Source organism: Mesorhizobium sp. M2A.F.Ca.ET.043.05.1.1, from assembly GCF_003952445.1.
Lineage (GTDB): Bacteria > Pseudomonadota > Alphaproteobacteria > Rhizobiales > Rhizobiaceae > Mesorhizobium.
The window spans coordinates 340,616-563,553 of the sequence record NZ_CP034446.1 but is presented as its reverse complement, the minus strand read 5'-3'; the positions used below and the strand labels follow the sequence as shown (position 1 = coordinate 563,553).

Here is a 222,938-nt window from a genome sequence, read left to right as displayed (position 1 = left end):
TCATGGTCGGCCGGCGGCACTTCCGCCAGCACGCCCAACCAGCCGAACGGGTATTGCCGCTCGAACGTCCTCAGCGCGCCGTCCGGCACTGACCTGCGGCTGACGCCGTGATAGCCGTCGCAGCCGGCAATGAAGTCGCAATCGATGCGATGCATCGCGCCATCCTTGTCGTAGGTGACGAAGGGCGACGCGCCGTCGAAATCATGCAACACGACATTCGACGTTTCGAAGACGGTCTGTAGTCCCGCCGCCTCGCGCTTCTGCATCAGATCGAGCGTCACCTCGGTCTGGCCATAGACGGTGACGTGCTTGCCGCCGGTGAGCGCGCTCATGTCGATGCGATGCGCGCGGCCGTCGAAGGCGAGCGAGATGCCTTCATGCGGCAGGCCCTGGGCATGCAGCCTGTCCGCGGCGCCCGCTTCGCCGAGCAGGTCGACCGTGCCCTGTTCGAGCACGCCGGCGCGCACGCGGCCAAGCACATGCTCGCGGCTCGATCGCTCGAGGATGATCGTCTCGATGCCGATGCCGGTGAGCAACTGTCCAAGCAGCAGGCCGGACGGCCCCGAGCCAACGATGACCACCTGCGTGCGCATCAGTGACCAAGGCTCTCGATCTGCGCGGCCAGCTCGGCGGCAAGCCTGAGCGCGGCCGCCGTCGCCACGACCATCTGCGGCAGGATCAGCCACTCCAGCGTCCAGGACGCACCCGAGCGCTCCTGCTCATGCACCAGCGCCTGATGCATGCCGGAGAGTTGGACGGCATTGAAGCGGGCGAGCGCCACCAGCGCTTCGGCCTTCACCGGATTCTGCTTGTGCGGCATGGCCGACGAACCGCCGCCACCGGACAGTTTTATATCGGCGCCCGTCAGCGCCATCAGCGCGACATCCTGCCCGAACTTGCCGAGGCTGCCGGTCACCAGCGACAGCCAACTGGCGAACTCAGCGAGCGCGTCGCGCTGGCTATGCCGTTGCGGCGCATCGGCAAGGCCGAGCTTCGCGGCAAGCGCTGAGCGCACGGCCGTGGCCTTGTCGCCGAGCTTTTCCAGCGTGCCGGCGGCGCCGCCGAACTGCACCACCAACAACCGGCTGGAGAGTTCCCCAAAGCGTTCCTGGTGACGGTCGAGCGGCGCCCTCCAGGAAGCAGTCCGATTGGTCACTGTGATCGGAATCGCCGGCTGCATGCGCGTCATCGCCATGAACTGACGATCTCCGAACTCAAGCTCGAGGCCGGTGATGCGCACAATGTTCTCGCCAAGCAGTAGGCCGATATGGTCGATGGCCTGCCGCAGGCGCAGCACAAGCGAAGTGTCGATAACATCCTGGCTGGTGGCGCCGAAATGCACATAGGCATCGTGCGGCGCGCCGACGGCGGCTTTGATCTGCCGAACCAGTTCCGGCACCACGACGCCATCCCTGGCGACACCGGCGCGCAGCCTCGCCGTGTCCGGCCGGAACGACGCCAGCGCCTTCACGATCGCGGCCGCGGCATCGCGTGGGATGACGCCGTGTTCAGCCTCGGCTTCAGCCAGTACCCGCTCGAAGGTGAGCATCGCATCGATGTCCGCTTCCAGGGAGAAATGCCGCGCCGCCTCCTCGTCGCCGAGCAGGCCGGAGAGCAGCGGATGATCGAAGGGCGAAACGGTCATGGCGGCCACGGTCAGCTGTCGAAGAAGACCGTCTCCTTCTCGCCTTGCAGGTGGACATCGAACACGTAGGTATCGCCCTGGCGCTCGGCGATCAGCGTCGGCACGCGAACGCGATGCTCGATGCGGGCAAGGATCGGGTCCTCGGCATTGGCCTTTTCCTCGTCCGAGAAATAGAGCCGGGTGTGCAGGCCGATATTGATGCCGCGCGCCACGATCCACAGCGTGATATGCGGCGCCATCAGCCGGCCGTCGCGAAACGGCACACGGCCCGGTTTGATTGTCCGGAACAGGCAGATGCCTGTCTCCATGTCGGTCGGCTGCCGGCCCCAGCCCAAAAAGTTCGGGTCGGCCGCGCCGCGCATCTCCGCTGGCGAGTTGTAAAGCCCCTCGGCGTCCGCCTGCCAGATCTCGATCAGCGCGTCCTTGAGCGGCGTGCCGGTGCCGTCGAGCACGCGGATGCGCAGCGCGATGCGCTCGCCCTTGGTCTCGCCGTTGACCATTGTCGAGCCGAGGTCGCTCGCATAGATCCCGCCGATGCCGCAGAAATTCGGCGTCAGCCCGATATGCACATAAGGGCCGGCGGTCTGCGAAGGGCTCTCCTTCAGCCGGTCGAGCGACTGCGCCATCAATTGCCCTCCGGCCTGTTCTCGAACAGCGTCGAGCGGCGCCCGCGCAGCACGATGTCGAACCTGTAGGCGAGCGCGTCCATCGGAATGGTCGACTGCATGTCGAGCCCAGCGATCAGCGCCTCGACAGCTTCCTTGTTGGAAATGCTGCCGACGATCGGGCAACGCCAGATCAGCGGATCGCCCTCGAAATACATTTGCGTGATCAGCCGCTGCGCGAAGCCGTGGCCGAACACGGAAAAATGGATATGCGCCGGCCGCCAGTCATTCGGACCGTTTGGCCACGGATAGGGACCGGGCCTGACCGTGCGAAAGGCATAGCCGCCGTCTTCGCCGGTGATCGTGCGGCCGCAGCCGCCGAAATTCGGATCGAGCGGCGCGAGATAGCCGTCCTTCTTGTGACGGTAACGGCCGCCGGCATTGGCCTGCCAGAATTCGAGCAGCACGCCGGGCACGCCCTTGCCGCGCTCGTCGAGCACGCGTCCATGGACGATGATGCGCTCGCCGATGGCGCTCTCGCCGGGCCTGGCGTAATTGTGGATCAGGTCGTTATCGAGCTCGCCAAGCATCGCGTGCCCGAACACCGGGCCGGTCAGTTCCGAAAGCGTGTTGTCGAAGGACAAAAGCGCTTTCTGCGGCGAGCGCAGCACCGAGCTCTTGTAGTTCAGCGTGAAGGCCGCCGGATGCCACTGGCGGTCGCGCTGGAAGAAGGCGCCGGTTTCCGGCGCGCGGTTTGGGCCGGGCTCAGCCATGGGCGGTCTTGGCTCCGTCCATCTGCGCGAACACCTCCTTGGCGATCTTGAAGGCGCGGTTTGCGGCCGGCACGCCGGCATAGATCGCGACATGCAGGAAGGCCTCGCAGATGTCGTCTCGCGTGGCGCCTGTATTGGCGGTGGCGCGCACATGCATGGCGACTTCCTCGTCATGGCCGAGTGCCGCAAGCAGCGCCAGCGTCACGATCGAGCGCTCGCGCTTCGACCAGCCCGGTCGCGCCCACACGGTTCCCCAGGCGGCTTCGGTGATCAGCTGCTGGAACGGCCGGTCGAAATCCGTGGCGGTATCCTCGGCACGGTCGACGTGGGGATCGCCGAGCACGGCGCGGCGGACCTCGAGACCGGTCCGGTAGCGGTTCTTCGTGACATCATCCATGAGCAGACTTTCCCTCGGGCAACGAGGCGACGAAATCGCGGATCAGACTGACGAGCGCATCGGGCTGCTCGATGCACGGGATGTGCCCGGCATCGCGGATCAGCTCGAAGCGTGCGGCGGGGATCAGTCCGGCCAGCGAGCGGACAAGATCAGGCGGCGTCGAGCCGTCCTGGTCGCCGACGATGCAAAGCGTCGGCACCGCGATACGCCGCGCCGCGTCGGTGAGATCGGCGTCGCGCACCGCCTTGCATGTGCCGATATAGCCGGGCAGCGCCTGCCTGGTCAGCATGTTGCGGCAGCCGGCCAGATCGGCCGCGCGCGAGGCATGAAAATCCGGCGTGAACCACACTTTCATGATGCCGTCGGCGATCACCTCGATGCCGTGGCGCTCGACGGTCGCGATGCGCGTGTTCCAGCTCTCTGCGGTGCCTATTTTGTGCGCTGTGTCGCTGAGGATCAGCGCCTCCACACATTTGGGATGGCGAGTATAGAGGCGCTGCGCGATCAGGCCGCCGACCGACAGGCCGTAGAGCACCACCTTTCCGAAGCCGAAATGATCGATAAGGCCCAGCAGGTCGTCGACATGATCGTCGATCGAGCGCACGCCGCCGCCGATATCCGACAGCCCATGGCCGCGCTTGTCGTAGACGAGCAGCGGCATTTCGCCCGTCAGTTTCGCGACGACGTCGTCCCAGATGCGGAAGTCGGTGCCGAGCGAATTGATGAAGATGATCGGACGCGACGTGCCGGCCGCCTCGATATGGCGATGATGCAGCGTGACGCCGCCTATGCTGACGAATGGCACGATTTCGATCCTCCGAACCCACATTGCACCAGCAATTTGGTTCGGTAAAATGATATTTTGCGGCGTTTCATTAACTCTGAGGTTATCGAACCATGGCCCAAAGCCGGATCCGCTTCCGCCATCTGCAGGCGTTTCTCGAAGTCGCGCGGCAAGGCAGCGTCGCGCGCGCGGCCGACTTCCTGCATGTCAGCGCGCCTGCCGTCACCAAGACCTTGCGTGAGCTGGAAGAAGCGCTCGGCGTCGCCGTGGTCGAGCGCGACGGACGCGGCATCCGTGTCACGCGCCTCGGCGAAATCTTTCTCGGACACGCGGGCTCGGCGATTTCGGCGCTGAAGCGCGGCGTCGATTCCGTGCGCCAGGACGGCGCCCTCAACCGCGACCCGATCCGCATCGGCGCGCTGCCGACCGTGTCGGCGCGGGTGATGCCGCTCGCCATGAACCTGTTCCTCGAGGAAAACACTGGCGCCGCGCTCAAGATCGTCACCGGCGAGAACGCGGTGCTTCTCGAGCAATTGCGCGTCGGCGCGCTCGATCTCGTCGTCGGCCGGCTCGCGGCACCGGAGCACATGACCGGCTTCTTCTTCGAACATCTCTATTCGGAGCAGGTGCTGTTTGTCGTGCGGGCCGGGCATCCGTTGACGGAGCCAGGGACAGACATTTTCGCACGGCTCGATGAGTTCCCCGTCCTGATGCCGACGCGCGAATCCGTCATCCGGCCCTTCGTCGACCGGCTCTTCATCACCAATGGCATGACCGCGCCGGCGACGGAAATCGAAACCGTCTCCGATTCCTTCGGCCGTTCCTTCATGCGCCAGAGCAACGCCGTGTGGATCATCTCGGCCGGCGTCGTCGCCAACGAGATCGCTAGCGGCGCCTTTATCGCCCTGCCGGTGGATACGGAGGAGACCAAAGGGCCGGTGGGCTTGACCATGCGCACTGACACCGCGCCCTCGCCCGCCTTCACCATCCTCTTGCAGACGATCCGTGAGGCCGCGCGGCACCACGCCTGACGATCGGCCTTGGCAGTTCGAACTCTACTAACCCAGGGGTTAATAAAACACCGTAAAATATCATTTTACCGAACCAAACCGCTAGTGCAATGTCACCTCGGAGGATCGAAAGCCGTACTGTCCGGAGGCAAGCGGAAACCCGTTTTGCCGTCGTGTCGAACGGCCATTGAGGGAGGAGCAGATGTCTCGCATTATCGGCAGCAAACCCATTCTATCGGGCATTTCACGGCGCCAGTTCATCGCCACGTCGGTGGCCGGCGGCGCGGCACTGGCATTCGGCCGCGGCAAGGCCTTCGCGCAAAGTGCCGACACGCTCAAGGTCGGATTCGTCAGTCCGCGCACCGGCCCGCTCGCCGGCTTTGGCGAGACCGACGGCTACGTGCTCGACCTCGCCCGCAAGGCTCTCGCCAATGGCATCGAGCTCGGCGGCAAGAAACACAGCGTCGAGATCCTCGACCAGGACACCCAGTCCGACCCGTCCCGCGCCGGCCAGTTGGCAAAAGACCTGATCAACAACCAGGCCATCGACCTGATGCTCGCCGTCTCCACGCCGGAGGTCATCAATCCGGTGGCGGATGCCTGCGAAGCCGCCGGCGTGCCCTGCCTCTCCACCGTCATGCCGTGGGAGGCCTGGTATTTCGGCCGCGGCGCCAAGCCGGGCGCGCCCTCGCCTTTCAAATGGACCTATCATTTCGGCTTCGGCGTCGGCGAATTCTTCAAGACCTACATTTCGCAGTGGAACCTGATCGAGACCAACAGGAAGGTTGGCGTCATGTATCCGAACGACGCCGACGGTAACGCCATCCGCGCCAACCTCGCGCCACTGCTGGCCAAGCAGGGTTTCACGATCGTCGATCCCGGCGCCTACGAGACCGGCACCACCGACTATTCCTCGCAGATCGCGCTGTTCAAGCAGGAAGGCGTCGAGATCTTCAACTCCTTCCCGATCCCGCCCGATTTCGCCGCCTTTTGGCGCCAGGCCGCGCAGCAGGGGCTGACAAGGCAGATCAAGATCGCCCAGGTCGCCAAGACCGGCCTGTTCCCCTCCGACATCGAGGCGCTCGGCGATCTCGGCACGAAGATTTCCAGCGCCGCCTATTGGCACAAGGCCTTCCCCTACAAATCGCCGCTGACCGGCGTCTCGGGAACGGAACTGGCCGATGGCTACGAGGCGACAAGCGGCAAGCAATGGACGCAGCAACTCGGCGCCTCGATGTCGCTGCTCGACGCCGGCTTCGAAGCCCTGAAGGCGAGTTCCAACGCCAAGGACAAGGCGGCGGTGGCCAAGGCGCTGAGCACGCTGAAGGCCGAGACCATGATCGGCAAGGTCGACTTCACCAGCGGCCCGGTCGCCAATGTCTCGCCCGGTCCGATCATCGGCACGCAATGGGTCGCCGCCAAGGAAGGCTCGAAATTCCCGCTCGACTATGTCGTCACCGAGAACGCCACCGATCCGAAGGTGCCGGTCGGGGCCAAGCTCCAGCCGTATAACGGCTGATTAAGTCGAGGACCGCATCGTGAACGCCACGCCCAATGGTGCGATCCTCAGCGCCGCCGGCATCCACAAGCGCTTCGGCGCGCTTGTGGTGCTGGACGACATCGACTTCGCCATGGGCGCCGAAGAGGCAGTGGGCATCGTAGGGCCGAACGGCGCCGGCAAGACGACGCTGCTCAGCGTGCTCTCCGGCGCCTATCCACCAAGCGCCGGAACCATTGCCTTCAAGGGCGACGACGTGACGGTGCTGCCGGCGACGCAGCGCTGCCGGCTGGGCCTCGTCCGCACGCACCAGGTGCCAAAACCCTTCGGCGGCATGACCGCTTTCGAGAATGTCTTCGTCGCCGCTTCGCATGGCGCCGGCCTCGGCCGCGACGAGGCCTATGAGGAAGCGCTCGGCTCGCTGAAGCTCTGCGGCATGCTGGGCGTCGCCAACCGGCGCGCCGAGACGCTCGGCCTGCTCGACCGCAAGCGGCTGGAGCTGGCGCGCGCGCTGGCGGCGAAGCCGACGCTGCTTCTGCTCGACGAGATCGGTGGCGGCCTGACCGATGGCGAGGCCGGCGAGCTCGTCGAGACCATCCGCGAGTTGCGCCGCCGCAAGATCGGCATTGTCTGGATCGAGCACATCGTCCACATCCTGCTGCAGGTGGCCGAGCGGCTGATCTGCATGGATGCGGGAAAGATCATCGCCGACGGCGAGCCGCAGGCGGTGATGGCCGACCCGCAGGTGATCAGCGCCTATCTCGGCGGAGGCCCGAAATGAGCCTGCTGTCGGTCGAGGATCTGGTCGTCCGCCACGGCCTGCTGCAGGCGGTGCGCGGCGTCACCTTCGGCATCGAGCGCGGCGAGACGCTGGCGCTGGTCGGCGCCAACGGCGCCGGTAAGACGACATTGTTGAGGGCCATTGCCGGCGCGCATCAGGCAGCTTCGGGCCGCGTGGGCTTCGACGGCGCCGACCTCTCCGGTGTGCCTTCGCATGAGCGCGTCCGCAAGGGCATCGCGCTGGTGCCCGAAGGCCGGCGACTGTTCGTTCAGATGACGGTCGAGGAAAACCTCCTGCTCGGCCGCGCCGGCGGCCGTCCGGGCGACTGGAGCGTCGACAAGGTGCTCGACACCTTCCCCAATCTCAAGCCGCGCCGTCACGCCAAGGCGGGTCATCTCTCCGGCGGTGAGCAGCAGGCGACGGCAATCGGCCGCGCGCTGATGAGCAATCCCGACCTGCTGCTGCTCGACGAGGTCTCGCTCGGCCTGTCGCCGCTGGTCGTCGACCGCGTCTATGCTTCGCTGCAGGAGCTGATCAGCTCCGGAACGACGATCATCCTTGTCGAGCAGGACCTCAACCGCGCGCTCTCCGTGTCCAACAAAGTCATCTGCATGCTGGAGGGCCGGATCGTGCTTGCCGGCGACAGCAAGAGCGTTTCGCGCGACGAGGTGACCAAGGCCTATTTCGGCCTGCACCGAAAAGCCGCTGGGGGCGTGCCGGCATGAGCAACCAGATCGTCCAGGGCATTCTGCTCGGCGGCTATTACGCGCTGATCGCCTGCGGCCTCTCCTTCATGTTCTCGGTGATGCGCATCATCAACCTGGCGCATGGCAGCCTTGCCGTGCTGTCGGCCTTCGCGCTGTGGCGGCTTGCCTCGCGCTTCCACATCCCGCCCTTCTACGGCCTCGCCATCGTGTTGCCGCTAATGGCGGTGATTGGTTGGGCCTTGCAGCGCTTCCTGCTTGAGCGCAGCGCGCGGGGCGGCGCGCTCTTACCGATCCTCACCACCTTCGGCCTGGCCATCGTCATCGACAATGTGCTGTTCGAGCAGTTCGGCGCCGACACGCGCTCGCTGGCGCCCTTCATCGGCAGCCTGTCCTACGATTCCTGGGAATGGCCGGGCGGCATCTATGTCGGCAAGCTCGCGGTGATCATCTTCGCCACCGCCGTCGTCCTGCTCAGCGGGCTGCAGCTCTTTCTCACCCGCACCGGCCTCGGCCGCTCGATCCGCGCGACCTCGGAAGACGCTGATACCGCCGGCCTTGTCGGTGTCGATGCACGCCGCGCCATGGCGATAGCCGCCGCCATAGCCATGGTCACGGTCGGCGTGGCCGGCGCCTTCCTCGGCATGCGGGCCACCTTCGATCCCTACGCCGGCGCGACGCAGCTTCTGTTCGCATTCGAGGCGGCCGTCATCGGCGGCGCCGGTTCGCTCTGGGGTACGCTGGTCGGCGGCATCGTGCTGGCGCTCGCCCAGACGCTCGGCGCCAAGATACACCCGCAAGGCTTTCTCATCGGCGGCCATTCCGCCTTCCTGATCGTTCTGTTCATCCGGCTTTACACCTCCGGCCTTGGCCTGCGCGGCTTGCTGCGGTTCTCGACGGGGAAGGTGTCATGAGCGCCGCCTCCCCCATCATCGAGCGCGGCACCGCCGCCTCGCGCATCGCTGGCGTCGGTGTCGTCTCCATCATCCTGCTTTTAGCCATCGCGCCGCAGTTCCTTTCGGCAGGTGCCGTCGACCGCATGACCGCGCTGTTTATCTATGTGATCCTCGCCGCAATGTGGAACGCTCTTGCCGGCTTCGGCGGACTGGTGTCGGTCGGCCAGCAGGTGTTCTTCGGCCTCGGCGCCTATTTCGCCATCCGCCTCGCCAATGCCGGGCTCAATCCGTTCGTCTCGCTGTTCGTTTCGGCAGTCATCGTCGGCGCCCTGTCCTGGCCGGTCTCGCTGTTCATGCTGAGTTTGAGGAACGGCGAGTTTGCCATCGGCATGTGGGTGATCGCGGCACTCACCCATCTGCTCGTCAACCTCGACCGGCTGATCCAGGGCGAGACCGGCACGTCGCTGATCTCGCTCAACGTCTACGATGCACCGACGCGCAGGCTGGCCATCTACTGGCTGGCGCTGGCCTCGATGGGGGCGCTGCTCGCCATCGTGTTCGGCGTGCTGCGCGGCAGCACGGGCGCCGCCATCCGCGCCATTCGCGACAATGAGGACGCGGCAGCGTCCATCGGCGTGCGCGTCACCGGCACCAAGCGGCTGCTCTTCGTGCTCGCCGCCTTCGGCATCGGCGTCGCCGGCGCGCTGTGGCTGGCGACCGCGATCACCTTCCAGCCGAAAACCTATTTCAGCGTGCAGTGGACTGCCTACATGATTTTCATGGTGCTGGTCGGTGGCATCGGCACCTTCGAGGGCGCCATCCTCGGCGCGCTGCTGTTCTTTATCATCGAGACGTGGTTCGGCGGCACCGGCGTCTGGTACCTGATCGGGCTCGGCGCCACGGCGCTGATCTTCTCGCTGCTCCTGCCGCGCGGTCTGTGGGGCACGCTCGAAGAACGCTTCGGCTGGCGCCTGTTGTCGGTCGGCTACCGCGTCAGGCTTCCTGTCAACGCAAGCGACACGACCGGTGGGACTCCATCGCCGGCACAGGTAACGACATCTCGGGAGAAAGCGTGAGCATGCTGTTCGGCAAGACGATCCTCATCACCGGCGTCGCCTCGGGCATCGGCGCCCGCACGGCGGAACTGGCGGGCCAACTTGGCGCCGATGTGATCGGCGTCGACATGCGCGAGCCGGCCGATCATCAGGGCATCTTCGTCAAGGCCGACATCTCGTCCAAAGCCGGCGTCGACGATCTTGTCAGGCAACTGCCGCAGCGTCTGGATGCGCTGTGCAACGTCGCCGGCCTCTCCGGCAACACCGGCGCCGTGCCGACGCTCGCCGTCAACTTCTACGGCCTGCGCGCGCTCTCGGAGGCGCTGGCGCCGAAACTTCGCGAGGGCGGCGCCATCGTCAACGTCGCCTCGATCGCCGGCTTCGGCTGGCGCGCCAATCTGAACCGCGCCGCCTCTATGGTCAGCGTCGAAGGTTTTCCCGATGTCGCGAGGGTGATTGCCCAGCACGCGGTCAAGAACGAGGAAGGCTATCCGGTCTCGAAGGAGCTTTTGCTCCTGTGGACCTTCCGCGCCGCGCATCAGGAGCTGTTCAAGAGCCGTGGCATCCGCGTCAACGCGGTGAGCCCGGGCCCGGTGGAGACGCCGATCCTCAAACAGTTCCGCGGCGTGCTGGGCGACGCGAAGGTCGACAGCGACATCGCCCGGGTTGGCCGAGCCGGCACATCGGGCGACATCGCGCCGGTTGTGCTGTTCCTGTGCTCGAACGGCGCGCGTTGGATCAACGGCGCCAACGTGCCCGTCGACGGCGGCCTGGAGGCGTCGATCAACGCGGAAGTGCTTGGCTTCTAATTTTGCAACGCTCCACGGCAGCGAGGGAGAAACCCATGGACATCGGACTTCTGATTGACGGCGACGAAAAGGCAGCGACCGGCAAGGCCTCCTACGAACGCCTGGATCCCTTCACCGGCAAGCTGGCGACACGCGCCGCGGCCGCGAGCATCGCCGACGCCAACGCCGCAGTCGATGCTGCAGCCGCTGCTTTCGACACGTGGTCGAAAACTGGCCCCGGTGAACGCCGTGCGCTGCTCTTGAAGGCAGCCGATGTGATGGCTTCGAAGGGTGGCGAGTTCACGCAGCTGATGATGGAAGAGACCGGCGCCACCGGACCCTGGGCCGGCTTCAACGTCATGCTGGCCTCCACCATGCTGCGCGAGGCAGCCGCGATGACGACGCAGATTTCCGGCGAGGTCATTCCCTCCGACAAGCCAGGCACGCTGGCCATGGCGATCCGCCAGCCGGCCGGCGTCTGCCTCGGTATCGCACCGTGGAACGCGCCGGTCATCCTCGGCACGCGTGCGCTCGCAATGCCGCTCGCCTGCGGCAACACCGTGGTGCTGAAGGCCTCCGAAATGTGCCCGGGTACGCATCGCCTGATCGGCCAGGTGCTGGTCGAGGCCGGCCTGCCCAAAGGCGTCGTCAATGTCGTCACCAACGACCCGAAGGACGCGGCGGCAATCGTCGAGGCGCTGATCGCGCACCCGGCGGTGAAGCGCGTCAATTTCACCGGCTCGACCAAGGTCGGCCGCATCATCGCCGAGCTCTCTGGACGGCACCTCAAGCCGGCGCTGCTCGAGCTCGGCGGCAAGGCGCCGCTCGTCGTGCTTGGCGATGCCGACATCGACGCGGCGGTCAACGCGGCGACCTTCGGCGCCTTCATGCATCAGGGCCAGATTTGCATGTCGACAGAGCGCTTGATCGTCGACGAGAAGATCGCCGACGAATTCGTCGCCAAGCTCGCCGCGCGCGCCTCGAAACTTCCGGCCGGCGACCCACGCGGCCATGTCGTGTTGGGCTCCCTCATCAGCAGCCAGGCGGCGGACAAGATGGAGGAGCTGATCGCCGATGCGACCGCGAAGGGCGCGACGCTTGCCGCTGGCGGCAACCGAACGGGAACGGTCGTGGAAGCCACGCTCCTCGATCACGTGACTCCCGCCATGCGCGTCTATGCGGAAGAATCCTTTGGCCCGGTGAAGCCGGTCATTCGCGTCAAAGGCGAAGACGAGGCTGTGCGCGTCGCCAACGACACCGAATACGGCCTGTCCTCCGCCGTTTTCAGCCGCGACATACGCCGCGCCATGGCGGTTGCCGCGCGCATCCAGGCCGGCATTTGCCACATCAACGGCCCGACCGTCGGCGACGAGGCGCAGATGCCGTTCGGCGGCGTCAAGGGTTCGGGCTATGGCCGTTTCGGCGGCAAAGCCTCCATCGCCGAGTTCACCGACCTGCGCTGGGTGACGATCGAGGATCCGGGCCAGCACTACCCGTTCTGATCGGCCGCTTCTTCCTTCTCCCCCTGTGGGAGAAGGTGGATCGGCGCGATAGCGCCGAGACGGATGAGGGGTGTTCCAGCGGAGTGAGACGCTGGCTTTCCCTGGAACACCCCCTTATCCGACCTCGCTTCGCGAGGCCACCTTCCCCCACAAGGGGGGAGGAAGAACCCTCACCCCAGCGTGAGCCCCGCCTTCCTTGCTTCCTCGCGCAGGAACGGCAGGCCGACCTCGATCACGTCCCGCGGGTCTTCCGCCACCGGGCGCCATACGGCGAGGCCGCCGGCGATGTCGACATCGACATGGTTCATGCTTTCGAGCGTGATCGCCCCCTGATAGCCGATGTCGGCGATCGCCTTCATGCAGGCCGCCCAGTTCAGCATGCCGCGCCCCGGCACGCCGCGATTGGCTTCCGACACATGCACATAGCCGAGATAGGGCGCCGCCGCCTCGAAGCCGGAAGCAAAGCTCTCTTCCTCGATATGCATGTGGTAGGTGTCGAGATGGATGAAGATGTTCTCCGCGCCGACGCGCTCGATGATGCGCGCCGCGTCGGCGCCGCGGTTGATCAGATGTGTCTCATAGCGGTTGCAGGGCTCGATGCCGAGCTTCAGGCTGCGCGACTTCGCCAACTTCGCCGCGCGTTCGAGGAAACGGCACATGCCGTCGATCTCGCGCTGTGTCGGCGCCCGCCCGGTGGTCTTGCCGATCGTGCCGTAGGTGACACCGCCCAGCGCCTCGGCGCCCACCTCGTTGCAGACCTTGAAGGCCGGCTGCAGGAAATCGAGCGCCTCGTCCGGCCGCTCGACGACGTCGAGCGCGCGCGGCAGGCCGAGCGACGGGATCAGCTGGACGCCATAGTGATTGGCAAAGCTGCGCGTGCGCTTGGTGTCGATCTCCTCGGGACGCAGCAGCGGGATCTCCATCAACCCGATGCCGAGCTCCTTCAGCCGGTCCATCTGCGGCTCGATGCGCGCGAGGTCCCAGACCGGCGCGATGGCGAAAGTGTGCAGTCCGAACGTGTTCATGTCAGCCTCGTTGTTCATGCGCCGCCGCGGCGGCAATGTCGCCGCCGCCGACGATGCGGCTGACGACTTCGTTCATATTGGTGTTGGCGGTGACAAGATCGGCATCCGCCCGCCCATGGCGCAACACCACGATGCGGTCGGTGACCGACAGCACGTCGTTCAGCCGGTGCGAGATCAGGATGACGGCGATGCCTTCAGACTTCAGCCGCCGGATGAGGTCGAGCACGCTCTGCACCTCGCGCACGGCAAGTGCGGCCGTCGGCTCGTCCATGATGACGAGCTTGGGGTTGAAGGTGAGCGCCCGTGCGATCGCCACCGTCTGCTGCTGGCCGCCCGAGAACGAGCCGACCGACCGGTTGATCGACGGCAGATGCGCGCCGAGCCGCTCGATCATCTTGGACGCCTGGCGATCCATCTCGCCTTTGTCGACGAAGCCGGGGAACAGGCCGAACAGCCGTTTCGTCGGCTCGCGCCCAAGGAAGATGTTCGACGCCACGTCCTGCTGCTTGGCCAGCGAAAGATCCTGGTAGATCATCTCGATGCCGAGTTGGCGGCGCTGTCCAGGGTCGAGGGCAAGAATGTCCTTGCCGTCGAATTCGATCGAGCCCGCGTCGGCGCGGTAGATGCCGGTGATAGTCTTCATCAGCGTCGATTTGCCGGCGCCATTGTCCCCGACCAGCCCGACCACCTCGCCGGCCGCGACGGACAGATCGACGCCATGCAGCACGTCGACCGCGCCAAAACTCTTGCGGATGCCGCGAAGCGAAAGCAGGGTCATACGCGCGACTCCTTCCGCACCTGGTACTGGTCGATGAACACGGCGAGGATCAGCACGGCACCGATCGCCATCTGCTGGTAGTAGGATTGCACCGCAAGCAGCGTCAGCCCGTTCTGCAGCACGCCCATGATCAGCGCGCCGATCATCGTGCCGAGGATCGAGGCGCGGCCGCCAAAAAGGTTGGTGCCGCCGATGATCGCCGCCGTGATCGCGGTGAGCTCGTAGTTGATGCCGGCGGTCGGGTCGCCTGCATTGACGCGCGCGGTGAAGAGCAGGCCCGCGAGCCCGGCAAGCGCGCCGGAGAGCGTGTAGATGATCCGGCGGTGATGCTCTACGCGGATGCCCGCGGCACGCGCCGCCCCTTCACTGTCGCCCAGCGCCAGCGTGTGGCGGCCGAAGCGCGTATAGGCAAGCACCGCATGCGCTACGATCGCCGTCAGCACGAAGATGATCACCGGCATCGGAATGCCGAAGGGCCGCCCCTGGCCGATATAGACGATCTCGGGCGGCAGGCCGTAGATCGCCCTGCCCTGCGAGATGACCAGCGCCAGCCCGCGTGCCAGGCCCAGCATGCCGAGCGTGACGATGAAGGCCGGCACGAAGGCGCGGGTGACCAGCTGCCCGTTGATGTGACCGGCGATGGCGCCAGCCAGGATGCAGGCGATTACCGCGAGCACCGACGGCCAGCCGAGATTGACAGCCACGAAGGCGCCGGCGACCCCGGCAAGTCCCATCACCGAGCCGAGCGACAGGTCGAGCCCGCCGGAGCCGATGACGAATGTGGCGGCGATCGCCAGCACGCCGATCGTCGAGGTCGCGAGCAGGATGTTGAGGAAATTGCTGAGCGACAGGAAATAGGGCGACAACAGCGCCATCGCCGTGCTCAGCGCCAGAAGCACCACCAGCGACTCCAGCCTGATGTGGAGCCTTTCAACGGATGCGCGCTGCACCCGAGCCCAGAAACCGGGCTGTTCAGAAGCCATGTCTTTGCACCCTTCGGGTAGGGGAGTAAGGCAGTAGGGCAGCAGGGCAGTAGGGAGTAGAGGAGCCAAGCCTGAGAAGCGCAACTTTTACCTTCCCTTACCGCCCTACTCCCTTACTGCCCTATTCCCTTCCTCCATCCTACTTCACATATTGCAGCATCGGCTCCTTGCCGGCGTCGATCACGTCCTTGGTCAGCACCAAAGTCGGCACCGCGATGCTGTCCTCGACCTTCTCGCCGGCGAGCGCCTTCTTGACGTTCTCGACCGCCTGCTTGCCGACCAGATAGGGAAGCTGCGCCACCGAGGCGTTGAGGCGGCCTTCCTTGATCGACTTCACGGCATCGACATTGCCGTCGACGCCGATGATCGTCACCTGCGGGCCCTTGCCGGCCGCGTAGACCGACTCCACCGCGCCGAGCGCCATGCCGTCATTGGCGCAGAAGATGGCGACGAGGTCGGGATGCGCAGTCAGCGTGTCGGTGGCGATCGAGGCGGCCTTGCCGCGGTCCCAGTCGCCAGGCAACGAGGCAACGATCTCGAGGCCAGGCGCCAGTTCCTTCAGCTTGTCGGCAAAGCCCTTGGCGCGCTTCTCGCCTGTGATGTTGCCGGAGAGGCCCTCTATGACCAGCACCGGACCCTTGGCGTCCTTGCCGAGCTTGTTGGCCAGATACTCCGCGCCCTGCGCACCGGCGGCGATGTTGTCGGAGCCGATATGGAAGGTCACCTTGACGCCTTCCTTGTCGAGCACCGCCTGGTCGAGATTGTTGTCGAGGTCAACGATCTTGATGCCGGCATCCTGCGCCGATTTAAGGCAAGGCAGGAGGTTGGTCGAGTTGATGGCGGCGGTGATCATCGCCACCGGCTTGCGCTCGAGCATGGTGTTGCAGAGGTTAAGCTGTGGCTCGGCCGCTTGGTCGCTTTCGGCCGCCTGTTCGAAGATCTTCACGCCAGCGCCCTTGGCGCCGTCCTCAACGCCCTGCGCCATCGCGCCCCAGAACGGATTGGCCAGCGTCTTCATCAGCACGCCATATTCTCCGTCCTCGGCCTTGGCAGCGCCCACGGCACAGAACGCAAGCGCCACGCCCACAGCAAGTGTAAATCGATTTATCTTCAAGAAATGCGATGTCATTCGATCCTCCGTTCGATCTTTGGCGCCGGATGCCTTGGCCAGGGCCAGCGCATGTTTCCGTTCACGACAATGGGGGCTATTGTCGGTCTCCTCCCCCGGAATGCGGGCCGCTGCCTGGCGAGCCAACGGATTCCCGCTCCAACACCTGGCAGGGTTCGAGCCGCGCCGTGGGTGGCCCCACCGCGCCTTCGACCCTGCGAAACAAAAGGTTCATCGCCTCGCTGGCGATCTGGCGGACCGGCTGCACCACGGCGGCGATCGCCGGCCATGTCACCTGCATCCATTCGGCGTCGTCGAAGCCGACCAGTGAGATATCGTTCGGGCAATGCCAGCCGCGCCGGCGGAATTCGGACAGCGCCACAAGCGTGCCCTTGAGCAGCAGCGAATAGACGGCGGTCGGCCGTTCGCCCCGACCGAAATAATCGCGCAGCGACGATCGCAACGGCTCGACACTGACTTCCGAGGTTATCACATCGATGCGGATGGACGGGTCGAGCGCCAGCGCCTGGGTGCGAAAACCGTCCAGGCGAGCGCGCACGGTTGCCGCGCCTTCGGCGAGACCGATGATCAGGATGTGCTTGTGGCCCTTGCCCACCAGCATCCGCGCAACCTCGGCGCTGGCGGCGGCGCTGTCGGCCGAAACGGTATCGAAAGCGTCGTCGGACAAGACGCGGTCGATCAGCACGCCGGTCATGCCGTTGGCTTTCATGAAGGCGGCCGCCGGCCCGTGCTCGTTGCGCACCGGCGCCAGCACCACGCCGGCAACGCGCCAGTCATGCATGCGGGCCAGGATCTCCTTCTCGCGCGCTTCCGATTCACGGCTCGATGCGGCGACCAGCGTGTAGCCGCGCTGCTCGGCAAGGCCCTCAAGTTCGGTGACCATCTGGCCGAAGAACTCGCTTTCAAACTCGGGCATGATGGCGCCGATGATGCGGCGCTTGGCCCTGCGCATGTCGGAAGCTAGTGGATCGACGCGATAGGCCAGACGCTCGACGGCATCGAGGACGCGTTGGGCATTTTCCGGCTTCACCGTGGTGACGCCGGCCAGCACCTTGGAAACGGTGGCCGCGGACACGCCGGCATGGCTTGCCACGTCGTGGATCGACGGACGCCTCTGCTGGGTTTCCCGTTGCGCCATTGACCTCCTCCCGAGGGCAGGCAGCCGATTTTCGGCCTCGCTATTCTAATCGATAAATCGATTTTTCGTTCTTGTAAATCGTTTCATCGTGCGTAAGACTCCAAGATGTGATTGACGCGATCCAATCGTGTCCCGGGAGGAAAATCATGTCCGACAAGACCTTGCCGCTGGTGATCAGCGCGCCCGAACCGCGCACGCTAGACCTTATCTTCACGCCGCCGCAACTGACGCGCCTGCGCAGCCATTATCGCATTGTCGAGACCACGCCGGAAGGCGTTTCCGCCCTACCCGCCGAGACGCTGACCGAGGCGCGTTACATCATCGGCCAGCCGCCGATTTCAGCAGAGACGCTGGAAAAATTGAAGGCGCTGCGCTGCATCTTCAATGTCGAGACCAACCTCCTCAACAACATGCCCTATGAGACGCTGTTCGCGCGCGGCATCCATGTCGTCACCACGGGCCTGGTCTTTGCCGAACCGGTGGCCGAGCTCGGCCTCGCCATGGCGCTCAATCTCGCGCGCAACATCGTCGACGCCGATCTCGCCTTCCGCCAGGGCAAGGAATTGTGGGGCGGCGACGGCAACCAGACCGCGCGGCTTCTCTCCGGCGCCGATGTCGGCATCATCGGCTTCGGCGATCTCGGCCGTGCGCTCCACCGCCTGCTGACCGGCTTCCGCACCCGCACGAAGGTCTATGATCCGTGGCTGCCGCCGTCTATCCTGGTCGACAATGGTGTCGAGCCGGCCTCGCTGGAGGAGGTGCTGTCGCAAAGCGATTTCGTCTTCGTCGTCGCTTCCGTCACCAGCGAGAACCAGGGTTTTCTCGGCGCCGACTCTTTTGCCAAAATGCGCAAGGGCGCTGCCTTCATCCTGCTCAGCCGCGCCGGCGTCGTCGATTTCCAGGCCTTGATGCAAGCGGTGAAGAGCGGCCACATCGTCGCCGCAAGCGACGTCTTCCCGGAAGAGCCGCTGCCCAAGGACCATCCCGTCCGCACCCTCCCCGGCTTCCTGCGTTCCGCGCATCGCGCCGGCGCCCTCGACATCGCCTTCAAGCGCATGGGTGACATGGTGCTGGAGGACATGAACCTCGTCGATCGCGGCCTGCCGCCGCTGCGCTCCAAGCGTGCGGAGCGTGAGACGGTGTCGAGGATGCGTTCGAAGCCGGTCGACAGGAACTGACGTGGCTCGACGCACTGACCAGCCAGCACGCGCGTGTTCGGAACCGGCTTGATCGCTCGCTTCCGCCGGCCCGAACTGTGAGCAATCTCGATTTCGCCGCGGTTGCCGGGTCGGTGCGGCAGCTGGCGCCCCAGTAAATCACCCCTCTTTCGATTGCGGTCTCCGACAATCCGACGTGATCGTTGACAAGGCATCATTTCACCAATAAGTTCGGTGACAGAACGAATTAATCGAGGCGTATGTGAGCGACCTGCCGCGTATTTCCCGCCAGTTCTCCCAGCGCTCCGTCATGGAGGCGATTGTCCAGGGCGGGCCGATCTCGCGGGCCTCGATCTCGAAGCTCACCGGCCTGTCGAAGCAGACGATCTCCGAGATCGTGCGCGGGCTCGAGCAGGAAGGCTGGGTGCAGGAGACCGGCCGCACCAGCGGCCATGTCGGCCGCACCGCCGTCACCTACGAGCTCGTCCACGACGCCGCCTACATCATCGCCGTCGACCTGGGCGGCACCAAGGTGCGGGTGGCGCTGACCGACCTCGCCTGCCAGATCTTCGCCGAGGCGGCGACGCCGACCGATCCGCGCGGCGGTCAGTTCGTCATCGACCAGATCGCGGCGCTTGCCTTTCAGGCCGCCGCCCGCGAGCGCATTCCGCGCAAGAAGATCCGCCTTGCCGTCATCGGCGCTCCGGGCGCGCCCGACCCAGCGACCGGGCGCATCCTGCTTGCGCCCAACATTGCCGGCTTCGACGCCATGAATGTCCTCGACGCCTTCGAAAAGGTGCTCGGCGTCGCGGTGATGATCGAAAACGACGTCAATCTCGCCGTGCTCGGCGAGAATTGGCTTGGCCAGGGCCAGGGCATCGACAATCTCGCTTATATCGCGCTTGGCACCGGCGTCGGCAGCGGCCTGATGCTGGGCGGGCATCTGGTGCGCGGCGCCACCCATGCCGCGGGCGAGATCGGCTTCATGCCGATCGGCGCCGATCCGTTCGCGGCTGAATCGCTGCGCACCGGCGCTTTCGAGCGAGCGGTGGCGACGCACGCGATGACCGAACGCTACAGGTCCCTGACCGGCGCCCAGGTCACGGTTCCGGCGATCTTCGAGAATGCGGCTGCAGGCAACAAGGCAGCGCTTGCCGTGCTCGACGAGACGGCGCGGTATCTGGCGCAAGGCATTGCGGCGATCGCCGCCGTCGCCAATCCCGAGAAGGTCATACTGGGAGGTTCGATCGGCCTCAGGCCGGAGATCCTCTCGCGCGTCAAGGACCTGATGCCGCTGTGCTTCCCCTATCCCGTCACCGTCGAGGCCGGCGAGTTGGGCGCGCGCGCCGCGCTGATCGGCGCGGCCGCCATCGGTCTCGGCCAGCTGCACAACACGCTGTTCGGCGTCGACGCGCCGGACGGCCGCATTTCCCTTCCCACCGCCCAGGCGGCTGCCTTGAAGGAGGTCGTGCTGTGACCGCAGATATCGTGACCAGGCTGCGAGCCGCTCTCGATCCCGACCAGGCCCTGGCGCTGTTCAGGGGCGCGATCGGCTGCGAAAGCATCACCGGTAACGAGGCGAATTTCGTCGGCTTCCTTGAGGCGAAAATGCGCGAGCTGGGGCTGAACGGCTTGAGCCGGGCGGATTTCCTGCCGGGCAGGCCGAACATCTGGGGCGAACGAAAGGGCGCCGGCAATGGCAAGCGCCTGCTCTTCATCGGCCACACCGATACCGTTCATGTCGACGGCTGGCGCGAGCATTGGTCCGGCACCGAGCGCGAGGACCCGTTCGGCGCGCCCGTCATCGATGGGGCTGTGTGGGGCCGCGGCTCCGGCGACCTCAAGGCCGGCATCACCGCTTCGCTGGCGGCGCTCTCGCTGCTCGACAAGGCCGGCATCCGCCTCAAGGGCGATGTGGCCTTCGCTTTCGTCGGCGACGAGGAGAGCGGCCAGCCCGGCACTGGCGTCTCCGCCGGCATCAAGCATTTCGTCGGCCGCATCGAGGCGGGTGAAGTTACTGCGCCCGACTTTACCGTCTATGTCGAGCCGACGCAGCTTGCCGTCTACGCCGCGCAGATCGGCTTCTTCATCACCGACATCACGATCACCGGCAAATCGGCCTATTTTGGCGTGCCCGAGCTCGGCAAGGATGCGTTGCGCGCCGCCCATGCCGCCATGACGGCGCTGTGGGAGCACTCGGATCAGGTGGCCGCCCGGGCCGAGCACAAGCTCACCGGGCGCGGCTTCCTGCTGATCACCGGCCTCACCGGCGGCGGCTATATCGCCGTGCCCGAGCGATGCACGCTGTCGCTGATCCGCAAGCTCCTGCCGGGCGAATCCCTCGACACGGCCGCCGCCGAGATCGAGGCCGCGGTGCGCGGCGCCATCACTGATCCCGAGATCGCCGTGGAGTTCGCCTATCCGGCCGGACGCGATCACAGGCTGGGCGGCACCGCCGCCGAGATCGACGAGGCCCGCGCCGAAGTCGCCATGCTTTCGCAATCGATGGCAGGCGCCATGGGCGGCCGCGGCGTGATCGAGGGTGCGCCCTTCTGGTCGGAATCGTCCTTCTTCGTCAACCGGTTGGGCATTCCTGCCGTCTATTGCGCGCCGGGCGACATCCGCAATTGCCACACTTTCGGAGAGCACGTCGATGTCGAGGAATACCTCGCCGGCATCGTCGGCTTCGCAGCCTTCATGGCCCGCTATTGCGGCGTGGCCGATTGAACGACCAACGAAGCAGAGAATGGGAGACTGAAAACATGCTGATGAAGAAATGGATTGCCGCCTTGGCCGGCGGATTGATGCTCGCCGCCGGCGCGGCTCACGCGCAGACGGTCGGTCCGCAGGGCGAGACCGCCACCCCGAGTTCCAGCCTGACGCTGAGCGACGCCGACATCGCGGCGCTGAAGGACAAGGGCTACAAGGCTGCCCTTCTGTGGCACACCTCTTCCGACTTCACCAATGCTGTGACCGCCGGCGCCACCGACGAGTTCGCCCGCGCCGGCATCTCGATCGCGGTCAAGACCGACGCGCAGTTCGACGCCGCCCGCCAGCGCAGCGACATCGAGACCGCTTTGGCCGCCAAGCCGAATGTCATCCTGGCGCTGCCGCTCGACCCGGTCACCTCCGCCGAAGCCTTCCGGCAGGCGGTCAAGGACGGCGTCAAGCTGGTGTTCCTGTCGAACCTGCCCAAGGACTACAAGCAAGGCACCGACTATGCCTCGATCGTCACCGACGACCTCTACCAGATGGGCAAGCAGGCGGCCGACGCCATGGCCAAGGCCATCGGTGGCAAGGGCAAGGTCGGCTACATCTTCCACGATGCCAACTATTACGTCACCAACCAGCGCGACCAGTCCTTCAAGAAAACCATCGAGAAGGACTATCCCGACATCAAGATCGTCGCCGAACAGGGCATCTCCGACCCGGCCCGGGCCGAGGAACTGGCGAATGCCATGCTGCTGCAGCATCCCGATCTCGACGGCATCTACGTGACCTGGGCCGAGCCGGCCGACGGCGTGCTTTCGGCGCTGCGCGGCGCCGGCAACACCCACACCAAGATCGTCACGCTCGATCTTGCCGAGCCGGTCGCGCTCGACATGGTCAAGGGCGGCAATGTTGCCGCGCTCGTCGCCGACAAGGCCTATGAGCTCGGCCGCGCCATGGCCGCCTCCGGCATGAAGTCGCTGCTTGCCCAGCAGACGCCCGCCTTCGTCGTCGCGCCGGCGCTCACCGTGACCAAGGAGAACGTCTCCCAGGGCTGGAAGGACTCGCTCAACCGCGACGCGCCGCAGTCGGTGCTCGACGCGGCGAAGTGAGCCGACGCTCCGGTTCGGCCTGCCGGGCCGGAGTTGTCTTCCTGAACAAGAAGGGGAACGGATATGCGCAAAGCATTTGGTATCATCACTGTATTGGCGGGCCTGTGCGCCGCCCATGCCTTCGCCGCCGAAGGCGTCACCACCGGGCCGAACGGCGAGAAGCCGGTTGCGGCGGCCTCGCTGACGCTGACGGCGGCGCAGGAGCAGCAGATCAAGGCCGGCAAGTTTACCGCGGCCCTCGTCTGGCACGAGATGAGCGAGTACACCAACGCGGTCAACGCCGGGGCGCATGACGAGTTCAAGCGTCTCGGTATCGAGGTGGCGGCGCAGACCGATGCCGGCTTCGACGCCGCCCGCCAGAAGGCCGATGTCGAGACGGTGATGGCCAAGAAGCCGTCGATCATCCTGTCGCTGCCGGTCGACCCGGCGACCGCGGCCTCCGTCTACGATCCAGCCCGCCAGGCCGGGGTGAAGCTCGGCTTCGTCGACAATTGCCCGGCCGGCTACAAGCAGGGCGCGGATTACGTCACCATCGTCTCCGACGATCTCTTCCAGATGGGCAACAAGGCCGGCATCGCCATGGCTGAGGCGCTCGGCAAGAAGGGCAAGGTCGGCTACATCTTCCACGACGCCGATTTCTACGTCACCAACCAGCGCGACGGCGCCTTCAAGAAGACCATCGAGCAGGACTATCCCGACATGAAGATCGCCGCCGAGGCCGGTATGGCCGACCCGGCGCGCTCAGAGGACATCGCGCAGGCGATGATCACCCAGCATCCCGACCTCGACGGCATCTATGTCACCTGGGCCGAACCGGCGCTGAGCGTCCTCTCCGCCCTTCGCGCCGCCGGCAACACGCACACCAAGATCGTCACGCTCGACCTCAACGAACCGGCCGCGCTCGACATGGTCAAAGGCGGTAACATCGCAGCCCTTGTCGCCGACGAGGCCTATTCGATCGGCGTGACGCTGGCGCGAGCCTCTGCCGGCTCGCTGGTCGGCCTGAAGGCCGAGCCTTTCTACGCGGTCGATTCCATCGCCGTCACCAAGGACACGGTGAAGGACGGCTGGAAGAAATCGCTCAACAAGGACGTGCCCGCGACCATCGCGGACGCCATGAAATAGACGGCATGGCAGGCTGCGAAGCACGCAACATCGGAGATCGAACATGACCAGCGCCAACACTGGCACCGAGATGGGCAGCCTCGCCAGCCGCTTCAATCTGCAGCAATATGTCGTCTATCTCGGCTTCCTGGCGATCTTCCTGTTCTTCGCCTTCATGCTGAGGGACAGCGGCTTCCTCACCGTCCGCAACCTCTCCAACATCGTGCTGCAGACGGCGCCGGTGACGATCATGGCGATCGGCCTCGTCTTCGTCATGTCGGCCGGCGAGATCGATCTTTCGATCGGCTCGATCGTGGCGGTATCGGCGCTCGCCGCCGCCGTCACCATCGCCTCCTATGGGATGGCGGCAGGCATCGTCGCCGGCCTGGGCGCCGGTATCCTGGTCGGCCTCATCAACGGCGCGCTGGTCGCCTATGTCAGGCTGCCGTCCTTCCTGGTGACGCTGGCGACGATGGGCCTGTTCGCCGGCGTCTCGCGCTCTATGACCGATCTGCGTTCGATCTCGGTCACCAACGAGGCCTTCACCGGCTTCTTCGGCTCGGGCTCGCTGCTCGGCGTGCCCTCGCTGATCTGGTGGACGGTGATCGCCATCGCGATCGGCCACCTCGTCTACCGCGAGACGCGTTTCGGCGCGCATGTGCTGGCGACCGGCGACAATGCCCGCGCTGCAAGCGTTTCGGGCATCAGCGTGCCGAAGATCAGGCTCGCCGTGCTCACCATAAGCGGCGGCCTCGCGGGGCTTGCCGGATTGCTTTACGCCGGCCGCCTGCAGGCGGCGAAATACACGCTCGGCGAGACCGATCTGATGACGGTGATCGCCGCCGTCATCGTCGGCGGCACGCTGCTCAATGGCGGCAAGGGCTCGATCGTCGGCGCCCTCGTCGGCTCGCTGATGATGGGCATGCTGAACAACGGCCTTATCCTGATGGGCCTCTCGGTCTCGGACCAGATGATCGTGCGCGGCCTGATCATCCTCACCGCCGTCGCCGTGTCGCTGCGCGACAAATCCCGCTGAAGGAACCTTTTCCATGTTTCTTGACGTTCTGCGCCGCCGCAACCCCGCCTTCATCGAAGCGGCGATCGGCCTTCACCAGCAGGGCAAGCTGCCGGCCAACGCCTATGTGCTCGATCTCGACACGGTCGAGCGCAATGCAAAGGTCCTCAAGCAGGAAGCCGATCGGCTCGGTCTGAAGATCTTCGCCATGACCAAGCAGGTCGGCCGCTCGAGCTCCTTCTGCAAGGCGGTGATGCGCGGCGGCATCGAACGCGCTGTCGCGGTCGACATGGCCTGCGCGCGCGCCACGCATAAGGCCGGCATGAAGCTCGGCCATCTCGGCCATCTGCAGCAGATCGCGAAATTCGAGGCGGACGCGGCGGCAAGGACCTTCAAGCCGGACTATTGGACCGTCTTCAACGGCACCAAGGCCGAGGAGGCAGGCAGGGGCGCCAAGACCGCCGGCTATGTCCAGGATCTGCTCGCCCGCATCGCGGCCGAAGGCGACATTTTCTACCGCGGCCATGAAGGCGGCTTCGACGCCGGCGATGTCGTCGCCGTCGCCGACCGGCTCGATGCCGTCCCGGGCGGCCGCTTCGCCGGCATTACCACCTTCCCTGCCCTGCTCTTCGACCACGCCGCGCGAAAAGTGCTGCCGACGCCCAATCTGGTGACCCTGAGCAAGGCTGCCGAGGCGCTGGCCAAGGCAGGGCGCAGGGACATCGAAATCAACGCGCCGGGCACCACGTCGAGCGTCATGCTGGCCGCGCTGGCGGAAGCCGGCGCCACGCAGTGCGAGCCCGGCAACGGCCTGCACGGCACCACGGCGCTGCATGTCATGGAAGACCTGCCGGAACTGCCTGCCGTGCTCTACCTCACCGAAGTGTCGCATCTGTCGGGCGGCAAGGCCTACTGCTTCGGCGGCGGCTTCTACATCGACCCGATCTTTCCCGACTATGACGTCAAGGCGATCGTCTCGGCCGAGCCGACCACCGCCGCGTCGGCGCTCAGAAGCGTCGAAGTGCCGCCGCCATCGGCGATCGACTACTACGCCATGATCGACGCCGCCGGCGCAAATGCGCCGAGGCCCGGCGACAGCGCCGTCTTCGGCTTCCGCGGCCAGACCTTCGTCACCCGCGCCTATGTCGTCGGCGTCTCAGGCATCTCGAAGGGCAAGCCTGTGGTCGAAACGATCGAGAACGGTTTTGGCGAGCCCTATGCCTGGCCCGTCTAGGAGAAAACCATGAATGCGAGCGCCCCCATCCTTCAGCTTCAGGACATCCGCAAGCATTTCGGCGGCCTGACCGCGATCGAGAACTTCTCGCTCGAGGTCTTTCCTGGCGAGATCGTCGCGCTTGTCGGCGACAACGGCGCCGGCAAGTCGACGCTGGTCAAGATCATCTCCGGCGTGCACCCGCCCTCCTCCGGCACGATCACGATCGAGGGCAAGCCGGTGACGATGTCGAACGCGACGATGGGGCGCGCGCATGGCATCGAAGTCGTCTACCAAGATCTCGCTTTGGCCGACCAGCAGACGGTCTATATGAACATGTTCCTCGGCCGCGAGCCGCTGAACCGCTTCGGCCTGCTCGACCGCCGCCGCATGATCGACGAGACGGAAAAGCTGGTGAAGGAGCTCGACGTGCGCATTCCGTCCGCGCACGCCACCATCCGCGACCTCTCCGGCGGTCAGCGCCAGGGCGTCGCGATCGCCAGGGCGACGCACTGGGCGAGCAAGCTGATCCTGCTCGACGAGCCGACGGCCGCGCTCGGCGTCGCCGAGACCGCCAGGGTGGAGGCGATCGTTCAGTCGCTCAAGCAGCGCAATGTCGGCATCCTGATCATCAGCCACAGCCTCGATCAGGTGTTCAAGCTGTCGGACCGCATCTGCGTCCTGAGGCGCGGCAAACAGATCGGCGTGCGCGAGACGAAGAAGACCGACAAGAACGAGATCATCGCCATGATCACGGGCCTGCAGCAGCAGTAGGCGCGGAGTATCTGGCCGGTTTAGGCAACGAGATTGCGGCTGGACGTTTGCGCGGCAGGTTCTACGAAATTGGCCTTCAGCCAAGCAATCGCGCTGGCGACATCCTCGATGGCGAAGCGGGCAGCCGTCTCGCCCTGCGGTTTGACGCGGATCGAGATTCCGCCGGCGGCATTGACTGTCTCGAAGCCATTCTCGTCGGACGTATCGTCGCCAAGGAACACCGGGCGCCTGCCGGCGAAAGGATCGAGCTGCATGAAGCGCCGGATCGCGGCGCCCTTGGCGGCTTCGAGCGGCATCAGCTCGACGCCGGCATTGCCGGCGATCACGCGGTAGCCCTTCGGCAGGCGCTCAAGCGCAGCCTCGACCAGCTCCGTCGCCCGCGCCAGAAGCTGCGGCGCGGCCCTGGTGTGGATCGCGAGCACCGGCCCCTTGCGCTCGACATAGACGGCCTGGCTTGCCAGCTCGAGTTCAATCTCGTCGGCAAGCGCCGCCATATCCGCCGGCTCGTCGGCGGCTTCGATCGGTCCGTCCGGCGCTAGTCTGTGTTCCAGCCCATAGAGGCCGGCGATCCTGAGCTTCAACGGATCGAACAGATGGTCCACGGCTGCGATGGAGCGCCCGGTGATGAAGGCGAGCGCGCCGTCCAGACGCCGCTCGATGGTCTGCAGAAGAACGCGCAACTCCTCGCTGACCGAGACGGCGTCGGGATGCGCCGCGTGCTCCAGCAAGGTGCCGTCGATGTCGAGGAAAAGCGCCCACCGTCCCGCGGGAAGCGGCGGGGTAAGGTCTGCCTGAATGTTCATCTAAATCCCACTGCCTGTTTGCGTTCGAACATTGAAACGACATTGTCGCCGGTGGGGCTTGCCGGCCGCTCGTATAAGGCGGTGACCCGATCCAGGTCGCCGCGCTTCCTCAGCCGCGCCGCGTCGAGCAGCATGCTGCCGGCCCAGCGATAGACATTGTTGTCGCGCACGATGTCGCGCATGCGCCGCATGCGCTCGTGCTGCTCGTCCGGTCCCATGGTCAGCGCCTGCAGCATCGCCTCGCTCATCATCGCCGCGTCGTAAGGATTGACGATCAGCGCCTCCAGAAGCTCGCGCGAGGCGCCGGCGAAGGTGCTGAGCAAAAGCACGCCCTGCTCGTCGTCGCGCGACGCGACGAACTCCTTGGCGACGAGGTTCATGCCGTCATGCAGGCTGGTGACCAGGCAGATGTCGGCCGCGCGATAGAGTTCATAGACCGCCGCTTGCGAATGGTGCTCGGCCACCATGACGACCGGCCGGTAGGATTCGCTGCCGTAGCGCTGATTGATCTCCTCCGCGTAGCGCAGGCATTCCTCATGCAGATGCTTGTAGGCCGGCAGCGTGCCGCGGCTCGGCGCCGCGATCTGCAGGAAAACGACATTGCCTACCATCTCGGGATGGCGAATAAACAGCTCCTCCAGCGCATGGAAGCGATCGAGAATACCCTTGGTGTAGTCGAGACGCTCGACGCCGACGCACAGCTTGGCGCCAGCTGGAATTCTGAACCGCTTGCGGACGCGCGCCCGGCATTCCTCGACGCTGGGCAGGGCTTTAAGGAGCTCGACCGGCCATTCGATCGAAATCGGATAGGAATGCACCAGCGTCACCTGGCCGCCATAGGAAATGGCGGCATCGGCTCGCTCGATGCGGCTTTCCATGAAGCGGTCGACGCTCTCGGTGAAATTGTTGGCATGGAACTGGGTGTGGAAACCCACGATCGAACTGCCGAGCAGGCCGTCCAGGATGCGTTCGCGCCAGGGACAGATGCTGAACACCTCCGAGTTCGGCCAGGGAATGTGCCAGAAGGTGATGACGATCGCCTCCGGCAGCCGCTCGCGGATCATGCGGGGCAAAAGCGCGAAGTGATAGTCCTGGACGAGCACGATCGGCCGCTCGTTGCGCGCCTCGGCAACCACCGTGTCTGCGAATTTGCGGTTGACGGCTTCATAGGCCTCCCAGTCCGACTCGCGAAAAATCGGCCGCGTGAAGGCGATATGGCAGAGCGGCCACAGGCCTTCATTGGCGAAGCCGAGATAGTAGCCCTGATATTCGTCGTCACTCAGCCATACCCGCCGCAGCGTATAGGACGGATTACCGGGCGGGACCTGAACCCGGTCGCCCTTGTCGACCATCCGGCGGTCTGCGCTGCCGCCGCCATAGGCGATCCAGGTGCCGGCGCAGGCGCGCGTGATCGGCTCCAGCGCCGAGACCAGACCGCTTGCTGGGACAACGAGCTCGACGCCGCCGTCTCTGGTCTCGTTGTGGATATACGGTTCGCGATTGGAGACGACGATCACCTGCGCTTCCGGCAATTCGTCGGCAAGGATCTTGCGCAGGGTGTCGGGCGACCATGAGACCAGAGCCGCATCGACCGACTGCCCGTTCTTCTCGAATTCGCGCAGCACCTTGCGCGCGGCTTCGGTGGCGGAGTCGTCGCCGGAACCCGGCACGGCCGACGCCATCGGGTTGTTGCGACGGTGTCGGGATATCGAAATGATAATCGCTAATGCGGACAGTCCGAGGCTTGCGAGAATAAGGACCAGTAGCAGGTCGGCGCCGTATTGTGTCATTGAAATGCCAGGTTGCCTCCGGCCGTCCGTTCATTGTTTTCGTTCTTGCCGGCCGCGGACGGGCAGACCGGCTTAGGTCTGCAACGCGCGAACCAACGATCAGTTCCGACATTTTTCGATTGTTGGACGCGGGGTTGTGACGCTTTGTTTACGTTCGCACGATGAGCGGAACCTGGCCTTCATGTCGGTCCGACAGGAAGGCGGCAACGCGGTCGCCGACCCGTTGGAAGGTGAGATCGATCGCTTTGTCGCCGACCGCCAAGTGCCTGATCATGAGCGTATCGATGCCGATCGGCAGCCTCGGACGCGTGACATGCAATTCGCCCTTCCAGCCATCGATCTCCAGCCCGAGGCATGCCTGCATCAGCATGAAGGTGGAACCGGCCGACCAGGCCTGCGGCAGGCAAGCCACGGGATAGGCGATGGGCGCCTCGCCCGGAGCCCGGGCGAAGCCGCAGAACAGTTCCGGCAGCCGCATGTTGAAATGCACGGCCGACTCGAACGTGCCGCTCATCAGCCGCACCACGCTGTCGCGTTCGCCGTAGCGCGCCAGGCCGACGCCGCAGAGCGCCGTATCGTGCGGCCAGATCGACCCGTTGTGGTAGGACATCGGGTTGAAGAACACCGCGTCGTCGGCAAGCGTCCTCAGCCCCCAGCCGGAATGGAAGGAGGCCGATAGCAGCTGGTCGGCGACCAGCCTGGCCCGCTCGGGCTGCGGCAGTCCGACGAACAGCAGGTGCCCGGCGTTCGACGTTCGGACCTTGCAGGGCTCGCCCTCGCCATCGATGGCCAGGGCGTAGAAATTCATGTCGTCGAGCCAGAAGTCGCGTTCCACGGCGACCCGCATTTCCTCGGCGCGGTTCTCCCAGTGCTCGGCGTCGGCGAATTCGCCGCGGCGGCGTGCGAGCGCCGCCATACCCCGAAAGGCGGCGAAGACGTAGCCCTGCACCTCGACGAGCGCGATCGGCCCTTTTGGAATGCGGCCGTCGGCATGGAACACCGAATCGAAGCTGTCCTTCCAGCCCTGGTTGGCGAGACCGGACTCGGCGGCGCGCTGATAGGTGACGAAACCGGTGGCGCGGCTTGCCTCCTCCGTCCATTCGGCGGCGGCCTTGAGCGAAGGCCACAATTTATCGATGAAGGCCATGTCGCCGGTGCGATCGGCATAGGCGGAAGCCAGATGGATATAAAGCGGCGTGGTGTCGACGCCGCCATAGTAGCGCCCGAAGGGAAGCTCGCGCAGCGCCGCCATCTCACCCTTGCGCGTCTCATGCATGATCTTGCCGGGTTGGGAATCCGAAAAGGGCGACGTTTCGGTCGCCTGGTGCTCGGCCAGAAAAGCCAGCACGCCGCGCGCCAGCCCGGGATTGAGCCAGAGCATCTGCAGGCTCGAGATCACCCCGTCGCGGCCGAACGCCGTCGAGAACCAGGGGATGCCGGCATAGGGATAGGGCCCGGTCGGAAGCTCGGTGGTGAGCAGCGCCACGTCGGCGCGGGCACGCTCGACCCAGTCGTTGAAGACGCGACCCGAACTGTGCACCGTAGCGCCATGACGCCGCTTGGCACGCATGCCGAAGCGGGCCCGTGCCGCCGCGGCGCGGAAACGGTCGCGACTGGGAGCCTCGGAAACTTCCGGTCCGACTTCGACATAAAGCACTTTCTGGCTGCGCTTGGTCACCGCGATCAGGAAGTCGGCGCGGTTGTCGCTCAATTTGTCGGGGGCCTGCGAAAAGCAGATCGCTGACAGCCGTGGGAGCCCGTCGAGGCCATCATAGCCGAGCATGACGGACTCCTTTTCGGTCTTGGCGACATGTGTCGTGCCGCGCTTCACCCGCGTCGAGCCGCGCACCTCGAACATGTCGCGGAAGTCGGCGGCAAAATGCAGCGAGACGGTGATGGTCGAATGCTCGCGGCTGTAGTTTGACAGCGTGATGCGCTCGAACAGCCGGTCCTGCCAGATCAGCCTGACCCGTTCGATATGGATCGCGCCTTGCGGGATGTCGCGGCCAACGGCGCTCTGGATCGGCAGGTTGGTCAGGTTGGACGTGAACAGCACATTGTCCTGGCTGAGCGAGGCGCCGAGCAGCGACATCTGCCTGCCGCCGATGGTCAGCCGAAATTCCGAGAGCACGCGCGTGTCGTCGCGGAAGAACCCGTCGCCCGCCCCTCTGATGTCGCCATAGGCGTCGGCGACCGCGAAGCAATCCCCCTGCTTGAGGGCGAAAAGCCGGTGCGGTTCGCGCGGCGCGGTCTCGTCGAGTGAAGAAAGGGCTACGGCAGGATCGAGCTTGCGCTCGTCGAGTTCCGTCATTCGTCACCTCTTCGTTTGCCCGGCCCTAGAGCATGATGCCGAAAAGTGTGAAGCGCCTTTCGGACGACATTATGCTCTATCTCTCTGATTTACAGCCGGATTGAGATCAGGTCGAACAGACCTGAAATCATCCGGGCCCCACGCATCAAGTCAGGAGGCCTTGGCCTCCGGCATGCCGGTCAGACGCATATAGGCAGCAAGATAGTCGCTTGCCATTCTTGCCGCCGAGAACCTTTTCTCGAACACCGCCCTCACCTGCCGCCGGTCGAGATGGAGAAGCGCGGGCATTGACGCGACCGCGGCGTCGACGCTGTCCACGACGAAGCCGGTGATGCCGTCGTCGACGATTTCCGGCAAGGCGCCTTGGTTCCAGGCGATCACCGGCGTGCCGCAGGCCATTGCCTCGATCGCGACGAGGCCGAACGGCTCCGGCCAGTCGATGGGAAACAGCAGGCCCGCCGCGTTGCCGAGAAATTCGGCCTTCTCGTCCTCGGTGATCTCGCCGACATAGTCGATGCGATCGCCATCGATGAGCGCCTCGATATTGTCGCGGAAGTAGGCGCGGTCGTCGTCGCCGATCTTGGCCGCCAGCTTCAACCTCAACCCGCACCGTCGCGCGATCTCGATGGCGCGGTCCGGCCGCTTGTCGCGCGACAGGCGTCCGAGGAAGGCGAGATATGGTTCTTCCGCCTGCGGCTCATAGGTCGGTTGGTAGGCGTCTAGCGGCAGTCCGTGATGGATCGTAGCGAGCCAGTTCGCGTCGGGCAGGCCGCGCTTTTGACTGTGCGAAATCGAGATCATCGGGAAACGCGGGAAGCGCTTGTAGGCCGGCGCCAGGTCGACATAGTCGAGCCGGCCATGCGGCGTCGTCACCGTCCGCCCCGCGAGTTCTTCGAAGAACGGAAAATGCAGGAAGTGGCTGAGATGGAAATGGATGACGTCGAACTCGCGGGCGCGGTCGCGCACCTCGGCAAGCATCGCCAGATGCGCGGCGATCTCCGATTTCTTCGGCCGCGGATCGAGACGTATCGCCTGGTCGCGTGCGGATACCAGCCGCGCCGAGGTCTTGCTGTCGCCGCTCGCGAACAGCGTGACATCGTGGCCGAGCTCGACCAGCGCTTCGGTGATGTAGAAGACGATCCGCTCGGTCCCGCCATAGAGTTTCGGCGGCACCGATTCATAGAGCGGCGCGACATGGGCAATGCGCATCGGGTCCCTCGGCTGTTGACGCGAAGCAAAATGCGTCAGCCGCCAGATCGTTCCTGCCCAATCGATCGAGGTGCCGTTGGCCGCCGATTTGCCGCGCCGCGATTTGCCCAGGTCTCCGCGCCAGAAGCCACAGCCTCCTGCGCGGGATCCCACTGTTTCCAGCCGGATTATCGCGCCTCTACGACACCCGTTCAATTGATCGGCCAGGCCGGGCGGTAGTATCGAAGGATGCCTGTTCCTTACGTCGATCCCGGCGCCGCCGCGGTGACACGCCACACCGTGTTGCCGACATCGTCGGCAATCAGCAGCGCGCCGAATTTATCGACGGCAACGCCGACCGGACGGCCCCTCGCCTCGCCCTTGTCGTTGAGGAAGCCGGTGACGACGTCCTGCGCCATGCCGTTCGGATGCCCGCCGCTAAACGGCACGAAGACAACCTTGTAGCCATTGAACTGGGAGCGGTCCCAGCTGCCATGCTCGCCGACAAAGGCGCCGCCGCGATAGGATTGCGGCAGGTTGCTTGCGGTGTAGAAGGCGAGCCCGAGCGGCGCGACATGCGAGCTCAGCGCATAGTCCGGCGGGATGGCCTTGGCCACCATGTCCGGCCGCTGCGGCATCACGCGCGGATCGACATGCTGGCCGTAGTAGCTGTAGGGCCAGCCATAGAAGGCGCCGTCCTTCACCGACGTCATATAATCCGGCACGAGGTTCGGGCCGAGCTCGTCGCGCTCGTTGACCACCGTCCACAGCGCCTTGCTCTCAGGCTCGAACGACAGGCCGTTGGGATTACGCAGCCCGCTGGCGAAGATGCGCGAGCGGCCGGTGGCGCGGTCGACCTCCCAGATCGCGGCGCGATCTTTCTCGGCCTGGATGCCGTTCTCGGTGATGTTGCTGTTCGAGCCGACGCCGAGATAGAGCAATGAGCCGTCTGGACTCGCCACCAGGCTCTTCGTCCAGTGGTGATCGATCGGCCCGCCCGGCAGTTCCGTCAGCACCTTGCCCGGCGCCGTGATCTTTGTATCGCCCGGCTGGTAGGGGTAGCGCACGATCGCGTCCGTATTGGCGACATAAAGGTCGTTGCCGACCAGCGCCACGCCGAAGGGCGAATTGAGATGGTCGAGGAACACGCCCTGGTAATCCGGCTTGCCGTCGCCATTGGTGTCGCGCAGCAGCGTGATGCGGTTGCTCGGCCCGGTGTCGCCGCCGGAAGTCACCCAGCTTTCGACCCAGCCCATGACGATATCCTTCGGCCGCTTGACCGATGCTTCATCCGGCCCCTTGGACTCCACCACCAGTATGTCGCCATTGGGCAGCACGTAAATCGAGCGCGGATGCTGAAGTCCCTTGGCCAGCGCCTCGATCTGCAGACCCTGTGCGACGGCCGGCTTTTCATTGTTTTTCCAGCCGACCACCGAGGCCAGATGGATTGGCGGGAACAGGTACTGATTTATCTCCGGCAGTTTCGGGTTCGGGCCGATCTGCGCGTTCGGATCGGTGTTGTCGTCGCTGCAGCCGGCAATGCTCAGCGCCGCTGCGCAGCAGAGCGCCGCGGTCGGCCATCTTATCGCGCAGTCAAACCGTCTCATCGGCCACTCCTACATGATGGCGATAGACCAGCGCCCAGCCGAGCCAGCCGGTGAAGAGCAGAATGATCACCACCAGCGCCGACAGGATCAGTCCGGTCGGCACGACGGACGTCCAGGCATCGCGCGTGTGGATCAGCATGTTGAAGAAGGACAGAACGAGCGCGACGAGGTTGCCGGCCATATGCAGCCATGCCGTCGGCTGGGCGCGTATCCTGCGGCTGCCAAGAAAGTCGGTGAGCCCCGCTATGGCGGCCAGGATACCGACGATGACACCAACGGTCAGGAGCCAGGCCGAGAAATTGGCCCAGGTCATTTCGGCCGTCCGCCAGTAGGCGATGTCGGTGAGCAAGGTCCCGACGAAACAGGCGATCGGGATCGTGACGAGCATGGGATGGATGGGATGGCCGGCTATGCTTGCCGTGGATCGCGGATTGTCCATGCGCAAGCTCCTTTCCGCGCTGCTGCTGGGGCTTAACAGCGCGAAAAGAGGAATGTTCCGCCGGAAATACGAGCGCTCACCGGAAGGTGAACGCCGATATCCCTTCAGTCACGGGTGACCCGGAATGGACCGTTCGATTGCGGCGGGGTCCGCATTCTGCGGATGTCATTTAAGACGGCTGGCATGCCACTTCAGATGATCGTCCATGAAGGTCGAGATGAAATTGTAGGAATGGTCGTAGCCTTCCTGCATGCGCAGGGTCAGATCGATGCCTGCCTTCCCGCAGGCTTCTTCCAGCAGCCATGGCCGAAGGCCCTCCTTCAGGAAACCATCCGCCGTGCCCTGGTCGACGAGAAATTCCGGGAACCGCTTGCCGTCCTCGATCAGCAGCGTCGCATCATAGGCGCGCCAGCTCTTTTCGTCCGATCCGAGATATTTTTCGAAGGCCGGCCGCGACCAGCCGGCCGTCGAGGGCTGCATGATCGGCGCGAAGGCCGAGCAGCTCCGGTAGCGCTGCGGATTCTTCAGCGCGATCGTCAGTGCGCCGTGCCCGCCCATCGAATGGCCGAAGATTGCCTGGCGCGACATGTCGACCGCAAAATTGGCGGCGACCAGCGCAGGCAATTCCTCGGCGATGTAGGAATACATGCGGTAGTTCTTCGCATAAGGCTGCTCGGTCGCGTCGAGATAGAAACCGGCGCCGCAGCCGAATTGCCAATTGTCCTTTTCGTCGGGAACGGCCGGTCCACGCGGGCTGGTGTCGGGACACACGATGACTAGCCCGAGCTCGGATGCCAGGCGCCGGTACTCGCCCTTGTCCATGACATTCGCGTGCGTGCAGGTGAGACCCGACAGATACCACAGGACCGGGAGCCGCCCGTCCTTGGCCCGGGGCGGCACGAAGACGGCGAAGGTCATGTCGCAGGCGCAGGCCTCGGAAGCGTGCGTATAGACGCCCTGGATGCCGCCATGCGATTTGGAGGTGGAAACGACCTTCATCGGTTGCCTCTCGTTGGGAAATCCTGGCCCGGCATAACCGCCGGCCATGGTCGGCGCAACCTGGCGCCTCGGCAAACCACAGGTCTGGCGCGACAAAGGTTAGGTTCGGTTAGGCCGCAGGCGCAATCAGGTCTGGGCCGACTTGCTGAAAACCGGGCACTCCGGAAAGCTTCAGGCCGGAGGCGATTTCCTCGAGCAGGATATCCAGCACACGATCGACGCCAACCTGTCCTGCCACCGCGCCGAACAGCGCGGCGCGGCCGATGGCCGAAGCGGCCGCGCCGCGCGCTTTTGCCTTGATGACGTCCATGCCCGTGCGGATGCCGGAATCGATGAGGATTGGAGCCCGGCCGCCAACGGCCGCATGCACGGCGCTGGTCGCATCGATGCTCGCGACCGCACCGTCGAGCTGGCGGCCGCCGTGATTGGACACCCAGATCCCGTCCGCGCCCTCCGCGATCAATCTCATGGCATCGTCCGGGTGCAGGACACCCTTGACGATCAGCGGCCCCTTCCACCAGTCGCGGATCGTGCGGAAGTCGTCCCAGTCGAAACCCGCGTGGAGATTGCGGCCGACGCGCGCCGCGATCGTCAGCCCCGCGCTGGTATCACCGAGATAGCCTCGGACATTCTCGAACTGCGGCAGGCCGCTGCGAAGCAGGCGAAGCGACCAGGCCGGATGCGCGATCCCTTCGATCATGTGCCGCAAAGAAGGCCTGAGCGGGATCGAAATCCCGTTCCTCAGATCCTTCTCGCGCTTGCCGCCCGTCTGCAGGTCGACAGTGACGACCAGCGCCGAATAGCCGAACTCTTCAGCCTGCCGCACCAGCCGGCGATTGAAATCGAAATCCTTTAGCACATAGAGTTGGAACCAGAGCGGGCCGTGGACAGCCCTTGCCATCCGCTCGATGCCGGTCGTCGCCATGGTCGACAGCGTGTAGGGAATGCCGCGCGCCGCGGCCGCTGAAGCAATGGCGATGTCAGCGCCGGGGCGAACGAGCGCGCAGGACCCCATCGGGCTGATCACCAGCGGCGTCGGATAGGTCCTCGACCACAAGGTGGTGGTGAGATCGGGCTGGGATACGTCGGTAAGAACACGCGGCAGCAGCCGGATACGCTCGAAACCGGCGCGGTTGCCGCGCAAGGTCAGCTCCTGGCCTGCTCCGCCATCGACGAACTCGAAGACGGATTTCGGCAGCCGGCGGCGCGCCAGTTGGCGGAAATCCTCCACCGATACGCAGTGATCGAGCCGCCCCATCGCCTCAGGCCGCGAGCCGGTCGCAGACGTTCCCGGTGATCTCGGCGGTCGATGATTTTCCCTTCAGATCGGCGCTGAGCAGCCCGTTCGCCAGGCATGCCTCCGTCACACGGCGGATCTGTTCGGCGGCCCGAAGCAGCCTTTCATCGTCATGGCCGCGGCCAAGCCAATCGAGCATGGCCGCCGCCGACAGGATCGTGCCGTAGGGATTGGCGATGCCCTTTCCGGCAATGTCCGGCGCCGAGCCGTGCGCCGCCTGGAAGAAACCATTTGCGTCGCCGACCTCCGCCGAGGGCGCCATGCCCATTCCGCCGACCGTCGCCGCGGCAAGGTCGGAGAGGATGTCGCCGAACATGTTCTCGCTGACGATGACGTTGAAATGGCCGGGCTTCAGCACGAGATGCATGGCCATCGCGTCGACCAGCGCATGTTCCGTCTCGATATCGGGATAGTCTTTCGCCACCTCGTCGAAGACGGAGCGGAAAAACGCGTAGCTGCGCAGCACATTCGCCTTGTCGCAGCAGGTCACCCGGCGAACGCCGTCGCGCGGCGCGCCGTTCGACTGGCGCGCCAGCTCGAAGGCCTTGCGCACGATGCGCTCGATACCGGCGCGCGTCTGCACCAGCGTGTCGACCGCCACTTGGCCGCGCAGCAATGCCCCTGCCCCGCGCGCGGCGTAAAGCCCTTCGCTGTTCTCGCGCAGGATGACGTAGTCGATGTCGCCGGCCTTCACCCCGGCGAGCGGGCTCGTCACCCCTTCGAAGAGCCTGATGGGGCGGATGTTGGCGTAGAGGTCGAGCTCGAAACGGAGCCTCAGCGTGAAGTCGAGCCCGGCTTCCGTGCCGTCCGGATAGACCACGCCAGGCAGGCCGCCGGCGCCGTGCAGGATCGCATCCGCCGCCCGGCACGCTTCGAAGGTCGGCCGGGGAAAGCTCTGCCCGGTCTTCAGGAAATGCTCCGCGCCGGCCGGATATTCGGTGAAGCGCAACGGGCAGTCCGGCCCCAGTGCTGCCTTCACCACCTCGACGGCCGCGGCGCACACTTCGGGGCCGATGCCGTCGCCATGCACGACCGCGATCTGGTAGACATCCTTCATCGCCAATCCCTCAGGAACCGCAAATATTCAGATGCATTTGCCGCCGTCGACGTTGAGGTCGACGCCGGTGATCATGCTGGCTTCGTCGGAGCACAGGAACGCCGCGGCGTTGCCCATGTCCTGCGGCGTCGACAGCCGGCCGATCGGAATGGTGGCGACGACGCGGGCGCGGTTTTCCTCGCCGGAGCCGATGAAGGTGGACAGAAGCGGCGTGTCGCCGGCGACCGGATTGATCGCGTTGACGCGGATGCCGAACGGCGCGAGCTCCACCGCCATGGCGCGCGTGGCTGCGATCGCCCAGCCCTTCGAGGCGTTGTACCAGGTGAGGTTCGGACGCGGCGAGACGCCGCCCGTCGAAGCGACATTGAGGATGGCGCCTGCTTTGTTCGATTTGAAATGCGGCACCACCGCGCGGGAGCCGTTGTAGATCGAGCGCATGTTGACGTTGGCGATGCGGTCGAACAGGCCTTCGTCCATCGTCTCAAGCGGCAATGGCGGTTGCGCGACGCCGGCGTTGTTGACGAGTATGTCGAGCCCGCCGAAGACCGATCGCGCCAGCTCGGCGGCCGCGACAAAACTCTCCAGCGTCGAGACGTCGCCCGTGATCGGCCGCACCTTGTCGCCGGCTTCGCCAGCAACGCGCGAAGCCGCGGCTTCGTCGCGATCCATCAGCACGACGGACGCGCCTTCCTCGACGAATTTTCTGACGATGCCTTCGCCAAATCCCGACCCGCCACCGGTGACGATGGCGACCTTGCCAGCAAGTCTCATATCTGTTCCTCCGTTGCCGGCACCATCGGGGAAGACGCGCGCGTTGCACAGTCCGATTATCTGAACGCCCTTTTAGCTTTCCTTGTTTGAGGTCGCCCGAAGCGGGAGTAATAGTCGCCTCGGAATTCGTGAGGAGGAGACGATGACGCTGAACTTCGACCCGAGGGCGAAGGCCACGACGCTCTACCAGGGCGAATTCCGGCCGATGTTCATCGGCGGCAAGTGGGTCGCGGCGCAGTCCGGAGAAGAGATGCAGGCGCTGAACCCGGCGACGGGCGAGGTGCTGGCGACAGTGCCGCGCGGCGGAGCCGCCGATATCGACGCGGCGGTGGCCGCCGCGCGCGCGGCCTTCGAAGGCCCCTGGTCGAAATTCTCGCCCTACGAGCGGCAATGCGTGCTGCTCAGGATCGCCGACCTCTTCGAAAAACATTGGGAAGAGCTCAGCGTCTCCGACACGCTCGACATGGGGCTGCCGATCACGCGCACGCTGGCCAACCGCCGCCGGGTCATCGGCATGCTGCGCTTCTATGGCGGCATGGCGACCGCGCTGCACGGCGAGGCGATCGACAATTCGATCCCCGGCGAGATCGTCACCTTCACCCGACGCGAGCCGGTCGGCGTCGTCGGCGCGATCATTCCCTGGAATGCGCCGACCGCCGCCTCGGTCTGGAAGATTGCGCCGGCTCTCGCCACCGGCTGCACCGTCGTGCTGAAGCCGTCGGAAGATGCGTCGCTGACGCCGCTCCTGATCGCGAAGCTGATGCAGGAAGCCGGCGTGCCCGACGGCGTCGTCAACATCGTCACCGGAACGGGCGCCGAGGCCGGCGCGCGGCTGGCCGAGCACCCGGACGTCAACAAGATCGTCTTCACCGGCTCGACGCTGACCGGCCAGGCGATCGCCCGCGCCGGCGTCACCAATCTCAAGCGCGTCTCGCTGGAGCTCGGCGGCAAGTCGCCGATCATCGTCTGCCGCGACGCCGATATCGACAAGGCCGTGCCGGTCGCGGCAATGGCGGTGTTCGTGCATTCCGGCCAGATCTGCATCGCCGGCTCACGCCTGTTCGTGGCGCGCGAGATCCACGACGAGTTCGTGCGCCGGGTCGCGGAGTTCGCCGGCAAGCTGCGCATCGGCCACGGCATCGAGGCTGAGACCGAGATCGGGCCGCTGATCAACGCAAGGCAGGCCGGCAAGGTCGAAGACTACATCAAGGCCGGCAGCGACGAAGGCGCCAGGCTGGTCGCCGGCGGCTCACGGCTGACGGGCGAGCTCTATGACGGCGGCAACTTCATCGCGCCGACCGTCTTCGGCGCTGTGTCCGACAAGATGACGATCGCGCGGGAAGAAATCTTCGGTCCGGTCATTTCGGCCATGCCCTTCGACACGCTGGATGAAGCCGTGGCGCGTGCCAACGCCACACCCTACGGCCTGGCGGCCGGCATCTTCACCACCAATCTCGGCACCGCGCACAAGCTCGCCCGCCGGGTCAAGGCCGGCTCGGTCTGGGTCAACATGTACCACGCCATCGATCCGGCCGTGCCGTTCGGCGGCATGAAGATGTCCGGCTACGGCCGCGAAGGCGGTATCGAGCACCTGCACGAATATCTGGAGACGAAGGCGGTCTGGATCCAGACCGACTGATAAGGTGAGGCCGGCCTGCAAAGGGAGGGAGGCAAATGCCGCCGACGCCTTCGTCATCCTAGGGCGAAGCAAGGAGCGAAGCGACGCGCGCAGACCCTAGGATCCATGCCTGAACTTGCGAGCGCTGCTGGGGTGAAGAATAGTCACCAGCCGATCCCGTGAAATAGCTCGGACCAAGTCGGATTGGTCTTCTCGATCAGTTCGACCTTCCATTGCCTTGGCCAGCGTTTCAGCGATTTCTCGCGCTGAATAGCGTCGGCGATATCGAAAAACTCTTCGTACCAGACCAAACGCTGCACGTTGTAGCGGCTGGTGAAGCGTGAACCTTGGCCGTCTTGTGCTCCGGAATTCGGCGGGCGAGGTCATTGGTGACACCAATGTAGATCGTGCCGCCCTTCTGGCTCGCGGTCATGTGGACGTATCCGGTCATGTGGCGATCCTAGTCGGTCTGCTGTCAACGACCATTCTGCACCGTGGCGCTCTACGGGCGAGATTCCGGCATGGATCCTAGGGTCTTCGCGCGTCGCTTCGCTCCTTGCTACGCCCTAGGATGACGAACGGAGGGGCTTTCTGCTCCAATTTTGAAGCGCGTGCTCAGCTCGCCAGTTCGCGCAGATTGGTGCGGATCAGGTTCATCAGCTGCTCGGAGAAGGAGTGGTGCACATAGCCGCGCGCGGTAATGATGCCGACGGCGCGATGGGCGTCGCGATGGTCGATCGGCACCACCCGCATGCGCTCGTCGTTGCGCGAGATGGCGATACCGGGCACGACGCAGACGCCCAGCCCCGACGACACCAGCGCCACTGCCGTCTGCGCGCTTTCGACCTCGTATTGCGGCTTGAGCTCGATCCCTTCCGCCGCCGTCAGCCGGTCGAGAAGGCCGCGCACCGCCGTCTTGCGGTTGAGCAGGATCAGCGGGAAGCGCTTGAGGTCGGACAGATTGAGCTTCTTCTCGCCACCATAGGTCTCCATCGGGATGCACGCCATCAGCGGATCGTCCAGGATCGACTCGAACTGGAAGTCGTTGAGGTTCGGCAGCTCGGGGCCGAGATAGAACTCGACCTCCTGCTGCTGCAACAGCGCAAGCGCTGCCTGCGGCGGGGTTTCGATGACCTCGACGATGGAGCGCGGATAGCGCAATTTGAACGTCGCCAATATGTCGCCCAGCCGGCTCGCCGCCAATGTCGGCGCGCAGGCGATCTGCACCTTGCCCTTGCGCCGCGCCGCGATCTCGGTCAGCCGATCGAGGCTGGTCTGTACCTGCGACATCGCATTGGCGATCTCCTCGAACAGCACCTGGCCCTCCGGCGTCAGGCTGGCGCGCTGTGCCGTGCGGATGAAGAGCGAGATGCCGATCTGTTCCTCGAGGTCGCGTATCTGCATGGAGACCGCCGACGGCGAGCGGTTGCTCTCTTCAGCCGCACGTCGGAAGCTGCCGTTTTCCGCGGCAAGCAGGAACGTCTGCAAAAGTTTGAGGTTGATGCTGGACATGTCCGCTCGGGCAGGTGATCTGGCCTCCTGACCTATTCAGACGCGGAACTGATTGCAAGGCAATAGGCCTGCCCAGGCGCCGGCCCGGGCTTAGCCAGCGAATTTATTTCTTGGTCAGTGGACCGCGGCGAACATGACGCGCTCCTCGGTCGCGTCCGACAGCATCATCTCCTCGACCACGCGGCCGCGCTTCACGACCAGGATGCGGTCGGAAACCGCAAGGATTTCCGGCAGATAGGAGGAGATGACGACGACGGCCATGCCCTGATCGGCAAGATCGCTGATGAGCTGGTGGATCTCGACGATGGCGCCGACATCGACACCGCGCGTCGGCTCGTCGAAGATCACCAGCTTGGGCTGCTGAATCAGCGATTTGGCGATCACGACCTTTTGCTGATTGCCGCCCGAAAGCTCGATCATCCTGGCGCGCTCGCTGATCTGCTTCAGCCTCAGACGCTCGCCCCATTGCTTGGCAAGCTCCCTAGCGCGCGTTAGGGACACGATCGACACCGGGTTGGATTTGTCGGTCAGTTCGCCGATCTGCAGGTTCTCGCCAGCCGTCATCGTCTCGAAGAAGCCGTCGAACTTGCGGTCCTCCGTCACATAGACGATGCCGTCGCGCACCGCCGGTCGCGGCACGCGATAACGCACCGACTTGCCGAGCAAGCGGATTTCGCCGCCGTGGAAGATGTTGCGCTTCAACAGGCCGGCAACGACCTTGGCCATCTCGGTGCGGCCGGCGCCGACCAGGCCGAACATGCCGGTGACCTGGCCCGAAAAGACGGAGAAGGACGAGTTGCGCACCAGGCCGGCGCAGGAGAGGTTCTCGACCGACAGCACCTTGTCGCCATAGGGGCGCGCGGTGCGCTTGACCTCGCCATGCAGCGTTTCGGTGAGCGTGCGGCCGACCATGGCCTGCACGATGGAGGCGCGGGTGAACCCCTTGGCCTCGCCCGAGGCCACAATCTCACCGTCGCGCATGACGGTGATGCGGTTGGCGACGGCGAGCGCCTCTTCGAGCGCGTGGGTGATGAAGATGACGGCGATGCCTTCCTTCACCAGCCGCTGCAGCAGGTTGAAGAAATGGCGCTTCTCTTCCGGGGTCAGCGTCGCAGTCGGCTCGTCGAAGATGATGACGCGCGCCTTGTGGTGGACGGCGCGGGCTATCTCCACCATCTGCTTGTGGGCGGCGCCCAGCGTGCTCACCTGCGCGGTCGGGTCGACCTGGAAACCCATGCCGGCGAGGAACTGGCGCGCCTGGATGTAGAGGCCGCGCAGCCGGTTGAACATCTTCTCCTCGCCGAGATAGAGGTTCTGAGCAACCGTCATGGCCGGCACCAAATTGGTCTCCTGGAACACCATGGCGATGCCGGCGCGCAGCGCTTCGGCGGGCGTGGCGAAAGACACCTCCTTGCCGTCGAAGAACAGCTTGCCCTCGGTCAGCTTGAACACGCCGGCCATGACCTTGGTCAGCGTCGATTTGCCAGCGCCGTTTTCGCCGAGCAGCGCGTGGATCTCACCCTTGCGCAGGTCGAAAGTGACGTTCTTGAAGGCGGGGATGCGCGAGAACGCCTTGGTCGCGTCCCTGAGCTCGATGATGTTATCCGACATCGCTTAACCCCGCTTGCCGCTGGCGGCCTCGGCCACGCGCACGATCCTCGACCCGCCGCGCGAGGCGACGAGCAGATCGTCGTCGACCTCGCAGGCGCTGATGGTGCCGTGCACCGTGCCGTCGGCCCGCGAATGGAAGCTCGACAGCGGCTTCATGTTCTGGTCGCAATGGACCACCAGCCCGTAGGACCTGGTGACCGCGTAAGGCTTCAGCACATTCATCTGCTTGAGCTGGCTGCCCTGCATCGGCTCGCGGTAGTCGCGCCACGAGCTGAGCGACGGCGCCATCCAGTAGGCTTCCGGGATCTCAACCAGCATGCGCTTGCGAAAAGTCTCCTCGCGCAGGATGAACTCCACCAGCTGGTTGCGCACGGAATAGAAGGTCAACCAGTAGCCGGCGTTGAAGGCGGGCGCGATGCGCGCCGGATAGGCCGGCAGGTGTTCCAGCACCGGCGCCGTCGCCTTGCCGGCGAGATCGATCGCCAGCACGCGATGGCGCCAGGCCTCGGTGACGTAGACGCGGTTTGACCCGGTCGTGGCGATGCCGGCCGGCCAGGCGAGGCCGTCGCGGATCAGCTCCAGCCGGCCGCTTTTCAGGTCGAGGCGCCAGACCGAGCCTGAAGCGTTCTTCTGCATCAGGTCGCGGCGCCAGGCGCTCGCCGGCAGCGTGGCCGAGCCGTTGGCGACCAGCAATGTGTTGCTGTCGAGGAAAGTCAGCGCGGTGACGCAGGACAGCCTGTGGGCCTCGTCGCCCGTCGCCTGCCGCCCGTCATGCAGGCCGCCGCGGATGACGACGCCCTTGCCGTCGATGGCCAGGGCGGTCATGCCGCGTGCATTGGCGAGCGCGGTGATCTCGCCCGGGAATTCCTGCAGGACCTCCGCCTTGCCGTCGGCGTCGAACCGCGTCAGCCGGTTCGCACTGCTCGCCAGCATGCCCTTTTCGGTCCGCACCAGATTGTCGGCCTCAGCGAGGCCTGCGAAGAGCTCCGCCTCCTCAAGGTCCTGGTTGGGCAGCAGCGGCCCGTCGAGCGTCGGAACGGTCACCGCCCAGTCGCCACGGCCAAGGAAGCGATCGAAAAACCGGCTCACGGCGCTCATGGCTTTTTGCCCCAGTAGGAATCCGAGCTGAACCAGTTGGGATCGGAGCCCTTCAGCGGCAGGGTTCCCATGCGGTTGTTGAAGATACCGCAGAGATAGAGGATGCCCTTGTGCTCGCGCATCGAAGTGATCATCGGATGTTTCTCGCCGGCCTGGTCCCAAAGGCTTTCCAGGATCTGGCCCTTCTCGTCGAAGCGCAGCACGCAGCCGGTGTTGAGGTTGGGCATCAGCCAGGCATCCTCGGACACGCGCCGCGCCATGCGGCGGCGGAAGCCGGGCATTTCCAGCGACAGGTCGAGCGCCGGCGTGCGCATGCCCATCAGCGCCAGCCAATAGGTGCCGTCGGAGGCGCGGTTGATGTTGTCGGGATAGCCGGGCAGTCCCTCGATGACCCGCTCCACCTTGCCCTTCTTCGGACCGTCGAAATAGTAGCGGCTGATGCGGCAGGCCCAGCTTTCCGCGAACAGCACCGACTGGCCGTCGAAGGCTGTGCAGATGCCATTGGGGAAGACCAGGTTCGACAACAGCGTGCGGGTCGAGCCGGACTTGGGGTCGTGGACGATGATGCGCCCGTTGCCGCGGCTCTCCAGCGCGTCCGCATACCAGTCGTGCATCTCGAAACGGACGGTGGCTTCGGAAAAGACGATGCGGCCGTCTGGGAGGATGTCGCAGTCGTCAGCAAGCTTCATGCTCGAGTCGTCGACGACCGATGTCAGCGAGCGGTTGGTCTCGGCGGTGAGCAGCTTCACCTCGCCCGCCGGCGAGACCTGGTAGAGGCCCATGCCGGCGACGCAGATGACAAGATTGTCGTCGCGGTCGAACGCCATGCCGAGCGGCGAGCCGCCTATATGGGCGAAGACTTCGCTCTCCGTGTAGTGCGGCGGCTGGAAGCGCAATATGTCGCCCTGCCGGCTGCCGGTATAGAGCCGGTCCTGGCGGTCGAAGATCACATCCTCGGCGCCGTCGAGGAAGCCGAGGCCGATGACGCCGACATCCTTCAGCCGGTCGTTCACAGCCATCGGCGCGCCGGGCGCGGTCGAGATCGCCTGCGGCATCTTGGCGAAGGTCGGCGAGATATAGACGCTGCGCAGGATCTTGTGGCGGTTCTTCACCCAGCGCACATCGAGCATGACCGAGAGCAGCAGCACGAGGCCGAGGATCAGGTAGTTGACCGGGCCGGGCACGGCGAGCGCGAGCAGGCTGTTCGACAGGACGAGCACGAAGAGCGTGCCCATCAGCGCCTTGGCGACCGAGCCGCGTCCGCCACCGAGCGAGATGCCGCCGAGCACGGTCGCGGTCAGCACCTGCAGCTCGAGCCCGGTGCCGATATCGGACGCGGCACTGCCGATGCGAGCCGAGAAGAAGAAGCCGGAGAGCGCCACCAGAACCGAGCAGAGCACATAGGCGCTGAACAGGGTGAAACGCACATTGATGCCGGCATTGTAGGCGGAGCGGCGCGCGCCGCCGACCGCGAACAGCCGCCAGCCATAGCGGGCGCGCGACAGCACCAGGTGGATCACGATGGCAATGACCACGAAGACCGCGAAGGAGGTCGGCACGCCCCAGATCGTGCCGAAGCCGAGAAAATCATAGGCCGGCGAATCCGGGCCGCTGGTGACGATCGCCGTCGAGACATGCGGGAAGACGATGTCGAAGGTGGATCGGTAGATGATGAGCGTGACCAGCGTGGTCAGGAACGCCCGCATGCGCAGGAAGCCGACCAGGAAGCCGTTGATGGCGCCGCAGACGACGCCGAGGCCGAGGCACGCCAGCAGGCCGGTCCCAAAACTCCACTGCTGGACATTCATGCCGTAGAGCGTGACCAGCACGGCGAGTGCGAAGGTCGAGCCGACCGAGAGATCGATGCCGCCGGACACCATAACGATGGTCATGCCGAGCACGACAAGACCGAGTTCGGCGGTCTGGCCGCTGAGATTGGTCAGCGTCGTCACGTCGAAGAAGCCCGGCACGATCGCGCCGAAGATCGCGCACAGGATCACCAGCGCGGTGAAGGGAATGACGCTGTCGATCCATTTCTTGGTCAGGATCTCCCCGACCACATGGTCGGGGAGCAGACGGTAGCGCCAGCGCACAAGGCTTTCGGCCATGCTCATCGGAAAGTCCGTTTACTTGATGTCTTCGGGCTTCCAGCAGTTCCGGCCGGTCGCGTTGGTCTTGTCGACGCGGGTGATCGGGCCGAAGAAGATGGTCTTCTCGCTGCCCGCCTTCCGATCCGGGTGCTGCAGCAACTCGGAGATCTGCTGCGCCGCGATCTCGCCCTGGATCGGGGCATTGAAGTTGAAGATCACGTCGAGCAGCCCGTTCTTGATGCTCTCGCAGCCGGTGGCGGCACCCGCGCCATTGGTGACGATGGTGACCTGATCCTGCTTGCCCGCAGCCGCTACCGCCGCGCCCGCGCCGACTTCGGCATTGTCCCAGATGCCCATGATGCCGCAGAGATCGGGATGCTGCTGCAGCACCGTCTCGGTGATTTGGCGGGCCTTTTCGCTGATGTAGTCGGCCGGCTGGTCGGAGACGAGCTGCAGCTCTGGATTGGCCTTCAGCACCTCGTCGATGCCGGTACGCATATAGATGTTGGCGGCGCCCGTCTGGACGCCGGCGAGCCACACCACCTTGTGCGAAACGGCGTTCGGCCCGGTGCACTGCTTGGCCAGCTCGCCCATCTCCAGGCGGCCCATCTCGATCCAGTCATTGCCGACATAGGAGTCGGTCTGGGTCGCCGACTGCATGTTGACCTGCAGCACCTTGATGCCGGCGGCCTGCGCCTGCTTCAAAAGGCGCGCATAGGTCTGCACGTCCGGGTTCTGCACGATGATCAGGTCGGGCTTCTCGGCGATGGCGCCCTGCATGGCGCGGATGCCGGCATTGGTGTCGCCGTTCGGATCGCGCACCTCGAGCGTGAAGCCATAGCGGGCGGCGTGACGCTGCCACACCATCACCCAGGCCTGGTTGAGGTCCATGCCCTGCGAGATCGGCACGAAGATGACCTTCTTGCCCTTGACGCCGTCGAGATAGGCAGCCCGGCCGACCTGATCGGTTTCCTGCGCGCTTGCGACCTGCGCGACGCCTAGCAGCGCGAGCGCGGCCATGCCCGCCAACAGGCATTTCTTGAATAGTTTCATAGGTTTCCTCCCTGATTTGATGGTTCGAGTTCTTGTTTCAGAGGTCGCCGCTCTGCGAGGTCTGCTCGTCGCGCGGATTGATGATGGCGTCGATGGCAAGGGCGCCGAGCAGGATCACGCTCTTGATCAAATTCTGGCTGGTGTAGGAGAAGTTGAGGATCGTCATGCCGTTGGTCAGGATGCCGACCAGGATGGTGCCGGCGATCACGTTACGCACACCGCCCTGCCCGCCCGACAGGCCGATGCCGCCCAGCACGACCACCAGCAGCACGTCGTAGATCAGACTCGAATTGTAGAGGCGCGTGTCGATACCGGTGACGAGACCGGTCATGATGATGCCGGCGGTGAACGCGATGAGCGCGCTGATGACATATTGCGTCACGATGATCGGGCGTGTCGGCAGGCCGGTGGTGCGGGCCGCGTTCGGATTGTCGCCGGTTGCGTAGACCAGCCGGCCAAAGCGCGTCTTCCTCAGAAAGAGACCCATGAGAGCCGCCACCGCGCCGAAGATGACGACGGACATCGGTATGCCGAGCACGCTGCCATTGCCGACGAATTTCAGCCAGGCGATATCCGGCGGCGCATAGAGGACGTCCGAGGCGAAGACGATGCGCCCCGAGCCGTAGACCGACGAGGCGATGGCCAAAGTGGCGAAGATCGGCGGCACCTCCGCGATCGCCACCATGACGCCGGTGAACAGGCCGATGGCCGCGACCAGGATAGCACCGCAGATCACCGCAAGCGTAAAATCGATGCCCCAGGTGGAAATCCAGATGCTGAAGGCGACGCCGACGACCATGACCGCCACCATGGTGAGGTCGATGCCGCGGCCGACGACGACGAAGCCCATGCCGACGGCCAGCGTGCCGAGGATCGACACGTTCTTAAGGATGGCGATGATATTGCCCTGGCTCAGGAAATTGTTGAGCGTCGCCGAGAAGACGAGGAACAGCACGACCGAGATCGCGACGACGACGACTTCCTGCGACGCCTTGAAGCCAAGGCGCCTGTCGTCCGATTTGCCCGAACCAGGCATTTTCCTCCTCCCAGGCAGCCTATGATTGGCGCCTTCCTCAGGCGGCCAGCTGAACCGGAATCCTCCCAAGGCTCCGAGCCGTTCGCCTGTATGGGACAATTACGACTGGAGCGTCGGCGGACAATTTCGTTTTTCTGATACGCTGTGCAGTTTGCCCTCGAGGTCTCAGGTCCGCGGCGGCTCGCCGCCATAGGCGCGCGCGATAAGGGCCCTGATCGGTTCCCGCTCCAGCGCCCGCGGGTTCCAGTAGGGATTGGCCAGCGCACGGTCCGTCGCGATATCGATCCCCTCGGACGGCATGCCGATCTCGGACAGCGCGCGTTTTGCGCCGATCCGACCGGCGAGGTCGTAGAGCGCCATGGCAGGATCATCCGTCTTCAGCACGGCCCGCAGGGTTTGCATGACGGCCGGAACGGCAGGGGCGTTGTAGGCCACCGCATGCGGCAGCACGATCGTATGGGTCTGCGCATGCGGCAGATCGAAACTGCCGCCCAGCGTATGGCAAAGCTTGTGGTGCAGCGCCATGCCGACCGAGCCGAGACAGATGCCGCAGAGCCAGGCGCCGTAAAGCGCCTCGGAGCGCGCATCGCGGTCATGCGGCTTCCCGGCAATGACCGGCAGGGCGCTCACCAACCTGCCGATGGCCTCTGTGGCCATCAGATTTATCACCGGGTTGCTTTCCCTGGCATAGAGCGCCTCGACCGCATGGGCGATGGCGTTCATGCCGCTTGTTCCCGACAAAGAAGCGGGAAGCGTCATCGTCAGGTCGACGTCGTAGATCACCACTTCCGGCAGCACCTTCGGGCTCGATTGGGTGACCTTCACGCCATCTTTCGTCTCACCGAGGATCGGCGTCATTTCCGAGCCGGCATAGGTCGTCGGCATCACGATCTGCGGCAGGTCGGTGCGCAAGGCGATCGCCTTGGCGAGACCCGTCGTGGAGCCGCCGCCGATGGCGACCAGCCCGTCGGCCTTGAGTTCCGCCGCGACTCGCAGCGCTTCCTCGGTGACCGACACCGGCGTATGCATCGTCGCTTTGGCATAGACGCCGGCTGCCCTGTCGCTGAGGAACTCGGCATGGCGCCGGGCATCTGCCTCCCGCGGCGGCGTGGCCAGGACCAGCACACGTTTCAGCCCTAGACGGTCGATCTCCTCCGGGAGCCTTGCGATCGTGCCTGATCCGAAGATGACGCGTGCCGGCTGGGCGTTGTAGACGAAGCTTTTCATGTGAGCCTCTCCCGTCAGCCGCGACTGTATGCCGTGGCACGAAAGTTAGCGACGAAGAGGCGCGCGCGTAAGTGCGCTGGCCGACGAAATCTGGCGGCCAGGGATCTATTTGCCACCAGAAGCTGGCAGCAGCCGATTGCGCCGCGCCATCGGCGCGACCGACGATCGCGTTAGGCGATCCTCTGCTCGAACTGCATCACGCTCGCGCTCTTGCGCAGTCCCGTCGCGACGACCGACACCCGGAACTTCCCGGCCAGGGACTGGTCGAAGATGGCGCCGACGATGATGTCGGCATCGGCGTCGACCTCCTCGCGTATCCTCGTCGCCGCCTCATCGACCTCGAACAGCGTCATGTCCATGCCGCCGCTGATCGACACCAGCAGCCCCCTGGCGCCCGTCATCGAGGCTTCGTCGAGGAGTGGGTTGGCGATCGCCGCCTCGGCCGCCGTCCTTGCGCGCCCCTCTCCGGAGGCCTCGCCGGTTCCCATCATTGCCGGGCCCATGTCCCGCATCACCGACTTCACGTCGGCGAAATCGAGATTGATCAGGCCTTCCTTGACGATGAGGTCCGTGATGCAGCCGACACCGGCGTAGAGGACACGGTCCGCCATGGCGAAAGCGTCGGCGAAGGTGGTCCTGGCGTCGGCGACCCGAAACAGGTTCTGGTTCGGGATGACGATTACGGTGTCGGCGCTTTCTCGCAGGCGTTCTATGCCTTCCTCGGCCGCCTGGCCCCGGCGCTTGCCTTCAAACGTGAAAGGCTTGGTGACGACGGCCACCGTCAAAATGCCGGCGTCGCGCGCGGCGCGCGCAATCACGGGCGCGGCACCCGTCCCCGTGCCACCACCCATGCCGGCGGTGATGAAGCACATATGCGTTCCCGCCAGATGATCCATGATCTCGTCGATGGATTCCTCGGCGGCCGCACTGCCGACCTGGGGCAAGGACCCGGCGCCCAGGCCCTCGGTCACATGCGCGCCCAATTGGATCAGCCGCGACGACTTCGACATGGTGAGCGCCTGGGCGTCGGTGTTGGCGACGACGAACTCGACGCCCTGCAGACCTTCGGCGATCATGTTGTTGACGGCGTTGCCGCCGGCGCCGCCGACCCCGACGACGGTGATCTTGGGTCTCATCTCCAGGATTTCCGGCTTGGCGGTCATTTTTTCATCTTTCTACCGAAAGCGCCCGCTGCTCCGCCGCACGACGATGCGGAACCCGGAGCAACGAGCACACGAATCAGGTGATCCCCACCAAGCGCAGGGAATCAGAGCGGGCGCCTCCCTGCAAGTCCGCCGAGCATATGCAAGCGCAATGCCCCTGCGTTTGAACAGAAAGGTTCCGGGTGCCCGAGTGCTCCTAGGCGACGCCGTTGCAAGAAGTTCTATTGCGTCACCGAGGTCGAGGTGCCCCAGGTGTCCGACAGCACATAGCCTTGCGGATAGGGATCTGTCGGATCGAGATAGTAGTTGTGCTCGCCGGTGATCCAGGCACGGCCGGAGATCTCGGGAACGATCGCCTTGCGTCCGGCGATTTCGGTCAGGTCGACAATTCTGCCGGTGAAGCGCGAGCCGATGATCGATTCATGGATCAACACCTCCCCTTCCTTCATCAGGCCGCGCGCCTGCAGCACGGCCATGCGGGCCGAGGTGCCGGTTCCGGTGGGGCTGCGGTCGGAACGGCCTGGCGAGACGATGCAGGTGTTGCGCGTGACCTTGCCCGGCCCCTGGAACGGCATCGCGAACTGCACGATCGAGACACCGCGCACATTGTCGAATTCAGGATGCACCACATCGAGCTGCTCGCGCGCGGCACGCCGGACCTTCTCGCCGGCCACGGCAATCTCCCGGGCCTCGTCGGGCGTGACCGAGAAGCCGAGCGCGGGCGCGTCGACAATTGCGTAGAACATCCCGCCATAGGCGATATCGACCTTCAGAGTTCCCAACCCTTCGACCTCGATATTCGCGTCGAGGCGTTCGGCGAAGGCGGGGGCGTTGCGGAAGGTGATCGACAGGCACTTGCCGTCGCGGCATTCGGCTCTGACCTCGATGACGCCGCCCGGCATATCGAGCTTGAAGCGCGTCTCCGGCTCCTGCATCGGCACCATGCCGGTCTCGAGCAGCACTGTGGCGACGCAGATCGTGTTGGAGCCGGACATCGGCGGGTACTCCGTCGGCTCCATGATGATGGCCCCCGCGGCGCAATCCTCGCGTGTCGAGGGCACCAGGAGATTGACATGCCGGGCGACGCTGCCGCGCGGCTCGCAGATTAGCATGCGCCTGATATGATCGTGATCGCGCTCCATCGCGATCATCTTTTCCATCATCGTGCGGCCCGCCGGCGGCAGCACGCCGCCGACGATGACGTCGCCGATCTCACCCTCGGCATGACAGCCGACGACGCGGATGCTGGCTTTGGTACGCATGGTCACTCCCTGTGGCGCGACTATCCGCTTGGCAAGCGGTTCTTTGCGGGACAAACTGGCCAATGTGCGTGCCAGCCTCAAGGAGAATCCGAAATGACCGCCAATGTTTTTTCCGGCTGCATGCCGGCGCTGATGACGCCCTGCACCGATGACCGGCTTCCCGACTTCGACGCCCTTGTGCACAAGGGACGCGAATTGATCGCTGCCGGCATGTCCGCGGTCGTCTATTGCGGCTCCATGGGCGACTGGCCGCTGCTGAGCGACGAGCAGCGCATGCAGGGCGTCGAGCGCCTGGTGAAGGCCGGCGTGCCGGTGATCGTCGGTACCGGCGCCGTCAACACGGCCAGCGCCGTGGCCCACGCCGCGCATGCCCAGAAGGTCGGCGCGCGGGGCCTGATGGTGATCCCGCGCGTTTTGTCGCGCGGTCCGTCGGTCACCGCGCAGCGCCATCATTTCAAGGCGATCCTCTCAGCCGCCCCCGACCTGCCGGCTGTCATCTACAACAGCCCCTATTACGGCTTCGCCACGCGCGCCGATCTGTTCTTCGCGCTGCGCGCCGAGCATCCGAACCTTGTCGGCTTCAAGGAATTCGGCGGCCCGTCTGATCTGCGCTACGCGGCGGAAAACATCACCAGCCGCGACGACGAGGTTGCGCTGATGATCGGCGTCGACACCGCCGTCTTCCACGGTTTCGTCAATTGCGGAGCCTCCGGCGCGATCACCGGCATCGGCAACGTGCTGCCCAAGGAAGTGCTGCATCTGGCGGGCCTCAGCCAGGCCGCGGCGAAGGGCGACGCCGAGGCGCGCCGGCTGGCGCAGGAACTGGACGCCGCGCTCGCCGTGCTGTCCTCCTTCGACGAGGGGCCGGACCTGGTGCTGTATTTCAAGCATATGATGGTGCTGAAGGGTAACCCTGAATACAGGCTGCACTTCAACGAGACCGACGCTCTGACCGACAGCCAGCGCGGCTTTGCCGAGGCACAGCTCAAGCTCTTCGACACCTGGTACGCCCAGTGGTCGAGGCAGCCCGCAATGACACGTTACGCGGCCTGAGCGGATCCCAGTCAGCGCGGCTCGCCTTTCACCAGATGAAAGGTCGCTGTGGGCGGGTCCACCACGCGTTGCGAAAGCTATGTTTTTGTTCGATCGGCCGGCAGGAGCACCTCTCCTGCGCGCCGAAGCATTGTTTCCTTTGCTTTATGGCGTTGAAAATGGCGCAGGAGGGGCGGAACGTTTCAAACGCCACGCCGGCTTTCGAAAGTTTATCTTTCCTTTTTGCTGGTTTTCTTGGTTTCGCGGCGCTGGCCTGCGCCGCAGACTGAAATCCAGGCAAACGGGAAGCCGCAAATGGGAAAACCCAAGTGACGACAGCCTTCATCACCGGAGCGACGAGCGGCATAGGACGCGCGATCGCGATCGCGCTGAGCGATGCCGGCTACGAGGTCTACGCGGTCGGCCGCAGCAAGGCGGCGCTGAAAGAGCTGCAGGCCGAGCGTCCTGGCATCGTGCCGATTGCCGTCGACGTCACCGACCGCGAGGCGCTGGAATCGGTGCTGGCGGATCTCACCATCGATGTGCTGATCAACAATGCCGGTATCATGCCGCCGCTCGGCAATTTCGCCGACATGAAGATCGCCGACATCGACGCAACGCTGGAGGTGAACCTCAGCGCCGCGATCCTGCTCACCCGCCTCGTCGTGCCGCAGATGCGCGAGCGGCAGTCGGGCCATATCCTGTTCACCGGCTCCGTCGCCGGCCACGCGGCATTTTCCAACATCGCCGTCTACGCAGCCACCAAGGCGGCGATTTCCGGCTTTGCCGGCGCGCTGCGCGCCGACCTCTCCCCCTCCGGCATACGCGTCACCGAGATCGTCGCCGGCCGCGTCGAGACGCAGCTCTACCAGGACATCCTCGACGCGAAGGCGCGCGCCGCCATGTACGCCAGCAAGGTGGTGCAGCCCGATGACGTGGCCAGAATGGTCGTTGCCGTGCTCGCGCTGCCGGCATGGGCCGACGTCACCCGTTTCGACATCATGCCGACATGGCCGACCTCGCCGAGCGGCACCAAGTAAGGGATAGTGGAATGAAGGATCTGTCCGTTCTGATCGTTGGCGGCGGCGCCGGCCTCGGCGCCCTCCTGGCCAAGATGGCTGTCGAGGCCGGGGCGGCAAAGATCGGCATCATCGATATCAACCAGGAAGCGGCGGAGAGCGCGCTCGAGCCGGCAAGGGCCAAGGGCCTCCCGACAGCGGCTGCCGCATGCGACATCCAGGTGGGCCCGCAATGCCACGCCGCCTTCGATGCCATCGCGGCCGAGCTCGGGCGCATCGACACGCTGATCAACTGCGCCGCGATTTATCCGCGCCGCCCGCTGCTCGAGATCACCGACGCTGATTGGGACGCCTCCAACGGCATCAACATCAAAGGCACCTACCACATGATGGTGGCGGCCGTTCGCCACATGCAGGCGCAAGAGCCGAAAGCCCAGGTGCGCGGCCGCATCGTCAATCTGACCTCGGTCGATGCCTTCAAGGCGCATCCGCAGAACGCCCATTATGCAGCGACCAAGGCGGCCGTCGTCAGCCTCACGCGGTCCTTCGCGCATCACATCGCGAAGGACGGCATCCTGGTGAACTCCGTCGCGCCCGCCGGCATGGCCACGGAGAAGGCCAAAGCGCTCGGCTTCCTCGAGGAACTGGCCAAGGCAAGCCCGCTCGGGCGCGGCGCCGAGCCGACGGAAATCGCCGAATGGGTGCTGATGACCGGAGGTCCGAAGAACACCTATATGACCGGCGAAAACGTCATTGTTTCAGGTGGTTACATCTACGCCTAGAATCATTTCGGCAGCCAGCGGCTGTTGAGGTTCGGCAGTGCATGATCAACGGGGTTTCAAACGGAAGGAGGCGGACTTACGATGAGCGGCAAGCTTCGCCTTCCTTCGCTCAATGCGCTTCGCGTCTTCCACGCCGTCGCGCAGCACAAGAGCTTTAGGCAGGCGGCCGACGAGCTTCTGGTCACGCCGCAGGCCGTCGGCCAGCAGATCAAGCTGCTGGAAGACACGCTGCAGGTGACGCTGTTCGAGCGTAAGGGCCGCTCGATCGAACTGACCGAGTCGGCGATCCTTCTTTCGCATTACGTGAAGGCCGGCTTCGACGAATTTTCCGAAGGCGTTCGCCGCGTCACTAAGTCGAACCACCGGGACCGCATCAACCTCAACGCCAGTCCCTATTTCGCCACGCACTACCTGCTGCCGAGGCTGTCGCTGTTCCGCGAGATCCTGCCTGGCGCCGACCTGCGCCTGACGACGATGGTCGACCTGCCAGACTTCGGTCGCGACGACATCGACATGACGGTGCAGTGGGGCTATGGCAACTGGCCGGACTATGATGTGACGCTCCTGGTGCCGGACCCGAAGATCATCTGCTGCACGCCGGCGATCGGCGAGAAGATCAAGTCGCCGCAGGATCTGACGAAGTTCACGTTGCTCGACACGGTCAAGTCGAAGCGACTCTGGCCGGACATATTGCGGCACCTGGGCGTGGAGCTGACCGACGGCGACCGCAGCGTCAGCTTCGACGATGCGGCGACGATGCGCCGGGCGACCCTGCAAGGCATCGGTGTCGGCCTGGTCTCCGTGATCGACGCCGAGGAGGATTTCCTCTCCGGCGCCCTGGTCGCGCCGATCGGCCGCGACGCCATTGCCGATATGCGGCCGGAGGAAGTCCCTGGCTTCTACCTTATGGTCCCGCGCGGGCATTTACGCGTCAAGGCGGTGGCCGCGCTTCATCGATGGCTGGCCCAGCAAGACTGGCGAAGCGACCTCAAGATTTCCTTGCCGAAACCGACTCCGCTTTCGGACTGACAAGTGCGGCGAGACAAGCGTTCCGGCCTGGGAGACAGTAAAGAAGAACTTTCGAATGAGCCGCATTTCTTGATTTCGCGCTTGCCCGCTGGAGTGCAGGTATAAGCTGAAAGGCAAGCCCGGTTCGCTTGCCGCTAAGTGCGTGACGCTGCATTCTCTTCCCTGAAGGCCATGGCATGACCTCCCGAGCAGACGACATCCGCCTTGGCGCGGACATTGGCGGCACCTTCACCGACATCGCGCTCGATGTCAGGGGAGAGATGTTTTCAACCAAGGTGCTGACCAATTATGCCGCGCCAGAGCAGGCGATCCTCGACGGCATCGACGCGGTCATCCGCGATGCCGGCATTTCGGCGGCCGAGATCGGCATCATCATCCACGGCACGACGCTCGCCACCAACGCGCTGATCGAGCGGCGCGGGGCGAAAACCGCGCTGGTCACGACCGAAGGTTTTCGCGATGTCATCGAGATGCGCACGGAAAACCGCTTCGAGCAGTATGATCTCAACCTGCAGCTGCCGCCGCCACTGATCCCGCGCGAGGACCGTTTTACCGTCAAGGGCCGCATCGGCGCCGAGGGGCAGGAGCTGCAGCCGCTCGACGAAGCCGCTCTCGAAGTGATCGCCGATCGGATAGCGGCGGGCAACTTCGGCTCGGTGGCGATCGGTTTCATCCATGCTTACGCCAATCCTGACCACGAGCGCCGGGCGCGCGAAATCCTCTTGCGAAAACTCAGCATCCCGATCTCGATCAGCGCCGAGGTCTCGCCGCAGATGCGCGAGTTCGAGCGTTTCAACACGGTCTCAGCCAACGCCTATGTGCGGCCGCAGATGGCCGACTATCTCGCCCGCCTGCAGACACGCCTGAAGGACATGGGCGCCGAGTGCCCCGTCTTCATGATCCATTCGGGCGGCGGCCTGATCTCGGTGGAGACCGCTTCGGAATTCCCGGTTCGGCTGGTCGAGTCCGGCCCGGCGGGTGGTGCGATTTTCGCCGCCGACATCGCCCGTCGCTTCGGCCTGGAAAAGGTCGTCTCCTACGACATGGGCGGCACCACCGCAAAAATCTGCCTGATCGAGGATTTTGCGCCGCGCACGGCGCGGACCTTCGAGGTGGCGCGCACCTATCGCTTCTCGAAAGGCTCGGGCATGCCGATCTCCATCCCGGTGATCGAGATGATCGAGATCGGCGCCGGCGGCGGCTCGATCGCCCGGGTCGACGCCATGGGCCGCATCCAGACCGGGCCGGAAAGCGCCGGCTCGGAACCCGGCCCTGCCTGCTACGGCCGCGGCGGCAAACGCCCCGCGATCACCGACGCCGACTTGGTGCTCGGCAAGCTCGACCCCGACAATTTCGCCGGCGGCGCGATCAAGCTCGACACGTCAGCGTCCGAGCAGGCCATCATGCGCGATATCGGCGAGCGCCTGTCGCTGGATGCCTTGGCGATCGCCTTCGGCATCTGCGAGGTCGTGGACGAGAACATGGCGAACGCCGCCCGCGTCCATGCCGTCGAGAACGGCAAGAACATTTCCGACAATCTGATGATCGCCTTCGGCGGCGCGGCCCCGCTTCACGCGGCGAGGCTCTGCGAAAAACTCGGCATCGACCAGTGCATCGTGCCGCGCGGCGCCGGCGTAGGGTCCGCGATCGGTTTCCTGAAAGCGCCGTTCGGCTACGAGGCGCTGGCGTCCAAGCTGACGCGCCTGTCGCGCTTCAAGCCGGCCGAGGTCAACGCCCTGCTCGCCGACCTCAAGGCCTCCGCAGAGGGGTTTGTGCGCAGCGGCGCCAGCGGCAGGATCGTCTGCGAGATCACCGCCTTCATGCGCTATGCTGGCCAGGGCTGGGAAATCCCCGTGCCGTTGGCCGACGAACCATTCGGCGAGGATGCAGTCGCCAAGCTCAAGGATCTGTTCGAGACCAGCTATCAGCGCTTCTTCGGCCGGGCCATCGAAGGGCTCGACGGGCTGGAGATCGAGATTGTCACCTGGTCGGTCAAGGCGACGGACGTTCGTCCGGCCGTGACACGGCATGAACTCACCACCGGCAGGAAGAAGAGCGAACCGACAACGACCCGGGTCGTGTTCGATCCGGCGACCGGCGCGCCACAGACCTATGGCATCGTCGAGCGCGACACGCTCTGCGTCGGCGACCGCGTGGCGGGGCCCGCCGTCATCGTCGAGCGCGAGACATCGACCGTCGTCACCACCAGCTTTGACGCCGTCATCCAAAGCGACGGAGCGATCCTCCTGACCCGCAAAGGCAGCCAGGCATGAGCGATATTGGCGCAATCCGCATGCAGGTGATGTGGAACCGGTTGATCTCGGTGGTCGAGGAGCAGGCGCTGACCTTGCTGCGCACCGCCTTCTCCACCTCTGTGCGCGAAGCCGGCGACCTGTCAGCGGGCGTGTTCGACCCGCGCGGTCAGATGCTGGCGCAGGCGGTCACCGGCACGCCCGGCCACGTCAACACCATGGCCGAGGCCGTGCTGCATTTCATGCACGCGATCCCGCGCGATCAGATGTTCGAGGGCGACACCTATGTCACCAACGACCCATGGCTCGGCACGGGCCACCTGCATGACATCACCATGGTGTCGCCGTCCTTCCTGAACGGCGAGCTCGTCGCCTTCTTCGCCTGCACGGCGCATGTCGTCGATGTCGGCGGCCGCGGCTTCGGCGCCGACGGCAAGTCGGTGTACGAGGAAGGCATCCAGATCCCGATCATGAAGTTCGCGGAAAAGGGCAAGGTCAACCTCGATCTCGTCCGCATCCTGCGCGCCAATGTCCGCGAGCCGAACCAGGTCGTCGGCGATTTCTATTCGCTCGCAGCCTGCAACGAGGTCGGTCACCGCCGCCTCGTCGACATGATGAAGGAGACCGGCCTCGCCTCGCTCGACGGTCTCGGCGACTTCATCTTCTCGCGCACCCGCGACGCCATGCTCGAACGCATCGAGGCGCTGCCCAAGGGAAGCTGGTCGAACGAGCTGGTGACCGACGGCTATGACGCGCCGGTGAAGCTGGCGGCCACGGTCTCGGTCCGCGACGACCATGTCGAGGTCGATTTCACCGGCAGCGATCCGATGAGCCGCTGGGGCATCAACTGCCCGATCATATACAGCAAGGCCTATGCCTGCTACGCGCTGAAATGCGTGGTCGCTCCGGATATTCCGAACAATGCCGCCTCGCTCGCCTTCTTCACCGTGTCGTCGCCCATTAACATCATGAACGCGGTGCGGCCCGCGCCGGTGGCGCTCAGGCACATTTTCGGCCACATGGTTCCCGATCTCGTGCTGGGCGCGTTCTCCAAGGCGTTGCCCGGGAAAATCCTCGCCGAAGGCGCCGGGGCGCTCTGGAACATCCATATCTCGGCGCGGCCTGTCGCCGGCGCGTCCGGCCGCCGCGCCGAAGTGCTGATGTTCAACTCCGGCGGCATGGGCGCCCGCCCCGACCTCGACGGCCTGTCGGCGACGGCCTTCCCGTCCGGCGTGCACACAATGCCGATTGAGGCGACCGAGCATACCGGTCCGATCGTCATCTGGCGCAAGGAACTGCGGCCGGACTCCGGCGGCGACGGCGAATTCCGCGGCGGTCTCGGACAGGTCATCGAGATCGAGGCGACCGAAGGCCACGAATTCGATTTCTCGGCGATGTTCGACCGCGTCAACCATCCGGCGCACGGCCGCGAGGGCGGCAAGCAGGGCGTCGCCGGGGTGGTCAGGCTCGATGACGGCACCAAGATGCGCCCGAAAGGCTGGCAGCACGTGCCGGCCGGGCGACGGCTGATCCTGGAACTGCCGGGCGGCGGCGGCTATGGCGATCCGGCCAGGCGCAGCGTGGCCGCGCGGGCCAATGACCGTTCCAAGGGTTACATTACGGAGAACGACCGATGAGCTATGTTGCCTCGCGCCTGTCGACCGAGGCGATCGCGCGGATCAAAGCCGCCGTCGCGCAAGTGGAGTAAACGATGCCGCATTATGAACGTATCCTGATCACCGGCGCCGCCGGCCGGCTCGGCTCGCAGTTGCGCAAGGGGCTGGTGCCGCTCGCCAAGACGATCCGCCTGGCGGGCCGCGAGCCCTTCGGCGATCTTGCGCGCCACGAAGAGGAAGCTGTCTTCGACCTCGCCGACATGGAAGCCACAATCGCGGCGACCAAGGATTGCGACGCGATCGTGCATTTCGGCGGCGCGCCGCTCGAATGCGAATGGGAGACCATCCTCGATTCCAGCATCCGCGGCTCCTACCACATCTATGAGGGCGCCCGGAAACATGGGGTGAAGCGCGTCATCTACGCCTCCTCGGTGCATGCGATCGGCTATCACGAGATCGAGGCGCATATCGGCGTCGACGCGCCGGTGCGGCCGGACAGCCTCTATGGCGTTTCGAAGAATTTCGTCGAGAGCCTCAGCCGGCTCTATTGGGACAAGTTCGGCATCGAGACCGTATGCCTGCGCATCTTCTCGTCCTTTCCCGAACCAGCCGATCGCCGCATGCTGTGGTCTTATCTCTCTTTCGCCGACTGCGTGCGCCTGGTCGAGGCTTCGCTGACGGCGCCGCGCGTCGGCCACACCATCTCCTTCGGCATATCCGACAACAAGCTGAAGATGGTCGACAACAGCGGCGCCGGCCATCTCGGCTTCATCCCGCAGGACAGCGCCGAGCCGTACCGCGCCGCCGTCGAGGCGAAGACGCCTATTCCCGATCCGAAGAGACCCTCGGTGAAATATCTCGGCGGCTGGTTCTGCGAGCTTGGCCACCCGGACGACAAGGCGGCAGAATAGCGCGGCACTCAGCCAGCGGGAGGCAGGCTGTCCCGGATGAAGCGATGCCAGGCGCCGCCGAGCACAAGGGATGCTCCCGTCTCGTCGAAGCCCGCAGCGAGTAGACCCTGCGAAAGCCCGCGGAAATCGAGGTTCGATCCGAACCAGGACGGCTGAGCCGGGAAGCTTGCAGCGGCTTGGACCTCGCGGGTCCAGCGGCCCTCGCGCATCCAGCGCAGGACGCTGTCGGGCTGGTCCTGGCAGAGATCCGAGCCGATGCCGAGATGCTCCGCTCCCATGATTTCAGCCGCTTCCCTGGCCATCCTGCCAAATTGGTCGAGTGTCGTGTCCGAGCCCTTCGGAAGATGCAGCGGGTAAAGCGAGAGGCCGAGCAGCCCTTCCCTTTCGCGCAATGCCTGCAAAACGTGCTTGGACACATTGCGATTGCTGTCGCGCAGCCAGCGCGGGTTGGCGTGGCTGATGACCACCGGGCGTCGAGAGAGGGCGATGGTTTCGAGCGCCGTCCGCTCGCCCGCATGCGACAGATCGATGATCATGCCGAGCCGGTTCATCTCGGCGATCGCCTCGCGCCCCATCCGCGTCACGCCGCTGTCTTCCTTCTCCATCCAGCCGCAGCCGAGCAGCGACTGGTTGTTGTAGGTGAGCTGCATGAAACGGATGCCTAGATCGAAGAGCATTTCGATCAGGCCGATGTCGTCCTCGATCGGCATCGGGTTTTGCAGCCCGAGGAAAATAGCCGTCCGGTTCGAGGCCCACGCCCGCTCGATGTCGCCGGCATCGCGAGCCAAGAGGATCAGATCCTCATTGTCGCGGAAGCGGGTGCGCCAATCCACCAGATGGCGCACCGTCTCGCGAAAACCTTCGTGATAGCCGACCGTGGCATGGACCGCGCTCATCCCGCCCCGGCGCATCTCCTGGAAAATTTCGCGCGACCAGTTGCAGTATTGCAGCCCATCGATGAGCACGTGCGGCGCGTCGCTGGTCATTCGGCCGCGCCCGCGTGGATGTAGGACGTCTTGACCTGCGTGTAGAACTCGACCGCCGAACGTCCCTGCTCGCGCGGACCATAGCTCGAGGCGCGAACGCCGCCGAACGGCACGTGATAATCGGTGCCGGCGGTGGCCAGGTTGACCATGACGCAGCCCGAGCGCGAGGCATGGCGGAACTTTGTCGCGCGCGCCAGGGAGCGCGTGGCGATCCCCGCTGTCAGCCCATAGGGCGTATCGTTGGCAAGGAAGATCGCCTCGTCGAAATCGTCGGCCGGAATGACGCAGGTGATCGGCGCGAACATCTCCTCCTGGTTGATGCGCATGCGCGAGCGCCCGTTGAGGAACACGGCCGGCGCCATGTAGTGCCCGTTATGTGCCAGGTCGAGCGCTTCGCCGCCGGTCGCAAGCTCGGCGCCCTCGCTGATGCCGAGCGTCACATAATCGAGATTGGCCGAGAGCTGCTCTGCGCTCACCACCGGTCCCATCTGGACGCCGGCCTCCAGCGCGTGGCCGACCTTCAGCGCCCTGGTTTTCGCCAGCAGCTTCTCGACGAAGGCGTCATGGATTGGCTGGTGGACGATCAGGCGCGACGAGGCCGTGCATTTCTGACCCGTCCCGCCGAAGGCGCCGTTCACGGCCAGTTCGGCGGCGCGATCGAGGTCGGCATCGTCCATGACAACGAACGGATTCTTCGATCCCATTTCGAGCTGCAGCTTCACGAAGCGTGCCGCCGCCAGCGCCGCGATGCCGGAGCCGACAGCGCCCGAACCGGTGAAGCTCAGCCCCTGGATGTCGGCATTGGCGGCAAGCTCGCGGCCGATCGTCGAACCCGACCCCATCGTCAGGTTGAACAGGCCTTTCGGGATCGCCTGCCGGCTGATGATCTCGGTCAGCGCGCAGGCGCTGGCCGGGGTAATGCTGGCCGGTTTCCAGACCACCGCATTGCCGAAGGCCAACGCCGGCGCGATCTTCCAGGACGCGGTGGCGACAGGGAAATTCCAAGGGGAAATGATCGCGACGACGCCGAGCGGCCCGCGCTCGATCAGCACATCCACGCCGGCCCGGACCGAGTCGGCGGAGGCGCCGAGATTACGCAAGGCCTCGGCGGCGAAATAGGTGAAGAACTGCCCGGCGCGATAGACCTCGCCGACACCCTCGGGAAGGGTCTTGCCTTCCTCGCGCGAAAGCAGTTCGCCAAGCTCCTTCGAGCGCGCCATCAACTCGCGCCCGATTGCGTCGAGAACGGCGGCCCGCGCCTCCAGCCCCGCCGCTGCCCACTCCCGTTGCGCGCTTTGCGCCGCCGCCACCGCGTCATGGATGTCGGACGGCCGCGCCTGGGCAAAGCGCCCGACGATGTCGGTCACATCCGATGGATTGATATCTTCGACCCAGTCGGCGCCGTCGCGCCATTCGCCTGCTACAAAGTTCCGACCGTTCAGCATCCTGTTCGACCTGCATCAATTCGGTTGACAACGACCTAAGCAATGCTGTGAACTTCAATCAAGCTCAATTTTTGGCACAAATGTTCAGGCAAGCTTAACAGTGACCAAAACCATCAGCCTGACCGGCATGCGCAGCTTCGTCGCGGTCTGCGAGACCGGCGGCGTGCGCGCCGCCGCCGATCAGATCGGCCGCACGCCGTCGGCCGTGTCGATGACCCTGAAACAGCTGGAAGACGACATCGGCGCGCCGCTGTTCGAAAGCGAGCGCAAGGGCGCGCTCTCGCCGGTCGGCCGCATCGTGCTCGACGAGGCGCGCGCCATGATCGCGCATTACGATCGCGCCTGCCTGGCGATGACCAGCTACGCCGCGGACCTGCAGGGACGCTGCGACGTTGCAAGCGTGCCTTCGGTCGCCGTGACCTTGCTGCCGCGCGCGATCGCCCAGCTCCGCGCCGAAGGCAACCGGTTCGACATCCATGTCCGCGACAGCGATTCCAGCGCCATCGTCGAGGCGGTGGAAAACGGCATGGTGGAGGTGGGCCTTTGCGTGCTCGCCAGCAAGCGGCCGCAGCTCAGTTTCGAACCGCTGTTCCAGGAGCCGCTCGATTTCGTCTGCCCGGTCGATCATCCGCTGGCGACATCGAAGCGCCCGTTGAAATGGGCGCCGCTTGAAGGCGAGAGCTTCATCCGCAATGGCGCGGCCGAAGCACTCGGGCTTGCCGAGACCGAGGCGCTTGCCGCGGGCTCGAAACTCACCGCGACCAATGTGAGCTCCAACCTGGCGATGGTGGAGGCGGGGCTCGGCGTCACCATCCTGCCCCGGCTCTGCCGCTGGAAGTGCAGCCGTGCCGTGCGCTTCGTTCCGCTTGCCGATCCGCGTTCGAGCCGGACGGTCGGCTGGATCGCCAAGGAAGGCCGCAACCTGCAGCCGGCGTCGCTGCGCTTCATCGAATGCATTCGCCAGCAGACTCAGGCGGGCGAGAAAGAGTTCGGCTATGCCGCGGCATGATTGGTTGGTGACCGGATGACACGCCTGACAGAAGTCCGCATCGAAACGCTCGCCCGAGAAGCGCTGATGCGGCACGGCGCAAGCGAGCACCAGGCCGGGGCGCTGGCCGCCGGCATCGCGGCGGCGGAACGCGACGGCCTGAAGTCGCACGGGCTGATGTATCTGCCGACCTATTGCGAGCACTTGACCTGCGGCAAGGTGCTGGGACTGGCCGAGCCGCGCCTGACCCGGCCGGCTCCGGCGGTTGTCGCCGTCGATGCCGGCAACGGCTTTGCCCATGCGGCCATCGCTACCGGCCTGCCGCCGCTGATCGAAGCGGCCCGCTCCCAAGGTGTCGCCGCGCTTGCCATTCGCAATTCCTACAATTGCGGCGCGCTCGGCTATCACACCGAGCGCATCGCCCGGGACGGCCTGGTCGGGCTGGGTTTCACCAACGCGCCGGCCTCGATCGCGCCTTGGGGCGGCCGCAAGGCGGCAGTGGGCACCAATCCCTGGTCGCTCGCGGTCCCGGACGGACAAGGCGGCGCGCGCTTGATCATCGACCAGAGCGCCAGCGTCGTCGCCAAGAGCGAGGTCATCAAGCGCGCCCGCGCCGGCGAGCCCATCCCTTCCGGCTGGGCCTTCGACGCGAGCGGCGAGACGACCACCGATGCCGGCGAGGCGCTGAAGGGCACCATGGCGCCGGCGGGCGGCTACAAGGGCGTCGGTTCCGCCCTTTTGGTGGAGATTTTCGCCGCATGCCTTACGGGCGCCAATCCCGGGCTCGTCGCGAGCCCGTTCTCCGGCACGGCCGGAGGCCCGCCCGGAACCGGCCAGTTCTTCCTGGCGGTGTCGCCCGACGCCACGTCGGGTGGGCTGTTTGCGGGCAATCTTGAAACCGTCGCCGGCGCTTTCGTCGGCGATGCGAGGCTTCCGGGCACAAGGCGTTTCGGCGCGCGCGAGAACAACACCCAAGGCATCGAGGTGGCGGCCGAGACGCTCGCCACGCTGGAAAAACTCGCCGGGACCGCCGCATGACGGCGATCGCGCTGCGCCCGCCGGAGGTCGTCATGCGGCTGCAGCGGCTGGGCGCGGCGCATCCGACGCGGCTCAGCTTCCTGCGCCAGCTGATCCGCCGCGCCACCCGGGAGAAATGGCGTGTCCGCAAGCACCTGTTCGACCTGGACGACAACGGGTTCGGGCGCGTGGTCTATGCGGTCGAGGCGCCGGCAAGGATATACAGCCTGGTCGCGTTCTCGACGCCGCTCGATGACGAGAAGCGCTCGGACCGGGTGATCGCGCAGGCTTGGGACACGAGTTACGTGCTTTGGGACGGCTTGCCGGACGTCGCCGACATTGCGCGGTTGGAGGCAAATGCGCCGCTGCAGGAGGCGGGCCGCTACACCAGAAGCGAACTGGTGCTGGCGCGCGCGAACAAAAGTGTCAGGCTCTTTGAGGACGTCGCCGCGGCGCTGGCGCGGGGACAACAGCCGGATGAGGAGCAGTTGCTCGGCGTCGGCTATCTGCTTCGCACCACGGCGGTCTACGGCAACGGCAAGTTCGGCATCGCGGATCGCGACGACATATCCTCACGGCCGGAGCTTGCCGGATCCTTCCAGGCTGAAATGCTCACTGTCTGGCTGATCCGGTCCTTCACTTTCGACCTCGTCGATCACATTGCCCGTCGGCGCAACCCGGCCGGCGCGGCGAGGCTGGCACCGGAGTTGCGCCGGGCGCTCGGCGTGGGCAACGCGACCGGACTCGGCATGGCGCCCTTCCTCGTGCGCCATCCGCTGTTGACGCATAGCTGGTTCCTGGCCCGCGAAACCGCGCTGGCGCGGGTGCGCGCCGAACCACGTGGCGGCGCGGCGGAACGAGACGCCTTCTCGAAAGCGCTCGCCGATCTGCGCCGGCGCGTTGCCCGCTGGCACAGCGACGACAACCGCCAGGCCACGGCAACCCGAATGTTGGCCGCCGACCTGGGCGCGCTGGCGGAAAACCTCGATCGGCTTCTGACGAAGCCGCGGCCTTGGGATGCGCTCTATCGCTTCGCTGAAGATCACTTCTCGCTGGAGGGGCAGGAAGCCTGCGTCTCCCTTATCCTCGAACCGCACGGCGCCTTGATCGACGAGCTCGGCGACACGATGAAGGCCGACGAGACGCCCGGCCATGCCATCGAAGGCGACATGGACTGCGGCTCGCTGCGCCAGGCGCTCCTCGACTGCTATTCCTGGGCGATGGCAATCGACTTCGCTGAGCCGTCCGCCAGCGCGCGCTTCTGGTATGTGTCGGCGGAAAAGCTAGAGCCTCGGCTTGGCGAGCGCTTCGAGGAGGATGGCGCCGAGCTTGAGCAACCTCTGGCCACCGCGCGCGACGCGCTTGGCCTGGCGGCCGCTCTGGCAAAGGCGCCGGCCTCGGCCAGTGTCGCCGATTTCCTGCTGCGCTGGCCCGAGTGGCGCCATGCGGTGCGACGAGCCCAGATCGTCGCCAAATTTCCCTACGCCGAGATCCACGACAACCTGATCGGCGCTGAATTGCGGCCCGTCGACATATTGCGCGCCAAGCTGGCGTTCTTCGGCGCGCGCAGTTTCGATCCCCGCTCCGACCGCTGGCTGCGCATCGCGCTGTTCAGCGGTGAGCCGCTGATCGAGGATGTCTCCACGATGGCGGGAGAGGCCGCGTGATCGACCTGTCGCTCAACGAGGTGGAAACGCTGAGCGCCAAGGCGGCCAGGGGCGCCGGATTTTCATGGGGATTGGCCGAGGATGTCGGCCGCGCGGCGCGCCGGATCGCGGTCGAGGACGACAAATGGGGCCACGCCATGCTGAGCCTTGCTGAACACGCACAATCCTTCGAGCCACCCAGTCCTGCCCGCGCGGCGCGCTGGCGGAGCGGCCAGACTGACGTCGCGATTGGAGGGCCGCTTTGTCCCATCCGGACGGCGGCCCTGCTGCTCGACGAACCGCTTCCGGCGAGCGCTATGCCGCTGACGATCCTGGATGTCGGCCTGCCGGTCTGGCTCGACGCCATGCTGCGCCGCTCGGCCATGCGCGTAGCGCGGCTCGCGGGGTTGGCGACGCGCGCCGATGTCGTCATCGACAACCGCGCCGAAACCGAGCAGCCAGCCACAGGCCGGCGCGGTGCGATCGACGACCGGACGCTTGCGGCGCTCAATTCCTTCGCCGCCAGGACCTATGTGCCGGAAAGCGAAAGATCGCGCCTGCGTGGTGCCGGCGGCGGCCGGGTGGATTATGAATAACAAGGGGAGAAAAAGATGAGCGCAGCCGACGGCCAGAAGATCGCCATGCGTGGCGCAGGCTACTACTCGGCCAACACCGTCGGCGCCAAATATGTCATCGACAAGGTCGGCGATCTCGTCGTCGAGGCTGTCGCCAGGATGCCCCGGCTGGCCGACGGCCTGCCCTTCGCCATCGCCGATTTCGGCGCCGCCGACGGGGGCACTTCCATGGACATGATGCGACGGCTGATCGGCGCCGTTCGGGAGAGGGAACCGGACCGGGCGATATCGATCACCTACACCGACCTGCCTCACAATGATTTCTCGACCTTGTTCCGACTCAGCCAAGGCCTTCTTGGAACCTCCACCGAAGCGCCGCTGGCCGAGACGCCCGGGCTTTACATCTTCGGCAGCGGCACCAGCTTCTACCGCCAGATCCTGCCGGACGATTCGCTGTCGTTCGGCTTCTCCGCCACCGCGATGCATTGGATCAGCAAGCGGCCGTGCATGATTGCCGACCACGTCCAGGCGGTCGGTGCAAGCAATGCCGAGCGCGAGCAGTTCCGCGCCCAGGCGCTGCGCGACTGGGAGACGATCCTGCTTGCCAGGGCGCGTGAATTGCGATCAGGCGGGCGACTTGCGCTGGCCAATTTCTGCGTCGACGAGGAAGGCCGCTATCTCGGACATACGACGGGTGCCGACATGTTCGACAGTTTCGCCCGCCATTGGCGGGACCTGCTTCGCGTAGGGCGGATCAGCGAGACGGAGTATGTCAACGCGACGTTCCAGCAGTTCTACAAGACACCCGACGAGTTCGCGGCACCCTTCCGCGATCCCGCTTCGCCTGTGTCGCAAGCCGGGCTAAGGCTGGAGACGATATTCACCATGGTGACGCCCTGCCCCTATGCCGAGGCGTTCCGGACCCATCGCAATGCGAAGGATTTCGCCCGGGCCTATGTGCCGACGCTGCGCTCCTGGTCCGAGACCGTTTTCGCCAACGCGCTCGATCCCGCCCGACCGCCAAGCGAACGCTCCGCGATTATCGACGATTTCTACGGCGCCTATGAAGCCGACGTCGCGCAAGCTCCAGAAGGTCATCGCATGGACTACGTTCACTGCGTGACGGAAATCGTCAAGTCTTGACCGGGGGCAAGCGCCGCGTCGCCCGCTCCAGGTCTTGACGAAAACAGGTGCGCCTGTTTGAGACTCGGGATCAAGGGACATTTGCTCCCGAGGAGATGAGCAGGCGGTGGGCAAGCTTTGAAGCGCGTTTTTCGATTGCTTGCTGCTGCGATCGTGGCGTTCGGCGCGACCGGATGCACCAGCATTTCCTACTATGCGCAATCGCTGGAGGGCCATGTCGAGATCATGGCCGCGCGCAAGAATGTTGCGAAACTGATCCGTGATCCGTCGACGCCGGAGCCATTGCGCGTCAAGCTGACATCGGCCAGCGCCATACGCCGCTTCGCCACGGAAGAACTGGCGCTGCCCGACAACAGCAGCTACCGCAGCTATGTCGATGTCGGCCGCAGCGATGTGACCTTGGCGGTCTTTGCCGCGCCGCAATTCTCGCTCGCGCCGGTAACATGGTGCTTTCCGGTGTTCGGCTGCGTTCCCTACAAGGGTTATTTTTCGCGCAAGGACGCGCTCGAAAATGCCGCCGCGCTGCAGCGGCAGGGGCTGGACGTCTATGTGACAGGCATCACGGCCTATTCCACGCTGGGCTGGTTCAGCGACCCGCTGCTCAGCACCATGCTGCGCCAGAACGACACCTATCTCGCCAGCCTTGTCTTCCATGAGCTGGCGCATCAGAAAGTCTATATAAACGGCGACTCCGCGTTCAACGAGGCTTTCGCGGTTACCGTCGAAACCACCGGCACCAGGAAATGGCTCCGCGCCACCGGCAATCGCGCCGGATTGCGCAGCTACGAAGCCGATCGCAAGCGCAAGGCGGATTTTCTCGGCCTGATAGCGAAAACCCGGGACGAGCTGAAACAGGTCTATGGAAGTCCCCGCAGCCCCGCGCAGATGGCGGCCGCCAAGGCGGCCACGATCGACAGGCTGCGGGCACGCTATCGGCAGATGCGCGACAAGCGTTGGGCCGGATACCGCGGATACGACGCCTGGTTCGACAGCCCGATCAACAACGCGAAGCTCGCCGCGACTGCCGTCTACGGCGAAGAGGTCCCGGCGTTCCTTCACCTGTTCGACTTGTGCTCAGGCGACTATCCGCGGTTCTACGCCGCTGTTCGACGGATCGGAAATTTGCCCGGACCTTCCCGTGCCGAAGCGCTCAAGACCGCGACGACGTGTGATTGAGCTGAACCGGCTCTAATTCTCCGCCAGCGCCGTCACCTCGCGCCGGAAAGGCAAGGCATCGCCGATATCGGCCTCGTCCAGCTCGCGGGCGAAGCGGTGGCCGGCATAGGTGGCCCAGGCGATCGGCCCCGGCGCCTCGGCATCGCCGATGACCTTGATCGAGCGGATGCCATTGCCAGCCCACTCGTTTTCCCGGGCTTTCAGCGCGCGCCAGACCGCGTCGTCCTGGTTGCGTGACGTGACCAGAACGACGGCATCGGCCGCCAATTCCTGGCGCGCGCCAGTATAGACGCAGGCCGTGACGACGCCGCCCGAAGTGATGCCCGTTACGGTCCGGTTGAGGACGATATTGACGCCCAGTTCCGCCAGGCGGCGGTGGATGGCGCCCTGCTCCAGCGTGTTGCGGGTCCAGTCCGAGACATAGGCTGAAGGCGTCACCAGGGTCACCTTGGCGCCACGCCGCGCCATCAATTCGGCAAGAACTCCGCCCATGTAATAGTGGTCGTCGTCGAACAGCACGACGCTGCCGGACGGCGCCTTGCCGCCCATCAGATCGTCGGGCGTGTAGACCGGCATGGCGGCGTCGATCGGCATCGGCACGACATGCGCGCGTGCCACGCCGTCGCGCCGCCAGGTCGATCCGGTGGCGATGGCGACGTTCTGGAAGCCGAAGGACAGGATGTCGTCCGCCGACAGCCGGCTTTCGAAATAGATGTCGACATTCGGCATCTGGCTGAGCTGGTACTGTCGATAGTCGCGCACCCTGCCCCAGGCCGACAGGCCCGGCAGCAGGCACTCGCGCGCCACGCGTCCGCCAAGCGCGGTGCCCGCTTCCGCCAAGGCCACCTGATAGCCGCGCAGGCCGAGCGCGCGGGCGGCCTCCAGCCCGGCTGGCCCGGCGCCGACGATCAGCACGCTGTCGCTGTCGCCCTTGGGCTGCATGCGCTCCGGGTGCCAGCCCTTGCGCCATTCCTCCATGAAGGTCGGGTTCTGCGTGCAGCGCGAGATGGACATGGTCATATCGCCGGTGATGCAGATGTTGCAGCCGATGCATTCGCGGATGTCCTCGATGCGCCCCTCCTCTACCTTCCTCGGCAGGAAAGGATCGGCGATCGACGGGCGGGCGCAGCCGATGAAATCGAGCGTGCCGGACCTGATCATCCGCACCATCACGTCGGGCGAGGTGAAGCGGCCGACGCCGACGACCGGCTTCGAGGTCAGCTTCTTGATTCCAGAGACGAGGCTCTCCTGCGCCGCCTCCTCCTTGAAGCGCGAGGGTCCTGAGCAGTCCTCCCAGGCGCCATGCGCGAGATCCCATAGGTCGGGCAGCTCGGCATGCATCTCGATCATGTCGCGGACTTCGGAATTGGCGAAGCCGAGCTCGCCGATCATCTCGTCCAGCGACAGCCTGAGCGTCAGGCCGCAGGCGTCGCCGATCGCGTCGCGCCCTTCCTCGATCAGCTCGCGCATCAGCCGCGAGCGGTTCTCCAGCGAGCCGCCATATTCGTCGCTGCGCTGGTTGGTGGCGGTGGACAGAAAATGCTGGATGATGCCGAAGCCGTGCGCGCCGTAGAGACAGACCAAATCGAAACCCGCCTGCCTGGCGCGCTTGAAGGCATTGCGATGCCAGCGGCGCAGGTCGCGGATATCCTCTCTGTCCATGGCGCGCGCCTGCACGGGATCGTTGGTGAAGGTGCGGATCGGCAAGGCCGACGGCCCGCGCGGGACCTCCTTGGTGTAGAGGTTGGGACCGTTGATGCCGGAGTAGGCGAGCTGGATACCGGCGAGCGCGCCATGCTCGTGCATGGCTTTCGCCATCTTGGCCAGGGCCGGAATGTCGGCGTCGTCCCACAGCCGGAGCTCGATGAAGGGCGTGATCTCCGAGGTGTGGTGCATCTCCGTCTGCTCGGTGAAGATGACGCCCCATCCGCCCTCGGACTTCATGCGGCGCATCTCGGCCGCGGCCGACGGATCGCGATAGCCGCCGCCATTGCAATGCGGAACCTGATAGAAGCGGTTCTTGGCCGTCACCGGACCGATCTTCATCGGCTCGAACAGAATGTCGTAGCGTGGGTCGCGCATGGTACTCCCTTCCCGTCGGCTGGCGCTGCCGATGCTCCGGAGACTACTCATAAGTTGGCGCTGACGCAGGAAAACTACGGAATTCTTCTGTGCGGGTTAGGACATGCCTAATCTCGCGTCGCCGGGATTAGGCTGCAATGAATCGAAGCTGAGCCAAATGCGACTTCAGGGCGGGCATCGGCCGATGTAGACAGCCGGTTGCGGCAACGGGACAAGACACATGGGCAGCATTGATATCCTCGAACGGCTGATAGCCTTCCCGACAGTGAGCCGCGAGTCGAACCTCGACCTCATTAGCTATGTGGCTGACCTGCTCGAAACGAGCGGCATAGCCAGCCAGCTCATCCACAGCGCCGACGGCCACAAGGCCAACCTATTTGCCACCATCGGTCCGGCCGACAAATCCGGCATCATGCTGTCCGGCCATACCGACGTCGTTCCCGTCGATGGCCAGAACTGGACGCTGCCGCCCTTCGCGATGACCGCGCGCGACGGCAGGCTCTACGGGCGCGGCGCCGCGGACATGAAGGGGTTCGTGGCTTCAGCGCTCGCGGCCTGCCTCAAGGCCGCGAAGATGCCGCTGCGCACGCCCTTGCATCTGGCACTTTCCTATGACGAGGAGGTCGGCTGCCTCGGCGTGCGCGATCTGATCGAGATGCTGAGCGCGGCGCCCCGACGCTCGCTGCTCTGCATTGTCGGCGAGCCGACCAACATGCAGGTGGCCACGGGGCACAAGGGCAAGCTGGCGGCGCGCGCCGTCTGCAGGGGACGCGAAGGCCATTCAGCACTCGCTCCGCTGGCGCTCAATGCCATCCATCTCGGCTGCGATTTTGTGCGCGCCTTGCGCGACGAACAGGAGCGGCTTGCCCGCGACGGCGCGCGCGACGGCGACTACGACATTCCCTATACGACGGTGCATGTCGGCAAGATCAATGCCGGCGTGGCGCTCAACATCGTGCCCAACCTTTGCGTGGTCGATTTCGAGATCCGCAACGTCGCCGACGACGATGCCACGAGCATCCTCGACAGGCTGCGCGGCGCCGCCGCGCGCATTGCCGCGGATGCCGCCGCGATCGCACCAGAAGCCGCAATCGACATCGAGATCACCAACACCTATCCGGGCCTCGACACGCCGGCCGCTTCGGAAGCGGTCGCATTCGTCAAATCCCTGACCGGTGCCAACAGCACTATGAAGGTCGCCTTCGGCACGGAAGGCGGATTGTTCAGCCGCGATCTCGGCACGCCTTCCGTCGTCTGTGGACCAGGCTCGATGGCGCAGGGACATAAGCCGGACGAATATGTCAGTGTCGAGCAGTTGCGGCGCTGCGACGAGATGCTGGAGCGGCTGCTGTCGCGGCTCACCGACGGCTGGCCGTGAATCTTACTTGACGATGCGCTCGGTGCCGAAGACGCCTTGCTCGACGACGAAGCGGCGGCAATGGTCGATGAAAGCCTGCACCGTCAGCGTTCGATGCTCGGCATTGGGCAGCGCAATGCCCATGGTCAGCGGCCTGATGTCGCCCAGCAGGGGCACGAAGACCAGCAATTTGCCGTCCGGCGACATGGCGTTGAGCGGCCGCATATTGGCGATGCCGTAGCCGAAGCCGTTGGCGACCATCGAGCGCATCACGGCGATGTCGCCGGTGCGCTCAGCGATCCTGGGCCGCAGGCCTTGGAACGCCGAGAGAAAATATTCTCGACTGTAGGGCAGATCGAGCAGCACCATCGGCTCGTCGACCAGTTCCTCGGGCGTGATGCCCGCTCTCCCCGCCAGGCGATGCGCGGCCGGCAGCATCACATAGGCCGGCAGTTGCATCAGCGGCTCGAACGTCATGTCCTGCGACAGTTCGAGATCGTAGGTAAGAGCTGCATCTATTTCGCCACGCTGCAGCATCTCGAACAATTGCCCCTGGTTGCGCTCGAATTGCCGGACGCGCACATCCGGATAGGCGTCCTCGAACTTCCTGCGCAGCGCCGGCAGCACGATCTGCGCGAAAGTCAGCAGGCAGCCGACCGCCAGCGGTCCGCGCACCTTTTCCGCGATATCACCGGCAATGTCGTGCAGCGCGTCCGCGTCGTTGAGCAGCCGCGCGGCTTCCTTGAGGAACAGGCGCCCGCCCGCCGTCAGCGCCAGCGCGTGCGAATGCTTGCGCACGAAGAGCTGGACGCCGAACTCCGCTTCGAGCTGCGCGATCGAGGCCGAGATCGACGGCGGCGAGACATTCACCTGCTCGGCCGCCTTGGCGATCGAGCCGGCTTCGCCAACGGCGACGAAATATTCGAGCTGTCTGAGCGTGAAACGGAGCGGCATGGTCCTATGTTGCCGGTTTGCACCCGGCGATCAAGTCACGGCCGCTCGGGACTTGATTCAGGCGGTATTCAGAACGCACGACGTTCGCGGCACACCGCGCATCGACCATCGCACCCAATCTGGATGCCGGGTCGAGCGGGTCGCCGGGTTTCGTATGCCGACTCCGGAACTGGTCGGACTACTCGTCGCCGGGCACGCCGTAGCTCGGCGCATCGGACGGACTGAGGGCGCGGGTGACGTAGGCATCGAGCTGCGGTTTGTAGATCTCCCACAGCGTTGCCAGTTGCTCGATCGGACACGCCTCGGTCCAGTCGCAGCGCAAATCGGCGACGGGCCAGGACACATCGCGCACCAGCTTCATGCCGGCGGAGCGGACAGGTCCCGCTTCGCCGCCCGCCTTGAGCGCGGCGCCCATCGTGGCGATCAGCCGGTCGCCGAGATGGCCCTCGGAAGCGAGGAAGGCATCGACCATGGCTTGCGGGATGCCGCCATTCGCAAGCAAATTGCCGCCGCAGGCGACGTCCTCGCCGCGCGCCTCGGCCCAGATGCCGAGCGCTTTGGGCCCCGAGTGGATCGCGCTGCCGCCGGCCGCGTCGACCGCCAGCACCTGCCGGTATTCGCTGAAGGCAGCCGTGCGCTTGATGATCGCGACGGCCTCGGCAGCGGAGGCGCCGCGCGCCATCAGCTCCAGCGCCCGGACCCCGAGCGTCGGATCGGTGACGTTCTGGCTGGCGACCGCGCCGACGCCGGCCTGCGCATAGGCGCAACGCGCCGCGACCGCGGGAGACGACGACGACACCGCCACCCCAAACATGCCTGTCCGCTTGCAGCGCGCAACGATGGAAAAGGTCATCGCGCTCAGTCCGGGATCACGGCCGTGCCGTCGATCTCGACCAGCCATTCCGGCCGCGCCAGCGCCGACACGACCAGCCCGGTCGAAACCGGATGCACGCCCTTGATGTATTCGCCCATCGTCCGGTAGACGGCCTCGCGATGGCGGACATCGGTGATGTAGACCACCACCTTCACCAGATGCTCCATCCTCCCGCCGCATTCCTCGATGAGCTGGCTGATATTCTGCATGACCTTGTGTGTCTGCTCGGCCGGATCGTGGCTGTCGATGTTCTTGGCCGTGTCGAGATCCTGCGGGCACTGTCCCCGCAAATAGACGGTGCGGCCGCCGCGCGTGACGACCGCTTGGCAGAGATCGTTGTCGAGCTTCTGCTCGGGATAGGTTTCCTTGGTGTTGAATTTGCGAATTCGCGTATGCGCCATCTTGGTCTCCAATTGGGTCGGGCTCGCAGCTTTGTCAGGCGTCCACGGGCTCGCGCTTCGCGGCGGAATGGTAGGCGAGATATTTGCGCTGCGTCGAGATACGGTCGGCGATATGCTTGGCATCGTGCCAGACGCCCCAGATGAAGCTCGACCCCCTGCGCGACTGCCAGGGCAGTCCCAGGAAATAGATCCCGGGTTCGGTTGACACGCCGCGATGGTGCCTTGGCCGGCCCTTCTCGTCGAAGGCATCGACCTTCAGCCAGCTGTAGTCGACGGCGAAGCCCGTCGCCCAGATGATCGTCGCCACGCCGGCTTCGGCAAGATCGAGATTAAGGATCGGATTGGTCACGCAGTCCGGATCGGGGTCGATTTTGCGGAGAGCAGGCTCTTCCGGCAGGTCGAGGCCGTTGCGCGCGACATAGGCGTCGGCTTCGTCCAGCAGCGAAATCAAATTGGCGTCGCCGCGGGCAATGTTCTTTGCAAGATCCGGCGCGAAACTCATCACACCATCCTGGTACGCCTTGGTCATGCCGACCAGCGTAAGCCCCCGCGCGGCCAAGCGGCGGAAGTCGATTGTCTCGCCGCCGCGCGCGCCGCTGACCGCGATCGTGACATGTTCCGTGCCAGGCCCCGGGGTCTCGAGGTCCCATTTGCCGAGCACGCCTAGCCACCAGCAGAAGTCGCGCCCGCGATAGGAGCGCGGCGGACGATCATGCGCGCCGACCGAGAGATAAACGCGCCTCCCGGCGCGCTGCAGCTCATCGGCAATCTGCACGCCCGAGGATCCCGCGCCGACCACCAGCACCGCGCCCTTCGGCAGTTGCGCCGGATTGCGGTAGGCGCTGGAGTGGATTTGCAAGAGGCCGGCATCGGCAGGAACGAGAGAGGGGATGACGGGGACCTGGAAAGGCCCGGTCGCGGCAACGACGCTGTTGGCCTCGATCACGCCATCCGACGTCTCGACGCGAAATCCCGGACGGCCGATATTCCTCTGCACGAGCTTGACCTCGACGCCGCAGCGGATCGGCGCGTTGATCTGCTTTGCGTAGGCGACGAAATAGTTGGCGACCTCCTCCTTGGGCGGGAAGCCTTCGGGTCCTGTCACCGGAAACTCCATGCCCGGGAACCGGTCGTGCCAGGCCGGGCCGTTGGCGACCAGCGAATCCCAGCGCTGCGAGCGCCAGCGCTCGGCAATCCGGCCGCGCTCGAGGACGAAATGGGGCACCCCGCATTTGCTCAGGTGCTCGCTCATGGCCACCCCCGCCTGGCCGCCGCCAACGACAAGCGTGTCTATCGTCTCAACCGACATGCTCAGTCCTTTTTTGATTATCCGACGGCTTCCGCCGCGCGGGATGAAACCGACCTGGGCCATGGTGGATGCAGACTGGCTGCGCCATCCGACCGCTTCTGGCGCTCACAAGTAGCAGCACGTACCAGCGCGGGCCCATAACGAATCTCCGAAGTCACGCGTAACCATTTCCGAATTTCTCGCGCCGAGAGACGCACCTAGAGTTCCGGAATTCTCGAGGGGCTGGGATGCAGACTGAGAGCTTTGACTACATTGTCGTCGGCGCCGGTTCGGCCGGTTGCGTGGTCGCCAATCGGCTGAGCGCCGACCCGTCGGTCAAAGTATGCCTGATCGAGGCCGGAGGCAGCGACAACAGCCTGCGGGTCAAGGTGCCGGCCGGCATCCTCTCGCTCTACGGCAATCCCAATTACGACTATTGTTTCGTCGGCGTGCCGCAGCCGCACCTCAACAACCGCAGCATTCCGGTCAACCGCGGCAAGGCGCTGGGCGGATCGAGCTCGATCAACTCGATGGTCTATATCCGCGGCGCCGCCGAGGACTATGACGAATGGGCCGGACTCGGTTGCGCCGGCTGGGCCTATCGCGACGTGCTGCCCGTGTTCAGGAAGCTTGAGCGCAACCTGCTCGGCCAGGACCCGCGCTATCACGGCACCAGCGGCGAACTGCTGGTCGACAATCCGCGCGATCCGAACGTGCTTTCAAGCATGTTCGTCAAGGCCGGCAAGAACGCCGACCTGCCCGCCAACACCGACTTCAATGCCGAAAGCCAGTTCGGCCTCGGCATCTACAATGTCACCCAGGATCGCGGCCAGCGCTTCAGCAGCTTCAGCGCCTTCATGCGTCCGGTGCTCGGTCGCAGGAACCTGACATTGCTCAGCCAATGCGAGGTGATCGACCTCGTCATCGCCGAAGGGCGTGCGACGGGGATTCGCGTGCGGAATGAGGGCCAGCAGAAGACGTTCTCGGCCAACCGCGAGATCGTGCTTTCGGCCGGCGCCATCAATTCGCCCAGGATCCTGATGGCGTCCGGCATCGGTCCGGCGGCCGAGTTGCGGCAGATCGGCATCACGCCGGTCCTCGACTTGCCGGGCGTCGGCAAGAACCTGCAGGACCATGTCGACGGCATGATCACCGTGCGCTCCAAGAGCACCTGGACGCTTGGCTTGTCGCTCGCCAACCTGCCCCGCATCACCGCCGCGCCCTTCCAGTATTTCGCGCGCCGCAAGGGCATGCTCACCACCAACTATGTCGAGGCCGGCGGCTTCGCCAAGACCAGGTACGCGAACGGGCTTCCCGACATCCAGTTCCACTTCGTGCCCGGATATCGCAGTCATCGCGGCAGGCTGATCGAATACGGTCACGGCTACGCTATCCACACCTGCGTGCTCAGGCCGAAAAGCGTGGGCGAGATCAGGCTGTCGCGGGACAGTGCTCGCCGGGATGTTCTGATCGACCACCGTTTCTTCACGCATGAGGACGACGCCATGGTGCTGGTCGAGGGCATCAAGATGGCGCGCCGGATTTTTGCCTCGCCCGAATTCGACGCGGTGCGCGGCAAGGAGATGCTTCCGGGCCAGGATATAAGCAGCGACGACGAGATCCTCGCCTATCTGCGCGCCGAGGCACTGACCGTCTATCACCCGGTCGGGACCTGCAAGATGGGAACGGACGACATGGCCGTCGTCGATCCGGCGACGCTCAAGGTGCGCGGCGTCGACGGGCTTCGCGTCGCGGATGCCTCCGTCATGCCGAAGCTGATCGGCGGCAACACCAACGCGCCAAGCATGATGATCGGGCAGAAGGCTTCCGAGATGATCCTTGGTAGGGGCGCATAACGGGGCCAGTAGGCCACCGCTGTTTGGGTGAACCGTCGCAAACGTCCGGAGTCGCTTAAGCCCTCCAAACGTCGTCATTCTATGGCGAAGCAAGGAGCGAAGCGACGCGCGCAGACCATAGAATCCATTCCGTTACGCTAAGGCGCTGCTACTGTGCAGAATTCTGCTCCGCCGCATCCCTCGGCCAAGGTCACGGAATGGCAACTGTGTTCATGCGAAGGCGATTTTGTCGCGCATGATGGCATTGAGGACGACCAAGAGCTTCCTTGCGACGGCGATGATAGCCAGTTTCTTGGAGCCTGAGCGGGCAGCAAGTGCGGTGTAGAAGGTCTTGAAGCGCTCACAGGTTCTGATGGCGGTGAGGGCAGCCATATAGAGGGCGCGGCGCACGCGTGATCGCCCGCCCTGGATATGGCTCCTGCGGTTGAGCTTGCCGCTCTTGTTGTCGAACGGGGCAAGGCCGGCCAGTGCCGCGATCGCCTTGGGTGAGCGCTGGCCGAGCTCGGGCAGGAGCGCCAGCAGCGAGAGCGCGCCGACCTTGGAGACACCGGGCACGGAGACCATCAGCGCATGGTCGCGAGCGGTGTCCTGGTTTTGACGAATGACTTCGGCAATCTGGCTCTCGAACGCCTTGATGCGCGTGTCAAGGAAGGAGATCGTCTCTTCCAGATCGGCAATGACGATCTCATCGAAGGCCTCGGCGAGGTGCTTCTTCAGCGCTGCCCGCATCTCGACCAGGTGGTCGCGGTGGCCGGCAAGCGATTGAAGCCGCTCAACTTCTTCGCGCGGCGCCGGCTCGGCTTCAGGGTTATAGCGACGGCCATAGTCGCTCAGCATCCTGGCATCGAGAGGATCGGTCTTGGCGCGCCGGCGCGTCGACTTCGAATAGTGGTGGGTGTGTGCCGGGTTGTGCCGCGAGAACGGCACGCCGGCCTTGGCCAGCGCATGACGCAGCAGCCGGTCATGCACGCCTGTCGCCTCCATGACGACGAAGTCCCGACTGGGATCAAGACCCGCCACATAAGCCGCGATCGCATCGGCCTGGTTGTCGATGCGCCGAAGACGGCCGCTTGTCTCATCAAAAAAGTCGAGCCACTGCTTGGAGATGTCGCAGCCGACATAGTTCTGGGCTATCATGTCCACGCCTCTTCCTGTGGTGCGAGGTCTGCTTGTAACAGCCCCGTGCAACTGTTCAGGTTGATGGTTCACCGGTGGGAAGGGACCGGGCCATGCCACGGCCTGTCCGAAAGGACGACCAGGATCCACTCGGTCTCCTTCCCACTTCGAACCATACACCAGAACCAACACACAGGATCCTCGGGTCTCCGCGTCCGCTTCGCTCCCGCTCCGCCCGTGGATGACGAAGCTGAGAGTCTTCGGCCAATCCCCAGCGTCTGCGCTGAAGCCCGCAACCTTTCAGAAACCCGAGAGGCTAGTTAGTGATCCTCGTCGATCTCATCGTGCAGGAGGCCGAGGATGCGGCGCTTGAGCGCGATGAAGTCGGGTTCGAGGATCACGTCCATCGAACGCGGCCGCGGGATGTCGACCTTGATCTCGGCCTTGATCTTGCCGGGCCGGGCCGTCATCACCAGGACGCGATCGCCCAGCACCAGCGCCTCGTCGATATCGTGGGTGACGAAGAGCACCGTCTTCTGCTGCCGCTCCCAGACGCGCAGGAGCAGCTTCTGCATAGTGCCGCGCGTCTGGCTGTCGAGCGCGCCGAACGGCTCGTCCATCAGCAGCACGGCCGGGTCGTTGGCGAGAGCGCGCGCGATGGCCACGCGCTGCTTCATGCCGCCTGAGAGTTGCGCCGGATAATGGTCGGCGAAAGGCGCGAGGCCGACCTCGTTGAGATACTGGTCGACGATTTGCCTGCGCTGCTCCGCCGGCAGGCCCTTGCGCTTGGGCCCATATTCGATGTTGGCGCGCACCGTGAGCCAGGGAAACAAGGTATAGCTCTGGAACACCATGCCCCTGTCGGGACCGGGTTCGATCACTTCCCTGCCGTCCACCTTGATGCTGCCGGACGTCGCGTCGTTGAGCCCGGCCGCCAGATAGAGCAGGCTGGATTTGCCGCATCCTGACGGACCGACGATGACGCAGAATTCGTTCTTGGCCACCTTCAGCGACACATCGTCCAGCGCCAGCACGCCGTTGGCGTCGCCATAGCGCAATGTCACGTCCTTGATGGCCATGGTGGTGCCGGCCGAACGCTGATCGCCGGCTGCATGGGTCGTGCCGGCCCGATTGTTCGCCTTGATGGTTTCGGTCATCACTACCCTTGATCCGGCTGCGGTTTGCGAGGAGGCGTTCATAGTCAGGCTGCCCATGGCGCGACCCTTGCCCGCAGAATGCGGAATGCCGTGTCGGTGATGAGGCCCAGAAGCCCGATCGCCGCGATCGCCATGAAGATCACATCGACCTGGAAGCCGCGCATCGCCTTGAGACTGATATAGCCGAGGCCGCTCGACGCCGCGACGAGTTCCGCCACGACCAGATAGGTCCAGGCCCAGCCCATGGTGACGCGAAGCGTGTCGAGGATCGCCGGAAGCGCCGCCGGAAAGATGACGTGCCACACCGCTTCGCTACGCTTGGTGCCCAAAGTGTAGGAGGCGTTGACCAGGTCCCGGGAGACGCTGCGCGCGCAGTCGGAGATCATCACGAGCTGCTGGAAGAAGGTGCCGAAGAAAATCACCGCTATGCGCTGCTCGATGCCGATGCCGATCCAAAGGATGAACAGCGGCACGAAGGATGTTACCGGCAGGTAGCGGATGAAATTGACCAGCGGCTCCAGCGGCGCCTGCACCGCCCGGTAGGTACCCATCCACAACCCCAGCGGCACCGCGATCACCGAGGACACGATGAAGCCAAGGATCACCACCTTGGCGCTGGTGAAAGTGTGATAGAAAAGACTGCCGTCGAGCGACATGCGATAGGCCGTCTGGAGCACGGTTCCAGGCGTCGGCAGGAACATGTTCGGCACGACGCGGCCGTAGGACAGAAGAGCCCAGCCGCCGATCACGGCTATCCACATTGCCAATGCGAGCGTGGTTGCGGTGCCGGCGGGAATGTTGGCGAATGGGGTCGTCAGGCGTGTCCACGCCGTCCGCCTCTGTGCCATGAGATGGCCTCCGTAGATTTAAGCGCGAAACTCTGGCTTTCGAGAAAACAGGGTCAGCCCCTCGGGGCCGACCCTGTCAGTTTCGAAGGCTCACTGTTCCTTGATGAAATCGGTGTCGAGAATGGTCTTCGCGTCGATCGTCATCTTGAGCTTGCCGGCCTTGCCCCAGATATCCTGGGCGAAGTCCACCAGGTCGGACGCTTCGCTCTTTTCCGGAGTGCCGAAGAATTCCAGGTTGCGGGCGCGGTCGTAGTAGCGCACGCCCTGGGCGCCTGCCGCGAAATCCTCGGGCTTCTCAAGATAGCCGCCAATTCCCTTGGCCATGATCTCATAGGCCTTTTCCGGATTGGTCTTGATGTAGTCGACCGCCTTGTAATAGCCCTTGATGAGAGCCTTCACATCGTCGGGATGCTTCTCGATCAGGTCGCATTTGAGCGCGATCACGTCGACGATCAGGCCGGGCGTCGTCGCGGAGTCGATCAGCACCTTGCCCTTGCCGCCCTTGCGCACTTCGGTCAGGTGCGGCTCCCAAGTCACGGCAGCGGGAACCTGGCCGGCGATGAAGGCCGTCGCGGCGTCATCGGCGGTCATGTTGGTGATGCTGACATCGTCCTCGGTCATGCCTTCCTTCTTCAGGAGCACGTTGAACCAGAATTCGGAAACGGAGCCCTCGTTCAGGGCGACGGGCTGGCCCTTCAGATCCTTGAGCGACTTGACGTCGGCCTGCGTGACGACGCCGTCGCCGCCGTGGCTGTCGTCGAGCGCCACGACATATTTGAAGCAGAGGTCGTCCGAGCGGTACTTCATCAGCTCGTCGACTGTGGATGCCGCGCCGTCGAGATCGCCGCCGGCGACCGCCGCCATGTAGAGCGCCGATTCTTCGATCACTTTCAGGTCGACGTCGACGCCGGCTTCCTTGAAGTAGCCTAGGTCGCGGGCAAGAAACAGCGGCCCGTAGCCGACCCAGGTGGTCATGCCGAGGCGAATGGCGCCGGCGTCAGCGGGAGCGGCAAGCCCCAAGCCCAGCAGGCCTGCGCTGACCGCGGTCATCAGGCAATTGCGGAATGTCTTCATTGTCGTGGTTCCCCATGGCTGTTGCTGGCATCGGCCTCATTCGAGTGGCGTATGCCAGGCTGTCGTTTCGGCAGCCGCTCTCTTGTTATGCGTCGCCCTCCCAGGCGGGCCTTGTTCTAGGTCCCGCAAGAGAGCATCCGGGCCGGGTCGCCTAAAGAAGTCTTTTTCTGTCCTTTGCTTCGCCGAAACCGAAGCAGCGGCCCTTTCCTCGTCGACGAACTCGAATCGACGGCGCCGGGCGATGGTGGCTCCGGCGGATGTGCCAATGGCCGCGGGCCGGTGCCGCCCTGGAAGACGGAAAACGGCGACCGAGATCGGTCTGCTCGGCATTTCCGCCGCGCAAAAGGCGGCCGGCATGGCGCTCATGCACACCACGGACAGCGTGACCCGCGCCTATGGCTGGGCATTCGCTAACCCGATGCGCAAGCCTTGGTGCGACATGACGATCGCCGCCGCTTCGCGCCGGCCTGCCAGCCGATCTCGCTGCACTTCTGGCCGATGCCGACGCGGCGGCCTCGCGCGGGGCGCTCGACGACGGTGGCGCGCTGGGGCGGCCGATCGGTCGTCCGACCACCTCGATGCAGAGCTCGTCGCGGCCTCCTTGCACGGCTGAGCCAGGGCGCTCGGCCGATGTCGTGTCGCTGACGTGCAGGCCCACGCGTCAGCTGCTGCGGAAATCCGCACGACAGGCTTGAGGATCGTTCATCGCACGATGCGTGGCTTCGGCTACATCCTACCGCGTATCGACTAGATCAAAGCTGCCCTGGAGGGAGGCAGCTGAAGTATTTCGGTGGACACCCCACAACGCGTGCGAACGCCGTGCTGAATGCGCTCGACGATTGAAAGCCGATCGCCAAGGCGATCTCCCCAACGCTCCGCGTTCCGCGGCGCAACTCATCCTTGGCCACGGCCATCCTCCACTGCAGCAGGTATTCGATAGGACCTGTTCCCACGACCTTGCGGAATCTGGTAGCAAATGATGACCGGGAAACACCGCAAAGCCGAGCTAGATCCGCAACGGTCCAGTTGTGGGCAACGTCTTTGTGCATTGCAGAGAGCGCGCGCGAGGTGACCGGATCGGCAAGGCCGGCGAGCAGACCTGCATGCTCTTCATCCACTTGCGGCACTTTTGTCCGCAATATCTCCACAAGGATCAATTCAACCAAGCGTGCGATGATAAATTCGCTGCCGGGTCCAGGATATCTGGATTCTGTCTCGTTCATCGACAACAGCGAGCGCACGCGGACCGAGGATGTGTCATCGGCCAGTATATGGACGAAGGATGGCATCAGACCGGCCAAAAGATTCTCATTGGCCGTATCGAAGCTGAACCGGCCCGCATGCAAGGTAACGGGGGAGTCCGTGCCCTCACCGAGCCGCAGACGAGGATTCTTCGTCGCAGCGACCGCCGCTTCACTGTCCACCGGCTCTATCGACGGGTCCGATGTGAGAGTGAATGGCGCGGAAGTCCGGATCAGGACGAAATCCTCGCGTTGCAATAGCACGGGTGAATGAGCGGACCGGACCAGTTGACACTCGCCTTGCTCGACCCAGCAAAACAGAAGATCGTCTCTCTTTCGAAACGACAGAGCCCATCGGCCTGAGGCTTCGAGACCTCCCCATAATGTTGCGCGCGGCCGAAGCAAGCCTATGAGATCGAGGAATGGATCCATTCGGATTGGACGATACGTAAACGGATTTGGGCTTTCGATTATCGACCGTACGGCCCCGTAGACATATATTCCCTGGGCACGTTGAACGTCAATTGCGCGTTTCACTCCCATGCTTGGGGCAAACACGAAAACATCCGAGGATTTGATTATGGCTATCGATAGTCTTGAACGACGGTGGGACGCCTATCTCGCCGCCTACGGCCCAATCGCCGCAGCCGAACGCGAGCACCTTCTCAAGCAGAGCGTTTCCGACGACGTCGTGTTCACGAACCCGGGTGGAGAAGGCAAAACCCGCAACGGCCTCATCGCGCATATCGAGGACTTCCAGAAGAAGATGCCGGGAACGTACTTCAAGACCGACAAGGTCTTTGTTCACCACGGCGAATTGCTGGCCATATGGTCTATGTACAAGAGCGACGATACTAAGGTCGCAACCGGCTACAATTTTGTCCGCCCTGATAAGGATTACCGTTTCAGCTATATGGCCGGCTTTTTTTGAAACGATCTTCCGCACGGCCAAACGCGCGCTCAAGGCGAGCCCTGCTGGCTTCCATGACACGGCGGCTCCGGGCGAGAAGTGCGGCTGAACCGGCGGCTTTTCGCTGCTCAGGGCCGAAGTTCTGCGCGAGGCGAGACGGACGTGTCTTCGCCTCGAACGATGAGCGGTAGCGGCAGTTACGCGGACCTCGCCTCTACGAGCGCCGGCCGCGCAGCGGTCTGAAGAACGCGCGCACCTCTTCAGCGAGCAGGTCCGGCTGCTCCAGAGCGGCGAAATGCCCGCCCACAGTCATGGTCGTCCATCGCTCGACGTTGAACACGCGTTCCATCCAGGACCGCGGCGGCATCGGCAGCTCTTTTGGAAAGACCGCAATGCCCAGCGGCGGCACCACCTCTTCACCCGCCCGGAAGGTCAGCGGCTGAAGCCGGTTCTCCTTATAGAGCCTAAGCGAATGGGCCAGGCTGTCGCTGAATCAATAGAGCGAGATGTCGGTCAGCAGCGTATCGAGCGAAATGCAACTCTCAAGGTCGCCGCCGTCGCGGATGGTAAACGGAAGTGCGCTTGGGTCACTAAGGGCCCGAGCGCCTCTTCGCGCCTACTCTTCCATCTTCTTGCCTTTGGCCAGCGCCATCACCCGGTCGATATAGGCCAGCATCAGCGCCGAAAGCACGAAGGCCAGATGCATGATGGTCAGCCACATCAGTTGCTCCGCCGTGTAGGAAGCGTGGTTGAGGAAGATCTGCAGCAGATGGATCGACGAGATCGCGACGATGGTCGAGGCGACCTTGACCTTCAGCGAGCCGACATCGATCGTGCCCAGCCAATGGACCCCACCGTCCTGATCGTCGAAGCGGCTGACGAAATTCTCGTAGCCCGAGATGATCACCATCACCACCAAGGAGGCGACAAGCGCGGCGTCGATCAGGCCGAGCATCTTTAGGATCGTGTCCGTGTCGCCGAGCGTGAAGACGCTCGTCACGAACTCGTAGAGCTTCTTGCCGAAGGAGAGCGCGTAGATAGCGAGCGCGACGCCGAGCCCGAGATAGAAGGCGACCAGCAGCCAGCGCGAGGCCAGGATGACGGATTCGATGGCGAGTTCGAGACGCTTCATGAAGGGTTCCGGTCAGATTGCGATAGAGGGTATTTCGGCCAGACAGGGCCGGTTTTCAAGACAAAAAACCCCGCCGGAGAGGGGGACCGGCGGGGCTCAGTCGAGTCCCGCTGGAGTCGGGACAGGGCAGGGAACGCCCTGTCCGGAATCTGGGTGTCGCAATGCGGCAATTCAATGAGTTAGCTGATTTCGACAACCAAATCTTCTTGAGCCAGGAAAGGAAAAGGCCCATCCGACGCGGACGGGCCTTCCTCTTAAGCGCTGATTCCAAAAATCCGATCAAGATTTTGAAATCAAACGCTCATTGCTGATCACTGTTGCTCGCCACCGGCGCCACCAGCGAAGTGATGCGGCGGATGGCGACACGGCGGTTCTCACGGTTCGGCCCAGGCGTGTTGACCTTGAGATACTCCTCGCCATAGCCCTGCGTGGTGAGGTTCTCGGCCGGGATGCCAAAGGCATTGGTGAGCGCCTCGGCAACGGCTTCGGCACGGCGGTCCGACAGCGCCAGGTTTGCCTCCGGCGTGCCGACGGCGTCGGTGTGGCCTTCGATCAGGAAGGTCTCGGCCGGGTTCTTCTTGAGCAGTTTTTCCATGGCGCTGGCGACACCATCGAGCTTCTGCACCTCGGTGTCGGAGATCGTGGCCGAGCCGAAGTCGAAGTTCAGCGTGTCGAGATCGATACGCCGGGCGATGTCGCGCACGCGGGCCGACCGTTTCACCTCGTCGATGGAGTAGAGGCGCTGCACCCTTTCCACCGGCGGCTGCTCGAGGAAGGTATAATACTCGTCGGGATCCTCGACTTCCTCCGAATCCAGGATGTAGTCCCGTCGCGGGATGGTGAGCCGCATCGGCGGCAGCTCGTCGCCGGGATCGCGCCACTCGTCGACATCGTTGTAGTAGCGCTCGTCGACATAGGTCAGCACATATTCGCGGCCATCCGGCGTAATGCGCGATCGCCGGATGACGTCGCCATTACGATTGCGGATGGTGATGATCCTGACGCCGTTGTCGCGCTCCACGATTTCGCGGGTGCGGCCGCCCGAGAGATCCTCGTAGTAGACGTCCCTAGCGCCGCGGGTGATGCGAGGCGCCTCGTTGCTTTCCACGAATGTCTGGTTGTTGAACTGCAGGATGACGCGGTCGCCGAACTGCTTGACGACATCCGCGCCCTGCGGCCGGCGACGCTCGCGCACGACCTGTTCTGGCGTAAGCTCGATGCGCTTGCCTTTCTCCTGGTCCACCGGGACGATCCTCTCGGGCTTGATCGCCTGCTGTGCCGACTTGTCGTCGGTGGGCGGCGGACCCTGATCGACCGGAGCCGGCTGCTGCGCCTGCTCGCCGCCTTGCTGTCCGGCCTGGTTGGCGTTCTGGCCATTGCCGGCCTGGCCATTTCCAGTTTGAGCGCCACCGGTCTGGGCACCACCGGTTTGGGCACCGCCCTTCTGGCCGTTGTCGTTGCGGCCTCGGTGCTTGCGCACGGCATCTTTCTGGCTGTCGAGGACGGGCGCCTCATTCGGATTGGCGGTTTCGCCTTGCGCGGCGTTGCCGCCATTGGTGGGCTGGTTGTTGTTGGCGGGCTGATTGTTGTTGGCCGGCTGTTCACCTGTAGCAGGCTGTTGGCCTGTCGCCGGCTGCTCTTCAGTCGTGGGCTGTTCGGTCAACGGCTTCTTGCCGAACTGCTTCCTACCTTGGGTTTGCTCACCCGTGGTTGGCTGCTGAGTGCCTGTTGCCGGCTGCTCGCCCGTCGCCGGTTGCTGCGCGGTAGCAGGCTGCTCGGCCGTCGGTTTCTTGCCGCGCTTCTTCCTGTCCTGGGTCTCTCCGCCCTGGGCCGGCTGCTCGCCGGTCTGCAACGGTTCGGCCTGCGGCACGGGTTCATTGGTCTGCGTCTGCTCCGCCGGGGCAGTCTCGCCCTGCTGGTTCTGCTTGTGCCTCTTCTTGAACTGGTTGCCGCCTTGCTGATTGTCGTTGGCGGGGGCGGTCTGGTCAGTCGGCGCGACCTGCTCGCCGGCCTGGCTGGCGGGCTCGCTCTGCTGCTGATCGTGCTTGCGCTTTTTGCGGCCCTGGTTGCCTTGCTGCTGATCACCGGCAGCCGGCGCCACCTGTTCCGCAGGCTGCTGGTCAGCCGGCGCTGCCTCGATCTGCTGCTGCTGATCGCGTTTCTTCTTGCGCGGCTGCAGTTCCTCGGTCGCGGGCGCGCCACCCTGGTCGGCCGGCGCGGCCTCGATCTGCTGTTGCTGGTCGCGCTTCTTGCGGGGCTTGAACTGCTGCTCGTCGGTCGCGGCCTGGCCGCCCTGATCGGCGGGCGCTGCCTCAATCTGCTGCTGGTCGCGTTTCTTGCGCGGCTTGAACTGCTGCTCGGCCGGGGCTTCCCCGGACTGGGCATTGTCCATCTGCTGCTGCTCATGCCGCTTCTTGCGCGGCTGTTGCTCGGTCTCGGCAGGTGCTGCCTGCTCGGCTGCCGGGGCCGATTCGCTTTGCTGCTGCTCGCGCTTCCTCTTCTTTGGCTGTTCGGCTCCGCCCTGCGCGCATTCCTCGGCCGACTGGCCTTCCGCGCAAGCGGCCTGAACCAATATCAACGGTGCGCCGTGCAGGCCGCCGGAAGCGACACCCCCCTGCAGCGGGTACGCGCCCAACGGCGCGGATGCCATAAGCAGGCCGATTGCCGTGCCCGCCAGAATCCGTGGTTGGCGTTTCATATCATTTTCTCCTAATGGGGTCCCATCCCTGCCCAAACTTTCATCAGCCGCAATTGGTTCCGTTACAAGGCATTGACGCCAGCCAAGGATGTTCGGCCGGCCTTTTGAGGGCAATTTCGTGTCTTTCTAATGTTGATACTGGGTCACTGTGACAGCAGCGCTTGACCGGGAGGCCGCGGAGGGCCAAATCCACCCCCATGACCGCACCATTCTGGAAAACCAAGACGCTTGAGGCGATGACCCCGGCCGAGTGGGAGTCGCTTTGCGACGGCTGCGGCAAATGCTGCCTGTCGAAGCTCGAGGACGAGGATACGGGCGAGATCTTCTGGACAAGCGTTGGCTGCCGGCTGTTCGACGCCGAAAGCTGCCGTTGCTCCGACTATGCGAACCGGCTGGCAAGGGTGCCCGACTGCGTCGGGCTGACGCCGCAGAATGTGCGCACCATCACTTGGCTGCCCAAGACCTGCGCCTACCGGCTGATCGCCGAGGGCCATGATCTTTATTGGTGGCACAGGCTTGTTTCGGGAAGTGCTGCGACCGTGCATGAAGCCGGCATTTCGATCCAGGGTCGGGTGAAGGCCAAGGAGACCGATCTGGCCGAGCCGGACGACTATTTTGATTACATACTCGACGACGAACCTTGACCGGTTCGCATCGTGACGACCGAACCCTGAGCGCGAGCTTTTTGACGAGGAACGACGAACCCTGCGGGTTCGCGCTTAGAACCTTTTGGGGGGTGGCGTTTTTGAATACGAGCGACGAACCCAGGCGGATTCGCGCTTACATGAACCGGACATGAATGGGCGGTTCGCGGAAAGTTCAGACACAAAAAGGCATTCTCCAACCATCGGTTCTAGGGGCGAAAGCCCGTAACAAGGAGAGAAGACGATGTTCAACACGATCAAGACGGCTGCCCTTTCGGCGCTTGTCGGGCTCGGCACGCTTGCCGCGATTCCGGCGCATGCGGACAGCCTCTATCTCGGTTTCGGCAACAACCAGGATCCGCGCTTCGGCGTCTATACGGGCGACGATGACGGCTACTACCGCCGCGACTGGCGCCGTGACCGCGACTGGCGCGGCTGCTCGCCGGACCGCGCCCTCGACAAGGCCGAGCGCATGGGCCTGCACCGCGCCCGCATCGTCGACATCAGCCGCCGCACCGTGAAGGTGGTCGGCCGCCAATATGGCGACCGCGTCGTGGTGGTGTTCGCCAACGAGCGCGGCTGCCCGATCATCTATCGCTGAGGTTGAGAGGGCGATCTGCGAGGATCGCCTATCAGCCCCTCACGAAGAGGCGTGGCTCGAAAAAGCCCCGGAGGAAACGATCCTCCGGGGCTTTTTGCGTGGTGGTGGCGCGCCTGCGGCGCGCGGCCCGGCGTTACATCAGCTCGAAGGTGACAGTGACCTGGACGTTGTAGGAATTCTCGCCAGCCTGCACCGGGACGGCCGAACGGGCCGCGTCGAATGATTTGGCCGCTATCGGCATCGGCGCCGGCGCAATATTCTGGTCGGTGATCTCGAGCACCTTGCCCAGGCTGACGCCGGCCGCTGCGGCGAGCGTCTTGGCCTTCGCCATCGCATCGGCGACAGCCTTCTTGCGCGCCTCGGTGATCGTCGCCTTCGGATCGTCATTGGTGAAGGCGATGCCGCCGCCCTGGTTGACGCCGAGCGATACCGCCTTGTCGAGGATCTCGCCAGTCTTGTCGACGTCGCGCACGCGCACCGACAGCGTGTTGGTCACCTGATAGGCGACGAGCTCGGCCTCCTGGCTGCCGTCGGCCTTGTTGGTATAGTTGTAGCGTGGGTTGATCTGGATGCCCGCCGTCTGCAGGTCGCGCTCGGCAATGCCGGAGGATTTCATCGCCGCAATGACCGCCGCCATGGCGTCGTTGTTGGCGTCGAGCGCTTCGCGCGCGCTCTTCGCCTCGCGCATGACGCTGAGCGAAAGGATCGCCATGTCGGGCGCCACCGTCGCTTCGCCCTCGCCGGACACGATGATGCGGGGTTGGGGCTGCGTGTCGGCGGCGCTCGCCAGCGCCGGGAATGCGACCGCGGCAGCGAGCGCGATAGGCAAAAGATGTCTGGTCATGAAAACTCCTCGAGGTCTGCGATCCGATGCTCCGCGCCGCATCTGCCTCGACCCCGCAAAGGCGTCGATACCCGGCAGCGCGGCGCAAGGGCCGGACCTGTTTCGCGCCATAAGGCGCAGGCCGCTCTACGGCTCGAATATGGGCTGATTTTGGCATTTTGCGCCAGCGCTTTCGAAAGCCCTGTGCGACGAGCAAAAACATCAAGTCGCTACGAAAGATATGCCAGCCAGGGGGTTCAATTCGTAACCCCACCGTCTTTATTTGTATCTGACCTGCTGATACATAACCCCGTGTGACGAGTGCGGGGCGATATGTCGAATGAAATCATGGTTGTCGATCCGCTTGAGCGGCTTGACTTGTTGAAGAGCCTCGCGAGCGAAGTCCGGGTCCGGATTCTCGATCTGCTGCACCGCAAGGGGCCGAAAAACGTCAATCAGGTGGCCGAAGAACTGGGTCTTCCGCAATCGACGATTTCCGCCAACATCCAGGTTCTTGTCGATGTCGGTTTGATCGAGACGAAATCACAGAAGGCGCGCAAGGGAAGCCAGAAGGTTTGCTATTCGACCTTCTCCGAGTTGGTCGTCGTCTTCAAGGACCGCACCCCGGCGCAGGATCTCGGCGTCATAGAAGTGGCGATGCCGCTTGGACTCTATACGAGATGCGAAGTTTCCGCTCCCTGCGGCCTGTGTTCAAAGGACGGCGTCATCGGACTTCTCGATGTGCCAGACACCTTCCTCGATCCCGATCGTATGCGGGCCGGGCTGTTGTGGTTCACGCGCGGCTTCGTCGAATATCAGTTTCCCAACAATGCGACGCTCGCCAATGCCAAAGTCGGCGGGCTGGAACTGGCGATGGAGCTTTCGTCGGAGGTCCCGGGCACATCGAAGGATTGGCCATCCGACATCACGGTCGCGATCAATGGGCACGAGATCGACACCTGGACGGCGCCGGCCGACTATGGCGACAAGCGCGGCAAGCATACGCCCGGCTGGTGGAAGCTGGCCGGATCGCAATATGGTGACCTCGCACACTGGCGCGTCACGAACACCGGCACCTATCGCAACGACAACAAGGTTTCCAAATGCTCGCTGGCCGATCTGGAGCTCGAGCGGCACCGCTCGATCCGGATACGAATCGGTGTGAAGGAAGACGCGCGTCACCCCGGCGGAGTAAACATCTTCGGCAGCGGCTTCGGCAACTATAGCAAAGACATCGTACTGCGCCTGCTGAAGGCTTGAGGGCATATTAGGCCCTTGACGGGCGAACGAACTCCGCCCTTAACTGATCCGAGACCCGGATATAGACCGGAAAGTTAGATCGACAATCCGCGGTGGGAGGGATCATGAAGGCCAGAGTCACGGCGAACGCGGCCTATGCCGTCGCGGATATCGACAAACGTCTCTACGGCTCGTTTCTCGAGCATCTTGGCCGAGCGGTCTATACGGGCATCTACGAACCCGGACATCCACAAGCGGACGCACAGGGGATGCGCAAGGACGTGATCGAGCTGGTGCGTGCGCTCGACACGCCGATCTGCCGCTACCCAGGTGGCAACTTCGTGTCCGCCTACAATTGGGAAGACGGCATAGGCCCAAAGGAGAACCGCCCGCGGCGGCTCGATCTTGCCTGGCGCACCACGGAACCGAACCTGGTTGGAATCCACGAATTCGCCGACTGGGCCGAAAAGGCCGGCACCGAGATGATGCTTGCGGTCAATCTCGGTTCGCGCGGCCTCGACGAGGCGCGGGCCTTCGTTGAATACGTCAACCACCCGGGCGGCAGCTACTGGTCCGACCTCAGGGCCAAAAACGGACGCAAGCAACCCTGGAACTGCCGCCTCTGGTGTCTCGGCAATGAAATGGACGGCCCCTGGCAGGTTGGTCACAAGTCAGCGGGCGAATACGGCCATCTCGCCAACGAGACCGCCAAGGCGCTGCGCGGCCTCGACCCGACGGTGGAACTGGTCGTCTGCGGCTCGTCGCATTCCAATATGCCGACCTATCCGCAGTGGGAAGCAACCGTGCTGGAAGCGACCTACGAGCAGGTCGACTACATCTCTCTCCACATGTATTTCGAGAACTACGAGAAGAATACGGCCGAATATCTCGCTCTTCCGGCCAAGCTCGACCGCTACATTGGCACGGTCGCTGGCATCATCGACTACGTGAAGGCCAAGAGCCGCTCGAAGCGGGACGTGAAGATCTCCTTCGACGAATGGAACGTCTGGTACCACCAGCGCAAGCAGGACGCCGAGCGCATGCGCGGCTGGGACTGGCCGGAAGCGCCCAGGCTTCTGGAAGACATCTATAATTTCGAGGATGTGCTGCAGGTCGGCTGCATCATCAACACCTTCATCCGGCGATCGGATGTTGTTCGCATCGCCTGCATTGCGCAGCTGGTGAACGTTATCGCGCCCATCATGACGGAGCCCGGCGGCAGCGCCTGGCGGCAGACGATCTACTGGCCTTTCATGCTGGCCTCCAGGCATGGCCGCGGCACCGCGCTGCAGCTCGCGGTCGAGGTGCCCGCATATGATGCCGCCGCGGCCGACAAGGTGCCGTGGCTCGACATTGCGGGCGTGCACGATTCGAACGCCGGCACGCTGACCTTCTTCGCAATCAACCGGCATGGGTCCGAGACGATAGAGGCCGAAATCGCCCTCGAGCGGTTCGCCGCCAAATCCATCGAGCACACGATCATCCGTCACGACGATCTCGAGGCATGCAACACAAAGGACGCCCCGGACAACGTATCGCCGGTCAAAGGCAACGGGGCGGCGCTCAGCAGCAAGGGAATGACGCTGAACTTGCCGCCGCACTCCTACTCGATGGTGCGTGTGACGCTCTGAGTTAATATCCGGCTATCAGATATATACCGTAAAATCCGTTGCGGGCGGTTTGGTTTGGTGTAGCATTGAAATGTTCAAGGCGGATCTAACCGCCGTGCTCGGGAGGAAGCTGAGATGAACTTTCGCAAGATGATGGCCATAGCGATGGTCGCGGCCGGTGGATTCTGGTCCGTCGCGGCCCAGGCCGAGGAAACCGTCGCGTGGTGGGATTTCCTCGGCGGCGGTGACGGTGTGCGCATGAAGCAGATGATCTCCGACTTCAACGCTGCCCACGCCGGCAAGATCAAGATCGACGCCACGACGCTGGAGTGGGGAACGCCCTTCTACACGAAGGTGCAGACCTCGGCCTCGGTCGGTGAGGCGCCAGACGTCATGACCTATCATGCCAGCCGCATTCCCTTGGCGGTGAGCCAGGACATTCTCGAAGAGATCACCGCCGACGACATGAGCAAGATGGGCCTCTCGGCCTCGGACTTCGCCCAGACGACGATGGATGCGGTGACGGTCGACGGCAAGCAATACGCAGTGCCGCTCGATACCCATCCAATCGTGCTCTACTACAATCGCGACCTCCTGAAGAAGGCAGGCGTGCTCGGCGGGGACGGCCGTCCCTTGGGCATGCGCAACAAGGAGGAATTCACCGCGACACTCAAGAAGTTGAAGGATGCCGGCGTGGAGTTTCCGTTGGGCAGCGTCACAGCCGACGGCAACTTCATGTACCGCACCATTTACTCGCTGGTGTGCCAGCAGGGTGGCGAGCTTCTGACAGGCAACGAATTCCTCGCCGGCGACAATCCCGAAAAGCTGGAGAAGGCGCTGGCGGTTCTGCAAGGGTGGACGAAGGCAGGGCTGCAGTCGACCTACACGGACTATCCCGCAACCGTCGCCCTGTTCACCTCGGGCAAGGCCGCAATGATGATCAACGGCGTCTGGGAAGTTCCCACGATGACCGACCTTGCCAAGCAAGGTAAGCTGTTCGACTGGGGCGCCGTCGAGATCCCGGTGATCTTCGACAAGCCATGCACCTATGCGGACAGCCACTCATTCGCAATCCCGAAGAACAAGGGCAAGGAGATCAGCCCGCAAAAGCGTGCCGCGGTCCTCGAGGTGATCTCATGGATGGACAAGCACTCGCTGTTCTGGGCCACGGCAGGCCACATCCCGGCCTACAAGCCGGTCACCGAAACGGCTGAATACAAGGCAATGGAGCCCAACGCGACCTACTCGCCGCTGACGGCCAACATGATCTTCGATCCGAAGTCGCCCAAGGCTGGTGTCGCCGGGCCGATCTTCGACATCATGTCCAACTATTTCGTGCCGACCCTCAACGGAGAGATGGACCCAGGCGAGGCGGTGAAATCCATCAAGGAAGAGCTGAACAGCATGTAAAGCTCAAAGGCTGGACTGTCCGGGGCGGTCCCAGTCATATTGAGGAAGAGCCATGCTTCGCAACTTCCGCACTGAACGTCTTGTCGCGCTGGTGCTGGTCGCTCCCTTCCTGGCGATCTACCTGCTGACGTTCGTCTATCCGACGGTCCAGATGTTCCGCATCTCCTTCACCGATGCGCCGCTGATCGGCGCGGGTCGGTGGGTTGGTCTCGACAACTATCTGCGGCTCGACAACGACCCGATGTTCCGGCGGGCGCTCTGGAACACCGCTTATTTCGTGCTGATGACGGTCGTCCCAGGGACACTCATCGCGCTGTTGATCGCGCTGGGCGTGTCGCGGCTCAAGGGCCGCTTCCAGTCGATCATTCTGGCGCTGTTCTTCCTGCCCTATATCCTGCCAGTGTCCGTCGTCTATCTGATCTGGGACTGGACGTTGAATTTCCAGTTCGGGATCGCGATGCATGTGCTGGACTGGCTGGGCATCCCGCGCGTGCCGGTGTTCAAGTCGCGCCTCTGGTTCTTGCCGGCGGTGGCCGGGGTGACGATCTGGTGGACCGCGGGCTTCTCGATCCTCCTCTTTCTTGCCGGGCTGCGGTCAATACCAGCGGAGATCTACGAAGCCGCGGCGCTCGACAACTCCACGCGATGGACCACGTTCCGGCGTATCACCTGGCCGCTGCTGTGGCCGATCACCTCGCTGGTGTTCACCATCCAGCTCATCCTGCAGCTCAAGATCTTCGATCAGGTCTATCTGTTCTCGATCGGCGGCCGGCCGAACGACAACATGGTGCTCGTCTACTACGTCTTCCAGAAGGCTTTCCAGCAGAACCAGGGAGGCAGGGCGGCGGCTGTCGCCGTCACCCTCTTCGTCCTTGTGGTCGTCGTCTCGGTCCTGCAATTCCAACTGCTGCGGTTCGCCGAAAGGCAGCGCCGATGAACGTCATGGCTGTGCAACGCTGGAACTTTTGGAGCGGGGTAATCACGGCGCTGACGCTCGTCTGGGCCATCCTATGGGTGTTCCCGCTCTATTGGGGTGTGATCTCATCGCTCAAACCGGACGACGAGGTCGTGCGGCCTTACATCGAACTCTGGCCCGAGACGCCGACGCTGGAGAACTATATCAGCGCCCTGACCACCACACAGATCGGTGCCTGGTACGTCAATTCGGTGGCGGTCGCGGTCGGCGTCACGGTCATCACCATCTTCATCTCGATGCTGTGCGGCTACGCGATCTCGCAGTTGCGCTTCCCGGGGCGGATCGCGCTATGGTGGCTGATCCTCGCCTCCTTCATGGTGCCGATTTCAGCGCTTATCATCAATCATTTCGTGCTGGTCGCCAACCTCGGCCTGATCAACAGCTGGGCCGGAATCATGCTGCCGCAGCTTATCCACCCCGTCATTATCATCGTGTACAAGCAGTTCTTCGATCAGGTCCCGAAGGACTTCCGCGAGGCCGCCGTCATGGACAATGCGTCTGAATTCGGGATCCTCTTCAAGATCTACATGCCGATGAACTGGGGGGTAACGACGGCGCTGTCGATCGTCTGCTTCATCTGGACGTGGAATGCGTTTTTGTGGCCGTTCCTCTCCGTGACCCGCACCGAGATGATGACGATCACCGTCGGCATCACGCAGGTCAACGATGCCTTCGGCGTCTACTACGCGCGCCAGCTGTCGGCGGCTGTACTGGCCGGCCTTCCAGTGGCGCTAGCCTACCTCTTCTTCCAGCGTCGAGTAACCGAAGCGATAACGCTCTCGGCAGGTATCAAGGGCTAGAGCGTTTCACCTTTCACGGAAACGGCGAACCACTCTATCTCTTTGTTTTTACGCAATTCCGGACGGAAAACCGCTCACACTTTTCCTGGAATTGCTCTAAAACGCGTCGCGCGAACCGGAATCCAGACCCGGCGGGCTCAGGCCCCGCCAGCGTGCGCGTGCCAGGTCGATCCATCCGCGGCGAAGAGATGCAGGGCCGTGGTGTCGAACTTCAGCCGGACGGCGTCGCCCGGTTTGACGCTCGAAAGCCCGCGATCCTGTGCCGTCACCTGCGTCCCATCCGCGAGCCGCGCATAGACGAGCGTTCGCTCGCCAAGGCGCTCGACAACGGTGACCGTGGCGGATGCGTCCCCGCCCTCCGCGACCACAGTCAGCGAATCCGGCCGCACTCCGAGTTCGCGCCAATCCATGTTGATAGGCCCGCCCGGAAGTTCGACAAGCGATCCATCCGTCAAGCGCGCGTTGAGCCTGTCGCCTGAGCCCGAAACCGTAACAGGCAGAATGTTCATCGCCGGAGACCCGACGAAGGCCGCGACGAATCGCGACGCCGGACGTGTATAGACCTCGACGGGTTTTCCCATCTGCTCTATCCGGCAATTGTTGAGGATCACGATACGGTCGGCGAGCGTCATCGCTTCCACCTGGTCGTGGGTGACGTAGATCATCGTCGACTTCAAACGCTGATGCAATTCGGCGAGCTCGACGCGAGTACGGGCTCGAAGTGCTGCGTCCAGATTGGAGAGTGGCTCGTCGAACAGGAAAGCCTTGGGCTCCTTGACGATCGCCCGCCCAATGGCCACGCGCTGGCGCTGCCCGCCGGAGAGCTGCGACGGCCGCCGGTGGAGCAGCGCTTCGATCTCCAGGATACGCGCAGCCTCGGCGATCCGTTGGCGGATGACATCCGGCGCGACCCGAATGTTCCTTAGCCCGAAGGCCATGTTCTCCGCGACTGTCATATGCGGGTAAAGCGCATAGTTCTGAAAGACCATCGCAACGTTGCGCCTGCCCGGCGCCAGGTTTTCCGAGCGCACCCCGTCGATCGTCAGCGTGCCCTCGTCAATGCTTTCAAGGCCGGCAATCATCCGGAGCAGCGTCGTCTTGCCAGAACCGGACGGACCGAGAAACACGACCAGCTCTCCCGGCTCAATGGTGAGGCTCACGTCGCGGATCACCTCGACCGCGCCAAAGTGCTTCGATACGCCCGATAGCGCGATTCCCGTCATGCTTGCGATCCTCCTTTCCTGCATAATTTCGGATAAATATCCGATGTCAAGGAATGTGGAGCTACGGCACAACGAGCGCCTCATCGCTGGTCGCCGGAACAGCTGCCAGCTGTCCTGCCACCGGGTCATGGCGTTGGCCAAAGGCAAAAAGGCCGCGGCGGACTGGCCGCCTGCGCGCCTTCAGTAGATTCTTCTGACCTTCGTCTGCGAGTTCGCAAACACCTCGTCGGGAACGAAGAAGTCGCCCGCGAGCTGATCGGCGGCGCCGGGCGCGTATACCGAAAAATCCGTCACGCCTTCGGCGCGCAGCACCTCTTCGTCGATGTAGAAATTGCCGGTCGCCTCACGCGACGGGCGCATGAAGATCGCATGTGCGGCGTCGGCCATGATGTCGGGCGAGCGGCTCATCGCCGCCACCGTCGCGCCGCCCAGAAGATTGCGCACCGCTGCCGTGTCGATGGTCGAGATCGGCCAAAGTGAATTCACCGCGATGCCGTCCTTGGCGAACTCGGCGCTCATGCCAAGCGTGCACATCGACATGCCGAACTTCGCCATCGTGTAGGCAACATGGTTCTTGAACCACTTGGCCTTCATGTCGAGCGGCGGCGCCAGATTCAGGATGTGAGGATTCTTGGCCAACTTCAGGTGCGGAATGCACATTTTGGAGACCAGGAAGGTGCCGCGTGTGTTGATCTGATGCATCAAATCATAGCGCTTCATGTCGGTCTCCAGCGTGCCGGTGAGCTGGATGGCGCTGGCATTGTTGACGCAGATGTCGATGCCGCCGAACCGCTCCACGGTTTTCGCCACCGCCTCGGCGACCTGCGCTTCGTCGCGGATGTCGCAAAGCACCGGCAGCGCCTTGCCGCCGGCCTGCTCGATTTCTTGCGCCGCGGTGTAGATGGTGCCCGGCAGCTTCGGATGCGGCTCGGCGGTCTTGGCCGCGATCGTCACATTGGCGCCGTCGCGCGCTGCCCTGAGCGCGATCGCCAGCCCGATGCCGCGCGATCCGCCCGAGATGAACAGCGTCTTTCCGTTGAGCGACATCCTTTTGCCTCCCTGTGCAATAAGGGGGGCAACTTGCGCGGCGCAAGGCCGTGGCGCAAGGGGCAAGACGGATTACGCAGCGTCGTGCCGGAAGGCCTAGACCAGCACCAGCCCCTGCCGCATGGCAATCGCGATCGCGTCCGTCCGGTTGGCGGCGCCGAGCTTGATCAGGATGGCGGCGACATGGAACTTCGCCGTGTGGACCGAAATGTTGAGCCGCCGGGCGATCACCTTGTTCGGGGCGCCTTCGGCGAGCAGCGCCAGCACCTCCGCCTCGCGTGGCGACAGGGCCGGACGCGCCGGATTGTCATCCGTGACGTCCTCTTCGGCGAGCCCGTCATGGAAATCGCCATGCGCGACTTCCGATGGCCCTGCCCTGTCGATGCGATAGCCGGAAGCTGCGAGCCGCGCCGCCGCGGCGATCAACAGGCCATCGGCCAAGGATGGCAGCACGGCGACCACATTGCCGGGAAGCCGTTCGAGTCCGCTGCGGCGGGACAGCAGCACAACAGGCATCGTCGAGCCGACAGCCCGGCTTTCCAAGGCCGCATCGTCTGTCACCGCGACGTCCGCTGGCTGGCCTGTGCTGCTCCCGGCCAATGTCGGCAGCAGATCGTCACTCGCGGCAAGCGCATCGGCAAGCTGCTCGGCCCGCTCGGCATCGCCGAGCGCCACCAGCACCGTCAGCCGGTGGGCTGACGATTCCGGTCGTGCGATCACTTGTGCCGCGCTGCTTGCCATCGATCCTCTCAGCTCAGCGGCTTCTCGCCGATGGTGATCGAAACGTCGCGCTCAGCGCCGCCGCTCAAAATGCCAAGCGTCACGGCGGTACCCGCGCTGTCCGGCCCGAGCTTGCGGATCAGTTCGCGCGGGCCATGCACGGCCTCGCCGTTCCAGGCGACGACGATATCGCCGACATGCAGGCCGGCGGCCTTGGCCGGGCCGTTGTCGTCGAGGCTCATGACCATGGCGCCTTTGGTGTCGCCGTTGCGGATCGGATGCAGCCCGGCGCCGAGATAGCCGCGCGCCACGTGGCCCTTCTCGCGCAGCGTGGCAACCGCGCGCTCGATCGTCTCGTAAGGCATGACCAGCGCCCGCCGGCGCGGTCCGAACAACAGCATGCCGATCAAACCGCCCTTGGCGTCGAGCACCGGACCGCCCTCGAAGCGACCGCCGGTATTGATGGCGAGGTTGATGCGCCGGTCGATCGCGCCGCCGCGCATCGAGCGCCACGCCGGCCCGACCTCGCCGACCGTGCCGAACACGGCAAGCGCGGCGCCATCGCTGTTGCCCACGGCGATCGCCAGATTGCCGGGCCGCACGGTGCCGGCCTGAGTGAGTTGCGGCAAACCGGCAGCGCCGGAAGCGGGCTTCAGCAGCGCAACGCCCGTCGACGGATCGCGGCCGGCCAGCTCTGCCTTCACGGTTTCGCCGGAGGCCAGCGTCAATTCGATCTCCTCGCCGGCTTCGACCGCTTCCTCGGCGGTAACGAAATAGCCGTCTCGCCAGTGGAAGGCGCTGGCGGTGCGGTGGTGATGCGTGACGAAACTCGCCAGCGCGGGCGCAGCGGTGGCCGCGACATCGGCGATCGCGTCGGAAAAGGCACTGAGATTGAAGTCGCTCATAAGACTGTCTCCTGGGTTCGGTGCCCCAGATATCGCTCGCTAGCGCAGCCGCGGATACTCGCCTGACGGCTAGTCACCGCCCCGACTGGCCATCTGGTCAGGTCGCGGCAATTGCGGCCGCCTCGCACATATAGTCATCATTCCACAAGGGAACACACCGATGGCCTTCGCAGCCGAAAAACTTCCATCCGATGACAGTTTGCTCGACGCTTACTCGGCATCCGTGGCCGACGCTGTCGACCGTATCGGACCGGCCGTCTGCCGCATCGAACGCATCGGCGCCGGCGGTCACGGTTCGGGCTTCGTCATCGCGCAGGATGGACTGGTCGTCACCAACTTCCATGTCGTCGGCGATGCGCGCGCCGTGCGCGTCACCATGCCGGACGGCGCCTCACGCGAGGGCCACGTGCTTGGCCGCGATCCCGACACCGACATCGCGCTGGTGCGCGCCGACGGCAGTTTCGCCGACGTCGCGCCGCTCGGCGACTCCAAGCGCCTGCGCCGCGGCCAGATCGCGATCGCGATCGGCAATCCGCTCGGCTTCGAATGGACCGTCACCGCCGGCGTCGTCTCCGCGCTCGGACGCTCGATGCGCGCCTCGACCGGCCGGCTGATCGACGATGTCATCCAGACCGACGCCGCGCTCAATCCTGGCAATTCCGGTGGCCCGCTGGTGTCGTCGGCGGGCGAAGTGATCGGCGTCAACACCGCCATGATCCACGGCGCACAAGGCATCGCCTTCGCGGTCGCCTCCAACACCGCCAATTTCGTCATTTCGGAAATCATCCGCTTCGGCCGCGTGCGCCGCGCCTTCATCGGCGTCTCCGCCGATACGACCAACCTGCCGCGCCGGGCGGCGCTCCTGTCGCAGGTGACCACGAACACGGCGGTGCGCCTGCGCAGCGTCGAGAAGAACGGCCCCGCCGCCAAGGCCGGCCTGAAGGAAGGCGACATCATCGCGGCGATAGACGGCCGGCCGGTCACCGGCGTCGATGACCTCGTGCGCATGCTCGACGCCGAGCGCATCGGCCGCGAGACGCTCTGCACGGTCGTGCGCCGCACCGGCGTCAGCCAGGTGGCGGTGACCCCGGTGGCGCGGGCGAGCTAAGCCCAGCTGGCCTAGCTTCCGACCGCGCCTTGCGCATATTGCGCCAAGAATTCCTCGCTTGGCGGGATCGGCTTGATGACGTCGATCAGCACGCCATTGGGATCTCTGGTGATGAAGTGCCGCTGGCCGAACGGCTCGTCGCGCAAGCTGCGCAGGATCGGCAGGCCGGCGGCAACCACGCGCTCGTAGACGGCATCGGGATCGCGCACCTCGAAATTGATCAGCAGGCCTGACGTTCGTCCGCGCCCCTCCTCCGGGATCGTCTCATGATCCCCTTGCACGACGCCTATATTGACGCGCCTGTCCTCGGTCGATTGCAGATGCACATACCAATCGCTTTCGAAGAGCGGCTTGAAGCGGAAATGCTCGACGTAAAAGGCCGCCGTGCCTTCGACATCGCCCGTCATCAGCACCGGATAGTAGCTGGTCGTCTTCATCTTTCCTTCTCCTCTCATCCAACATACAGTTTGTATGTAAATGCAATAACATACAGGCTGCATGTATGCAACAAGAGCCCGGACGCCGCTCCAACCGCGACCGCACCGAGGCGACGCGCGCCGATCTGATCCGCGCGGCGCGAAAGCTGTTCACGGAAAAATCCTATGCCGAGACCGGCACGCCGGAGATCGTCGCCGAGGCCGGCGTGACGCGCGGGGCGCTCTATCATCATTTCGCCGACAAGCAGGCCCTGTTCGCCGCGGTCGTGGAACAGGAAGCGGCGGCCGTGGCGGCCGAGATCGATCATGCCTCGCCGCCGTCGCTGTCCGCGCGCGAAGCCTTGATCGCCGGATCGGACGCGTATCTCGAGGCAATGCAGGTGCCTGGCCGCACGCGGCTTCTGCTGCTCGACGGGCCGGCCGTGCTTGGCCGCGCCGCCATGGACGAGATCGACAACCGCCACGGCAACCGCTCGCTGCGCGAGGGCCTCGTCGCCGCGATGCGCGCGCAAGCGATGACCAGATTGCCGGCCGAGGCGCTGACCGCCCTGGTCGCCGCCGCCTTCGACCGGGCGGCTCTGGCCATCGAGGCCGGCGCGCCCGCCGAGGACTATCGTGCTGTGCTGATCGCGCTCATGGACGGCTTGTCTCCGGTCCGTCCTCCGCCCACACGCCCGGCTCCATCTCGTTGAAGCAGCCGAGTTGCCGCCTGAACTCGTCGATCAACCAGGTCGCCGCCGGCTTGGGGCTGCGGTCATTGCGGTGCATGGCATATATCGGCGAGCGGACTTCGCGGTAAGGCTCGAGATCGAGCTCGACCAGCCTGCCGCTGGCGAGATCGTCGGCGATCAGCCAACGCGGCAGGCCGCCCCAGCCGAGGCCCTCGCGCATCAGGGCATGCTTGGTGCGCATATCGGTCAGTCGCCAGGTGCGATAGGCAAAGACGCCATAGTCTCGCCCGCGCGTCCGCTCCGACTGGTCGGTGACGACAAGCTGGATGTGCTCGCGCAGGTCCTCGACACCGACCGGCTTCGGCAGTCTGGCTAATGGATGGTCGGGCGCCGCCGCAGGCACCAGGGAGGTGAAGCCGATGCGCAGCAGATTGACGTCGGCATCGCCTTGCAGGCCGCCGAAGCCGAGATCCGCCTGGCCGTTGACGACCTGGTCGACGATCAGACCGAGCGAGCCGATATAAAGCCGCAGCATGACCGCCGGGAACTGCGCCTCGAAGGCCTTGAGCACGCGCACCAGCGCCGGCGAAGGCAGCGTCACGTCGACCGATATCGCCACTTCCGCTTCCAGCCCTTGCCGGTAGCCGTCGGCGCGCGAGCGGATGCGCTGCAGCACGCCGATCATGCGCCGCGCATCCTCCAGCATCGCCTTGCCGACATCGGTCAGCTGCGGCTCGCGCACGCCTTCGCGCTCGAACAGCTTCAGCCCAAGCTGCGCTTCGAGATTGGCGATGCCGTAGCTCACCACCGACTGCGCCCGGTTGAGCTTGCGCCCTGCTGCCGAGAAGCTGCCGGTATCGGCGACTGCCACCAGGATCTGGAGTTGGTCCAATGTCGGGTTCGGCTGCACGGCTATCATCCACTTTGTTGATGGATTGTATACATATTATACCGGTTATCCTGATGGAGCAGCAATCCCATATTGGCGTGGAAAGTTTCAATCCAACCCCAAGGGGACACCGCCATGTCTATTCTTCTCGTTACCTCCAGCCCGCGTGGCGCCGCTTCGCACTCGACCCGCGTCGCCACCGATCTCGCCCAGAAGCTTGTTGCCGCCGATCCGTCCAACACGCTTGTCGTGCGCGATCTGGTCGCCAATCCGCTGCCGCATATCGACCCCGACTACGCCACCGGCATCTACACGCCGGCCGAAGCGCGCACGCCGCGCCAGGCCGAAGTCGTCGGCGTTTCCGACGCCGTGCTCGATGAGGTCTTCGCCGCCGACACGATCATCCTCGCCACCGGCTTCATCAACTTCAACATCTCCTCGACGTTGAAGTCCTGGGTCGACCACGTCGCCCGCTCGGGCAAGACCTTCGCTTACGGCGAGAATGGTCCGAAGGGCCTCGTCGCCGGCAAGAAGGTCTACATCGTGCTCGCTTCCGGCGGCATCTATTCGGAAGGCGCCGCGGTGCAGATGGACCATGCCGTCCCGTATCTGCGCAGCGTGCTCGGCTTCCTCGGCATGACCGACGTTGAAGTGATCCGCGTCGAGGGCGTCGGCATGGGTGCCGATGCCGTGACCGCCGCGCTCGCCAAGGCCACCGCCAAGGTCGATGCGATCGCTGCCGCCAACGCCAATCAGGCCGCCGCGGCTGCCTGATCACCGATGCCGGAGATGAAAGAGGCAGGCGCCCGCCAGCGCTTGCCTCTTTCTGCATTTCGCTCCGGCGCTGGTCATCGTGACGATCCAGAACGCGGTGCCGATCTGGAACGACTTTTTCTTTCCGCTGGTGCTGATCACCTCCGACAATTGGAAGACACTGCCGCAAGGGCTGACCGTGTTCGTCGGCGAATTCACCACCGACTGGGGGGTGCTGTTCACCGGGCTGACACTGGCGGCGCTGCCGATTACCGTGCTCTATATCGTGCTGTCGAAGCAGTTCATTTCCGGCATCACGCAAGGCGCGGTCAAATAGGCGCTTCAAACAACCAAGAGATCGAGGCATCAAAAGTGGCGAACCGGAACAAGATCATCATCACCTGCGCGGTCACGGGCTCGATCCATACGCCATCGATGTCGCCGCATCTGCCGGTGACGGCCGAAGAGATCGCCACCGCCGCGATAGAGGCGGCCGAGGCGGGCGCCGCGATCGTCCATCTCCATGCCCGCAATCCGGTCGACGGCCGCCCCGACCAATCGACCGAGGCCTTCGCGCCTTTCCTGCAGGTCATCAAGCAGCGCTCCAACTGCGTCGTCAACATCACCACCGGTGGTGCCGCGACGATGAGTGTCGAGGAGCGCGTCCGGCCGGCGAAGGTCTTTGCGCCCGAGGTCGCGTCGCTCAACATGGGCTCGATGAATTTCGCGCTGTTCCCGATGCTGGAGCGCTTCAAGACCTTCGAGCATGACTGGGAGCGGCCCTATCTCGAATCCTCGCGCGACCGCATCTTCCGCAACACTTTTGGCGACATCGAGCACATATTGCGCACCTGCGCCGACAACGGCACGCGCTTCGAGATCGAGTGCTACGATATCGGCCATCTCTACACGCTGGCGCATTTCGTCGAGCGCGGCCTGGTCAAGGCGCCGTTCTTCGTCCAGAGCGTGTTCGGCATCCTCGGCGGCATCGGCACGCATCCGGAAGACGTCGCGCACATGAAGCGCACCGCCGACCGACTGTTCGGCAACGATTATCACTGGTCGGTGCTGGGCGCCGGCCGCCATCAACTGCCGATCGCCACGCAGGCGATTGCGCTCGGCGGCAATGTGCGCGTCGGGCTGGAGGATTCACTCTGGATCGGCAAGGGCAAGCTCGCCCGCTCCAGCGCCGAACAGGTGACCAAGGTGCGCCAGATCATCGAAGGCCTCGGCGCCTCGATCGCCACGCCCGACGAGGCGCGCCAGATCCTGCAGCTCAAGGGCGGGGATAAGGTCGCGTTCTGATCGAAAGATGCTGGCCGGCGCAGCCGAAGCTACGGCGCCTAGCCGAACATCCTCTCGCCCTGCTCGTCGACGAGCTGGATGCCTTTCTTGATCGAGATGTCGACGGCATCGTCCAGTCCGGCGAAGCGGTCGGCTCGGATGAAGCGGTGCTCTTTCAGCACGCCGTTCACTTCCTTCGAGACGACGCCGCAGGTCTGGTATTGGCCCTCGGCCTTGTAGGGCGTCGCGCTGATCAGGAAGCCCTTGTGCTCGACCTGCTTGGCCGGCTTGGCGCTGCCGGTCTCCGTGGCCTCACTGCTGCCGCCGCCGAAAAGCTTTTTCAGAAAAGACATTTTTTAAAACTCCATTTTACGCGGGCGTCGAAGATCCGCAGCGCCCTGTTTAATCAGACTTTGTCTCAGCATGCGCGAATGCGCCGCCATGTTCCAGTCCCTTGACGAAAACGCCGACCAGCAGCTCGATCTGATGCCAGATCTCCTCGGCCTGCCGGCTGTCGGAATTGGCCACATAGCCGCTGGTTACGATGCCATGCACACTTGACCACAAGGTCCGGGCCGCAAGCGCGCGGCGGTTGTCGTCGAGGCCGAAATCGCCTGCCTTGAGCACGCCGGCGACAATGTCGAAGAGCGCGTCGAGCAGCGCGTCATAGGCATCGGGGCCCGGCCGCGTCGCACGGCGGCGGTTGAAGGCAAGCACCGCCGGCCAGCTGCCGGGATGCGCCTCGACGAAGCGCACATAGGCCGCCGCCATCGCCAGGATGCGGTGCTGGACATCGGTCACCCCTTGCCTTTCGAGATCGGCCATGGCCGCGAGGCCTGTCGCGCCGAGCCGGTCGAGCAGCCGCATGTTGACGGCCCGGTGCACCTCGTCGAGATCGGCAAAGAGGTTGTAGACCGATCCGACCGAAATGCCGGCCTGCTCGGCGATGGTGCGCGCCTTGAGATTTTCCGCGCCGCCCTCATTGAGCAGCGCCTCGGCGATGGCGAGCACCTTCTCGCTCATTTCTTCCTTGTCCAGCGCCATGCACTTTCCTGCCCTTCTGTCCGGAACCCGCGTGCAGGCCCGAATTCATTCTGTTTGCCTGCGTTTACCATGTCCGACACCCCTTGAACAGCGTTCAAAATAGTTCTTGAACAATGTTCATGTCCTGCTATGTTGGCGTCGTGAACAACGTTCACATCAACAGGGAGAAGACTCAATGCTTAGCCTGATCAAGACATTGCTGGACGGCGCCAGCGCCCGGGCCGAGGACAATCTGAAGGACCGTTTCGCCATCGACCTTCTGGCGCAGCGCATCCGCGACGCGGAAGCGGGCCTCGCCGCCGCCAAGCAGACGCTCGCCTCGCTGATCGTGCGCCAGCGTGCCGAGCAGACCAGCCTCGACCAGCTCGACCGCCGCATCGCCGATCTGGAAACCCGCACGCTGAGCGCGCTTTCCGCCAACAACCAGGCGCTTGCCGAAGGCGGCGCTTCCGCAATCGCCGAGCTCGAGAACGAGCGCGAGGTGCGCCGCGCCACCGTGAAGAGCCTGGGCGAGAAGACCTTGCGTATGCGCCTGTCCGTCGAACAGGCGCATCGCCGCATCATCGGCCTCAATCAGGGCATGATCTCCGCGCGGGCGATTGACGCCGAGCGCAAGGCGCAGTCGCGCCTCAACCGGTCGATCGGCCGCACGGCGAGCATCAACGAGGCGGAGGAACTGCTCGCCCGCATCAGGGAAAGCAGCGACCCGTTCGAGGAGGCCGGCATCCTCGACGAGATCGATGGCGAGCTGCGCCACGAGGCGATCCGCGAGCGCCTCGCCGAGGCAGGCCACGGACCGGCCACCAAGGTGCGCGCCGAGGACGTCCTGGCGCGCCTCAAATCCCTGAACTGAACCCGCTTTCCGAAAAAACAGATCAAATTCCAAGGAGCAATACGATGAACGGCAATCAGACCTATATCCTGTTCAACACCGTGTCCGTGGGCGCCGCCTATTTCATGCTCGGCCTGTCGCTGTGGCTGGCGCCGATCGACCTCTCGACCAAGGGCTATTGGGCGATGGGTGTCCTCCTGCTTACCGGCAGCCTGGTGAACCTGGTCAAATATCGCACCGACGAGCGGATCGCGGCCGAGACCACCGCCAAGATCGAGAAGGCGCGCAACGAGAAGCTGATCAGCGAATATGTCGGCAAGGAATAGTCCTTGCCCTGCCGATCGCTGACTGAATGCAAAAAGCCCGGATCGCTCCGGGCTTTTTGGCTGCTCGTATGAAAATGGCTTAGCGCCGCGCCAGCGCCTCGATCGCCTCGGCGGCGTCTTCCAGGATGCTGATCGCCTCGGCCTGCTTGTCTTCCGGCGCGTCGGCGATGTCGCCGAGCGCGGCGCGCAGACGATGTCGCAGCGCGCGGAACTGGTCGCGCTTTTCCGAACGGCCGCGGCGCCCCTCGTCCTTGTCGTCGCCCCAGCCGAACCACTCGCGCGCCGCGGCCATCTTGCGGCCGAAGCGCTCGAGATGGTCGAGCACGCCGTCGATCATCTCGCGGTTCTCCTCGAGATGCGCCCTGCCGGCCTCGGTGATCGAAAACACCTTCTTGTTGCCTTCGCTGGACGACACCGCGTAGCCCGCCTCTTCCAGGAAGGTCAGCGTCGGATAGACCACGCCCGGGCTCGGGCTGTAGACGCCGCTGGTGCGCTCTTCCAGCGCCTTGATGATGTCATAGCCATGGCGCGGCGCGTCGGCCAAGAGCGACAGCGTGATCAGCTTGAGATCGCCGTCGGCGAGCATCCGGCCAGCGCGGAACATGTCGCCCGGGCCGCCGCGCCCGCCGCCCCTGCCCCCAAACGGACCAAAGCCGCCGCCACCGCGGCCGCCGAACTTGCCGGCCATATGCATGAACATGCGCTCGCCGAAATGATGCCCGGAATGATCGTGCCTGTGCATGGATTGCTCCTTGAGTTATATCTTACGATACATCTTAAGTAAGGCGCACTCCTCGTCGAGTCAAGATATATCTTACGATGTATCGCAGGAGGCGCCAAGCCTTTGGCATTCCGCCTACCAGCGGCCCTTACGCCGGTTCCAGGCGTAGAGAAGGTCCGCGAAACGGTCATAGGCGATGCGCGTCAGCGGCAGCGTTGTCACATTGCCGAACAAGCTCGCCAGCCACCCCTCGCCCGGCGTGAGCCGCCAGACCACGACCGCCACATCGGCGCCGACCAGCAGCCGGCCTTCGCTATCGGTCGCGTGCAGGCGCCGGCGGATATCCTCGAGCGAGGCGCCGAAGGCTGAAAGCGCTTCGGGTTCGAAATTGAGTCGCGGAATGCGACGCGGCCCGCCTTGACCGCCTCGATCAGCCGCCGCCTCTGGCGGCTGATGCCGGCATCGCACACCGGACAGCGCGTGTTGTACCAGACGGTCAGCGGCGGCTTGGGCATGGCGCGACTATCGGGAATGCGGCGCGGCTTCGCAACAGCCGCGCCGGTCCCGGCTTCAGCCGCCTACCCGAGCGAACTGATGATCTCGCGATAGGCGAATTCCGGGAACGCCTTCATCGTCCGCGTCTTGACATTGCCGCCCGACGACAGCAGCAGCGCGAAGCGGGCGAGCACCGCGTCGTCCGGAGCCTCGACGATGGCGACCATGTCGCATTCGCCCATCGTCAGGTAGAATGACTTGAACGAGCCGCCCATTTCCCCCAGCAGCTTTTTGGCCGCATCGAGCCGCTTCGGCGACTCCCGCACGTTCCTGGCGCCCAGCTCGGTCCAGTTGATAAGCACGATGTAGGTTGTCATGGCACACCTCCCACCGGGAGCCACGGAGCGCGACGCCGTTACGACCGGCGCCGGGGCGGGCATCCGGCTTGTCGCCCACAAATGCATCCGACACCGGAATTATCCTCCTGTCGGGCAGATGCGGCAAGGCGGCATGAAAGGTGGCCGGAAACGCCAAAGGGCGCCCAAGGCGCCCTTTGGACTTGCTTGTCTGACCTGCGGATCAGCTGTCGAGGAAGCTTCTGAGCTTGCGCGACCGGCTCGGATGCTTGAGCTTGCGCAGCGCCTTGGCTTCGATCTGGCGGATGCGCTCGCGCGTCACCGAGAACTGCTGGCCGACTTCCTCCAGCGTGTGGTCGGTGTTCATGCCGATGCCGAAGCGCATGCGCAGCACGCGTTCCTCGCGCGGCGTCAGCGAGGCAAGCACCCGCGTCGTCGTCTCGCGCAGATTGGCCTGGATCGCCGCGTCGATCGGCAGGATCGCCATCTTGTCCTCGATGAAGTCGCCGAGATGCGAATCCTCCTCGTCGCCGACAGGCGTTTCGAGCGAGATCGGCTCCTTGGCGATCTTCAGGACCTTGCGCACCTTTTCCAGCGGCATAGCGAGCTTTTCCGCCAGTTCCTCCGGGGTCGGCTCGCGGCCGATCTCGTGCAGCATCTGGCGCGAGGTGCGAACGATCTTGTTGATCGTCTCGATCATGTGCACCGGAATGCGGATGGTGCGCGCCTGGTCGGCGATCGAGCGGGTGATGGCCTGCCGGATCCACCAGGTGGCGTAGGTCGAGAACTTGTAGCCGCGACGGTATTCGAACTTATCGACCGCCTTCATCAGGCCGATATTGCCTTCCTGAATGAGGTCCAGGAACTGCAGGCCGCGGTTGGTGTATTTCTTGGCGATGGAGATGACGAGACGCAGGTTCGCCTCGACCATTTCCTTCTTGGCAATCGCGGCCTCGCGCTCGCCCTTCTGCACCTGGTTCACGATCTTGCGGAATTCCAGGATCGAGATCGCCGTTTCGGTAGCGAGATTCTGGATCTCGGCGCGCAGCTCCTTGATCGTGTCCTTCTCGTTCTTGGTGAATTCCTTCCAACCGCGCGAGGTCAAATTGGCGATCGAGCGGGTCCAGTTCGGATCGAGCTCCGAGCCCTGATATTCCTTGAGGAATTCCTCGCGGCGCACGCCATAGCTCTCGGCGAGCCGCAGAAGCTTGCCCTCGTTCTGCACCAGGCGCTTGTTGATGTCGTAGAGCTGCTCGACCAGCGCCTCGATGCGCGCGGCGTTGAGCGACAGCGACTTCACCGCCTTGATCAGCTGGTCCTTCAGTTCCTTCAGCCGGCGGTCCTGGCTTGGCGAGAGCGTGCCGGCGGCGGCGAGACGATTCTCGACCTGCTGGTCCTGCAGCTTGCGCAGCTTCTTGTAGGTGTCGGCGATGACGTCGAGCGTCTCCATCACCTGCGGGCGCAGTTCCGCTTCCATCGCGGCCAGCGACAGGCTGGCCTCGTCCTCGTCGTCTTCCTCTTCCTCCAGCCCGCGCGTATCGCCGCCGACATTGGTGATGTCGTCTTCTTCCTCGCGCGCCGCCGCGCGGCCGCGCGGCTTCTCTTCGGGCTTGGCCGTTTCTTCGACGCGTTCGACCACCGGCGCCTGCTTGGCCTCGGGACCGGCATAGGTCGCTTCGAGGTCGATGATCTCGCGCAGCAGTATCTTCGATTCGTTGAGCTCGTCGCGCCAGATGATGATGGCCTGGAAGGTCAGCGGGCTTTCGCACAGACCCGCGATCATCGTTTCGCGGCCGGCCTCGATACGCTTGGCGATGGCGATTTCGCCCTCGCGCGACAGAAGCTCGACCGAGCCCATCTCGCGCAGATACATGCGCACCGGATCGTCGGTGCGATCGGTCGGCTCTTTTTTGGTGGTCGTGGCGGCAACGGCGGTGCCGGTCTGCTCGGCAAGCTCGTTGGCGTCTTCCTCGCTGTCGCCGGCGGGCTCGGCCTCGGCCTCTTCGCCCTGCTCGTCATCCTCGACGACGTTGATGCCCATGTCGCTGAGCATCGCGTTGATGTCTTCGATGCGGTCCGGATCCGTCTCTTCCGAGGGCAGCACCGCGTTCAATTCGTCGAGCGTGACATAGCCGCGTTTCTTCGCGGCCTTGATCATCTTCTTGACAGCATCGTCGGAAAGGTCGAGCAGAGGGCCATCGGTGGCGCCTTCGCGTTCGGTCTCGACCTCTTCCTTTTCCTTTGTCGCCATTCTTTGTCGTCTCCAAGCGGCCCAATATCGAGGCCGCGTAAACTGTCGGACCGGTTACGCCGGATGTGCTCGTACCGGAATGCTTTTTACCGGCCGGGCAACCGCGTCATCTCTTTTGTTTTGTGCATCTCGTTTGCCCCACACCGGTTTTCACTTTTGGGCGACATGCATTAAGTCCAGATTAACCCTGATATCTGGAGCAGGCGTTTTGCCTGTCCAGCCGTCACCGGCACCTCACATCGCTCAAATTTCCCGCCGACGCCGGGGCACGGTTAACGTTTCGAATCGTCCTGATTCCGCCAATCTGCCAGAAGGTCAAGCGCCTCTGGCATGATTCGCATGAAAAAAGCGAATCAATTACCCGACTTAGAGGCGTCGATTCGACGCGCTGCGCATTTCCACTTCACTTCCAATGGGTGGTGTTCGGCCCTAAACGCGGCCAACCCTGCCCGATGAAACGCCGAACCCTTCGATCAGCGCTTCCGTTGCCTGCACATCGTTGAATTGCGCTTGAATCTCGACGAGATGCCGGAAGTTTTCGTCCGAAGGGTCTGCATCGAGCGCCGCCTGCGCCTGTTTCAGCTCTCTATGTAAGGTGCGGGCGCTGCGCTGCAAGTGCATCGCCTGGTTGAAGGCGTCGCGGGCGTCGTCGAGCGCGGCGGTTTCGAGCGCCGGCCATTGCCGCGCCCGCTTGATCAGCTCCACCGCCCGCTCCCAGATGCCGCCGCAGCCGGCGCGCTCGATGGTGGCGATGACCGCGCCGCGCTCGTCGGCCGCGTCATGCGCCATCGCGTCGAGGATGGCGGCGTGGAGTTTCTTCAAATCAGAATTGGCGAGGTCGAGGAATTCGACATGGGCGAAATTCTCGTCAATCAGCGCCGGGTGGTTTACCAGAGCCACGATGATCGTCGCCTCGCGCACCGACATCCCCTCGCCGGCGCGCTTGACCAGCGCCGACTGGCCAAGGCTTTCAGTGATCGCGATGCGGCCGCTTCCGCCCTTAGCGAACTGCCCGCCGGGCGCCGCGGCCTTGCCCTGGCCGCGCTCTCCCGGCCGGCCGCCATCCTGGCGACCCTGCCGAGCATTGCGTTGTGAGCCGAAGAAGCTCAGCTCCCGCTCGCGCATAGCCTGCTGGTAATGGTAGCGCGTGCTCTCGTCGCGGATGCGGCTGGTCAGTTCGCGCAGCGTCTTTCCCAGTTCGGCGCGACGTTCCGGCGTTTCGAAGACGCCGCCGGCGGTCTCCCGCATCCACAGGAGATCGACAAGCGGCCGCGCCTCCGCCAGCACTGCCCGGAACGCATCCGGCCCCTCTGCCTTGACCAGATCGTCAGGGTCCTTGCCTTCCGGCAGCAGCGCAAACCGCGCCGAGCGTCCTGCCTGCACCGAAGGCAGGGCCAGATCCGCGGCACGCCATGCCGCTTTCAATCCTGCCTTGTCGCCGTCGAAGCAAAGCACCGGCTCGGGCGCCATGCGCCACAACAGCTCGAGCTGATTTTCGGTGAGCGCGGTGCCGAGCGGCGCCACGGCATTCTCGAAGCCGGCCTGCGCCAGCGCGATAACGTCCATATAGCCTTCGACCGCGATCACCGTACCGCCTTTCGCCAGCGCCTTGCGGGCGCGGGCGAAATTGTAGAGCACGTTGCCCTTGTGGAAGAGCTCGGTGTCGGGCGAGTTCATGTATTTGGCGAGCGCATCCGGCGCCAGCGCGCGACCGCCGAAGGCGATGATCTTGCCGCGCGAATCCGGGATCGGGAACATAACGCGGTCGCGGAACCAGTCATAGGAAACCGGAATGTCGTCGCCATGCCGCACCAGCCCGCAGGCCTCGATATCGGCCTTCGGCACGCCCTTCGCGGCGAGATGCTCTTTCAAGGCGTTGCGGCTGTCGGGCGCATAGCCCAGCCGGAACGATTGCTGCGTCGCCGACGTCAGTCCGCGCTCCCTGAGATACGCACGGGCTTTGGCACCGTCGGCGCTCTGCAGTCGCTCCTGGAAGAAGGCGGTCGCCATCTCCATCACCTCGGTCAGGCTGGCGCGCTCCTTCTCGCGCCGTTCTTCCCGTTCATCGCGCACCGGCATCGGCACGCCGGCCATTTCGGCGATCTTCTCGACCGCTTCGGGAAAACTCATGCCGTCGAGCTCGGTGAGGAACTTGAAATGATCGCCCGACACCGAGCAGCCGAAGCAGTGATAACGGCCCTTCTTGTCCTCGCAGTGGAAGGACGGGCTTTTCTCCCCATGGAACGGGCAGCAGGCCCAATAGTCGCCGCGCGATGCGTTGGTCTTCTTCCTGTCCCACGCGACACGCGTGCCGATCACCGATGAAATCGGCACGCGGTCGCGAATCTCGTCGAGGAAGGCGGGTGGAAAGCGCATCTAAGAAAGCTCGTTTGCCCTCCATATAATCAAGCCGGCCGGGCGCTGCGACTCTGTCCGGCCCATCGTACCCGCTTTTCACAGACGAAAAGAAGGCGGCCGGGGCGGCCGCCTTCTGCATTACCGGTTGTCGCGGTTTACTGCGCGGCGATCGCGCCGAAGATGATGCCGGACAGGATGCTGACCAGCACATAATCGTTGCCGACGCGGATCCACTCCTGGCCGGGTCCGGGGCGGCGCAGGCCGTAGCGGTTCCAGTCGCGGACCGGCTGGTGACGCTTCCAGTTGGGGTATCTCTGACCGTTGCGCCAATGGCTGCGCTTCACGACCTTCTTCTTGACGATGACGCGCTTGTCGACATGCCGGCCGGGCTTCTGCCAGTCGACCTGCGTGTAATTCGACTGCGGCGCGCTCGGCTGGGCGATCGGCGCGGCCTGGCCGGAGAAGGCCGAGGCGGCCAGCATCGAGGCGGTGACGGCGGAAAGTATGAGACGCTTCATGGTCGGTACTCCTTGTTGTCGATAGACGCAGGAGTAACCGCCAATGGATGAACCGAACTGAACGCTGGAATTACAATTCTGTAATGATTTCCGATGCTTGCTCGAGCCGCTTCAACAACACCGCGGATTCCTCCGGCCACGCCGCCAAGCGTTGGGCATCATGAAGCGAACCGCAGCCGCCAAGCGCATGCAACCAATGCCTTCTCCGTTCATTTCCGACATGCGCCGTCGAGCCGAGACGATCATCGCATCAGAGAAATCTATTATTCGGCTAATCTTAATTGGTATATTTCGACGCGTTGAATGGCTAAGATTCGTACTCCTCTCCACGTCGCCGCAGCAACCCCGCGGGGTTGGCTGTGAGCGGCTCCGTCGTCCTCCTGCACCTTGCCGGCGCGGTGGCGCTGATGCTGTTCGCCACCCGTATGGTGAAGACAGGGGTCGAGCGCGCCTATGGCGACGTGCTGCGCCACAGGCTGCGCGCCACCATGCGCAATCCGGTCATGGCGGTGCTCACAGGCTGCGGCCTGGCAGTCGCGCTGCAGAGCTCGACCGCGGTGACGCTGCTGGTCGGCTCCTTCGCCGGCGCCGGCATCGTTTCGGGCGCCGCCGGACAACTGGCTGTGCGCGGCGCCGAGATCGGCTCGGCGCTGGTGGCCAAGCTGCTTACCTTCGATCTGACGCTTTTGGTGCCGCTCTGCCTGATCGCGGGCACGGTCATGTTCATGGCCACCGAGCGGCGGGATTGGCGGCAGACGGGCCGCATCCTGATCGGCGTCGGCCTTCTGATCCTGTCTCTGGAGATGATCGGCCAGGCGTCGGAGCCGCTGCGCAACAGCCAGCTGATGCCGCTGATCATCAATTATTTCTCCGGCGACTCCATCACCACCTACTTGCTGGCCGCGCTGGTCACCTGGCTGTTCCAGTCGAGCATCGCCGCTGTGCTTTTGATGGCGACGCTGGCAGGCCGCGGGCTGATCACGCCGGAACTCGGCGTCGTGCTGGTGCTGGGCGTCAATCTCGGCTCGTCGCTGATTGCGCCGATGCTGACGCGGTCGGCCCCGCCCGAGGTGCGCATCGTGCCGGTCGGCAATCTTTTGATGCGCGGCCTCGGCTCGCTGATCATGCTGGTCCTGATCATGACCTTCAAGCCGGATGTCGGCTTCCTCGGCAGAAGCGCGCCCGATCAGATCGTCAACGCCCACATCCTGTTCAATGTGCTGATCCTGCTGGCCGGACTGCCGCTGGCCGGCCTCGTCTACCGCGCTTCCGAAAAGATCGTGGCGCTGGGCAGCACGCCGCAGCCGGCCGCCACGCTCGAGGTCGTGGAGCTGTCGGCGCTGAACGAGAGCGCCCTCGATACGCCGAGCCAGGCGTTGGCCAACGCGACGCGCGAGGTGGTGCGGGTTTGCGAGATCGTCGAGATCATGCTGAAGCGCATCATCGAGCTTTATGAGGATGCCGACCCCGCCAAGATCAAGGCGCTTGCCGCGCTCGACGACCGCGTCGACCGGAAGCACGCCGCGATCAAGCTCTACTTAGCCAAAGTCACTCGGAACCCGCTGACCGAGGACGAGGCGTTGCGCTGCCAGGAGCTGATCGGCGCCTGCGTCAAGCTGGAGCAGGTCGGCGACATCATCGTGCGCAACATGCTGGTGCATGTCAGGAAGAAGCTGGAGCGCGGCCTGGAGTTCACGCCGGAAGGCTGGCAGGAGCTTTTCGCCTTCCACTCTTCCGTGCTTGCCAATGCGCGGCTCGCCTTCAACGTGCTCGTCTCGCGCGACCCGGAAACCGCCAGGCAATTGGTTCTGGAGAAGGACCTGTTGCGCGAGCGCGAGAAGGAAACCAGCGCCAGCCATTTCCTGCGACTGCGCGAAGGCACCGCCAAGAGCGTCGAGACCAGCTCGATCCACCTCGACACCATCCGCGACCTGAAGCAGATCAACTCGCTGCTGGCCTCGATCGCCTATCCGGTGCTCGAGGAGCGCGGCCTGCTCGGCGGCTCGCGGCTGAAGGCCAGCTGAGGGAACTCAAGAAAAGCTAAAGCGGTATCGACAATTTCTCCATTGCCGCGCCCGCCCAGGCGTGGTTTGAGGCCATGCATTCCTCGCCTATGTTTTGAACCATGCTGCCGCTGATTGCCCTTTTCCTTGCCGCCTTCGCCTTTGGCACCACCGAATTCGTCATCGCCGGCGTGCTGCCGGAGGTGGCGCAAGGTCTCGGCGTTTCGGTGCCGACCGCCGGCTATCTCGTTTCCGGCTATGCCTGCGGCATCGCCATCGGCGGCCCGCTGCTGGCGCTCATGACCAGCAAGGTCTCGCGCAAGACGCTGCTCATCGGACTGACGATCGCCTTCACACTCGGCCAGGTGGCCTGCGCGCTGGCGCCCGATTTCACCGCGATGCTTCTGCTGCGCATCGCGACCGCCGTGGCGCATGGCTGCTATTTCGGCGTCGCCATGGTGGTTGCGGTCAGCCTGGTGCGCGAGGACCAGCGAGGCCGGGCGGTCGCGGTGATCCTCTCGGGGCTGACCGTTTCCAACGTGATCGGCGTGCCCGCCGGCACCGCGATCGGCAGCCTGTGGGGCTGGCGCGCCACCTTCTGGGTGATGGGCGTGCTCGGCCTCGTCGCGATCCTAGCCATGCTGGCGCTGTTGCCGCGAACGGCGGGCGCCGCCAGCCGGCCCGCCGGGCTGGCGCGCGAAGTTCGCGTGCTTGGCCGCCAGCAGGTCTGGACCTCGCTGATCCTCATGCTGATGCTGATGATCGGCCAGTTCGCGCTGTTCACCTACATCACGCCGATGCTGCTCGAAGTGACCGGCCTCGACGAAAGCCTTATCCCGTGGGTGCTGCTGCTCAACGGCGTCGGCGCCACGATCGGCGTCCTGGTTGGCGGCAAGCTCGCCGACTGGAAGCTGATGCCGTCGCTGATCGTCATGCTCGCCCTGCAGGCGGTGGCGCTCGGCGTCATCCATCTTGTCAGCCCCTACCCGGTGCCGATGATCGTCGCCATCGTCATCTGGGGCGGTCTGAATTTCGCCATCGGCGCGCCGATCCAGACGCGCATCCTCGCCTGGACGGCCGATGCCTCCAACCTCGCTTCCGCGCTGATCCCGTCCGGCTTCAATGTCGGCATCGCGCTCGCTGCGTCGATGGGTGCTGCGATGCTCAATGCCGGCTACGGCTATCGCAGCCTGCCGCTCGCAGGCGCCCTGGCCATGCTGGTGGCGGTGGTGGTGGCTATCGGCTCGCAAGCCTGGGAATGGCGCAGCCGCGCGACGCCGCCGCTGCCGGCGGCGGCCGAGTAACGGGCCGCGCCAAGCCACGGTTTGCTGCTTCAGACCTTCGGTCGCGAGGAGCCCGGCACTCCCGAAAGGATGGAAGCGAGGCTTTCAAGGCCCTCCGTCAATCGGTCGCGGTTGGGCGTGGCGCCGAGCGCCAGTCGAAACCCATTGGCGAAGTCCGGCCCGACGGCGAACTCTTCCGCGGGGCTGATGGCCAGCCCGCGACGGCGGGCAATGTCGGCGAGTTCGCCCGAGCGCAACCGGCTCTCCAGCGGATACCACAGATGCAGGCTGGCCTCCGATGCCGCAAAGCCCTTGGGCAGGATGTTGCGCGCGATCTCCTGCCTGGCCTGCGCTTCGGCGCGCACGGCGGCGGTGATCTCCCCGGCTAGGCCGCTTCGCAGCCACTCGCAGGCGAGGCCCGTCATCAGCGGCGGCGCCATCATGGTGGTCCCGCGTATCGCTGCCGCGATGCGCTCGGCGGCCTGCGGATCAGGCGCCGCCAGAAAGGCCGTGCGCAGGAAAGGCGAGATGCATTTCGCCAATGTCGCGACATGGAAGGTTCGTTCAGGCGCCAGGGTCAGAAAGGCCGGCGGCGGTGTGACGAGCAGCCTTCTGTAGGGATCGTCCTCGACGATGGTCAGCTCGAGCTTGTCGGCCATGCGGGCGAGTTCGCGCCGCCTGCCTTCGGCCATGACGGATGCGGTCGGATTTTGCAGCGTCGGATTGAGATAGAGGACACGTGCGCCGTGCCGCCGCACCGCCTCTTCGAGATCGTCCGGCAGCATGCCGTCACCGTCGTTTGCGACGGCGGCGAGCTTGCGCCGCGTGGTCCCGGCCAGCGCGATCAGCCCGGGATAGGTCAGCGCGTCGGCAAGGATCGTGTCGCCCTCGCGCGTCTCTGCCAGCACGACGGCCGTGAGCAGCGCCTGCGCACCCGAACCGACAACGACCCTGTCGACCGGCAGCCTGTCTCCCGTTGCGGCGAGCCAGGACGAGCCGGCGGCGCGCTCCGCGGGCGAGCCTGGGCCGGGATGATAGGAAAGCAGCGCTTCCGCGCTGGAGCGCTTGAGCAGCCCCTCGATGCCCGTCCGGATCAAGGCCGGCAGGTTGAGGCCGGCGGGTGCCGGCGGGATGTTCATGCTGAGATCGAGGACAGGCTCTTCCGGTTCGCCCGGCGTGACGAAGGTGCCGCGGCCCGCCGTCGCGTCGATAAGATTCCTGCGCCTGGCTTCGGAAAACGCCCGCGTGACGGTCGTAAGATCGACCCCGAGGAGCCTGGCGAGTTCCCGCTGCGGCGGCAATCGGTCGCCCGGCTGCAACCGGCCGCCCGACCGGGCATCCGCCAAGGCATCGACGATCTTGAGATAGACCGGTCGCGGTCCCGCCTCCAGAACCGGAAGCCAGCCCATGTCACTTTCTCGGGTCACTCATTCGCATCCATACATTTTGTCGCATTGTCTGCATACAAGAATGGTATATGTATGCAACCGAGATCTCAAGGCCGGGCTGACCTCACGCGAGATCCACTGGAGCGACGATCATGGAAGACCTTGCGCATTATCCACCCCTGGTGCCTTGGCAGGTGGGAATCCGCGGCCGCTGCCCGCGTTGCGGAGAGGGCCACCTGTTCGACGGATTCCTGAAACTGGCGCGGAAATGCGAGGTCTGCGGGCTCGACTATTCCTTTGCCGATCCCGCCGACGGCCCGGCCTTTTTCGTCATCTGCTTTGCCTGTGTGCCCTCGGTGCTGTTCGCCGTCTGGGCGCAGGTGACTTTCGAGCCCTCCATGTGGTTCCACGCCTTCGTTTCGATCCCGATCGTTCTCGCGACCTGCATCCCGCCGCTCAGGCCGCTCAAGGGCTGGCTCGTGGCAAGCCAGTTCTACCACAAGGCGGAAGAAGGAAGGCTGGCCAGGCCCGGCGAGTGACCTTGACCCGGTTTCGATCATGGGTTCGTCTCGCGGCCCACGGGTTTGTCCAGATTCAGGTCGAGGTCGAGACCGGCATGCCCCCTACGCGGATCGCTCTCAAGTCGCCTGGAACTGGATTTCGCCCTTGTTGAGGAAACAGGCCTTGTCGAACAGCGATAGGTCGAGCGGATTCGGCAGCCGGATATCGCCTGTATCCGGAAACGGCTTCTTGGCGGGATCATATGATCTGTCGATTTGCGAGATGAAGACCAGCACCAGCCCACGTTCCCGAGCGAACGACCTCAATGCACGTATCTGGACCATGAGCTCGGGATTGTTCCGCTTCTGGTCGAGCAGCTGCAGATAGTCGATGACCGCCAGCGTGCCGCGCGGCGCCGACCACAATGCCTCGATGATGTAGGCGGCGCTGATGGCGTCGGAATTGTCGAAGGTGAACAGATGGTCGAAATCCGCAGGGTCGGCGCCGATGTCCCGGAACCGGTCGAGGATGTCGGCATGCATGTATTCCAGGGTAAAGAATACGGCGAGACTGCCCTGCTTCATGGCCGCCACGGCGAGTTCGAGGCTCATCAGCGTCTTGCCCTGCCCAGGCCGTGCCGCCACGAGGACCATGTCGCCGGGCATAAGCCGCTCCAGCAGCCTGTCGCCAGGCGCGACTTCGGCGGCTTTTGCCGCAAGCAGGCTCCAGCTGCCAAAGCCTGCCTTGGCGGCAACGCGGTCGAGCGCCTCGTGAAGGGGGACATTTTCGCGGCGAGACAAGAGCCTCGCCTGGCGTTTCAGATGATAGACGGGTGCGGAAAGCCGCATCGAAAAACCTCCTGCCGCGAGCAGTCTTGGCAACCCCTCCTTATGCGTGGCGCCCGAACAGTTGGTTGGGTGATGGACTGCCCTGCATGAACGATGCTTCCCGATGGAGGGAGGAGGCGTGGGCGCGCCGGAATCAGATCATAGCGCAATCGAAGCGGACCCGAAATCCGACCTGCAAAAGGCGTCGCTAAACTAGAAGTGTTTCGCCGATGCGTGCGAGACCTTCTATGATCGGTCCCGGTGATTCACAGCTACGAGACATTTCGACAGGAGGGGCAAAAGGGTGCGGTTGAGATCTGTTCCGCTGGGCGCGGTCGTCTTCTGTTTGGTCGTGATCCTGGCCGCTCTGACGGCATCGGTCAGCTCGTTTGCCGCCTTGCGGCCGTCCAACATTCCCGACTGGCTGCAGCGCCATGTCGGCGATGGAGAGGGCCAGATCTCTGAAATCGTGCTGGAGCGGGCACGCGCGCTCTACCAGAAGAAAGTCAGCGACGGCTCGGTCAGCAATCCCTGCTACTTCGCCATGGACGCGACGCGTCCTGGCGACCTCGGCAACAGCGTGCTCGGCCAGCGCTATTACATCATCTGCGAAGCCAAGCAGCTCTTCCGCGCGGTTTCCTCGGGCCATGGCGGCGGCCGCAACCTGAAAGGCGTCGCCGATTTCTCCAACGGCAGGCGTTGCGCGAAGAATTTCGGCAACGCGATGGATTCCGAGTTGACGGCCGGCGGCGCCTATATGACCGCCGAAACGAAGACGTCCTTCAAGGGATACTATCGCCTCGGCGCGCAGAACGCGGTGTTCATGCGCAGCTTCATCCAGTTCGACGGCGAAGGCGAGACGGCGAACGCTAGGCAGCGCGTCATCGGCGGGCATCCGGCGGCCATCCTGAAGGGCTTGTGCATGCGCAAGAACCCGCAGAGCTCTTACGCCGACCATGACGGCCTTGTGCCCTACGGCAAGCTGGTGAATTACGCCGGTGGCCGCAGCAATGGCTGCACCAGCTGGTCGCCGGCCGATGCCGAGCAGATCATCCCCCTCGTGAAGAACAGCCCGACGACGCTCTACATCTATCCGGAATCGCGCGACATCGCCGCCGTTGCGCGCGCCAAGGCCGCAGGCCAGGCGCTCTCAAGCGCGGGCACCTATTGGAACGCCTCCTGTCTGAAGGAAATCGGCACGCCCAAATTCTGGCCGAAGCAGACGCTTGAGCCGATCATCGCGCAATACAAGAAGGACCATCCGGCGCCACCCCCGCAGCCGGTGCCGATCTGCCAGGACTGAAGCAATTCCAGGAAAAGTGTGTAACGATTTTCCGTCCGGAATTGCGAAAAAATAAGGGGCTCTGAGGCTGCCACTTCTACTGCAGCAGCCCCTTGATGATGGCGCTCGCCTTGGCGAAGTCCATCTGGCCGGCATATTTCTGCTTCAGCGCGCCGATCACCTTGCCCATGTCCTTCTGGCTGGCGGCGCCCGTCACCGCGATCGCCTCGCGCGCCGCAGCCTGGATCGCCGCCTCGTCGAGCTGCGTCGGCAGGAATTCGCGGATGATCTCCATCTCGCCGCGCTCCTGCGCCGCCAGTTCCGGCCGCTTGCCATCCTCGAAGGCCTTGGCCGATTCTTCTCGCTGCTTCACCATCTTGGCGAGGATCTGCAGGATCTCCTCCTCGCTCGCCGGCGGCTTGCTGGCGCCGCGATTGGCGATGTCGCGGTCGTGGATGGCGGCCTGGATCAGCCGCAGCGTCGGCAGGCGGTGCTTGTCCTGCGCCTTCATCGCGCTCTTCATGGATTCGGCGATTTTCTCGCGCATTGTGCTTCTCCTTCGAATGCGGCGGACAATAGCTTCGCCGAACGGGTAACGCAAATTACCGCAAGCCGCTGATATTGCTGGACGAATGGAAATCAGAGCTGGCTGGCGGTGTCCGCATTGACCGTTCGGGCGCCTTCGCCTATGTACTCGGTCCTGCATGAGACAATGAGTTGACGCGCGGAGGCTGGGAAATCCTGCTTCGCGCGCTTTGCTGCGCGAGTGGTCCCGTCGACCAGTCGCAGCGCCTGACAGGAGTGCCGCCATGGCCACGATCACCGCCCCCTGGGCCACCGAAAAGCCGACCGCCCTTCTGGTGCTCGCCGACGGCACGGTGATCGAGGGCCGCGGTCTCGGCGCCACCGGATCGGCCGTCGCGGAAGTGTGCTTCAACACGGCGCTGACCGGCTACGAGGAGATCCTCACCGATCCGTCCTATGCCGGCCAGATCGTCACCTTCACCTTCCCGCATGTCGGCAATGTCGGCACCAATGACGAGGACATCGAGGACTTGCATCCGGCGGCCCGCGCCGGCGCTGTCGGCGCCATCTTCAAGGCCAATGTCACCGATCCGTCCAACTATCGCGCCGCCGGCCATCTCGACCAATGGCTGAAGCGGCGCGGCATTGTCGCGCTGTCCGGCATCGACACCCGCGCGCTGACCGTGCTGATCCGCGAGAAGGGCATGCCCAATGCCGTCATCGCGCATGCGCCCGACGGCGTTTTCGACATCGAGGACCTGAAGCGCCAAGCCGCGGCATGGTCGGGCCTGATCGGCCTCGATCTGGCCAAGGAGGTCACGTCGGGCCAGTCCTCGGTCTGGCGCGAGACGCCGTGGGTGTGGAACGAGGGCTATGGCGAGCAGGACGCGCCGTCTATGCACGTCGTGGCCATCGACTACGGCGTCAAGCGCAACATCCTGCGCCTGCTTGCGGGCCTGGGCGCCAAGATCACCGTCGTCCCGGCCAAGACCGGCGCCGAGGAAATCCTCGCCATGCAGCCGGACGGCATCTTCCTGTCCAATGGCCCCGGCGACCCGGAAGCGACCGGCGAATACGCCGTGCCGGTGATCCAGAACCTCTTGAAGACCGACATTCCGGTGTTCGGCATCTGCCTCGGCCATCAGATGCTGGCGCTGGCGCTCGGTGGCAAGACCGAGAAGATGCATCAGGGCCACCACGGCGCCAACCATCCGGTCAAGGACCACACCACCGGCAAGGTCGAGATCGTCTCGATGAACCACGGTTTCGCCGTTGACGCCGACTCGCTGCCCGAAGGCGTCGAGGAAACCCACGTCTCGCTCTTCGACGGATCCAACTGCGGCATCGCGCTGACCGGCCGTCCAGTGTTCTCGGTCCAGCATCATCCCGAGGCCTCGCCCGGCCCGCAGGATTCGCACTACCTCTTCCGCCGCTTCGTCAACCTGATCCGCGAGCGGCGCGGCGAGGAAGCTTTGGCGGAACGTTGACACACCCGTTAGTTAGCTATAATATCGCAAAAATAGAGGCAAGAGCAGCGATATCCGGTGAAGACCATCATCGTCTCGGCGGCCGCGGCTCGTGATCTAGACAATCTACCCGCCGACGTTCGGAACCAAGTATCTGACGGCCTGATAGATTACGCGATAAGCGGTCGAGGAGATGTAAAGCGCCTATCCGGTAGAGACGGCTACAGGCTGCGGATCGGTCGCTACCGAGTTATATTCGATGAGGATCGCACCACTATCCTAGCGATCTACATAGGAAAACGCGAGACAACAACCTACAGCAGGTCATAGCAGGACAAGATGTCATGAATGCCCCGCAAATCATCAAAACCTCGACCGGCGAGGAATTGGTCGTGATCCCCAAGGCGGATTACGAGGCGTTGCTGCATGCCGCCGAAGAGGCTCTCGAAGATGCTGCGGATGTCGCCATATATGACGAGCGCAAAGCCGACCTCAAAACCGAAAGGGCGCTGCCGGCAGACGTGACCATGGATGTCTTGCGCGGCTCCAGTCGACTAAAGGCGCTACGCAACTGGCGGAAGCTTACCCAGGCCGAACTGGCGGCGGCGATCGGTGTCAGCCAAGGTTTCCTGTCGGACCTCGAATCCAATCGCCGTAAGCCGTCAGAGCAGACCAGCGCAACGTTGGCGAAGGCGCTCGATGTCCCCAGCGAATGGATCGAGCCTTAGTCATCGTCAAGCCGTGTCGATCAGCGGCTCCTGCGTGTGCATGCGCTCGACTTCCTTCGGCGTCGGCTTGGCCACCTTCGTCACGAAGACAATGACCGCCAGCGTCAGGAAAATCGCGCCAAGCACATTGGGCGCGCCGCCGAACACGACCGGCGCCGCCGGGCTGGTGAACCAGGAGAAGATCGCCGTGTAGAGCAGCGGCGTGATGATCGAAGTGATCGAGAAGATCGAGGTCATCGCGCCCTGCAATTCGCCTTGTGCCGACGGCGGCACCTTGGCGGCGGCGAGGCTTCTGAGCGGCGGATCAGCCAGCGCCTCCAGGCAACCGGCCACGATCACCGCATAGATCATCCAGCCCTGCGTCGAGAACGCATAGCCGAACGCGCTGAGCGCGGTGAAGGTCAATCCGATCGCCGCCGTCTTCCACTCGCCGAGTTTCGGAATGATCCGCGGCAGCACCGTCGCCATGATGATCGCGCCGCACAGGCCGAAGGCGCCGAGCGAGAAGCCGATCTGTTGCTGGTTCCAGCCATAGCGGTAGTTGGAGACGAACGCCCACACCGCCGGATACATCATGTGGCCGAGCGTCATCAAGAAGAACACCAGCCCGATCCAGCCGATGCCCGGATAATTGCGCATCTGGATCAGCGTGCCGACCGGATTGGCGCGCTTCCACTCGAAGGGCCGACGGTGCTTTTCGTCCAGCGTTTCCGGCAGGAACACCATCGCGATCAGGAAATTCACGAAGGCAAGCGCGGCGGCGAAATAGAACGGCACACGCGGCCCGAACGTGCCGAGCACCCCGCCCAGCACCGGGCCAATGACGAAGCCGACGCCGAAGGCGATGCCGAGCAGGCCGAAATTCTTCGCCCGGTTCTCGTCGTTCGAGATATCCGCGATGAAGGCCGATGTCGTCGAATAGCTGGCGCCGGAAATGCCGGCGAGCACGCGGCCGATGAACAGCATCGGATAGGACCAGGCGATGGCGCAGATCAGATTGTCGATGGAGAAGGTCAGCACCGAGGCGAGCAGGACCGGCCGGCGCCCGAAGCGGTCGCTCAACCCGCCGATGATCGGCGCGAAGAAGAACTGCATCGCCGCATAGACGAAAAACAGCCAGCCGCCCTCGATGGCGGCCTCGCTGACGCTGACGCCGCTCAGTTCCTCCAGATAGGCCGGCAGCACCGGCATGATGATGCCGAAGCCGATGATGTCGAGCAAAAGCGTCGTGAAAACGAGCGCAAGGCCCCGCTTGGCGGTTTTCGGGTCGATCATGGCGACAAGCTCCTCCATCCGCCCTGGGGCACGGCGGGACGGACCTTATAGGCGAGGTCAGCGATGAGAACAATCCGCGAACGAACGCAAACGCCTTATGCTGACACCACTTGCCAGCTGGCACGGATCACGGACTGTCTCGGAAAATGAAGCGGCAGTGCACCTCAGATCGGACCACTCATCGTATTGCAGTCGGACAGCTTGCCGCTCTTGAAGCCCCGCGCCAGCCAGGTCTGCCGCTGCTGCGAAGTGCCATGGTTGAAACTTTCCGGCACGACATAGCCCTGCATCTTCTTCTGCAGCGTATCGTCGCCGATCTGCTTGGCCGCGTTCAACGCGCTTTCGATGTCGCCCTGCTCCAAAATGCCCTTCTGCTGGGTGAAATGCGCCCACACCCCGGCGAAGCAATCGGCCTGAAGCTCGATGCGCACCGACAGCTGGTTGGCGTCAGCCTCGCTCATGCCCTGCCGCATCTGGTTGAACTTGCCCATGATGCCGGTGAGGTTCTGCACGTGATGACCGATCTCATGCGCCACCACATAGGCGCGCGCGAACTCGCCGGAAGCGCCGAATTGCTGGTCGAGCTGCTGGAAGAAGGTCATGTCGAGATAGACCTTGTGATCGCCCGGGCAGTAGAACGGCCCGGCCGCCGCCGAAGCGAAACCGCAAGCCGAACGAACCTGGCCGCTGAACAGCACCAGCCTGGGGTCCTCGTAGGTCAACCCCTGGGATTTGAAAATGCCGGTCCAGGTGTCCTCGGTATCGGCAAGCACGGTCGCGACGAACTGCTTCATCTCGTCATTGGCGGGCGCGTTGCCATTGTCCTGTGTCTCGGTGATCTGGCCGCCGCCGCCCGGCAGCAAGCCGCCGTCGCCGCCACCCAGGATCTGCGACGGGTCGAAGCCGAAATACCATCCCGCGAGCACAACCAGGACGACCAGGAGGATGCTGCCGCCACCGCCGGTGCGGCCGCCGATCGGGACGCGGAACTGACCGCCGCCACCCAATCCGCCGCCACCGCCGCTGTCGCTGCGCTCGTCCTCGATGTTGTCGCTCTGACGACGGCCTCTCCAAAGCATGGCAACTCCTCGCAATGCGAATGTCCTGGAGGGGCTGGCCCGCGACCGCCCCGTGCTGACAACTATCGCAACGGCCAGCCCAAGTCACAGAATTTTTCGCGCCCGAAAAATGCGCGGGCCGGAGGAAACTCCGATCGGCTGGTTAATTTCCACTCCCGATAAACCGGCTGAAAACCTCAGCTTTTCTGCTTGGCGCCGGCGCTCTTGCCGTCCGAACTTTTCGACCGTTCCTCGAAACGTGCAGCGCCCTTCTTCAGCGGATGGCCGGTCTCGGCTTCGGTCTTGCGCTCGTCTCCGGCGGCGGCCTGCCGCAATTCCCTGGCCGCCTGCCTTCCCTTGGCGGTCGGTGCCTGTTCGATGCCCATTGCTTCCTCCCTAAGCGCGATAATCGCGGGATGTGGAAAGTAATGCGGCGAAGATCAGTCGGTTCCGCTCTCAAGCGCTCGGATGGATCGAGCTCTACGCCTGGCGATGCGTCATCGCCCGGCGGAAAGCGTCCAGCGTTTCGGCGCTGACATGGTGCTCGATGCCTTCGGCGTCGATGCGCGCCGTCTCGGCGCTGACGCCCAGCGAGCGCAGGAAGGCTTCCACTGTCTGGTGGCGGATGCGGCTTTCCTCCGCGACCTTGCGGCCGGTCTCGGTCAGGAACACGCCGCGATAGGGCTTTCGCGAGACCAGCCCGTCGGCGCAGAGCCTGGTCAGCATCTTGGCAACCGTCGGCTGCGCAACGCCGAGCCTTGCCGCGATATCCACCTGCCGCGCCTCGTTGCCGTCCTCGATCAGGTCGGCGATCAGCTCGACATAGTCTTCGACCAGCGCGCTGCGGCGCGCCTGGCGCTGCTGCCGGAATCCTTCCGAATGGATTTCGGCATCGGGAAGCGGCTCCTCGCGTCGAACTGGTTTGTTCCTAAGCGCCAATATGCGCTCCTCCTGAATCGGGATCGCATCCATAGCACGAAACCCCTGATGACCCGGCCGTTTATTTGCATTCCCGCGCGGGTGCAACCGGCGTTTCCGCCGCCCGCCCTGGAACTTGCTCCCGCGGATCACGAAAGCATGATCAATGAAATATAGCATATTGCATAATGTTGAGCTGTGGCATAGATAAGAGGCACGTTTGACAATTCCAGCGGAAATCCCATGTCCGATGCCGATGCAGCAACCGTAGCCCGACCCTCATGGCGATTCGACAGGCCGGACGACGAGCAGCCAAGCCTGCGCGAGGTGAACGCCTCGATCGCGGTGCCGCGGACCGGCGTCTGGTTCCGCCGCCTGTTTGCCTTCATGGGGCCGGGCTACATGGTTTCGGTCGGCTATATGGACCCCGGCAACTGGGCGACGGACCTCGCCGGTGGCGCGCAGTTCGGCTACACGCTGCTTTTCGTCATCATGCTGTCAAACCTGATGGCGATCCTGCTGCAGGCGCTCGCCGCCCGTCTCGGCATCGCCACCGGCCGCGACCTCGCCCAGGCTTGCCGCGCCTATTATCCTCGCCCCGTCAATCTGGTGCTCTGGATCGCCTGCGAGCTGGCGATCATCGCCTGCGACCTTGCCGAGGTCATCGGCACGGCGATCGCGCTGCAGCTTCTGTTCGGAATTCCGCTGATCGGCGGCGCCATCCTCACCGCGCTCGACGCCTTCCTGGTGCTCCTCCTGATGAACAGGGGCTTCCGCTATCTCGAGGCCTTCGTCGTCGCGCTGCTGATCATCATCTTCGGCTGCTTTGCCATCCAGATCTTCGTCGCCGCACCGCCGGCCGGCACGATCCTGCATTCGATGTTCGTGCCGTCATCCGAAATCGTCGCCAATCCGGCGATGCTCTACATCGCCATCGGCATCATCGGCGCCACGGTCATGCCGCATAACCTTTATCTGCATTCCTCGATCGTGCAGACCCGCGCCTATGAACGCACCGAGACCGGCAAGCGTGACGCTATCAAATGGGCGACGACGGATTCGACGATCGCGCTGATCCTGGCGCTGTTCGTCAACGCTTCGATCCTGATCGTCGCGGCAGTCGCCTTCCACAACACCGGGCATCACGACGTCGCAGAGATCGGCCAGGCCTTCGAGCTGCTGTCGCCGCTTCTCGGCCTCAGCATCGCCTCGATCCTGTTCGCTGTCGCGCTGCTCGCCTCCGGCCTCAACTCGACGGTCACCGCCACGCTCGCCGGCCAGATTGTCATGGAGGGCTTCCTGCGCCTGCGCATCCCGCAATGGGCGCGGCGCCTGCTGACGCGCGGCATCGCCATCGTCCCGGTGGTGGTCGTTACCGCGCTTTACGGCGAGAAAGGCACGGCCGAGCTGCTTGTGTTCAGCCAGGTGGTGCTGTCGATGCAACTGCCCTTCGCGGTCATCCCGCTGGTGCAGTTCGTGTCGGACAGGAAGAAGATGGGCAGTTTCGCCGTACCGCGCGGCGTTGCAGCGCTGGCCTGGGTGGTGGCGGCCGTCATCCTCGTTCTCAACTTCAAGCTGCTCTACGATACCTTCGCCGGCTGATCGCGACATTCCAGCCGCACACGCTATCTTGGCGCTATGTCAGAACGCGACGAAGCCCGCAGATTCTACGCCAAGCTGATGGCCGCGCAGGCCCGCTCAGCCGATCCGCGCGTCGAGGAGGTGTTCGCCTCGGTGCCGCGCGAGGCCTTTCTCGGCCCGGGACCGTGGACGGTGTCTGCCGGCGAAGGCCGGTTCGAGACGCCGAGCGCCGATCCGAGCTACATCTATCAGAACGTGCTCGTCGTGCTCGATGCCGACAAGGGCATCAACAATGGCGAGCCGCTCCTGCACGCCATGTGGCTCGGCAAGGTCGAGCCGAAGCCAGGCGAGGCCGTCACACATATCGGGGCCGGCACCGGATATTATACGGCGCTGCTGTCTAAGCTGGTCGAGCCGGGCGGCAGCGTCACCGCCTTCGAGATCGAGGCCGATCTTGCCGCGCGCGCCAAAGCGAACCTTGCCCAGTACTCCAACGTCGAAGTGGTTCAGGGCGACGCCGTCGCCAATCCGCTACCGCCCTCCGACATCATCTATGTCAATGCCGGCGTCGTCGCCCCGCCCGCCGCATGGTTGGGAGTGCTGAAGTCCGGCGGCCGCATGATCTTTCCGTGGCGTCCCTCCGAAACCGTCGGCCTCGCGGTCCTCATAACCCGCCTGGAAAATGGCTTCGCGTGCCGGCCCTTCATGGGCTCGTGGTTCATTCCTTGCGTCGGCGCCTCCGCCGTCGAGCCAGGCGCGAAAATACCGACCCGCGAGCGCGCCGCGCGCACCCGCTCGATCTGGCTGAGAAAAGACAAGGCGCCCGACCGCACCGCCACCGCCGTCTTCGGCGATGTCTGGTTCTCGTCACGCACCATTCGCGCTGATGACACGCGGTAGAAATTCGCGGGGCCGTGTCGGAAAGCGGCCTTGCCGTTCGTCCTTAGCTCGAAATCCGGCCGCGACGGGCGCGGACCAGCCAAAAGGAGAAAGACTATGCGCAAGATCATCGCCGCCACCTTCGTCAGCCTCGACGGCGTCATGCAGGCGCCCGGCGGACCGGAAGAGGATCCGGTCGGCGGCTTCGAATTCGGCGGCTGGACGTTCCACTACTTCGACGAGGTCGCGGGCACGGCGATGGAGGAGCTGCTCTCCAAACCCTTCGACCTGCTGCTCGGCCGCAGAACCTACGACATTTTCGCCGCCTACTGGCCGTATCAGAAGGATTCGATCGCGGATGTTTTCAACCCGACGACCAAATATGTGGCGACGCATCGGCCGGATTCTCTGACCTGGGAGAACACCCAGTCGCTCGGGCCCGATATCGTTGCCAGGCTTAAGGAGATCAAGCAGGAAGACGGGCCTGACCTGCTCATCCAGGGCTCCGGCAATCTGATCCAGACCCTGCTTGCCAACGGCCTGATCGACGAGATCCGGCTGATGATCTTCCCGTTGCTTCTGGGCAAGGGCAAGCGGCTGTTCGGCGACAACGCGGTGCCGGCAGCCTTCAAGCTCGTCAAATCCCAGGCTACCACCACCGGCGTCATCATGGCGACCTATGAGCGCGCGGGCGAAATCCGCACGGGCTCGTTTGCCCAGCAGGAGCCTTCCGAAGCCGAACTCGAACGGCGCAGGACCTGGAAGTAGCGTCCAGGCTTGTTTCCTCTCCCCCGCCAAAGCGGGCGAGAGGAAAGAAAGTATGCTCACGCCGCCTGGCGATAGCGCGCTAGACCCTCGCGGATGTGGCTGCCAAAAGCCTTTGCCGCTGGCGCGGTGGCATGCTTTGGCAGGTGCAGGTTGACGGAGAAATTCGGCAGCGGCGGAAGACCGGCATCGGAGAGGATGTCGAGATCGGCCGGCACCGTCGAGGCAAGCCAGGTGGTCACGGCAAGGTCGGAGCGCACCGTCGCGGTCGTCGCGTCGATGTTGCCATTTTCGAACACGGTGCGCCAGTCGAGCCCGTGCTCGGCAAGTGCCGCCAGCACCGCCGGCCGGAAGGCGCAGGTGTCGGCAACGATCGAAACCGGCAGCGGCCGCTTCAGCCGTGCCGCGCCGCCTTTGGCGCCCACCCAGACCAGCCGGTCGACGAGCAGGCATTCGCCGGCGCTGCGGCCGACGCGCTCCTCGATGACGGCAAGGTCGATCGTGCCCGCCGCCAGGGCCGCCGCGAGCTCCGGCGACGAGGCGCAGACCAGCGAGATCTCCACCTGCGGATAGGCTTCGGCGTAAGCTTTCAGCACCGGCGCGAGCAGCGTGCCGACGAGATCGTAAGGCACGCCGATCCGCACCTGTCCGGCAACCGCCCCGCCCCTGATTTCGGCGAGGATCTCGTCATTGAGCTGCAGCAGGCGCCTGGCCTTGTCGAGCAGCCGCTCGCCGGAACGCGTCAGCTTCAGACCGCGGCGGTCGCGCTCGAACAGGCTTTGCCCCAGCACATCTTCCAGCCGTTTGATCTGTTGGCTGACGGCGCCTTGCGTCAGGTGGAGCGCATTGGCGGCCGCCGTCATGCTGGCCTTGTCGGCGGTGGTGACGAAGGTTCGGATGAGAGTCGTGTCGAGATCGCGGATCATGGCTTCCATTATATTCTCTAATGCAAACCATATCAAACATTGCATTTACTGATGCCGCGAAGCGCCTAAGCATGCCGGCTTCTCGACTGGGAAGCCCGCATGTCCGAAACCATCATCCCGCTGGTCCTGTTCGCGCTGATCTCGACCTCGACGCCCGGCATCGCCACAACGCTCTCGACCGCCTCCGGCGCGCAATTCGGCTTTCGCCGTTCGGTGCCGCTGATGGCCGGCAGCGCGGCGGGGCTGGCGACTGTGGCGGCCGCTGGCGCGGCAGGCCTCGCCGGCCTGCTCGCCGCGGTGCCCTCCCTGCAGCTTGCGATGAAGATTGCCGGCTCACTCTATCTGATCTGGCTGGCGATTAAGATCGGCCGCAGCGGTCCGCCCAACCTCGACATCAGCATGGCCAGGCCGAACAGCTTTTTCGGCGGCGCCGGCATCCAGTGGATGAACCCGAAAGGCTGGGCGATGGGGCTTGGAGCCGCGGCCTCCTTCGCGGCCCTGGCGGATGGTCCGCTGCAACTCGCGCTGCTGCTCGGCGCAGTCTTCGGCCTGGCCGCAGCCCTCTCGCTGTCGCTGTGGTGTGTGGCGGGAACCCTGCTTGCCCGCCTGCTCAAGACGGAGCGCCAGTGGCGGGCGCTCAACGTCGTGCTCGGCCTGCTGCTGGCCGCCTCCATCCTGCAGATGTGGCGGCCAGCTTCATAGAGGTCAGACCGCGTAGCGCGCCGCCGGCTTGCCGGAGAACAGGCTGCCGAAGAACTGATCCCTGGCGCCGAGATAGGTCGTCAGCCCGGCCGCGTCGGCAAGGCCGGGCGCGGTGACTGTCTCGCCCTGGACGAAGCCGGCAAGTGCCGCGTCGACCAGATCCTCGGCGCTCATGATCCAGTCCGGATTGATCCTGTCGAGGCTGATTCCGGAGACGTCCCACAATTCGGTGCGGATCGGCCCGGGCACGACGGACTGGACTTTCACTTCGGTGCCGGCGACTTCCTTCTGCAGCGCTTCCGTGAAGTTGGCGACATAGGCCTTGGTGCCGCTGTAGATGCCGCCGACCGCGATGCCATAGGCAACGACCGAGGCGATGTTGATGATCCCGCCGCGATTGCGCTTGAGCAGACCCGGCAACACCGCGCGGGTCAGCCTGGTCAGCGCAATGACATTGACCTTGATCATGCGCTCCGCCGTGTCGGCATCGGCGTCGGCGATCGTTTCCAGGCCGGCCACGCCGGCATTGTTGATCAGCAGCGTCACGCTGTCATCCGTCGCGACCGCCTGCTCTACGCGGCGCAGATCGGCGTCGACGGAGAGATCGGCGACGATCGTCTGAACCTTGCGGCCATAGGCATAGGCGAGCCTGTCGGCCACCTCCTGCAACCGGTCGGCGCGGCGCGCCACCAGCACTAGATCGTAGCCCTGCCCTGCCAGCCGGTCAGCATAGACCGCGCCGATGCCTGAGGACGCGCCGGTGATGACGGCCGTGCCCTTGTTGTCCTTCGTGCTCATTGTCCTGTTCCTTTGTTCGCTTCGCCAGCTCAGCTTCGGTGATCGCATCATCAGCCGAGCCCCTGATCTCAATCAGTGGCATATGCCACTTTCGGCGAAATAGGTATATGCCACCATCTTGTCAACGGCTGCGGCAAAAACTATTTCTGCGGCAGGCTGGCGCGTCTTTGCGCCGGCAAGGAGTGATCATGACCGAAGCTCGAAAGCCCGGATTCAGCGACTGCAACAACGCCACGCTACGCCGCGCCGCGCGCAGCCTCGGCCGCTTCTATGACGACACGCTGGGGCCAACAGGTCTGAAAAGCACGCAGTTCGGCCTGCTCTTTCAGATCCACATCAGCGACGAGCCGGCGATGGGCGCCATCGCCGAGGCGCTGATCATGGACCTTTCCGCGCTCGGCCACACGCTGAAGCCGCTGATCCGCGACGGCTATGTCGAGACCTTTCCCGACAAGGACGACCGCCGCGTCAGGCGCGTGCGGCTGACGCCCCGAGGCCGGGCCAAGCTCGACGAGGCGCTCAAGCTCTGGAGCATCGCCCAGCGGCAATTCGAGGAGAAGCTCGGCGCGGAGCAGGCGGCCAAGCTGCGCGCGGCGCTCGATGTGGTGGCCGATCTCGACCTGGAAATGCCGGCGGCCGCCGCCTCGAGCTGAAGAAGCGACCGCCGATCAATTCTTCAGCTGTGAAGACGTGCTGACTCAGGTCAGGCCGGACTCACCTGAATATCGGCACGTCTTACTCCGCGGGCATGGCCACGGGCCGGGCAAACATTCTTCCCGCCAGCACGATGCCGAGCCCCACGATCGGGAACACCGCGGCGATCAGGCCGAGATCAGCCGGCGCGCCGAAGCGCAGCACCGCGGCGCCGACCACCGCGCCCAGCGCGACGCCGAAATAGAGCGCCGAAGCGTTGAGCGACAAGACGATCGGGGCGGCGTCCGGCGCGATCTTGAGGATGCGGCTCGCCTGCGCCGGCGGGAAGGCCCAGCCGACGATGCCCCAAGGCACCATCATGGCCATCAGCGCCGGCCCGGCGATCGAATGCGGCAGGAAGGTCGGGATCAGCGAGAAGGTGACGAGCATCGCGGCCGACAGCGTCAGCGACCAGGCGACGGTGCGGGTCGCGCCGAAGCGGTCGGCGGCCTGGCCGCCGGCGATGTTGCCGATGACGGCGCCGACGCCGAAGGCGAGCAGCATGCCGGGCAGCGCGATCGGCGACAGCCCGCCACCCTGAATGGCCAAGGGCGCGATGAAGGCGAAGACGGTGAAGGCGCCGACCAGCGCAAGCGCCGTCGTCAGCAGGATCGGCATCACGCCGGGGCGCAGCGCCGCAGCCAGCCTGCGCTTCAGCGGCAGCCTGGTGCCGATGATGCCGCGTGGCAGCCGCCACCAAAGGATCGCGCCCGACAGCGCGCCGAGCGCGGCGATGGCGAAGAACGTGCCGCGCCAGCCGGCGATCGCCGCGACCAGCGCGCCGAGCGGCGCGCCGACGGCGACGGCCACAGTGGTGCCGCCGACGACGACGGCAATGGCGCGCGCCCGGTGATGGTCGTCGACCAGCGCCACGGCCGTGCCCTGCGCCGTCGCGGCGAACAGGCCGGACGACAGCGCCATGACGATGCGCGCGATCAAAAGCAATTCGAAGGACGAGCTCAGCGCGGCGACGATGTTGCCGATGACGAAGAAGATGACGCGCCGCCGGTCCCATTCGCCGGTCAGCGTCGCCAGCACCGGCGCGCCGATGGCGTAGGCAAGCGCGAAGGCGGTGATCAGCGAGCCGGCGAGCGGCACCGAAATGCCGGCATCGGACGCAATGTCGGGAAGAAGGCTTGAGATGACGAAGCCTTCGGTTGAGATCGCGAACGACCCGAGCGCCAGCCAGAAGATCCGCTTGTCCATGGGAATTGTCCTTAGTTCAAAAGTTATTGAACAATTGGACATAACAGGGCATGATGTCAACCGAGCCGGCAGAAAATAGCTGAACCCTGCTGACAGCCCTGTGTCAGGACGGGGCCGAAAGAAGGAGGCTGCGTCTATAGGCAGGGAAAGGAGCCGCGTTGAAGTTCGTTGCGTTTGTGCTTAATTCTTGGTCATGACATTGCCCCATCCAACCGCCGACCAGATCAGCCTGCCGATCGTGCTTGCCGTGCTCGGCGACCCGACCCGGCTTTCCATCGTGCGCTATCTGGCTCGCAAGGAAGGCGTGCCGATGAACTGCAGCAAGTTCCTCGACCTCGCCTCCAAGACCAACCTCAGCTACCACCTCGCCAAGCTGCGCGAGGCGGGTGTCACCCGCAGCGAAGCGGTCGGCACCAGCCGGCTGATCACGCTGCGCCGCGACGACCTGGACAGGCGTTTTCCAGGCCTGCTCGACAGCGTGATCGCCGCGGCCGACGGCGACAAGGATCTGCCGGCGGTCGGCGTGTCCGAGGTTGAGGTTTCGGCCTGAACAGCATGCGCATCGCCGTTCTCGCCGACATCCATGGCAACCTCCTGGCATTAGATGCCGTGCTCGACGATCTGAACCGGCGCGGCGGCGCCGACATCACGGTCGATCTCGGCGACTGCGTCTCCGGCCCGCTCTGGCCGCGCGAGACGATGGAACGGTTGCAGGCGCTGAACCTGCCGACGGTGCGCGGCAACCACGACCGCCGCGTCGCGCAGGACACGGCCGACGAAGCCATGTGGCCCTCCGATCGCTACGCCCAGGAACGGCTGACCTCGTCGCAGCGCGAGGCGTTGCTCGCGTTGCCGCTGACATTGGAGATCGCGCCCGGTGTCACCGCCTTCCACGCCCGGCCGGACCATGACGAGAAATATCTCGCCGACGCCATTGTCGACGGCCAGTTGGTGCGCGCGCCGCTGGCCGCGATCAGGCGCCGGCTGAAGCCGCTCGATCCGGCCTGTCGCCTGGTGCTGTGTGGCCACAGCCACCGCAACGAGCTGATCCAAATTCCCGGCGGTCCGGTCATCTTCAATCCCGGCAGCATCGGCTGCCCGGCCTATGACGACGACACGCCGCCGGCGCATGTCTCGGAGCAAGGCTCACCGCACGCCCGCTACGGCATCGTCGAGCTCGGCAAGGACGGCAGTCCCAGCCGCTTCGAGAGCATCGCCGTTGACTACGACCATGAAGCCGCCGCAAAGCAGGCCGAACAAGCGGGGAGGCCGGAATGGGCGCGAGCGCTGCGGACCGGTTTTATAAAGGATTGAGCGCAGCTCATATCCAGGATTGAGGGAGCTTATATCCAGGATTGAGCTGCAACTCGTATCCAGGATCGAGCACCACGATTGAAGTGCATGGCCGAGGGATGAAGCGCAAAGTCACGCTCCGATCGTCGCTGCTGATCGCCGCTCCTTTGTGTCTGGCCGCCCTCCCGGCCTTGGCTCAGGATGCGCCAGGCACAATCATCTCGATCATCGGTGGTCTCGCGCCGGACGATCTGCTCAATATTCGAGCCACCGCTTCGTCAGGCGGAAAGATCGAAGCGCGCCTGCCCAACGGCTCGGCCGTCAAGAATTACGGCTGCAAGACCGTCAACAATTATCCTTGGTGCAAGGTCGAGGACACGCAGGACGCCCACATAACCGGCTGGGCGCCCGCACGCTATCTCAGCCCCAATAATCTAGCGTCGCCCCCTGAAGACAGCGCCGCGCCGGCGGATGCGGCTGCCGCGCCCCAGCCACCTCCCGAAGAACCGCAGCCTGACATAGCGGCGCGCCTGGCCGGCGGCGAGCCGGCCGACCCGCCTTCCGCGACCGAGATCGTCAGGACCGCCATGCTGGATGCCTACGGTCTCGCTTTCGTGACCTCGGCGAGCCCCGAATCCGATGGCCCTGCTCCGGACGCGGCCGGCGGCATTCCCTGCGCGCGCCGCATCGGCCAGCCGATGACCCGTTGCGCGGTGACCGTCGCGCGCAAGGACGGCGACAGCGATGTCACGGTGACTTGGCCGGATGGCGGTGTGCGCATCATCACCTTCCATGGCGGCCAGCCGAGCAGCTCGGACTCGTCCGAAGAATTCCGCTTCACCCGCGAAGGCACGCTCAACATGATCCGGATCGGCGTTTCAGAGCGCTTCGAGATCACGGATCAGCTGGCGCTGGGGGAATAGCGGGCCAACCAATAACCCGCATTTTCGGGGTTACATCCCGCAAAACTCTTCCCTATAAGGCCCTCCTAGCCTGATACCAGAATCGCAAGCACAACCGGCCGGGTCCTCCCGTCCCGGTTTTTCGTGCAAGCCGCTCGCCGAACGGATTTTTCGAATATGCCAAGACGCACCGACATCAAGTCGATCCTGATCATCGGGGCCGGCCCCATCGTCATCGGCCAGGCTTGCGAGTTCGACTATTCCGGCACCCAGGCCTGCAAGGCGCTGAAGGAAGAGGGTTTTCGCGTCATCCTGGTCAACTCCAATCCGGCCACCATCATGACCGATCCGGAGCTGGCCGACGCCACCTATATCGAGCCGATCACGCCCGAAGTGGTGGCCAAGATCATCGCCAAGGAGCGGCCGGACGCGCTGCTGCCCACCATGGGCGGCCAGACGGCACTGAACACCGCCTTGTCGCTGCGGCGCATGGGCGTGCTGGAGCGCTATCAAGTAGAGATGATCGGCGCCGATGCGCATGCCATCGACAAGGCCGAGGACCGCGCGCTGTTCCGCCAGGCGATGAGCAAGATCGGGCTGGAGACGCCGCGCTCGATGCTGGCCAACGCCACCGACGTCAAGAACGCCGACCGCAAGACGCATGAGGCGGAGCGCGCCGCGCTGAAGGCCGAGAACCCGGAAAACCTCGATGCCGCGCTCGACGCGCTGGAAACCCGCTGGAACCTCGGCGAAGGCGACCGCAAGCAGCGCTATATCAGCCATGCCATGGCGATCGCCGCCCAGGCGCTCGACCATGTCGGCCTTCCCGCCATCATCCGCCCCTCCTTCACCATGGGCGGCACCGGCGGCGGCATCGCCTACAACCGCGCCGAATTCTACGACATCGTCCAGTCCGGCCTCGACGCCTCGCCCACCACCGAGGTGCTGATCGAGGAAAGCGTGCTCGGCTGGAAGGAGTATGAGATGGAAGTCGTCCGCGACAAGGCGGACAATTGCATCATCGTCTGCTCGATCGAGAACCTTGATCCGATGGGCGTGCACACCGGCGACTCGATCACCGTTGCCCCTGCCCTGACGCTCACCGACAAAGAGTATCAGATGATGCGCAACGCCTCGATCGCGGTGCTGCGCGAAATCGGCGTCGAGACTGGCGGCTCCAACGTGCAGTTCGCCGTCAACCCGGCCGACGGCCGCCTCGTCGTCATCGAGATGAACCCGCGCGTCTCGCGTTCCTCGGCGCTGGCCTCGAAGGCCACGGGCTTCCCGATAGCCAAGGTCGCGGCCAAGCTTGCCGTGGGCTATACGCTGGACGAGCTGGAAAACGACATCACCGGGGGCGCGACGCCGGCCTCCTTCGAGCCGACCATCGATTACGTGGTGACGAAGATCCCGCGCTTCGCCTTCGAGAAATTCCCCGGCGCCGAGCCGGTGCTGACCACGGCCATGAAGTCCGTTGGCGAAGTGATGGCCATCGGCCGCACCTTCCAGGAATCGCTGCAGAAGGCCTTGCGCGGGTTGGAAACCGGCCTGACCGGTCTCGACGAGATCGAGATCCCCGGCCTCGGCCATGGCAGCGCGGCCGCCAGCCATACCGACGACCGCAACGCGATCCGTGCAGCACTCGGCACGCCAACGCCGGACCGGCTGCGCATGGTGGCGCAGGCGATCCGCATGGGCACGTCGCTGGAAGACGTGCACGCCATGTGCAAGATCGACCCGTGGTTCCTCGAGCAGATCGCCGGCATCATCGCGATGGAGGAACGCATCCGCGAGCACGGCCTGCCGCAGGATGCGGTCAACCTGCGCATGCTGAAGGCGATGGGCTTTTCCGACGCCCGCCTCGCCTCGCTGACGAAGACCGACGCCGAAGTCGTCCAGAAGGCCCGCGAAAAGCTGGACATTCATCCGGTCTACAAACGCATCGACACCTGCGCCGCCGAGTTCGCCTCGCCGACCGCCTACATGTACTCGACTTATGAAGTGCCCTTCGTCGGCGAACCAGCCAACGAGGCGCGCGTGTCGGCGCGGAAAAAGGTCGTCATCCTCGGCGGCGGCCCGAACCGCATCGGCCAGGGCATCGAGTTCGACTATTGCTGCTGCCATGCCGCCTTCGCGCTGCGCGACGCTGGCTATGAAGCGATCATGGTCAACTGCAACCCGGAGACGGTCTCGACCGACTACGACACTTCCGACCGCCTCTATTTCGATCCGTTGACGGCGGAGGACGTGCTGGAGATCCTGCGCGCCGAGCAGGCCTCGGGCGAGCTGGTCGGCGTCATCGTCCAGTTCGGCGGCCAGACGCCGCTGAAGCTGGCCGATGCGCTGGAGAAGGCCGGCATCCCGATCCTCGGCACCTCGCCCGACATGATCGACCTGGCGGAGGACCGCGACCGCTTCCAGAAGCTCTTGCACAAGCTGAACCTCACCCAGCCGAAGAACGGCATCGCCTATTCGGTCGAGCAGGCGCGCCTCGTCGCCGGCGAGCTCGGCTTCCCGCTGGTAGTGCGCCCGTCCTATGTGCTCGGCGGCCGCGCCATGCAGATCATCCATGACGAAAGCATGCTGCAGACCTACCTGCTCGACACCGTGCCCGGCCTTGTGCCGGAGGACATCAAGCAGAAATACCCCAACGACAAGACCGGCCAGATCAACACGCTGCTCGGCAAGAACCCGCTGCTGTTCGACACTTATCTGAAGGGCGCCATCGAGGTCGACGTCGACTGCCTGTGCGACGGGAAGGAGACCTTCGTCTCCGGCATTCTGGAGCATATCGAGGAGGCCGGCATCCATTCGGGCGACAGCGCCTGCTCGCTGCCGACGCATTCGCTGCACCCGGACCTGGTCGACGAGCTGGAGCGGCAGACGGCCGCGCTCGCCCGCGCGCTCAATGTCGGCGGGTTGATGAACGTGCAATACGCCATCCAGGACGGCACGGTCTATGTGCTGGAAGTGAACCCGCGCGCCTCGCGCACCGTGCCCTTCGTCGCCAAGACCATCGGGCGTCCCATTGCAAAGATTGCAGCCCGCATCATGGCCGGCGAGACGCTGGAAAACGCCTTCGCCCATTACGGCGCCATGCCCGACCCGCGCAATCCCGGCCACATCGCGGTCAAGGAAGCCGTCTTCCCCTTCGCCCGCTTCCCCGGCGTCGACATCCTGCTCGGCCCGGAAATGCGCTCGACCGGCGAGGTCATGGGCCTCGACCGCGACTTCGCGCTGGCCTTCGCCAAGAGCCAGCTCGGCGCCAATGTCGACCTGCCCCGCTCCGGCACGCTGTTCGTCTCGGTCCGCGACGAGGACAAGAAGGGCATCCTGCCGGCGGTCAAGCGTTTGGCGGAACAGGGCTTCAAGGTGCTCGCCACCTCCGGCACCGCCCGCTTCCTAGCCGAGAACGGCGTTGTTGCGGAAAAGATCAACAAGGTGCTGGAAGGCCGCCCCCACATCGAGGACGCCATCCGCAACCGCCAGGTCCAGATCGTCTTCAACACGACTGACGGCCAGAAGGCCGTGTCGGATTCGAAGTCGCTGCGCCGCGCGACGCTGATGCAGAAGGTGCCATATTACACGACGCTGTCTGGGGCCGCGGCGGTGGCGGAGGCGATTGCGGCGTTGAGGGCTGGGAACCTAGAGGTGCGGCCGCTGCAGGAGTATTTTGGGTAACTAAGATCGTAACGCCCGCGCAAGAGATGTCTCAGGCCTAACGTGCCAATTTTTCCGGGCGTTCAACTATAGACTCAAGAATTGCAAATGTCTTCTCGAATCCATAAAACGCTTTATCTGGAAATCTCGGTACGATTGCCTTCGCGAAAAAACTTTTGGAACTTTCGTCTATTTGCTGAAACGCCGTTTCGTCGCCAATTTTTACCCGAATTGTCTCATCGCCTAATTTCCTGGTCGCCATAATTGGTTTCAATTCGAGTCTCCTTCCATCCACGGCCGCCGACAAAAATTCATCGGGGAACAGGAATTCTATTGGAAGGTTCTGATTTCGGGCGCAGTCGGTGCGAAAATCAGGAGACGGCAAAAGCAGAGCGAACGATCTTCCATTCTTGGAAATCTTTAGATCCGAAAATAGATCGGCCTGCGTGAAAGTTGCGTCGAGACGCCATTCTTTATAGCCAGCCTCATCGCGATCAAATAGGCCAATCACGACGTTCGGGCTGTCGTAAGGTACGGCTCTCAATGAGAGAGCCAGTCTTGATGCTCCGGCGGAACCACCATCTGCTCCATCGGTGATGTCACAGCATTTGATTTTAAAAGGCGCCTTCGAACCGCGTATTCGCTTCCACGCTTCTGAGAGAATGATTTCATCAGTCTTCCCTTCAGTTAATACGACCGGTTGGGTGAACGACATTATCTGCTGCTGAAACTCTTCAGCTTTAGCTCTGAAGCTAGCCGCTTCGGATTCCCTCAGGGAATACTCTTCGAGCGCCTTCGCAACAGCAGGCAGATAGAAACCTTCTCCAACAGCACTTGCTACGTCTAGCCGCTCCAGGTTTTTACCCTGCACAATCGTGACTTTTTGATCAGAGTCGCGTGTCACGTAAAACTTCTGAAGACCGTCACCATTCAAATTATAAAATGACGGGCTGTGAGTCGTGACAAATATCTGAACGTCTCCTCCAAGTGCCAACCGAAGGAACCTCGATGCCTCGGCTTCAGCCGAAACAAAATCCCGCGAATTTTCCGGCTCCTCAAATCCCCAAATGTGAAATTGATAAGAATCTTTGTCGCATATAAAGTTAAGTATCTCTGGAATATGCCTAACCTTTATCCCATCCCCTCTTTGTAAGGTAAGAGATTTCGCTGCACCCCCTTCCACACCGATAGTCTCGAAGTCCAGCGTCTCAAACAGTTCGGCCATACGTGACGGAGCTGATATCTTAGACTGGTGAGCAATCTCCTTCGGCATTGCCGAGAATAACTCGCTGGTTGAGGTCTGCACCTTCGCCGCAAAGTCCTCGACAGCTTGAAGGAAATCGACAGACTCTGACAAAATGTCATATATATTTCCAAGCAATGTTCTAAATGTTGAAATATCCTTGATTGCTGGTATATGTATGAACCTTATGAGATTTAGAAATCTAGTCACTATGTGCCTTTGGCTAGCCTTTATGTGCGACGAGACTTCCTCAACATACTCGTCCTCGCGCGAAACAGTCCATTGACGCTTAACATAGAATTCATCGCCTAGCGATTTTTTGTAATTGCTTGGTGTTGTAAAGGTAATCTTTACATATATAAACTTTCGTTTTCCTTCTGACGATTGCGATTCATCTCGCCTCTGGTCGCTAAAATCGATATCAAAATTGAATTCCGTCACGTCGTCTGTCTGGTTATTAAAAAATAAGTTCAAGGCTCTAATAATATTTGATTTACCAACGTCGTTTTTGCCAAATATAACGTTGAGATCCCTGCACGAGTATAGCGTCTCTTTGTAAAAACTACGAAAGTACGCTATCTCTATTTCCTTTATAAACTTCATTATACTTCCACGCTCTTGCTTGTCACCGAATTCGCGGAAGCTCGCTTGAGAATCTTGTTTGACCTAATCCGGCCACAGATTTTTTGGCAATCTTAGCCAAGACTCGCCCTTCCGTCCCCAACGGGATTTGAGGACGAGTTTACTTTAAAGACAAGAGGAAATTAGGCCGACTGGAAAAATGTGCTGACCCGGTGACGCAATCGTCTAACTCGAGCAACCCTTGTTATCGTGCCCCAGCGACGCGGAGGATCGCCCCTCACGCCACCGCGACGCACTCGATCTCAATATCGAACTCCATCGGCCAAGACGCCACCGGCACGAAGCTCCGCGCAGGCGGGTTGGTCGCAAAATACTTCGCATAGACCCGATTGATGGCGTTGTAGAAGCCGGAATTGACGGCGTAGATGCGCACCATCACCACCTTGTCGAGCGACGTGCCGGCAGCTTCCAGGCAGTGTTTCAGCGCCTTCAGCGACGCCTCGGTCTGGGTCTCGATGTCGCCACGCACCATCTCGCCGGTCACCATGTCCACCGGCGGCGTCGCCGAGATGAACACGAAGCCATTGGCCCGCACCGCCGTCGAGCACGGCAGGCCGAGCGCGCGCACCTTCGCCGACATAACCGGCACTTCGATGACTTCCTTGTCCATGGTGGTCCTCCTGATTTGCGGAGGAGCTTATCGCGGCGGCGAGGGAAGGCCAGCCTTGCCTTCCCCCCTTGTGGGGGAAGGTGGATCGGCGCGCAGCGCCGAGACGGATGAGGGGTGTTCCAGGGAATGCCAGCGTCTCAGGCTGCTGAAACACAAGCGCCTCACTCCGCTGGAACACCCCTTGTATCTGCACGGACAGAGATTTGTGCAAGGAAAGCGACTGAGCCTCGAACCGGACGGCCATCCGATACGAGGCTTGGCGAAGTCGCCCGACACCCCTCCGGTCACAACCGTGGATGAGCCTGGGATCTTCGCCTTCGTCACGCACGACCGAATAGTCGCTTGGCTCCAATCGCACGCACAAGGCAGGTTACCGTGAACAAGATCATATGTGGAGTGGATGTTTCGAAAGGATGGCTCGATGCCCATGTCGAGCCGAGCGGGGCGGTGGGCCGCTTCGGCAATGATGCGGCAGGCATCGCCGATCTGGCCGCCTGGTGTCAGAGCCACGACGTCGAGCTTGTCGTGATGGAGGCTAGCGGCGGCTATGAACGACTGGCCTTCCTGCTGCTGTGGGAGTTGGGCGTATGCTGTGGCTTGGCCAATGCCCGCAGTGTGCGCTACTTCGCCGAGGCGATGGGCTTCCTGGAAAAGACCGACAAGATCGATGCCGCCATGATCGCCCGCTATGGCGCGGTCAAGCAGCTCAAGGCGATGCCGCCACCAAATGCGGCCCAACTGCGGCTCAAGGCGTTGGTTGCCCGGCTTTCCCAGGTGACTGGCGATCTCACCGTTCAAAAGCAGCGCAAGAGTGCTGCCCTCGACGCCGAGACCGTCGCCAGCCTTGATGAGGTGATCGCGCTGCTCACACGCCAGAGCCGCAGGCTCGAGGGTGAGATCGCTTCGCTCATCGACGATGATCCGTTGTGGGCATGCCTCGACCGGGCCTTTCGCTCGCTCAAGGGCGTGGCCTCTCGCACCGTGCCACGGCTGATGGCGCAACTGCCTGAGATCGGCATCGTCTCCAACAGGGCCATCGCTAAGCTGGCTGGCCTGGCTCCGATCGCCAATGACAGCGGTAAGCGCAGCGGCCGAAGAGCGGTGCGCGGTGGCCGCGCCGGGCCGCGAGGCGTCCTCTTCCTCGTTGCCAGCATCGTTGCCAAATATGATCCCCATCTCGCCGCCTTCAAGCAACGGTTGCAGGCGGCTGGAAAGGAAAAGATGGTCATTCGCATTGCGCTCGCCAGGAAGCTGCTCGTCATCCTCAATGCAAAAGCACGCGACGCGCGCAAACAGTTCGCAAATGCAACTTGACACCTCAGATAGTCGCTCATCCGTCGCCTTCGGCGACACCTTCTCCCACAGGGGGAGAAGGGGAAGGCGCCCCTCACTGATGCGCGACCGCCAGGTCCTTCACGTGCTTCTCGTGCATCTTCAGAACCGGCAGCGTCTTCTTGGCGAATTCCTTCATCGCCGGGTCGTCGCCTGAATTGGCGTAGGTGGAAAACAGCGCGACCGCATCCTTATGCGCGTCGGTCTGCATCTTGATGTATTTGGCGTCGAAATCCTTGCCGCTGGCAGCCTTCAATTCGTCGAGCATCTGCTGCTCCTTCGGCTGCAACGCCGGGCCGGCGGGCTTGATCGACGCGGTGGTCTGGCCCTGGCTGAGCGCGGCCTTGAAATCCTCGCCGGCCTTGGTGTGATCCTTGATCATATCGGCGGCAAAAGCCTTGACGTCGGCCGACGCCGACTTCTCTTGCGCCAGCTTGCTCGACTCGATCTCGAAGGCGTTGGCATTCGGCACGGTCGTGACGAAGGTCTGGGTGTCGACCTTGTTGTCGGTCACCATAGGTCCCACGGCGTCCGCGTTGGTATCGCCTGATTGGGCGAACGCGGCGGGCGCGCCGGCAACAAGCGCGACGGCGACCAGGGGCAGCAGCGTTTTCATCTCAAAACTCCGATCCGAACAGCCCCTCCGCCTTCCCCAACGCGGCACCGGCCGCCGGGTTGCTTGAAAGGCTGCCTCGAAGAGACACGCCGGAACCAGCCCCGCTTTGCCGCATTGCTTCGCGTCAGCTAAAACCACTGGGGAACGGGGAGCAAAAAATGACCGACAGCGACGAGATCGACCTGCGCTGCCCGCAGGTCGTTGCCGACAACGCCGCCAAGGGCTTGCGGTTGCGCCAGCAGTTCGGCCGCGGCGGCACCGAGATCGGCGTCGCGCGCGCCACCGAGCTCAAGAGCCGCAGGAACCTGTCGCCCTCGACCATCCGGCGCATGGTCAGCTATTTCGCTCGCCACGAGGTCGACAAGAAGGGCCGGAATTACGGCAACGAAGACAATCCATCCGCCGGCTACATCGCCTGGCTGCTGTGGGGCGGCGATGAAGGCCGCGCCTGGGCGCTGGAGATGAAGAAGAAGGTCGGCAACGCGCCCGACATCTAACCTTTTACCCCGCCGGCGGTAAGACCGGAAACGATGCGGCGCTGGAAGATCAGCACCAGCCCCACCAGCGGCACGGTGACGATCACCGAGGCGGCCATGATGTTGCCCCAGGGGATCTCGAACTGCGAGTTGCCCGACAGAAGCGCGATTGCCACGGGGACGGTGCGCTGCGTGTTGGTGGAGGTGAAGGTCAGCGCGAACAGGAACTCGTTCCAGGCGCTGATGAAGGCGAGCAGCCCGGTGGTGGCGAGCGCCGGCCACATCAGCGGCAGGAAGATGCGCGTCAGGATGGTCCACGGCCCCGCCCCGTCGAGGATCGCCGCCTCCTCGATCTCGACCGGCAGGTCGCGCACGAAGGTGGTGAGCACCCAGACGGTGAACGGCAAAGTGAAGATCATGTAGGACAGGATGAGCGCCAGGAGCGAATTGTAGAGATGCAGCGCCCGGATAATCTCGAACAGCCCGGCCAGTGCCGCGACCTGCGGAAACATCGACACCGACAGGATGGCGAGCATCAGCGCCGAGCGTCCGCGGAAGCGGATCCGCGCCAGCGCATAGGCCGCGGTGACGCCGAAGAGCAGCGAGATCGCCACAACCGCGCCGGAGACGATCAGCGAATTGACGAGATTGCGCAGGAAGGGCCCTTCGGTCAGCACGTTGCGGTAATTGGCCAGGCTGAACGATCGCGGCCAGAGGCTCGCCTGGAACAGCTCGGTCCCCGATTTGAAGCTGGTGACGATGGCGTAGTAGAACGGAAACACCGCGACGAAGACGATCGCCGCGAGCAGCAGATAGAAGGCGGCGCGCTTCAGCATTTTCATCTCAGCGCCCTCCCTCGAAACTCAGCCGTCCAAGCCGGATATAGGCGATGGTGAGCAGGCCGATGATCAGGAAAAGCAGCGTCGAGGCGGCCGAGCCATAGGCAAACTTGTCGAACTCGAACAGGTTCTCGCGCGCGAAGATCGACATCGACTTGGTCTGGACGTTGTTGGGCGTCAGCACATAGATCAGGTCGAAGATGCGCAGCGCGTCGAGCGCGCGGAAGATCACCGCCACCATCACCGCCGGCCGGATCAGCGGCAGCGTCACGCGCCAGAAGATCTGCCAGGGATTGGCCCCGTCGAGCTTCGCCACTTCGAGAATCTCGCGCGGCAGCATCTGCAGGGCGGCCAGGATCAGCAGCGCCATGAACGGCGTCGACTTCCAGATATCGACGATCAGCACCGCGACCATCGCGGTGTCGGCGCTGGCTGTCCAGGCGATCTTGCTATCGATCAGGCCGAGATTGAGCAGCACGACATTGATGATGCCGAACTGGTCGTTGAGCATCCACTGCCACATCTTGGCCGACACGATGGTCGGGATCGCCCAAGGGACGAGGATCGCCGCCCGCACGATGCCACGCCCCTTGAATTCGGCGTTGAGCGCCAGTGCGACGATCATGCCGAGCACCGTCTCGCAGGCCACCGAAACCACGGCGAAGCGCACCGTGTTCCACACCGCGCGCCACCAAACCGGATCGACCAGCAGCCCGTCATAGAGCACCCGCCCGCTCGGCAGGGTGAGCACCGAGAGATAATTATCCAAGCCCACCCATTGCCGCGCGTCGAGATCGGCCAGCGAGGCATCGGTGAAGCTGTAATAGACCGTGCGCAGGAACGGCCAGCCGGCGACGACGCCAAGCACGAAGAGCATCGGCGCGAGGAACAGCCAGGCCGTGCGCACGCGCCGGCGCGCCAGCGGCGATGGCCGTGCCGCGCTCACCAGCCCTTGCCTTTCAGCCTGGTCAGCCGCGCTTCGAGATCGGCGAGATTGTCGGCGGCGGTTCCATTCCCGGAGATCGTGTTGTGGACTGCGGTCCAGAACTGGCTCGATGCCTCGTTGTATTTGATCCTGGCGGTCGCCGACGGACGCGGCTCAGCGTTGAGGAAGATCTCTTTCCAGCGCGGCACGATCGGCTGCTGCCTGGCGATGTCGGGGTCGTCATAGAGCGCCGCGATGGTCGGCAGGTTAGCCGTCTTCAGCGTCCGGTATTTCTGCATCTCGGGCGACGCGATGAACTTGACCAGATCGATCGCGGCGTCTGGATGTTTCGAATATCTGGAGACGGCAAGGTTCCAGCCGCCGAGTGTCGCGACCGGATGCCCGCCATCGCCGGCCGGCAGCGGCGCCACGTCGAACCTGCCCTTGATCGGCGAATTCTCGCTGTTGCCGAGCGCATAGGCATAGGGCCAGTTGCGCATGAAAACCGCGTTGCCGGTCTGCCAGACGCCGCGCGCTTCCTCCTCCTGATAGGCGAGCGCGCCCGGCGGCGCGATCGTGCCGATCCAGCCCTTGACCCTGTCGAGCGCCGCGGCCGCCTTTGGATTGTTGATGGAGATTTCGCCGTCCGGCTCGATGATCCCGCCGCCGCCATTCGACATCACCCATTCGAGCGCGTTGCAGGCCAGCCCCTCATAGGCATTGCCCTGGAAGACATAGCCCCAGAGGTCCTTGTTGCCGGCCGCCCGCTCCCTGTCCATGACGAGCTTCGCGGTGTCCTGCAATTCCTGCCAGGTGGTCGGTACCTTCAAGCCATATTTGTCGAGCAGATCCTTGCGGTAATAGAGCGCCGGCGCGTCGGTGAAGATCGGCAGCGCGACCAGCCTGCCATTGACCGTCTGCGACTGGATGATCGACGGGAAATGCGCGCCCGCCACGTCCCTCGTCGCTTCCGTCAGGTCGACCAGTTGGCTGGCCAGCTGCGGCGCCCAGATGACGTCGGTCTGGTAGACGTCGATATCGCTGCTGCCGGCGGCAAGCCACAACCTGTATTGGCCGAACTGGTCGGTGGTCGACGGCGGGATGACGACGATGCCGACCTTGTTGCCGCTCTTTTTCTCATAGAGGTCGAGGATCTCGCGCAGCACCTTGATGCCGTTGCCGGTGTCGCCCGACACGATCGACAGTTCCACGGCTGACGCCTGGACAGCGTCCAGCAGGATGACGATGGCCAGCGCAAGGAACGCGGGAACAAGTTTCACGGGATTGCGGGCCTCCCTCAGCGGCTGGCGGCGCCATCTCGGCGTCGCGGCTCATCAAGGCCCCTGCGATGAATGCACGATGCCGCTTAGGGTTCCATGCGCTGATGCGCGCCGGTTCGGGCTGGCGGGTCAATGAAGCCATCAGGGCTGGCTCGACCGCGTCGGCGTCCTGCCTCCTTCACCCGCTTCACGAAAGCGGACGGGCTCCGAAACCCCCGCCCCGGAGCCCGTCTGGGAGTGGCTGACGCATGCCGGCACAGCCCCCTCCGACGCCTTGCCAGCGTCGATCCGCCGATCGGCCGCCCGGCACGACGACGCATTAGCATGACCTAACGTCAGCCTATGTGAAGGAGTTCACAATGCCGGGACGCTATTAACCTTCCCAATCGACCGGGATCATGCCGAGCCGCTCGTAAAGCCTGAAGGCTGCGGTGTTCTTCACCGTGTTCGTCTTGAGATCGACATGCATCGCCCCGCGCTCGCGAAAAATCAGGAACACGTGCCGCATCAGCGCCTCGCCGATACCCTGCCTTCTGGACTCCGGATGGACGGCGAGGTCCTTGACGAAACCGGATGTCCAGCACAGCGCCGCGCCCGCAAGCAGGCCCTTGCCGTCGATGACCAGGAAACAGAGAGCGGGATCGAACTCGGCGTCGCCGGCAATGCGTAACCACCAATCGTCGAACGGCCCGTCGGCGCCGTCGTCGAACACCTCTTCCAGCAGCGCGTGCAAGGCCTGCGCGTCACGATGTTCGAAAGCGCGCATGACGAAGCCTTCCGGCCAATGCGGCGCGGTGAGCGTGTCGTCGAGCAGCTTGCGCAGGCGGATGTCGTTGGGCGCCGGTGGACGAGGCGTCGTGTTCTCATGCATGGCGCTGTCTCGAAACGCCGCGCGGACCTGTCCGCTCAGGCGTCGGGTGGCAGGCGATGCCGCTTGCGGTCGACACCAAGTCCCGTCGCCTCGAGCAGGCCCTTGCGCTTGGCGTCGTAATAATAGCCGGTCTGGTAGAGCGTGTCGGCGCGCTTGGCGTTGCCGCCCGAGACCAGCCAGGCGCCACGCAGATATTTCACGGCATATTTGAGATTGGTCTCGGCGTCGAACAGGCCGGTCGCCGGGCCGTCATAGCCCATGCCGCGCGCCGTCGCGTGCTTGATCTGCATCAGCCCCCAATGGCCGTGATTATAGGCTTTCGGGTTGAAGGTGCTCTCGCGGTTGACGACATGGCGCACCAGTTCGACCGGCACTTCATAGAGCGCCGAATATTTCTCGATCAGCCGCTCGATCTCGCCGCGCGGGCCGCTGGCGTGCTGCTCGGGTTGGCCGGGCGCCGCCAGCAGAGCGGGGTTGTCCGGCGCCACGTAAGCAACCTGCTGGACGCCGGGCATCGGGGCGACTTTCGCCGACTGGCCGGTGACCGGCATGGCGACGCCCGCGGTCGTATAGACCGCCGCCTGCTTGAGGGATCCCGCCTGTTTGATCGAGCCGGGACCGGTCGGCGAGCCGCCGGCCGTCAGCACTGGCGGCGGCGGAAACTTGCCGGCCATCGGCGTCGCCCCCGCGAAAGCCGCGGGCTGAGCCAGCGCCGCGCCGGGCTGGACAGGCGGCGGCAAGAGCGCGCCCTGCGTCGCAAGCGCGCTTTGCGTCGCGAGCGAATCAGGCGTCGCCGGCGCGCCGGGCATGGCAGCCATGGCAACGGCATCGCCGGTAAGCGCCGCGGTCTGCACCTGCGCGAGGCCGGAAGGCTCCGGGAGCACGGCCACCGTTTCGGGCAGCGCGACCGTCGGCGTGTCGTCGGCCACGACAGGCGTCGAGGCTTCCGCAAGCGCGGGCGCGGCCTTCATTTGCGAGGTCGAGGTGCAACCGCTCAGACCAGCAGCGGCAACAAGCACGCCGATCGCGGTGAATATGATTTTAGCTGGCAAGCCGTGAGGGTCCGGTTTGTCTGTTGTTAAGGAGTCCTTACACCAGCGATTCACACCCGGCAATCGGGGCCACCAGGCGGTTTTCGGGTGGCGGGAACAGGGCGGCAATGCCATATTGTTCTGGATATGTACTCGTTTTTCGCTGTTTTGCCGAAGGAAAACGCCATGAAACCCACATCTGAGATCACGGCCGGCCACGCAGTGTTAGAAACAGTGATCGGCTTCATGGGCATTGCCTGGAACGAGAAGGGCCTGATCCGGCTCTGCTTGCCCGAACGCAGCCGCGACGCGATCGAGCGCCGGCTGTTCCGCCACCCCGGTGTTTCGACATCGACCGACCAGCCGCAATGGGTGGTCGAGTTGATCGCCTCGATCCAGGCCTATGCGGCCGGCGAGGACGTCGATTTCTCCGGCGTGCCGGTCGATCTCGACGGCATCGACGATTTTCGCCTCGCCATCTACGGTGCCGCGCGCAAGCTCGGCTTCGGCGAGACCACCACCTATGGCGAACTGGCCAGGCGCGCCGGCCATGCCGGGCTCGCCCGCGAGACGGGTGCTGCGCTCGGCGCCAACCCGGTGCCGCTTGTCATCCCCTGCCACCGCATCCTGGCGGCCGGCGGCAAGATCGGCGGCTTCTCCGCGCCGGGCGGCTCGGCCACCAAGGAAAGGATGCTGGCCATGGAAGGCGTTCGTGTCGGCCCGCCGCCCGCCGCGCAGGCCTCGTTCGGGTTCTGAGGGGCGCTACCCGGCTCTTCACCCGCTGTCAGTCGTTGTGCAGGAACCGGCGCCGGAAACGCCGATCGAAGTCCGGCCGCTTGCAGACATAGACCATGCAGGACCTGGTGTCGGCGCTGGGCACATAGGCGCGCGACCTTACCTCGCCCGCGTTGCAGAAGCGCTCGTCGCGCACATAGCGATCATAGAGCGGCAGCCCCGGCACTCGCGTCGACTGATAGCGCAGAATGACGGCGCCCTGTCTGGCGATCGTCGCCTGCACCCGGTCGCAGCTCATGCGTGTCGGATCGTAGCGCGACACCGCCTGCGCCTCGGCGGCCAGCAGCAGGAAGCAGGCGGCAAGCAGAATGGTTTTCATGGTTCTCCTCCCTGGAACGGCGAGCATTTCATCTCTCCACAACGTGTGACTGGTGTCAAAACTTCCGTGCGCCGCTTCCAAACACCTGAGGCTGCATGCCGTCAGCGCGCAAGCGAACGTCTTGTTTTCTTGTAAAAACTATCCTATATCCGGTGCATTGAATTTGGCCGATCGATCGGGCCGCGATCTTCGCGTTTGCTGACGTCTATCTCCAAAGTTTCGATACCGCCGGCCGGACGTTGGTCCGGTCAAACAAAAGCAAATGTGAAGGACTTTCTATATGGCAACTGGTACGGTCAAGTGGTTCAACGCCACCAAGGGCTACGGCTTCATCCAGCCTGACAATGGCGGCGCGGACGTTTTCGTCCACATCTCCGCTGTCGAGCGCGCTGGCATGACGAGCCTGGCTGAAGGCCAGAAAATCAACTTCGAGATCGAGCAGGACCGCCGCACCGGCAAGTCCGCCGCTGGGTCTCTGAGCAAGGCAGCCTGATTTGGCTTAAGCATTTTGCCGCGAGGCTAAACCGCCAAGCGCCGCGAAATGCGAGTAAGTAAGGCGCGCGCCGGACGAAGGTTTGGGGCGCGCGGCAAGTCACGGATGTACTGACGGTCGCGCGATAAGCGCGCCGGAGCGGAAAGACCGACAAGCTGGAACAGCAGATAGCTGCCAGCCCGGACAGGACGCTCCCGATCAGGCTACCGGCATAGGAAGGCGGGCATTGCCCGCCTTTTTTGTTGTCCGGATTTTGGCGAGTTGCTGGGTTGAATGGTTCCACTGGTGGTGCCATTTTGGCACCAATAGTGGTACCATTGGCTCATGACCAAACTCGAACAGATCGAAAAGTCCGTCGCCGAACTGAGCCCCGAAGAGCTGAAGGCCTTTGCCGCCTGGTTCGAGGCGCTGCAGGCTGATTTGTGGGATAAGCAGATCGAAGCCGACGCGAAGGCGGGACGGCTGAACAAATTGCTAGCCGAAGCCCGCGCCGAGATAGCTGCCGGCAAGTTGCGCGACCTGTGAGGCACCGCGCTACAGCGAGCTTTTGGACAAAATACAACTCTCTGCCGAAATCCATTCGTCGCGTAGCCGACAGAGCTTTGCGTTATTGAAAACTAATCCCCGACACCCGTCCCTGCATTTCAAAAAGGTGGGAGAACTCTGGTCGGCGAGAATAGACGACAATTACCGGGCCTTGGCCCTGGAAAGCGCCGATGGGTTCCACTGGATCTGGATCGGAAACCATGCCGAATACGATCGTCTCATTTAAATAGCGTTCGGCATTGAATAGCCGTGAGATGATCACAGCGTAGAGAAAGAATTACCCTACCCACTCGATCGGCACATGCCCCTTGTCCGCCTCGACCCGTTTCAGCCAGGCGGCGACGGCCGGATAGGCGTCGAGCTGAAAGCCGCCCTTCTCGGCCGTGTGGGTATAGGCGTAGAGCGCGATATCGGCGACGCTGTAAGAAGTACCCGCGAAGAATGGGTTCTGCTCCAGATGCTGGTTCATGACGCCCAGCGCCTTGTTGCCGCGCTCCAGCGTTAGCGCCAGCCGCTCGGGCGTGGCGTCCTTCGCCCGTTCCGGAAAGGTCAAAAGCGCCTTGCGCACGGCGATATAGGGCTCGTGGCTGTATTGTTCGAAGAACAGCCATTGGTAAGCCAGCGCGCGTTCGTATTTATCGGCCGGCAGGAAGCGCGTTCCCTCGGCGAGATAAAGCAGGATGGCGTTGCTCTCGGCGATGCGCCTGCCGTCGTCGAGTTCCAGCATCGGCACCATCGCGTTCGGATTCTTGGCGACGTAGTCGGGCTTGCGCGTCTCGCCGGTATGCGAGCTCACCTCGACCCGGGTGAAGGGGATGCCGAGCTTCGCCATCAACAGCCGCGGCTTGTAGCAATTGCCGCTGTCGGCCATGTCGTAAAGGATCATGCCTCTTGCCCTCTTCGAGTCTCGTGGGAACGCTCTAGCGCGCGCGGCTGGGTCGCATCCAGTGATTTGTTTTTGCGAAAAACCATCAGCGCCGCTGATAGGTCTTCCTGAGCATCAGCGTTGCTGGTGCAGCGGCACAACCTTGTTGCCGGCGTCGAGCAGGGCGTCGACGGAAAGCGGCTCTTCCTTGAAGATCGTGCCTGCGAGCGCCGGGCGGGCGAGATGGAAACCCTGCAGCAGGTCGGCGCCGCCCTCAAGCGCGACGCGCAAGTGCTGGGCGTTCTCGATGCCCTCGACCAGGACTTTGGCGCCCCGCTCCTGCAGCATGCCCACCAATGGCCGGAAGAAGCGCTCGGCGGCGGCGTGGCGGCAGAGCGCGCCGAACCAGGCGCCGTCGATCTTGACGATGTCGGGCGCGAGCAGATTGATACGCGCCTCGGTGGAATGTCCGGTGCCGAAATCGTCGATGGCGATACGGATGCCGTCGCGCCGCATTTCACGCACCAGGCTGGCAAGAACGCGATCGTCGGCCGCCTGTTCGGTGATCTCGCAGACCAGCAGGCCCGGCTCCAGCTCGAAATCGCCGAGATGCCTGGTCATCAGCCGGATTTCGGCCAGCGCCCGCCCGAGATGATCGTTGATCATCGGATTGTAGTTGAAGAACAGCGTGAGCCCCTCGAGGCCGATGTTGCGGTAGTTGCCGAGATGCAGCATCCGGCACATCGTTTCGACGAACAGCCGGTCGGATGCGGGAACGCTGTCGAAGAAGATCGATGGGGCCACCGGCTCGGCGATGCGGCGCGGCTCGATCAGCCCCTCGACGGCGACGGCCCTGAGCACCGTGTCCTCCGGGGCGAAGATCGGCTGATAGGCGCTCCACAGCCGGAATTCGCCATAGACGCCGAACTGGAGGCCGATCTCGTCGGCGAAGATCGCCTTGGCAACGTTGCGCCGCCTCTCCTGCCTTTCGTTCATGGCGCGACCTTGCGCCCAAATACCCTTGCCGGCCGCGACCGCTTCGCCGGAGCCGCAGGGCTTGCGGCAGCTGGCACCGTGCTCTCTTCAGCCGAAGACTGCACGAAGACACGAAAGCTGGTGGGAGCAAGTTCGGGCCGGGCAAGCACATAGCCTTGCACCATGGAAGCGCCGGCTTTCTCGGCAAGCTCCAGTTGCCAGCCTTCCTCGAGACCTTCGAAGACGGTGTGGATACCCTGGGTTTCGAAGCCCTTCACCATGGCCGTCAGCAACGCGAAGCCGGCGCCGGACTCCATCAGATGCGTGATCCACTGGGCATCGAACTTGACGATGTCGGGCTTCAGTTCCTGGATCCGGTGGATGTCGGATTCATCGGCGCCATAGTCGTCCACCGCGATGCGGAAGCCATTGGCCCTCAGCGCTTCGACAAAATCGTAGAGCGCTTCCTGCGAGGCCGACTTCTGCTCGGTAACCTCGCAGACGATGCGGCGCGGATCGATGCCGGCTTCGTGCAGCACCAGCCGCATATCGCGCAATGCCTTGTCGGCAATGCCGCGATCGGTGAAGACCGACGGGTCGAAATTGATGAAGATGGACGCCTCCTGCGGCAGGCAGGCACCGGCGTTCAGAAGATGCAGCGTGCGCGTCAGCGCCTCGATATGCAGCCGGTCGGCGGCCGGGCAGGTGCCGAAGAACGCCGCCGGCGACTGCGGCTCGCCGTCGCGGAACGGCCGGATCAGCCCTTCGAAGGCGGCGACCGATAGCTTGCCCTCCTTGAAGGCGAAGATCGGCTGGAACGCGCTTTGCAGCGTATAGATGCCCCAGACACCGGTCGAGGTGCCGTCATCATGACGGATGATGTGGGCAAGCCCGATGCTGCGCGACAAGGTTTCTCGCTCCGCGAATTGGCGCAATCCGATCTGCGATCCTGCCAGCCAAGGGTTTACCGGCCGTTGATGAATTTAGCGTTGCTGCTCACGCAGGCTGACTTTGGTCACGCCTCCTTGACCTCTGGCTCATCGCACAATGCTTGCGCTCCGCGCCATGATGCGACATGAGAGGCGCCGCGGCCGCTCCTGGCCGCTTCCCTAGGAGACTTTTTGTCATGGCCTTTCTCGCCGACGCCCTTTCCCGCGTTAAGCCTTCCGCGACCATCGCGGTGACGCAGAAAGCGCGCGAGCTGAAAAATGCCGGCCGTGACGTGATCGGCCTCGGCGCCGGCGAGCCGGACTTCGATACGCCCGACAACATCAAGAACGCGGCGATCGAGGCGATCCGCCGCGGCGAGACCAAGTACCCGCCGGTGTCGGGCATCGTGCCGCTGCGCGAGGCGATCGCGAAGAAATTCAAGCGCGAGAACAACCTCGACTACCGGCCCGAGCAGACCATCGTCGGCACAGGCGGCAAGCAGATCCTGTTCAATGCCTTCATGGCGACGCTGAACCCCGGTGACGAGGTCATCATTCCTCGTCCCTACTGGGTGAGCTACCCCGAAATGGTGGCGATCTGCGGCGGCACGTCGGTCTTCGCCGACACCTCGATCGACAACGGCTTCAAGCTGACGGCCGAGGTGCTGGAAAAGGCGATCACGCTGAAGACCAAATGGCTGCTGATGAACTCGCCGTCGAACCCCTCGGGCGCCGCCTACACGGAGGCCGAGCTTCGCGCGCTGGCCGACGTGCTGCTCAAGCATCCGCATGTCTGGACGCTGACCGACGACATGTATGAGCATCTGACCTATGGCGACTTCGTCTTCAAGACCATCGCCGAGGTCGAGCCGAACCTCTACGAGCGCACGCTGACGATGAACGGCGTGTCGAAGGCCTATGCCATGACCGGCTGGCGCATCGGCTACGCCGCCGGCCCGGTGCCGCTGATCAAGGCGATGGACATGATCCAGGGCCAGCAGACCTCGGGCGCCTGCACCATCGCGCAATGGGCTTCCGTCGAGGCGCTCAATGGCCCGCAGGATTTCATCGCGAAGAACAAGGCGATCTTCCAGGGCCGGCGCGACCTCGTCGTCTCGATGCTCAATCAGGCGCGCGGCATCTCCTGCCCCTCGCCCGAAGGCGCCTTCTACGTCTATCCGTCTTGCGCTGAGCTGATCGGCAAGAAGACGAAGTCCGGCAAGGTGATCGACACCGACGAAGCCTTCTGCTCGGAACTGCTCGACGCCGAAGGTGTGGCGGTGGTGTTCGGCTCGGCCTTCGGCCTCGGTCCGAATTTCCGCATCTCCTACGCGACCTCGGAAACCTTGCTGGAGGAAGCCTGCACGCGCATCCAGCGCTTCACCGCGTCCTTGACCTGAAGGGCGCGAGAAGCTCCGAACGCGAAGAACCCGGCGTCACGCCGGGTTTTTTGTCAGAGGCTTGTCTCAGCCGCCATATTGCTCCGGTGTCACCGCTTCCAGCCACTCCGCATGGACGCCGTCCATCGCCTCCTGCATGGCGATATGGGCCATGGCAGTTTTCCATCCGGCGCCGTGCCAGTGCTTCTCGCCCGGCGCGAAGGAGATGACGTCCCCTGCCCTGATCGTCTGGACCGGCTCGCCCCAGCTCTGGGCAAGTCCGGCGCCGGCCGTGACATAGAGCGTCTGCCCAAGCGGATGCGTGTGCCAGTAAGTGCGCGCGCCGGGCTCGAAACTGACCAGCGTCGCCCTCAGCCGCGCCGGCGCTTCTTTCTCGATGATCGGCGTCTGCAGCACCCGCCCGGTGAAATAGGCCTCCGGCGCGATGATCGTCGGCACGCTGCCGCACGCAATGATCTTCATCGTTCAGATCCTCGAACTCGTTGGTCGGACAAGCGGCCGCGCTCGGCCTCTCGTGGAGCAGTCTCCTCCTGCGGAGAGGCCATTGCAACGGCTTTAGGATGTTGCCGGCGCGGCAGCTCCGGTTGCGTGCTCAGGCACCAGGCAGCCTCTATATTATAATGTCTGAATACCGTCATAAATCATTGCTTTTTAACCATAAAATCGCCTCCTCGATCCAGCCGCCAGAGAACAGGTCAAGACGATCGTCGCGCTCAGCGTTTGTTAACGGCTGAGGTTCTAGCGATGGCGCGTGCTGTGGGGGCGCGGACATGAGTATCTTGGCGACAATCAAGGATCATAGCGGCCGTATCTATCGCGGCATCCAGGCTCTGCTCGTGATGAGCATCGCGGCCACCGGGCTCGCGGCTTTCGCGCTGACGGAGAACGCTTCCCGCGCCGGCGCGCTGACGATGTCGGCGGCATCGACCCTGATGGCGCTTCTGGTCTTGATGTATATGCGCTCGAGCGTCGTCCAGCGCCTGCAATCGGCGGAGGATGCCGAAGCCGAGAAGCACCGCTTTCTCACCGTCGATGCCATGACCGGCGCCATGACCCGGCGCTATTTCATCGAAGCGCTGCGCGACCGGCTGGGCGGCTTGCGCAACCGGCGCCAGGCATGCCTGCTTCTGATCGATCTCGATCATTTCAAGCAACTCAACGACACGTTCGGCCATCAGTTCGGCGACCTGGCGCTGGCGCATCTTGTCGGCGAAACGCAGCGCATCTTCGAGGACGGCGCAATCGGCCGGCTCGGCGGCGACGAGTTCGGCGTCATGGTTCCGCATGGGGACGTAGCCGTCATCAACAAGGACGTGCGCCGGCTGCTCGATGCGATGCGGGCCGGCAAAAGACATGAAGGCAAGATCATTCCGCTGTCGATCTCGGTGGGTGTGGCGCTTGCGCCGCTGCATGCCTCGAACGGTGCTGAGTTGATGCTGCTGGCCGACCTTGCGCTCTACGAAAGCAAGGCAGGCGGCCGCGGCCGCGTCACCGTCTTCGACGAGGAGATGCTGTCGGACAAACGCTATCGCCGACTGGTGGAACGCGAGCTGCGCGCCGCGATCTATCTCGGCGAGCTGGAACTGCACTACCAGCCGATCGTCGATCCCGACGGGTCGGTCGACGCGCTGGAGGGATTGATCCGCTGGCGCCATCCCGTGCGCGGCTTGATCTCGCCGGCGGAATTCATCCCGGTCGCCGAGCGCTCGACGCTGATCGACATGATCGGCGAATGGGTCTTCAAGCGCGCCTGTGCCGATATCGGGCATTTTCCCGGAAGGCGCATCTCGATCAACGTGTCCGGCGAGCAGCTGAAGCGCGACGAGATCGTGACGATGTGCGACAGGATCCTGCGCGAGACCGGCCGCTCCGCCTCGCAATTCATCATCGAAATCACCGAGACGGTGGCGACGGCCGCGACGCCCGAGGTACTGAGGCGCCTGGAGGCGCTACGCGGCCTCGGCTTCCACATCGCGCTCGACGACTTCGGCACCGGACATTGCGGTTTCAACTATCTGAAGTCGCTGCCCATCGACAGCGTCAAGATCGACCGCTCCTATATCCGCAGCCTCGCCCATGACCAGGTGGCGCAGATCTTCGTCTCGGCGCTTGCCCAGATCGCCCGCATCCAGGAGATCGCCATCGTCGCGGAAGGCGTCGAGACCGAGCAGGAATTCAGCCTCGCCCGAACAGCCGGCTGCAGCCGCTTCCAGGGCTATTTTTTCGGCAAGCCGGCGCCACGCGACAAGGCAAGCGCCTTGTGTGTCGCCGGCCGGGAGCCGTTCGCCCTCACGGCCTGACAAACCCAAGCCGGCGAAAATCCTATTTTTCTTGCCCTCCCGGCGAACCCGTGTGACGATGGGGCTTGGGAAGGGGTGGATAAACCCCGCCCGCGACGGCCGAACAGGCCGGCCGCCGCTCTGCACAGGGTGCGATCGGACGCAAAAACCGGTTTCCACTTTTGCTGATCGCTCTCTTGGGAAACGCCTGAGTGGAGGTCAGCCATGGGTACTCGCGCCGGAGGACGACGCACGGGACCGAAATGCATCGCCATAGTCGGTCCCTTTGCAAGCGGTAAGACGACACTTCTCGAAGCAATCCTCGCCCGCACGGGCGCCATACCTCGCCAGTCACCCGTTTCATCGGGCAACACCGTCTCCGATCATTCGCCCGAAGCCCGCGCCCACGCGATGAGCGTCGAGGCGACCTTCGCCACCACCGATTTCATGGGCGAGCAGATCACCTTCGTCGATTGCCCCGGCTCCATCGAATTCGCCTTCGAGGCCGAACCCGTGCTTGCCGCGTGCGACCTTGCGGTCGTCGTCGCCGAGGCCGACGAGAAGAAGATCCCGGCGCTGCAGCTGATCATGCGCAAGCTCGACGATCTCGCCATTCCGCGCATCCTGTTTCTGAACAAGGTCGACAAGGCGATTGCGGGCGTGCGCGAGACGCTGAAGATGCTGCAGCCGGCAAGCTCGGTGCCGCTGCTCTTACGCCAGATTCCGGTGCGCAAGGACGGCATCGTCATCGGCTCGATCGATCTGGCGCTGGAACGCGCCTACATCTATCGCGAATACGCCGAAAGCCAGGTCGCCGAGATCCCGAACGACGACAAGGCGCGCGAGCTGGAAGCGCGTTTCTCCATGCTGGAGACATTAGCCGATCACGACGATCACCTGATGGAGCAATTGCTGGAGGAGATCGAGCCGCCGAAGGACGCGATCTTCGATGACCTCTCGGCTGACCTGCGCGCCGGCGCGGTGACGCCGGTGCTGATCGGCACGGCCGAGAAGGGCAATGGCGTGCTGCGTCTGTTGAAGGCCATTCGCCATGACGCGCCGGATGTCGAGGCGACGAGGAAGCGCCTCGGCGCTCCGGAAAGCCAGACGGTGGTGCAGGTGATGAAGACCATCCACACGGCGCATGGCGGCAAGCTTTCGGTATCGCGCGTGCTTTCAGGCCAACTGGCCGACGCGGCCGAGCTTTTCCTTTCCAACGGCGACACCACGAAGGTCTCCGGCATCTACAGGATGCTCGGCAAGGACCAGATCAAGCAGACATCGGCCAAGGCGGGCGACACCGTCGCGCTCGGCAAGCTCGACAACGTCAAGACCGGCCAGACGCTGAGTTCGGCCAAAGGCGGTATCCGGCCACTGGTCACGCTCGAGCCGCCACAGCCCGTCTTCGCCTTCGCGCTTCGTCCCAAGGAGCGCAAGGACGAGGTCAAGATGTCGGCAGCGATACAGCGGTTGGCCGAGGAGGACCCTTCGCTCAGCCTGCGTCACAATCAGGATTCGGCCGAGACCGTGCTGTCGGGCCACGGCGAGATGCATCTGCGCGTGGTGCGCGAGCGCCTTGAGGGCAAGAACCAGATTCCGATCGAGGGCCATGCCCCGGCGGTGCCCTACCGCGAGACGATCCGCAAATCGGCGCAGCAGCGCGGCCGCCACAAGAAGCAGTCCGGCGGCCACGGCCAGTTCGGCGACGTGGTGATCGAGATCAAGCCGCTGCCGCGCGGCTCAGGCTTTCAGTTCTCCGACACCATCACCGGCGGCGTGGTGCCGAAGACTTACATCCAGTCGGTCGAGACCGGCATTCGCGACTATCTGAAGACCGGCCCGCTCGGCTTCCCGGTCGTCGACGTCGCCGTCAACCTGTCGGACGGCTCCTACCATGCGGTCGACTCCTCGGACATGGCCTTCCAGATGGCGGCCAAGCTCGCAATGAAGGAAGGCATGGCCACCTGCTCGCCGGTCCTGCTGGAGCCGGTGATGAAGGTCGAGATCGTCACGCCTTCCGACGCGACGTCGAAGATCATCGCGCTGATCCCGCAGCGGCGCGGCCAAATCCTCGGCTATGACGCGCGGCCCGACTGGCCGGGCTGGGACGTCGTCGAGGCGACCATGCCGCAGGCCGAAATCGGTGACCTGATCATCGAGCTGCGCTCGGCCACCGCCGGCGTCGCCAGCTACAAGGCAACCTTCGACCACATGGCCGAGCTCACCGGCCGGCTCGCCGACGAGGCGATGAACGCCAACGGCAAGGCCGCCTGAACAGCTCGGAGTGCCTGACGGGCTGTCCGCTGACGATATGAAAACGGCGTCCGGTTCACCCGGACGCCGTTTCAATTGCGGACCGTCTTCCTGGGAGGCAACGGCTGGTCCGCCGCATCCGGACAAATGGTTCGGACGCGGTAGCTGCCTGAGCCCGGCCATTTCGAGTGATGCCCCCATCTCTCGAACCGACCAACCGCGTCCTATGCTCTAGTTAAACCATAGACTGCGTCTGCGACATGTTACCCGATGTTACATGTCACTGTTACGTGTCGGATTCGGTCGTGTTTTTGCCGGCCCGAAGGCATGCGGGCAACAAAAAAGCCGGATCAATAAAGATCCGGCTGAGTTTGATTGGAAGTGCCGATTAGGGCTAACCTCCAGAGGGGAACACTCGAGGGCGCTAATGGGAGGAGAACGCGCCCCGGAGATGCCACTATATATGTGCTCATCATGCCCAAGAAACAAGCATCTATTTTGCAACACACGCATGCAAAAAGACGCAGGCTGTGGTCCAACCCATTCCAGAAAGCCATAGGACCAGGAAAATCGCGAATTTCGAGCCGTTTCCTGATCTAAAGCGACTGCTTAAATGCCAAATCAAGCAGATTTGCTCCGAAATATAGGCGACTCGGCAAATGATGCCGATTTCGGCATGCCGAGATTATTTTTGCGGCAGGAGATCGATGATGCGGACTTTTTCAGCAATCGCCGGCAGCGCCGTGTTTCTGGTGGTCGCGCCGGGCGTTGTCGCCGGACTGATGCCCTGGCTGCTGACCGACCATTATCGCAAACCTCAGGCGAATGTGCCGGGCTTCGTGGCCACGGGCTCTATTCTCGTGATCGTAGCAGCTGCGATCCTGCTGCACGCATTCGCCCGTTTTGCCCTCGAAGGGCTGGGCACGCCCGCTCCTGTGGCTCCGACGGAGAAACTGGTCGTGGGCGGCATCTACCGCCATGTCCGCAACCCGATGTACGTGGCCGTGCTGGCGATCATCCTCGGCCAGGTTCTCATCTTTTCAAGCTGGCCGGTGCTGCTCTATGGCCTGATCGCCGCGGCTGCGATGGTCTCGTTCGTCAAGCTCTATGAAGAGCCGACGCTCGCCCAACGCTATGGCGAAGAATACGAGGCCTACCGCCGCGCCGTGCCCGGCTGGCTGCCCCGGCTGACGCCATGGCGCGGGCAGCAGTCTCGGCCGGGCATTCAGTAAGACCAGCTGCGCGCCTTGGCGATAACGAAATCGCGAAAAACGTGGAGCTTCGCCTGGTTCTTCATCGCATCGGGATAGGCGAAATAGGTGTCGAAGGACGGCACCTCGGTCTCCGGCAGCAGCTGCACCAGGTTCGAGTCCTTGTTGATCACATAGTCCGGCAGCATGGCGATGCCCGCGCCGCCCTGCACCGCCCGCTTGATCGACAGGATGTCGTTGATCTGCAGTGTCGGCACCCGCTGCGCGCCCTCGAAATCGCCGACCGTCTCCAGCCAGTTCAGCTCCGACAGATGCGAAGGCACCGGCACGCCGAAGGTGACGATGCGATGGTTCCTGAGCTCCGCGATCGAGGCCGGCCTGCCGAACTTGGCGATGTAGGACGGCGCCGCGTAGAGGTGGAAATGCACCGTGAACAGCCGCCGCTGGATAAGGTCGGGCTGCTGCGGCTGGCGCAGCCGGATCGCGCAATCGGCCTGGCGCATGGTGAGGTCTAGCTCCTCATTGGCCAGGATCAGCTGCAGGCTGATCTCGGGATAGAGCTCGATGAATTCCTGCACGCGCTCGGTCAGCCAGCCGGCGCCCAGCCCCACCGTGGTCGTCACCCGGAGCACACCCGACGGGCGGTCCTTGGTCTCGGTGAGCCGCGTCTTGATGGTTTCCAGCTTCATCAGCACGTCATGCGCCGTGCGGAACAGCATCTCGCCCTGCTCGGTCAGCACCAGGCCACGCGCATGACGGTGGAAGAGTGCTACGCCGACATCATGCTCCAGCGCGCTGACCTGCCGCGAAATGGCCGATTGCGACAGATGCAGCGTCTCGGCGGCATGGGTGAACGACCCAGCCTCCGCCGCTGCGTGAAATACGCGTAGCTTGTCCCAGTCCAGCGCCATGATTCCCCTCGCGTTGCATTTGGCGTCTGAATGAAAAATCAGGCTTTTAAACGGCCCTTTTTCAGCCGATTTGTCACTCCGCCGCTTCGCGGTGAACCTCGATGCCAGCCAGATATTTTTCCGCCTCGAGCGCCGCCATGCAACCAAGCCCCGCGGCCGTCACCGCCTGGCGGTAGACATCGTCCGTGACATCGCCGGCGGCGAACACGCCGGGCACGTCGGTGCGAGTCGAATCGGGTGCCGTCCACAGGTAGCCGTTCGGCTTCTGCTTCAGCTTGCCGACGAACAGCTCGACCGCCGGTGCATGGCCGATCGCGACGAACACACCGTCGACCGGCAGCTTCGATTCCTGGCCGGTCACGACATTGCGCAGTGTCAGGCCTTCGACGGAAGGCGGCAGCGGCGCCTTGCCCGGACGTCCGGTGATCTCGTCCACCACCGTGTCCCAGATGACGCGGACATTGTCCTTCGCAAGCAGCCGCTCGCGCAGGATGCGCTCGGCACGGAAATCGCTGCGCCGATGGATGACGGTGACGCTTTTGGCGAGGTTCGACAGATAGAGCGCTTCCTCGACCGCGGAATTGCCGCCGCCGACCACCGCGACGTCCTTGCCGCGGTAGAAGAAGCCGTCGCAGGTGGCGCAGGCCGAAACGCCGAAGCCCATGAAGGTCTGCTCCGACGGGATGCCCAGCCACTTGGCCTGCGCGCCGGTGGCGATGATCAGCGCGTCCGCCGTGTAGACCGTGCCGGAATCGCCGGTGGCGCGGAACGGCCGCACATTGAGGTCGACCTCGGTGATGATGTCGTTGATGATATCGGTGCCGACATGCTCGGCCTGCGCCAGCATCTGGCTCATCAGCCAAGGGCCCTGGATCGGATCGGCAAAGCCCGGATAATTCTCGACGTCGGTGGTGATCATCAATTGGCCGCCCTGCTGCAGGCCGGCGACCAGCATCGGCTTCAGCATGGCGCGGGCGGCATAGATCGCCGCCGTATAGCCGGCCGGGCCGGAACCGATAATGAGAACGGGCGCATGTTTGGTGTTCATGAAAGTCCCCTGCGGCGCAAAGCCGTGGTTTTGTCGAGGTTAATGTAAGGGTTGCAAACCATGGCAGCAAGACGAACGGACCGTCGTCCCCGGAAAGCTGCCGTCAGCCGGATATTCGCAAAATCGCAGCTTTTGTTACCTCTAAAAATCGCGTCGATGAGGGGCTGGCGCGGACACAAAAGTCGTTTAATTACAAATTCGCGAAAGATTCTTGCGCAGAGCCGAGACAGCCATGCCGCTCAAAGCCGACCTCGACGCCATCGACTGGAAGATCCTGCGCGAATTGCAGAGCGACGGGCGCATGACCAATGTCGAATTGTCCAGCCGGGTCGGCATCTCGGCGCCGCCCTGCCTGCGCCGCGTCAGGCGGCTGGAAGAAGCCGGCATCATCCGCGGTTACCGCGCGCTCCTCAACGCGCCGGCGCTCGGCATGGATGTCGTCGCCTTCTGCCTGATCGGCCTGCATCACCAGGCCGATGCCGAGCTGAAGACCTTCGCCGAACGCACGCGCGGTTGGCCGATCGTGCGCGACGCCTGGATGGTCTCGGCGAATCCGATTTCCTGCTGCACTGCGTGGCAAGCGACCTCGGCACGTTCCAGACCTTCGTCATCGAGGAACTGGCCTCGGCCCCGAATGTGGACACGGTGCGCACCGCCTTGACCATCCGCCGAGTCAAGGATGAGGGGCTGGTGGCCTTTCAAACTTGATGTGCCGGCTTCTGGAAATTCCGCTGCAGAAACAACAGGCTTAACTTCAGGTCTTGAATCAACCTGCGATCAAAGCGATCGTATCGCAGTGAGCAGTCCACCAAGGTCCGTTGCGTCGCGCAACGGCAACACCGAAAGCCCGCCCATCATCGAGCCTTCGCCGTCGACAAGCCAGCCACTCGTGAGGCCGGCGCGCTGGCCGGCTTCCATATCCGCCAGCTTGTCGCCGACGATCAGTGATCGTTTCAAGTCCAGGCCGAGCTGCCGGCCTGCCTCCAGCAGCATGCCTGGATTGGGCTTGCGCATCGGATGATCGGCCATCGCCAGTAGACCGGTGCCGGCCTCGTGGTAGGCGCAAGCCAGCACCATGTCGACAAACGCGTTCTGTTCAGCCAGCAGGTCGAGCACGCGCCCGTTGACCCGGGCGAACGCGTCCCAGCCGAAATAGCCGCGCGCGATGCCGGACTGGTTGGTGACGACAACGACCGGAATGCCGCGCTCATTCGCGGCCGCGATGACCGGCGCGATGCCATCGCGCAGCGCCATGGCCGCCGGATCGTCGGGATAGCCGGTATCGAGATTGATCGTGCCGTCGCGATCGAGGAACAGCGCCGGCCAGCCGGCCGGAAAGGTCCGGTCACCAACCCGCTCGACCCAAAGGCCCGGCCGGGCCAGCGGAAAGCCTTCGCTCTCAGCCATTGCTGAGACGCGCTTCGACCGCCTCGCATAGATGGTGGTAGAGGCAGAGATGCCCCTGCTGGATGATCGGCGTCGAGGTCGACGGCACGTTGAGCAGGATGTCGGTCAGCGGCGCGAGCTTGCCGCCGGTGTCGCCGGTCAGGCTGATCACCGTCATGCCCATCATGCGCGCCTGCTCGGCGGCGGCAAGGATGCTTGGCGAATTGCCGCTGGTGGAAATCGCAAGCAGCACGGCGCCTTCCGATCCATGCGCCTCGACCTGGCGCGAAAAGACGGTGTCGAAGCCGTAATCGTTGCCCCAGGCGGTCAGCACCGCGGCGTTGGCCGGCAGCGCGATGACGTTGTAGGCCTTGCGCTCCTTCAGGAAGCGGCCGACCAGCTCGCCGGCGATGTGGATGGCATCGCTGGCCGAGCCGCCATTGCCGCAGATCAGCAGCGCCTTGCCTTGCGCAAGCGCGGTTACGACCGAGCCCACCGCGCGCTCCATCTCGCCGGTGAGGTTGCGCTCGACCATTGCCGAGATCGCCGCCGCGGAGCGGACCAGATAGTCGTTCAAATCGGACATGAGATCCTCAGTTTGCGGCACGCAGCTTGCCGATCGTGTTCGTCGTGCTCTTGCCGGCGACGAGGTCGACCAGCACCACGCGCCCGCCCGCTTTCTGCACCACATCGGCGCCGACCACGGTCTCCATCGTGTAATCCGCGCCCTTGACCAGGATGTCGGGCAGCAGCGCCTCGATCAGCTTGAGCGGCGTGTCTTCCTCGAAGACGACGACGGCGTCGACCGAGGCAAGCGCTGCCAGCACGCAGGCGCGGTCATGCTGGTTGTTGACGGGACGCCCCGGCCCTTTCAGCCGGCGCACCGAATCGTCGCTGTTGAGGCCGAGCACCAGCCGGTCGCACTGGCTGCGCGCGGCATGCAGCAGGCTGACATGGCCGGCATGCAGGATGTCGAAACAGCCATTGGTGAAGCCGACTGTAAGCCCCTCTTCCTTCCATGCCGCCACCATCCTGGCCGCGGCATTGGCGTCAAGAATGGCATCGGTATGAGCCGTCGGCCCATGCGAGCGGAACAGCGCGCCGGACAGTTCCTCGACATTCAGCCGAGCGGTGCCGCGCTTTCCCACCACGACGCCGCCGGCCGCATTGGCGATGACGGCGGCATGCACCCGGTCGGCGCCGGCGGCAAGCGACAGCGCGAAGCTCGCAATGACCGTGTCGCCGGCACCGGAAACGTCGAACACTTCGCGCGCCTGGGTGGAGATGTGGCGCGCATCCTCGGCGGAGACCACGCTCATGCCCTTCTCGCTTCGCGTGGCGACGATGAACTCGAAATCATGCTCGGCGATCAGGTCGCGCGCAGCGGCCACGACCTCGTCATCGCCGAACACCTTGCGCCCGACCGCTTCGCCAAGCTCCTTGCGGTTCGGCGTCACTGCCGTGGCGCCGGCATAGCGCGCGTAGTCGCGCCCCTTCGGATCGACCAGCACCGGCTTGCCGGCATCGCGGCAGATCGCGATCAGCTCGCCGGCGACGCCGTCGAGCAGGATGCCCTTGCCGTAATCGGAAAGGATCACGATGTCGGCGCGGCCAAGCGCGGCCTGGAAATGATCGATGAGCTTCGCCCGCTCGGCGGAGCTGAGCGGCTTGATCTCTTCCTCGTCGAAGCGCAGCACCTGCTGGTTGAGCGCGCTGAAGCGGCTTTTCGACGAGGTCATGCGGTCCTGGCGCTGCAGAAGCCCGTCCGTGTCGACGCCGATCTCGCCGAGCATGCGCATCAGATTGTTGCCGGCCTGGTCGGCGCCGATCACCGAGACGGGTATCGCGGCCCCGCCTAGCGAAACGATGTTGGAGACGACGTTGCCGGCGCCGCCCATGTTCAGCGTTTCGCCCCGTCCATGCAGCACGGGGATCGGGGCTTCCGGCGAGATGCGCTCGATCACGCCGCTGACGAAACGGTCGAGAATGAAATCGCCGACCACCAGCACGGTGACCTCGCCGAACCGGGCGATGGTGCGATGCAAAGGTTCCGGAGAGGGCGGATTGTGCTTGATCATCTCGCTCGACATATGCCTGAAAAAGGCAGGACTTGATTAGGTTTCAGCGCCGGAATTGTGGCGCACCTCGCTCAACGCGATGCGGATATACCGCAATTGGGGCGAGCGCAACGGCAGGCCCCGATTGGCTGCGGCCGAAACCAGCTGTGCAATCAGCTTCTCTGCAGGGCCACGTGGACGCCGAGGCCGACCAGCACGGCACCGCCTGCGCGCTGCATCAGCCGCTGCGCGCGCCCAGAACGCCGCAGCCGGGCGATAATCGCGCCGGCGAGGAATACGCAGACTATATCGGCGGAGGAAAACATCAGATTGACGATGGTTCCAAGCACGACGAACTGCAGCCAGACCGGGAACGCCGCCGAGGCATCGATGAATTGCGGCAGGAACGCCATGAAGAAGATCGCCGTCTTCGGATTGAGCACCTCGACGGTGATGCTTTCGAAAAAGGCGCGCCGCGCCGATTTCCGCTCGATGGCCGGCAGAGCCGTATCGCCGCCCGTCCGTTTGCGGATCATTGAGACGCCGAGCCAGATCAGATAGAGCGCGCCGCCGAGCTTGACCGCCAGATAGAGCGGCGGCACGGCGTGGAACAGAACGGACAGGCCTGCGGCCGCCGCGAAGACATGCACATAGCCGCCGAGATGAATGCCGAGAGCCGCCGTCAGCCCCGACCAGCGGCCCCGCGCCATCGTCTGCGCGGCGGCGTAAAGCATGGCGGGACCAGGGATATAGGCGAAGATCGCGGTGGTGGCGAAGAACGCGATGAGCAGTTCGGTCGATGGCATTCTTGGTCCCTTAGTCCGCACGGGGGATGGCTTTGGATTGGCCTTTGCGGACAACCGCAATGAAAGCAACCATGACTTTCTTGTGGAATGACGGACTGAACGCGCCTATGCGCGCGCCCGGTTCGAAGTAAGCCGACGATTCCAGGATATCGTGGTTGTACTCATCGACTATGACCCAAAGAGGGATGGGGTCAAGGCTGGCGCGGCGGCGTTCAATTTCCGGAATGGCAACGGCGACACGATCGCGCCCCGGCTGCGTGGAGGTGATTGCGAGGATGAAGAGGTTAGTGCCGCCGGCTTTCCCGGGAAGAACGGCCACGAAGGCGACGGGCCGTTTCTTGCGGCCTTCAGTCTCGCCGTCTCCCTGCTGGCGATACCACAGATATGGATATCGCCAGATGTCGGCGGCAACCGGCTTAGTCACGATCCAACTCGGCAGCGTACTCCTCGAGCATCTCGACATGCTCTAACGGGGCGTCCTTGGCGGCGTAGGCACGGCGGCTGTCGTTGACGAAGCGAGCCTCATAGGCCTCGATGCTCATCAGGACGTATCTCGGCTTATTGTGACGAGTGATGGAGACAGGCTGCTGGCTGGCAGCCGCAAGAACATCACCGAGATTCTGTTTCAAATCAGTCGACGGGTACTGTTTCATGACACGCTCCGTTTTGTACATAATAGACAAAACAGGCGGAATAGACAAGATCGGCACTCCTCAATGCGGGACGGCACCAGCTTTATCGACACTCACACCAGCCTCCCCTATAAGAGCCGGAATCTCAAGCGGACAGAGGGCCCCATGATCATCGTTACGGGCGGCGCTGGTATGATCGGCTCCAACATCGTCGCCGCTCTCAATGCCGAGGGGCATGACGACATCGTCGTGGTCGACGATCTCACCGACGGCCACAAGATCGCCAACCTCGCCGACCTTCGCATTGCCGACTATCTCGACAAGGACGATTTTCTCGCCCAGCTCGAGAACGGCGCGCTCGGCCGCATCGAGGTCGTCTTCCATCAGGGCGCCTGCTCGACCACCACCGAGTGGAACGGCAAGTTCATGATGGACGTGAACTACACCTATTCGAAGCGGCTCCTGCATGCCTGCCTCGACCTGCGCGTGCCCTTCCTCTATGCCTCCTCCGCATCCGTCTATGGCGGCGGCAGCGAGTTCCGCGAGGAGCCCGAGTTCGAGCGCCCGCTCAACGTCTATGCCTATTCGAAGAAGCTGTTCGACGACTATGTCCGCCGCAAAGTCGACGCCGACCATTCGCAGGTGACGGGCCTGCGCTACTTCAACGTCTACGGACCGCGCGAGGCGCACAAGGGCGCCATGGCGTCCGTCGCCTTCCATCTCTTCAACCAGGTCGAGCGCGGCGAAAATCCGAAACTCTTCGGCGCCTATGGCGACTTCGGCCCGGGCGAGCAGAGCCGCGACTTCATCCATGTCGGCGATGTCGCCGACGTCAATCTGTGGCTTTGGAAAAAGGGCCAGAGCGGCATATTCAACTGCGGCACCGGCCGCGCCCAGCCGTTCCGCGCCATCGCCGAAACGGTGATCGACACGCTGGGCAAGGGCGAGATCGAGTTCATCCCCTTCCCCGACCATCTCAAGGGCAGCTACCAGAGTTTTACGCAGGCTGATATGTCCCGCTTGCGCGCGGCCGGCTACAATGGCCAATTCCGCACAGTCGAAACCGGCGTCAGGGACTATGTCGAATGGCTGAAGGCCCAACGATCCTCGTGATCGGCCCACGCTGGGTGGGCGACATGGTCATGGCGCAGTGCCTGTTTGCGGCGCTGAAGGAAAAACATCCGCGCGCGGCCATCGATGTGCTCGCGCCGGCCTGGGCAGCGCCTTTGGTCAAGCGCATGCCCGAGATACGCAGCCAGATCGATTTTCCGCTGATGCCGGGCGCGCTCGAATTCCGCAGCCGCAGGCGCTTCGGCCGCCTGCTGCGCGGCCGCTACGACATGGCCTATGTGCTGCCGGGGAGCTGGAAATCGGCGCTGATCCCGTTCTTTGCCCGCATCCCGCATCGTGTCGGCAATCTGCGCGAAATGCGCTATGGCCTGCTGACCGACATCGTGCCGCTGCCGGAAGCGCTGAAGCGGCGCACGGCGCGCGCCTATTTCGGCCTCGCGCGCGGCGGCACGTTTCGCGCGCCTAAGCTTACCGTCGACAAGGCCAACCAAGCCGATCTGCTGGCGCGGTTCGGGCTGACGGGAAGAAAATTCGTGGCGCTCATGCCCGGCGCCGAGTTCGGCCCGGCAAAACGCTGGCCGAGCGATCACTATGCCGGGCTTGCCCTTGACATGATGGCAAAGGGTCTGGGCGTCGTGCTGCTCGGCTCGAAGAACGATGCCGGCGTGACCGGGGAGATCGCGACGCTCGCGCCCGGCGCCATCGACCTTGCCGGCAAGACCCGGCTGGAGGACGCCATCGACCTGATCGCCGCGGCGAAGCTTACGGTCTCGAACGACAGCGGCCTGATGCATGTCGCGGCAGCCGTCGGCACGCCCATCGTCGCCGTCTACGGTTCGACCTCGCCGGAAAACACGCCGCCGCTCAGCGAGCGCTCCGAACTGATCTGGCTGCATCTGTCCTGCTCGCCCTGCCATAAGAAGTTCTGCCCGCTCGGGCACCTCAACTGCCTGAAGACGCTCGATGTCGCGCGCGTCACTGCCGCGGCCGACCGCCTGCTCAAGGTTCCGGCGGCCGCATGAAAGTGCTGATCGTCAAGACATCGTCGATGGGCGATGTCATTCACACGTTTCCGGCCGTCGAGGACGCGGTGCGCAACCGCCCCGATATCAGCTTCGACTGGTGCGTGGAGGAGCCGTTTGCCGGCATCGTGGCCTTGCATCCGGCGATCGGAGCGATCCACAAGGTGGCGGTCCGGCGTTGGCGCAAGAGGCTTTTCGACGGCGGCACATGGCGTGAGATAGCCGGTTTGCGCCGAGCGCTCCGTGCCTCCCGCTACGATCTTGTCATCGACGCGCAAGGCTTGCTGAAGTCGGCCCTGGTCGCCATCCAGGCCGGCGCGCCGATTGCCGGCTTCGATCGCGCCAGCGCCCGTGAGCCTTCGGCGACGTTGTTCTATCAGCGCAAATACGCCGTGCCGCGCGATCTGCATGCTATCGAGCGCACCAGGCGGCTGTTCGGCCTGGCGCTGGGCTACCAGCCTGACCTGTCGGCGCTCGAGTCCGGCATCGTGCCGCCAGCGGGCGCGCTACCCGGCGTTGAAGGCAAAACCGCTTTCCTGCTCCACGGCACCAGCCGCGAGGACAAGAAATGGCCGGCCGAGGACTGGATCGGAACCGCGCGTGAGCTGGCCGACCGGCAATTCACGCCGGTGGTCACATGGTCGAATGAGGCGGAAAAGAAGGTGGCAGAGGCCATCGCCGGTGCCGTGCCAAAGACGGTGCTGGTTGCGAAATCGCCGCTCGCGGACGTCGCCGCGATCCTCGGCCGCTCGACGCTGGTCATCGGCGCCGACACCGGCCTCACCCACCTCGCCAGCGCCTTCGGCCTCCCGACCGTCGCTATCTTCCTGGCAACGGAGCCCGGTCTCACCGGCCCGCGCGGAAAGTTTGCATCGACCTTGCTTGCGCCAGCTGGCGGCATGGTCACGCCGGCTGAGGTGGTGGCCGAGGCTGAGCGCCAGCTGGCGCTCAGATCAGACGCGCCAGCTTAGACCGCGGCTGCTTCGTCACGGAGGCTTCAGCCAATTCCGAACGTTTGCAATGGATCCGCAGCGAGCCGGCTCAGAAATCGACGCAAGAACATGATCTCGAAAAGTGAGAACCGAAAGATCATGTTCCAACAAAGAGTTAGATCAGGATGACAATTCAATGAAACGTCATCCCGATCTGGCGAAGCGCACTAAATGAACTGCACCTGGACGATCTCGTACCCCCGGGCGCCGCCGGGAGCGTTGACCTCGATGGCGTCGCCGACTTCCTTGCCGATGAGCGCTCGCGCGATCGGCGATGAGATCGAGATGCGGCCGGACTTCACGTCGGCTTCCTGGTCGCCGACGATCTGATAGGTCTTCTTTTCCTCGGTGTCCTCGTCGACGAGCACGACGGTCGCGCCGAACTTCACCTTGTCGCCGGAAAGCTTGGAGACGTCGATGACCTCGGCGCGCGCGATCAGATCCTCGAGCTCGTTGATGCGGCCTTCATTGTGGCTCTGCGACTCCTTGGCCGCGTGATATTCGGCATTTTCGGACAGGTCGCCATGCGAGCGCGCTTCGGAGATCGCCTCGATGATCCGCGGACGCTCCTCTTGCTGGCGCCAACGCAGTTCTTCCTTCAATGACGCGAACCCCTCGCCTGTCATCGGGACCTTGATCATATGCCTGACCTTTCCTGCCGCCACCCCCGCTTTTCGGGAGCAGCCTTGTCAAATGGGTACAAAAAGAAAACGGTCCGGCAGCCTCGGGCTAACGGAACCGTTTCACCGCAATTTCCCTGAATATAGCGATCTTGGCGCGATTTTCACGTGCAAAAATGAAGTTTGGCGAAATGATCACCGCTTTCGCGCACGCCAGCCGGCGGTGAACAACAAAAAGCCGGCTACGATTGCTCGCAGCCGGCCCGAAGAGCTTGAAGCCTTGTTCAGCTCCGCAGGAAATGATTGATCTGCTCGGACAGCATGCCGTATTCGCGCGAGCCCGTGCCGGTCCGCTTTTCGATTTCCTTGAGCTGTTCCTGAGCGCCGGCGAGATCGCCGATCTGCAGATGCGCTTCGCCGAGATACTCGCGCACCAGCGTGTAGTTCGGGTCGATGCGCAGCGCTTCCTCGTAGTAGCCGAGGCCGACGGTGACGCGGCCCGAATGGCGATGCGAATAGCCGAGATAGTTGAGGATGCGCGGATCCTGCTTGTTGGCGGCGAGCGTCAGCACCGAGATCGCCTCGTCATAGCGCCCGGCCATCGCCAGATCGTGGCCGGCCTCATAAATGCTGTCGTCGTCCAGCATGCCATATTGCGGCTTCACGCATTTGTTCTTCTTCTTGTCCCAGACCTCGCCCTTCTTGCAGGTGGTGGTCGTCTGGCCACCGCTGCCGCCGGCGCTTCCCCCACCTTCACCGGCCGCAAAAGCCGGGGCAACGAACAGCGGCAGCGCCGCAATGGCCATGACTTGAACAAGCAATCGTCTGCGCATCGATGCCTCCGTGAGCGTGACAATGGCAGACTAACGCCGGCCCGATCCGGTTTCATCCCGAAAAGCCGTCGTCCTGCCGAACTATTTTGGACGACCCGAAAGAGAGCCTTGCCTCCGGACGTGACGCGCGCTGCAAATCCGCTATCATCGGGGCCACGCGCATCACGTGGAGAAGGACCGTGCAGCAGCGCCGCGAGAAGGAGTGGGAACTTTCGATCGACCCGGACACGGTGCGCCTGTTCATTCTCAAGGCCAAGGCGCTGAGCGCCGCCGTCAACGAGGACTATGACGACGGCGCCGAGCATGAGGTCGAGTTCGACGGCGACGCGCATGCCAGCCATCACCATGACGGCCTTGTCGAGGAGGCCGCGGAAAACCTCACCGAGGAAGAATTCCGCGAGCTGATCAACGATCTTAACATCGACGAAGCGGCCGAGTTGATCGCGCTCGCCTGGGTCGGGCGCGGCGACTATGACGCATCCGAATGGGCTGACGCGGTGGCTGCCGCCAGGGAGCGCCCAAGGAAGCGCACGGCCAAATACCTGCTCGGCCTGCCGATGCTTGCCGACTGGCTGGAGGAAGGCCTTGAAGCCATCGGCGCGTAACGCGCCGGTAACCGATTGTGATCGGCAAGGCCGGCGGTGCAGGCAACTTCGCGACGCGATTGCCGTTTCGGGGCGATGGCAACGCTGAGCATTTCCGGATTGTGCAGATTGGCGTTGCCTTTGGCGGCGGCAGCCTTGTTGGTAACGCCGGCCACGGCCGCCAAGCATCATCACCGCCACAAGAGACACTTACCGCCGGCCAGCGAGAGCGCCGCTCCGGTACCGGAGACGCCGCAAACGACACCGGCGCCAGGCTCGCGTCCTCAGGATATGGAAAACCGTGCCGACAAGTCCGGGCAAGGCAAAAGCCGCCTCGACAGCAACGACGACTTCCTCAACCAGGAGAAGTCGCATCCGAAATGGGGCGCCCGCCCGCCGCGTGCGAAGGGCGCTCAATCTGGGGCGCGGGCGGAGCCCGAACCGCAAACGCCGGAGATTGTCCCCACGCCGACCGAAAAACCCGCCGAACTGGAGCCGGAGCCGCCGGAAACCGCGCCGCACCCGCCGGAAAAGCCGGCCGATGCCGGCGAGGAAAAGATGCTTCCCGATCCCCGCTCGGCCGATGTACCGGCCGACAAGATGCCGGCCGAGGAAACCGCGTGTCGGGAACGGCTGAAGGCGCTGGGCGTCGAGTTCGAGGAGCACAAGGCCGAGCACGATGCGGAAATCGGCTGCTCGATTCCCTATCCGATAATCTTGAAGACGCTCGGCAGATCCATCGGCGTCAGTCCCGGCACCGAGCTCAATTGCCCGATGGCCGAGGCAGCGGCTCGCTTCATGGCCGATGTCGTCCAGCCCACGGCAAAGGCCGAACTCGGCGCCGATTTGAAGACGGTCAACCAGGCCTCGGCCTTCGTCTGCCGTCCGCGCAACGGCACCCGCAAACTGTCGGAACACGCCTTCGGCAACGCGCTCGATATCGCGAGCTTCACCTTGTCGGACGGGAGCAAGATCGAGGTCAGGCCGGCGCCTCTGGAAAAAGATGCGAAGTTCCTCGACGCGGTGCGCAAGGCCGCCTGCGGACCGTTCAAGACGGTGCTTGGGCCGGGCGCCGACGCCGACCATGCGCTGCATTTTCATCTCGACCTGGAACCGCGACGTCACGGCGGCACCTTCTGCCAATAGGCACAATTCCGGAAGTTCGGTCGCGTCCCCGGCAAGAACAGCGCCGCATTTCCGCCCCAGGCGTGAATGCCGGCGCTGATCTTTCCTTTACTGTTGAGGGTTAACCTTGTGTCATTCGGGGACAAGGACGCCTTTCAATGGCTCGAAGACTTGGCGCTGTGCTGGTGACGGCGCAACGGAACAGGTGCGCGCGGATCGCGATTGCCGGGCTGGCAGCGGGCGCCATCGCGACGATATCGGCCTGTACCACGGGTGACGTCTTTGCGCTGCAGCCGGCCGTCGATGTCGGCAGCCAGACGGCGGCCGTGCCACAGCCCGACGCGCCGCAATATTCCGGCATGCAGCGCCTTGTTCCGTCCAACCCCTACATGACCCAGGCCGCCTACCCGCGCATGGACGAGCCGATGTCGCCTCTCGAGCAGATGCCGGCCAGCGAGATCGACTGCCGCAACGAGCTGAAGCGGATGGGCGTCGTCTATCAGGACGTCCAGCCGATCCATGAAGGCCAGTGCGGCATCGATTTCCCCGTAAGAGTCTCGGCGATCGGCAGCGTCGCCATGAAGCCGGCGGCGACGCTGACCTGCAATATGGCCGCCACCTTTGCCGCCTGGACGAAGAACGAGTTGCAGCCTGCCGCCCGCTGGCGCTATTTCTCCGGCGTCAGGGCGATCCACCAGGGCTCCAGCTATTCCTGCCGCAACATCGCGGGCGAAGGTGTTTTGTCGGAGCACGGCAAGGGCAACGCCCTCGACGTCATGAGCATCGAGCTCAACAATGGCGACGACATCGACGTGCGCAAGCCCGGCCTGTTCGCCTTCCGCACCCGCGGCTTCCTCAACAATGTGCGCGCCGACGGCTGCGAATATTTCACCACGGTGCTTGGGCCCGGCTACAATTACGACCACCGCAACCATTTCCATTTCGACATCAAGAACCGCAAAAGCGGCTACCGCGCCTGCCGCTGACTTGAAGTTGGAAATTGACGCCCATCTCACCTTCGTCATCCTAGGGCGGAGAGGGAGGCAAAGCGTATCGCGTGGACCCAAGGTCCATTCTGTGACGCATGAGCGTTGCGGCGGTCTAGAACGGCCCCCGTTCTGCACCCCTTTTTCCCTCGCGCCACGTCACGGAATGGATCCTCGGGTCTACGCGCCGCTGCGCGTCGCTCCGCCCGTGGATGACGAAGTTCGGGCGCTTCGGCTAATCGCCAAAGGCGCGAGTTGCTTCTTTGAGGCAAAGCGTTCACCAACCTTCGAGATTGGCCGAAACGCTGATCAAGTCGTCATCCACGGGCGAAGCAAGGAGCGAAGCGACGCGCGCAGACCCGAGGATCCATTCCGTTACCTGTGAGCGTTGCAGCGGTTCAGAATGAGTTCCGTTCTGCACCGCCTTTGTCCCTAACGCAACGTCACGGCATCACCGCAAGGTGGCCAACGAAAATCCCATATCGACAACGCGCCGGCTCCACAGGCCTTTGCCCAAAAACGGCCAACACCGCATAAAATGGTCGCGCAAGGATTTGGGAGCGGTTGGTCGTGGGTAAGCGAAGCCTGAGGCGGCGGACGGCGATCTGGCTTGCGGCTATTTGCGCCTTCTACCTGGCGCTCGCCTACGTCGCCGCGCCGGAATTCTGGACCTGGCGGGAGCGCGGTTTCCGCACCCGCCCCTTCGAGATGGTGACGCATACGCCGCAGGGCATTCCCGGCGATCCGATCAATGTCGGCCTTGTCGGCACCGAGAAGGAAGTGGTCCACGCCTTCGCGGTCGCTGGCTGGGACACGGCCGATGCCATCACCCTCAGGACCGCGATCGATATCGGTGAAAGTGTGCTGTTTTCCCGCCCCTACCCCGATGCGCCGATGAGCCGCCTGTTGTTCGAGGGCCGCGCCCAAGACCTGGCCTTCGAGAAACCGGTCGGCGACAGCGCCGACCGGCGCCACCATGTCCGCTTCTGGCAGACGGACGCGGTCGGCGACGACGGCCGCCCGCTTTGGCTGGGCGCCGCGAGCTTCGATCGCGGCGTCGGCCTCAGCCACGACACCGGCGCCATCACTCACCATATCGGTCCGGACATCGACGCCGAACGCGACTTCCTGATCGGCGACCTGAAGGCCGCCGGTCTGCTTATATCCACCAGCGAGATACCGGGAAGCGGCGCCACGAAGTCTGGGCGCAACGGCGGCGGCGATCCCTATTTCACCGACGGCATGGCCGTGATCGGCGTGTTGAAGACGCTGCAGTGACCTTGCCACGCGCGCTCAGCTCGTGGTGATCACGATCTTGCCGAACGGTCCCTTTTCCAGATGCTGGAGCGCCTGGGGCACCTCGTCGAAGCCGTAGACCTTGTCGATGACGGGCTTGATGCCGAGCGCCTCCATAGCCTGGTTCATGCGCTCGAAGGCGCGTCGATGGCCAATGGAAATGCCCTGGACCACGATGCGGTTGCGCATGAACGGAACGACCGGAAAGCTGATCTCCATCGCGCCGAGCACGCCGATGACGGACAGCCGGCCATCGGCGGCAAGGGCGCTGAGCGACCGGCGCGCATTGTCGCCGCCGACCATTTCCAGCACATGGTTCACGCCAAGCCCGTCCGTCATGGCGCGAGCGGCCTCGTCCCATGCCGGCTGGCTGCGGTAGTTGATCGTCTGCCACGCGCCGAGGTCCCTGGCGCGCTTCAGCTTCTCGTCGCTGCTCGACGTGACGATGGCGCGCAAGCCGAAGGCGGCGGCGAATTGCAGCGCAAACAGCGACACACCGCCCGTGCCCTGGATAAGGATGGTCTGGCCTGGCACCGGCCTTGTCGCCTCCGCCATCGCGAACCAGGCGGTCAGCGCCGCGATCGGCAGCGTTGCGGCCTCGACATCGCTCAGCGAGACCGGCGCCGGCACCGCCGCGTCCTCGCCGAAGACGACATGCTGCGACAGCATGCCTGGAAGCGAGGAGCCAAGCGTATGCTGGTGGAGCACAGCCGGCGCGTCGCCGTCCGGCCAGTCGGCGATCACCTGTCCCAGCACCCGCTGTCCGACCTTGAAGCGGCTCACCGCGCCGCCGACCGCCACGACCTCGCCCACGGCGTCCGAGGTCGGCACGAATGGGAAGGACAGATCGGGGATGAGCACGCCATCCACGATCATCTTGTCCTTGTAATCAGCGAGACGGCTTTCGTCCGCACCAGAAGCTCGTGCGGGCCTGGATCGGGGATCTTGCCTTCCACCGGTCGCAGATTCGAAAGGCCGAACCCGCTCATCTGCCAGGATCTGTTGCTATCGGTGCTCATGCGTCGCGCTCCTTGGTTGATGGTGCGCGAGAGATTTATGCGATCCGACTATGGAAAATAGTGCTCCGATGCGGGATATTCGGCAACAAATTGAAGAGCTAAAATCTACAATAAGGAATTCGATATGGACCCTGCCGACCTCCAGGGCGTCGTCGCATTCGTCAACACTGTCGAAGCCGGCAGCTTCACCCGTGCCGGCGAGCGGCTGGACGTGACGAAGTCGGCGATCGGCAAGTCGGTCGCGCAACTGGAGCAGCGGCTGGGTGTGCGCCTCCTCAACCGCACCACGCGCAGCCTCAGCCCGACCAGCGAAGGCATGAGCTACTACGAATCCTGTGCGCGGGCGCTTGCCGAGATCGAGGCCGGGCAAGCGTTGCTCGCCTCGCGCCGGCAGGTGCCGTCGGGCAAGCTTCGGGTCGATGTACCGCTCGCCTTCGGCCGCCGATGCGTCGCGCCGGTGCTGTTCAACATCTCCAATCGGTTCCCGGACCTGATGATCGAGATCTCCTTCAACGACCGGCGCGTCGACCTGATCGAGGAAGGCATCGACCTGGCCGTACGCATGGGCGACCTCGACGATTCTTCGTCGCTTGCGGCACGTCGCATCTATGCCCAGCGCTCGGCGATCTGCGCGTCCCCAGCCTATCTCGAGCGGCATGGCCGGCCGCAATCCATCGACGACCTCGCCCGGTACAGCGTCATCGGCTATGGGCGCGAAGGTGTCGTCCGACCCTTGGCCATCCGCGACAGCGGCGGCCGTCTCACCACCTTCGTGCCCAAGGCGCGGCTTGTGCTGGGCCACGGCGAGCCGATGCTGGACGCCGCGCTCGCCGGCTGCGGCATCGCCTTCCTGCCGACCTGGCTTGCCGGCCAGAGCCTGAAGCGCGGCGCGCTCGAAATGGTCCTGCCCGACTATCTGGTCGAGCGCATCGTCGTCCATGCCGTGTGGCCCCTCACGCGCGCGCTGACGCCGAAGCTTCGCGTGGTCATCGACGCGCTTGTCGGGCATTTCGCGGCGCTAGCTTGGGATGCCGCCTGAACATTGCGCCTGTCATCTTCCAAAAATACCGGCAGGCTATTTTCGAATGCACTGCAGCAATGCTATTGACCGCCCATGCTTTACGTTGAAATCGCCGTCGTTGCCGTCCTCATCTTGGTGAACGGCCTTTTGTCGATGTCGGAGCTTGCCATCGTCTCGTCGCGGCCCGCCCGCCTCAAGGCGATGATCGACCGCAACGTCAAGGGCGCCGGCCGCGCGCTGGCGCTGGGCTCCAATCCGGGCAAGTTCCTGTCCTCGGTGCAGATCGGCATCACCCTGGTCGGCGTCCTCTCAGGCGCCTTCTCGGGCGCGACGCTCGGCGAAAGGCTGGCGCAATATCTGGCATCGACCGGCATCCGCGAAACCATCGCCGACCCGGTGGGCGTCGGCATCGTCGTCGCTCTGATCACCTATGCCTCGCTGATCGTCGGCGAGCTGGTGCCGAAGCAGATCGCGCTCAAGGACCCGGAACGCGTCGCGGTCAGGGCCGCGCCGGCAATGACGATCCTCGCCACCGTCTCGGCGCCGCTCGTCTTCCTGCTCGACCTCTCCGGCCGCGCCGTGCTGTGGCTGCTCGGCCAGGCCGGCGAAGCGGAAGAGAAGGTCACCGACGAGGAGATCAAGATGCTGGTCGCCGAGGCCGAGCACCACGGCACCATCGAGTCCGACGAGCGCCGCATGATCGCCGGCGTCATGCGGCTCGGCGACCGCGCCGTGCGCGCCGTGATGACGCCGCGCACCGAGGTCGACTGGCTCAACCTGCAATCCGACGAGACGGTGATCCGAAAGCTTCTGATGGAAACGCAGCACTCGCGATTGCCGGTCGGCGACGGCAATGTCGACGCCATGGTCGGCGTCATCCAGACCCGCGACGTGCTGGCCGCCCTTCTGGCCGGCAGGGTGCTGGATCCGCGCCAGCATGTGCGCGACGCACCCATCGTGCACGACCAGGCCGACGCGCTCGACGTGCTGCAGAAGCTCAGGGAATCGGACGTGCCGATGGCGCTGGTCCATGACGAATACGGCCATTTCGAAGGCATCGTCACGCCGGCCGACATCCTCGAAGCGATCACCGGCGTGTTCCGCTCCGACCTCGAGGCCGGCGAGGAGGAGAACGCCGTCGAGCGCGACGACGGCTCATGGCTGCTCGCAGGCTACATGCAGGCCGACGAGATGGCCGAGGTGCTGGGCATCGACCTGCCGGAGAACCGCGATTACGAGACCGTCGCCGGCTATGTGCTGTCGCATCTCCACCATCTGCCGACGACCGGCGAGTGCGTCGACGCGCAAGGCTGGCGTTTCGAGGTGGTCGACCTCGACGGCCGCCGCATCGACAAGCTGATCGCCACTCGCCTGCCCGACGGGCATCGCCCTGTGGCGCGCTGAGCGGAACCTTAGCGTCAACTTGCGGTTTCAGGTCATGGGGACAAATCCATGGCCGAGAGCAAGCACGAACGCGACGAGCGACTGAAGGCGGAGAAGGAGTTCCGGGTCCGGTTTCTCATGAAGGAGACCGGCATCACAGAAGACCAGGCCCGCGACCTTGTCGACATGATCGGCATCGATGCCAGCTCGCTTCTTCGGGAGGCGCGGCTGCTGAAGAAAAAATAGGTGGAGTTGGGTAACGGTCACGTTTCGAGCGTAACGTTCGGCGTTCGTGCCGAACGGAGAAACGCTTGGAAGCGGCTACATGCTTTCGCCCTTATCAAGGGGGCAGCCATTTCAGCACGCGGCGTGCCGGATCCGCCGAGCTCGACATTCAGCAGTGACGGCTGGTTTGCCGCCCATAAATTCAACCTAGGCTTACTTATATATTTATACTGCTTATATTCTCACTTTCTAATGTTTCTTTTAAGTAACGGTGCTCAATAAATCAATAATCGACAATTCAACTTCGCGACAGGAATCAAACGCCAAGTTAACCTCTCGGCGATTTGGTCGGTGCGCCGTGCGGGCGATCCGGCGTGGCGGGCAACGGATTCACGGGCGGGCAGACCAATGAAGACGAGCGGCGGCGCGCTTCGGCGCATGCGGGACGGGATGCTCCTTGCGGGCGTGAGCGGTGCGGCGATTGCTTGCCTGCTCCCCAGCGCGGCCTCGGCAACGACGACCTATTACGTCAGCAACGAGACGGACCTGCGCAACGCGATCATTTCGGCCAATGCCGACAGCGACCCCATCCAGTTGATCGTCATGACGCAGAGCTTTGGTATTCTGGCTCCGGACACACTGCCGACGCCGACCAGGTCGCTGTCGATCGATACGCAGGGCTTTACCTTGTCCGGCACTCCGAGCGGCCTAAACCCGGGCAATGTCCGCTTCACTGGCGGAACCCTTGTCAGCGGCACGGTGACCCTTTCGGGCACGCTCGCCGGCGCCAACCAGACTGGCACTGCACTAGTTGGGGTCGGCTTTGTCTTCGACAGCGGGGTGACGACGGCGGGCGGCACCACCGCGCAGGTCGTCAACAACGGGTCGATAACCGGTGGCTCGGCGACGGTGTCTGGTTCCAATGGCGGCGTCGGCGTGTCGCTGACAAACGTCATTACCTTCGTCAACAACGGCGCCGTCACCGGCGGCGGCGGGATAAACGGCAACCCCATTGGAAACAACGGGGCCGGTGTTAATATCAACAATTTCGGCGCAACGCTCATCAACAATGCCAGCGGCACCGTTCAGGGCGGCAACAGCCAGGGCGGATATGCCGGCGCCGGCGTATGGGTAACCAGTAGCACCGCCAAGCCCGCGACGATCGTCAATTCCGGCACGATCCGCGGCGGCTCGGACCTGACAGGGGTTGGAGCCGGCAACTTCGCGATTCGCGCACGGGGACTGGGTATTTCGATAACCAACTCCGGCACCTTGGAAGGCGGCAACGGCGCGGCGGCGATCGGTCTCGATGGCGCCTCGACGACGACTATGTCGATCGTCAACAGCGGCACGATCCGCGCGGGCGCCGGTTCCACCACCGCCATCCAGTTCGGCACGACGGCAACGAGCACGGCGACCCTCGAGCTTCAGGCCGGCTCGCAGATCGTGGGCAATGTGATCGCCGGCACCTTAAGCACCAGCGATACTTTGCGTCTCGGCGGCGCCGGCTTCGCCATCCTCGACGGCGCGATCGGCGCCACGGGCCTGTACCAGAATTTCGACATCCTCGAAAAAACTGGAACCGGTACCTGGGCGCTGACCGCCGATAACACCGCCACGCAGGCCTGGACGATCTCGCAAGGCACGCTGCAGATCGGCAATGGCGGTACGACCGGTTCGATCCTCGGCAATGTCGCCAACAACGGCACGCTCGCCTTCGACCGCTCCGACACCTACACCTATGGCGGCGTGATCTCCGGCAGCGGCGCGGTGAACCAGATCGGCACCGGCACCACTATACTCACCGGAGCCAACACCTATACCGGCGGGACCGCGATCTTCAACGGCGTGCTTTCGGTCTCCGCTGACACAAATCTCGGTGCTGCTTCCGGCGGCCTGACCTTCAATGGCGGCACGCTGCAGACAACGTCCGGCTTCACCAGCAGCCGCAATGTCGCCCTGACCGACAACGGCACGGTCCAGGCCGATGCCGACCTTGGCCTGACGGGCGTCATCAGCGGCAGCGGCCTTCTCACCAAGACCGGCGCCGGCACGCTGACCTTGTCGGGCAACAACAGCTATACCGGCGGCACGCGAATCCTGGGCGGGACCCTCGAGGCCGAGGGCGGCAACGCGATCGGCGACCAGTCTGCGGTGATTGCCCAGGCCGGCGTGTTCCGCGTCCTCGACGACGAGACCATCGGCACGCTCTCAGGCGACGCCGGCACGGTGGAGCTTGTCGGCGACCTCACGACCAGCACGAATTTCGCCAACACGATCGCGCTGTTCTACGGCGGCATCACCGGAACTGGCGGCTTCGTCAAGAACGGCGCCTACCGCCAGGTGCTGGCCGGCAACAACAGCTATCAGGGCGCGACACAAATCCTGGGCGGCACGCTCTTTGCGGTCGGTACGGGCATCGACTCCATTCCCGACGCCTCGGCCGTGACGATGGCGGCCGGCGCCACGCTGTCGCTCGCGCGGCCCTCCATCTCCTCTGGCATCACCGGCATAAACAGCGATGACGAGACGATCGGCTCGTTGTCGGGCGCCGGCAATGTCGCTCTCGGCGACAGGAAACTGACGATCGGCAGCGATGCCAGCACCCTGTTCTCCGGCTCGATCTCGGGCGCCGGCGGCTCTCTTGCCAAGCTGGGCACAGGCACGCTCACGCTCTCGGGCACCAACACCTATACCGGCGCAACGACGGTCGATGCAGGCAGGTTGCGTGTCGATGGCTCGCTCGGAAATACAGCCGTCAGCGTCAACAGTTCCGGCACCCTGGCGGGCGTGGGAACGATCGCGGGGCCGGTGACGGTGGATGGCACAATCGCGCCGGGCGACAGCCCCGGCACGCTCACGGTCGGTTCGCTGACGCTCAACGCAGGTGCGAATCTCGACTACGAGCTCGGCACTCCCGGGACAGTCGGCAGCGGCGTCAACGACCTGATCGTGGTCAACGGTGATCTCACCCTCGACGGCACGCTGAACATCACCGATGTCGGCGGCTTCGGTCCCGGCGTCTACCGGCTCATGAACTACGGCGGTGCGTTGACGGACAACGGACTTGAGTTCGGGACCACGCCCGTCTCCGCGAGCGATCTCTTCATCCAGACCGCCATCAACGGACAGGTCAATCTGATCTCCAGCGCCGGCGTGACGCTGGGCTTCTGGGATGGCGGCAATACGGGGCTGCATGATAACGGCGTGATCGACGGCGGTGACGGCGTGTGGGATGCGACGAACCGCAACTGGACGGAAGCCGACGGCGCGATCAACGGCAAGTGGGGCCAGGATTTCGCGGTGTTCGCCGGTCAGGCCGGCACCGTCACGGTGGATGATTCCGCCGGCACGGTCGGCTTCACCGGCATGCAGTTCATGACCAACGGCTATGTGATCGACGGCGACACGCTCACCACCAACACCGCCGCCACGACGATCAGGACCGACGCCGGCGTGACGGCGACCGTCGCCGCTGAGATCGCCGGAACCGGCGGCGTGGTGAAGACCGATACCGGCACGCTCGTGCTTTCCGGCACGAACACCTACAGCGGCGGCACGACGATCTCGACCGGCACGCTGATCGGCCAGGCAACGAGCTTCGGCACCGGCGACATCCTTGACAACGCGGCTTTGGTTTTCGACCAGCCGGCCGATGCCACCTTCTCCGCCATCATCTCCGGCACCGGCACGCTGGCCAAGTTGGGGAGCGGCAATCTCAACCTCACCGGCACCAACACGCTGAGCGGCGCCACGACGATCGGGGCCGGCAAGCTCTCGGTCAACGGCTCCCTCGCCAACTCCGCGGTGACCGTTCTGAGTGGCGGCGCGCTCGGCGGCAACGGCACGGTGGGGTCGACGACGCTGCAGACCGGCGGCATCATCGCGCCCGGCAACTCGATCGGCCAATTGACCGTCCAGGGCAATTTCACCGGCGCCGGCGGCACGGTCGAGATCGAAGCGATGCTCGACGGCGACGCCTCTTCCACCGACAAGCTCATCATCACCGGCGACACCTCGGGCACCGCCAACATCAAGGTGATCGGCCTTGGCGGTGCCGGCGCGCAGACCGTCGACGGCATCAAGATCATCGATGTCGGCGGCGCCTCGGCCGGCACCTTCAACCTGCAGGGCGACTATGTCTTCCAGGGCGACCAGGCTGTGGTCGCCGGCGCCTATGCCTACCGGCTCTACCAGAACGGCGTCAGCACGCCGGCCGACGGCGACTGGTATCTGCGCTCGGCGCTGATCAATCCCGTCGATCCGGGCGGCCCGACCTCGCCGCTCTATTCACCCGCCGTGCCGGTCTACGAGGCCTATGCCGGCGTGCTGCAGAGCTTCACCCAGCTCGGCACGCTGCAGCAGCGCATCGGCAACCGCTCATGGACTGTCGCCGACCAGTCGGCGACAGGCAGCGCCAGCCAAGGCGGCAACCCGATCTGGGGGCGCATCGAGGCCTCGCACAGCGAGTTCGAGCCGGGCACGAGCACCACCGGCACCGACTATGACGCCGACCTCTGGCGGCTGCAGGCCGGCCTCGACCTGCTGCTCTCCGAAACCGCCTCCGGCATGCTGGTCGGCGGTCTCACCGTCCACTACGGCACCGTGAAATCGGACGTCTCCTCGTCCTTCGGCACCGGCTCTATCGACGCCACCGGCTACGGCTTCGGCGGCACGCTGACCTGGTACGGCAAGAACGGTTTCTATGTCGACACCCAGGCCGAGCTCACCTGGTTCGACAGCGATCTGTCCTCCGCGACGCTCGGCAAGAAGCTCGCCGACGGCAACAACGGCTTCGGCTACGGCCTCGGCATCGAGGCCGGACAGAAGATCGCGCTCGCGGGCAACTGGTCGCTGACGCCGCAGGCGCAGCTCTCCTACGCCTCGGTCGACTTCGACACCTTCACCGATCCTTACGGCGCGCTGGTCTCCAACGGCAGCAGCGACAGCCTGACCGGCCGCCTCGGCCTCTCCGCCGACTACGAAAGCGAATGGAAGGGCAGCGCGGGCCAGACCAGCCGCTCGCATGTCTACGGCATCGCCAATCTCTATTACGACTTCCTCGACGGCACCGATGTCGATGTCTCCGGCACCGGGCTGACCAGCAAGCCGCAGCAGCTTTGGGGTGGCCTCGGCGTCGGCGGCTCGCTGAGCTGGGCCGACGACCGCTATTCCGTCCATGGGGAGCTGCTCGCGCGCTCCAGCCTGGAGGATTTCGGCGACAGTCATGCGTTCGGCGGCTCCGTCGGCTTCAGCGTGAAGTGGTAGGCTGGCGACGATAGGTCGAAAAAGGCAACCAGCGGTCGCTGGAAATTCTCCGACGCATATAGGAATTTAATCCTTGGTGGGGCGATTCTCGCAGGAGGTCGCGGTGGTTCGTCGCAACAAGGCAAAGCAATTGTCGGAGTCGGAGCTTCAGCGGTTCCTGATGGCGGCGGGAGAGCTGCATCGCAGTATCGTGGCCCCGTTGATATCGACGCAATGCGATCACTACCGTTCCATGCAAATCCTGCACGAGGCGTTGCTGAAAGCGGTGAAGGACATCACCGGCAAGGACGCTGCTTTTATCCGCTGGTTTGGGGCGGGTTCGCGGTAAACTGCGTTGCCCGCGGCACTTGCGCGCCCCTCAATGCGCGTCCGGCGGCGGCGCCTTCGGCGTCACGTTGCGCAGGAACGGCACCAGCGCGGTGGCGATGACGAACGCCACCATGATGACCAGGAACGCGTCGGCATAGGCCATGGTTGAAGCCTCGCGATAGGTGAGCTGCCAGAGCTGCTTCAGCGCGGCGGCATGGCCCTCGTCGACGGCGCCGGGCAAATGGCCGTAGCGCTGCGCGACGTTGTCGACCAAGCGCATGGCCGCCTCGTTCTGCGGCGTCAGATGCGAAGCGATTGCCAGGAAATGGAAATTGGTGCGGTTGTTGAGGATCGCGCCGCAAATGGCGATGCCGACCGCGCCGCCGAGATTGCGCATGGTGTTGAACAGGCCGCTGGCATATTTCAGCCGTTCCGGCGGCAGGCTGCCCAGCCCGAGATTGACGCTGGGCGCCACGGCGAAGACCTGCGGGAAACCGCGAAAGATCTGCGGCAGGAGGAGCTCGGCCGAGCCCCACTGGCTGGTGATGGCGGAAAAACTCCACATCGAGGCGCCAAAGGAGGCCAGGCCGAACATCATCAGCCAGCGCGTGTCGAAGCGCTTGGCGAGGAAGATGTAGACCGGAACGCCGACCAACGAGGCGACGCCGGTGGAAAACACCGCTAGCCCCGTTTCAAGCGCGTTGTAGCCGCGCACATAGCCGAGGAACAGCGGCGTCAGATAGATCGTGGCGAAGATGCCGATGCCGGTGATGAAGGAGAGAAAGCAGCCGATGGCGAAATTGCGGTTGCCGAAGGCGCGGAAGTCGACCACCGGCTGCGCATAGGTCAGGCTGCGGACGACGAACAGGACGAGCGTCACCACGGCGACAACTGCGCCGTTGCGGATCGTGGCGTCATCGAACCAGTTCCAGCGCGAGCCTTCCTCCAGCACATATTCGGCCGTGCCGAGACTGACCGCCATCAGCGCCATGCCGATATAGTCCGCGCCCTTCAGCAACGACAGATCGCCCTTGTCGATCTTGACCAGCAGCGCGACGAGCACGGTGATGACCGCCCCGGGGATGACATTGACGTAGAACAGCCAGTGCCAGTTCAACGTATCGGTGATCCAGCCGCCGATGACCGGCCCAAGCGTCGGCGCGATCGAGGCGATGCTGCCGACGACGGCGGCGGCATAGACGCGCCTTGGGCCCTGGAAATAATGGAAGGACGAGGTGAACACCGTCGGGATCATCGAGGCGCCGAGCAGCCCTTGCAGCGCCCGGAACACGATCATGCTTTCGATGTTCCAGGCAAAGCCGCACAGCATGCTGGCCAAGGTGAAACCGGCGGCCGAGATGGTGAAAAGCCAGCGCGTTGAAAACACCCGCGTCAGCCAGCCCGACAGCGGGATGACGATGATCTCCGCCACCAGATAGGAGGTCTGCACCCAGCCGATCTGGTCCTGCGCGGCCGACAGGCCGCCACCGATATCCTGCAGCGACGAGGCGACGATCTGGATGTCGAGCAGCGCGATGAACATACCCACGCACATCACCATGAACGGCAGGATGCTGGCGAGGAAGGATTGCGGGGCGGCCGGCGCTGACATGGCGCCCTCAGCGCGATCCGGTATCGACGGTGACGACAGTGGACAGGCCGGGCCGCAGCGCCACCTTGCCCGACTGGTCGGCGTCGATCGCGATCCTCACCGGCACCCGCTGCACGATCTTGGTGAAATTGCCGGTCGCGTTCTGCGGCGGGATGACGCTGAAGATCGCCCCCGTGGCCGGCCCCAGGCTGGTGACATGGCCCTTGAGCGGCTGGTCGGGGGCGATATCGGCATAGACGGTCGCGGCCTGGCCGTCGGCCATGGCGCGTAGCTGGTCTTCCTTGAAATTGGCGTCGACCCACAGGCCCGAAACAGGCACGATGGTCAGCAGATAGCTGCCCGGCGAGACATAGGTGCCGACCTGCGCCAGCCGGTTGCCGACGATGCCGTCGATCGGCGAGCGGATTTCGGTGAAGCCGAGGTCGAGCTCAGCCGTGTCGAGATCCGCCTTGGCGGCCGCGACTTCCGCCGTCGCTTCCGAAATCTGGGTGTTGAGGACGTCGAGCTGTTGCCTCGACGCCGCAAGCGCCGCCCGCGCGGCGGCGACGGAGGCCTGCGCCTGGCCGTCGGCCGCGGCGCTCTTTTGCGCATCCTGCTGCGAGCCGGTCCTGGCGCTGGCAAGCACCGCGTAGCGCTTGGCGTCCTGCGCGGTGAAGAGAGCGGCGGCGCTCTTCGCCTCGAGATCGGCGCTGGCCTGCTCGATCAGCGAGTTCTGCAGCGAGATCTGGGCACGCAGATTGTCGAGCGCCGACTGCTTCTGCTGCACCGATGCCTGCGCGCGTTCCAGCGCTGCCTTGAACGGTCTGTCGTCGATGCGGATGACGGGCTGGCCGGCGCTGACATGCTGATTGTCCTCGACGAGCACCTGGTCGATATGGCCGGCGACGCGCGGCGCCAGCGGCGTGACATTGCCGCCGACATAGGCGTCGTCGGTCGTCACCATGAAGCGGTTGGCCTGCCACCACTCGGCGCCATACCAACCAGCGGCAGCGATGGCGATCAGGGCTGCGCCGAGCAGCAACGGCTTGCGCCGCTTCCTCGCCGGCTTCGGAGCTTCAACGACGGAGGCCCGCAACTCGGCCGGGGAAAGAGCCTTGTTCATCTGCTTCGCGCCTCTTCTTGGCCGCCATTCTCGATCAGCGGCAAGCCCGGCCCTTCGCTGCTGAAGCGGTAGCGTTTCCGCATACGATCGCTGGCCGTCGGTCCGGTCGCCAGGGCGAAGCCTCCGCTGTCGAGTTGCCTGCCGGTCTCCTTGTCGACCAGGACGGGATCGGCCCAGCGCCCGTCCGCCGTGTCCACCACGACGAGGCTCGGGCCCTCGGGCGCCAGATGCCGGTTGCCCCAGGCAAGCAGCGTAAGCAGCACCGGCCGGAAATCGCGGCCCTTGGCCGTCAGCACATATTCATGGCGCAGCGGCCGCTCGCAGTAGGCGCGCTTCTCGAACAGCCCGCGCTCGACCAGGCTGTTCAGCCGCCGCGTCAGGATGTTGGGCGCGATATCCAAGCTCTTCTGGAACTGGTCGAAGCGCGTCAGGCCCTGGAATGCGTCGCGCAGCAAAAGGATGCTCCACCACTCGCCGACCTCGTCAAGACTGCGCGCGATCGGGCATGGGCGCGTTTCGAAGCTCGTCCTGGCAACCATTCTCGTGACTTACTTTCAATATGCAAGTCACAAATAGCCTGGTTAATTGCATAATGCAAGTCGCTTTGCGGCACGACTTTTGGAATCGACCGACACGAAGTTGTGCGCGGCCCTAGTGGCACTGCACAGGGATTTTGAAAGGTTGCCGTTTGTCTTGGCGCAAGATTTTCCGTTCATTTGCGTGAAATCAACGCAAACGCCGGGGATTGGTTGAAGCCGCCCCAACCTCGTCATTCTATGGCGGAGCAAGGAGCGAAGCGACGCGGCGCAGACCATAGAATCCTGTGTGTTGGTTCTGGTGTATGGTTCGAAGTGGGAAGGAGACCGAGTGGATCCTGGTCGTCCTTTCGGACAGGCCGTGGCATGGCCCGGTCCCTTCCCACCGGTGAACCATCAACCTGAACAGTTGCACGGGGCTGTTACAAGCAGACCTCGCACCACAGGAAGAGGCGTGGACATGATAGCCCAGAACTATGTCGGCTGCGACATCTCCAAGCAGTGGCTCGACTTTTTTGATGAGACAAGCGGCCGTCTTCGGCGCATCGACAACCAGGCCGATGCGATCGCGGCTTATGTGGCGGGTCTTGATCCCAGTCGGGACTTCGTCGTCATGGAGGCGACAGGCGTGCATGACCGGCTGCTGCGTCATGCGCTGGCCAAGGCCGGCGTGCCGTTCTCGCGGCACAACCCGGCACACACCCACCACTATTCGAAGTCGACGCGCCGGCGCGCCAAGACCGATCCTCTCGATGCCAGGATGCTGAGCGACTATGGCCGTCGCTATAACCCTGAAGCCGAGCCGGCGCCGCGCGAAGAAGTCGAGCGGCTTCAATCGCTTGCCGGCCACCGCGACCACCTGGTCGAGATGCGGGCAGCGCTGAAGAAGCACCTCGCCGAGGCCTTCGATGAGATCGTCATTGCCGATCTGGAAGAGACGATCTCCTTCCTTGACACGCGCATCAAGGCGTTCGAGAGCCAGATTGCCGAAGTCATTCGTCAAAACCAGGACACCGCTCGCGACCATGCGCTGATGGTCTCCGTGCCCGGTGTCTCCAAGGTCGGCGCGCTCTCGCTGCTGGCGCTCCTGCCCGAGCTCGGCCAGCGCTCACCCAAGGCGATCGCGGCACTGGCCGGCCTTGCCCCGTTCGACAACAAGAGCGGCAAGCTCAACCGCAGGAGCCATATCCAGGGCGGGCGATCACGCGTGCGCCGCGCCCTCTATATGGCTGCCCTCACCGCCATCAGAACCTGTGAGCGCTTCAAGACCTTCTACACCGCACTTGCTGCCCGCTCAGGCTCCAAGAAACTGGCTATCATCGCCGTCGCAAGGAAGCTCTTGGTCGTCCTCAATGCCATCATGCGCGACAAAATCGCCTTCGCATGAACACAGTTGCCATGCCGTGACTTGGAAGCGTTACCGCGGTGCAGAATTTTGCTCCGTTGCACGCCGTGGCGAAGGTAACGGCATGGATTCCAGGGTCTTCGCGACGGAGCTTCGCTCCTGCTCCGCCCTGGAATGACGATCGCGATGGGGCGTTGCGGCCAATCTCCAACGCATGCCACCTGCCAACGCAAACAGAGCCGACCGGTCAAAATCCCTGTGCAGTGCCACTAGTATCTGCTGGCTGTTTGGCTATTCTCGGACGAAGGTGTCGAGGCTGGTGCCTAAGGCACGCCAGGTTCCGACCTGCTTGCGGGAAGCGATTTCGCCCTCCTTGCCGGTGATGGTGCTGCCCGCCACCGTCAGCCACATCGTCTCCAGCTTGCCGTCCCGCAATATGCCGGTGTAGCTCACCGCGGCGGGGCCGGCCGTACCCTCGCCGGCGGCCGTCACTCCAATGACGTCGCCGTGCGCGATGCCGAATATCGGCACGGTCTGTCCATAGAAGCTGCTGTCTTCGAGCGCCGTGCGGAACGTGCCTTCGATCCGGCCGCCGTCCTCGCGGGTGATATCGAGGACGGACCCATACTGATTGCGCCATCTGCCAAGCCAAGGCATTCCGCTCCTCCACGACCGTCTTCGTCTTTCAGCGGATTCGGTCCTGCATCTAAAGCACCGCTCCGAGCGGTCAAGGACCGCCAAACGTCGCCGGGCCGAACGCAGGACAGTGCGCCGGCTTATGGGATCAAGCTGGGTCCAGGGAACATCGGTGGTTTTCAGTCCACCGCACATTGAAAAGGGCGACGCAAGCGCCGCCCTTCGGGAGGATGATTTTTCGCAGGCGCTTTAAGCGGCCTGGGCTTCGCCGGCGATCGCGTCGGCGGCGCGGGCCGCCTTGAGCACCTTCGCCCACCAGGCGACGTCGTTGACCAGCGCCACGGCGGCCTGGTTCAGGTGCTCGAGATCCTCGAGCTTCTTCTCGCCCTGGCGCAACGCAAGGAAATCGCCCCAGGCGATATGGACGGCCGACTTGACCGGCGCCATCTGCAGCTCGACGGCGATGAGGCGGAGCTGTTCGACCGCGCGTGCGCCGCCGACCGAGCCATAGCCGACGAAGCCGGCCGGCTTCTTGTTCCATTCATTGGCGGCGTAGTCGATGGCGTTCTTCAAGACACCGGTCGGCGCGTGATTGTATTCGGCGGCGGTGAAGATGAAGCCGTCGAACTCGGCGACCTTCTTCTGCCAACGCTGCGCCACTTCGTTCTGCGACGGCGCCCAGGCGGAGGATGCGACCTCGTCGAAGAAGGGCAGCGGCCAGTCGCGCAGATCGACGATCTCGACGTCGATGTCGGCATGGGCCTTGGCGATCTTGGCGATCCACTGCGTCGGCACGTCGGCGAAGCGGGCGGCGCGCGTCGAACCGACGACGATGGCGATTTTGGGCTTGGACATAAGGGGCTCTCCTTGCGGGAATTTTTGGTATCGTTTGGATACCGGCGCTATATGTGATACTGACAAACGAGCGCGCAAGGGGGCACGTTTATGTTACTGAGGCACCCGCATATCACCGAAGACTGCCGTGCCGTGTCGGAAATCCTGCAGCGGGTCGGCGACAAATGGACCGTGCTCGTGGTCGGCAAGCTGGGTGACGGCGCGATGCGCTTCAACGAATTGCGCGCCGCCGTCGGTGGCATTTCGCAAAAAATGCTGACCACCACCTTGCGTGGACTGGAACGCGATGGGTTCGTGACGCGAAAAGTGTTTCCGACCATTCCGCCACGCGTCGATTACGAGCTGACCGAGCTCGGTCATGAGCTGCTCGTGCCGGTCGGCGCGCTTGGCGAATGGGCCCGGAAGAACACAAATCGGGTTCGCGAGGCGCGGGCGAGATTCGACAGCCAGCAGGCTTGAACCCCTTGTGGTTCAAAGGTTTCTGAACCATTGGATGAACCGTTGCGGCTCGGCGCCGGACCTATCGTCCCTTCCGGCTTTGATCGGATTAGCTTCGGCTCCGCAGCCAGCCTCGCAGGTGTGTCCGCGCAGCCCTCTCGACAAGGATGACTGTCTTTAGCCGGCCACCGATCAGGCGCTTGCAGCGGTAGTGTTGCAGCACGCCGTCGAGCAGGTCTCCTGCTGCGCGGCCTTCTTGTCGATCGCCTTCGGGTCCCTCACGCAGGCGACGCGTGGAAGGTCTTTGCTGACCTCAACATAGGCCGTTATTCCAAGCAGGCAGATCAGCGCAATAAGGGCTGCCACAAGCCAGCCGTTCAGCATGTGTTGACGCATTGTTTTCCCCCTCGCGACCACAAACTGGGGCGCGAAGGCAACCATTGGATGTCGCGAAGCGCATCTGCCGCGCGGGCGTTGTTACAAAACGGCAAGCTCGCGGAGAATCGGAGCCTGTCAGCTCTCGGCCGGAACCGGCTTCGGCTTGCCTTCGCCGTCGAGCGCCACCATGACGAAATCGGCATGGGTGACCTTCTCCATCAGGTCGGAAAGGTAGCGCTGCGCCCAGGCCTCGACCTTGAGCACCATCGAGGTGCGGCCGACGCGCTCGACATGGGTGTAGATGCAAAGCGTGTCGCCGATCTTCATCGGCTTGGCAAAGGACATCTCCTTGACCGCTGCGGTGACCACGCGCCCCTTGGCGCGCTCGGCGGCGCGGATGCCGCAGGCAAGGTCCATCTGCGCCATCACCCAGCCGCCGAAGATGTCGCCAGCCGCATTGGCGTCCGACGGCATGGCGAGCGTGCGCAGCGTGAGGTCGCCAAGCGGTTTTCCGTCCGCGTAATGCACCATAGGAAAGTCCTTCAGCCGCTGCTTTCCCGAACCCGTACCAATGCGATTGCGATGTCGCAAGCTCTGCTGAAAGCGAAAACTGCGCCGCCGGAGCAGTCGCTTTTTTCACAAGCCATGCCGGAAGCCACGGCGACGCCGCGAGCCGGCAATGTCTAGGCTAGGCCGCGAATTTCGGAGCGCGCCCGCCTATCATGCAGACTTATGATTTCATCATCGTCGGCTCCGGCTCGGCCGGTTCGGTCGTGGCCGACAAATTGTCGGCTTCGGGCCGCTTCTCGGTGCTGGTGCTGGAGGCCGGCGGGACCGACCGGCGCTTCTACGTCCAGATGCCGCTCGGCTACGGCAAGACCTTCTTCGACCCGGCCGTCAACTGGAACTACAAGGCCGAGCCGGACCCAGGTCTCGCCGGCAATGCGGACCACTGGCCGCGCGGCAAGCTGCTCGGCGGCTCGAGCTCGATCAACGCCATGGTCTTCATCCGCGGCGCGCGCGAGGATTTCGACGCCTGGGCCGCCGCCGGCAATCCGGGCTGGGGCTATGACGATCTGCTGCCCTCCTTCAAGGCAATGGAGGACAATGCGGCCGGCGCCGACCAATGGCGCGGCGTCGGCGGACCGCTGCACATCACCGATTGTTCGCGCGCGGTGCACCCGCTGACCAAGCGCTATCTTGCCGCCGCCGAGCAGGCCGGGCTGCCGCTCAATCCGGACTTCAACGGCGCCTCCCAGGAAGGCGTCGGCGTCTACCAGATCACGACCAGGAACGGCCGCCGCATGTCGGCCGCCCGCGCCTTCCTGCGGCCGGCGATGAAACGCCCCAACGTTCGCGTCGAGACAAACGCGCTGGCGACAAGAATCCTGTTCGAGGGCAAGCGCGCCGTCGGCGTCGAATATGAGCAGAACGGCGAGACCAAAACCGTCCGCGCTGGCCGCGAGGTGATCCTCTCGGGCGGCTCGATCAACTCGCCGCAGCTGCTGCAGCTGTCCGGCGTCGGCCCCGCGGCGCTGCTTGGCAATCTCGGCATTTCGGTGGTCCACGCCAACGACAATGTCGGCGCCAATCTGCAGGACCATGTCGGCATCAACTACACGTTCAAAGGCAAGCTGCCGACGCTCAACCAGATCCTGCGCCCATGGTGGGGCAAGCTGCTGGTCGGCATGCAATACATCCTCTTGCGCTCCGGACCGCTGTCGCTGTCGATGAACAATGCCGGCGGCTTCTTCCGCACCGATCCGTCGATGGCGCGGCCGAACATGCAGCTTTATTTCCAAGCCTTCTCGACCGTCATTCCGAAGAGCGGCGAGCGCCCGATCCTGACGCCCGACCCCTGGCCGGGCTTCTCGATCGGCCTGTCCAACTGCCGGCCATCGAGCCGCGGCGAGATCATGATCCGCTCGAGCAATCCGCGCGACTACCCGAGGATCACGGCCAACGCCTATTCGACCAATGCCGATGTCGACGAGATGCTGGCCGCGGTGAAGTTCGTGCGCAGGATCGCCGCGATGCCGGCCATGGCCGAGGTCATCGAGGAAGAGGTGCTGCCCGGCCCGTCGATAAAGTCGGACGCCGACCTGATCCAGGATTTCAGGAAGCGCTCGGGCACGGTCTATCACCCAGTCTCAACCTGCCGCATGGGGCCGGATGCATCACGCGCCGTCGTCGATCCGCGACTCAAGATGCATGGGCTCGAGGGCTTGCGCGTCATCGACGCTTCGATTTTCCCCGACAACATCACGGGCAATACCAACGCCGCCTCGATCCTGACAGGATGGAAAGGCGCCGACCTGGTTCTGGAGGATCAGAAATGAAAATCACCGACGTGAGGACCTGGGTTGTCGGCAACCCGCCACCCGGCATCGGCGGCAAGTATTTCATCTTCGTCAAGCTCACCACCGACGGCGGCGTCGTCGGCTATGGCGAAGCCTACAACGCCACCTTCTCGGCCCATGTCACCGCCAGGATGATCGAGGACATGGCCGAACGCTACCTCGTCGGCCGCGACCCGCACGATCTCGAAAATCTGTTCCGCCGCGTCTATTCGTCCGGCTTCACCCAGCGCCCGGACGTCTCCGGCATGGGCTGCTTCTCGGCGCTCGAAATGGCCTGCTGGGATATCATCGGCAAGGAGGCGGACAAGCCGGTCTACAAGCTGCTTGGCGGCCAGGTGCATGAGACGCTGCGCTCCTACACCTATCTCTATCCGCACAGCGGCAGCGTTCACTCGGAAGATGCGCGCGGCCAGAACGTCTACAACGACCCCGACCTGGCTGCCGCCTGCGCGCTCGAATATGTCGAACAGGGCTTCAACGCCGTGAAGCTCGACCCGGCTGGGCCCTACACCGCCTATGACGGCCACCAGCCGCGCCTCATCGACATCGACCTCTCGGCGCGCATGATCAAGGCGATCCGCGAAGCCGTCGGTAACAGGGCCGACATCCTGTTCGGCACGCACGGCCAGTTCACCGCTTCGGGCGCGCTGCGCCTCGCCCGCGCCATCGAGCCTTACGATCCGCTGTGGTTCGAGGAGCCGGTGCCGCCGGATATGCCCGAGGTGATGGCGCAGGTCGCCCGCGGCACCTCGATTCCGATCGCCACGGGCGAGCGGCTGACGACGAAATTCGAGTTCGCCCGCGTCATCGAAAATCGCGCCGCGACCATCCTGCAGCCCGACCTCGGCCGCTCCGGCGGCATCCTCGAAACCAAGAAGATCGCCGCCATGGCCGAGGCCTATCACATCCAGGTGGCGCCGCACTGCTATTGTGGCCCGATCGTCGGCGCCGCCAACATCCAGCTCGCGGTGACGCTGCCCAACTTCCTCATCCTGGAATCGCTGAAACAGTGGGACGGTTTTCACGCCACCCTGCTCAAGAAAAAGATCGAGTGGCAGGACGGCAATGTCATCCCGCCGAAGGAGCCCGGCCTCGGCGTCGAACTCAACGAGGAAGTCTGCGACGCGCATCCCTATAGCGGCAAGGACCTGCATTTGCAGATGATGCAGACGCCGTTGATGCCGTGACCCTCGCTTACGCCTTCATTGGCCTTGGCCATCTCGGCGGCAACCTTGCCGCCAGCCTGTTGCGCCACGGCTTTGCCGTCACCGTCGTCGATCGCGACCCGGCGGCGATCGAGCGCCTCGTCGCGCTCGGCGCCACGGCGGCGGCGAGCCCCGCCGAGGCCGCCGCCCGCGCCGGCAATGCGATCACCTGCCTGCCCTCGCCCAAGGTCAGCGAAGCGGTGCTCGCCGGCCCGGACGGATTGCTTAAGGGCCTGCCTAAGGATGGCACCTGGATCGAGATGTCGACCAACGGCCGCGATGAGATCTTGCGGCTCGCCGCGCTTGCTTCGGCAAAGGGCATCGAGACGCTGGAATGTCCGGTCACCGGCGGCGTGCATCTGGCCGCTGTGGGCAAGATCACCGCGCTCGTCGGCGGTGACGCAGCGCTCTACGAACGCCACCGGCCGGCCATCGAGGCGATGTGCGCAAGATCCTTCCTGATGGGACCGGTGGGCTCGGCGGCGGTGATCAAGGTCATCACCAACATGCTGGCCTTCATCCATCTGGTCGCCGCCGGCGAGGCGCTAATGCTGGCCAAGCAGGGCGGGCTAGACCTCGCCCAAGCGTATCATGCCATCGTCGCCTCTTCCGGCAACAGCTTCGTCCACGAGACCGAAAGCCAACTGGTGCTCAACGGCTCCTACGATATCGGCTTCACCATGGACCTGGCGCTGAAGGACCTCGGCTTCGCGCTGGCCATGGGCCGGGATTTCGGCGCGCCGCTCGATCTGGCAACACGCGTCAACGCGATCTTCGAGGAAGGCAAGCGTGCCTATGGCGGCGACGCCTGGTCGACCCAGATCGTCAAGCTGCTCGAGGATGCGGTCGGCACGGAGCTTCGCGCGCCAGGCTTCCCGGCCAAGCTCGAACTGTAATCCGGCAATAATTTAGCCAGCTATTTCAATCACCTGACCACTTCGGCCGAATCAAACCCTCAGCCAGTTGATTCAACCTCTCAAGGTCAGCGCGCCGGCCAGGATCTCGAACGTTGCCGGAATCCGCCCGGGCGACTCGCCGTCTATATCAACCAGCGCGCCATTCTTCTCGGCATCACCCAGCGGCTCGACCAGCACCTTGCGGCCGCGCAGGATCGTGATCGCCGGATGGTTACGGTGCCGCCCGCCATAGAGCAGGCGGATGTCTCTTATCAGGCCGAGCTTGCCGGCTGCGCGCAGGATGACGATGTCGAACAGGCCGTCCGCTAGCTCGGCGTCCGGCGCGATCATCATGCCGCCGCCGAAGAATTTGCCGTTGGCAACCGCCACCAGCGCCATACGCGCCTCGACCGGCTCGCCGTCGTCGATGGTGATCCGGACGTCCTGGAAGCGGTAGCGGACGAACTCCAGCACCGTGCGCCAGAAGAACAGCGCCTTGGCCGAGACCCTGCCCTTGCGCTTGTCGGCATTGACGGCGCGATCCGTCGCGCCGGACAGGCCGAGGCTGGCGATGTTGATGAAGTGGCGGCTGGCCAGCTTGCCATGATCGTCGATGTAGCAGACCCGCCCGGCGTCGACTTTTCGCGCCTTGGTATCGGCGATCCGTTTCAGCGTGGCATCGATGCCGCGCGGCAGGCCAAGCCCGCGCGCGAAGTCTATGCCTGTGCCGCAGGGCAAAAGTCCAAGCGCGCTTTCATGACCTGTCTCGGATTGCACCTGCAGCAGCCCGTCGGCCACCTCGCTGGCGGTGCCGTCGCCGCCGGCCGCGATCACCAGGTCGCATCCGCCGGCGGCAAGGTCGATCGCCAGCCGCTCGGCGTCGCCGGCGGCTTGCGTCTCGCGCAGGTCGAAATCGCCGAAATTCGTCTTGAGCGAGGCTGCCACCTCCGCCCAGTGCCGCTTGAGCCTGCCGCCTCCGGCAATCGGATTGAGAACCACCCCAACTTTCAATCCGACCTCCCCCGAGGCACATCGCGCGAAATGCGCGGCGGAGTCCGCGCTGGCGCCGAAGTCTTTTGCCGACCCAAACTCTTTTGCCGACATTCAAACGCGGACCGGGCGGCGCGACAAGGCTCCAACATCGAAGGTCGCTAAAAAAGCGGGGGAGGCTGTCTAGGGGGTTCGGCCGCCGAATTCCGAGGCTTTTGCCCTCGGTCCCCGATAATCCCGCTATCCACAGGCGAGTGGGCATTCCGCAAACCGCTTACCCGGCGTACATTCAACCCATCTCAGGCGGCCACTGAACGCCCCAGCCGAAAGGCAAAAGCGCAAGGCGGATTTCCTGAGGCCCGTACGGCCCAGAACGAGAGCAGGTTCGCCTGTTGGAGGGACGGATGCCGAGACCTACGGGTGCCGCGGAAAGCGTGCCAACGCCGACGGCGGACCGATGCTGCCATGAAGGCCGGGAAAAACCTTCGATGGCACGCTGGGCGAAGCCCGCAAGGGTGGAGATCGGCGTGGTCTGGAACGGGCGCTGCCTTCGGGCGGCGACTGGCAGGACCGTCAAAATCAAGGCCGGCCTGGCGCGACGACTTTACGGAAGTTGCTGCCTCAACCGGTTCCTGATCTGACAGGGAGGCGCTGGGAGAAATCCCAGCGCCGACTGTCTTTTTGGGCTAGCCAAGTCTGCCTGAGGCATTTTGGTCACAGTCGCCGCGTGAGCAATCTTCGGAAACCTCCCGTCATCCACATTTCACAATCGCGGCCAAATCCCGCCTTGTTCGGCATGGATTGATGCAAGTGGGGAATGGGAGCGATTTCGAAGGGACAAGACCGTGATCAAGACCGCCCTTGTCGCCATGACCATTGTCGGCTGCGACTGCGACGCGAAGCTCTGCGAATATATCGGCGAGACGCCGGCCAAATGGGCGACGATCGCCGACTGCGAAGCGGCGATGAAGAGCCAGATGCTGCACCAGCGCAATTTCAACTATCCGCTGGTTTCGGGCATCTGCCGCGTCAAGGGCTCGGCCTCTTCCTCCGAGCTTGCCGCGAAAGCCTCCAGGCCGGATCTGAAGCCCAGGAACCGCGTGGTCGAAACCATCGCCCCGCTGCCGACCGAGCTCGACCACCGCCCAAGCGTTCCAGTGGGCGGAACCGTGACGGCCAGCGAAACGGAAGCCGCGAAGCCTGTCGCCTTCGATGGGTCGGTCGATGGCGGCCGCGCCGTGCTTTACCGCACCAAGGCCGGCTATGCCGTGGTCAAGACCGATCTCAGCCGCGCCGCCGGCGCGACGGTGGACGCGGCGAAGCGCTCGGCAAGCTGGTTGGCCGGATTGACTGGGCTGTAAGCCCATCCAATTCAGGTCAGGCCGGCCTCACCTGAATATCGGCACGCCTTACAGCTTGACCTTGAGAGTGTCCCAGAACTTGTCGATCAAAGGCTGTTCGGTCGCATTGTCCTGGTCGCCGATGCGCGTGATGAAGAGCAGCCCCCGACCGGCTGTGCCGAAGCCGACGATCTCGAAATCCGCCCTGTCGGTGCGCGTCTTGACGGTGGCCTTGAGGCCGGTCAGCTCCTTGCCGTCGGCGAGCTTGCGGGTCGTCGGCTGCTGTGTCAGCTGCCCGCCTGCCTGGACCGTTTCCCTGGTCATCTCCTGCAGCATCAGCTGGTTGAGGGAGACCGGGTTCATCTCGTCGTATTTCTGCACCACGACGAGGGTGCCGAGCGCCGATGCCATCAGATACTGGGCGATGCCGTCGCCGAGATCGGTCTTCGTGACCGAATAATTGCTTGGATGGACGAAGGAGAAGGTGCCGCCGGAAAAGGTGGCGAAGTCATTGTGCTCGAGCCTCACCTTGCTCGTCTTGCCGCTGGGGAGCTTCACATCGATATCCTCGCCCGGATCGATGTCGACGGTCACGCCATCGATGGTCAGCTTGAAGGCCTTCGGGTCTTCGGCACGGACAGCCCCGGCGCAAAGCATGATCGCGCCGAACGCCGCAGCCGCAATTCTCAGTCGCATGTCCTGTCCTCTCCGCGCAATTTCGACGTAGCGCTTATCATTTTTTGAAGACGGTTGACGTTGTCACTCTGCAACACCCGGTTGATCACATCCCCGCGATGCGGAAAGATAGCGGCCTTTCGAAAATGGGGGCCCTTCGATGACCTTGGCTGTTCGCGCCGCATTGTGTCTTATCTGTGTGTTGGCGCCGGCGATCGCCGACGCGCAGGCTACCGATCCGAATGACGACCGTGTGACCATTTTCGCTCCGGGCGATCCGGAAATGGCAGCCGCGACAAAGCAGGCGCTTTCTAGCCTCGACGAGTTCCTCGTGCTCGCCGACAGCCCTCCGGCCGGCACGTCGCGCTTCAAGCTGAAGGTGAAGGTAAAGGACGGCAATATCACCGAGCATTTCTGGGTCGTGCCCTTCCGCCGCACCGAAGCCGGATTTGTCGGAATCCTGTCGAACCAGCCCGCCGAGGTGCATAACGTCGTGCTCGGCCAGAACATCGAATTCACCAGGGATGACATTTCCGACTGGGGCTACACCAGGAACGGCCATCAGGTCGGCAGCTTCACTGTCTGCGTGATGTTCAAAAGGATGTCGAAGGAGGAAGCCGACGACATGCGCGCCAAGTACGGCTTCGACTGCTAAGCCTAGCCAACCGACTCGTCCTTCGCGCCGATCTTGCGCACCAGCGCGGCCGTCGCCAGCATCGCACCGAGATCGGAGATCATCGGCGCGACATGCCTGTTGTAGTCGATCGGCTGCGCAATATCCGGCAGCTCGAAGAAGTTCTTCGATCGCGGCATCAGCAGAAAGCCGTCGCTGCCGCTGAGCGCCACCCGCGCCTGGTCGTAGGGCCATGTCTCGCGCAGCCAGGTCAGCGCCTGCGCCATCCGGCCGGTGACCAGAGGCCGCGCCGCCTTGACATTGTCGGTGCGGAATTCATAGCTCTCATCGAGGTCTTCGACGCCGGATGAAAGCTCCTGCATCTTGGAGGCGAACATGCTGCGGAAGAAATGCGCCACCTTGCCGGCCTTGCGCGCCGCGACCAGCGTTCCAGGGAACGGTTCGATGGTCTCGAACGCGACAATGACGCCCTTGAAGGCGATCGTCTCGCTCTTGCCGGAGCCTTCCCAGAGCCTCGCCTCGTAGAGCTCGAAGGGAAAATCCTCGTAGCGTCCGGAAATGACGTCGTCGAAGCTTTGCCGGTTGAACGCCCCGACGGTTTCGCGCGGCATCCTGTCGAAGGAGTTCGGCCGCACGCCGTGCTGATAGCGCACGTCGCGCACGAAGCCGAAGATCATCGGCAGCAGCGTGTCGCGGAAGGATTGCTGGAGCCGGGTCGCCGGCCGCAGCGCCTGGAAATAGAGCAACGACGCGACGATCATGCCGCCGAGATAGAGAAAGACATGCGGCGTCGAGAGCCATTGCTCGTGCGGATCGGCGGCGGCGTTGAACAGCCAGGCTATCAGCGCGACGAACACGAGGACCAGGCCGACAAACACCGGCACCCGCCAGCGGACCTGTCTCTGAACCGACGCCCGTTTCGCCTCATACGCCTCGATGCCGCGCCTGATCCCCGCGATCACCGCCTCGCTCGGCATGAAATCCGCTGCTTCCATGGCCACCCCGGCCGCCACTGAGATCGGCTTATGATAACGGCTTTTGCGCGAAAGTCGCCTGCGCTTGCGACGGGTGGAGCTAGTCGGGAAAACCGTCTCCAGCCGCGCCGCAACCCGCCGCTTGAGCGCGCCGCCTAGAGCCTCCACCGGCACCAGCCGCTCGTGGTTGCCTGCTCGCAGTCGCATGAAGAAATGCTGCCGGTAGGCGGCGATCCTACCGTGCGTGGCCGGATCGGCGCTGACGTCGACCACGAATATCGAGCCGATGCGTGCGGGCCATGGCGGCCTGGCCAATGCGGTGCCGAGGAAATCGCCGAGCCCATAAGCGGTGACGCCGCCACCGATGCGCTCGACCGGCTGCACGACATGGGCATGATGGCCGACGATCAGCCCGGCGCCCCTATCCGCCAGCTGTCTCGCCAGCGCCCGCGTCGCGTTGCGCGGAAAATGCCGGAACTCCCAATCCCAATGCGGCACCGCGCAGGTAAGGTCGACGCCGGACATGGCGTCGCGGGGCCATTCGGCGGTCTGCATCGAGATCCGTTCCTCGAACGGCGCGGCGCCGGTGTTGCGCCACAGCGTAAAGGCCGCGAAGCCGATGGTCAGCGATCCGGCGGCATGACCCTGGACAGGTCCGCCGGCAACCGGGCCGATCTTCCGGATCCCGAGCCGGTCGAGCGCCGCAAGCGTTTCCTCGAAACCGGCTATGCCCTGATCGAGCACGTGGTTGTTGGCCAGGGACAGAACGAGCCTGTCGCGCGCGATGCCGGCGGCTGCGAGCGCATCGGCCAGGAACCACTCGCTCATCGCATGATGCGTGCCGAGCCAAGTCGCCACCAGCGCGCGTGGCCGTTCGACGATCGGGCTTTCGCAATTGCCGACCACGAGGTCGGCGGAGGACAGCAGCGTGACGATCGCCGGATCGCATTCCGGCGCATCACGGTTGGCGACCGCCGAAATGTCGCCGACAAAGGCCAGCCGCACCGTCTGCATCGGCGGCGGATCGATCAACCTCGCCGCCGGCGCCACAAAACCGCTTCGGTCGCCACCGAGAGAGGGTCTCAGCAGGCGTGGCAACCAGGACAGTTTGTAGGAAAGCGGATAATTCGACACGGGCAGGTCCAGTTTTGCTTTCTCTAGACTGTCTTTCCGGCCGATTGAAGCCGGCCGCCGTATCGAAAGCAGCCCGCCAATCGGCGTGGGCTAGGCGACGCCACGAGCCAAATACGTGTATGCTCGCGACATGACGCATGTGGAGGGCGATGACGATGCGTAGAACGATCCTTGCAGCAGCCTTGTTTGCATTCCTGCCGGCGTCCTTCGCCTGGGCGGAGATGCCGGACGCAGCCAAGTCCTTGTTCGAGGCGAAGAGCATGGCCGAGCGGAACGCGGCGCTGTCGACGCTGGAGGCGGCAGCGGCCAAGGACCCGGCCTCGGCCTATGCGGCGGGCGCCGGTGAATTCTTCACCGCACTCGAGCTCCTCGCCGGAGGCCTGCATCGCCACGGCTTCGATAGCCCGAAATCCTTCATGCTGCCGCTGATGCAGTTGCCCGTGCCGGACAATCCCAACCCGCAGCCGCTGACCTATGAGGAATTCCGCGCCATCCTGGTCTCGTTCCGCGACCGGCTGGAAGAATCCGCCGCCACGCTGGGCTCGGTCCCGGCCAACGCCGACATCGGCATGGTCGTCGACCTCACCCGCGCTGGCATCGATCTCAACGAGGACGGCGCCATCGCGCCGGACGAAAGCTTCGCCGCGATCATGGCAGCGCTCTCACGCGGCAGCGTCGACACGAGCGCTGCCGCGCCCTCGCTCACCTTCCGCTTCGACCGCGCGGACGGTTTCTGGCTGCAAGGCTATGCGGAGTTCCTGATGGCGCAGGCCGATTTCTGGCTGGCGCATGATTTCAAGGCCATGTTCGATGGCTCTTTCCACATGCTGTTCCCGCGCGCCAAACTGCCGCTGCAGGACGCGCTGGTGCCGCTGGACGGTGGCATGAGCGGTAACATGTTCGCCTCGGAATGGCGTTTCGCCGACTTCATCTCGCTGGTGCATCTCGTCAACTGGCCGGTGATCGAGCCGGAACGCCGGCAGGCCGCGCGACGCCATCTGCTGGAGATGATCCGGCTGTCGCGCGAGGACTGGAAAGCGATCCTGGCCGAGACCGACAACGACCGCGAATGGCTGCCCGGGCCGCAGCAGAAAGGCGCCAATGCCCTCACCGGCCTCGACGTCGGCCAGGAGCAGGTAACCGCTTGGCTCGCCACGCTGACCATGGCCGAGGACCTTCTCGAAGGCCGCGTGCTGCTGCCGCATTTCCGCATCGCCGGCAAGGGCATCAACATGAAGCGCTTCTTCGACGAGCCGAAACCCTTCGACCTAGTTCTGTCGATCACCGGCCCCGGCATCGCGCCCTATCTCGAAAGCGGCAAGATCCTCACCAGCAACGATTTCGACCAGATCCAGCGCGAGTTCGGCGGCGCCGGTTTTTTGACGTTTGCGCTGTGGTTCAATTAAGGGTCGCAAGCCTTGGGTTCCTCACCCCATGAAATGGGGGAGAGGTAGCTCGGCGAAGCCGAGACGGAGCGGGAGCGCCGGTTCGGGCGGCGAAAGCGCCTCGAAGAGAAGGGCTTCCGCCTTACGAAGCCCCCTCTCCGTCCGCTTCGCGGACACCTCTCCCCCCTCTGGCGGGCGCCAAGAACCTGGTCCGCGTTAGCCTCTCTCAGCGGATCATGACGCCTCTCCTGACAGCCTTCTGTCAGCAGCATCCGCGCCCGGCCGGCGCCCTTTCACTCGGCCCTTTCCATTTCGGCCGAGTCCACCCATATTCGGGTCATGGCCAGACATCCTGACAAGAAGACGCCTTCGCAAGACGGCGCGCCGAAGCGGCGCAGCCCGCTGACCGAATTCCTCGACGCCGCCGAGCCGCTGAATCCCGGCGGCTTCGCCGAGGCGCCGCAGGCCGACTTCACCGGCGCGCCGCTGACCGGCTCGATCTCCGATTGGGCCGGGCAGATCGAGCGCGAGGCGGAAAAGCAGCCGAAGGCGAAAGCCCCGAAGAAGATCCCCGAACGCTCCTCGGCGCCCGGGCGGACGGCGCGCGGCACCTCAATGGGCGGCGCGGCCTCGGCCAAGGAGCGCGCCGCCGCCGGCCTCAACCCGGTGGCCGGACTCGACATCAGCCTGGAGGATGCAGAGCAGGTTTCGTCCAGCGGGGTTACCGCGACCGTAGCCGCGCTGTCGGCGCTGATCGAATCCGGCAATCCGCTGCACAAGGACGGCCAGCTCTGGACGCCGCACCGTCCGGCCCGGCCGGAAAAGTCGGAAGGCGGCATTGCCATCAAGATGGTCTCGGACTTCGAGCCGGCCGGCGACCAGCCGACGGCGATCAAGGACCTCGTCGAGGGCGTCGAGCGGAACGATCGCACCCAGGTGCTGCTCGGCGTCACCGGCTCGGGCAAGACCTTCACCATGGCCAAGGTGATCGAGGAAACGCAGCGCCCTGCCCTGATCCTGGCGCCCAACAAGACGCTGGCCGCGCAGCTCTATGCCGAGTTCAAGAAGTTCTTCCCCGAGAACGCGGTCGAGTATTTCGTCTCCTACTACGACTATTACCAGCCCGAAGCGTATGTGCCCCGGACCGACACCTATATCGAGAAGGAATCGTCGATCAACGAGCAGATCGACCGAATGCGCCACTCGGCGACGCGCTCGCTGCTGGAGCGCGACGACGTCATCATTGTGGCTTCGGTGTCCTGCATCTACGGTATCGGCTCGGTCGAGACCTACACGGCGATGACCTTCCAGATGCAGGTCGGCGACCGGCTCGACCAGCGCTCGCTTCTCGCCGACCTCGTCGCCCAGCAATACAAGCGCCAGGACATCAACTTCGTGCGCGGCTCGTTCCGTGTGCGCGGCGACACGATCGAGATCTTTCCCGCCCACCTTGAAGACCGCGCCTGGCGCATCTCGATGTTCGGCGACGAGATCGAGTCCATCACGGAATTCGATCCGCTGACCGGACAGAAGACCGGCGAGCTGAAGAGCGTCAAGATCTACGCCAACTCGCACTATGTGACGCCGCGCCCGACCTTGAATCAAGCCATCAAGTCGATCAAGGAAGAGCTCAAGCATCGCCTGCAAGAGCTTGAAAAGGCTGGACGCTTGCTGGAGGCGCAGCGGCTTGAGCAGCGCACGCGCTTCGACCTGGAGATGCTGGAGGCGACCGGCTCCTGCGCCGGCATCGAGAACTATTCGCGCTATCTCACCGGCCGCGCTCCGGGCGAGCCGCCGCCGACGCTCTTCGAATATGTGCCGGACAATGCGCTGATCTTCATCGACGAAAGTCACGTCACCGTACCGCAGATCGGCGGCATGTATCGCGGCGACTTCCGCCGCAAGGCGACGCTGGCGGAGTACGGATTCCGCCTGCCCTCCTGCATGGACAACCGGCCGCTGCGCTTCGAGGAATGGGACGCCATGCGACCGCTCTCAGTCGCGGTTTCGGCCACACCGGGCGGCTGGGAGCTTGAGCAGTCGGGCGGCGTCTTCGCCGAGCAGGTCATCCGCCCGACCGGCCTGATCGATCCGCCGGTCGAGGTGCGCCCGGCCAAGAGCCAGGTCGACGATGTCGTCGGCGAGATCCGCGAGACGACGAGGCTCGGCTACCGCACGCTGGTCACCGTGCTCACCAAGCGCATGGCCGAGGACCTCACCGAATATCTGCATGAGAACGGCATTCGCGTCCGCTACATGCATTCCGACATCGACACGCTGGAGCGCATCGAGATCCTGCGCGATCTCCGCCTCGGCGCCTTCGACGTGCTGGTCGGCATCAACCTTTTGCGCGAAGGCCTCGACATTCCCGAATGCGGCTTCGTCGCCATTCTCGACGCCGACAAGGAAGGGTTCCTGCGTTCGGAAACCTCGTTGATCCAGACCATCGGCCGCGCCGCCCGCAATGTCGACGGCAAGGTGATCCTCTACGCCGACCAGATCACCGGCTCGATGGAGCGGGCGATGGCGGAGACCAACCGCCGCCGCGAGAAGCAGATGGAGTGGAACGCCGCCAACGGCATCACGCCGGAATCCGTCAAGTCGCGCATCGCCGACATCCTCGACTCGGTCTACGAGAAGGACCACGTCCGCGCCGACATCTCGCAGTTCACCGACGATGCCGGCGCGATGATCGGCAACAATTTGAAGACGCATCTCGAGGCGCTCGACAAGCAGATGCGCGATGCCGCCGCCAATCTCGATTTCGAGAAGGCGGCACGTGTCCGCGACGAGATCAAGCGGCTGCGCGAGATGGAGCTTGCGATCTCCGACGACCCGCTGGCGCGCGAGGTGGAGAGCCAGAGTCCCGCATCCGGCCGCGAGAAGGGCAAGCACAACAAGGGCGTGGCCAAACATCGGACGGCCGAGGAACAGGAGCGCTTCCGCAGGCTCGACGAAGCCCGCGCTGCCGAGGAGGCGGCAAAGGCTGCCCGACCCAACATGTTCCGCAAGCCGCATCTCGACGAGATGGGTGCCGACGACGCCGTGCCGTTGAAGAAGCCGCTCTTCGCCAAGCCCTCGCTCGACGACATGGGCCCCGGCACGGACATGGCGACGCCCGCCGGCGCGGTATCGCGCTCGCTGTTCAAGAAGCAGACGGCGCAGGAAGCGCATGGCTCCGACTTCGGCATTCCCGGCGACCGCACCAAGCCGTTGTTCCGCAAGAACTCGCTCGACGAGATGACGGTGCGGCGGACGGAAAAGCCCGTCGAGGGAAAAGTGCCGGCGAAACCAAAGCCGATCTCCCCCCTTGTGGGGGAGATGTCCGGCAGGACAGAGGGGGGCGCGAAGGAACGCGACGCTTCCAGCAAACCCATCGTCCGCCAGCGTTCGGGCATCGGCTCCTACGAGGACCCGGCCGACGAGCGCCGGCAAAAGCGGCGCCCGGGCAAGACCGGCCGGCCGGGGCAGTAGCGCCTTCTTCCTTCTCCCCTTGCGGGAGAAGGTGGATCGGCGTGCAGCGCCGAGACGGATGAGGGGTGTTCCAGCGGAGTGAGACGTCGCTTTCCCTGGAGCGGCCCTCATCCGTCGCCTTCGGCGATACCTTCTCCCGCAAGAGGAGAAGGGAAGCACTCAACCGCCCTCTTGCCTCCTGCCCTCCCCCGGTGTACCCAGTCTCCCATCTCGAACTCTGGAAGGAGGGCTGCGTGTCTATCGATCACCATCGTCAGCGTGGCCCGATTTGCGCCCTGCGAGCTTGCTTGCAGGGCTGACCGGACGGTCCGGGTTTTTCCCGTTTCGATTTTTGGTCTGCCCTTCGTGGTGCCGCTAAGCTGATCCGTTGATCAGCCGGCGCACCGTCAAAGTGCATTGAGCCGCTAGAGCATGATCCCGAAAGTGGGAACCGGTTTTCGGGAAAGATCATGCTCCAACAAAGTGTCGGCAAGACCAGAGAAATCGAATGGCCTTGATCAGCCTCAAATCCCTCGGCGTCACCATGAGTGTGCCGCTCTTCTCCAACCTCGACCTCACCATCGACGCCGGCGACCGGCTGGGCATCGTCGCGGCCAATGGGCGTGGCAAATCCACGCTTCTCAAATGCCTGGCCGGCAAGCTCGAGCCCACCACCGGCGATATCACCCGGTCGCGCGGCTTGCGCGTCGGCCATGTCGAGCAATCCGTCCCTGACGCATTGCTCGGCCGCAGCTTCCATGACGTCGTCGCCGACGCCTTGCCGGCCGAGCAGCGCGACAGCGAGTTGTGGCGCGTCGACGTGGTTCTCGACTCGCTGGACGTGCCGGAAGACATGCGCAGCCGGCCGATGCGCGCGCTGAGCGGCGGCTGGCAGCGGCTGGCGCTGATCGCCCGCGCCTGGGTCACCGATCCGGACGTGCTTCTGCTCGACGAGCCGACCAACCATCTCGACCTCGCCAGGATCGGCCAGTTGGAGGACTGGCTCAACGCGCTGCCGCGCGACGTGCCTGTGATCGTCGCCAGCCATGACCGCGCTTTCCTCGACGCCACCACCAACCGCACGCTGTTCCTGCGTCCCGAAGACTCACCGGTGTTCGCGCTGCCCTATTCACGCGCCAGGCATGCGCTCAACGAGCTCGACGCCTCGACGGCGCGCAAGTTCGAGCGCGACATGAAGATCGCTCAGCAGTTGCGCAAGCAGGCCGCCAAGCTGAACAACATCGGCATCAATTCAGGCAGTGACCTTTTGACGGTGAAGACCAAGCAGCTCAAGGAACGGGCCGAGAAGCTGGAGGATGCCGCCGTACAAGCGCATCGTGAGCGCTCGGCCGGCGCGATCAGGCTGGCGAACCGCGGCACCCACGCCAAGGTGCTGATCACGCTGGACGACGCGGCAGTCGAAACGCCTGACGGCACTGTGCTGTTCAGGACCGGAAAACGCCATATCTGCCAGGACGATCGCACCGTGCTGCTTGGCCGCAACGGCGTCGGCAAGACGCGCTTCATCGCCATGATCCGCAACGCCATTGCCGAACCCGGCTCGATCGCCAACATCAAGGTGACGCCGTCGACCGTGCTCGGCTACAGCGACCAGGCGCTGTCGGGCATCGATGGCGAAGATACGCCGCTGGCGATGGTCTCGCGCTGCTTCGAGATCGGCGAGCAGCGGGCGCGTTCGCTCCTTGCCGGCGCCGGCGTCGCCATCGAGATGCAGGAGAAAAAGATCGGCGCCCTGTCGGGCGGGCAGCGGTCGAGACTGATGATGCTGGTATTGCGGCTGACCAACCCCAATTTCTATCTGCTCGACGAGCCGACCAACCATCTCGACATCGATGGCCAGGAAGCATTGGAGGACGAATTGCTGAAGCATCAGGCAAGCTGTCTGCTTGCCTCGCACGACCGCTCCTTCATCCGCGCCGTCGGCAACCGCTTCTGGCTGATCGAGAAGCGGCGGCTGACCGAGGTCGACGACCCGGAAGCGTTCTTCCGCTCCGTCGCCGAAACGCCGAACTGAGAGACGAGACATCTGCTGGGCCAGCATTCGAAGCAATGTCGGCCCAGCAGCCTTTGCTGCCAGCCGGCGCTACTTTTCCATTTGCTAAAAAAGGAGCATCTTGGATTGCTCAGCCATGGAGAGAACGGGCCATGCGTGCAGTGGACATCGTCAGCAATCTCTACAAAGCCTATGCGGACCGCGACATAGAGGGCGCCTTGTCACGGTGCGCGGAGGATGTCGTGTTCCGCTGGATTGCCGATCCCCGGCAATCGCGTCATGCCGGCACCGCGCATGGCAAACAGGAATTCCTCTCCAGGCTCCTGGCGCTCGACGATGACTTCGAATACCGCCACTTCGTCCCGGTTGAGATAATAGACGGCGGCGACAAGGTTGCCGCGCAGGTCGAGATCCATTTGACGCGCCGTACCACCGGCGAGGAGCTCATCATGCGCACCGCCAATTTTTGGACGGTCCGCGACGGCGAGATCATCGAGATGGTGGAATATTACGACACCGCGCTGGCGGCATCGGTGTTCTGAAAAAGATTGGAGCGATCTGTCGGATCGCCTCTTGCCGCCTCGTCCTTGGGATGCCGACACGATGATGCCGGCATCAACCAGGGAGAACTGTCATGTCGGTACTGTCGTCCATCGGCCGGCTCGCCAACCGGTATGCCGAGGCGCGTGCCCGTCACCGCAGCGAGCGCATCCTGCTTTCGCTGCCCGCAGAGCTGCGCAAGGACATCGGCTTTCCGGAGATTTTCGAAACGCGCGAAAGCCGCCGCGCCAGCACCTTCTCGGCGAAGGTCATATAAAATGATGCTTTCAATGCGATTGTCCCGCGGCCGCGCACCTGCAAGGCAAGGCGCTTAAGAAGAATTTCTGGAGGCATGTAGGATCGCCGCCGCTTCGTCCGTCCTTGGGCCGCAAGCCAGGTTAAACCCGTGAAGAGGAACACGAATATGAACGATCAGACCCCGCCCCGCGCAAAAGTCCTTGGCGGATTGACCCCCTACCTGCAGGTCGACGGCGCCATCAAGGCCGCCGAATTCTACAAGCAGGCTTTCGGCGCTGAGGAAGTGTTCGCCTATCCGCCGGACGACAAGGGCCGCACCATGCACATCCATCTCTATGTCAACGGCTCGACGCTGATGCTGGGCGACGCCTATCCGGAACACGGCCACCCGCATCAGGCGGCGCAGGGCTATACGCTGCAGCTCCATCTCGGCAGCGACGACATCGATGCCTGGTGGAAGCGCGCGGTCGATGCCGGCTGCGAGGTCATCACCCCGCTGCAGGTGATGTTCTGGGGCGACCGCTGGGGTCAGGTGAAAGACCCCTTCGGCATCGCCTGGGCGATGAACGCGCCGGTGAAGTGAATTTCCTAGCGAGCAAGCGTTGCCCACAGGGCTGACGCGCTCACCCGCGCTGGGTCGTATCCCCGCCGACCCGGCGCTTGTTTTTCAGCAAAGGAGTTTCACATGTCCTATGTCGACGGTTTCGTGATTGCCGTGCCGAAGGCAAATCTCGACGACTACAAGAAGCTGGCCAACACCGCGGGCCCGATTTGGATGGAGCACGGCGCGCTCTCCTATGTCGAATGCATCGGCGACGACGTGCCCTATGGCGAGTTGACCTCGTTCCCGCGTGCCGTGCAGGCGAAGGACGACGAGATCGTCATCTTCGCCTGGGTCGTCTACGAATCCAGACAGAGCCGCGACGCGGTCATGGCTAAGGTGATGGCCGATGAGCGTCTCAAGATGGACTGGTCCGCCATGCCCTTCGATGGCAAGCGCATGATCTTCGGCGGCTTTCAGCCATTCGTGGAGCTGTAGGGCACGGTCCTTCGCTTCGTCATCCTATGGCGAAGCAAGGAGCGAAGCGACGCAGCGCAGACCATAGGATCCATTCCGTTACCTGTGAGCGTCACTGCGGTGCAGAACGATCTCTGTTCTGCACCGCCTTGCCCTTCGCGCGATGTCACGGAATGGATCCTCGGGTCTTCGCGACGCCGCTTGGCGGCTGCTCCGCCCGTGGATGACGAAGCCGAGAGGCTGCGACCAAACAGTGAGCACCGGAACCGCCGTTCGCAGGCCGGCCTCACCTCAATATCAGCCCAGCTTGTCCAGCAGCGGCTTCAGCCGATCCCCATACCGCTTCCACAGATCGACCGAGCCTTGATACATCGGCTGGCGCACCTGCGCGGCGGAAGCGGTGCGCACCGGCCGGTCCGTCTCGTGGAAGGACAGAACCTTGTCGTCCCAGGGCAGGCCGAGATGCGCCATCAGCGCCCGCGTCTGCCCTTCCTGGTCGGCGACGAAATCCTCATAGCGCACATCGTGCACGACGCCTGGCAGCACCTTGTGCCAATGCGCCATGATATCGGTGTAGAGATTATGGAAATCCGCGAGCTCGCCTAGGTCGTAGCCGTAACGATGGCTGTCGCCGCGGAAATGCACCTTGAAGATCGACAGGCACGTCGCCGCCGCGTCACGCGCGCAGTGCACGATCTTGGCCTTCGGCAGCATCATGTGCAGGAAGCCGACCAGCATGAAGTTGCCCGGCATCTTGTCGGTGACATGGCGGTAGCCCGGATACCGGCTATGCAGCATGTCTAGATAGGCCTGACCCGCCTCGGCGAAGGCCTTGTCGGGCGTGTCGGCGATCCCGGCGGGAAATCCACCCGGCATGCTCATCGGAAACTGCTTTCCGACGGCCGTCTTCAAGATGTTCAACTCGCCGGCGCCATAGACCTGCGGATGGCTGGCGATGATCTGCTCGACCAGCGTCGTGCCGGAACGCGGCATGCCGACAACGAAGATCGGCGTGTCGTCTGAAATATCGCTTGTCCGGTGCTTCTCGAAGAAGGCCGTGTCGAAGGCCGCTTTCATCGCCTCGAATTCGCCGCGCGTGCGGACCGGATCGTAGTCGATGCCCTGCCGGCGGATGGCATTGCCCTCGGCGAAATAGTCGAAAGCGCGGCCATAGTCCTTGAGGTCGTCATTGACCTTGCCGAGACCGAAGGAAAGCTGCATGCGCGCCAGGCTGCCCTGCGGTGCCTTGGCATGCTCGGCCTCCATGCCGGCAAGCTCCTTGTCGCGTTCGGTCTGACGCTTGACCTGGGTCAAGAGCAGCCAAGCCTTGGCCATGCCGGGAACAACCGCCACCGCCTGTCGGGCAAGATCGGCGGCTTCGTCGAGCTTGCCCTTCTCCATCATGGCCACGCCCAGCCCGTAGAGCAGCTCGGCGTCCTTCGGCCGGATCGACAAGGACTCGCGGAACAGCTTGATCGCCTCATCCAGCCGTCCGGCCTCCTGCAGCGTTTCCGCAAGCCCGATGCGCGCGCGGACATGGAACGGGTTGCGGCCGATCGTGCCGCGAAAGATCTCCTCGGCGGCGTCGAACTGGCCCAGCTGCTTCAGCGACGAGCCGAGATTGTCGCGCGCGGCCAGCTGGTCCGGCTTGATATCCACCGCGCCGCGAAAGAAATCGACCGCGGCGGCGACCCGGCCGAGGTCGCGCATGACGGTGCCCAAATTGTTGAGGAAGTCGGCATTCCTGGGCTGCAGCGTCACCGACTGCTCGATGAGCTCGAGCCCCTCCTCGCTGCGGCCGGTCTGGTGCAGCAGCAGTCCGAGGAAGTGCAAGGCGGCGGCATGGTTCGGCTGCTGCCCCAGGACCTGCCGATAGAGCGCCTCGGCTTCCTGACGGCGCCCGGCCTGGTGCAGCTGCAGCGCCCGCTGCACATAGGGATCGAGCGGGCTGGCCGTTCCCGGCTTGCCGCCCGCATTCGCCGCTCTTCTTTGATCTCTGTTAATGGGAAACCTGCCTTGTTTGTTGGTCCGTCGGACCTAAGCCATGCGGGCAAGAGATTCAAGGCTAAGCAACACCACGCGCGTTGCGGTGTCCATACCCGAATGTTGAGCCGGACACCGCGTTGCTTTTCAGCACGGCCCGTCGCCGACGACGCGGTAATCCGCCGCGCGGGCCTCGCATGTGTTCGGGAAGGTGCGCACTTGCCCATGGCGCCTGGCGCAGACCGGGGCGTATTCGCGCGTGCAGAACGTTTGCTCGCCGCCTGCACTGCCGCCGCCGTCGCGGCAAGGACCGTCACGCACGATGCGGTAGCCTTCCCTTTCGGCCAGGCAGGCATTGGCGAAGGTCTGGCGGTCGTCGTCGCGCCGGGCGCAGACCGGTTGGTACTGCATGGTGCAGAGCTGCGGATGCGGCCTTGGCGGGCGCGGCCGGGGCCCATCGTCGACGACCACCGTACAGGCCGCCAGCAGCGCCGCGAGAATGAAAATGACCGGGCCCTGTCGACAAATCGCCGGCAAGCGCATGTGTCCTCCTCCGTCCGGCACCCCCATGCCAACTCGCGATATCCTCGCATTCCACGCGGCAAACGCAACCATCGTTTGTGACGCCGCCAGGGCCTTGGCCGACAGCCTCGCTCTGGCCCATGCTTGGCCCCTCTCTGGCCGATGACCCGTGCCGGCACGGGGTCTATCGAGGCCCAGCGTTGGACGCGCCGCGGGCCGCCCGCGACCGTCGTCTTGCAACCATCACGTTTCCGTGTAATAAATTTCCCCGTTCGGGCATTTGCGACCCGGAGAGCGGAACGTTTTGGACGACCTTTCCCCGATAAGTGTGAATCTCTGACAGCCCCGTTTTTCGGCGGGGGGTTTGACCATGCGCGAATGCATGACCGCCGAAGCAACCACCGGGATTTGCCCAAGGCGCGAGGCAGCGGGCAAACCACAAGACTGACACGGGTGAAGGAGTTTCCCCAATGGCCCAGACCGGTACCGTAAAGTTCTTCAACGCCACCAAAGGCTTCGGCTTCATCACGCCGGATGGCGGCGCCAAGGACGTGTTCGTCCACATTTCCGCGATCGAGGCATCCGGCCTGCGCACGCTGGTCGACGGCCAGAAGGTCACCTTCGACGTCGAGCCGGACCGCATGGGCAAAGGCCCGAAGGCGGTCAACCTGCGCGCCGCCTGATCGGCGCAATCGCCTGTCCTTGCGGATGCAATGATGCGGCAGGATCCTGAACGGGCTTTTGGACAGGCTCGAAATTGCGAAGGCGCGACCGAACCGTCGCGCCTTTTTCGCGCGCAAATGCTTGGATCGGCAGGCGAAAACTTTCTCTTGCCGATGACGCTAAAATAAAGGACAAATTTCCTCTCGGGCAATTTGCCGGCCCGAGACTTGACTTGATGGGATCAAAGGAGTTTCCCATGCCGCAGACCGGCACCGTCAAATTCTTCAACCATGCCAAGGGCTTCGGCTTCATCACGCCCGACGATGGCGCAAAGGATGTCTTCGTCCACATCTCGGCCGTGCAGGCGTCGGGCCTTCCCGGTCTTGAGGATGGGCAGAAAGTCACATTCGACACCGAGCCGGACAAGCGCGGCAAGGGTCCGAAGGCCGTCAATCTGTCGATCGGCTGAGCCGGCTCACGACGGATCCGACGGAGGCTTTCAGGCGGGACCGCTCCCGCCCGGTATCGGGCTGTGCTCAATCCTCGAAACCGCCAGGCCTCGAAAATCGCCAGGCCACGAAAAATCGATTACGCCGATTTCCGTTCAGCCTCCGTTCAGCCACGGTCTTCTATTAACCTTTGCTAAAGCCGGCTCGCATCCCCTGAAAAATGCACGTGCCGGCGCGAAGGAGACCGAAGATGAACCGTTTTCTCAAGACCGCCATCCTGGGCGTTGGCATCGCCGCGACCACCCTGGCCACCTTCTCGACGGCCAATGCCGACGACTGGCGTTGGCACCATCATCGCCATCATAACGGCGACGCTCTTGCCGCCGGCGTTGTCGGCCTCGCGGCCGGCGCCCTGATCGGCAGCGCGCTCAGCAACCCCGGACCACGCTATTACGAACCGGCCTATGGTGACGACTACTATGTCGATCGGCCGGTGCGCCGCTACTACGTGCAGCAGCCGCGTGTCGTCTATGCCGACCGCTATGCCGAGCCGTGGACCCGGGCCTGGTACGAATATTGCTCGGATCGCTACCGCACCTTCAATTCGCGGACCGGCACCTATACGGGCAGCGATGGCGACCAGCATTTCTGCGTCGCGAACTAAGAAAATCCAGGGTTCCCTGCCCAGAAAAGCGCCGCCTCCAGCGGCGCTTTTTCTTTGCATGCGGGTCAGGTGAGAAAGGGATTGGTCCGCCGCTCGTCGCCGAAACGGCTGCCCGGTCCATGGCCGCAGATGAAACCGATATCGTCGCCAAGCGGCAGAAGCTTGTCCTTGATCGAGGCGATCAGCGCGGCGTGGTCGCCGCCAGGCAGATCGGTGCGGCCGATCGAGCCGCGGAACAGCACGTCGCCGACATGCGCGAATTTGGCCGCGCGGTTGTAGTAGACGACATGGCCCGGCGCGTGCCCCGGGCAATGCAGCACTTCGAAAACGTGGTTGCCGAAGGATACCGTCTCGCCTTCGGTGAGGAAGCGGTCCGGCACGCAGTTACGCACCGGATCGGTCAGGCCAAAGCGCTTGGCCTGGTTCTCGAGATTGGCAAGCAGCGGCTTGTCGGCTTCGTGCGGGCCGATAATGTCGATGCCCAGCGCATCCTTCAACTCCATCGCGCCGCCGGCATGGTCGATATGGCCATGCGTGATCCAGATCGCGCCGGCCTTGATGGCATTGTCCTTCAGCGCCTTGAGCACCTGGTCAATATCGCCGCCGGGATCGACGACGACGCCGTTCTTGTCGTCCATGTCGAACAGGATGGTGCAGTTCTGCTGGAACGGCGTGACCGGCACGATGCCGGCATTGAGCTGACCCATGGCTTTCCTTTCTCGAGCAATTCCAGGAAAAGTCCGAACCGCTCCGGTTGTCGCCCTGATGTAGACAGGCGGGCAAACGCCGTCCATTGCCGGCCGGCATAAATATCCCGGCAACGAAAATGGGCGGCCGAAGCCGCCCATTTTAAAGCCTGAAGCGGCAGGCCTTACTTCTTCATCGCACCCATGACCGCGCCGATGATGGCGGTCAGGATCGCGCCACCGCCGGCGCCGCCGACGATGTTCTGCACGTTGAGCGCGCTGCCAAGTCCGCCTGCCGCTGCCGCGGCCGCCGCCGGATCGACCGTGCCGCCGCCGAGAAGGCTGCCGAGAATGGCCGCGCCGCCGACGCCGCCGATGGCGCCGCCGAGGATTTTGGGAAGCTGACCCAACGCCGCCTGCTTGAGCGCCGCGCCGACCGCTTGGCCACCGATGACACCCGTAATCACCTGTATAACGATCGCAACGAGCGTGTTCGTATCCATGTAACTAGTCCCTCCATAGCCGCCTGCCTCCAAGGGCCGACAGCATCATGAGACGCCGAACCGTCCGAAAGTCAAATGCATGAAAGCTTAAATAAAAAGGGCGGCCCGAAAACCGCCCTTATTGCACAAAAAAGCTGTGACTATCGCTATTCTGCGGCGATCGCGTGCTTTGGTTGCACTGCAGCAGAATAGTCGTTCATCAACGTCTTGGCGATCTCGCCAACCTCGAATCGGTATGGACCGATCTCCGAAACCGGTGTTACCTCGGCCGCGGTACCGGTCAGGAAGCACTGCTCGAAACCTTCGAGCTCTTCCGGCATGATGGCGCGCTCGATCACTTCCAAGCCACGGTCCTTGGCCAGGCCGATCACCGTGCGACGGGTGATGCCGTCGAGGAAGCAGTCGGGCGTCGGCGTATGGATCTTGCCGTCCTTGACGAAGAAGATGTTGGCGCCGGTGGCTTCCGCCACCTGGCCGCGCCAGTCGAGCATCATGGCGTCGGCATAGCCCTTGGCCTCGGCGGCATGCTTGGACAGCGTGCAGATCATGTAGAGGCCGGCGGCCTTGGACTTGGACGGCGCGGTGCGCGGATCGGGCCGACGCCATTCGGCGACGTCGAGGCGGATGCCCTTGAGCTTCTGCGCGGGGTCGAAATAGCTCGGCCACTGCCAGATGGCGATGGCGCAATTGATGCGGTTGTTCTGCGCCGAGACGCCCATCTGCTCGCTGCCGCGCCAGGCGATCGGACGCACATAGGCATCCTGGAAACCCTGCTTCTTCAAAAGCGTCCGGCAGGCCTCGTCGATCTCGGCGACCGGATAGGGAATCTTGAAGCCCAAGAGGCGTGCCGATTCATGCAGACGCTCATTGTGCTCGGTCAGCTTGAAGATCTGGCCGCCATAGGCGCGCTCGCCCTCGAAGACGGCGCTGGCATAGTGCAGGCCATGGGTCAGCACATGGATCTTGGCGTCGGCCCATTTGACGAACTCGCCGTTTATCCAGATGAAGCCGTCCAGTTGATCGAAGGGAACGGATGCCATGGGAACCTCCCGCGGGCGGGTGCCCGCAATCGTTATGTTTTTTATAGCCTTCGTGCCGGCCCCATCACAGGATCAGAACAGGATCCGAAACGCTGGCCAGTGCTTGGAAGCGTAGGCGGATATTCAATTCGTGGCAAACTCAGGAAGTTCCGGAAAAACGGCTTCCGCTTGCCTTTTCGTTCGCAATCCGCCGAAAAGCTTGTCAAAAATTATCATTGCCCGGGAATTACGTCAATAGTACTGACATAATTCCCGCCTCGCATGGAGAAATGATGACGAGCCCCGCAGCCGGAAAACCGATCAGGACGGCGATCGCCGATGAGGACGGCATCGACTTCGCCATCATCGAACTGTTCTTCTTCGCCTATCGCGATTTCACCTCCGACCCGGACCAGATCCTCGCCGACTATGGCTTCGGCCGCGCCCATCACCGAGTGCTGCACTTCGTCAACCGCAGGCCGGGCCTCACCGTCGCCGAACTGCTCGATGTGCTGAAGATCACCAAGCAGAGCCTTGCGCGGGTCTTGAAGCAGTTGATCGACACCGATCATATCGTCCAGGTGCAAGGGCCGCGCGACCGCCGGCAGCGCGAGCTCTACCCGACCGCCAAGGGCCGAGCGCTGGCCTTGGCGCTGGCGCGGCCACAGTCGCGCCGCATCCGTGCGGCATTGGAGGATTCCGGAGCCACCGAACGCGCCACGATCGAGCGATTCCTGGAAGCGATGGTCAATCCGGAACTAAGAGCGCAGATCGACATTGTGCCTGCGCAAACATCGGGGAAGAACCATGGAGACCATTGAGAAGGTCGATCATCCGGCCGCGCCCGACGATGACGCGCCGCATCTTCTGGTCGTCGATGACGACACGCGTATCCGCAACCTGCTCAAGCAGTATCTGTCCGAGAATGGCTTTCGCGTCACTGTCGCTGGCAATTCCGGCGAAGCCAGGCGCAAGCTCGCCGGCCTCGACTTCGACCTTCTGGTGCTCGATGTCATGATGCCGGGGGAAACCGGCGTCGACCTCACCAAGGCGCTGCGGGCCGAGAAGAACGTGCCGATCCTGATGCTGACGGCGCTGTCCGAGACCGACAGCCGCATCACCGGGCTGGAAGCCGGCGCCGATGATTACCTGCCGAAACCGTTCGATCCGCGCGAGCTGATCCTGCGCATCAACAACATCCTGCGCCGTGGCGGCCCGGCCGCGACGCCGAAGGTGGAACAGCTGGTGTTCGGGCCCTACACGTTCCAGATCGCCAAGCGTGAATTGAAGCGCGGCGGCGAGGCGCTTAAGCTGACCGACCGCGAGCAGGAGATCCTCGCGATCTTCGCCGCGCGGGCGGGCGAGACCATACCGCGCCATGAGCTGGTCGGCGATGAATCGGATGTCGGCGAGCGCACCATCGACGTGCAGATCAACCGGCTGCGCCGCAAGATCGAGCGCGATCCGTCCAATCCGGTGTGGCTGCAGACGGTGCGCGGTATTGGGTATCGGCTCAGCGTCGAATAAACTACCTTCGAAGGCCCTTTGCTGAACGGCCATCGACGAGCGGAAGGGCGAATGGCGACCACGCAACTGGACAAGCCAGAAGGAGGCGGCCCCGGCGATCTCGCGCTGCGGACGCTGAGGGCGATGCCGCGCGCCTGGAACCGGTTCTGGCGCCTGATCGCGCTCTACATGCCGAAGCGGCTCTACGCCCGCTCGCTGATCATCGTCATCGCGCCAATGATCCTGCTGCAGTCGGTGATTGCCTTCGTTTTCATGGAACGTCACTGGCAGACCGTCACCCAGCGCCTGTCGCAGGCGACGATCTCGGACATTGCGGCCGTCATCGACATGATGGAGACCTATCCGCACGACGCCGACTACGCCAACATCATCCGCATCGCCCAGGACCGCATGCAGTTGAAAGTGGATTTGCTGCCGCCAGATCCGTTGCCGCCGCCCGGCCCAAAGCCGTTCTTCTCGATCCTCGACGAGGCGCTGTCGTCGGAGATCACGAGACAGATCAATCGTCCGTTCTGGATCGACACGGTCGGCAACTCGAACGTCGTCGAGGTCCGCGTCCAGCTCGAAGGCAAGGTGCTGCGCGTCTTTGTGCGGCGCAGCCAGGCTTATGCCTCGAATACGCATATCTTCCTGATCTGGATGGTCGGCACCTCGCTGGTTCTGCTGATGATCGCCATTCCCTTCCTGCGCAATCAGATCAGGCCGATCCTGACGCTCGCCGAGGCTGCCGAGAGTTTCGGCAAGGGCCGGCCGATGCCGCGCGATTTCCGCCCGCGCGGCGCCGAGGAGGTTCGCCGCGCCGGCTTCG

Annotated in this window: 215 protein-coding genes and 5 pseudogenes (2 of these 220 running past the window's edge); 107 read left to right on the top strand and 113 right to left on the bottom strand. The window is 64.1% G+C overall.

The features are described from left to right. The 6 genes in view from pobA to pcaD are tightly spaced (at most 11 nt apart) and all read right to left on the bottom strand, a layout consistent with a single transcriptional unit that may run on beyond the window. Positions 1-593, bottom strand: partial view of a 4-hydroxybenzoate 3-monooxygenase gene (gene pobA / locus EJ069_RS02695; protein WP_126059960.1) — the 5' portion only. Its footprint begins 580 nt before the window's first position; the window shows 593 of its 1,173 coding nt (coding positions 1-593); its start codon is at positions 591-593; its stop codon lies beyond the left edge, outside the window. Next, on the bottom strand, positions 593-1,645 hold the full coding sequence (locus tag EJ069_RS02690; RefSeq protein WP_126059959.1) for a 3-carboxy-cis,cis-muconate cycloisomerase: 1,053 nt from the start codon (positions 1,643-1,645) through the stop codon (positions 593-595). The genes pobA and EJ069_RS02690 overlap by 1 nt, the downstream gene beginning before the upstream one ends. Before the next feature lie 11 nt (positions 1,646-1,656). Continuing rightward, a complete protein-coding gene (pcaG, locus tag EJ069_RS02685; protein WP_126059958.1) occupies positions 1,657-2,271 on the bottom strand; it encodes a protocatechuate 3,4-dioxygenase subunit alpha in 615 nt (204 codons plus the stop codon). Beyond that, positions 2,271-3,023, bottom strand: coding sequence for a protocatechuate 3,4-dioxygenase subunit beta (gene pcaH, locus EJ069_RS02680; protein ID WP_126059957.1), 753 nt, complete (start codon positions 3,021-3,023; stop codon positions 2,271-2,273). Before pcaH ends, pcaG begins: the two co-directional genes overlap by 1 nt. Further along, positions 3,016-3,420: a 4-carboxymuconolactone decarboxylase gene (pcaC, locus tag EJ069_RS02675; protein WP_112126988.1), complete on the bottom strand. Its 405-nt coding sequence runs from the start codon at positions 3,418-3,420 to the stop codon at positions 3,016-3,018. The genes pcaH and pcaC overlap by 8 nt, the downstream gene beginning before the upstream one ends. After that, a complete protein-coding gene (pcaD, locus tag EJ069_RS02670) occupies positions 3,413-4,225 on the bottom strand; it encodes a 3-oxoadipate enol-lactonase (protein WP_126059956.1) in 813 nt (270 codons plus the stop codon). Before pcaD ends, pcaC begins: the two co-directional genes overlap by 8 nt. A 92-nt stretch (positions 4,226-4,317) precedes the next feature. Between pcaD and pcaQ the strand changes: the two genes are divergently transcribed. The 8 genes from pcaQ (at position 4,318) to EJ069_RS02630 (ending at position 12,438) form a co-directional block, all read left to right on the top strand. Beyond that, positions 4,318-5,235: a pca operon transcription factor PcaQ gene (gene pcaQ / locus EJ069_RS02665; RefSeq protein ID WP_126059955.1), complete on the top strand. Its 918-nt coding sequence runs from the start codon at positions 4,318-4,320 to the stop codon at positions 5,233-5,235. 181 nt (positions 5,236-5,416) lie between these two features. Next, a complete protein-coding gene (locus EJ069_RS02660) occupies positions 5,417-6,733 on the top strand; it encodes an ABC transporter substrate-binding protein (RefSeq protein ID WP_126059954.1) in 1,317 nt (438 codons plus the stop codon). An 85-nt stretch (positions 6,734-6,818) separates the two neighbouring features. Further along, positions 6,819-7,493, top strand: a complete 675-nt coding sequence (locus EJ069_RS02655) for an ABC transporter ATP-binding protein (protein WP_281060081.1) — start codon at positions 6,819-6,821, stop codon at positions 7,491-7,493. Next, positions 7,490-8,218 (top strand): ABC transporter ATP-binding protein, encoded by a 729-nt coding sequence (locus EJ069_RS02650; RefSeq protein ID WP_126059952.1) that lies wholly within the window; start codon positions 7,490-7,492, stop codon positions 8,216-8,218. The genes EJ069_RS02655 and EJ069_RS02650 overlap by 4 nt, the downstream gene beginning before the upstream one ends. After that, the gene (locus EJ069_RS02645) at positions 8,215-9,111 is read left to right on the top strand and encodes a branched-chain amino acid ABC transporter permease (RefSeq protein ID WP_126059951.1); all 897 of its coding nucleotides are present in this window, start codon (positions 8,215-8,217) and stop codon (positions 9,109-9,111) included. Before EJ069_RS02650 ends, EJ069_RS02645 begins: the two co-directional genes overlap by 4 nt. Further along, on the top strand, positions 9,108-10,169 hold the full coding sequence (locus tag EJ069_RS02640) for a branched-chain amino acid ABC transporter permease (protein WP_126059950.1): 1,062 nt from the start codon (positions 9,108-9,110) through the stop codon (positions 10,167-10,169). The genes EJ069_RS02645 and EJ069_RS02640 overlap by 4 nt, the downstream gene beginning before the upstream one ends. 2 nt (positions 10,170-10,171) lie before the next feature. Continuing rightward, positions 10,172-10,957 (top strand): coniferyl-alcohol dehydrogenase, encoded by a 786-nt coding sequence (locus EJ069_RS02635; protein ID WP_126064610.1) that lies wholly within the window; start codon positions 10,172-10,174, stop codon positions 10,955-10,957. Positions 10,958-10,992: 35 nt separating this feature from the next. Continuing rightward, a complete protein-coding gene (locus EJ069_RS02630; RefSeq protein ID WP_126059949.1) occupies positions 10,993-12,438 on the top strand; it encodes an aldehyde dehydrogenase in 1,446 nt (481 codons plus the stop codon). 170 nt (positions 12,439-12,608) lie between these two features. Here the strand turns inward: EJ069_RS02630 and EJ069_RS02625 are convergent, their stop codons facing one another. From EJ069_RS02625 to EJ069_RS02605, 5 genes are all read right to left on the bottom strand, one after another. Further along, positions 12,609-13,463, bottom strand: a complete 855-nt coding sequence (locus EJ069_RS02625) for a sugar phosphate isomerase/epimerase family protein (protein WP_126059948.1) — start codon at positions 13,461-13,463, stop codon at positions 12,609-12,611. A 1-nt stretch (position 13,464) separates the two neighbouring features. Next, complete coding sequence (locus tag EJ069_RS02620) at positions 13,465-14,241, bottom strand: ATP-binding cassette domain-containing protein (protein WP_126059947.1); 777 nt, start codon at positions 14,239-14,241, stop codon at positions 13,465-13,467. Further along, positions 14,238-15,224 carry an ABC transporter permease gene (locus tag EJ069_RS02615; protein WP_126059946.1) on the bottom strand — a complete coding sequence of 329 codons (987 nt, stop codon included), beginning with the start codon at positions 15,222-15,224 and terminating at the stop codon, positions 14,238-14,240. Before EJ069_RS02615 ends, EJ069_RS02620 begins: the two co-directional genes overlap by 4 nt. A 139-nt stretch (positions 15,225-15,363) precedes the next feature. Continuing rightward, on the bottom strand, positions 15,364-16,353 hold the full coding sequence (locus EJ069_RS02610; RefSeq protein ID WP_126059945.1) for a substrate-binding domain-containing protein: 990 nt from the start codon (positions 16,351-16,353) through the stop codon (positions 15,364-15,366). A 76-nt stretch (positions 16,354-16,429) separates the two neighbouring features. Continuing rightward, entirely contained in the window at positions 16,430-17,491 is a 1,062-nt protein-coding gene (locus EJ069_RS02605) for a LacI family DNA-binding transcriptional regulator (protein ID WP_126059944.1), read from the bottom strand. Between the two features lie 146 nt (positions 17,492-17,637). On the opposite strand from EJ069_RS02605, the gene EJ069_RS02600 reads away from it, so the two are divergent. The 8 genes from EJ069_RS02600 to EJ069_RS02565 all read left to right on the top strand — a co-directional run bounded on the left by EJ069_RS02600 (position 17,638) and on the right by EJ069_RS02565 (position 26,575). Next, complete coding sequence (locus tag EJ069_RS02600; RefSeq protein ID WP_126059943.1) at positions 17,638-18,669, top strand: hydroxyacid dehydrogenase; 1,032 nt, start codon at positions 17,638-17,640, stop codon at positions 18,667-18,669. A 241-nt stretch (positions 18,670-18,910) separates the two neighbouring features. Next, positions 18,911-20,125, top strand: a complete 1,215-nt coding sequence (locus tag EJ069_RS02595; RefSeq protein ID WP_126059942.1) for an ROK family transcriptional regulator — start codon at positions 18,911-18,913, stop codon at positions 20,123-20,125. Continuing rightward, positions 20,122-21,375 (top strand): M20/M25/M40 family metallo-hydrolase, encoded by a 1,254-nt coding sequence (locus EJ069_RS02590; protein WP_126059941.1) that lies wholly within the window; start codon positions 20,122-20,124, stop codon positions 21,373-21,375. Before EJ069_RS02595 ends, EJ069_RS02590 begins: the two co-directional genes overlap by 4 nt. Before the next feature lie 35 nt (positions 21,376-21,410). Continuing rightward, positions 21,411-22,469 (top strand): substrate-binding domain-containing protein, encoded by a 1,059-nt coding sequence (locus EJ069_RS02585; protein ID WP_126059940.1) that lies wholly within the window; start codon positions 21,411-21,413, stop codon positions 22,467-22,469. Between the two features lie 63 nt (positions 22,470-22,532). After that, entirely contained in the window at positions 22,533-23,594 is a 1,062-nt protein-coding gene (locus EJ069_RS02580) for a substrate-binding domain-containing protein (protein WP_126059939.1), read from the top strand. A gap of 43 nt (positions 23,595-23,637) precedes the next feature. Then, a complete protein-coding gene (locus EJ069_RS02575; protein WP_126059938.1) occupies positions 23,638-24,609 on the top strand; it encodes an ABC transporter permease in 972 nt (323 codons plus the stop codon). 13 nt (positions 24,610-24,622) lie between these two features. After that, a complete protein-coding gene (locus EJ069_RS02570) occupies positions 24,623-25,822 on the top strand; it encodes an alanine racemase (protein ID WP_126059937.1) in 1,200 nt (399 codons plus the stop codon). A gap of 9 nt (positions 25,823-25,831) precedes the next feature. Next, positions 25,832-26,575 (top strand): ATP-binding cassette domain-containing protein, encoded by a 744-nt coding sequence (locus EJ069_RS02565; RefSeq protein WP_126059936.1) that lies wholly within the window; start codon positions 25,832-25,834, stop codon positions 26,573-26,575. Between the two features lie 20 nt (positions 26,576-26,595). Here the strand turns inward: EJ069_RS02565 and otsB are convergent, their stop codons facing one another. The 10 genes from otsB to EJ069_RS02515 all read right to left on the bottom strand — a co-directional run bounded on the left by otsB (position 26,596) and on the right by EJ069_RS02515 (position 38,837). Continuing rightward, the gene (otsB, locus tag EJ069_RS02560; protein ID WP_126059935.1) at positions 26,596-27,378 is read right to left on the bottom strand and encodes a trehalose-phosphatase; all 783 of its coding nucleotides are present in this window, start codon (positions 27,376-27,378) and stop codon (positions 26,596-26,598) included. Further along, positions 27,375-29,168 (bottom strand): trehalose-6-phosphate synthase, encoded by a 1,794-nt coding sequence (locus EJ069_RS02555; RefSeq protein WP_126059934.1) that lies wholly within the window; start codon positions 29,166-29,168, stop codon positions 27,375-27,377. The genes otsB and EJ069_RS02555 overlap by 4 nt, the downstream gene beginning before the upstream one ends. A gap of 148 nt (positions 29,169-29,316) precedes the next feature. Beyond that, the gene (locus EJ069_RS02550) at positions 29,317-31,479 is read right to left on the bottom strand and encodes an amylo-alpha-1,6-glucosidase (RefSeq protein WP_126059933.1); all 2,163 of its coding nucleotides are present in this window, start codon (positions 31,477-31,479) and stop codon (positions 29,317-29,319) included. A 150-nt stretch (positions 31,480-31,629) separates the two neighbouring features. Next, complete coding sequence (locus EJ069_RS02545) at positions 31,630-32,688, bottom strand: glycosyltransferase family 4 protein (RefSeq protein WP_126059932.1); 1,059 nt, start codon at positions 32,686-32,688, stop codon at positions 31,630-31,632. 239 nt (positions 32,689-32,927) lie between these two features. Beyond that, entirely contained in the window at positions 32,928-34,274 is a 1,347-nt protein-coding gene (locus tag EJ069_RS02540) for a sorbosone dehydrogenase family protein (RefSeq protein WP_126059931.1), read from the bottom strand. Next, positions 34,261-34,713: a DUF2231 domain-containing protein gene (locus EJ069_RS02535; RefSeq protein WP_126059930.1), complete on the bottom strand. Its 453-nt coding sequence runs from the start codon at positions 34,711-34,713 to the stop codon at positions 34,261-34,263. Before EJ069_RS02535 ends, EJ069_RS02540 begins: the two co-directional genes overlap by 14 nt. Positions 34,714-34,878: 165 nt before the next feature. Continuing rightward, positions 34,879-35,712 carry an S-formylglutathione hydrolase gene (gene fghA / locus EJ069_RS02530; RefSeq protein WP_126059929.1) on the bottom strand — a complete coding sequence of 278 codons (834 nt, stop codon included), beginning with the start codon at positions 35,710-35,712 and terminating at the stop codon, positions 34,879-34,881. A 109-nt stretch (positions 35,713-35,821) separates the two neighbouring features. Next, a complete protein-coding gene (locus EJ069_RS02525; RefSeq protein WP_126059928.1) occupies positions 35,822-36,970 on the bottom strand; it encodes an alpha-hydroxy acid oxidase in 1,149 nt (382 codons plus the stop codon). A 4-nt stretch (positions 36,971-36,974) separates the two neighbouring features. Then, on the bottom strand, positions 36,975-38,066 hold the full coding sequence (locus EJ069_RS02520; protein ID WP_126059927.1) for an isocitrate/isopropylmalate dehydrogenase family protein: 1,092 nt from the start codon (positions 38,064-38,066) through the stop codon (positions 36,975-36,977). A gap of 27 nt (positions 38,067-38,093) precedes the next feature. Continuing rightward, positions 38,094-38,837, bottom strand: a complete 744-nt coding sequence (locus EJ069_RS02515; RefSeq protein ID WP_126059926.1) for a glucose 1-dehydrogenase — start codon at positions 38,835-38,837, stop codon at positions 38,094-38,096. A 142-nt stretch (positions 38,838-38,979) separates the two neighbouring features. On the opposite strand from EJ069_RS02515, the gene EJ069_RS02510 reads away from it, so the two are divergent. After that, the gene (locus EJ069_RS02510) at positions 38,980-40,476 is read left to right on the top strand and encodes an aldehyde dehydrogenase family protein (RefSeq protein ID WP_126059925.1); all 1,497 of its coding nucleotides are present in this window, start codon (positions 38,980-38,982) and stop codon (positions 40,474-40,476) included. Between the two features lie 143 nt (positions 40,477-40,619). Here EJ069_RS02510 and EJ069_RS02505 read toward each other — a convergent pair. From EJ069_RS02505 to EJ069_RS02460, 10 genes and pseudogenes are all read right to left on the bottom strand, one after another. Beyond that, a pseudogene (locus EJ069_RS02505) lies at positions 40,620-40,906 on the bottom strand (GIY-YIG nuclease family protein). 164 nt (positions 40,907-41,070) lie between these two features. Next, entirely contained in the window at positions 41,071-41,967 is an 897-nt protein-coding gene (locus EJ069_RS02500) for a LysR family transcriptional regulator (protein WP_126059924.1), read from the bottom strand. Between the two features lie 114 nt (positions 41,968-42,081). Continuing rightward, the gene (locus EJ069_RS02495) at positions 42,082-43,578 is read right to left on the bottom strand and encodes a sugar ABC transporter ATP-binding protein (RefSeq protein WP_126059923.1); all 1,497 of its coding nucleotides are present in this window, start codon (positions 43,576-43,578) and stop codon (positions 42,082-42,084) included. Positions 43,579-43,581: 3 nt separating this feature from the next. Continuing rightward, complete coding sequence (locus EJ069_RS02490; protein WP_126059922.1) at positions 43,582-44,676, bottom strand: SMP-30/gluconolactonase/LRE family protein; 1,095 nt, start codon at positions 44,674-44,676, stop codon at positions 43,582-43,584. Then, positions 44,673-46,790, bottom strand: a complete 2,118-nt coding sequence (locus EJ069_RS02485) for an SMP-30/gluconolactonase/LRE family protein (RefSeq protein WP_126059921.1) — start codon at positions 46,788-46,790, stop codon at positions 44,673-44,675. The genes EJ069_RS02490 and EJ069_RS02485 overlap by 4 nt, the downstream gene beginning before the upstream one ends. Before the next feature lie 12 nt (positions 46,791-46,802). Then, positions 46,803-47,819, bottom strand: a complete 1,017-nt coding sequence (locus tag EJ069_RS02480) for a sugar ABC transporter substrate-binding protein (RefSeq protein ID WP_126059920.1) — start codon at positions 47,817-47,819, stop codon at positions 46,803-46,805. A 37-nt stretch (positions 47,820-47,856) separates the two neighbouring features. After that, positions 47,857-48,855 carry an ABC transporter permease gene (locus EJ069_RS02475; protein ID WP_126059919.1) on the bottom strand — a complete coding sequence of 333 codons (999 nt, stop codon included), beginning with the start codon at positions 48,853-48,855 and terminating at the stop codon, positions 47,857-47,859. Between the two features lie 165 nt (positions 48,856-49,020). Then, positions 49,021-50,082 (bottom strand): maleylacetate reductase, encoded by a 1,062-nt coding sequence (locus EJ069_RS02470; RefSeq protein WP_126059918.1) that lies wholly within the window; start codon positions 50,080-50,082, stop codon positions 49,021-49,023. A 170-nt stretch (positions 50,083-50,252) separates the two neighbouring features. After that, positions 50,253-51,245 carry a cell division protein FtsZ gene (ftsZ, locus tag EJ069_RS02465; RefSeq protein WP_126059917.1) on the bottom strand — a complete coding sequence of 331 codons (993 nt, stop codon included), beginning with the start codon at positions 51,243-51,245 and terminating at the stop codon, positions 50,253-50,255. A 221-nt stretch (positions 51,246-51,466) separates the two neighbouring features. Further along, entirely contained in the window at positions 51,467-52,507 is a 1,041-nt protein-coding gene (locus EJ069_RS02460) for a proline racemase family protein (protein ID WP_126059916.1), read from the bottom strand. Positions 52,508-52,600: 93 nt separating this feature from the next. Here EJ069_RS02460 and EJ069_RS02455 point away from each other — a divergent pair, with 93 nt between their 5' ends. Continuing rightward, positions 52,601-53,560: a dihydrodipicolinate synthase family protein gene (locus EJ069_RS02455; protein WP_126059915.1), complete on the top strand. Its 960-nt coding sequence runs from the start codon at positions 52,601-52,603 to the stop codon at positions 53,558-53,560. A 28-nt stretch (positions 53,561-53,588) separates the two neighbouring features. Here the strand turns inward: EJ069_RS02455 and EJ069_RS32635 are convergent, their stop codons facing one another. Beyond that, on the bottom strand, positions 53,589-53,885 hold the full coding sequence (locus tag EJ069_RS32635) for a hypothetical protein (RefSeq protein WP_189476140.1): 297 nt from the start codon (positions 53,883-53,885) through the stop codon (positions 53,589-53,591). Between EJ069_RS32635 and EJ069_RS02445 the strand changes: the two genes are divergently transcribed. The 6 genes from EJ069_RS02445 (at position 53,869) to EJ069_RS02420 (ending at position 61,148) form a co-directional block, all read left to right on the top strand. Further along, entirely contained in the window at positions 53,869-54,579 is a 711-nt protein-coding gene (locus EJ069_RS02445; protein WP_126059913.1) for an SDR family oxidoreductase, read from the top strand. The two genes, EJ069_RS32635 and EJ069_RS02445, sit on opposite strands and share 17 nt — an antisense overlap. Before the next feature lie 11 nt (positions 54,580-54,590). Further along, a complete protein-coding gene (locus EJ069_RS02440) occupies positions 54,591-55,340 on the top strand; it encodes an SDR family oxidoreductase (RefSeq protein ID WP_126059912.1) in 750 nt (249 codons plus the stop codon). An 81-nt stretch (positions 55,341-55,421) separates the two neighbouring features. Then, positions 55,422-56,369 (top strand): LysR substrate-binding domain-containing protein, encoded by a 948-nt coding sequence (locus EJ069_RS02435; protein ID WP_126059911.1) that lies wholly within the window; start codon positions 55,422-55,424, stop codon positions 56,367-56,369. A gap of 176 nt (positions 56,370-56,545) precedes the next feature. Then, positions 56,546-58,642 (top strand): hydantoinase/oxoprolinase family protein, encoded by a 2,097-nt coding sequence (locus tag EJ069_RS02430; RefSeq protein WP_126059910.1) that lies wholly within the window; start codon positions 56,546-56,548, stop codon positions 58,640-58,642. Then, positions 58,639-60,258 carry a hydantoinase B/oxoprolinase family protein gene (locus tag EJ069_RS02425; protein WP_126059909.1) on the top strand — a complete coding sequence of 540 codons (1,620 nt, stop codon included), beginning with the start codon at positions 58,639-58,641 and terminating at the stop codon, positions 60,256-60,258. Before EJ069_RS02430 ends, EJ069_RS02425 begins: the two co-directional genes overlap by 4 nt. A 74-nt stretch (positions 60,259-60,332) precedes the next feature. Beyond that, the gene (locus EJ069_RS02420) at positions 60,333-61,148 is read left to right on the top strand and encodes an NAD(P)-dependent oxidoreductase (protein WP_126059908.1); all 816 of its coding nucleotides are present in this window, start codon (positions 60,333-60,335) and stop codon (positions 61,146-61,148) included. An 8-nt stretch (positions 61,149-61,156) separates the two neighbouring features. Here the strand turns inward: EJ069_RS02420 and EJ069_RS02415 are convergent, their stop codons facing one another. Together EJ069_RS02415 and EJ069_RS02410 are read right to left on the bottom strand one after the other, a co-directional pair. After that, entirely contained in the window at positions 61,157-62,134 is a 978-nt protein-coding gene (locus EJ069_RS02415) for a membrane dipeptidase (protein WP_126059907.1), read from the bottom strand. Next, positions 62,131-63,579, bottom strand: coding sequence for an aldehyde dehydrogenase family protein (locus EJ069_RS02410; protein WP_126059906.1), 1,449 nt, complete (start codon positions 63,577-63,579; stop codon positions 62,131-62,133). Before EJ069_RS02410 ends, EJ069_RS02415 begins: the two co-directional genes overlap by 4 nt. Before the next feature lie 100 nt (positions 63,580-63,679). Here EJ069_RS02410 and EJ069_RS02405 point away from each other — a divergent pair, with 100 nt between their 5' ends. The 6 genes from EJ069_RS02405 to EJ069_RS02380 all read left to right on the top strand — a co-directional run bounded on the left by EJ069_RS02405 (position 63,680) and on the right by EJ069_RS02380 (position 70,124). Then, positions 63,680-64,588, top strand: coding sequence for a LysR family transcriptional regulator (locus EJ069_RS02405; RefSeq protein WP_126059905.1), 909 nt, complete (start codon positions 63,680-63,682; stop codon positions 64,586-64,588). A gap of 15 nt (positions 64,589-64,603) precedes the next feature. Next, positions 64,604-65,605, top strand: coding sequence for an Ldh family oxidoreductase (locus EJ069_RS02400; RefSeq protein ID WP_126059904.1), 1,002 nt, complete (start codon positions 64,604-64,606; stop codon positions 65,603-65,605). Further along, the gene (locus tag EJ069_RS02395) at positions 65,602-67,251 is read left to right on the top strand and encodes a hypothetical protein (protein ID WP_126059903.1); all 1,650 of its coding nucleotides are present in this window, start codon (positions 65,602-65,604) and stop codon (positions 67,249-67,251) included. The genes EJ069_RS02400 and EJ069_RS02395 overlap by 4 nt, the downstream gene beginning before the upstream one ends. Continuing rightward, positions 67,248-67,826 carry a DUF3726 domain-containing protein gene (locus EJ069_RS02390; protein ID WP_126059902.1) on the top strand — a complete coding sequence of 193 codons (579 nt, stop codon included), beginning with the start codon at positions 67,248-67,250 and terminating at the stop codon, positions 67,824-67,826. Before EJ069_RS02395 ends, EJ069_RS02390 begins: the two co-directional genes overlap by 4 nt. Before the next feature lie 15 nt (positions 67,827-67,841). Beyond that, positions 67,842-68,948 (top strand): SAM-dependent methyltransferase, encoded by a 1,107-nt coding sequence (locus tag EJ069_RS02385; RefSeq protein WP_126059901.1) that lies wholly within the window; start codon positions 67,842-67,844, stop codon positions 68,946-68,948. 135 nt (positions 68,949-69,083) lie between these two features. Next, on the top strand, positions 69,084-70,124 hold the full coding sequence (locus tag EJ069_RS02380) for an aminopeptidase (protein WP_245456422.1): 1,041 nt from the start codon (positions 69,084-69,086) through the stop codon (positions 70,122-70,124). 12 nt (positions 70,125-70,136) lie between these two features. On the opposite strand, the gene EJ069_RS02375 is transcribed toward EJ069_RS02380, so the two are convergent. Further along, entirely contained in the window at positions 70,137-72,206 is a 2,070-nt protein-coding gene (locus EJ069_RS02375; protein ID WP_126059899.1) for an NAD(P)-binding protein, read from the bottom strand. A 220-nt stretch (positions 72,207-72,426) separates the two neighbouring features. Here EJ069_RS02375 and argE point away from each other — a divergent pair, with 220 nt between their 5' ends. Then, positions 72,427-73,584, top strand: a complete 1,158-nt coding sequence (gene argE, locus EJ069_RS02370; RefSeq protein WP_126059898.1) for an acetylornithine deacetylase — start codon at positions 72,427-72,429, stop codon at positions 73,582-73,584. Positions 73,585-73,587: 3 nt separating this feature from the next. Here argE and EJ069_RS02365 read toward each other — a convergent pair whose 3' ends face one another. The 4 genes from EJ069_RS02365 to EJ069_RS02350 form a co-directional block, all read right to left on the bottom strand. Further along, entirely contained in the window at positions 73,588-74,517 is a 930-nt protein-coding gene (locus EJ069_RS02365; protein ID WP_126059897.1) for a LysR family transcriptional regulator, read from the bottom strand. A 178-nt stretch (positions 74,518-74,695) separates the two neighbouring features. Beyond that, positions 74,696-75,370: a DUF1028 domain-containing protein gene (locus EJ069_RS02360; RefSeq protein WP_126059896.1), complete on the bottom strand. Its 675-nt coding sequence runs from the start codon at positions 75,368-75,370 to the stop codon at positions 74,696-74,698. Between the two features lie 5 nt (positions 75,371-75,375). Next, positions 75,376-75,792 carry a RidA family protein gene (locus tag EJ069_RS02355; protein WP_126059895.1) on the bottom strand — a complete coding sequence of 139 codons (417 nt, stop codon included), beginning with the start codon at positions 75,790-75,792 and terminating at the stop codon, positions 75,376-75,378. 34 nt (positions 75,793-75,826) lie between these two features. Continuing rightward, entirely contained in the window at positions 75,827-77,101 is a 1,275-nt protein-coding gene (locus EJ069_RS02350) for an NAD(P)/FAD-dependent oxidoreductase (RefSeq protein WP_126059894.1), read from the bottom strand. A 227-nt stretch (positions 77,102-77,328) separates the two neighbouring features. Between EJ069_RS02350 and EJ069_RS02345 the strand changes: the two genes are divergently transcribed. Continuing rightward, positions 77,329-78,936 (top strand): GMC family oxidoreductase N-terminal domain-containing protein, encoded by a 1,608-nt coding sequence (locus EJ069_RS02345; protein ID WP_126059893.1) that lies wholly within the window; start codon positions 77,329-77,331, stop codon positions 78,934-78,936. A 210-nt stretch (positions 78,937-79,146) separates the two neighbouring features. Here EJ069_RS02345 and EJ069_RS02340 read toward each other — a convergent pair whose 3' ends face one another. From EJ069_RS02340 to EJ069_RS02325, 4 genes are all read right to left on the bottom strand, one after another. Then, a complete protein-coding gene (locus EJ069_RS02340; protein ID WP_126059570.1) occupies positions 79,147-80,073 on the bottom strand; it encodes a transposase in 927 nt (308 codons plus the stop codon). Between the two features lie 299 nt (positions 80,074-80,372). Beyond that, on the bottom strand, positions 80,373-81,131 hold the full coding sequence (locus tag EJ069_RS02335; protein ID WP_210211345.1) for an ABC transporter ATP-binding protein: 759 nt from the start codon (positions 81,129-81,131) through the stop codon (positions 80,373-80,375). 122 nt (positions 81,132-81,253) lie between these two features. Then, positions 81,254-82,057, bottom strand: a complete 804-nt coding sequence (locus EJ069_RS02330; protein WP_126059891.1) for an ABC transporter permease — start codon at positions 82,055-82,057, stop codon at positions 81,254-81,256. 90 nt (positions 82,058-82,147) lie between these two features. Continuing rightward, on the bottom strand, positions 82,148-83,131 hold the full coding sequence (locus EJ069_RS02325; RefSeq protein ID WP_126059890.1) for an ABC transporter substrate-binding protein: 984 nt from the start codon (positions 83,129-83,131) through the stop codon (positions 82,148-82,150). 301 nt (positions 83,132-83,432) lie between these two features. Here EJ069_RS02325 and EJ069_RS33120 point away from each other — a divergent pair. Further along, positions 83,433-83,591: pseudogene (locus EJ069_RS33120) on the top strand (HoxN/HupN/NixA family nickel/cobalt transporter); the annotation flags it as partial. Between the two features lie 292 nt (positions 83,592-83,883). On the opposite strand, the gene EJ069_RS02310 reads toward EJ069_RS33120, so the two are convergent. Further along, entirely contained in the window at positions 83,884-84,804 is a 921-nt protein-coding gene (locus EJ069_RS02310) for an AraC family transcriptional regulator (RefSeq protein ID WP_126059889.1), read from the bottom strand. Between the two features lie 148 nt (positions 84,805-84,952). Here EJ069_RS02310 and EJ069_RS02305 point away from each other — a divergent pair, with 148 nt between their 5' ends. Next, positions 84,953-85,303, top strand: a complete 351-nt coding sequence (locus tag EJ069_RS02305; protein ID WP_189341556.1) for a nuclear transport factor 2 family protein — start codon at positions 84,953-84,955, stop codon at positions 85,301-85,303. 193 nt (positions 85,304-85,496) lie between these two features. Here EJ069_RS02305 and EJ069_RS32630 read toward each other — a convergent pair whose 3' ends face one another. The 3 genes from EJ069_RS32630 to EJ069_RS33115 all read right to left on the bottom strand — a co-directional run bounded on the left by EJ069_RS32630 (position 85,497) and on the right by EJ069_RS33115 (position 87,894). After that, positions 85,497-85,694: a hypothetical protein gene (locus tag EJ069_RS32630; protein WP_189476137.1), complete on the bottom strand. Its 198-nt coding sequence runs from the start codon at positions 85,692-85,694 to the stop codon at positions 85,497-85,499. Between the two features lie 204 nt (positions 85,695-85,898). Beyond that, the gene (locus tag EJ069_RS02295) at positions 85,899-86,414 is read right to left on the bottom strand and encodes a TIGR00645 family protein (RefSeq protein ID WP_126059887.1); all 516 of its coding nucleotides are present in this window, start codon (positions 86,412-86,414) and stop codon (positions 85,899-85,901) included. Positions 86,415-86,715: 301 nt separating this feature from the next. Next, positions 86,716-87,894, bottom strand: a complete 1,179-nt coding sequence (locus EJ069_RS33115; protein ID WP_245456421.1) for an OmpA family protein — start codon at positions 87,892-87,894, stop codon at positions 86,716-86,718. Here EJ069_RS33115 and EJ069_RS33110 point away from each other — a divergent pair. The 3 genes from EJ069_RS33110 (at position 87,844) to EJ069_RS02280 (ending at position 90,357) form a co-directional block, all read left to right on the top strand. Beyond that, positions 87,844-89,127, top strand: coding sequence for a hypothetical protein (locus EJ069_RS33110; protein WP_245456420.1), 1,284 nt, complete (start codon positions 87,844-87,846; stop codon positions 89,125-89,127). The two genes, EJ069_RS33115 and EJ069_RS33110, sit on opposite strands and share 51 nt — an antisense overlap. Positions 89,128-89,309: 182 nt before the next feature. Continuing rightward, on the top strand, positions 89,310-89,756 hold the full coding sequence (locus EJ069_RS02285) for a YcgN family cysteine cluster protein (RefSeq protein WP_126059885.1): 447 nt from the start codon (positions 89,310-89,312) through the stop codon (positions 89,754-89,756). Positions 89,757-90,000: 244 nt separating this feature from the next. Further along, complete coding sequence (locus EJ069_RS02280) at positions 90,001-90,357, top strand: hypothetical protein (RefSeq protein ID WP_042647488.1); 357 nt, start codon at positions 90,001-90,003, stop codon at positions 90,355-90,357. Positions 90,358-90,490: 133 nt separating this feature from the next. Here the strand turns inward: EJ069_RS02280 and EJ069_RS02275 are convergent, their stop codons facing one another. Then, positions 90,491-91,201 carry an SIMPL domain-containing protein gene (locus tag EJ069_RS02275; RefSeq protein ID WP_126059884.1) on the bottom strand — a complete coding sequence of 237 codons (711 nt, stop codon included), beginning with the start codon at positions 91,199-91,201 and terminating at the stop codon, positions 90,491-90,493. Between the two features lie 312 nt (positions 91,202-91,513). On the opposite strand from EJ069_RS02275, the gene EJ069_RS02270 reads away from it, so the two are divergent. The 5 genes from EJ069_RS02270 (at position 91,514) to EJ069_RS02250 (ending at position 97,215) form a co-directional block, all read left to right on the top strand. Beyond that, complete coding sequence (locus EJ069_RS02270; protein ID WP_126059883.1) at positions 91,514-92,440, top strand: transcriptional regulator; 927 nt, start codon at positions 91,514-91,516, stop codon at positions 92,438-92,440. Positions 92,441-92,544: 104 nt separating this feature from the next. Beyond that, on the top strand, positions 92,545-94,050 hold the full coding sequence (locus EJ069_RS02265; protein WP_126059882.1) for an alpha-N-arabinofuranosidase: 1,506 nt from the start codon (positions 92,545-92,547) through the stop codon (positions 94,048-94,050). A gap of 114 nt (positions 94,051-94,164) precedes the next feature. Continuing rightward, entirely contained in the window at positions 94,165-95,439 is a 1,275-nt protein-coding gene (locus EJ069_RS02260) for an extracellular solute-binding protein (protein ID WP_126059881.1), read from the top strand. Positions 95,440-95,491: 52 nt separating this feature from the next. Then, entirely contained in the window at positions 95,492-96,376 is an 885-nt protein-coding gene (locus tag EJ069_RS02255; protein ID WP_126059880.1) for a sugar ABC transporter permease, read from the top strand. Further along, the gene (locus EJ069_RS02250) at positions 96,373-97,215 is read left to right on the top strand and encodes a carbohydrate ABC transporter permease (RefSeq protein WP_126059879.1); all 843 of its coding nucleotides are present in this window, start codon (positions 96,373-96,375) and stop codon (positions 97,213-97,215) included. Before EJ069_RS02255 ends, EJ069_RS02250 begins: the two co-directional genes overlap by 4 nt. A gap of 137 nt (positions 97,216-97,352) precedes the next feature. On the opposite strand, the gene ugpC is transcribed toward EJ069_RS02250, so the two are convergent. The 4 genes from ugpC to EJ069_RS02230 form a co-directional block, all read right to left on the bottom strand. Continuing rightward, positions 97,353-98,438 carry a sn-glycerol-3-phosphate ABC transporter ATP-binding protein UgpC gene (ugpC, locus tag EJ069_RS02245; protein WP_126059878.1) on the bottom strand — a complete coding sequence of 362 codons (1,086 nt, stop codon included), beginning with the start codon at positions 98,436-98,438 and terminating at the stop codon, positions 97,353-97,355. A 180-nt stretch (positions 98,439-98,618) separates the two neighbouring features. Then, on the bottom strand, positions 98,619-99,485 hold the full coding sequence (locus EJ069_RS02240) for an NAD(P)-dependent oxidoreductase (protein ID WP_126059877.1): 867 nt from the start codon (positions 99,483-99,485) through the stop codon (positions 98,619-98,621). Between the two features lie 96 nt (positions 99,486-99,581). After that, complete coding sequence (locus EJ069_RS02235; protein ID WP_126059876.1) at positions 99,582-100,226, bottom strand: helix-turn-helix transcriptional regulator; 645 nt, start codon at positions 100,224-100,226, stop codon at positions 99,582-99,584. Between the two features lie 8 nt (positions 100,227-100,234). Further along, positions 100,235-101,110 (bottom strand): S1C family serine protease, encoded by an 876-nt coding sequence (locus EJ069_RS02230; protein WP_126059875.1) that lies wholly within the window; start codon positions 101,108-101,110, stop codon positions 100,235-100,237. 160 nt (positions 101,111-101,270) lie between these two features. On the opposite strand from EJ069_RS02230, the gene EJ069_RS02225 reads away from it, so the two are divergent. After that, positions 101,271-102,218, top strand: a complete 948-nt coding sequence (locus EJ069_RS02225) for a trypsin-like peptidase domain-containing protein (protein ID WP_126059874.1) — start codon at positions 101,271-101,273, stop codon at positions 102,216-102,218. Positions 102,219-102,229: 11 nt separating this feature from the next. Here the strand turns inward: EJ069_RS02225 and EJ069_RS02220 are convergent, their stop codons facing one another. Next, the gene (locus EJ069_RS02220; protein WP_126059873.1) at positions 102,230-102,655 is read right to left on the bottom strand and encodes a VOC family protein; all 426 of its coding nucleotides are present in this window, start codon (positions 102,653-102,655) and stop codon (positions 102,230-102,232) included. A 65-nt stretch (positions 102,656-102,720) separates the two neighbouring features. On the opposite strand from EJ069_RS02220, the gene EJ069_RS02215 reads away from it, so the two are divergent. Further along, positions 102,721-103,347, top strand: coding sequence for a TetR/AcrR family transcriptional regulator (locus EJ069_RS02215; RefSeq protein ID WP_126059872.1), 627 nt, complete (start codon positions 102,721-102,723; stop codon positions 103,345-103,347). On the opposite strand, the gene EJ069_RS02210 is transcribed toward EJ069_RS02215, so the two are convergent. Continuing rightward, entirely contained in the window at positions 103,289-104,236 is a 948-nt protein-coding gene (locus tag EJ069_RS02210) for a LysR family transcriptional regulator (RefSeq protein ID WP_126059871.1), read from the bottom strand. The genes EJ069_RS02215 and EJ069_RS02210 overlap by 59 nt on opposite strands. A 114-nt stretch (positions 104,237-104,350) precedes the next feature. Between EJ069_RS02210 and EJ069_RS02205 the strand changes: the two genes are divergently transcribed. From EJ069_RS02205 to EJ069_RS02195, 3 genes are all read left to right on the top strand, one after another. After that, positions 104,351-104,989, top strand: coding sequence for an FMN-dependent NADH-azoreductase (locus tag EJ069_RS02205; RefSeq protein WP_126059870.1), 639 nt, complete (start codon positions 104,351-104,353; stop codon positions 104,987-104,989). Between the two features lie 79 nt (positions 104,990-105,068). Further along, positions 105,069-105,305, top strand: coding sequence for a hypothetical protein (locus EJ069_RS02200; RefSeq protein WP_245456419.1), 237 nt, complete (start codon positions 105,069-105,071; stop codon positions 105,303-105,305). 35 nt (positions 105,306-105,340) lie between these two features. Next, positions 105,341-106,273: a 3-keto-5-aminohexanoate cleavage protein gene (locus EJ069_RS02195; protein ID WP_126059869.1), complete on the top strand. Its 933-nt coding sequence runs from the start codon at positions 105,341-105,343 to the stop codon at positions 106,271-106,273. A 38-nt stretch (positions 106,274-106,311) separates the two neighbouring features. Here the strand turns inward: EJ069_RS02195 and EJ069_RS02190 are convergent, their stop codons facing one another. Both EJ069_RS02190 and EJ069_RS02185 read right to left on the bottom strand, forming a co-directional pair. Beyond that, positions 106,312-106,605, bottom strand: coding sequence for an HlyU family transcriptional regulator (locus tag EJ069_RS02190; RefSeq protein ID WP_126059868.1), 294 nt, complete (start codon positions 106,603-106,605; stop codon positions 106,312-106,314). Positions 106,606-106,654: 49 nt separating this feature from the next. Then, on the bottom strand, positions 106,655-107,296 hold the full coding sequence (locus tag EJ069_RS02185) for a TetR/AcrR family transcriptional regulator (protein WP_126059867.1): 642 nt from the start codon (positions 107,294-107,296) through the stop codon (positions 106,655-106,657). A gap of 175 nt (positions 107,297-107,471) precedes the next feature. Here EJ069_RS02185 and EJ069_RS02180 point away from each other — a divergent pair, with 175 nt between their 5' ends. Together EJ069_RS02180 and EJ069_RS02175 are read left to right on the top strand one after the other, a co-directional pair. Further along, positions 107,472-108,149: a PspA/IM30 family protein gene (locus tag EJ069_RS02180; protein ID WP_126059866.1), complete on the top strand. Its 678-nt coding sequence runs from the start codon at positions 107,472-107,474 to the stop codon at positions 108,147-108,149. A 44-nt stretch (positions 108,150-108,193) separates the two neighbouring features. Continuing rightward, on the top strand, positions 108,194-108,454 hold the full coding sequence (locus EJ069_RS02175) for a YiaA/YiaB family inner membrane protein (protein ID WP_126059865.1): 261 nt from the start codon (positions 108,194-108,196) through the stop codon (positions 108,452-108,454). 79 nt (positions 108,455-108,533) lie between these two features. Here the strand turns inward: EJ069_RS02175 and EJ069_RS02170 are convergent, their stop codons facing one another. From EJ069_RS02170 to EJ069_RS02145, 6 genes and pseudogenes are all read right to left on the bottom strand, one after another. After that, a complete protein-coding gene (locus tag EJ069_RS02170) occupies positions 108,534-109,196 on the bottom strand; it encodes a PadR family transcriptional regulator (RefSeq protein WP_126059864.1) in 663 nt (220 codons plus the stop codon). A gap of 114 nt (positions 109,197-109,310) precedes the next feature. Beyond that, positions 109,311-109,690 (bottom strand): annotated as a pseudogene (locus EJ069_RS02165) (DCC1-like thiol-disulfide oxidoreductase family protein). A gap of 63 nt (positions 109,691-109,753) precedes the next feature. Beyond that, the gene (locus EJ069_RS02160; RefSeq protein ID WP_042646984.1) at positions 109,754-110,047 is read right to left on the bottom strand and encodes a GYD domain-containing protein; all 294 of its coding nucleotides are present in this window, start codon (positions 110,045-110,047) and stop codon (positions 109,754-109,756) included. Positions 110,048-110,249: 202 nt separating this feature from the next. Continuing rightward, positions 110,250-112,277 carry an RNA polymerase sigma factor RpoD gene (rpoD, locus tag EJ069_RS02155; protein WP_126059863.1) on the bottom strand — a complete coding sequence of 676 codons (2,028 nt, stop codon included), beginning with the start codon at positions 112,275-112,277 and terminating at the stop codon, positions 110,250-110,252. 429 nt (positions 112,278-112,706) lie between these two features. Next, positions 112,707-114,653, bottom strand: a complete 1,947-nt coding sequence (dnaG, locus tag EJ069_RS02150) for a DNA primase (RefSeq protein ID WP_126059862.1) — start codon at positions 114,651-114,653, stop codon at positions 112,707-112,709. 137 nt (positions 114,654-114,790) lie between these two features. Beyond that, positions 114,791-115,153, bottom strand: coding sequence for an RcnB family protein (locus tag EJ069_RS02145; protein ID WP_126059861.1), 363 nt, complete (start codon positions 115,151-115,153; stop codon positions 114,791-114,793). A 359-nt stretch (positions 115,154-115,512) separates the two neighbouring features. Between EJ069_RS02145 and EJ069_RS02140 the strand changes: the two genes are divergently transcribed. After that, positions 115,513-117,177, top strand: a complete 1,665-nt coding sequence (locus tag EJ069_RS02140) for a Na/Pi cotransporter family protein (protein WP_126059860.1) — start codon at positions 115,513-115,515, stop codon at positions 117,175-117,177. A 101-nt stretch (positions 117,178-117,278) separates the two neighbouring features. Next, on the top strand, positions 117,279-118,460 hold the full coding sequence (locus EJ069_RS02135) for an MFS transporter (protein ID WP_126059859.1): 1,182 nt from the start codon (positions 117,279-117,281) through the stop codon (positions 118,458-118,460). Positions 118,461-118,489: 29 nt separating this feature from the next. On the opposite strand, the gene EJ069_RS02130 is transcribed toward EJ069_RS02135, so the two are convergent. After that, complete coding sequence (locus EJ069_RS02130; protein ID WP_126059858.1) at positions 118,490-119,848, bottom strand: PLP-dependent aminotransferase family protein; 1,359 nt, start codon at positions 119,846-119,848, stop codon at positions 118,490-118,492. Between the two features lie 131 nt (positions 119,849-119,979). Here EJ069_RS02130 and EJ069_RS02125 point away from each other — a divergent pair, with 131 nt between their 5' ends. Further along, positions 119,980-120,366 carry a DUF983 domain-containing protein gene (locus EJ069_RS02125; RefSeq protein ID WP_126059857.1) on the top strand — a complete coding sequence of 129 codons (387 nt, stop codon included), beginning with the start codon at positions 119,980-119,982 and terminating at the stop codon, positions 120,364-120,366. A 99-nt stretch (positions 120,367-120,465) separates the two neighbouring features. Here the strand turns inward: EJ069_RS02125 and EJ069_RS02120 are convergent, their stop codons facing one another. Then, on the bottom strand, positions 120,466-121,176 hold the full coding sequence (locus EJ069_RS02120) for a DNA helicase (RefSeq protein ID WP_126059856.1): 711 nt from the start codon (positions 121,174-121,176) through the stop codon (positions 120,466-120,468). A gap of 283 nt (positions 121,177-121,459) precedes the next feature. On the opposite strand from EJ069_RS02120, the gene EJ069_RS02115 reads away from it, so the two are divergent. Beyond that, positions 121,460-122,458 (top strand): hypothetical protein, encoded by a 999-nt coding sequence (locus EJ069_RS02115; RefSeq protein WP_126059855.1) that lies wholly within the window; start codon positions 121,460-121,462, stop codon positions 122,456-122,458. 76 nt (positions 122,459-122,534) lie between these two features. Here EJ069_RS02115 and EJ069_RS02110 read toward each other — a convergent pair whose 3' ends face one another. Continuing rightward, entirely contained in the window at positions 122,535-122,984 is a 450-nt protein-coding gene (locus EJ069_RS02110) for a GatB/YqeY domain-containing protein (RefSeq protein ID WP_126059854.1), read from the bottom strand. 262 nt (positions 122,985-123,246) lie between these two features. Here EJ069_RS02110 and carA point away from each other — a divergent pair, with 262 nt between their 5' ends. Beyond that, positions 123,247-124,449, top strand: coding sequence for a glutamine-hydrolyzing carbamoyl-phosphate synthase small subunit (gene carA, locus EJ069_RS02105; RefSeq protein ID WP_126059853.1), 1,203 nt, complete (start codon positions 123,247-123,249; stop codon positions 124,447-124,449). A 371-nt stretch (positions 124,450-124,820) separates the two neighbouring features. Further along, a complete protein-coding gene (locus tag EJ069_RS02095) occupies positions 124,821-125,156 on the top strand; it encodes a helix-turn-helix transcriptional regulator (protein WP_245456418.1) in 336 nt (111 codons plus the stop codon). A 6-nt stretch (positions 125,157-125,162) separates the two neighbouring features. Here the strand turns inward: EJ069_RS02095 and EJ069_RS02090 are convergent, their stop codons facing one another. From EJ069_RS02090 to mntR, 4 genes are all read right to left on the bottom strand, one after another. Next, entirely contained in the window at positions 125,163-126,431 is a 1,269-nt protein-coding gene (locus tag EJ069_RS02090; RefSeq protein ID WP_126059850.1) for a TCR/Tet family MFS transporter, read from the bottom strand. A 164-nt stretch (positions 126,432-126,595) separates the two neighbouring features. Beyond that, positions 126,596-127,510 (bottom strand): neutral zinc metallopeptidase, encoded by a 915-nt coding sequence (locus EJ069_RS02085; RefSeq protein WP_126059849.1) that lies wholly within the window; start codon positions 127,508-127,510, stop codon positions 126,596-126,598. 176 nt (positions 127,511-127,686) lie between these two features. Next, on the bottom strand, positions 127,687-127,875 hold the full coding sequence (locus tag EJ069_RS02080) for a hypothetical protein (protein WP_126059848.1): 189 nt from the start codon (positions 127,873-127,875) through the stop codon (positions 127,687-127,689). A 94-nt stretch (positions 127,876-127,969) separates the two neighbouring features. Beyond that, on the bottom strand, positions 127,970-128,428 hold the full coding sequence (mntR, locus tag EJ069_RS02075) for a manganese-binding transcriptional regulator MntR (RefSeq protein WP_042647014.1): 459 nt from the start codon (positions 128,426-128,428) through the stop codon (positions 127,970-127,972). A 222-nt stretch (positions 128,429-128,650) separates the two neighbouring features. On the opposite strand from mntR, the gene EJ069_RS02070 reads away from it, so the two are divergent. The 3 genes from EJ069_RS02070 (at position 128,651) to EJ069_RS02060 (ending at position 131,635) form a co-directional block, all read left to right on the top strand. Further along, positions 128,651-130,009 (top strand): Nramp family divalent metal transporter, encoded by a 1,359-nt coding sequence (locus tag EJ069_RS02070; RefSeq protein WP_126059847.1) that lies wholly within the window; start codon positions 128,651-128,653, stop codon positions 130,007-130,009. 36 nt (positions 130,010-130,045) lie between these two features. Continuing rightward, positions 130,046-130,888: a protein-L-isoaspartate O-methyltransferase gene (locus EJ069_RS02065; protein WP_126059846.1), complete on the top strand. Its 843-nt coding sequence runs from the start codon at positions 130,046-130,048 to the stop codon at positions 130,886-130,888. Between the two features lie 96 nt (positions 130,889-130,984). Continuing rightward, positions 130,985-131,635 (top strand): dihydrofolate reductase family protein, encoded by a 651-nt coding sequence (locus EJ069_RS02060; RefSeq protein WP_126059845.1) that lies wholly within the window; start codon positions 130,985-130,987, stop codon positions 131,633-131,635. A gap of 56 nt (positions 131,636-131,691) precedes the next feature. On the opposite strand, the gene EJ069_RS02055 is transcribed toward EJ069_RS02060, so the two are convergent. Next, positions 131,692-132,558, bottom strand: coding sequence for a LysR substrate-binding domain-containing protein (locus tag EJ069_RS02055; RefSeq protein ID WP_126064609.1), 867 nt, complete (start codon positions 132,556-132,558; stop codon positions 131,692-131,694). A 99-nt stretch (positions 132,559-132,657) separates the two neighbouring features. On the opposite strand from EJ069_RS02055, the gene EJ069_RS02050 reads away from it, so the two are divergent. Further along, on the top strand, positions 132,658-133,260 hold the full coding sequence (locus EJ069_RS02050; protein ID WP_126059844.1) for a LysE family translocator: 603 nt from the start codon (positions 132,658-132,660) through the stop codon (positions 133,258-133,260). 3 nt (positions 133,261-133,263) lie between these two features. Here the strand turns inward: EJ069_RS02050 and EJ069_RS02045 are convergent, their stop codons facing one another. Continuing rightward, positions 133,264-134,058 (bottom strand): SDR family oxidoreductase, encoded by a 795-nt coding sequence (locus tag EJ069_RS02045; RefSeq protein ID WP_126059843.1) that lies wholly within the window; start codon positions 134,056-134,058, stop codon positions 133,264-133,266. Between the two features lie 188 nt (positions 134,059-134,246). On the opposite strand from EJ069_RS02045, the gene EJ069_RS02040 reads away from it, so the two are divergent. Further along, complete coding sequence (locus EJ069_RS02040) at positions 134,247-134,711, top strand: MarR family winged helix-turn-helix transcriptional regulator (RefSeq protein WP_126059842.1); 465 nt, start codon at positions 134,247-134,249, stop codon at positions 134,709-134,711. 82 nt (positions 134,712-134,793) lie between these two features. Here EJ069_RS02040 and EJ069_RS02035 read toward each other — a convergent pair whose 3' ends face one another. After that, entirely contained in the window at positions 134,794-135,957 is a 1,164-nt protein-coding gene (locus EJ069_RS02035; protein WP_126059841.1) for an MFS transporter, read from the bottom strand. A gap of 193 nt (positions 135,958-136,150) precedes the next feature. Here EJ069_RS02035 and EJ069_RS02030 point away from each other — a divergent pair, with 193 nt between their 5' ends. The 4 genes from EJ069_RS02030 (at position 136,151) to carB (ending at position 141,833) form a co-directional block, all read left to right on the top strand. Continuing rightward, positions 136,151-136,507, top strand: coding sequence for a helix-turn-helix transcriptional regulator (locus tag EJ069_RS02030; RefSeq protein WP_126059840.1), 357 nt, complete (start codon positions 136,151-136,153; stop codon positions 136,505-136,507). Positions 136,508-136,512: 5 nt separating this feature from the next. Next, complete coding sequence (locus EJ069_RS02025) at positions 136,513-137,271, top strand: metallophosphoesterase family protein (RefSeq protein ID WP_126059839.1); 759 nt, start codon at positions 136,513-136,515, stop codon at positions 137,269-137,271. Between the two features lie 98 nt (positions 137,272-137,369). Then, positions 137,370-138,173, top strand: coding sequence for an SH3 domain-containing protein (locus tag EJ069_RS02020; RefSeq protein WP_126059838.1), 804 nt, complete (start codon positions 137,370-137,372; stop codon positions 138,171-138,173). A 156-nt stretch (positions 138,174-138,329) separates the two neighbouring features. Next, the gene (gene carB, locus EJ069_RS02015) at positions 138,330-141,833 is read left to right on the top strand and encodes a carbamoyl-phosphate synthase large subunit (protein ID WP_126059837.1); all 3,504 of its coding nucleotides are present in this window, start codon (positions 138,330-138,332) and stop codon (positions 141,831-141,833) included. A gap of 37 nt (positions 141,834-141,870) precedes the next feature. Here carB and EJ069_RS02010 read toward each other — a convergent pair whose 3' ends face one another. Together EJ069_RS02010 and EJ069_RS02005 are read right to left on the bottom strand one after the other, a co-directional pair. Then, positions 141,871-143,658 carry an AAA family ATPase gene (locus EJ069_RS02010; RefSeq protein ID WP_126059836.1) on the bottom strand — a complete coding sequence of 596 codons (1,788 nt, stop codon included), beginning with the start codon at positions 143,656-143,658 and terminating at the stop codon, positions 141,871-141,873. 256 nt (positions 143,659-143,914) lie between these two features. Next, positions 143,915-144,307 (bottom strand): RidA family protein, encoded by a 393-nt coding sequence (locus tag EJ069_RS02005; protein ID WP_042647012.1) that lies wholly within the window; start codon positions 144,305-144,307, stop codon positions 143,915-143,917. 375 nt (positions 144,308-144,682) lie between these two features. Between EJ069_RS02005 and EJ069_RS02000 the strand changes: the two genes are divergently transcribed. Next, complete coding sequence (locus tag EJ069_RS02000) at positions 144,683-145,621, top strand: IS110 family transposase (RefSeq protein WP_126059835.1); 939 nt, start codon at positions 144,683-144,685, stop codon at positions 145,619-145,621. 73 nt (positions 145,622-145,694) lie between these two features. Here the strand turns inward: EJ069_RS02000 and EJ069_RS01995 are convergent, their stop codons facing one another. Then, positions 145,695-146,255 carry a DUF4142 domain-containing protein gene (locus EJ069_RS01995; RefSeq protein WP_126059834.1) on the bottom strand — a complete coding sequence of 187 codons (561 nt, stop codon included), beginning with the start codon at positions 146,253-146,255 and terminating at the stop codon, positions 145,695-145,697. Positions 146,256-146,413: 158 nt separating this feature from the next. On the opposite strand from EJ069_RS01995, the gene EJ069_RS01990 reads away from it, so the two are divergent. After that, the gene (locus EJ069_RS01990; RefSeq protein ID WP_126059833.1) at positions 146,414-146,752 is read left to right on the top strand and encodes a hypothetical protein; all 339 of its coding nucleotides are present in this window, start codon (positions 146,414-146,416) and stop codon (positions 146,750-146,752) included. Here EJ069_RS01990 and EJ069_RS01985 read toward each other — a convergent pair. The 5 genes from EJ069_RS01985 to EJ069_RS01965 form a co-directional block, all read right to left on the bottom strand. Then, positions 146,749-147,573: a carbohydrate ABC transporter permease gene (locus EJ069_RS01985; protein ID WP_126059832.1), complete on the bottom strand. Its 825-nt coding sequence runs from the start codon at positions 147,571-147,573 to the stop codon at positions 146,749-146,751. The genes EJ069_RS01990 and EJ069_RS01985 overlap by 4 nt on opposite strands. A gap of 1 nt (position 147,574) precedes the next feature. Then, a complete protein-coding gene (locus EJ069_RS01980; protein ID WP_126064608.1) occupies positions 147,575-148,447 on the bottom strand; it encodes a sugar ABC transporter permease in 873 nt (290 codons plus the stop codon). Positions 148,448-148,512: 65 nt separating this feature from the next. After that, positions 148,513-149,775, bottom strand: coding sequence for an ABC transporter substrate-binding protein (locus EJ069_RS01975; protein ID WP_126059831.1), 1,263 nt, complete (start codon positions 149,773-149,775; stop codon positions 148,513-148,515). Positions 149,776-150,148: 373 nt separating this feature from the next. Continuing rightward, on the bottom strand, positions 150,149-150,646 hold the full coding sequence (locus EJ069_RS01970; protein WP_126059830.1) for an N-acetyltransferase: 498 nt from the start codon (positions 150,644-150,646) through the stop codon (positions 150,149-150,151). Positions 150,647-150,681: 35 nt separating this feature from the next. Further along, on the bottom strand, positions 150,682-151,617 hold the full coding sequence (locus tag EJ069_RS01965; RefSeq protein ID WP_245456417.1) for a lytic transglycosylase domain-containing protein: 936 nt from the start codon (positions 151,615-151,617) through the stop codon (positions 150,682-150,684). 246 nt (positions 151,618-151,863) lie between these two features. Here EJ069_RS01965 and EJ069_RS01960 point away from each other — a divergent pair, with 246 nt between their 5' ends. Beyond that, on the top strand, positions 151,864-152,433 hold the full coding sequence (locus tag EJ069_RS01960; RefSeq protein ID WP_126059828.1) for a methylated-DNA--[protein]-cysteine S-methyltransferase: 570 nt from the start codon (positions 151,864-151,866) through the stop codon (positions 152,431-152,433). 28 nt (positions 152,434-152,461) lie between these two features. On the opposite strand, the gene EJ069_RS01955 is transcribed toward EJ069_RS01960, so the two are convergent. After that, positions 152,462-152,791, bottom strand: a complete 330-nt coding sequence (locus EJ069_RS01955) for a hypothetical protein (RefSeq protein WP_126059827.1) — start codon at positions 152,789-152,791, stop codon at positions 152,462-152,464. 280 nt (positions 152,792-153,071) lie between these two features. On the opposite strand from EJ069_RS01955, the gene EJ069_RS01950 reads away from it, so the two are divergent. Together EJ069_RS01950 and EJ069_RS01945 are read left to right on the top strand one after the other, a co-directional pair. Beyond that, positions 153,072-153,284 (top strand): cold-shock protein, encoded by a 213-nt coding sequence (locus tag EJ069_RS01950; RefSeq protein ID WP_027168154.1) that lies wholly within the window; start codon positions 153,072-153,074, stop codon positions 153,282-153,284. A gap of 324 nt (positions 153,285-153,608) precedes the next feature. Next, the gene (locus tag EJ069_RS01945) at positions 153,609-153,809 is read left to right on the top strand and encodes a hypothetical protein (protein ID WP_126059826.1); all 201 of its coding nucleotides are present in this window, start codon (positions 153,609-153,611) and stop codon (positions 153,807-153,809) included. A 298-nt stretch (positions 153,810-154,107) separates the two neighbouring features. Here the strand turns inward: EJ069_RS01945 and EJ069_RS01935 are convergent, their stop codons facing one another. From EJ069_RS01935 to EJ069_RS01925, 3 genes are all read right to left on the bottom strand, one after another. After that, positions 154,108-154,716: a glutathione S-transferase family protein gene (locus tag EJ069_RS01935; protein ID WP_126059825.1), complete on the bottom strand. Its 609-nt coding sequence runs from the start codon at positions 154,714-154,716 to the stop codon at positions 154,108-154,110. A 114-nt stretch (positions 154,717-154,830) separates the two neighbouring features. Then, positions 154,831-155,691 (bottom strand): EAL domain-containing protein, encoded by an 861-nt coding sequence (locus tag EJ069_RS01930; RefSeq protein ID WP_126059824.1) that lies wholly within the window; start codon positions 155,689-155,691, stop codon positions 154,831-154,833. Next, the gene (locus tag EJ069_RS01925) at positions 155,688-156,578 is read right to left on the bottom strand and encodes an EAL domain-containing protein (protein WP_126059823.1); all 891 of its coding nucleotides are present in this window, start codon (positions 156,576-156,578) and stop codon (positions 155,688-155,690) included. Before EJ069_RS01925 ends, EJ069_RS01930 begins: the two co-directional genes overlap by 4 nt. A 218-nt stretch (positions 156,579-156,796) precedes the next feature. On the opposite strand from EJ069_RS01925, the gene EJ069_RS01920 reads away from it, so the two are divergent. After that, a complete protein-coding gene (locus EJ069_RS01920) occupies positions 156,797-157,999 on the top strand; it encodes a pyridoxal phosphate-dependent aminotransferase (protein WP_126059822.1) in 1,203 nt (400 codons plus the stop codon). Between the two features lie 66 nt (positions 158,000-158,065). Here EJ069_RS01920 and EJ069_RS01915 read toward each other — a convergent pair whose 3' ends face one another. Beyond that, a complete protein-coding gene (locus EJ069_RS01915; RefSeq protein WP_126059821.1) occupies positions 158,066-158,461 on the bottom strand; it encodes a cupin domain-containing protein in 396 nt (131 codons plus the stop codon). Between the two features lie 308 nt (positions 158,462-158,769). Here EJ069_RS01915 and EJ069_RS01910 point away from each other — a divergent pair, with 308 nt between their 5' ends. From EJ069_RS01910 to EJ069_RS01900, 3 genes are all read left to right on the top strand, one after another. Continuing rightward, complete coding sequence (locus EJ069_RS01910; RefSeq protein ID WP_126059820.1) at positions 158,770-160,299, top strand: EAL domain-containing protein; 1,530 nt, start codon at positions 158,770-158,772, stop codon at positions 160,297-160,299. A 204-nt stretch (positions 160,300-160,503) separates the two neighbouring features. Further along, the gene (locus tag EJ069_RS01905) at positions 160,504-162,552 is read left to right on the top strand and encodes an elongation factor G (protein ID WP_126059819.1); all 2,049 of its coding nucleotides are present in this window, start codon (positions 160,504-160,506) and stop codon (positions 162,550-162,552) included. A gap of 689 nt (positions 162,553-163,241) precedes the next feature. After that, on the top strand, positions 163,242-163,763 hold the full coding sequence (locus EJ069_RS01900; RefSeq protein ID WP_126064607.1) for an isoprenylcysteine carboxylmethyltransferase family protein: 522 nt from the start codon (positions 163,242-163,244) through the stop codon (positions 163,761-163,763). On the opposite strand, the gene EJ069_RS01895 is transcribed toward EJ069_RS01900, so the two are convergent. After that, positions 163,757-164,653 (bottom strand): LysR family transcriptional regulator, encoded by an 897-nt coding sequence (locus EJ069_RS01895; RefSeq protein WP_042646207.1) that lies wholly within the window; start codon positions 164,651-164,653, stop codon positions 163,757-163,759. The genes EJ069_RS01900 and EJ069_RS01895 overlap by 7 nt on opposite strands. Positions 164,654-164,726: 73 nt before the next feature. Continuing rightward, positions 164,727-165,701, bottom strand: a complete 975-nt coding sequence (gene trxB, locus EJ069_RS01890) for a thioredoxin-disulfide reductase (protein WP_126059818.1) — start codon at positions 165,699-165,701, stop codon at positions 164,727-164,729. Positions 165,702-165,933: 232 nt separating this feature from the next. Between trxB and EJ069_RS01885 the strand changes: the two are divergent. Then, a pseudogene (locus tag EJ069_RS01885) lies at positions 165,934-166,409 on the top strand (Lrp/AsnC family transcriptional regulator). 69 nt (positions 166,410-166,478) lie between these two features. On the opposite strand, the gene EJ069_RS01880 reads toward EJ069_RS01885, so the two are convergent. The 6 genes from EJ069_RS01880 to EJ069_RS01855 form a co-directional block, all read right to left on the bottom strand. After that, the gene (locus tag EJ069_RS01880) at positions 166,479-167,108 is read right to left on the bottom strand and encodes an HAD family hydrolase (RefSeq protein WP_126059817.1); all 630 of its coding nucleotides are present in this window, start codon (positions 167,106-167,108) and stop codon (positions 166,479-166,481) included. After that, positions 167,101-167,673, bottom strand: coding sequence for an SIS domain-containing protein (locus tag EJ069_RS01875; protein WP_126059816.1), 573 nt, complete (start codon positions 167,671-167,673; stop codon positions 167,101-167,103). The genes EJ069_RS01880 and EJ069_RS01875 overlap by 8 nt, the downstream gene beginning before the upstream one ends. Positions 167,674-167,680: 7 nt before the next feature. After that, positions 167,681-169,165, bottom strand: coding sequence for a D-glycero-beta-D-manno-heptose-7-phosphate kinase (gene rfaE1 / locus EJ069_RS01870; protein WP_126059815.1), 1,485 nt, complete (start codon positions 169,163-169,165; stop codon positions 167,681-167,683). Positions 169,166-169,317: 152 nt separating this feature from the next. Beyond that, entirely contained in the window at positions 169,318-169,950 is a 633-nt protein-coding gene (locus EJ069_RS01865; protein WP_126059814.1) for a LysE family translocator, read from the bottom strand. Positions 169,951-169,960: 10 nt separating this feature from the next. Then, on the bottom strand, positions 169,961-170,374 hold the full coding sequence (locus EJ069_RS01860; RefSeq protein WP_189476134.1) for a hypothetical protein: 414 nt from the start codon (positions 170,372-170,374) through the stop codon (positions 169,961-169,963). Further along, positions 170,367-170,603: a type II toxin-antitoxin system Phd/YefM family antitoxin gene (locus tag EJ069_RS01855; protein WP_126059813.1), complete on the bottom strand. Its 237-nt coding sequence runs from the start codon at positions 170,601-170,603 to the stop codon at positions 170,367-170,369. Before EJ069_RS01855 ends, EJ069_RS01860 begins: the two co-directional genes overlap by 8 nt. Positions 170,604-170,747: 144 nt before the next feature. On the opposite strand from EJ069_RS01855, the gene rfaD reads away from it, so the two are divergent. From rfaD to waaC, 3 genes are read left to right on the top strand one after another with little or no spacing between them, the layout of a single operon-like run. Then, a complete protein-coding gene (gene rfaD / locus EJ069_RS01850) occupies positions 170,748-171,695 on the top strand; it encodes an ADP-glyceromanno-heptose 6-epimerase (RefSeq protein WP_126059812.1) in 948 nt (315 codons plus the stop codon). Further along, on the top strand, positions 171,668-172,675 hold the full coding sequence (gene waaF, locus EJ069_RS01845; RefSeq protein WP_126059811.1) for a lipopolysaccharide heptosyltransferase II: 1,008 nt from the start codon (positions 171,668-171,670) through the stop codon (positions 172,673-172,675). The genes rfaD and waaF overlap by 28 nt, the downstream gene beginning before the upstream one ends. Then, on the top strand, positions 172,672-173,646 hold the full coding sequence (gene waaC / locus EJ069_RS01840; RefSeq protein WP_126059810.1) for a lipopolysaccharide heptosyltransferase I: 975 nt from the start codon (positions 172,672-172,674) through the stop codon (positions 173,644-173,646). The genes waaF and waaC overlap by 4 nt, the downstream gene beginning before the upstream one ends. 188 nt (positions 173,647-173,834) lie before the next feature. Here the strand turns inward: waaC and greA are convergent, their stop codons facing one another. Next, entirely contained in the window at positions 173,835-174,308 is a 474-nt protein-coding gene (gene greA, locus EJ069_RS01835) for a transcription elongation factor GreA (protein WP_027168132.1), read from the bottom strand. Between the two features lie 52 nt (positions 174,309-174,360). On the opposite strand from greA, the gene EJ069_RS01830 reads away from it, so the two are divergent. Beyond that, positions 174,361-174,594, top strand: coding sequence for a hypothetical protein (locus tag EJ069_RS01830; RefSeq protein ID WP_126059809.1), 234 nt, complete (start codon positions 174,361-174,363; stop codon positions 174,592-174,594). Here EJ069_RS01830 and EJ069_RS01825 read toward each other — a convergent pair. Next, on the bottom strand, positions 174,572-175,120 hold the full coding sequence (locus tag EJ069_RS01825; RefSeq protein WP_126059808.1) for a tetratricopeptide repeat protein: 549 nt from the start codon (positions 175,118-175,120) through the stop codon (positions 174,572-174,574). The two genes, EJ069_RS01830 and EJ069_RS01825, sit on opposite strands and share 23 nt — an antisense overlap. Positions 175,121-175,299: 179 nt before the next feature. Here EJ069_RS01825 and EJ069_RS01820 point away from each other — a divergent pair, with 179 nt between their 5' ends. From EJ069_RS01820 to EJ069_RS01805, 4 genes are all read left to right on the top strand, one after another. After that, positions 175,300-175,725 (top strand): DUF3775 domain-containing protein, encoded by a 426-nt coding sequence (locus EJ069_RS01820; RefSeq protein ID WP_126059807.1) that lies wholly within the window; start codon positions 175,300-175,302, stop codon positions 175,723-175,725. A gap of 75 nt (positions 175,726-175,800) precedes the next feature. Beyond that, positions 175,801-176,850 (top strand): extensin family protein, encoded by a 1,050-nt coding sequence (locus EJ069_RS01815; RefSeq protein WP_126059806.1) that lies wholly within the window; start codon positions 175,801-175,803, stop codon positions 176,848-176,850. 137 nt (positions 176,851-176,987) lie between these two features. Further along, positions 176,988-177,815 carry an extensin family protein gene (locus EJ069_RS01810; protein WP_126059805.1) on the top strand — a complete coding sequence of 276 codons (828 nt, stop codon included), beginning with the start codon at positions 176,988-176,990 and terminating at the stop codon, positions 177,813-177,815. Positions 177,816-178,385: 570 nt separating this feature from the next. Further along, positions 178,386-179,093, top strand: a complete 708-nt coding sequence (locus EJ069_RS01805; RefSeq protein ID WP_126059804.1) for an LssY C-terminal domain-containing protein — start codon at positions 178,386-178,388, stop codon at positions 179,091-179,093. Between the two features lie 15 nt (positions 179,094-179,108). Here the strand turns inward: EJ069_RS01805 and EJ069_RS01800 are convergent, their stop codons facing one another. Then, the gene (locus EJ069_RS01800; protein ID WP_245456416.1) at positions 179,109-179,987 is read right to left on the bottom strand and encodes an NAD(P)-dependent alcohol dehydrogenase; all 879 of its coding nucleotides are present in this window, start codon (positions 179,985-179,987) and stop codon (positions 179,109-179,111) included. Next, on the bottom strand, positions 179,984-180,130 hold the full coding sequence (locus EJ069_RS33100; protein ID WP_245456415.1) for a hypothetical protein: 147 nt from the start codon (positions 180,128-180,130) through the stop codon (positions 179,984-179,986). The genes EJ069_RS01800 and EJ069_RS33100 overlap by 4 nt, the downstream gene beginning before the upstream one ends. Before the next feature lie 124 nt (positions 180,131-180,254). Here EJ069_RS33100 and EJ069_RS01795 point away from each other — a divergent pair, with 124 nt between their 5' ends. The 5 genes from EJ069_RS01795 (at position 180,255) to EJ069_RS01780 (ending at position 188,355) form a co-directional block, all read left to right on the top strand. Beyond that, positions 180,255-181,169 carry a LysR family transcriptional regulator gene (locus EJ069_RS01795; protein ID WP_126059803.1) on the top strand — a complete coding sequence of 305 codons (915 nt, stop codon included), beginning with the start codon at positions 180,255-180,257 and terminating at the stop codon, positions 181,167-181,169. 75 nt (positions 181,170-181,244) lie between these two features. Beyond that, positions 181,245-182,555: a hemolysin family protein gene (locus EJ069_RS01790; protein ID WP_126059802.1), complete on the top strand. Its 1,311-nt coding sequence runs from the start codon at positions 181,245-181,247 to the stop codon at positions 182,553-182,555. A 48-nt stretch (positions 182,556-182,603) separates the two neighbouring features. Beyond that, positions 182,604-182,780: a hypothetical protein gene (locus EJ069_RS32625; protein WP_189476589.1), complete on the top strand. Its 177-nt coding sequence runs from the start codon at positions 182,604-182,606 to the stop codon at positions 182,778-182,780. 387 nt (positions 182,781-183,167) lie between these two features. Next, positions 183,168-188,027 (top strand): autotransporter outer membrane beta-barrel domain-containing protein, encoded by a 4,860-nt coding sequence (locus tag EJ069_RS01785; RefSeq protein WP_126059801.1) that lies wholly within the window; start codon positions 183,168-183,170, stop codon positions 188,025-188,027. Positions 188,028-188,130: 103 nt separating this feature from the next. Continuing rightward, entirely contained in the window at positions 188,131-188,355 is a 225-nt protein-coding gene (locus EJ069_RS01780; RefSeq protein WP_126059800.1) for a hypothetical protein, read from the top strand. Between the two features lie 30 nt (positions 188,356-188,385). On the opposite strand, the gene EJ069_RS01775 is transcribed toward EJ069_RS01780, so the two are convergent. From EJ069_RS01775 to EJ069_RS01765, 3 genes are read right to left on the bottom strand one after another with little or no spacing between them, the layout of a single operon-like run. Then, the gene (locus EJ069_RS01775; protein WP_126059799.1) at positions 188,386-189,948 is read right to left on the bottom strand and encodes an MDR family MFS transporter; all 1,563 of its coding nucleotides are present in this window, start codon (positions 189,946-189,948) and stop codon (positions 188,386-188,388) included. A gap of 7 nt (positions 189,949-189,955) precedes the next feature. Beyond that, positions 189,956-191,050 carry an HlyD family secretion protein gene (locus tag EJ069_RS01770; protein WP_126059798.1) on the bottom strand — a complete coding sequence of 365 codons (1,095 nt, stop codon included), beginning with the start codon at positions 191,048-191,050 and terminating at the stop codon, positions 189,956-189,958. After that, entirely contained in the window at positions 191,047-191,589 is a 543-nt protein-coding gene (locus tag EJ069_RS01765; RefSeq protein ID WP_126059797.1) for a helix-turn-helix domain-containing protein, read from the bottom strand. Before EJ069_RS01765 ends, EJ069_RS01770 begins: the two co-directional genes overlap by 4 nt. A gap of 457 nt (positions 191,590-192,046) precedes the next feature. Here EJ069_RS01765 and EJ069_RS01760 point away from each other — a divergent pair, with 457 nt between their 5' ends. Beyond that, the gene (locus tag EJ069_RS01760; protein ID WP_126059570.1) at positions 192,047-192,973 is read left to right on the top strand and encodes a transposase; all 927 of its coding nucleotides are present in this window, start codon (positions 192,047-192,049) and stop codon (positions 192,971-192,973) included. A 249-nt stretch (positions 192,974-193,222) separates the two neighbouring features. On the opposite strand, the gene EJ069_RS01755 is transcribed toward EJ069_RS01760, so the two are convergent. Together EJ069_RS01755 and EJ069_RS01750 are read right to left on the bottom strand one after the other, a co-directional pair. Further along, positions 193,223-193,588 (bottom strand): avidin/streptavidin family protein, encoded by a 366-nt coding sequence (locus EJ069_RS01755; RefSeq protein WP_126059796.1) that lies wholly within the window; start codon positions 193,586-193,588, stop codon positions 193,223-193,225. Positions 193,589-193,816: 228 nt separating this feature from the next. Then, on the bottom strand, positions 193,817-194,422 hold the full coding sequence (locus tag EJ069_RS01750; protein WP_126059795.1) for an NADPH-dependent FMN reductase: 606 nt from the start codon (positions 194,420-194,422) through the stop codon (positions 193,817-193,819). Positions 194,423-194,512: 90 nt separating this feature from the next. Here EJ069_RS01750 and EJ069_RS01745 point away from each other — a divergent pair, with 90 nt between their 5' ends. Further along, positions 194,513-194,881 carry a helix-turn-helix domain-containing protein gene (locus EJ069_RS01745; protein ID WP_126059794.1) on the top strand — a complete coding sequence of 123 codons (369 nt, stop codon included), beginning with the start codon at positions 194,513-194,515 and terminating at the stop codon, positions 194,879-194,881. 171 nt (positions 194,882-195,052) lie between these two features. Here EJ069_RS01745 and EJ069_RS01740 read toward each other — a convergent pair whose 3' ends face one another. Both EJ069_RS01740 and EJ069_RS01735 read right to left on the bottom strand, forming a co-directional pair. Continuing rightward, positions 195,053-195,301: a hypothetical protein gene (locus tag EJ069_RS01740; RefSeq protein ID WP_245456414.1), complete on the bottom strand. Its 249-nt coding sequence runs from the start codon at positions 195,299-195,301 to the stop codon at positions 195,053-195,055. Between the two features lie 72 nt (positions 195,302-195,373). Continuing rightward, entirely contained in the window at positions 195,374-195,769 is a 396-nt protein-coding gene (locus EJ069_RS01735; protein ID WP_042646168.1) for an acyl-CoA thioesterase, read from the bottom strand. 191 nt (positions 195,770-195,960) lie between these two features. Between EJ069_RS01735 and EJ069_RS01730 the strand changes: the two genes are divergently transcribed. Genes EJ069_RS01730 through EJ069_RS01720 form a run of 3 tightly spaced genes read left to right on the top strand, consistent with a single transcriptional unit; the run spans position 195,961 to position 199,699 of the window. Next, on the top strand, positions 195,961-197,577 hold the full coding sequence (locus EJ069_RS01730) for a GMC family oxidoreductase N-terminal domain-containing protein (RefSeq protein WP_126059793.1): 1,617 nt from the start codon (positions 195,961-195,963) through the stop codon (positions 197,575-197,577). Further along, positions 197,574-198,785, top strand: coding sequence for a mandelate racemase/muconate lactonizing enzyme family protein (locus EJ069_RS01725; protein ID WP_126059792.1), 1,212 nt, complete (start codon positions 197,574-197,576; stop codon positions 198,783-198,785). Before EJ069_RS01730 ends, EJ069_RS01725 begins: the two co-directional genes overlap by 4 nt. Then, positions 198,782-199,699 (top strand): NAD(P)-dependent oxidoreductase, encoded by a 918-nt coding sequence (locus EJ069_RS01720; RefSeq protein WP_126059791.1) that lies wholly within the window; start codon positions 198,782-198,784, stop codon positions 199,697-199,699. Before EJ069_RS01725 ends, EJ069_RS01720 begins: the two co-directional genes overlap by 4 nt. A 72-nt stretch (positions 199,700-199,771) precedes the next feature. Here EJ069_RS01720 and EJ069_RS01715 read toward each other — a convergent pair whose 3' ends face one another. Beyond that, positions 199,772-200,710 (bottom strand): diacylglycerol kinase family protein, encoded by a 939-nt coding sequence (locus EJ069_RS01715; RefSeq protein ID WP_126059790.1) that lies wholly within the window; start codon positions 200,708-200,710, stop codon positions 199,772-199,774. Between the two features lie 824 nt (positions 200,711-201,534). Here EJ069_RS01715 and EJ069_RS01710 point away from each other — a divergent pair. Next, complete coding sequence (locus tag EJ069_RS01710) at positions 201,535-202,050, top strand: hypothetical protein (protein ID WP_126059789.1); 516 nt, start codon at positions 201,535-201,537, stop codon at positions 202,048-202,050. 48 nt (positions 202,051-202,098) lie between these two features. Here the strand turns inward: EJ069_RS01710 and EJ069_RS01705 are convergent, their stop codons facing one another. After that, positions 202,099-202,725, bottom strand: a complete 627-nt coding sequence (locus EJ069_RS01705; RefSeq protein ID WP_126059788.1) for a hypothetical protein — start codon at positions 202,723-202,725, stop codon at positions 202,099-202,101. A gap of 139 nt (positions 202,726-202,864) precedes the next feature. Here EJ069_RS01705 and EJ069_RS01700 point away from each other — a divergent pair, with 139 nt between their 5' ends. After that, positions 202,865-203,359: a DUF2314 domain-containing protein gene (locus EJ069_RS01700; protein WP_126059787.1), complete on the top strand. Its 495-nt coding sequence runs from the start codon at positions 202,865-202,867 to the stop codon at positions 203,357-203,359. Positions 203,360-203,361: 2 nt separating this feature from the next. Here EJ069_RS01700 and EJ069_RS33880 read toward each other — a convergent pair whose 3' ends face one another. Together EJ069_RS33880 and EJ069_RS01690 are read right to left on the bottom strand one after the other, a co-directional pair. Beyond that, positions 203,362-203,949 carry a DUF3137 domain-containing protein gene (locus tag EJ069_RS33880; protein WP_348639383.1) on the bottom strand — a complete coding sequence of 196 codons (588 nt, stop codon included), beginning with the start codon at positions 203,947-203,949 and terminating at the stop codon, positions 203,362-203,364. A gap of 468 nt (positions 203,950-204,417) precedes the next feature. Further along, a pseudogene (locus tag EJ069_RS01690) lies at positions 204,418-205,446 on the bottom strand (CapA family protein); the annotation flags it as partial. A 149-nt stretch (positions 205,447-205,595) separates the two neighbouring features. Here EJ069_RS01690 and EJ069_RS01685 point away from each other — a divergent pair. From EJ069_RS01685 to EJ069_RS01655, 7 genes are all read left to right on the top strand, one after another. Continuing rightward, positions 205,596-206,852: a hypothetical protein gene (locus EJ069_RS01685; RefSeq protein ID WP_126059786.1), complete on the top strand. Its 1,257-nt coding sequence runs from the start codon at positions 205,596-205,598 to the stop codon at positions 206,850-206,852. Between the two features lie 318 nt (positions 206,853-207,170). Continuing rightward, the gene (gene uvrB, locus EJ069_RS01680) at positions 207,171-210,305 is read left to right on the top strand and encodes an excinuclease ABC subunit UvrB (RefSeq protein ID WP_126059785.1); all 3,135 of its coding nucleotides are present in this window, start codon (positions 207,171-207,173) and stop codon (positions 210,303-210,305) included. A 487-nt stretch (positions 210,306-210,792) separates the two neighbouring features. After that, positions 210,793-212,319, top strand: coding sequence for an ABC-F family ATP-binding cassette domain-containing protein (locus EJ069_RS01675; protein ID WP_126059784.1), 1,527 nt, complete (start codon positions 210,793-210,795; stop codon positions 212,317-212,319). 131 nt (positions 212,320-212,450) lie between these two features. After that, on the top strand, positions 212,451-212,840 hold the full coding sequence (locus tag EJ069_RS01670) for a nuclear transport factor 2 family protein (RefSeq protein WP_126059783.1): 390 nt from the start codon (positions 212,451-212,453) through the stop codon (positions 212,838-212,840). 92 nt (positions 212,841-212,932) lie between these two features. Next, a complete protein-coding gene (locus EJ069_RS01665) occupies positions 212,933-213,115 on the top strand; it encodes a hypothetical protein (protein WP_042645761.1) in 183 nt (60 codons plus the stop codon). 147 nt (positions 213,116-213,262) lie between these two features. Continuing rightward, positions 213,263-213,679 (top strand): glyoxalase/bleomycin resistance/extradiol dioxygenase family protein, encoded by a 417-nt coding sequence (locus EJ069_RS01660; protein ID WP_126059782.1) that lies wholly within the window; start codon positions 213,263-213,265, stop codon positions 213,677-213,679. 102 nt (positions 213,680-213,781) lie between these two features. After that, positions 213,782-214,135: a DUF1428 family protein gene (locus EJ069_RS01655; RefSeq protein ID WP_126059781.1), complete on the top strand. Its 354-nt coding sequence runs from the start codon at positions 213,782-213,784 to the stop codon at positions 214,133-214,135. A gap of 276 nt (positions 214,136-214,411) precedes the next feature. On the opposite strand, the gene EJ069_RS01650 is transcribed toward EJ069_RS01655, so the two are convergent. Together EJ069_RS01650 and EJ069_RS01645 are read right to left on the bottom strand one after the other, a co-directional pair. After that, entirely contained in the window at positions 214,412-216,046 is a 1,635-nt protein-coding gene (locus EJ069_RS01650; RefSeq protein ID WP_126059780.1) for a tetratricopeptide repeat-containing sulfotransferase family protein, read from the bottom strand. Between the two features lie 198 nt (positions 216,047-216,244). Next, positions 216,245-216,640: a Kazal-type serine protease inhibitor domain-containing protein gene (locus EJ069_RS01645; protein WP_126059779.1), complete on the bottom strand. Its 396-nt coding sequence runs from the start codon at positions 216,638-216,640 to the stop codon at positions 216,245-216,247. A 449-nt stretch (positions 216,641-217,089) separates the two neighbouring features. Between EJ069_RS01645 and EJ069_RS01640 the strand changes: the two genes are divergently transcribed. The 3 genes from EJ069_RS01640 (at position 217,090) to EJ069_RS01630 (ending at position 218,395) form a co-directional block, all read left to right on the top strand. After that, positions 217,090-217,302, top strand: a complete 213-nt coding sequence (locus tag EJ069_RS01640; RefSeq protein WP_006202520.1) for a cold-shock protein — start codon at positions 217,090-217,092, stop codon at positions 217,300-217,302. A 236-nt stretch (positions 217,303-217,538) separates the two neighbouring features. Further along, the gene (locus EJ069_RS01635) at positions 217,539-217,751 is read left to right on the top strand and encodes a cold-shock protein (protein ID WP_006202521.1); all 213 of its coding nucleotides are present in this window, start codon (positions 217,539-217,541) and stop codon (positions 217,749-217,751) included. Positions 217,752-217,981: 230 nt separating this feature from the next. After that, the gene (locus EJ069_RS01630; protein ID WP_126059778.1) at positions 217,982-218,395 is read left to right on the top strand and encodes a BA14K family protein; all 414 of its coding nucleotides are present in this window, start codon (positions 217,982-217,984) and stop codon (positions 218,393-218,395) included. 65 nt (positions 218,396-218,460) lie between these two features. On the opposite strand, the gene EJ069_RS01625 is transcribed toward EJ069_RS01630, so the two are convergent. From EJ069_RS01625 to EJ069_RS01615, 3 genes are all read right to left on the bottom strand, one after another. Continuing rightward, on the bottom strand, positions 218,461-219,102 hold the full coding sequence (locus tag EJ069_RS01625; RefSeq protein WP_042640199.1) for an MBL fold metallo-hydrolase: 642 nt from the start codon (positions 219,100-219,102) through the stop codon (positions 218,461-218,463). Positions 219,103-219,266: 164 nt separating this feature from the next. Continuing rightward, positions 219,267-219,584, bottom strand: coding sequence for a hypothetical protein (locus tag EJ069_RS01620; protein ID WP_126059777.1), 318 nt, complete (start codon positions 219,582-219,584; stop codon positions 219,267-219,269). Between the two features lie 146 nt (positions 219,585-219,730). Next, positions 219,731-220,624, bottom strand: a complete 894-nt coding sequence (locus EJ069_RS01615) for a branched-chain amino acid aminotransferase (RefSeq protein WP_126059776.1) — start codon at positions 220,622-220,624, stop codon at positions 219,731-219,733. A gap of 272 nt (positions 220,625-220,896) precedes the next feature. Between EJ069_RS01615 and EJ069_RS01610 the strand changes: the two genes are divergently transcribed. The 3 genes in view from EJ069_RS01610 to EJ069_RS01600 are tightly spaced (at most 51 nt apart) and all read left to right on the top strand, a layout consistent with a single transcriptional unit that may run on beyond the window. Further along, complete coding sequence (locus EJ069_RS01610) at positions 220,897-221,424, top strand: MarR family transcriptional regulator (protein WP_042647466.1); 528 nt, start codon at positions 220,897-220,899, stop codon at positions 221,422-221,424. Next, positions 221,411-222,130, top strand: coding sequence for a response regulator transcription factor (locus EJ069_RS01605; RefSeq protein WP_040989639.1), 720 nt, complete (start codon positions 221,411-221,413; stop codon positions 222,128-222,130). The genes EJ069_RS01610 and EJ069_RS01605 overlap by 14 nt, the downstream gene beginning before the upstream one ends. A 51-nt stretch (positions 222,131-222,181) precedes the next feature. After that, a protein-coding gene (locus EJ069_RS01600) for an ATP-binding protein (RefSeq protein ID WP_126059775.1) crosses the window boundary here: on the top strand, positions 222,182-222,938 show its 5' portion. The gene runs 659 nt beyond the window's last position; 757 of the gene's 1,416 nt are visible here — the first part of the coding sequence; it begins with the start codon at positions 222,182-222,184; the stop codon falls past the right edge of the window.

What these genes read in the sequence shown, in the direction of transcription:
- EJ069_RS01900 (WP_126064607.1), top strand. Translation starts at nt 163,242, where the DNA reads ATGCGGACTTTTTCAGCAATCGCCGGCAGCGCCGTGTTTCTGGTGGTC.
- EJ069_RS02570 (WP_126059937.1), top strand. Translation starts at nt 24,623, where the DNA reads ATGTTTCTTGACGTTCTGCGCCGCCGCAACCCCGCCTTCATCGAAGCG.
- EJ069_RS02470 (WP_126059918.1), bottom strand. Translation starts at nt 50,082, where the DNA reads ATGAAAAGCTTCGTCTACAACGCCCAGCCGGCACGCGTCATCTTCGGA.
- EJ069_RS01645 (WP_126059779.1), bottom strand. Translation starts at nt 216,640, where the DNA reads ATGCGCTTGCCGGCGATTTGTCGACAGGGCCCGGTCATTTTCATTCTC.
- EJ069_RS02145 (WP_126059861.1), bottom strand. Translation starts at nt 115,153, where the DNA reads ATGAAGCGTCTCATACTTTCCGCCGTCACCGCCTCGATGCTGGCCGCC.
- EJ069_RS01990 (WP_126059833.1), top strand. Translation starts at nt 146,414, where the DNA reads ATGACCGACAGCGACGAGATCGACCTGCGCTGCCCGCAGGTCGTTGCC.
- EJ069_RS01785 (WP_126059801.1), top strand. Translation starts at nt 183,168, where the DNA reads ATGAAGACGAGCGGCGGCGCGCTTCGGCGCATGCGGGACGGGATGCTC.
- fghA (WP_126059929.1), bottom strand. Translation starts at nt 35,712, where the DNA reads ATGAAGGTCGTTTCCACCTCCAAATCGCATGGCGGCATCCAGGGCGTC.
- EJ069_RS02555 (WP_126059934.1), bottom strand. Translation starts at nt 29,168, where the DNA reads ATGACACAATACGGCGCCGACCTGCTACTGGTCCTTATTCTCGCAAGC.
- EJ069_RS01795 (WP_126059803.1), top strand. Translation starts at nt 180,255, where the DNA reads ATGGACCCTGCCGACCTCCAGGGCGTCGTCGCATTCGTCAACACTGTC.
- EJ069_RS02085 (WP_126059849.1), bottom strand. Translation starts at nt 127,510, where the DNA reads ATGCTTTGGAGAGGCCGTCGTCAGAGCGACAACATCGAGGACGAGCGC.
- EJ069_RS02325 (WP_126059890.1), bottom strand. Translation starts at nt 83,131, where the DNA reads ATGAAGACATTCCGCAATTGCCTGATGACCGCGGTCAGCGCAGGCCTG.
- EJ069_RS02065 (WP_126059846.1), top strand. Translation starts at nt 130,046, where the DNA reads ATGTCAGAACGCGACGAAGCCCGCAGATTCTACGCCAAGCTGATGGCC.
- EJ069_RS01640 (WP_006202520.1), top strand. Translation starts at nt 217,090, where the DNA reads ATGGCCCAGACCGGTACCGTAAAGTTCTTCAACGCCACCAAAGGCTTC.
- EJ069_RS02565 (WP_126059936.1), top strand. Translation starts at nt 25,832, where the DNA reads ATGAATGCGAGCGCCCCCATCCTTCAGCTTCAGGACATCCGCAAGCAT.
- EJ069_RS32625 (WP_189476589.1), top strand. Translation starts at nt 182,604, where the DNA reads ATGGCCGAGAGCAAGCACGAACGCGACGAGCGACTGAAGGCGGAGAAG.
- EJ069_RS02690 (WP_126059959.1), bottom strand. Translation starts at nt 1,645, where the DNA reads ATGACCGTTTCGCCCTTCGATCATCCGCTGCTCTCCGGCCTGCTCGGC.
- EJ069_RS02025 (WP_126059839.1), top strand. Translation starts at nt 136,513, where the DNA reads ATGCGCATCGCCGTTCTCGCCGACATCCATGGCAACCTCCTGGCATTA.
- EJ069_RS02615 (WP_126059946.1), bottom strand. Translation starts at nt 15,224, where the DNA reads ATGGCTTCTGAACAGCCCGGTTTCTGGGCTCGGGTGCAGCGCGCATCC.
- EJ069_RS02580 (WP_126059939.1), top strand. Translation starts at nt 22,533, where the DNA reads ATGCGCAAAGCATTTGGTATCATCACTGTATTGGCGGGCCTGTGCGCC.
- EJ069_RS01875 (WP_126059816.1), bottom strand. Translation starts at nt 167,673, where the DNA reads ATGTCCGATTTGAACGACTATCTGGTCCGCTCCGCGGCGGCGATCTCG.
- EJ069_RS01945 (WP_126059826.1), top strand. Translation starts at nt 153,609, where the DNA reads ATGACCAAACTCGAACAGATCGAAAAGTCCGTCGCCGAACTGAGCCCC.
- EJ069_RS01755 (WP_126059796.1), bottom strand. Translation starts at nt 193,588, where the DNA reads ATGCCTTGGCTTGGCAGATGGCGCAATCAGTATGGGTCCGTCCTCGAT.
- EJ069_RS01750 (WP_126059795.1), bottom strand. Translation starts at nt 194,422, where the DNA reads ATGTCCAAGCCCAAAATCGCCATCGTCGTCGGTTCGACGCGCGCCGCC.
- EJ069_RS02135 (WP_126059859.1), top strand. Translation starts at nt 117,279, where the DNA reads ATGCTGCCGCTGATTGCCCTTTTCCTTGCCGCCTTCGCCTTTGGCACC.
- EJ069_RS02045 (WP_126059843.1), bottom strand. Translation starts at nt 134,058, where the DNA reads ATGAGCACGAAGGACAACAAGGGCACGGCCGTCATCACCGGCGCGTCC.
- EJ069_RS02360 (WP_126059896.1), bottom strand. Translation starts at nt 75,370, where the DNA reads ATGACCTTTTCCATCGTTGCGCGCTGCAAGCGGACAGGCATGTTTGGG.
- EJ069_RS02440 (WP_126059912.1), top strand. Translation starts at nt 54,591, where the DNA reads ATGAAGGATCTGTCCGTTCTGATCGTTGGCGGCGGCGCCGGCCTCGGC.
- EJ069_RS02125 (WP_126059857.1), top strand. Translation starts at nt 119,980, where the DNA reads ATGGAAGACCTTGCGCATTATCCACCCCTGGTGCCTTGGCAGGTGGGA.
- EJ069_RS02295 (WP_126059887.1), bottom strand. Translation starts at nt 86,414, where the DNA reads ATGAAGCGTCTCGAACTCGCCATCGAATCCGTCATCCTGGCCTCGCGC.
- EJ069_RS01810 (WP_126059805.1), top strand. Translation starts at nt 176,988, where the DNA reads ATGGCTCGAAGACTTGGCGCTGTGCTGGTGACGGCGCAACGGAACAGG.
- EJ069_RS02345 (WP_126059893.1), top strand. Translation starts at nt 77,329, where the DNA reads ATGCAGACTGAGAGCTTTGACTACATTGTCGTCGGCGCCGGTTCGGCC.
- EJ069_RS02410 (WP_126059906.1), bottom strand. Translation starts at nt 63,579, where the DNA reads ATGCTGAACGGTCGGAACTTTGTAGCAGGCGAATGGCGCGACGGCGCC.
- EJ069_RS02525 (WP_126059928.1), bottom strand. Translation starts at nt 36,970, where the DNA reads ATGGGGCGGCTCGATCACTGCGTATCGGTGGAGGATTTCCGCCAACTG.
- EJ069_RS02050 (WP_126059844.1), top strand. Translation starts at nt 132,658, where the DNA reads ATGTCCGAAACCATCATCCCGCTGGTCCTGTTCGCGCTGATCTCGACC.
- EJ069_RS02285 (WP_126059885.1), top strand. Translation starts at nt 89,310, where the DNA reads ATGACCGCACCATTCTGGAAAACCAAGACGCTTGAGGCGATGACCCCG.
- rfaE1 (WP_126059815.1), bottom strand. Translation starts at nt 169,165, where the DNA reads ATGATCAAGCACAATCCGCCCTCTCCGGAACCTTTGCATCGCACCATC.
- EJ069_RS02660 (WP_126059954.1), top strand. Translation starts at nt 5,417, where the DNA reads ATGTCTCGCATTATCGGCAGCAAACCCATTCTATCGGGCATTTCACGG.
- EJ069_RS02175 (WP_126059865.1), top strand. Translation starts at nt 108,194, where the DNA reads ATGAACGGCAATCAGACCTATATCCTGTTCAACACCGTGTCCGTGGGC.
- EJ069_RS01655 (WP_126059781.1), top strand. Translation starts at nt 213,782, where the DNA reads ATGTCCTATGTCGACGGTTTCGTGATTGCCGTGCCGAAGGCAAATCTC.
- EJ069_RS02620 (WP_126059947.1), bottom strand. Translation starts at nt 14,241, where the DNA reads ATGACCCTGCTTTCGCTTCGCGGCATCCGCAAGAGTTTTGGCGCGGTC.
- EJ069_RS01955 (WP_126059827.1), bottom strand. Translation starts at nt 152,791, where the DNA reads ATGAAAACCATTCTGCTTGCCGCCTGCTTCCTGCTGCTGGCCGCCGAG.
- EJ069_RS02215 (WP_126059872.1), top strand. Translation starts at nt 102,721, where the DNA reads ATGCAACAAGAGCCCGGACGCCGCTCCAACCGCGACCGCACCGAGGCG.
- EJ069_RS02060 (WP_126059845.1), top strand. Translation starts at nt 130,985, where the DNA reads ATGCGCAAGATCATCGCCGCCACCTTCGTCAGCCTCGACGGCGTCATG.
- EJ069_RS02460 (WP_126059916.1), bottom strand. Translation starts at nt 52,507, where the DNA reads ATGCGTACCAAAGCCAGCATCCGCGTCGTCGGCTGTCATGCCGAGGGT.
- EJ069_RS02610 (WP_126059945.1), bottom strand. Translation starts at nt 16,353, where the DNA reads ATGACATCGCATTTCTTGAAGATAAATCGATTTACACTTGCTGTGGGC.
- EJ069_RS02650 (WP_126059952.1), top strand. Translation starts at nt 7,490, where the DNA reads ATGAGCCTGCTGTCGGTCGAGGATCTGGTCGTCCGCCACGGCCTGCTG.
- EJ069_RS02400 (WP_126059904.1), top strand. Translation starts at nt 64,604, where the DNA reads ATGACACGCCTGACAGAAGTCCGCATCGAAACGCTCGCCCGAGAAGCG.
- EJ069_RS02485 (WP_126059921.1), bottom strand. Translation starts at nt 46,790, where the DNA reads ATGAGCATGGCCGAAAGCCTTGTGCGCTGGCGCTACCGTCTGCTCCCC.
- waaC (WP_126059810.1), top strand. Translation starts at nt 172,672, where the DNA reads ATGAAAGTGCTGATCGTCAAGACATCGTCGATGGGCGATGTCATTCAC.
- EJ069_RS02160 (WP_042646984.1), bottom strand. Translation starts at nt 110,047, where the DNA reads ATGACAACCTACATCGTGCTTATCAACTGGACCGAGCTGGGCGCCAGG.
- EJ069_RS02515 (WP_126059926.1), bottom strand. Translation starts at nt 38,837, where the DNA reads ATGAGACTTGCTGGCAAGGTCGCCATCGTCACCGGTGGCGGGTCGGGA.
- EJ069_RS02005 (WP_042647012.1), bottom strand. Translation starts at nt 144,307, where the DNA reads ATGGACAAGGAAGTCATCGAAGTGCCGGTTATGTCGGCGAAGGTGCGC.
- EJ069_RS02250 (WP_126059879.1), top strand. Translation starts at nt 96,373, where the DNA reads ATGAACGTCATGGCTGTGCAACGCTGGAACTTTTGGAGCGGGGTAATC.
- EJ069_RS02500 (WP_126059924.1), bottom strand. Translation starts at nt 41,967, where the DNA reads ATGTCCAGCATCAACCTCAAACTTTTGCAGACGTTCCTGCTTGCCGCG.
- EJ069_RS02545 (WP_126059932.1), bottom strand. Translation starts at nt 32,688, where the DNA reads ATGCGCATTGCCCATGTCGCGCCGCTCTATGAATCGGTGCCGCCGAAA.
- pcaC (WP_112126988.1), bottom strand. Translation starts at nt 3,420, where the DNA reads ATGGATGATGTCACGAAGAACCGCTACCGGACCGGTCTCGAGGTCCGC.
- EJ069_RS02270 (WP_126059883.1), top strand. Translation starts at nt 91,514, where the DNA reads ATGTCGAATGAAATCATGGTTGTCGATCCGCTTGAGCGGCTTGACTTG.
- EJ069_RS02415 (WP_126059907.1), bottom strand. Translation starts at nt 62,134, where the DNA reads ATGACCAGCGACGCGCCGCACGTGCTCATCGATGGGCTGCAATACTGC.
- EJ069_RS02260 (WP_126059881.1), top strand. Translation starts at nt 94,165, where the DNA reads ATGAACTTTCGCAAGATGATGGCCATAGCGATGGTCGCGGCCGGTGGA.
- EJ069_RS01670 (WP_126059783.1), top strand. Translation starts at nt 212,451, where the DNA reads ATGCGTGCAGTGGACATCGTCAGCAATCTCTACAAAGCCTATGCGGAC.
- EJ069_RS01605 (WP_040989639.1), top strand. Translation starts at nt 221,411, where the DNA reads ATGGAGACCATTGAGAAGGTCGATCATCCGGCCGCGCCCGACGATGAC.
- EJ069_RS02070 (WP_126059847.1), top strand. Translation starts at nt 128,651, where the DNA reads ATGTCCGATGCCGATGCAGCAACCGTAGCCCGACCCTCATGGCGATTC.
- EJ069_RS02420 (WP_126059908.1), top strand. Translation starts at nt 60,333, where the DNA reads ATGCCGCATTATGAACGTATCCTGATCACCGGCGCCGCCGGCCGGCTC.
- EJ069_RS02540 (WP_126059931.1), bottom strand. Translation starts at nt 34,274, where the DNA reads ATGAGACGGTTTGACTGCGCGATAAGATGGCCGACCGCGGCGCTCTGC.
- EJ069_RS01735 (WP_042646168.1), bottom strand. Translation starts at nt 195,769, where the DNA reads ATGGTGCATTACGCGGACGGAAAACCGCTTGGCGACCTCACGCTGCGC.
- rfaD (WP_126059812.1), top strand. Translation starts at nt 170,748, where the DNA reads ATGATCATCGTTACGGGCGGCGCTGGTATGATCGGCTCCAACATCGTC.
- EJ069_RS02520 (WP_126059927.1), bottom strand. Translation starts at nt 38,066, where the DNA reads ATGAAGGATGTCTACCAGATCGCGGTCGTGCATGGCGACGGCATCGGC.
- EJ069_RS02180 (WP_126059866.1), top strand. Translation starts at nt 107,472, where the DNA reads ATGCTTAGCCTGATCAAGACATTGCTGGACGGCGCCAGCGCCCGGGCC.
- EJ069_RS02220 (WP_126059873.1), bottom strand. Translation starts at nt 102,655, where the DNA reads ATGAAGACGACCAGCTACTATCCGGTGCTGATGACGGGCGATGTCGAA.
- otsB (WP_126059935.1), bottom strand. Translation starts at nt 27,378, where the DNA reads ATGAACATTCAGGCAGACCTTACCCCGCCGCTTCCCGCGGGACGGTGG.
- waaF (WP_126059811.1), top strand. Translation starts at nt 171,668, where the DNA reads ATGGCTGAAGGCCCAACGATCCTCGTGATCGGCCCACGCTGGGTGGGC.
- EJ069_RS01960 (WP_126059828.1), top strand. Translation starts at nt 151,864, where the DNA reads ATGAAACCCACATCTGAGATCACGGCCGGCCACGCAGTGTTAGAAACA.
- EJ069_RS02055 (WP_126064609.1), bottom strand. Translation starts at nt 132,558, where the DNA reads ATGATCCGCGATCTCGACACGACTCTCATCCGAACCTTCGTCACCACC.
- EJ069_RS02170 (WP_126059864.1), bottom strand. Translation starts at nt 109,196, where the DNA reads ATGCACAGGCACGATCATTCCGGGCATCATTTCGGCGAGCGCATGTTC.
- EJ069_RS02010 (WP_126059836.1), bottom strand. Translation starts at nt 143,658, where the DNA reads ATGAAGTTTATAAAGGAAATAGAGATAGCGTACTTTCGTAGTTTTTAC.
- EJ069_RS02585 (WP_126059940.1), top strand. Translation starts at nt 21,411, where the DNA reads ATGCTGATGAAGAAATGGATTGCCGCCTTGGCCGGCGGATTGATGCTC.
- EJ069_RS01745 (WP_126059794.1), top strand. Translation starts at nt 194,513, where the DNA reads ATGTTACTGAGGCACCCGCATATCACCGAAGACTGCCGTGCCGTGTCG.
- EJ069_RS01730 (WP_126059793.1), top strand. Translation starts at nt 195,961, where the DNA reads ATGCAGACTTATGATTTCATCATCGTCGGCTCCGGCTCGGCCGGTTCG.
- EJ069_RS01725 (WP_126059792.1), top strand. Translation starts at nt 197,574, where the DNA reads ATGAAAATCACCGACGTGAGGACCTGGGTTGTCGGCAACCCGCCACCC.
- EJ069_RS02495 (WP_126059923.1), bottom strand. Translation starts at nt 43,578, where the DNA reads ATGTCGGATAACATCATCGAGCTCAGGGACGCGACCAAGGCGTTCTCG.
- EJ069_RS02550 (WP_126059933.1), bottom strand. Translation starts at nt 31,479, where the DNA reads ATGACGGAACTCGACGAGCGCAAGCTCGATCCTGCCGTAGCCCTTTCT.
- rpoD (WP_126059863.1), bottom strand. Translation starts at nt 112,277, where the DNA reads ATGGCGACAAAGGAAAAGGAAGAGGTCGAGACCGAACGCGAAGGCGCC.
- pcaH (WP_126059957.1), bottom strand. Translation starts at nt 3,023, where the DNA reads ATGGCTGAGCCCGGCCCAAACCGCGCGCCGGAAACCGGCGCCTTCTTC.
- EJ069_RS02640 (WP_126059950.1), top strand. Translation starts at nt 9,108, where the DNA reads ATGAGCGCCGCCTCCCCCATCATCGAGCGCGGCACCGCCGCCTCGCGC.
- EJ069_RS01800 (WP_245456416.1), bottom strand. Translation starts at nt 179,987, where the DNA reads ATGATCGTGGATGGCGTGCTCATCCCCGATCTGTCCTTCCCATTCGTG.
- EJ069_RS01965 (WP_245456417.1), bottom strand. Translation starts at nt 151,617, where the DNA reads ATGAAGGCCGCGCCCGCGCTTGCGGAAGCCTCGACGCCTGTCGTGGCC.
- EJ069_RS02435 (WP_126059911.1), top strand. Translation starts at nt 55,422, where the DNA reads ATGAGCGGCAAGCTTCGCCTTCCTTCGCTCAATGCGCTTCGCGTCTTC.
- EJ069_RS01760 (WP_126059570.1), top strand. Translation starts at nt 192,047, where the DNA reads ATGATAGCCCAGAACTATGTCGGCTGCGACATCTCCAAGCAGTGGCTC.
- EJ069_RS01880 (WP_126059817.1), bottom strand. Translation starts at nt 167,108, where the DNA reads ATGGCTGAGAGCGAAGGCTTTCCGCTGGCCCGGCCGGGCCTTTGGGTC.
- EJ069_RS01610 (WP_042647466.1), top strand. Translation starts at nt 220,897, where the DNA reads ATGACGAGCCCCGCAGCCGGAAAACCGATCAGGACGGCGATCGCCGAT.
- EJ069_RS02430 (WP_126059910.1), top strand. Translation starts at nt 56,546, where the DNA reads ATGACCTCCCGAGCAGACGACATCCGCCTTGGCGCGGACATTGGCGGC.
- greA (WP_027168132.1), bottom strand. Translation starts at nt 174,308, where the DNA reads ATGATCAAGGTCCCGATGACAGGCGAGGGGTTCGCGTCATTGAAGGAA.
- EJ069_RS02265 (WP_126059882.1), top strand. Translation starts at nt 92,545, where the DNA reads ATGAAGGCCAGAGTCACGGCGAACGCGGCCTATGCCGTCGCGGATATC.
- EJ069_RS02090 (WP_126059850.1), bottom strand. Translation starts at nt 126,431, where the DNA reads ATGATCGACCCGAAAACCGCCAAGCGGGGCCTTGCGCTCGTTTTCACG.
- EJ069_RS02120 (WP_126059856.1), bottom strand. Translation starts at nt 121,176, where the DNA reads ATGCGGCTTTCCGCACCCGTCTATCATCTGAAACGCCAGGCGAGGCTC.
- EJ069_RS02080 (WP_126059848.1), bottom strand. Translation starts at nt 127,875, where the DNA reads ATGGGCATCGAACAGGCACCGACCGCCAAGGGAAGGCAGGCGGCCAGG.
- EJ069_RS02350 (WP_126059894.1), bottom strand. Translation starts at nt 77,101, where the DNA reads ATGTCGGTTGAGACGATAGACACGCTTGTCGTTGGCGGCGGCCAGGCG.
- EJ069_RS01985 (WP_126059832.1), bottom strand. Translation starts at nt 147,573, where the DNA reads ATGAAAATGCTGAAGCGCGCCGCCTTCTATCTGCTGCTCGCGGCGATC.
- EJ069_RS02600 (WP_126059943.1), top strand. Translation starts at nt 17,638, where the DNA reads ATGTCCGACAAGACCTTGCCGCTGGTGATCAGCGCGCCCGAACCGCGC.
- EJ069_RS01620 (WP_126059777.1), bottom strand. Translation starts at nt 219,584, where the DNA reads ATGGATACGAACACGCTCGTTGCGATCGTTATACAGGTGATTACGGGT.
- EJ069_RS01905 (WP_126059819.1), top strand. Translation starts at nt 160,504, where the DNA reads ATGGGTACTCGCGCCGGAGGACGACGCACGGGACCGAAATGCATCGCC.
- EJ069_RS01895 (WP_042646207.1), bottom strand. Translation starts at nt 164,653, where the DNA reads ATGGCGCTGGACTGGGACAAGCTACGCGTATTTCACGCAGCGGCGGAG.
- carA (WP_126059853.1), top strand. Translation starts at nt 123,247, where the DNA reads ATGGCCACGATCACCGCCCCCTGGGCCACCGAAAAGCCGACCGCCCTT.
- EJ069_RS02365 (WP_126059897.1), bottom strand. Translation starts at nt 74,517, where the DNA reads ATGCCGCTCCGTTTCACGCTCAGACAGCTCGAATATTTCGTCGCCGTT.
- EJ069_RS01700 (WP_126059787.1), top strand. Translation starts at nt 202,865, where the DNA reads ATGACCTTGGCTGTTCGCGCCGCATTGTGTCTTATCTGTGTGTTGGCG.
- argE (WP_126059898.1), top strand. Translation starts at nt 72,427, where the DNA reads ATGGGCAGCATTGATATCCTCGAACGGCTGATAGCCTTCCCGACAGTG.
- EJ069_RS01915 (WP_126059821.1), bottom strand. Translation starts at nt 158,461, where the DNA reads ATGAAGATCATTGCGTGCGGCAGCGTGCCGACGATCATCGCGCCGGAG.
- EJ069_RS02040 (WP_126059842.1), top strand. Translation starts at nt 134,247, where the DNA reads ATGACCGAAGCTCGAAAGCCCGGATTCAGCGACTGCAACAACGCCACG.
- EJ069_RS01865 (WP_126059814.1), bottom strand. Translation starts at nt 169,950, where the DNA reads ATGCCATCGACCGAACTGCTCATCGCGTTCTTCGCCACCACCGCGATC.
- EJ069_RS02630 (WP_126059949.1), top strand. Translation starts at nt 10,993, where the DNA reads ATGGACATCGGACTTCTGATTGACGGCGACGAAAAGGCAGCGACCGGC.
- EJ069_RS01775 (WP_126059799.1), bottom strand. Translation starts at nt 189,948, where the DNA reads ATGTCAGCGCCGGCCGCCCCGCAATCCTTCCTCGCCAGCATCCTGCCG.
- EJ069_RS02275 (WP_126059884.1), bottom strand. Translation starts at nt 91,201, where the DNA reads ATGACCAGACATCTTTTGCCTATCGCGCTCGCTGCCGCGGTCGCATTC.
- EJ069_RS02605 (WP_126059944.1), bottom strand. Translation starts at nt 17,491, where the DNA reads ATGGCGCAACGGGAAACCCAGCAGAGGCGTCCGTCGATCCACGACGTG.
- EJ069_RS01935 (WP_126059825.1), bottom strand. Translation starts at nt 154,716, where the DNA reads ATGATCCTTTACGACATGGCCGACAGCGGCAATTGCTACAAGCCGCGG.
- EJ069_RS01630 (WP_126059778.1), top strand. Translation starts at nt 217,982, where the DNA reads ATGAACCGTTTTCTCAAGACCGCCATCCTGGGCGTTGGCATCGCCGCG.
- pcaQ (WP_126059955.1), top strand. Translation starts at nt 4,318, where the DNA reads ATGGCCCAAAGCCGGATCCGCTTCCGCCATCTGCAGGCGTTTCTCGAA.
- EJ069_RS32635 (WP_189476140.1), bottom strand. Translation starts at nt 53,885, where the DNA reads ATGAAGGCTGTCGTCACTTGGGTTTTCCCATTTGCGGCTTCCCGTTTG.
- EJ069_RS02385 (WP_126059901.1), top strand. Translation starts at nt 67,842, where the DNA reads ATGAGCGCAGCCGACGGCCAGAAGATCGCCATGCGTGGCGCAGGCTAC.
- EJ069_RS01625 (WP_042640199.1), bottom strand. Translation starts at nt 219,102, where the DNA reads ATGGGTCAGCTCAATGCCGGCATCGTGCCGGTCACGCCGTTCCAGCAG.
- EJ069_RS02475 (WP_126059919.1), bottom strand. Translation starts at nt 48,855, where the DNA reads ATGCCTGGTTCGGGCAAATCGGACGACAGGCGCCTTGGCTTCAAGGCG.
- EJ069_RS01770 (WP_126059798.1), bottom strand. Translation starts at nt 191,050, where the DNA reads ATGAACAAGGCTCTTTCCCCGGCCGAGTTGCGGGCCTCCGTCGTTGAA.
- EJ069_RS01825 (WP_126059808.1), bottom strand. Translation starts at nt 175,120, where the DNA reads ATGCGCAGACGATTGCTTGTTCAAGTCATGGCCATTGCGGCGCTGCCG.
- dnaG (WP_126059862.1), bottom strand. Translation starts at nt 114,653, where the DNA reads ATGCGCTTTCCACCCGCCTTCCTCGACGAGATTCGCGACCGCGTGCCG.
- EJ069_RS01675 (WP_126059784.1), top strand. Translation starts at nt 210,793, where the DNA reads ATGGCCTTGATCAGCCTCAAATCCCTCGGCGTCACCATGAGTGTGCCG.
- EJ069_RS02330 (WP_126059891.1), bottom strand. Translation starts at nt 82,057, where the DNA reads ATGGCACAGAGGCGGACGGCGTGGACACGCCTGACGACCCCATTCGCC.
- EJ069_RS02255 (WP_126059880.1), top strand. Translation starts at nt 95,492, where the DNA reads ATGCTTCGCAACTTCCGCACTGAACGTCTTGTCGCGCTGGTGCTGGTC.
- EJ069_RS02425 (WP_126059909.1), top strand. Translation starts at nt 58,639, where the DNA reads ATGAGCGATATTGGCGCAATCCGCATGCAGGTGATGTGGAACCGGTTG.
- EJ069_RS01920 (WP_126059822.1), top strand. Translation starts at nt 156,797, where the DNA reads ATGGCCTTTCTCGCCGACGCCCTTTCCCGCGTTAAGCCTTCCGCGACC.
- ugpC (WP_126059878.1), bottom strand. Translation starts at nt 98,438, where the DNA reads ATGACGGGAATCGCGCTATCGGGCGTATCGAAGCACTTTGGCGCGGTC.
- EJ069_RS02030 (WP_126059840.1), top strand. Translation starts at nt 136,151, where the DNA reads ATGACATTGCCCCATCCAACCGCCGACCAGATCAGCCTGCCGATCGTG.
- EJ069_RS01930 (WP_126059824.1), bottom strand. Translation starts at nt 155,691, where the DNA reads ATGAACGAAAGGCAGGAGAGGCGGCGCAACGTTGCCAAGGCGATCTTC.
- EJ069_RS02190 (WP_126059868.1), bottom strand. Translation starts at nt 106,605, where the DNA reads ATGTCTTTTCTGAAAAAGCTTTTCGGCGGCGGCAGCAGTGAGGCCACG.
- EJ069_RS01830 (WP_126059809.1), top strand. Translation starts at nt 174,361, where the DNA reads ATGGGTACAAAAAGAAAACGGTCCGGCAGCCTCGGGCTAACGGAACCG.
- EJ069_RS02230 (WP_126059875.1), bottom strand. Translation starts at nt 101,110, where the DNA reads ATGAGCGACTTCAATCTCAGTGCCTTTTCCGACGCGATCGCCGATGTC.
- EJ069_RS02535 (WP_126059930.1), bottom strand. Translation starts at nt 34,713, where the DNA reads ATGGACAATCCGCGATCCACGGCAAGCATAGCCGGCCATCCCATCCAT.
- EJ069_RS02020 (WP_126059838.1), top strand. Translation starts at nt 137,370, where the DNA reads ATGAAGCGCAAAGTCACGCTCCGATCGTCGCTGCTGATCGCCGCTCCT.
- EJ069_RS02340 (WP_126059570.1), bottom strand. Translation starts at nt 80,073, where the DNA reads ATGATAGCCCAGAACTATGTCGGCTGCGACATCTCCAAGCAGTGGCTC.
- EJ069_RS01970 (WP_126059830.1), bottom strand. Translation starts at nt 150,646, where the DNA reads ATGCATGAGAACACGACGCCTCGTCCACCGGCGCCCAACGACATCCGC.
- trxB (WP_126059818.1), bottom strand. Translation starts at nt 165,701, where the DNA reads ATGAACACCAAACATGCGCCCGTTCTCATTATCGGTTCCGGCCCGGCC.
- EJ069_RS02130 (WP_126059858.1), bottom strand. Translation starts at nt 119,848, where the DNA reads ATGGGCTGGCTTCCGGTTCTGGAGGCGGGACCGCGACCGGTCTATCTC.
- EJ069_RS01660 (WP_126059782.1), top strand. Translation starts at nt 213,263, where the DNA reads ATGAACGATCAGACCCCGCCCCGCGCAAAAGTCCTTGGCGGATTGACC.
- EJ069_RS02490 (WP_126059922.1), bottom strand. Translation starts at nt 44,676, where the DNA reads ATGAGCGCCGTGAGCCGGTTTTTCGATCGCTTCCTTGGCCGTGGCGAC.
- uvrB (WP_126059785.1), top strand. Translation starts at nt 207,171, where the DNA reads ATGGCCAGACATCCTGACAAGAAGACGCCTTCGCAAGACGGCGCGCCG.
- EJ069_RS01665 (WP_042645761.1), top strand. Translation starts at nt 212,933, where the DNA reads ATGTCGGTACTGTCGTCCATCGGCCGGCTCGCCAACCGGTATGCCGAG.
- EJ069_RS02480 (WP_126059920.1), bottom strand. Translation starts at nt 47,819, where the DNA reads ATGAAACTATTCAAGAAATGCCTGTTGGCGGGCATGGCCGCGCTCGCG.
- EJ069_RS02375 (WP_126059899.1), bottom strand. Translation starts at nt 72,206, where the DNA reads ATGCGCGACCCACGCTACGACATTCTGTTCGAGCCGATGAAGATCGGT.
- EJ069_RS33100 (WP_245456415.1), bottom strand. Translation starts at nt 180,130, where the DNA reads ATGAGCACCGATAGCAACAGATCCTGGCAGATGAGCGGGTTCGGCCTT.
- EJ069_RS02310 (WP_126059889.1), bottom strand. Translation starts at nt 84,804, where the DNA reads ATGGATCCATTCCTCGATCTCATAGGCTTGCTTCGGCCGCGCGCAACA.
- EJ069_RS02225 (WP_126059874.1), top strand. Translation starts at nt 101,271, where the DNA reads ATGGCCTTCGCAGCCGAAAAACTTCCATCCGATGACAGTTTGCTCGAC.
- EJ069_RS02185 (WP_126059867.1), bottom strand. Translation starts at nt 107,296, where the DNA reads ATGGCGCTGGACAAGGAAGAAATGAGCGAGAAGGTGCTCGCCATCGCC.
- EJ069_RS01910 (WP_126059820.1), top strand. Translation starts at nt 158,770, where the DNA reads ATGAGTATCTTGGCGACAATCAAGGATCATAGCGGCCGTATCTATCGC.
- EJ069_RS02645 (WP_126059951.1), top strand. Translation starts at nt 8,215, where the DNA reads ATGAGCAACCAGATCGTCCAGGGCATTCTGCTCGGCGGCTATTACGCG.
- EJ069_RS02280 (WP_042647488.1), top strand. Translation starts at nt 90,001, where the DNA reads ATGTTCAACACGATCAAGACGGCTGCCCTTTCGGCGCTTGTCGGGCTC.
- EJ069_RS02235 (WP_126059876.1), bottom strand. Translation starts at nt 100,226, where the DNA reads ATGGCAAGCAGCGCGGCACAAGTGATCGCACGACCGGAATCGTCAGCC.
- EJ069_RS01815 (WP_126059806.1), top strand. Translation starts at nt 175,801, where the DNA reads ATGGCAACGCTGAGCATTTCCGGATTGTGCAGATTGGCGTTGCCTTTG.
- ftsZ (WP_126059917.1), bottom strand. Translation starts at nt 51,245, where the DNA reads ATGACCGCCAAGCCGGAAATCCTGGAGATGAGACCCAAGATCACCGTC.
- EJ069_RS02035 (WP_126059841.1), bottom strand. Translation starts at nt 135,957, where the DNA reads ATGGACAAGCGGATCTTCTGGCTGGCGCTCGGGTCGTTCGCGATCTCA.
- EJ069_RS02355 (WP_126059895.1), bottom strand. Translation starts at nt 75,792, where the DNA reads ATGGCGCATACGCGAATTCGCAAATTCAACACCAAGGAAACCTATCCC.
- EJ069_RS01685 (WP_126059786.1), top strand. Translation starts at nt 205,596, where the DNA reads ATGACGATGCGTAGAACGATCCTTGCAGCAGCCTTGTTTGCATTCCTG.
- EJ069_RS02635 (WP_126064610.1), top strand. Translation starts at nt 10,172, where the DNA reads ATGCTGTTCGGCAAGACGATCCTCATCACCGGCGTCGCCTCGGGCATC.
- EJ069_RS01995 (WP_126059834.1), bottom strand. Translation starts at nt 146,255, where the DNA reads ATGAAAACGCTGCTGCCCCTGGTCGCCGTCGCGCTTGTTGCCGGCGCG.
- EJ069_RS02335 (WP_210211345.1), bottom strand. Translation starts at nt 81,131, where the DNA reads ATGGCCATCAAGGACGTGACATTGCGCTATGGCGACGCCAACGGCGTG.
- EJ069_RS01980 (WP_126064608.1), bottom strand. Translation starts at nt 148,447, where the DNA reads ATGCTCTTCGTGCTTGGCGTCGTCGCCGGCTGGCCGTTCCTGCGCACG.
- EJ069_RS33880 (WP_348639383.1), bottom strand. Translation starts at nt 203,949, where the DNA reads ATGCCGCGCGAAACCGTCGGGGCGTTCAACCGGCAAAGCTTCGACGAC.
- carB (WP_126059837.1), top strand. Translation starts at nt 138,330, where the DNA reads ATGCCAAGACGCACCGACATCAAGTCGATCCTGATCATCGGGGCCGGC.
- EJ069_RS01855 (WP_126059813.1), bottom strand. Translation starts at nt 170,603, where the DNA reads ATGAAACAGTACCCGTCGACTGATTTGAAACAGAATCTCGGTGATGTT.
- EJ069_RS01705 (WP_126059788.1), bottom strand. Translation starts at nt 202,725, where the DNA reads ATGCGACTGAGAATTGCGGCTGCGGCGTTCGGCGCGATCATGCTTTGC.
- EJ069_RS02205 (WP_126059870.1), top strand. Translation starts at nt 104,351, where the DNA reads ATGTCTATTCTTCTCGTTACCTCCAGCCCGCGTGGCGCCGCTTCGCAC.
- EJ069_RS01765 (WP_126059797.1), bottom strand. Translation starts at nt 191,589, where the DNA reads ATGGTTGCCAGGACGAGCTTCGAAACGCGCCCATGCCCGATCGCGCGC.
- EJ069_RS01950 (WP_027168154.1), top strand. Translation starts at nt 153,072, where the DNA reads ATGGCAACTGGTACGGTCAAGTGGTTCAACGCCACCAAGGGCTACGGC.
- EJ069_RS02305 (WP_189341556.1), top strand. Translation starts at nt 84,953, where the DNA reads ATGGCTATCGATAGTCTTGAACGACGGTGGGACGCCTATCTCGCCGCC.
- EJ069_RS02240 (WP_126059877.1), bottom strand. Translation starts at nt 99,485, where the DNA reads ATGTCGCTCAACGGAAAGACGCTGTTCATCTCGGGCGGATCGCGCGGC.
- EJ069_RS02455 (WP_126059915.1), top strand. Translation starts at nt 52,601, where the DNA reads ATGACCGCCAATGTTTTTTCCGGCTGCATGCCGGCGCTGATGACGCCC.
- pcaG (WP_126059958.1), bottom strand. Translation starts at nt 2,271, where the DNA reads ATGGCGCAGTCGCTCGACCGGCTGAAGGAGAGCCCTTCGCAGACCGCC.
- EJ069_RS02625 (WP_126059948.1), bottom strand. Translation starts at nt 13,463, where the DNA reads ATGAACACGTTCGGACTGCACACTTTCGCCATCGCGCCGGTCTGGGAC.
- EJ069_RS02510 (WP_126059925.1), top strand. Translation starts at nt 38,980, where the DNA reads ATGACGCTGAACTTCGACCCGAGGGCGAAGGCCACGACGCTCTACCAG.
- EJ069_RS02575 (WP_126059938.1), top strand. Translation starts at nt 23,638, where the DNA reads ATGACCAGCGCCAACACTGGCACCGAGATGGGCAGCCTCGCCAGCCGC.
- EJ069_RS02110 (WP_126059854.1), bottom strand. Translation starts at nt 122,984, where the DNA reads ATGCGCGAGAAAATCGCCGAATCCATGAAGAGCGCGATGAAGGCGCAG.
- EJ069_RS01790 (WP_126059802.1), top strand. Translation starts at nt 181,245, where the DNA reads ATGCTTTACGTTGAAATCGCCGTCGTTGCCGTCCTCATCTTGGTGAAC.
- EJ069_RS01615 (WP_126059776.1), bottom strand. Translation starts at nt 220,624, where the DNA reads ATGGCATCCGTTCCCTTCGATCAACTGGACGGCTTCATCTGGATAAAC.
- EJ069_RS02395 (WP_126059903.1), top strand. Translation starts at nt 65,602, where the DNA reads ATGACGGCGATCGCGCTGCGCCCGCCGGAGGTCGTCATGCGGCTGCAG.
- EJ069_RS01635 (WP_006202521.1), top strand. Translation starts at nt 217,539, where the DNA reads ATGCCGCAGACCGGCACCGTCAAATTCTTCAACCATGCCAAGGGCTTC.
- EJ069_RS01740 (WP_245456414.1), bottom strand. Translation starts at nt 195,301, where the DNA reads ATGGTTGCCTTCGCGCCCCAGTTTGTGGTCGCGAGGGGGAAAACAATG.